The 227,061-nt window shown below is 51.5% G+C and carries 248 protein-coding genes, 14 tRNA genes, 3 rRNA genes, 4 pseudogenes and 2 other annotated features (2 of these 271 running past the window's edge); of the genes and pseudogenes, 236 read left to right on the top strand and 33 right to left on the bottom strand.

Translation table 11 applies throughout. The features are described from left to right. The 5 genes from NYE69_RS28315 to NYE69_RS28295 all read left to right on the top strand — a co-directional run. Positions 1-42: the end of a phage tail protein I gene (locus NYE69_RS28315; RefSeq protein ID WP_340929230.1), read on the top strand. Its footprint begins 513 nt before the window's first position; only the last 42 of its 555 coding nucleotides appear in the window; its start codon lies beyond the left edge, outside the window; the stop codon is at positions 40-42. A gap of 13 nt (positions 43-55) precedes the next feature. Next, entirely contained in the window at positions 56-1,435 is a 1,380-nt protein-coding gene (locus NYE69_RS28310; RefSeq protein ID WP_340929229.1) for a tail fiber protein, read from the top strand. A 25-nt stretch (positions 1,436-1,460) separates the two neighbouring features. Then, complete coding sequence (locus NYE69_RS28305) at positions 1,461-1,736, top strand: hypothetical protein (protein ID WP_340929227.1); 276 nt, start codon at positions 1,461-1,463, stop codon at positions 1,734-1,736. A gap of 72 nt (positions 1,737-1,808) precedes the next feature. Beyond that, positions 1,809-2,243 (top strand): phage holin family protein, encoded by a 435-nt coding sequence (locus NYE69_RS28300; RefSeq protein WP_340929224.1) that lies wholly within the window; start codon positions 1,809-1,811, stop codon positions 2,241-2,243. After that, a complete protein-coding gene (locus NYE69_RS28295; RefSeq protein WP_340929222.1) occupies positions 2,240-2,956 on the top strand; it encodes a C39 family peptidase in 717 nt (238 codons plus the stop codon). Before NYE69_RS28300 ends, NYE69_RS28295 begins: the two co-directional genes overlap by 4 nt. 83 nt (positions 2,957-3,039) lie before the next feature. On the opposite strand, the gene NYE69_RS28290 is transcribed toward NYE69_RS28295, so the two are convergent. Together NYE69_RS28290 and NYE69_RS28285 are read right to left on the bottom strand one after the other, a co-directional pair. Then, complete coding sequence (locus NYE69_RS28290) at positions 3,040-3,456, bottom strand: type II toxin-antitoxin system HicB family antitoxin (RefSeq protein WP_340929221.1); 417 nt, start codon at positions 3,454-3,456, stop codon at positions 3,040-3,042. A 55-nt stretch (positions 3,457-3,511) separates the two neighbouring features. Further along, on the bottom strand, positions 3,512-3,727 hold the full coding sequence (locus NYE69_RS28285; RefSeq protein WP_340929219.1) for a type II toxin-antitoxin system HicA family toxin: 216 nt from the start codon (positions 3,725-3,727) through the stop codon (positions 3,512-3,514). Between the two features lie 152 nt (positions 3,728-3,879). Here NYE69_RS28285 and NYE69_RS28280 point away from each other — a divergent pair, with 152 nt between their 5' ends. Then, entirely contained in the window at positions 3,880-4,254 is a 375-nt protein-coding gene (locus NYE69_RS28280; protein WP_340929217.1) for a hypothetical protein, read from the top strand. Between the two features lie 40 nt (positions 4,255-4,294). Here NYE69_RS28280 and NYE69_RS28275 read toward each other — a convergent pair whose 3' ends face one another. After that, positions 4,295-4,657, bottom strand: a complete 363-nt coding sequence (locus NYE69_RS28275; RefSeq protein ID WP_340929215.1) for a hypothetical protein — start codon at positions 4,655-4,657, stop codon at positions 4,295-4,297. 123 nt (positions 4,658-4,780) lie between these two features. On the opposite strand from NYE69_RS28275, the gene NYE69_RS28270 reads away from it, so the two are divergent. Continuing rightward, positions 4,781-5,332: a hypothetical protein gene (locus tag NYE69_RS28270; protein ID WP_340929214.1), complete on the top strand. Its 552-nt coding sequence runs from the start codon at positions 4,781-4,783 to the stop codon at positions 5,330-5,332. A gap of 626 nt (positions 5,333-5,958) precedes the next feature. Here the strand turns inward: NYE69_RS28270 and NYE69_RS28265 are convergent. Next, entirely contained in the window at positions 5,959-6,783 is an 825-nt protein-coding gene (locus tag NYE69_RS28265) for a helix-turn-helix domain-containing protein (protein ID WP_068783189.1), read from the bottom strand. Positions 6,784-6,951: 168 nt separating this feature from the next. Here NYE69_RS28265 and NYE69_RS28260 point away from each other — a divergent pair, with 168 nt between their 5' ends. From NYE69_RS28260 to NYE69_RS28235, 6 genes are read left to right on the top strand one after another with little or no spacing between them, the layout of a single operon-like run. Continuing rightward, positions 6,952-7,230 (top strand): helix-turn-helix transcriptional regulator, encoded by a 279-nt coding sequence (locus tag NYE69_RS28260; protein WP_110944962.1) that lies wholly within the window; start codon positions 6,952-6,954, stop codon positions 7,228-7,230. Between the two features lie 29 nt (positions 7,231-7,259). Further along, positions 7,260-7,655: a BRO-N domain-containing protein gene (locus NYE69_RS28255; RefSeq protein ID WP_340929207.1), complete on the top strand. Its 396-nt coding sequence runs from the start codon at positions 7,260-7,262 to the stop codon at positions 7,653-7,655. After that, a complete protein-coding gene (locus tag NYE69_RS28250) occupies positions 7,642-8,586 on the top strand; it encodes a hypothetical protein (protein ID WP_340929203.1) in 945 nt (314 codons plus the stop codon). The genes NYE69_RS28255 and NYE69_RS28250 overlap by 14 nt, the downstream gene beginning before the upstream one ends. Continuing rightward, positions 8,531-8,950, top strand: a complete 420-nt coding sequence (locus NYE69_RS28245; protein WP_340929200.1) for an ORF6C domain-containing protein — start codon at positions 8,531-8,533, stop codon at positions 8,948-8,950. The genes NYE69_RS28250 and NYE69_RS28245 overlap by 56 nt, the downstream gene beginning before the upstream one ends. Before the next feature lie 60 nt (positions 8,951-9,010). After that, positions 9,011-9,262: a hypothetical protein gene (locus tag NYE69_RS28240; RefSeq protein ID WP_340929198.1), complete on the top strand. Its 252-nt coding sequence runs from the start codon at positions 9,011-9,013 to the stop codon at positions 9,260-9,262. Positions 9,263-9,293: 31 nt separating this feature from the next. Continuing rightward, positions 9,294-9,734: a hypothetical protein gene (locus NYE69_RS28235; RefSeq protein ID WP_340929197.1), complete on the top strand. Its 441-nt coding sequence runs from the start codon at positions 9,294-9,296 to the stop codon at positions 9,732-9,734. Here the strand turns inward: NYE69_RS28235 and NYE69_RS28230 are convergent. Further along, positions 9,731-9,934 (bottom strand): hypothetical protein, encoded by a 204-nt coding sequence (locus NYE69_RS28230; protein WP_340929195.1) that lies wholly within the window; start codon positions 9,932-9,934, stop codon positions 9,731-9,733. The two genes, NYE69_RS28235 and NYE69_RS28230, sit on opposite strands and share 4 nt — an antisense overlap. A 91-nt stretch (positions 9,935-10,025) precedes the next feature. Between NYE69_RS28230 and NYE69_RS28225 the strand changes: the two genes are divergently transcribed. From NYE69_RS28225 to NYE69_RS28060, 34 genes and pseudogenes are all read left to right on the top strand, one after another. Continuing rightward, a complete protein-coding gene (locus NYE69_RS28225; protein ID WP_340929193.1) occupies positions 10,026-10,268 on the top strand; it encodes a DUF7667 family protein in 243 nt (80 codons plus the stop codon). Next, complete coding sequence (locus NYE69_RS28220; RefSeq protein WP_340929191.1) at positions 10,265-10,534, top strand: hypothetical protein; 270 nt, start codon at positions 10,265-10,267, stop codon at positions 10,532-10,534. Before NYE69_RS28225 ends, NYE69_RS28220 begins: the two co-directional genes overlap by 4 nt. Then, positions 10,522-10,683, top strand: coding sequence for a hypothetical protein (locus NYE69_RS28215; RefSeq protein WP_340929189.1), 162 nt, complete (start codon positions 10,522-10,524; stop codon positions 10,681-10,683). The genes NYE69_RS28220 and NYE69_RS28215 overlap by 13 nt, the downstream gene beginning before the upstream one ends. Before the next feature lie 176 nt (positions 10,684-10,859). Then, positions 10,860-11,114, top strand: a complete 255-nt coding sequence (locus NYE69_RS28210) for a hypothetical protein (protein ID WP_340929187.1) — start codon at positions 10,860-10,862, stop codon at positions 11,112-11,114. Beyond that, positions 11,015-11,281 (top strand): Acb2/Tad1 domain-containing protein, encoded by a 267-nt coding sequence (locus tag NYE69_RS33815; protein ID WP_445744795.1) that lies wholly within the window; start codon positions 11,015-11,017, stop codon positions 11,279-11,281. The genes NYE69_RS28210 and NYE69_RS33815 overlap by 100 nt, the downstream gene beginning before the upstream one ends. A 76-nt stretch (positions 11,282-11,357) precedes the next feature. Continuing rightward, the gene (locus NYE69_RS28200; RefSeq protein WP_340929183.1) at positions 11,358-12,932 is read left to right on the top strand and encodes an ATPase; all 1,575 of its coding nucleotides are present in this window, start codon (positions 11,358-11,360) and stop codon (positions 12,930-12,932) included. Further along, entirely contained in the window at positions 12,929-13,081 is a 153-nt protein-coding gene (locus NYE69_RS28195) for a DUF6906 family protein (protein WP_340929181.1), read from the top strand. Before NYE69_RS28200 ends, NYE69_RS28195 begins: the two co-directional genes overlap by 4 nt. Positions 13,082-13,096: 15 nt before the next feature. Continuing rightward, positions 13,097-14,014 carry a RecT family recombinase gene (locus tag NYE69_RS28190; protein WP_340929180.1) on the top strand — a complete coding sequence of 306 codons (918 nt, stop codon included), beginning with the start codon at positions 13,097-13,099 and terminating at the stop codon, positions 14,012-14,014. Further along, positions 13,995-14,207, top strand: coding sequence for a hypothetical protein (locus NYE69_RS28185; RefSeq protein ID WP_340929178.1), 213 nt, complete (start codon positions 13,995-13,997; stop codon positions 14,205-14,207). The genes NYE69_RS28190 and NYE69_RS28185 overlap by 20 nt, the downstream gene beginning before the upstream one ends. Then, a complete protein-coding gene (locus NYE69_RS28180) occupies positions 14,208-14,561 on the top strand; it encodes a hypothetical protein (protein ID WP_340929176.1) in 354 nt (117 codons plus the stop codon). Further along, entirely contained in the window at positions 14,558-15,316 is a 759-nt protein-coding gene (locus tag NYE69_RS28175) for an MBL fold metallo-hydrolase (protein ID WP_340929173.1), read from the top strand. Before NYE69_RS28180 ends, NYE69_RS28175 begins: the two co-directional genes overlap by 4 nt. After that, positions 15,317-15,937 (top strand): 3'-5' exonuclease, encoded by a 621-nt coding sequence (locus tag NYE69_RS28170; RefSeq protein ID WP_340929171.1) that lies wholly within the window; start codon positions 15,317-15,319, stop codon positions 15,935-15,937. Continuing rightward, positions 15,938-16,672: a hypothetical protein gene (locus tag NYE69_RS28165; RefSeq protein WP_340929168.1), complete on the top strand. Its 735-nt coding sequence runs from the start codon at positions 15,938-15,940 to the stop codon at positions 16,670-16,672. 16 nt (positions 16,673-16,688) lie between these two features. After that, complete coding sequence (locus NYE69_RS28160; RefSeq protein WP_340929166.1) at positions 16,689-17,603, top strand: replication protein; 915 nt, start codon at positions 16,689-16,691, stop codon at positions 17,601-17,603. After that, a complete protein-coding gene (locus NYE69_RS28155; RefSeq protein ID WP_340929163.1) occupies positions 17,530-17,871 on the top strand; it encodes a hypothetical protein in 342 nt (113 codons plus the stop codon). The genes NYE69_RS28160 and NYE69_RS28155 overlap by 74 nt, the downstream gene beginning before the upstream one ends. Then, positions 17,868-19,184, top strand: coding sequence for a replicative DNA helicase (gene dnaB, locus NYE69_RS28150; RefSeq protein ID WP_340929161.1), 1,317 nt, complete (start codon positions 17,868-17,870; stop codon positions 19,182-19,184). The genes NYE69_RS28155 and dnaB overlap by 4 nt, the downstream gene beginning before the upstream one ends. A 5-nt stretch (positions 19,185-19,189) precedes the next feature. Next, positions 19,190-19,522 (top strand): hypothetical protein, encoded by a 333-nt coding sequence (locus NYE69_RS28145; protein ID WP_340929159.1) that lies wholly within the window; start codon positions 19,190-19,192, stop codon positions 19,520-19,522. A 145-nt stretch (positions 19,523-19,667) separates the two neighbouring features. Then, the gene (locus NYE69_RS28140) at positions 19,668-20,003 is read left to right on the top strand and encodes a YopX family protein (RefSeq protein WP_340929157.1); all 336 of its coding nucleotides are present in this window, start codon (positions 19,668-19,670) and stop codon (positions 20,001-20,003) included. Then, complete coding sequence (locus NYE69_RS28135) at positions 20,000-20,341, top strand: hypothetical protein (protein WP_340929155.1); 342 nt, start codon at positions 20,000-20,002, stop codon at positions 20,339-20,341. The genes NYE69_RS28140 and NYE69_RS28135 overlap by 4 nt, the downstream gene beginning before the upstream one ends. Further along, entirely contained in the window at positions 20,341-21,024 is a 684-nt protein-coding gene (locus NYE69_RS28130; RefSeq protein ID WP_340929153.1) for a hypothetical protein, read from the top strand. Before NYE69_RS28135 ends, NYE69_RS28130 begins: the two co-directional genes overlap by 1 nt. Positions 21,025-21,043: 19 nt before the next feature. Continuing rightward, on the top strand, positions 21,044-21,478 hold the full coding sequence (locus NYE69_RS28125) for a MarR family transcriptional regulator (protein ID WP_340929151.1): 435 nt from the start codon (positions 21,044-21,046) through the stop codon (positions 21,476-21,478). A gap of 6 nt (positions 21,479-21,484) precedes the next feature. Continuing rightward, complete coding sequence (locus tag NYE69_RS28120) at positions 21,485-24,001, top strand: DNA methyltransferase (protein WP_340929149.1); 2,517 nt, start codon at positions 21,485-21,487, stop codon at positions 23,999-24,001. Continuing rightward, the gene (locus tag NYE69_RS28115) at positions 23,998-24,267 is read left to right on the top strand and encodes a hypothetical protein (RefSeq protein ID WP_340929146.1); all 270 of its coding nucleotides are present in this window, start codon (positions 23,998-24,000) and stop codon (positions 24,265-24,267) included. Before NYE69_RS28120 ends, NYE69_RS28115 begins: the two co-directional genes overlap by 4 nt. A gap of 12 nt (positions 24,268-24,279) precedes the next feature. Next, on the top strand, positions 24,280-24,447 hold the full coding sequence (locus NYE69_RS28110; protein WP_340929144.1) for a hypothetical protein: 168 nt from the start codon (positions 24,280-24,282) through the stop codon (positions 24,445-24,447). Then, the gene (locus NYE69_RS28105) at positions 24,444-24,845 is read left to right on the top strand and encodes a hypothetical protein (protein WP_340929142.1); all 402 of its coding nucleotides are present in this window, start codon (positions 24,444-24,446) and stop codon (positions 24,843-24,845) included. Before NYE69_RS28110 ends, NYE69_RS28105 begins: the two co-directional genes overlap by 4 nt. Before the next feature lie 88 nt (positions 24,846-24,933). Next, a complete protein-coding gene (locus NYE69_RS28100) occupies positions 24,934-25,536 on the top strand; it encodes a dUTP diphosphatase (protein WP_340929139.1) in 603 nt (200 codons plus the stop codon). Between the two features lie 12 nt (positions 25,537-25,548). Then, positions 25,549-25,752, top strand: a complete 204-nt coding sequence (locus NYE69_RS28095) for a hypothetical protein (protein ID WP_340929137.1) — start codon at positions 25,549-25,551, stop codon at positions 25,750-25,752. Positions 25,753-25,912: 160 nt separating this feature from the next. Beyond that, positions 25,913-26,059, top strand: a complete 147-nt coding sequence (locus NYE69_RS28090) for a hypothetical protein (RefSeq protein ID WP_340929135.1) — start codon at positions 25,913-25,915, stop codon at positions 26,057-26,059. 16 nt (positions 26,060-26,075) lie between these two features. After that, positions 26,076-26,696 carry a hypothetical protein gene (locus NYE69_RS28085; RefSeq protein WP_340929133.1) on the top strand — a complete coding sequence of 207 codons (621 nt, stop codon included), beginning with the start codon at positions 26,076-26,078 and terminating at the stop codon, positions 26,694-26,696. A gap of 37 nt (positions 26,697-26,733) precedes the next feature. After that, positions 26,734-27,219, top strand: a complete 486-nt coding sequence (locus NYE69_RS28080; RefSeq protein ID WP_340929131.1) for a hypothetical protein — start codon at positions 26,734-26,736, stop codon at positions 27,217-27,219. A gap of 52 nt (positions 27,220-27,271) precedes the next feature. Continuing rightward, the gene (locus NYE69_RS28075; RefSeq protein ID WP_340929130.1) at positions 27,272-27,754 is read left to right on the top strand and encodes an ArpU family phage packaging/lysis transcriptional regulator; all 483 of its coding nucleotides are present in this window, start codon (positions 27,272-27,274) and stop codon (positions 27,752-27,754) included. Between the two features lie 39 nt (positions 27,755-27,793). Then, on the top strand, positions 27,794-27,991 hold the full coding sequence (locus tag NYE69_RS28070) for a hypothetical protein (RefSeq protein ID WP_340929127.1): 198 nt from the start codon (positions 27,794-27,796) through the stop codon (positions 27,989-27,991). Beyond that, entirely contained in the window at positions 27,975-29,543 is a 1,569-nt protein-coding gene (locus tag NYE69_RS28065; protein ID WP_340929125.1) for a recombinase family protein, read from the top strand. Before NYE69_RS28070 ends, NYE69_RS28065 begins: the two co-directional genes overlap by 17 nt. A gap of 17 nt (positions 29,544-29,560) precedes the next feature. Continuing rightward, a pseudogene (locus NYE69_RS28060) lies at positions 29,561-29,650 on the top strand (helix-turn-helix domain-containing protein); the annotation flags it as partial. A gap of 182 nt (positions 29,651-29,832) precedes the next feature. Here the strand turns inward: NYE69_RS28060 and NYE69_RS28055 are convergent. Beyond that, positions 29,833-31,188 carry a dipeptidase gene (locus NYE69_RS28055; protein WP_340929123.1) on the bottom strand — a complete coding sequence of 452 codons (1,356 nt, stop codon included), beginning with the start codon at positions 31,186-31,188 and terminating at the stop codon, positions 29,833-29,835. Between the two features lie 229 nt (positions 31,189-31,417). On the opposite strand from NYE69_RS28055, the gene NYE69_RS28050 reads away from it, so the two are divergent. The 3 genes from NYE69_RS28050 (at position 31,418) to NYE69_RS28040 (ending at position 34,540) form a co-directional block, all read left to right on the top strand. Beyond that, positions 31,418-32,662 carry a peptidyl-prolyl cis-trans isomerase gene (locus NYE69_RS28050; RefSeq protein ID WP_340929121.1) on the top strand — a complete coding sequence of 415 codons (1,245 nt, stop codon included), beginning with the start codon at positions 31,418-31,420 and terminating at the stop codon, positions 32,660-32,662. 124 nt (positions 32,663-32,786) lie between these two features. Continuing rightward, complete coding sequence (locus NYE69_RS28045) at positions 32,787-33,542, top strand: class I SAM-dependent methyltransferase (RefSeq protein WP_340929119.1); 756 nt, start codon at positions 32,787-32,789, stop codon at positions 33,540-33,542. Continuing rightward, the gene (locus NYE69_RS28040; RefSeq protein WP_340929117.1) at positions 33,539-34,540 is read left to right on the top strand and encodes an MBL fold metallo-hydrolase; all 1,002 of its coding nucleotides are present in this window, start codon (positions 33,539-33,541) and stop codon (positions 34,538-34,540) included. Before NYE69_RS28045 ends, NYE69_RS28040 begins: the two co-directional genes overlap by 4 nt. 561 nt (positions 34,541-35,101) lie before the next feature. On the opposite strand, the gene NYE69_RS28035 is transcribed toward NYE69_RS28040, so the two are convergent. Continuing rightward, positions 35,102-35,662: a phosphatidylglycerophosphatase A family protein gene (locus tag NYE69_RS28035; protein WP_172531736.1), complete on the bottom strand. Its 561-nt coding sequence runs from the start codon at positions 35,660-35,662 to the stop codon at positions 35,102-35,104. Between the two features lie 148 nt (positions 35,663-35,810). Between NYE69_RS28035 and NYE69_RS28030 the strand changes: the two genes are divergently transcribed. From NYE69_RS28030 to NYE69_RS28020, 3 genes are all read left to right on the top strand, one after another. Next, positions 35,811-36,884, top strand: coding sequence for a GerMN domain-containing protein (locus NYE69_RS28030; RefSeq protein ID WP_328272369.1), 1,074 nt, complete (start codon positions 35,811-35,813; stop codon positions 36,882-36,884). A 179-nt stretch (positions 36,885-37,063) separates the two neighbouring features. Further along, a complete protein-coding gene (gene rph / locus NYE69_RS28025; RefSeq protein WP_328272368.1) occupies positions 37,064-37,822 on the top strand; it encodes a ribonuclease PH in 759 nt (252 codons plus the stop codon). A 3-nt stretch (positions 37,823-37,825) separates the two neighbouring features. Continuing rightward, on the top strand, positions 37,826-38,446 hold the full coding sequence (locus tag NYE69_RS28020; RefSeq protein ID WP_340929112.1) for an XTP/dITP diphosphatase: 621 nt from the start codon (positions 37,826-37,828) through the stop codon (positions 38,444-38,446). A gap of 156 nt (positions 38,447-38,602) precedes the next feature. On the opposite strand, the gene NYE69_RS28015 is transcribed toward NYE69_RS28020, so the two are convergent. Continuing rightward, positions 38,603-38,764 carry a hypothetical protein gene (locus NYE69_RS28015; RefSeq protein WP_340929110.1) on the bottom strand — a complete coding sequence of 54 codons (162 nt, stop codon included), beginning with the start codon at positions 38,762-38,764 and terminating at the stop codon, positions 38,603-38,605. Positions 38,765-39,014: 250 nt separating this feature from the next. On the opposite strand from NYE69_RS28015, the gene NYE69_RS28010 reads away from it, so the two are divergent. Continuing rightward, positions 39,015-39,980 carry a LacI family DNA-binding transcriptional regulator gene (locus tag NYE69_RS28010; RefSeq protein WP_036620413.1) on the top strand — a complete coding sequence of 322 codons (966 nt, stop codon included), beginning with the start codon at positions 39,015-39,017 and terminating at the stop codon, positions 39,978-39,980. A gap of 166 nt (positions 39,981-40,146) precedes the next feature. Here NYE69_RS28010 and asnB read toward each other — a convergent pair whose 3' ends face one another. After that, the gene (asnB, locus tag NYE69_RS28005; RefSeq protein WP_036620416.1) at positions 40,147-41,991 is read right to left on the bottom strand and encodes an asparagine synthase (glutamine-hydrolyzing); all 1,845 of its coding nucleotides are present in this window, start codon (positions 41,989-41,991) and stop codon (positions 40,147-40,149) included. Between the two features lie 142 nt (positions 41,992-42,133). On the opposite strand from asnB, the gene NYE69_RS28000 reads away from it, so the two are divergent. From NYE69_RS28000 to NYE69_RS27990, 3 genes are all read left to right on the top strand, one after another. Further along, the gene (locus NYE69_RS28000) at positions 42,134-42,463 is read left to right on the top strand and encodes a hypothetical protein (protein ID WP_306308158.1); all 330 of its coding nucleotides are present in this window, start codon (positions 42,134-42,136) and stop codon (positions 42,461-42,463) included. Positions 42,464-42,490: 27 nt separating this feature from the next. Beyond that, positions 42,491-42,841, top strand: a complete 351-nt coding sequence (locus tag NYE69_RS27995) for a hypothetical protein (RefSeq protein WP_036620419.1) — start codon at positions 42,491-42,493, stop codon at positions 42,839-42,841. Between the two features lie 83 nt (positions 42,842-42,924). Continuing rightward, a tRNA-Arg gene (locus tag NYE69_RS27990) sits at positions 42,925-42,998 on the top strand. Between the two features lie 58 nt (positions 42,999-43,056). On the opposite strand, the gene NYE69_RS27985 is transcribed toward NYE69_RS27990, so the two are convergent. The 9 genes from NYE69_RS27985 to NYE69_RS27945 all read right to left on the bottom strand — a co-directional run bounded on the left by NYE69_RS27985 (position 43,057) and on the right by NYE69_RS27945 (position 48,960). Continuing rightward, positions 43,057-43,791 (bottom strand): ABC transporter permease, encoded by a 735-nt coding sequence (locus tag NYE69_RS27985; RefSeq protein WP_340929106.1) that lies wholly within the window; start codon positions 43,789-43,791, stop codon positions 43,057-43,059. Positions 43,792-43,804: 13 nt separating this feature from the next. Continuing rightward, positions 43,805-44,512: an ABC transporter permease gene (locus NYE69_RS27980; RefSeq protein WP_340929104.1), complete on the bottom strand. Its 708-nt coding sequence runs from the start codon at positions 44,510-44,512 to the stop codon at positions 43,805-43,807. Further along, entirely contained in the window at positions 44,509-45,417 is a 909-nt protein-coding gene (locus NYE69_RS27975) for an ABC transporter ATP-binding protein (protein ID WP_340929103.1), read from the bottom strand. The genes NYE69_RS27980 and NYE69_RS27975 overlap by 4 nt, the downstream gene beginning before the upstream one ends. A 93-nt stretch (positions 45,418-45,510) precedes the next feature. Further along, on the bottom strand, positions 45,511-46,608 hold the full coding sequence (locus NYE69_RS27970; protein ID WP_340929102.1) for a sensor histidine kinase: 1,098 nt from the start codon (positions 46,606-46,608) through the stop codon (positions 45,511-45,513). Next, positions 46,605-47,318, bottom strand: coding sequence for a response regulator transcription factor (locus NYE69_RS27965; protein WP_340929100.1), 714 nt, complete (start codon positions 47,316-47,318; stop codon positions 46,605-46,607). Before NYE69_RS27965 ends, NYE69_RS27970 begins: the two co-directional genes overlap by 4 nt. 198 nt (positions 47,319-47,516) lie before the next feature. Then, on the bottom strand, positions 47,517-47,600 hold the full coding sequence (locus NYE69_RS27960; protein WP_269059151.1) for a putative holin-like toxin: 84 nt from the start codon (positions 47,598-47,600) through the stop codon (positions 47,517-47,519). Between the two features lie 190 nt (positions 47,601-47,790). Further along, positions 47,791-47,864: transfer RNA gene (locus tag NYE69_RS27955), tRNA-Gly, on the bottom strand. A gap of 80 nt (positions 47,865-47,944) precedes the next feature. After that, positions 47,945-48,322, bottom strand: coding sequence for a PilZ domain-containing protein (locus NYE69_RS27950; protein WP_155621557.1), 378 nt, complete (start codon positions 48,320-48,322; stop codon positions 47,945-47,947). A 143-nt stretch (positions 48,323-48,465) separates the two neighbouring features. Next, a complete protein-coding gene (locus NYE69_RS27945) occupies positions 48,466-48,960 on the bottom strand; it encodes a glutathione peroxidase (protein WP_340929098.1) in 495 nt (164 codons plus the stop codon). A 530-nt stretch (positions 48,961-49,490) separates the two neighbouring features. Between NYE69_RS27945 and NYE69_RS27940 the strand changes: the two genes are divergently transcribed. The 7 genes from NYE69_RS27940 (at position 49,491) to NYE69_RS27910 (ending at position 58,021) form a co-directional block, all read left to right on the top strand. Next, the gene (locus NYE69_RS27940; RefSeq protein WP_340929097.1) at positions 49,491-50,480 is read left to right on the top strand and encodes an ABC transporter ATP-binding protein; all 990 of its coding nucleotides are present in this window, start codon (positions 49,491-49,493) and stop codon (positions 50,478-50,480) included. Next, positions 50,477-51,457 (top strand): ABC transporter ATP-binding protein, encoded by a 981-nt coding sequence (locus NYE69_RS27935; protein WP_340929094.1) that lies wholly within the window; start codon positions 50,477-50,479, stop codon positions 51,455-51,457. The genes NYE69_RS27940 and NYE69_RS27935 overlap by 4 nt, the downstream gene beginning before the upstream one ends. Positions 51,458-51,535: 78 nt before the next feature. Further along, positions 51,536-53,197, top strand: a complete 1,662-nt coding sequence (locus NYE69_RS27930; protein WP_340929093.1) for an ABC transporter substrate-binding protein — start codon at positions 51,536-51,538, stop codon at positions 53,195-53,197. 40 nt (positions 53,198-53,237) lie between these two features. Beyond that, positions 53,238-54,242: an ABC transporter permease gene (locus tag NYE69_RS27925; RefSeq protein ID WP_036620446.1), complete on the top strand. Its 1,005-nt coding sequence runs from the start codon at positions 53,238-53,240 to the stop codon at positions 54,240-54,242. 12 nt (positions 54,243-54,254) lie between these two features. Further along, positions 54,255-55,151, top strand: a complete 897-nt coding sequence (nikC, locus tag NYE69_RS27920; RefSeq protein WP_340929089.1) for a nickel transporter permease — start codon at positions 54,255-54,257, stop codon at positions 55,149-55,151. Between the two features lie 763 nt (positions 55,152-55,914). Continuing rightward, positions 55,915-56,868 carry an L-lactate dehydrogenase gene (locus NYE69_RS27915; protein ID WP_340929087.1) on the top strand — a complete coding sequence of 318 codons (954 nt, stop codon included), beginning with the start codon at positions 55,915-55,917 and terminating at the stop codon, positions 56,866-56,868. 334 nt (positions 56,869-57,202) lie between these two features. Beyond that, entirely contained in the window at positions 57,203-58,021 is an 819-nt protein-coding gene (locus tag NYE69_RS27910; RefSeq protein ID WP_340929085.1) for an alpha/beta fold hydrolase, read from the top strand. Between the two features lie 243 nt (positions 58,022-58,264). Here the strand turns inward: NYE69_RS27910 and NYE69_RS27905 are convergent. Continuing rightward, positions 58,265-58,338: transfer RNA gene (locus NYE69_RS27905), tRNA-Arg, on the bottom strand. Between the two features lie 501 nt (positions 58,339-58,839). Here NYE69_RS27905 and NYE69_RS27900 point away from each other — a divergent pair. The 62 genes from NYE69_RS27900 (at position 58,840) to NYE69_RS27595 (ending at position 122,787) form a co-directional block, all read left to right on the top strand. After that, positions 58,840-59,721 carry a hypothetical protein gene (locus tag NYE69_RS27900; RefSeq protein ID WP_340929083.1) on the top strand — a complete coding sequence of 294 codons (882 nt, stop codon included), beginning with the start codon at positions 58,840-58,842 and terminating at the stop codon, positions 59,719-59,721. A 209-nt stretch (positions 59,722-59,930) separates the two neighbouring features. Further along, positions 59,931-61,361, top strand: a complete 1,431-nt coding sequence (gene tig / locus NYE69_RS27895) for a trigger factor (protein ID WP_340929081.1) — start codon at positions 59,931-59,933, stop codon at positions 61,359-61,361. Positions 61,362-61,632: 271 nt separating this feature from the next. Next, positions 61,633-62,217: an ATP-dependent Clp endopeptidase proteolytic subunit ClpP gene (gene clpP / locus NYE69_RS27890; RefSeq protein ID WP_036620457.1), complete on the top strand. Its 585-nt coding sequence runs from the start codon at positions 61,633-61,635 to the stop codon at positions 62,215-62,217. A gap of 19 nt (positions 62,218-62,236) precedes the next feature. Beyond that, positions 62,237-63,493: an ATP-dependent protease ATP-binding subunit ClpX gene (gene clpX / locus NYE69_RS27885; protein ID WP_328272063.1), complete on the top strand. Its 1,257-nt coding sequence runs from the start codon at positions 62,237-62,239 to the stop codon at positions 63,491-63,493. A 123-nt stretch (positions 63,494-63,616) separates the two neighbouring features. Continuing rightward, complete coding sequence (gene ispG, locus NYE69_RS27880; protein ID WP_326045534.1) at positions 63,617-64,738, top strand: flavodoxin-dependent (E)-4-hydroxy-3-methylbut-2-enyl-diphosphate synthase; 1,122 nt, start codon at positions 63,617-63,619, stop codon at positions 64,736-64,738. 406 nt (positions 64,739-65,144) lie between these two features. Then, complete coding sequence (lonB, locus tag NYE69_RS27875) at positions 65,145-66,863, top strand: ATP-dependent protease LonB (protein ID WP_036620463.1); 1,719 nt, start codon at positions 65,145-65,147, stop codon at positions 66,861-66,863. Positions 66,864-67,002: 139 nt separating this feature from the next. Beyond that, on the top strand, positions 67,003-69,339 hold the full coding sequence (gene lon / locus NYE69_RS27870) for an endopeptidase La (protein WP_340929077.1): 2,337 nt from the start codon (positions 67,003-67,005) through the stop codon (positions 69,337-69,339). A gap of 92 nt (positions 69,340-69,431) precedes the next feature. Further along, the gene (gene yihA, locus NYE69_RS27865; RefSeq protein WP_340929075.1) at positions 69,432-70,028 is read left to right on the top strand and encodes a ribosome biogenesis GTP-binding protein YihA/YsxC; all 597 of its coding nucleotides are present in this window, start codon (positions 69,432-69,434) and stop codon (positions 70,026-70,028) included. Positions 70,029-70,200: 172 nt separating this feature from the next. Continuing rightward, entirely contained in the window at positions 70,201-70,788 is a 588-nt protein-coding gene (locus tag NYE69_RS27860) for a non-ribosomal peptide synthetase module (protein ID WP_328272059.1), read from the top strand. A gap of 323 nt (positions 70,789-71,111) precedes the next feature. Next, entirely contained in the window at positions 71,112-71,510 is a 399-nt protein-coding gene (gene speD / locus NYE69_RS27855) for an adenosylmethionine decarboxylase (protein ID WP_036620469.1), read from the top strand. 205 nt (positions 71,511-71,715) lie between these two features. Beyond that, positions 71,716-73,116 (top strand): glutamyl-tRNA reductase, encoded by a 1,401-nt coding sequence (gene hemA / locus NYE69_RS27850; RefSeq protein ID WP_326045532.1) that lies wholly within the window; start codon positions 71,716-71,718, stop codon positions 73,114-73,116. Positions 73,117-73,328: 212 nt separating this feature from the next. Continuing rightward, complete coding sequence (locus tag NYE69_RS27845) at positions 73,329-73,985, top strand: precorrin-2 dehydrogenase/sirohydrochlorin ferrochelatase family protein (RefSeq protein WP_340929069.1); 657 nt, start codon at positions 73,329-73,331, stop codon at positions 73,983-73,985. Then, entirely contained in the window at positions 73,982-74,977 is a 996-nt protein-coding gene (gene hemC, locus NYE69_RS27840; RefSeq protein ID WP_340929066.1) for a hydroxymethylbilane synthase, read from the top strand. Before NYE69_RS27845 ends, hemC begins: the two co-directional genes overlap by 4 nt. Before the next feature lie 6 nt (positions 74,978-74,983). Then, positions 74,984-76,528 (top strand): uroporphyrinogen-III C-methyltransferase, encoded by a 1,545-nt coding sequence (gene cobA / locus NYE69_RS27835; protein WP_340929065.1) that lies wholly within the window; start codon positions 74,984-74,986, stop codon positions 76,526-76,528. 861 nt (positions 76,529-77,389) lie between these two features. Beyond that, the gene (gene hemB, locus NYE69_RS27830) at positions 77,390-78,394 is read left to right on the top strand and encodes a porphobilinogen synthase (RefSeq protein WP_340929063.1); all 1,005 of its coding nucleotides are present in this window, start codon (positions 77,390-77,392) and stop codon (positions 78,392-78,394) included. A gap of 58 nt (positions 78,395-78,452) precedes the next feature. Further along, the gene (gene hemL, locus NYE69_RS27825; protein ID WP_340929061.1) at positions 78,453-79,754 is read left to right on the top strand and encodes a glutamate-1-semialdehyde 2,1-aminomutase; all 1,302 of its coding nucleotides are present in this window, start codon (positions 78,453-78,455) and stop codon (positions 79,752-79,754) included. A 44-nt stretch (positions 79,755-79,798) separates the two neighbouring features. Then, a complete protein-coding gene (locus tag NYE69_RS27820) occupies positions 79,799-80,692 on the top strand; it encodes an RluA family pseudouridine synthase (protein ID WP_445744848.1) in 894 nt (297 codons plus the stop codon). Between the two features lie 83 nt (positions 80,693-80,775). Next, complete coding sequence (locus NYE69_RS27815) at positions 80,776-81,366, top strand: TetR/AcrR family transcriptional regulator (protein WP_340929059.1); 591 nt, start codon at positions 80,776-80,778, stop codon at positions 81,364-81,366. A 61-nt stretch (positions 81,367-81,427) separates the two neighbouring features. Continuing rightward, positions 81,428-82,369, top strand: coding sequence for an ATP-binding cassette domain-containing protein (locus NYE69_RS27810; RefSeq protein WP_340929057.1), 942 nt, complete (start codon positions 81,428-81,430; stop codon positions 82,367-82,369). A gap of 15 nt (positions 82,370-82,384) precedes the next feature. Continuing rightward, positions 82,385-83,518, top strand: a complete 1,134-nt coding sequence (locus tag NYE69_RS27805; protein WP_340929056.1) for an ABC transporter permease — start codon at positions 82,385-82,387, stop codon at positions 83,516-83,518. A gap of 18 nt (positions 83,519-83,536) precedes the next feature. Beyond that, positions 83,537-84,649 (top strand): ABC transporter permease, encoded by a 1,113-nt coding sequence (locus NYE69_RS27800; protein WP_124333122.1) that lies wholly within the window; start codon positions 83,537-83,539, stop codon positions 84,647-84,649. Positions 84,650-84,811: 162 nt separating this feature from the next. Next, entirely contained in the window at positions 84,812-86,290 is a 1,479-nt protein-coding gene (locus tag NYE69_RS27795) for a LysM peptidoglycan-binding domain-containing protein (RefSeq protein WP_340929052.1), read from the top strand. 85 nt (positions 86,291-86,375) lie between these two features. After that, positions 86,376-86,646, top strand: a binding site (T-box leader). A gap of 165 nt (positions 86,647-86,811) precedes the next feature. Further along, positions 86,812-89,484, top strand: coding sequence for a valine--tRNA ligase (locus NYE69_RS27790; protein WP_340929050.1), 2,673 nt, complete (start codon positions 86,812-86,814; stop codon positions 89,482-89,484). 235 nt (positions 89,485-89,719) lie between these two features. Next, positions 89,720-91,099 (top strand): bifunctional folylpolyglutamate synthase/dihydrofolate synthase, encoded by a 1,380-nt coding sequence (locus NYE69_RS27785; RefSeq protein ID WP_340929047.1) that lies wholly within the window; start codon positions 89,720-89,722, stop codon positions 91,097-91,099. Between the two features lie 59 nt (positions 91,100-91,158). Beyond that, positions 91,159-92,481: a UDP-N-acetylmuramate--L-alanine ligase gene (gene murC / locus NYE69_RS27780; RefSeq protein ID WP_340930559.1), complete on the top strand. Its 1,323-nt coding sequence runs from the start codon at positions 91,159-91,161 to the stop codon at positions 92,479-92,481. Positions 92,482-93,167: 686 nt separating this feature from the next. Next, complete coding sequence (locus NYE69_RS27775; protein ID WP_340929045.1) at positions 93,168-94,505, top strand: SPOR domain-containing protein; 1,338 nt, start codon at positions 93,168-93,170, stop codon at positions 94,503-94,505. Positions 94,506-94,669: 164 nt separating this feature from the next. Next, on the top strand, positions 94,670-95,284 hold the full coding sequence (locus tag NYE69_RS27770) for a Maf family protein (RefSeq protein ID WP_340929044.1): 615 nt from the start codon (positions 94,670-94,672) through the stop codon (positions 95,282-95,284). A 424-nt stretch (positions 95,285-95,708) separates the two neighbouring features. Next, positions 95,709-96,398, top strand: coding sequence for a RadC family protein (gene radC, locus NYE69_RS27765; protein WP_340929043.1), 690 nt, complete (start codon positions 95,709-95,711; stop codon positions 96,396-96,398). A gap of 39 nt (positions 96,399-96,437) precedes the next feature. Further along, positions 96,438-97,472, top strand: coding sequence for a rod shape-determining protein (locus NYE69_RS27760; protein WP_036620496.1), 1,035 nt, complete (start codon positions 96,438-96,440; stop codon positions 97,470-97,472). A 104-nt stretch (positions 97,473-97,576) separates the two neighbouring features. Beyond that, on the top strand, positions 97,577-98,473 hold the full coding sequence (mreC, locus tag NYE69_RS27755) for a rod shape-determining protein MreC (RefSeq protein ID WP_340929041.1): 897 nt from the start codon (positions 97,577-97,579) through the stop codon (positions 98,471-98,473). After that, on the top strand, positions 98,470-99,000 hold the full coding sequence (gene mreD / locus NYE69_RS27750) for a rod shape-determining protein MreD (RefSeq protein ID WP_340929040.1): 531 nt from the start codon (positions 98,470-98,472) through the stop codon (positions 98,998-99,000). Before mreC ends, mreD begins: the two co-directional genes overlap by 4 nt. An 80-nt stretch (positions 99,001-99,080) precedes the next feature. Beyond that, positions 99,081-99,740: a septum site-determining protein MinC gene (minC, locus tag NYE69_RS27745; protein WP_340929038.1), complete on the top strand. Its 660-nt coding sequence runs from the start codon at positions 99,081-99,083 to the stop codon at positions 99,738-99,740. A gap of 3 nt (positions 99,741-99,743) precedes the next feature. Then, positions 99,744-100,538, top strand: a complete 795-nt coding sequence (gene minD / locus NYE69_RS27740; RefSeq protein WP_328270041.1) for a septum site-determining protein MinD — start codon at positions 99,744-99,746, stop codon at positions 100,536-100,538. A gap of 6 nt (positions 100,539-100,544) precedes the next feature. Next, on the top strand, positions 100,545-101,690 hold the full coding sequence (locus NYE69_RS27735; protein ID WP_036620507.1) for an FtsW/RodA/SpoVE family cell cycle protein: 1,146 nt from the start codon (positions 100,545-100,547) through the stop codon (positions 101,688-101,690). A 371-nt stretch (positions 101,691-102,061) separates the two neighbouring features. Continuing rightward, positions 102,062-103,045 carry a M23 family metallopeptidase gene (locus NYE69_RS27730; protein WP_340929034.1) on the top strand — a complete coding sequence of 328 codons (984 nt, stop codon included), beginning with the start codon at positions 102,062-102,064 and terminating at the stop codon, positions 103,043-103,045. Then, entirely contained in the window at positions 103,038-103,892 is an 855-nt protein-coding gene (locus NYE69_RS27725) for a M50 family metallopeptidase (RefSeq protein ID WP_340929032.1), read from the top strand. Before NYE69_RS27730 ends, NYE69_RS27725 begins: the two co-directional genes overlap by 8 nt. A gap of 75 nt (positions 103,893-103,967) precedes the next feature. Then, positions 103,968-105,149, top strand: coding sequence for an Rne/Rng family ribonuclease (locus NYE69_RS27720; RefSeq protein WP_036620513.1), 1,182 nt, complete (start codon positions 103,968-103,970; stop codon positions 105,147-105,149). Between the two features lie 80 nt (positions 105,150-105,229). Further along, positions 105,230-105,315: a sequence feature (ribosomal protein L21 leader region), on the top strand. A 13-nt stretch (positions 105,316-105,328) separates the two neighbouring features. After that, on the top strand, positions 105,329-105,640 hold the full coding sequence (gene rplU / locus NYE69_RS27715; RefSeq protein WP_036620514.1) for a 50S ribosomal protein L21: 312 nt from the start codon (positions 105,329-105,331) through the stop codon (positions 105,638-105,640). A 13-nt stretch (positions 105,641-105,653) separates the two neighbouring features. After that, positions 105,654-105,986: a ribosomal-processing cysteine protease Prp gene (locus NYE69_RS27710; RefSeq protein ID WP_340929030.1), complete on the top strand. Its 333-nt coding sequence runs from the start codon at positions 105,654-105,656 to the stop codon at positions 105,984-105,986. A gap of 18 nt (positions 105,987-106,004) precedes the next feature. Beyond that, entirely contained in the window at positions 106,005-106,316 is a 312-nt protein-coding gene (rpmA, locus tag NYE69_RS27705; RefSeq protein ID WP_036620517.1) for a 50S ribosomal protein L27, read from the top strand. A 188-nt stretch (positions 106,317-106,504) separates the two neighbouring features. Further along, complete coding sequence (locus NYE69_RS27700; protein ID WP_340929026.1) at positions 106,505-107,272, top strand: Spo0B domain-containing protein; 768 nt, start codon at positions 106,505-106,507, stop codon at positions 107,270-107,272. Continuing rightward, complete coding sequence (gene obgE / locus NYE69_RS27695; RefSeq protein WP_340929024.1) at positions 107,263-108,576, top strand: GTPase ObgE; 1,314 nt, start codon at positions 107,263-107,265, stop codon at positions 108,574-108,576. The genes NYE69_RS27700 and obgE overlap by 10 nt, the downstream gene beginning before the upstream one ends. Positions 108,577-108,725: 149 nt before the next feature. After that, positions 108,726-109,163, top strand: a complete 438-nt coding sequence (locus NYE69_RS27690) for an ACT domain-containing protein (protein WP_036620522.1) — start codon at positions 108,726-108,728, stop codon at positions 109,161-109,163. An 81-nt stretch (positions 109,164-109,244) separates the two neighbouring features. Further along, the gene (locus NYE69_RS27685; RefSeq protein WP_316561429.1) at positions 109,245-110,531 is read left to right on the top strand and encodes a homoserine dehydrogenase; all 1,287 of its coding nucleotides are present in this window, start codon (positions 109,245-109,247) and stop codon (positions 110,529-110,531) included. Positions 110,532-110,560: 29 nt separating this feature from the next. Continuing rightward, a complete protein-coding gene (gene thrC, locus NYE69_RS27680) occupies positions 110,561-111,631 on the top strand; it encodes a threonine synthase (protein ID WP_316561428.1) in 1,071 nt (356 codons plus the stop codon). Continuing rightward, on the top strand, positions 111,628-112,596 hold the full coding sequence (gene thrB / locus NYE69_RS27675) for a homoserine kinase (protein ID WP_155621227.1): 969 nt from the start codon (positions 111,628-111,630) through the stop codon (positions 112,594-112,596). Before thrC ends, thrB begins: the two co-directional genes overlap by 4 nt. Then, positions 112,593-113,498, top strand: coding sequence for a prephenate dehydratase (gene pheA, locus NYE69_RS27670; protein WP_316561427.1), 906 nt, complete (start codon positions 112,593-112,595; stop codon positions 113,496-113,498). Before thrB ends, pheA begins: the two co-directional genes overlap by 4 nt. Next, positions 113,498-114,376 (top strand): branched-chain-amino-acid transaminase, encoded by an 879-nt coding sequence (gene ilvE, locus NYE69_RS27665; protein WP_124333134.1) that lies wholly within the window; start codon positions 113,498-113,500, stop codon positions 114,374-114,376. The genes pheA and ilvE overlap by 1 nt, the downstream gene beginning before the upstream one ends. 166 nt (positions 114,377-114,542) lie before the next feature. Further along, the gene (locus tag NYE69_RS27660; RefSeq protein WP_240752025.1) at positions 114,543-116,396 is read left to right on the top strand and encodes a LysM peptidoglycan-binding domain-containing protein; all 1,854 of its coding nucleotides are present in this window, start codon (positions 114,543-114,545) and stop codon (positions 116,394-116,396) included. A 373-nt stretch (positions 116,397-116,769) separates the two neighbouring features. After that, positions 116,770-118,323 (top strand): 16S ribosomal RNA (locus NYE69_RS27655). A 223-nt stretch (positions 118,324-118,546) separates the two neighbouring features. Beyond that, positions 118,547-121,478 (top strand): 23S ribosomal RNA (locus tag NYE69_RS27650). Positions 121,479-121,610: 132 nt separating this feature from the next. Then, positions 121,611-121,727: ribosomal RNA gene (gene rrf, locus NYE69_RS27645) — 5S ribosomal RNA — on the top strand. The 16S, 23S and 5S rRNA genes sit together here with 10 tRNA genes alongside, the layout of an rRNA operon. Before the next feature lie 5 nt (positions 121,728-121,732). After that, positions 121,733-121,805 (top strand) — tRNA-Asn (locus tag NYE69_RS27640). A gap of 59 nt (positions 121,806-121,864) precedes the next feature. Further along, positions 121,865-121,956, top strand: a tRNA-Ser gene (locus tag NYE69_RS27635). Between the two features lie 17 nt (positions 121,957-121,973). Beyond that, positions 121,974-122,045, top strand: a tRNA-Glu gene (locus NYE69_RS27630). A 52-nt stretch (positions 122,046-122,097) separates the two neighbouring features. Beyond that, a tRNA-Val gene (locus NYE69_RS27625) sits at positions 122,098-122,173 on the top strand. Positions 122,174-122,191: 18 nt separating this feature from the next. After that, a tRNA-Met gene (locus tag NYE69_RS27620) sits at positions 122,192-122,265 on the top strand. A gap of 72 nt (positions 122,266-122,337) precedes the next feature. After that, a tRNA-Asp gene (locus NYE69_RS27615) sits at positions 122,338-122,414 on the top strand. Positions 122,415-122,457: 43 nt separating this feature from the next. Next, a tRNA-Lys gene (locus NYE69_RS27610) sits at positions 122,458-122,530 on the top strand. 14 nt (positions 122,531-122,544) lie between these two features. Continuing rightward, positions 122,545-122,619 (top strand) — tRNA-Gly (locus tag NYE69_RS27605). A gap of 6 nt (positions 122,620-122,625) precedes the next feature. Then, a tRNA-Arg gene (locus NYE69_RS27600) sits at positions 122,626-122,699 on the top strand. 8 nt (positions 122,700-122,707) lie between these two features. Further along, positions 122,708-122,787, top strand: a tRNA-Leu gene (locus NYE69_RS27595). A gap of 65 nt (positions 122,788-122,852) precedes the next feature. Here the strand turns inward: NYE69_RS27595 and NYE69_RS27590 are convergent. Next, positions 122,853-122,951 (bottom strand): annotated as a pseudogene (locus NYE69_RS27590) (tyrosine-type recombinase/integrase); the annotation flags it as partial. Positions 122,952-123,561: 610 nt separating this feature from the next. Here NYE69_RS27590 and NYE69_RS27585 point away from each other — a divergent pair. From NYE69_RS27585 to yajC, 24 genes and pseudogenes are all read left to right on the top strand, one after another. After that, positions 123,562-123,692, top strand: a pseudogene (locus NYE69_RS27585) (family 1 glycosylhydrolase); the annotation flags it as partial. Positions 123,693-123,982: 290 nt separating this feature from the next. Further along, positions 123,983-124,492 carry a MarR family transcriptional regulator gene (locus NYE69_RS27580; RefSeq protein WP_413773886.1) on the top strand — a complete coding sequence of 170 codons (510 nt, stop codon included), beginning with the start codon at positions 123,983-123,985 and terminating at the stop codon, positions 124,490-124,492. Beyond that, positions 124,473-125,252: a Fe-S cluster assembly ATPase SufC gene (sufC, locus tag NYE69_RS27575; RefSeq protein ID WP_155621452.1), complete on the top strand. Its 780-nt coding sequence runs from the start codon at positions 124,473-124,475 to the stop codon at positions 125,250-125,252. Before NYE69_RS27580 ends, sufC begins: the two co-directional genes overlap by 20 nt. A gap of 23 nt (positions 125,253-125,275) precedes the next feature. Further along, positions 125,276-126,583 (top strand): Fe-S cluster assembly protein SufD, encoded by a 1,308-nt coding sequence (gene sufD / locus NYE69_RS27570; RefSeq protein WP_413773885.1) that lies wholly within the window; start codon positions 125,276-125,278, stop codon positions 126,581-126,583. Between the two features lie 42 nt (positions 126,584-126,625). After that, complete coding sequence (gene sufB, locus NYE69_RS27565) at positions 126,626-128,023, top strand: Fe-S cluster assembly protein SufB (RefSeq protein ID WP_340929015.1); 1,398 nt, start codon at positions 126,626-126,628, stop codon at positions 128,021-128,023. 57 nt (positions 128,024-128,080) lie between these two features. Then, entirely contained in the window at positions 128,081-128,305 is a 225-nt protein-coding gene (locus tag NYE69_RS27560; RefSeq protein ID WP_340929013.1) for a hypothetical protein, read from the top strand. A gap of 38 nt (positions 128,306-128,343) precedes the next feature. Continuing rightward, entirely contained in the window at positions 128,344-128,583 is a 240-nt protein-coding gene (locus NYE69_RS27555; protein WP_155621449.1) for a NifU family protein, read from the top strand. Between the two features lie 379 nt (positions 128,584-128,962). Further along, complete coding sequence (locus NYE69_RS27550) at positions 128,963-129,952, top strand: ABC transporter substrate-binding protein (protein ID WP_155621448.1); 990 nt, start codon at positions 128,963-128,965, stop codon at positions 129,950-129,952. Further along, positions 129,933-130,709, top strand: a complete 777-nt coding sequence (locus NYE69_RS27545; RefSeq protein ID WP_155621447.1) for an ABC transporter ATP-binding protein — start codon at positions 129,933-129,935, stop codon at positions 130,707-130,709. Before NYE69_RS27550 ends, NYE69_RS27545 begins: the two co-directional genes overlap by 20 nt. Next, positions 130,703-131,455, top strand: a complete 753-nt coding sequence (locus NYE69_RS27540) for an ABC transporter permease (RefSeq protein WP_155621446.1) — start codon at positions 130,703-130,705, stop codon at positions 131,453-131,455. The genes NYE69_RS27545 and NYE69_RS27540 overlap by 7 nt, the downstream gene beginning before the upstream one ends. A gap of 188 nt (positions 131,456-131,643) precedes the next feature. Next, positions 131,644-132,123 carry a nucleoside deaminase gene (locus NYE69_RS27535; protein WP_036620605.1) on the top strand — a complete coding sequence of 160 codons (480 nt, stop codon included), beginning with the start codon at positions 131,644-131,646 and terminating at the stop codon, positions 132,121-132,123. Between the two features lie 92 nt (positions 132,124-132,215). Beyond that, a tRNA-Pro gene (locus tag NYE69_RS27530) sits at positions 132,216-132,289 on the top strand. A gap of 102 nt (positions 132,290-132,391) precedes the next feature. After that, a complete protein-coding gene (locus NYE69_RS27525; protein WP_340929009.1) occupies positions 132,392-133,081 on the top strand; it encodes a BofC C-terminal domain-containing protein in 690 nt (229 codons plus the stop codon). A gap of 141 nt (positions 133,082-133,222) precedes the next feature. Continuing rightward, positions 133,223-134,878, top strand: coding sequence for an AraC family transcriptional regulator (locus tag NYE69_RS27520; RefSeq protein WP_340929007.1), 1,656 nt, complete (start codon positions 133,223-133,225; stop codon positions 134,876-134,878). A gap of 133 nt (positions 134,879-135,011) precedes the next feature. Continuing rightward, positions 135,012-135,983 (top strand): iron-hydroxamate ABC transporter substrate-binding protein, encoded by a 972-nt coding sequence (locus NYE69_RS27515; RefSeq protein ID WP_340929005.1) that lies wholly within the window; start codon positions 135,012-135,014, stop codon positions 135,981-135,983. Positions 135,984-136,000: 17 nt separating this feature from the next. Further along, positions 136,001-137,008, top strand: coding sequence for a FecCD family ABC transporter permease (locus NYE69_RS27510; RefSeq protein ID WP_340929003.1), 1,008 nt, complete (start codon positions 136,001-136,003; stop codon positions 137,006-137,008). Further along, positions 137,005-138,012, top strand: coding sequence for a FecCD family ABC transporter permease (locus NYE69_RS27505; protein WP_340929001.1), 1,008 nt, complete (start codon positions 137,005-137,007; stop codon positions 138,010-138,012). The genes NYE69_RS27510 and NYE69_RS27505 overlap by 4 nt, the downstream gene beginning before the upstream one ends. A 533-nt stretch (positions 138,013-138,545) precedes the next feature. Continuing rightward, complete coding sequence (gene ruvC / locus NYE69_RS27500) at positions 138,546-139,049, top strand: crossover junction endodeoxyribonuclease RuvC (RefSeq protein ID WP_328273662.1); 504 nt, start codon at positions 138,546-138,548, stop codon at positions 139,047-139,049. Then, positions 139,046-139,663, top strand: a complete 618-nt coding sequence (ruvA, locus tag NYE69_RS27495) for a Holliday junction branch migration protein RuvA (RefSeq protein WP_036620615.1) — start codon at positions 139,046-139,048, stop codon at positions 139,661-139,663. The genes ruvC and ruvA overlap by 4 nt, the downstream gene beginning before the upstream one ends. Before the next feature lie 36 nt (positions 139,664-139,699). Next, positions 139,700-140,704 (top strand): Holliday junction branch migration DNA helicase RuvB, encoded by a 1,005-nt coding sequence (gene ruvB, locus NYE69_RS27490; protein ID WP_340930556.1) that lies wholly within the window; start codon positions 139,700-139,702, stop codon positions 140,702-140,704. A 56-nt stretch (positions 140,705-140,760) separates the two neighbouring features. Then, positions 140,761-142,857: a SpoIID/LytB domain-containing protein gene (locus NYE69_RS27485; protein ID WP_340928998.1), complete on the top strand. Its 2,097-nt coding sequence runs from the start codon at positions 140,761-140,763 to the stop codon at positions 142,855-142,857. 8 nt (positions 142,858-142,865) lie between these two features. Beyond that, positions 142,866-143,894 carry a tRNA preQ1(34) S-adenosylmethionine ribosyltransferase-isomerase QueA gene (gene queA / locus NYE69_RS27480; protein WP_036620617.1) on the top strand — a complete coding sequence of 343 codons (1,029 nt, stop codon included), beginning with the start codon at positions 142,866-142,868 and terminating at the stop codon, positions 143,892-143,894. A 24-nt stretch (positions 143,895-143,918) separates the two neighbouring features. After that, positions 143,919-145,058, top strand: coding sequence for a tRNA guanosine(34) transglycosylase Tgt (tgt, locus tag NYE69_RS27475; protein WP_340928996.1), 1,140 nt, complete (start codon positions 143,919-143,921; stop codon positions 145,056-145,058). 41 nt (positions 145,059-145,099) lie between these two features. Then, positions 145,100-145,423, top strand: coding sequence for a preprotein translocase subunit YajC (gene yajC / locus NYE69_RS27470; protein WP_155621441.1), 324 nt, complete (start codon positions 145,100-145,102; stop codon positions 145,421-145,423). A 51-nt stretch (positions 145,424-145,474) separates the two neighbouring features. On the opposite strand, the gene NYE69_RS27465 is transcribed toward yajC, so the two are convergent. Beyond that, positions 145,475-145,867 (bottom strand): TIGR04086 family membrane protein, encoded by a 393-nt coding sequence (locus NYE69_RS27465; RefSeq protein WP_155621440.1) that lies wholly within the window; start codon positions 145,865-145,867, stop codon positions 145,475-145,477. A gap of 251 nt (positions 145,868-146,118) precedes the next feature. Here NYE69_RS27465 and NYE69_RS27460 point away from each other — a divergent pair, with 251 nt between their 5' ends. Continuing rightward, complete coding sequence (locus tag NYE69_RS27460) at positions 146,119-146,832, top strand: DUF421 domain-containing protein (RefSeq protein ID WP_155621455.1); 714 nt, start codon at positions 146,119-146,121, stop codon at positions 146,830-146,832. A gap of 16 nt (positions 146,833-146,848) precedes the next feature. Here NYE69_RS27460 and spoVB read toward each other — a convergent pair whose 3' ends face one another. Continuing rightward, complete coding sequence (gene spoVB / locus NYE69_RS27455) at positions 146,849-148,432, bottom strand: stage V sporulation protein B (protein ID WP_340928992.1); 1,584 nt, start codon at positions 148,430-148,432, stop codon at positions 146,849-146,851. A 195-nt stretch (positions 148,433-148,627) separates the two neighbouring features. Here spoVB and NYE69_RS27450 point away from each other — a divergent pair, with 195 nt between their 5' ends. The 6 genes from NYE69_RS27450 to NYE69_RS27425 all read left to right on the top strand — a co-directional run bounded on the left by NYE69_RS27450 (position 148,628) and on the right by NYE69_RS27425 (position 155,317). Continuing rightward, positions 148,628-148,885, top strand: coding sequence for a post-transcriptional regulator (locus tag NYE69_RS27450; RefSeq protein ID WP_036620625.1), 258 nt, complete (start codon positions 148,628-148,630; stop codon positions 148,883-148,885). 102 nt (positions 148,886-148,987) lie between these two features. Next, a complete protein-coding gene (gene secD / locus NYE69_RS27445; protein WP_340928990.1) occupies positions 148,988-150,241 on the top strand; it encodes a protein translocase subunit SecD in 1,254 nt (417 codons plus the stop codon). Then, the gene (gene secF, locus NYE69_RS27440; RefSeq protein WP_213510644.1) at positions 150,231-151,124 is read left to right on the top strand and encodes a protein translocase subunit SecF; all 894 of its coding nucleotides are present in this window, start codon (positions 150,231-150,233) and stop codon (positions 151,122-151,124) included. Before secD ends, secF begins: the two co-directional genes overlap by 11 nt. A gap of 111 nt (positions 151,125-151,235) precedes the next feature. Further along, the gene (locus NYE69_RS27435) at positions 151,236-152,192 is read left to right on the top strand and encodes a cation diffusion facilitator family transporter (RefSeq protein ID WP_213510643.1); all 957 of its coding nucleotides are present in this window, start codon (positions 151,236-151,238) and stop codon (positions 152,190-152,192) included. 73 nt (positions 152,193-152,265) lie between these two features. Beyond that, on the top strand, positions 152,266-154,671 hold the full coding sequence (recJ, locus tag NYE69_RS27430) for a single-stranded-DNA-specific exonuclease RecJ (protein ID WP_340928986.1): 2,406 nt from the start codon (positions 152,266-152,268) through the stop codon (positions 154,669-154,671). A gap of 133 nt (positions 154,672-154,804) precedes the next feature. After that, the gene (locus tag NYE69_RS27425; RefSeq protein WP_036620637.1) at positions 154,805-155,317 is read left to right on the top strand and encodes an adenine phosphoribosyltransferase; all 513 of its coding nucleotides are present in this window, start codon (positions 154,805-154,807) and stop codon (positions 155,315-155,317) included. 257 nt (positions 155,318-155,574) lie between these two features. Here NYE69_RS27425 and uraA read toward each other — a convergent pair whose 3' ends face one another. After that, positions 155,575-156,873, bottom strand: a complete 1,299-nt coding sequence (uraA, locus tag NYE69_RS27420; RefSeq protein ID WP_340928984.1) for a uracil permease — start codon at positions 156,871-156,873, stop codon at positions 155,575-155,577. Between the two features lie 308 nt (positions 156,874-157,181). On the opposite strand from uraA, the gene NYE69_RS27415 reads away from it, so the two are divergent. The 8 genes from NYE69_RS27415 (at position 157,182) to NYE69_RS27380 (ending at position 168,698) form a co-directional block, all read left to right on the top strand. Beyond that, complete coding sequence (locus tag NYE69_RS27415; RefSeq protein WP_036627716.1) at positions 157,182-159,359, top strand: RelA/SpoT family protein; 2,178 nt, start codon at positions 157,182-157,184, stop codon at positions 159,357-159,359. Positions 159,360-159,380: 21 nt separating this feature from the next. Further along, positions 159,381-159,830, top strand: a complete 450-nt coding sequence (gene dtd, locus NYE69_RS27410) for a D-aminoacyl-tRNA deacylase (RefSeq protein WP_340928983.1) — start codon at positions 159,381-159,383, stop codon at positions 159,828-159,830. Positions 159,831-160,507: 677 nt separating this feature from the next. Further along, the gene (locus NYE69_RS27405; RefSeq protein WP_164815308.1) at positions 160,508-160,675 is read left to right on the top strand and encodes a hypothetical protein; all 168 of its coding nucleotides are present in this window, start codon (positions 160,508-160,510) and stop codon (positions 160,673-160,675) included. A gap of 231 nt (positions 160,676-160,906) precedes the next feature. Continuing rightward, on the top strand, positions 160,907-161,365 hold the full coding sequence (locus NYE69_RS27400) for a hypothetical protein (RefSeq protein WP_340928982.1): 459 nt from the start codon (positions 160,907-160,909) through the stop codon (positions 161,363-161,365). Positions 161,366-162,044: 679 nt separating this feature from the next. Further along, entirely contained in the window at positions 162,045-163,289 is a 1,245-nt protein-coding gene (hisS, locus tag NYE69_RS27395) for a histidine--tRNA ligase (protein WP_240752018.1), read from the top strand. Positions 163,290-163,338: 49 nt separating this feature from the next. Next, complete coding sequence (aspS, locus tag NYE69_RS27390) at positions 163,339-165,117, top strand: aspartate--tRNA ligase (RefSeq protein WP_340930554.1); 1,779 nt, start codon at positions 163,339-163,341, stop codon at positions 165,115-165,117. Between the two features lie 47 nt (positions 165,118-165,164). Beyond that, the gene (locus NYE69_RS27385; protein WP_340928979.1) at positions 165,165-165,920 is read left to right on the top strand and encodes a tRNA threonylcarbamoyladenosine dehydratase; all 756 of its coding nucleotides are present in this window, start codon (positions 165,165-165,167) and stop codon (positions 165,918-165,920) included. Positions 165,921-166,343: 423 nt separating this feature from the next. Continuing rightward, complete coding sequence (locus NYE69_RS27380) at positions 166,344-168,698, top strand: HelD family protein (protein WP_340928977.1); 2,355 nt, start codon at positions 166,344-166,346, stop codon at positions 168,696-168,698. Positions 168,699-168,896: 198 nt separating this feature from the next. On the opposite strand, the gene NYE69_RS27375 is transcribed toward NYE69_RS27380, so the two are convergent. From NYE69_RS27375 to NYE69_RS27360, 4 genes are all read right to left on the bottom strand, one after another. Beyond that, a complete protein-coding gene (locus tag NYE69_RS27375) occupies positions 168,897-169,193 on the bottom strand; it encodes a tyrosine-type recombinase/integrase (RefSeq protein WP_340928975.1) in 297 nt (98 codons plus the stop codon). 235 nt (positions 169,194-169,428) lie between these two features. After that, on the bottom strand, positions 169,429-169,596 hold the full coding sequence (locus NYE69_RS33810; protein ID WP_411828906.1) for a hypothetical protein: 168 nt from the start codon (positions 169,594-169,596) through the stop codon (positions 169,429-169,431). A 595-nt stretch (positions 169,597-170,191) separates the two neighbouring features. Continuing rightward, a complete protein-coding gene (locus NYE69_RS27365) occupies positions 170,192-171,088 on the bottom strand; it encodes an HNH endonuclease (RefSeq protein ID WP_340928973.1) in 897 nt (298 codons plus the stop codon). A 182-nt stretch (positions 171,089-171,270) separates the two neighbouring features. Then, complete coding sequence (locus NYE69_RS27360; protein ID WP_036627728.1) at positions 171,271-171,567, bottom strand: CD3324 family protein; 297 nt, start codon at positions 171,565-171,567, stop codon at positions 171,271-171,273. A 466-nt stretch (positions 171,568-172,033) separates the two neighbouring features. Between NYE69_RS27360 and NYE69_RS27355 the strand changes: the two genes are divergently transcribed. Continuing rightward, positions 172,034-173,347 carry a replication-associated recombination protein A gene (locus NYE69_RS27355; protein WP_340930552.1) on the top strand — a complete coding sequence of 438 codons (1,314 nt, stop codon included), beginning with the start codon at positions 172,034-172,036 and terminating at the stop codon, positions 173,345-173,347. A 579-nt stretch (positions 173,348-173,926) separates the two neighbouring features. Here NYE69_RS27355 and mnmA read toward each other — a convergent pair. Then, entirely contained in the window at positions 173,927-175,060 is a 1,134-nt protein-coding gene (gene mnmA / locus NYE69_RS27350; RefSeq protein WP_328273204.1) for a tRNA 2-thiouridine(34) synthase MnmA, read from the bottom strand. Between the two features lie 306 nt (positions 175,061-175,366). Here mnmA and cymR point away from each other — a divergent pair, with 306 nt between their 5' ends. Further along, the gene (cymR, locus tag NYE69_RS27345; RefSeq protein ID WP_036620661.1) at positions 175,367-175,786 is read left to right on the top strand and encodes a cysteine metabolism transcriptional regulator CymR; all 420 of its coding nucleotides are present in this window, start codon (positions 175,367-175,369) and stop codon (positions 175,784-175,786) included. 93 nt (positions 175,787-175,879) lie between these two features. Here cymR and NYE69_RS27340 read toward each other — a convergent pair whose 3' ends face one another. Together NYE69_RS27340 and NYE69_RS27335 are read right to left on the bottom strand one after the other, a co-directional pair. Continuing rightward, positions 175,880-177,130, bottom strand: a complete 1,251-nt coding sequence (locus tag NYE69_RS27340; RefSeq protein ID WP_155621250.1) for a tyrosine-type recombinase/integrase — start codon at positions 177,128-177,130, stop codon at positions 175,880-175,882. Between the two features lie 109 nt (positions 177,131-177,239). Further along, a complete protein-coding gene (locus NYE69_RS27335; RefSeq protein ID WP_155621251.1) occupies positions 177,240-177,563 on the bottom strand; it encodes a helix-turn-helix transcriptional regulator in 324 nt (107 codons plus the stop codon). Between the two features lie 150 nt (positions 177,564-177,713). Here NYE69_RS27335 and NYE69_RS27330 point away from each other — a divergent pair, with 150 nt between their 5' ends. The 17 genes from NYE69_RS27330 (at position 177,714) to NYE69_RS27250 (ending at position 190,783) form a co-directional block, all read left to right on the top strand. After that, complete coding sequence (locus NYE69_RS27330; RefSeq protein WP_155621252.1) at positions 177,714-177,923, top strand: helix-turn-helix transcriptional regulator; 210 nt, start codon at positions 177,714-177,716, stop codon at positions 177,921-177,923. Positions 177,924-177,951: 28 nt separating this feature from the next. Beyond that, on the top strand, positions 177,952-178,251 hold the full coding sequence (locus NYE69_RS27325) for a helix-turn-helix domain-containing protein (protein WP_330164930.1): 300 nt from the start codon (positions 177,952-177,954) through the stop codon (positions 178,249-178,251). Positions 178,252-178,265: 14 nt separating this feature from the next. After that, the gene (locus NYE69_RS27320) at positions 178,266-179,399 is read left to right on the top strand and encodes a ParB N-terminal domain-containing protein (RefSeq protein ID WP_340928970.1); all 1,134 of its coding nucleotides are present in this window, start codon (positions 178,266-178,268) and stop codon (positions 179,397-179,399) included. Next, on the top strand, positions 179,386-179,808 hold the full coding sequence (locus NYE69_RS27315; RefSeq protein WP_340928967.1) for an ORF6C domain-containing protein: 423 nt from the start codon (positions 179,386-179,388) through the stop codon (positions 179,806-179,808). Before NYE69_RS27320 ends, NYE69_RS27315 begins: the two co-directional genes overlap by 14 nt. Beyond that, the gene (locus NYE69_RS27310; protein WP_230877255.1) at positions 179,808-180,032 is read left to right on the top strand and encodes a KTSC domain-containing protein; all 225 of its coding nucleotides are present in this window, start codon (positions 179,808-179,810) and stop codon (positions 180,030-180,032) included. The genes NYE69_RS27315 and NYE69_RS27310 overlap by 1 nt, the downstream gene beginning before the upstream one ends. Before the next feature lie 94 nt (positions 180,033-180,126). Then, positions 180,127-180,504, top strand: a complete 378-nt coding sequence (locus tag NYE69_RS27305; protein ID WP_340928965.1) for a hypothetical protein — start codon at positions 180,127-180,129, stop codon at positions 180,502-180,504. Positions 180,505-180,599: 95 nt separating this feature from the next. After that, the gene (locus tag NYE69_RS27300) at positions 180,600-182,144 is read left to right on the top strand and encodes a hypothetical protein (RefSeq protein ID WP_340928964.1); all 1,545 of its coding nucleotides are present in this window, start codon (positions 180,600-180,602) and stop codon (positions 182,142-182,144) included. Then, entirely contained in the window at positions 182,137-183,177 is a 1,041-nt protein-coding gene (locus NYE69_RS27295; protein ID WP_340928963.1) for a hypothetical protein, read from the top strand. The genes NYE69_RS27300 and NYE69_RS27295 overlap by 8 nt, the downstream gene beginning before the upstream one ends. A 26-nt stretch (positions 183,178-183,203) precedes the next feature. Next, a complete protein-coding gene (locus NYE69_RS27290; protein ID WP_340928962.1) occupies positions 183,204-183,722 on the top strand; it encodes an HNH endonuclease in 519 nt (172 codons plus the stop codon). Continuing rightward, positions 183,719-184,870 carry a hypothetical protein gene (locus NYE69_RS27285; protein WP_340928961.1) on the top strand — a complete coding sequence of 384 codons (1,152 nt, stop codon included), beginning with the start codon at positions 183,719-183,721 and terminating at the stop codon, positions 184,868-184,870. Before NYE69_RS27290 ends, NYE69_RS27285 begins: the two co-directional genes overlap by 4 nt. A 52-nt stretch (positions 184,871-184,922) precedes the next feature. Then, a complete protein-coding gene (locus tag NYE69_RS27280) occupies positions 184,923-186,017 on the top strand; it encodes a replication protein (protein ID WP_340928959.1) in 1,095 nt (364 codons plus the stop codon). Positions 186,018-186,026: 9 nt separating this feature from the next. Continuing rightward, positions 186,027-186,968 carry a primosomal protein DnaI gene (dnaI, locus tag NYE69_RS27275; RefSeq protein WP_340930551.1) on the top strand — a complete coding sequence of 314 codons (942 nt, stop codon included), beginning with the start codon at positions 186,027-186,029 and terminating at the stop codon, positions 186,966-186,968. 3 nt (positions 186,969-186,971) lie between these two features. After that, on the top strand, positions 186,972-187,094 hold the full coding sequence (locus NYE69_RS27270) for a hypothetical protein (protein WP_340928957.1): 123 nt from the start codon (positions 186,972-186,974) through the stop codon (positions 187,092-187,094). Beyond that, a complete protein-coding gene (gene dnaN / locus NYE69_RS27265; protein WP_340928955.1) occupies positions 187,075-188,202 on the top strand; it encodes a DNA polymerase III subunit beta in 1,128 nt (375 codons plus the stop codon). Before NYE69_RS27270 ends, dnaN begins: the two co-directional genes overlap by 20 nt. Further along, positions 188,203-188,730 carry a DUF1064 domain-containing protein gene (locus NYE69_RS27260; RefSeq protein ID WP_340928953.1) on the top strand — a complete coding sequence of 176 codons (528 nt, stop codon included), beginning with the start codon at positions 188,203-188,205 and terminating at the stop codon, positions 188,728-188,730. Continuing rightward, complete coding sequence (locus NYE69_RS27255; RefSeq protein ID WP_340928951.1) at positions 188,672-188,980, top strand: hypothetical protein; 309 nt, start codon at positions 188,672-188,674, stop codon at positions 188,978-188,980. The genes NYE69_RS27260 and NYE69_RS27255 overlap by 59 nt, the downstream gene beginning before the upstream one ends. Beyond that, on the top strand, positions 188,981-190,783 hold the full coding sequence (locus NYE69_RS27250; protein WP_340928950.1) for a DNA cytosine methyltransferase: 1,803 nt from the start codon (positions 188,981-188,983) through the stop codon (positions 190,781-190,783). Positions 190,784-190,872: 89 nt separating this feature from the next. Here the strand turns inward: NYE69_RS27250 and NYE69_RS27245 are convergent, their stop codons facing one another. Continuing rightward, positions 190,873-191,052 (bottom strand): ribbon-helix-helix domain-containing protein, encoded by a 180-nt coding sequence (locus tag NYE69_RS27245; protein WP_340928948.1) that lies wholly within the window; start codon positions 191,050-191,052, stop codon positions 190,873-190,875. 142 nt (positions 191,053-191,194) lie between these two features. Between NYE69_RS27245 and NYE69_RS27240 the strand changes: the two genes are divergently transcribed. The 14 genes and pseudogenes from NYE69_RS27240 (at position 191,195) to NYE69_RS27170 (ending at position 197,264) form a co-directional block, all read left to right on the top strand. Further along, positions 191,195-191,518, top strand: coding sequence for a hypothetical protein (locus NYE69_RS27240; RefSeq protein WP_340928946.1), 324 nt, complete (start codon positions 191,195-191,197; stop codon positions 191,516-191,518). 15 nt (positions 191,519-191,533) lie between these two features. Beyond that, positions 191,534-191,731 (top strand): hypothetical protein, encoded by a 198-nt coding sequence (locus tag NYE69_RS27235; RefSeq protein WP_340928944.1) that lies wholly within the window; start codon positions 191,534-191,536, stop codon positions 191,729-191,731. Positions 191,732-191,814: 83 nt separating this feature from the next. After that, positions 191,815-192,495, top strand: coding sequence for an HNH endonuclease (locus NYE69_RS27230; RefSeq protein ID WP_340928942.1), 681 nt, complete (start codon positions 191,815-191,817; stop codon positions 192,493-192,495). Between the two features lie 12 nt (positions 192,496-192,507). Next, entirely contained in the window at positions 192,508-192,663 is a 156-nt protein-coding gene (locus NYE69_RS27225; protein ID WP_340928940.1) for a hypothetical protein, read from the top strand. Beyond that, positions 192,660-193,049, top strand: a complete 390-nt coding sequence (locus tag NYE69_RS27220) for a hypothetical protein (protein ID WP_340928938.1) — start codon at positions 192,660-192,662, stop codon at positions 193,047-193,049. The genes NYE69_RS27225 and NYE69_RS27220 overlap by 4 nt, the downstream gene beginning before the upstream one ends. After that, positions 193,046-193,459 carry a hypothetical protein gene (locus tag NYE69_RS27215; RefSeq protein WP_340928936.1) on the top strand — a complete coding sequence of 138 codons (414 nt, stop codon included), beginning with the start codon at positions 193,046-193,048 and terminating at the stop codon, positions 193,457-193,459. Before NYE69_RS27220 ends, NYE69_RS27215 begins: the two co-directional genes overlap by 4 nt. A gap of 2 nt (positions 193,460-193,461) precedes the next feature. Then, positions 193,462-193,931 (top strand): annotated as a pseudogene (locus NYE69_RS33805) (ASCH domain-containing protein). Next, positions 193,907-194,350, top strand: a complete 444-nt coding sequence (locus tag NYE69_RS27200; RefSeq protein ID WP_340928930.1) for a hypothetical protein — start codon at positions 193,907-193,909, stop codon at positions 194,348-194,350. Before NYE69_RS33805 ends, NYE69_RS27200 begins: the two are co-directional and overlap by 25 nt. Beyond that, positions 194,347-194,595, top strand: a complete 249-nt coding sequence (locus NYE69_RS27195) for a hypothetical protein (RefSeq protein ID WP_340928928.1) — start codon at positions 194,347-194,349, stop codon at positions 194,593-194,595. The genes NYE69_RS27200 and NYE69_RS27195 overlap by 4 nt, the downstream gene beginning before the upstream one ends. Before the next feature lie 48 nt (positions 194,596-194,643). After that, positions 194,644-195,093 (top strand): DNA N-6-adenine-methyltransferase, encoded by a 450-nt coding sequence (locus NYE69_RS27190; protein ID WP_340928927.1) that lies wholly within the window; start codon positions 194,644-194,646, stop codon positions 195,091-195,093. A 110-nt stretch (positions 195,094-195,203) separates the two neighbouring features. Then, positions 195,204-195,662: a hypothetical protein gene (locus NYE69_RS27185; protein ID WP_340928925.1), complete on the top strand. Its 459-nt coding sequence runs from the start codon at positions 195,204-195,206 to the stop codon at positions 195,660-195,662. After that, entirely contained in the window at positions 195,662-196,006 is a 345-nt protein-coding gene (locus NYE69_RS27180) for a hypothetical protein (RefSeq protein ID WP_340928922.1), read from the top strand. The genes NYE69_RS27185 and NYE69_RS27180 overlap by 1 nt, the downstream gene beginning before the upstream one ends. Further along, a complete protein-coding gene (locus NYE69_RS27175; RefSeq protein WP_155621282.1) occupies positions 195,999-196,274 on the top strand; it encodes a hypothetical protein in 276 nt (91 codons plus the stop codon). Before NYE69_RS27180 ends, NYE69_RS27175 begins: the two co-directional genes overlap by 8 nt. 351 nt (positions 196,275-196,625) lie before the next feature. Continuing rightward, the gene (locus tag NYE69_RS27170) at positions 196,626-197,264 is read left to right on the top strand and encodes a hypothetical protein (RefSeq protein WP_340928920.1); all 639 of its coding nucleotides are present in this window, start codon (positions 196,626-196,628) and stop codon (positions 197,262-197,264) included. Between the two features lie 11 nt (positions 197,265-197,275). Here the strand turns inward: NYE69_RS27170 and NYE69_RS27165 are convergent, their stop codons facing one another. Then, positions 197,276-197,488, bottom strand: coding sequence for a hypothetical protein (locus NYE69_RS27165; RefSeq protein ID WP_155621284.1), 213 nt, complete (start codon positions 197,486-197,488; stop codon positions 197,276-197,278). Positions 197,489-197,615: 127 nt separating this feature from the next. Here NYE69_RS27165 and NYE69_RS27160 point away from each other — a divergent pair, with 127 nt between their 5' ends. The 4 genes from NYE69_RS27160 to NYE69_RS27145 all read left to right on the top strand — a co-directional run bounded on the left by NYE69_RS27160 (position 197,616) and on the right by NYE69_RS27145 (position 198,477). Next, the gene (locus NYE69_RS27160; RefSeq protein ID WP_340928917.1) at positions 197,616-197,738 is read left to right on the top strand and encodes a hypothetical protein; all 123 of its coding nucleotides are present in this window, start codon (positions 197,616-197,618) and stop codon (positions 197,736-197,738) included. Between the two features lie 97 nt (positions 197,739-197,835). Then, entirely contained in the window at positions 197,836-198,036 is a 201-nt protein-coding gene (locus NYE69_RS27155) for a hypothetical protein (RefSeq protein ID WP_326043760.1), read from the top strand. Next, positions 198,033-198,257, top strand: coding sequence for a hypothetical protein (locus NYE69_RS27150; RefSeq protein ID WP_326043759.1), 225 nt, complete (start codon positions 198,033-198,035; stop codon positions 198,255-198,257). Before NYE69_RS27155 ends, NYE69_RS27150 begins: the two co-directional genes overlap by 4 nt. Before the next feature lie 40 nt (positions 198,258-198,297). Further along, positions 198,298-198,477, top strand: coding sequence for a hypothetical protein (locus NYE69_RS27145; RefSeq protein WP_340928914.1), 180 nt, complete (start codon positions 198,298-198,300; stop codon positions 198,475-198,477). Positions 198,478-198,606: 129 nt separating this feature from the next. Here NYE69_RS27145 and NYE69_RS27140 read toward each other — a convergent pair whose 3' ends face one another. Continuing rightward, positions 198,607-198,810, bottom strand: coding sequence for a hypothetical protein (locus tag NYE69_RS27140; protein WP_340928912.1), 204 nt, complete (start codon positions 198,808-198,810; stop codon positions 198,607-198,609). Positions 198,811-198,960: 150 nt separating this feature from the next. Here NYE69_RS27140 and NYE69_RS27135 point away from each other — a divergent pair, with 150 nt between their 5' ends. The 34 genes from NYE69_RS27135 to NYE69_RS26970 form a co-directional block, all read left to right on the top strand. Further along, complete coding sequence (locus NYE69_RS27135) at positions 198,961-199,200, top strand: hypothetical protein (RefSeq protein ID WP_326047368.1); 240 nt, start codon at positions 198,961-198,963, stop codon at positions 199,198-199,200. Between the two features lie 128 nt (positions 199,201-199,328). After that, positions 199,329-199,553 (top strand): type II toxin-antitoxin system HicA family toxin, encoded by a 225-nt coding sequence (locus NYE69_RS27130; RefSeq protein WP_155621290.1) that lies wholly within the window; start codon positions 199,329-199,331, stop codon positions 199,551-199,553. 71 nt (positions 199,554-199,624) lie between these two features. After that, positions 199,625-199,951 (top strand): type II toxin-antitoxin system HicB family antitoxin, encoded by a 327-nt coding sequence (locus NYE69_RS27125; RefSeq protein WP_330164933.1) that lies wholly within the window; start codon positions 199,625-199,627, stop codon positions 199,949-199,951. A gap of 138 nt (positions 199,952-200,089) precedes the next feature. Continuing rightward, complete coding sequence (locus tag NYE69_RS27120) at positions 200,090-201,355, top strand: terminase small subunit (RefSeq protein ID WP_340928908.1); 1,266 nt, start codon at positions 200,090-200,092, stop codon at positions 201,353-201,355. Then, positions 201,297-202,727 (top strand): DEAD/DEAH box helicase family protein, encoded by a 1,431-nt coding sequence (locus NYE69_RS27115; protein WP_340928907.1) that lies wholly within the window; start codon positions 201,297-201,299, stop codon positions 202,725-202,727. Before NYE69_RS27120 ends, NYE69_RS27115 begins: the two co-directional genes overlap by 59 nt. A gap of 70 nt (positions 202,728-202,797) precedes the next feature. After that, complete coding sequence (locus tag NYE69_RS27110) at positions 202,798-203,649, top strand: hypothetical protein (protein ID WP_340928906.1); 852 nt, start codon at positions 202,798-202,800, stop codon at positions 203,647-203,649. 120 nt (positions 203,650-203,769) lie between these two features. After that, on the top strand, positions 203,770-205,116 hold the full coding sequence (locus NYE69_RS27105; RefSeq protein WP_340928904.1) for a phage portal protein: 1,347 nt from the start codon (positions 203,770-203,772) through the stop codon (positions 205,114-205,116). 38 nt (positions 205,117-205,154) lie between these two features. Then, complete coding sequence (locus NYE69_RS27100) at positions 205,155-205,400, top strand: hypothetical protein (RefSeq protein ID WP_340928902.1); 246 nt, start codon at positions 205,155-205,157, stop codon at positions 205,398-205,400. 48 nt (positions 205,401-205,448) lie between these two features. Beyond that, a complete protein-coding gene (locus NYE69_RS27095) occupies positions 205,449-206,480 on the top strand; it encodes a 3-oxoacyl-ACP reductase (RefSeq protein WP_340928900.1) in 1,032 nt (343 codons plus the stop codon). A gap of 57 nt (positions 206,481-206,537) precedes the next feature. After that, complete coding sequence (locus NYE69_RS27090) at positions 206,538-207,533, top strand: hypothetical protein (RefSeq protein WP_340928898.1); 996 nt, start codon at positions 206,538-206,540, stop codon at positions 207,531-207,533. A 67-nt stretch (positions 207,534-207,600) separates the two neighbouring features. Further along, positions 207,601-208,065: a hypothetical protein gene (locus NYE69_RS27085; RefSeq protein ID WP_340928896.1), complete on the top strand. Its 465-nt coding sequence runs from the start codon at positions 207,601-207,603 to the stop codon at positions 208,063-208,065. Continuing rightward, positions 208,062-208,625: a hypothetical protein gene (locus tag NYE69_RS27080; RefSeq protein ID WP_340928894.1), complete on the top strand. Its 564-nt coding sequence runs from the start codon at positions 208,062-208,064 to the stop codon at positions 208,623-208,625. Before NYE69_RS27085 ends, NYE69_RS27080 begins: the two co-directional genes overlap by 4 nt. A gap of 8 nt (positions 208,626-208,633) precedes the next feature. Further along, positions 208,634-209,200, top strand: coding sequence for a hypothetical protein (locus NYE69_RS27075; RefSeq protein ID WP_340928892.1), 567 nt, complete (start codon positions 208,634-208,636; stop codon positions 209,198-209,200). After that, entirely contained in the window at positions 209,197-209,772 is a 576-nt protein-coding gene (locus NYE69_RS27070; protein WP_155621300.1) for a hypothetical protein, read from the top strand. Before NYE69_RS27075 ends, NYE69_RS27070 begins: the two co-directional genes overlap by 4 nt. 1 nt (position 209,773) lies before the next feature. After that, complete coding sequence (locus tag NYE69_RS27065; protein ID WP_155621301.1) at positions 209,774-210,208, top strand: hypothetical protein; 435 nt, start codon at positions 209,774-209,776, stop codon at positions 210,206-210,208. A 16-nt stretch (positions 210,209-210,224) separates the two neighbouring features. After that, a complete protein-coding gene (locus NYE69_RS27060) occupies positions 210,225-210,428 on the top strand; it encodes a hypothetical protein (protein WP_155621302.1) in 204 nt (67 codons plus the stop codon). A gap of 44 nt (positions 210,429-210,472) precedes the next feature. Next, positions 210,473-211,258 (top strand): hypothetical protein, encoded by a 786-nt coding sequence (locus tag NYE69_RS27055; RefSeq protein ID WP_340928890.1) that lies wholly within the window; start codon positions 210,473-210,475, stop codon positions 211,256-211,258. A 67-nt stretch (positions 211,259-211,325) separates the two neighbouring features. Then, positions 211,326-211,673, top strand: coding sequence for a hypothetical protein (locus NYE69_RS27050; RefSeq protein ID WP_340928888.1), 348 nt, complete (start codon positions 211,326-211,328; stop codon positions 211,671-211,673). Positions 211,674-211,755: 82 nt separating this feature from the next. Next, entirely contained in the window at positions 211,756-211,947 is a 192-nt protein-coding gene (locus NYE69_RS27045; RefSeq protein WP_340928886.1) for a hypothetical protein, read from the top strand. 76 nt (positions 211,948-212,023) lie between these two features. Next, positions 212,024-216,961: a phage tail tape measure protein gene (locus NYE69_RS27040; protein WP_340928884.1), complete on the top strand. Its 4,938-nt coding sequence runs from the start codon at positions 212,024-212,026 to the stop codon at positions 216,959-216,961. Then, a complete protein-coding gene (locus NYE69_RS27035; protein WP_340928882.1) occupies positions 216,958-217,515 on the top strand; it encodes a distal tail protein Dit in 558 nt (185 codons plus the stop codon). The genes NYE69_RS27040 and NYE69_RS27035 overlap by 4 nt, the downstream gene beginning before the upstream one ends. Before the next feature lie 11 nt (positions 217,516-217,526). Continuing rightward, positions 217,527-217,940 (top strand): phage tail fiber protein, encoded by a 414-nt coding sequence (locus NYE69_RS27030; RefSeq protein WP_340928880.1) that lies wholly within the window; start codon positions 217,527-217,529, stop codon positions 217,938-217,940. A gap of 10 nt (positions 217,941-217,950) precedes the next feature. Then, positions 217,951-220,179, top strand: a complete 2,229-nt coding sequence (locus tag NYE69_RS27025) for a hypothetical protein (RefSeq protein WP_340928878.1) — start codon at positions 217,951-217,953, stop codon at positions 220,177-220,179. An 11-nt stretch (positions 220,180-220,190) separates the two neighbouring features. Then, positions 220,191-220,733 carry a hypothetical protein gene (locus NYE69_RS27020; RefSeq protein ID WP_340928876.1) on the top strand — a complete coding sequence of 181 codons (543 nt, stop codon included), beginning with the start codon at positions 220,191-220,193 and terminating at the stop codon, positions 220,731-220,733. Between the two features lie 2 nt (positions 220,734-220,735). Further along, positions 220,736-220,885, top strand: coding sequence for an XkdX family protein (locus NYE69_RS27015; RefSeq protein WP_340928874.1), 150 nt, complete (start codon positions 220,736-220,738; stop codon positions 220,883-220,885). Between the two features lie 39 nt (positions 220,886-220,924). After that, positions 220,925-221,554 (top strand): phage distal tail protein, encoded by a 630-nt coding sequence (locus NYE69_RS27010; protein ID WP_340928872.1) that lies wholly within the window; start codon positions 220,925-220,927, stop codon positions 221,552-221,554. A gap of 12 nt (positions 221,555-221,566) precedes the next feature. After that, a complete protein-coding gene (locus NYE69_RS27005) occupies positions 221,567-223,738 on the top strand; it encodes a phage tail protein (protein WP_340928869.1) in 2,172 nt (723 codons plus the stop codon). Between the two features lie 78 nt (positions 223,739-223,816). Further along, positions 223,817-224,404, top strand: a complete 588-nt coding sequence (locus tag NYE69_RS27000; protein ID WP_340928867.1) for a 2,' 3'-cyclic nucleotide 2'-phosphodiesterase — start codon at positions 223,817-223,819, stop codon at positions 224,402-224,404. Positions 224,405-224,440: 36 nt separating this feature from the next. Beyond that, positions 224,441-224,695, top strand: coding sequence for a hypothetical protein (locus tag NYE69_RS26995; RefSeq protein WP_340928865.1), 255 nt, complete (start codon positions 224,441-224,443; stop codon positions 224,693-224,695). A 113-nt stretch (positions 224,696-224,808) separates the two neighbouring features. Beyond that, a complete protein-coding gene (locus NYE69_RS26990) occupies positions 224,809-225,066 on the top strand; it encodes a hypothetical protein (RefSeq protein ID WP_340928863.1) in 258 nt (85 codons plus the stop codon). Further along, positions 225,008-225,331 (top strand): hemolysin XhlA family protein, encoded by a 324-nt coding sequence (locus tag NYE69_RS26985; RefSeq protein ID WP_340928861.1) that lies wholly within the window; start codon positions 225,008-225,010, stop codon positions 225,329-225,331. Before NYE69_RS26990 ends, NYE69_RS26985 begins: the two co-directional genes overlap by 59 nt. Before the next feature lie 19 nt (positions 225,332-225,350). Next, the gene (locus NYE69_RS26980; RefSeq protein WP_340928859.1) at positions 225,351-226,253 is read left to right on the top strand and encodes a glycoside hydrolase family 25 protein; all 903 of its coding nucleotides are present in this window, start codon (positions 225,351-225,353) and stop codon (positions 226,251-226,253) included. 6 nt (positions 226,254-226,259) lie between these two features. Beyond that, positions 226,260-226,547 carry a phage holin family protein gene (locus tag NYE69_RS26975; RefSeq protein WP_155621490.1) on the top strand — a complete coding sequence of 96 codons (288 nt, stop codon included), beginning with the start codon at positions 226,260-226,262 and terminating at the stop codon, positions 226,545-226,547. Then, positions 226,540-227,061, top strand: the 5' portion of a protein-coding gene (locus tag NYE69_RS26970; protein ID WP_340928858.1) for a M23 family metallopeptidase. Its footprint extends 81 nt past the window's final position; 522 of the gene's 603 nt are visible here — the first part of the coding sequence; it begins with the start codon at positions 226,540-226,542; its stop codon lies off the right edge, out of view. The genes NYE69_RS26975 and NYE69_RS26970 overlap by 8 nt, the downstream gene beginning before the upstream one ends.

The raw sequence follows: 227,061 nt of genomic DNA, 5'->3' as shown, positions 1-227,061 counted from the left end.
TACGGCGGCGCCCTGCACGTCGGCGATTTTATAACGATATAAGGCAGGTGAGAAAATGTCATCTTGGAGTAAGGCACTTACTAATAAAGGGCGACAACTGCAAGCTAAGGCGCAAGCCGGCGCTCAGCTTGTTTATACGCGAATGAGCATCGGGAGCGGTACGCTGAGCGGGCAATCTCTCGAAGATATGAGTGCGTTGATTACCCCGGTCAAGGATTTGGCCATCGAAAGACTGAAACATCCACCCGGGTCTACACGGGCGCTGATTGGCGGGACCCTCACAAACCAGGATGTCACAACCGGATTTTTTCTGCGCGAGGTCGGCATCTTTGCCAGAGACCCCGACGACGGCGAAATCCTCTACATGTATGCCAACGCTGGGACAACGGCCGACTACATCACGCCGAGTGGCGAGGACCTCATCGAAAAAGCCATCAACATGAACGTGTTTGTCGGGAAGGCTACAAACATTACGGCAAATATCGATGAGTCGCTCGTGTATGTTACCAAGCCGGAACTCGATGAGGCCATAGCCGGAATCCATATCGGCGATGCAAGTCTAACGCAAAAAGGGATCGTCCAACTCTCCAATGCCGTGAACGACAATAGCGATACCAAAGCTTCGACGCCAAAGGCGACAAAAATGGCTTACGACGCAGCGGTGGCGGCGCAAAACACGGCGAATGCGGCGAATAGTGCGGCTGCTGCGGCTCAGGGAACAGCGAACGCGGCAAGCAGTGTGGCTGCTACCGCCCAAAGCAAGGCAGATGCCGCCAGCAATGCTGTAGGTCCCCTCTCAAGTCTGCTTACCTCGGCAAAGGGGAACACTGTCGCCGCCATTAACGAGCTTTTTACGTCTGGAGTTGATGCCAAAAATCGCATAGTGGGCGCGCTCAACTCCAAGTTCGGCGTGGGCGCGTCCACAAACGACACATGGGCGGCGTTGGCGGACAAAATCGCCAGCATCAACGCAGTCAAAGGCAGAATGTCGATGTTTGGCTATGGTGCGGATCGCCAAAACATCCCGGCTTGGGGGTACACAGGAGTACACGGGTACAGCACAACTACGTACTACCCACCAAGCAATAGCGAGATTAGGCTTGATATTAGCTCGGATAGCAACGGTATTGATGCCTATGTCTATTTGCAAAATCCCGTGGACCTTACCTACATCAACTGGATTTACTTTACCGCGTACCACCAATATGGAGGTAGTGGTGGCTATAATGCTACATGCCAAGTAGTTGTTGATACAGCACAGCAAGGTGATTCCAGCGGGGTCGCGTCTACGACTGTTCAGTATCACGCGTCGGGGTACTATCAAGCAGGCCTCATCAACGTGTCAAATCTAAGCGGCAACTATTACTTACGGGTACGCGTCCAGGCGGGTAGTGGGTCAGGTACTCTTAGGATGAGTACCATGATGTTGCTATAGTAGATTTAAGAGAAGGGTGGTATACATGATCAGGATGTTTAAGAGCAAAGACTACGTCGAGGCCATCGAATTTAAAGATTTTACATCAATTCAGGCAATCGTCCAGTTGACGAGCATGGAGGCGACGATAAAATTATCGAATATCGGCACGTTGCAGTCGGTGACACTGAGGAAAGCTGAAGAAGTGGTTGTAGCCATTCCAGGGCAATTCATCTACAAGAACAACACGGGGACCATCGGCGTATGCGATTATAAATATCTCGCCGAAAATTACGAAGAAATTACGGAAACAGTGGAGTAACCACAGGGAGCGCTGGGAGGCGCATTTTTTATGCCCTCGGAGCCGATCCGGGGCTATTAAAGATAAGAGGGGATGATCAAAGTGGATACCGTAATCAAAGGACTTATCGCTGTCGGCGGATCGGCAGCGTCATTTTTATTTGGGGGTTGGTCGTCGTTGTTAAATATCCTACTGGCTTTTGTGGTTATCGACTATATATCCGGGGTAGCCGCAGCAGCCCAGGAGGGGAAATTGAGCAGCCGGATCGGCGGCTGGGGGATCGCCAAAAAAGTATCGATCTTTGCCATTGTGGCTGTGGCTCACTTGGTAGATACCGCATTAGGAGACGCGCATCTATTTAGGGATGCAGCGATCTTTTTTTACCTCGCTAACGAGCTTTTGAGCCTGCTTGAAAACGCTGGGCGGCTCGGCGCGCCTATCCCTCCGGGACTACAAAAGGCTATTGCTATCCTGCAAGGTAAAGGCGGAGTAGCTGGCGAGGCCGGAAAAGAAGGAGAAGGAAAATGAAGCTTGTCTATTACAGTCAAGAGGACCCGCGCTGGAAAAACGTCATGTACTCAATCACCGGGGACAAAAAACAGACTATCGGCACGTCCGCATGCGGCCCCACATGTGCGTCTATGGTTGTGAGCTCCTATACAGGAAAAACGATTCTGCCCACCGAGGCGGCGAGCTTCGCCGTGAAGAACGGGTTTCGTACAGCCAATAGCGGCACGGACTGGGGATTCTTCCGGAAGTTTCTCGGGGGATACGGGCTCGAAGTTAGACAGACCAGTAGCCTAGCCGATGTAAAGGCAGCCTTGAAGGAAGGAAATCTCGCTATCGCGTCCATGGGTCCAGGCCACACAACCGGAGGTGGTCACTATATCCTGCTGGTAGGTATCAGCAAGGATGGGTGGATCGATGTCTTCGACCCCAACCATGACAACCGCAAGTATGGCAACGATGGCCTCATTGACCAGGGGGTGCGTGATGATGGCAAAGTTAAGGCCAAAGAATCGGTGTTTAAGTCTGAGGCAAAACAATACTGGATTATCTCAAATCCAAATCAGGAGGCGGAAAAAGTGGAAAAGGCGAAGGTCGTTATAAACGGAAAAAAGATTGAGGACGGGTTTATTTACGAGGGTAAAGTATATGTTCCACTCCGCGCAGCAGGTGAAGCGCTTGGAGCAAAATTTGATTGGAACAACAAAGAAAAAACAGCTACACTTACCAAATAATCCATGATATAATAGATTCAAATCCGAAAGAATCGGTAGAAAAAGCCCCGTCGGCTATGTGCTGGCGGGGCCAATTTCTGTTTTCAGAGGGTGTTACGATTCTCGATACCCAAAGCCTCTTTAAGCCCACTCTGCAGAATCTGCGAGAAATTAAGGCCAGCCTCGTCAGCTGCATCACGTAACCACTTTGGCAGCGTACAATTTTTTGTTACGGCCTTATTCTCGGCTGCATCGCGATAAGGCGGCATAAACACTTCCACGAAAACAATCCGGTCGCTCGGGTCCTCCAACTCAATCTGTTCCGGTTCGGAAGGAGCGGGAAGGGGCTGACCGGCCTCCTCTAATTCCAAAGCACGGGCAGCAAGCAGTTCCTTTGCCCTCGAAAGACCTTCCGCCAACTCAACAGAAGTTACGGCCGTCCCCGGAAAATCCGGAAAGTACATACTCAAATTTGTATCTGTGCGCTCGACAACCACCGGATAAACATAATGGCTTTTCAACGATATTCACACTCCTTCTTCAAATGAGGTGGCAAGGGTAGGGAAACACCCGGGGTTACATTCTAACCCCGGATTGACGCTCTATGCTTTTTAGTGTTCCCTTCGCGATTGTGTCACCCATACTGTGTACCGCGATATCAGCGAACTTGCTGGGGTCATTCGGGTTTATGTATCGCCGATGACTTGTTCCCTTTCCGTGATTCGGGGATTCAATGAAACCCGCCTTTTTCAAGGCTTGAATTACCTCCCGAACCGTTCGTTGTTTCCCCACCACATTGACCTCCTCTCGATATCTTTATTATACACGCATAAATTACGCGCGTCAATATAAAATGCGCATAAAATGTGCGTGTTTTTTGTTCGTTGAATAGGTTGCGTTTTTGATCTATAATACAAACAAACGTTCTTATTTGGGGTGGTTTTTTGAATAACGGGATGATCACGACAGAAGAACTTACAATGCTCCGCGACTACATCTTACTACCTTACATGCTCACGATGGTACAAAAGAGCGTGGATGACATTGAGCGCAGCTCTAACCTTTTAAAACAGCTTTATCTGGCAGCAGGCCAAGCGGTCATGAACAAAATAAGCAAAGACATGCGTGATATAAAACGCGAATTGACCAAACGAAACATAAAGATTTTCAGTGACGAACATGCCGATTTCATCGTGTATCACCGTTTTCTGTGTCGAGGATATGAGGAGCGTTTTGGGATGACCCGCGACGTGATGCGGACGGAAATCAGTGTCCGGCTAGGCGCGTACGTTGCAGAACTGACCGCGAATATAAAATAACCCCGGATTTCTCCGGGGCATTTTATTACTTCTTTAGGATTTACTTTTTATCTTTACAAACAGAACTAGGCTCTTTATATACGGTTGGGTAGATTTCCATCAGCTCTTTCTCCATTTTGCACGCTTTCTCCGTAGCCTCTTCAATTTCATTTGCAGGGATGTTACCATCAACAATATCCATCATTAATTCAGTGTATTCTGAGGCCAATTTGCCATTTTCATTTATCTTGGCAGTTTCTTTTTCGTACTTATTCCATGCTTCATCAAGCTTATCACCCATATGTATTAAGGCTTGTCGGTCAGCCTCTTTCTTTTGTTCATACAAGCTTTTCCCTATCAATACTCCTGAAACTAAAACAACTAATGCGATAGCCCAAACCCACCATTTTTTTATAATCTGCATATTCAAAGCCCCCCTTAATGAGCTATATTTCCAATTCAGTCTACCAGAACTAGGAAATTGTTTCTATGAGATAGCCAGGATAAATTTTCTTTGGTAGTATTTAGGTAAAAAAGGTGTGATGAAATGCGTCTTAAAATCACGACGATTGCAGTTGTATTATTGCTCTTGTTGGCTGGATGCGGCAACTCAAACAATGCTATTACAGTTGATGATCTGAGCATTCACAAGGTCGGAGATAGTAAATCTAAAGTTACATACGGAATGAGCCGAGATGATGCGGAAAAGGTACTTGGGAGGGGGGAAAAGGGGGAAGGCTTCGGTAGCTGGTTTACATATAACTCTGGGGTACAAATAATGTACCGGGAAGATAAGGTAGCGGGTATTGCCTTGCGTGAGGAATCAGCTGGTACATATGAAACCTCAAAAGGAGCAAAGGTTGGAATGCTCAAGGATGAGTTAAAGAAAATATATGGTGATAACTACTTGGGCGATCATGAGAGAAATTTGGATTATGCTTATGACACAGTGAATAAGAAGTTTTTAAAGGAATCTGAATCTCCAAAAACACAAGAAGAAAACGAAAAAACATATGTGATTTCAGCTGTATTTGATGACAACGGATATGCCCAAACGATCATGCTATTGGATCGGCGAATGGCGATGTATTTTAATTAACCTAATAGGCAATACTTTACAAACTTCGGGGGAATCTGATATTATTTAGGACATACCTTATTTTTTTATTTTTTCTCAACTCTGGGCATGCGCCGTAAGAGCATTCTAATGTAAGTAATTCGAAGATCATAAGGGCCTAATAAGCCGCTATGGTCTGGGTTAAGAGTATCAGGCATTTACAAAAAAAAGTACCCAATGGTGTTATGAGAACAACTCTATAATGCCAAATAAAGTACTATGCCTGTAACTATGAACCCAGACTGTAGCGGCTTTTTTGCGTCCATTTGTGTCCGCTGAAAGGAGATGATGCGCCCGATAAGTGTCCTGTAGTTGACCTGCTGGCACTAGTCCAGGTGGTTTAAATTACAGGTAATTACTTCGACAGAGTGCGACAACGGTTATGGTAGAACGTGGTTTAGAGAACGAGGTGTTAAGAGTGACTTAACACTATCCACACCACTCAAATACATATAGGCTTGTCTTAACATCTCGCTCACTAAAAAACTACAGCTAGGAGGGATGACCTATCAAAACAATTTATACTATCCGCACTGAAGAACTTTTAGAGCGATTAAAACTAAGAGGTCTGGATGTTACAGAAGCCGAAAAGTTTTTGAATGAACTTTCTAGTCAAGAAGATCAGCAGCCGACTGAATTAACTGAGCAAGTTTCTTCTTCTGTTCCTCAGTGAGCGGTTTGCCTTTTCTTGTTAAGTTGTGATTGGCTAATTCCTCAATAGGTATTTCGTCAAGCTCTTTTCCAGTCAAATATGGAGGGGAGCTTTCTCTTATTTGATCATCCTGATAATCAATGTTATGACGCAGGCAAAAATCTACAAGTTCATCCCAGAAATCATCAAGCGTTTTGTTTATGATTATGAATCTGTCCAAAGACTCAATACCTTGCTTAATAGTTCGATAATTATAGTATTTGTTAAACTCCTCAATAGCCCATTCCTCATCTACAGACTTGTCTTCTTCATCCCGTTTTAAGTAATCAGAATACCACTTGTCAAAAGAATTTATATCCCCAAATGATGAGCGTTCGTATACCTCTTTATCTGAAGCATATCCACCAAAAATTTTGAAAATGTCCTCGTGGTATCGAGATGGGAAGAGGTTTTCGTCATTAGCAATTTTCTTTAATAAAGCAGTTATTTTTTTCTCCATCTTACGTTCTTCAGAATAAATCTCAGATAACATCTCGTTTTCCGGGTCGTCTTTATCCCAGTATCCGGCCAGAACCATAAGTTCAGCATAGGATGTGTCAAGGGCTTTAGACAATTTTTTAAGGATTTCAGGGGAAACCTTAAGCGGTTTGTTCGTACCTCTCCGGTAACCATTCTCAATATCTGAGATGTATGTATGTGAAAGTCCAGTCAGATCAGCAATATCTCTTAAAGATCGTTTTCCTCTGAGTTGTCTCAAAAAATTCCCGAGTTCATTACTCATGTGAGTGAAAACCCCCTTTTTCAAAATGTAAACAAAGCACAACAAATAATGTAAAACAAAACTTACAAAAAGTCAATTATACCATAAAAAAAAGTTGTTGCACAGACTATACATTGACGTCAAACGGATGTAAACTGTGTACAACAGAAAGTGAGGTGAACAAACGATATGAAAAATATAGTTAGATATTTGCGAAGAAGTCAGGAATTTGATTGGACACAAGATGAGCTAGCCGAAAAGGTTGGCGTATCACGCGCAACGATTTCTGCAATCGAGAATGGGGCCAGCACCTCAGTAGAGGTATCTATTAGGATTGCCAAAGTTTTCAATCGTGATGTACGGGAAATTTTTTTTGACACCGATGTTGCACAGAATTTACAAGATAATCGCAAAGAATGTTCTGATTCGGTAAGCAAGAACGCGCAAACAAATGTATATGCACCTTAGAGGCAAAGCGAGAAAGGGGATGGGAGCAAATGAACAAACCGCAAATTTTCAATTTCAACGGCGCACAGATTCGAACAATTGAGAAAAACGGCGAACCATGGTTCGTACTGAAAGATGTATGCGAGGTTCTTGAATTGAGCAATCCGCGCATGGTAAAGGATCGACTGCCAGAGGATGTAAGTTCAACTTACCCCCTTCAAACAGCAGGAGGCGTACAACAAACAAACCACCATCATCAACGAAGACGGCCTGTACTACGTGATTCTCGAAAAGGGGGGACGGATGTGAACAAAGAAGAGGTAGTCAAGGCCCTCATGAATCAATTTGGTGAAGACGTACCAATTGGGCGAATCGCAAAGTATGCAGAAGATGAATTTCTTATCCCTTACGAGGAGGCGGTGGTTTTAATATATGAACTTGCCTGAAATTAAGTTTGATTACTCAGTTCTTGACTCGGAGACATCTGATTATCTTCAACAAAAAGAGCAATCAATGAGAAACATCGTTAGTCAAGCTTATACCGACCTTGGAAGAGAACTAAGCGAAGCGAAGGATGCATTAGCAAAACGTGGATATGGTTGCTTTGAAGAGTGGTACACCTCTCTCGGATTTAAAAAAGATCAAGTGTATCGCTGGATCGGTCGGCATGAATTGATTCTCGCAAATTGCGAGAAACGAGAACTGATCGAGGATCTTCCTTTATCTCTTACTTATGAAATATCTAAACCGTCAGCCAACCCAGAAGCAGTGGATGCGGTTCTTTCTGGAAATATCAAAACTCACAAGGAATACAAGGAGTTGGTGAAATCCCTCAAAGCCGCCGAGAAAGCGGCAGCGGAAGCCGAAAAACGCGCTAAGCAAGCGGAGGCGGCCCGGCAGTTGGCCATCCAGCAGCACACAGAACAGCAAGAGAAGCTTCTGGCGCAGATCGACGAGTTGAAGAAGCGCAAGGGGAGATCCAAGGAAGATGAGGAGCAACTTGGCCGACTAATCAAGGAAAATGCAGAACTCACAGCCGCAAAAAGGCGACTGGAGGAGGAGATGGCGGAGCGAAACTTGACCATGGAAAAGCAGCTCCATGATCTCCGCAAACTGCAAGAGGCGCTGAACAAAACCCGAGGCGTCGTAGAATCATCTCTCGGAACGGCGCTGGCGCATCTGGCAGCTATTCCAGATAGTAAAGAAGCTATTGAAACATTGACGATCTTTTGGTCGAACCTACTCAAAACGTTGGAACGTAATCGCAAGGATTTATCAGAACTCATAGGAATCGAATTGGAGGTGTTAGGAAGTGGGACAGATGGAAATCGGCGTGTACGATCCGCAACTGTTATTGACATTGAAACGGGAGAATGAACGACTTAGACAGTCAGCCCGGAAACCTCGCCGGGAACAGCGAATGTTACAACGGCGGGCTAAGGAACGCGTTGCGTTGCTGCTCGGCGGGAAGGACAGCCAAGATTATTGGGCCTACAGCAAGGAGTATTTCCAGGAGCTTTGGAACGGGTTTTACAAGAAGTTTGGTGTCCGATCCTACTGGGACACGCTACTACACGATTATGACCGGGCTCTTGAGTGGATCGGGGAATGGACCCCAGCGGCCAAGGCTGAACCAGTCACCACCTGCTTCCTCTGCGAGGAACGGCCCGGCACGCTGGACACCGACGACGGCCCGATTTGCGAGACATGTGCGCAGATCATGGGAGAACTGGCCCCTTAGGATTTATTCGCTCTTTGAAAACTTGATATGCAACACAATCCAAACGAAAGGCGGGCGTCTATGCAAACAGAGTCGCTGAGCGCAACCATACGAAAGGTGGGGATGGAGCGATTAAAAAATTCGCTAGAGGGTGCGGGGATTCTGGAGCTTTCGGAAAACATCGGGGAATTAAGTTTTCTCCCTAAAAAATTAGCACTCGCAATCGAACGCCCTTTTAAAGTTTTGGAAGATAAGGAATTTAAGGAAGATGTTTTGCTGGAGATAGAAGCCCTCAAACTTATTTTTTCTGCTATGGACTGTTTGCGGGAATGAGAATAAGCAACCAAACGAAAGGATGGTGGACATGGACGACCAAAAAGAAGCAACCGCCAATGAAACGGCAATGGCGGTTAACACGAAAGAACCTGGAATTTTGTTTGCCTTAATACCCGACGACGAGACACGAACAATGACTCTTTCCCCTATGGGCGAAGGGGAAACGGCCATCAAGCTTACCGAAAAAACGGCAAAAATCTTAATCTCTATGCTTGATCGTCAAATCCAAGAATGGAGGCGAGCAAAGTTGAATGAGCAAAAAGAAACCGCCGTTGGAGCGGCGGCAATAGATGAGTTTCACGAATTGGTAAAAAAAATTGAGTCTTGCATGTTGGAAAGCGGATTGCCCTATAAGACCGTGATAATGGCCTTGGACAAAGTACGAGAGAATTACAGATGCAAGGGAATCAACTTTTTGAACAAGGTCAACATACGGGCTGTTGAAGGGGAAGATCACCTTCAGCGCTAGTCTAATCTGTGATATTCGTGCTCATATGCGCTATGAAGGTCTTTAACGATGTTGCTTAATTCGATAATCAGTTCATGGTAATCCAACTTTGTGATGTCTTGGCGGGCACACAACAACTGGATGGCCAAATCCCCGAGGCTATCTCTTACAACAACACTAACTTGACGTAATGCTTGATTATTTTCGTCATAGAAATCCATTTTACACGCCCCTTTCTCGAATCGGTAAGTCTGAACACCTACCTATTTCGACGTGGGGGAGGGAAATCCTACCAGAAAGGATTGTGATAATGTGGCGATCTTTATCCACTCAACTCATCGCGTTCCGGCTCATCTGTATCGGCAATTTGCTGCGGGCACTCTAAGCCCACTACAGGGGCCGGAGCTGGTTAAAGCCTTGCGTGACAACGCGGAGTTGGTGCAAAAGATCGACGGATTGAAAGAAGCAGCATACGTAGCCGAGTGTATCAAGAATAAGGACCTGGTCCGTTACTTTTGCGACAAACTGTATGAATTGGAGGCGCAGAGCTTATGAAAATGATTCGAATGAAAATGGCCTTCTTCCTTTTCCTGCGGGGCAAGTTGGAGGCGGAGGGGCGCAGCAAAATGGCAGATTGGGCGCTACGGCAATACCGGAAATACCGAATGATGCTTAGCCTGTTGCGCAAGCCGCTGTTAGACCGCCGCGACGACATTGACCGGCTGGGCCTCGTCTTTCGAACCCTTCGGATTCGACCGCAGCGCGGGATCACATTTGAGGAGTTTGTCCGGCAGGTCCAGTCCGGTGCGTGGACGCCTTGAACCTCGACCGCTTCTCTCAGCCGCTATGGGGCGAGCAGCAGGCCCAGCAGCCGCAGGAGGATGAAATAGCCGCCTACAAGCGGGAGCGTGACGAGAAGATGGAGGAAGCCCTGGAAGGAGGTGAGGAGGACGATGGGAGAAGCTGCTGAAATGGCCCTGGAAGGCTTGCTGTGCGAGTGCTGCGGAACGTTGATCGATGGCGATGAACCGGGTTATCCGCGACTCTGTGAGGACTGCGAAAACGACTGATTTTCGCTAAGCCTATTATTTTTTTGCCAAAATCGGGTTTCTGAACCCAAGAATCAAGCGAAAGCGAGGGAAAGGCATGGATGATCAAACGCTGCAATACATGGGCGAGCGGGTTGATAAAGCTCGTGAAATCAAAAAGAACATCGAGATCTTGGAGGATTTTATCAAGTACAGCGAGCCTTGTGAAAATGTTGAACTTACTTCCGGAAACAGGAGCGTCGAGATTCAGAAATGCAGGTTCAAACGCCTTGCAGCCAGCGCCAAGGTCGCTGTCCTGAACCAAGTAGTACAAGAAATCGAACTACTCAAGCAAGAACTCGCCGAGCTTTAGATTCAGGAAGGGAGGTGAACCGCATGGACCAACTGCAAAAAGCGCTGATCGCCTTATCCGAGGCGCTGCAAGAGGTGCAAAAGCTGGATAACAGCCGCGAGCGCAGCGTAGCTATCACGCACATTGAAACGGCGGAGCTTTGGTTAGGCAAATTGGAAGAGCAATAAAAAAGCCGCCCAAAAGAGAGCGGCCAATAAGAAATATTCCAACCTCAATATAACACAAGAAAGCGAGGGACGTGAATTGGCAAAGCGAATTGAATTCATCCGGCTGGAGCTTCAAAACTTCGCCGGGACCCGTAAAGTGGATGTCAATTATGGCGACATAACGAAATTATCCGGCCAGAACGGGGAAGGGAAAACAACGATCGGCGAGGCGCCTGCTTGGGTATTCTTCGGCACAGACCTGTTCGGCAAGACATGGAATCCGTCTCCAACAACCTACGACTTTGACGTTGTCCGGGCCCGTCTCACCATGAGCTTAGACGGCGAGGAGAGGGTTTTCGAACGGGGAATTGACGGCGGGGACACGGTTTATCTGATCAACGATGTTCCGGTCAAAGCAAAGGAATACGCGGCTGCTGTGGCCGACCTATTCAACAAAGAGGATTTTCTATCCCTTTATAACCCGGGGTTCTTCTTCACCCAACACTGGACTAAGCAGCGGGAACAGATCCTCAAGTATACCGTTCCGCCGGCGAAGTCCGAAGTCCTGGCCGAAATGAGCCGGACTGATCCAGGGCAAAAGCCGAAGGACATTCCGCTTAACCCGGCCGCGGCGAAGCTCGACGAGTTGACCAAGAAGCATTCGCTCGACGATCTCCAGAAGATTCACGGCGGGACTGGCGGGCAGAAATCGAAGCTTGAGAAGCAGCACATCGCCGCGCAGAGCCGCACCAAAACGCTACAGGAACAACTGGACCGCCTGCCGGATGGGCCTGCAGACATCGAGGCGGCAAAAGCCGAGTCGGCTGCGCTGCTGGAACAGATCAAAGCAATTGAGGGGCAGATTGAGTCGGCCAAGACGGTTAACGAAAGGCGGTCCGCGTTACAGGCGGAACTCGTTGCAGCGCGGCAGCAAGTAGAGGCGGCCAAAGATCGATACATGAAGGTCTACAACGAACCGATTGAGGACACCTGCCCGAGCTGCAAGCGACCGCTGGACGACGAAGCGGTCAAGGCGGTAACCGACAGCAAAGAGCAGCGGAAACACGAACTCCACGCCGAGCATGCGGCCCTGGTTGCCAAGCGGAAGGGGTTGGAGGAGCAATTGGCCGCCATGGACCCGGTCGATGTCTCCAAGCTGTGGGGCGACATGCGCGAGCTCGAGCGGAAGCGGGACGAGTTGGAGGATTCGATCAAAGCCCAAGAGGGACGGCAGCAGCTACAGGCGGACGTAGACGCAGCCAAAAAGGCCGAGGCCGACACGCTCGCCAGCCTGAAAGAGTCCATTTTCATCTTGGATGCGATCAAGGCATACCGGGCCAAAGAGGCCGAGCTGCAGGCGGGAAAGGTCCAGTCGTTGTTCGCCACTCTCCAGATCAGGCTCTTCAAGTACGTGAAGACCACGGGCGAATATGAGCCGGATTTCTCGATCCAGATGGCGGGGAAAGACTACGCGACGCTCTCAACCGGCGAAAAGATCGCCGCAGGCCTGGAACTTACGGAAGTGCTGCACAAACAATCCGGCCTGATCGTCCCGACCTTTATCGACGGCATCGGGGAGTATACGGGCGAGATTTCGATCTATGGGCAACTGATCACCGGGCGGGCCGTTGAAGACCAGGAACTCAAAATCGAAACGGAGTCGTTGTCATGAAACAGGGCAAGAACCCCACTCGCCGCCAGCTTAAGATGCTGGCTGACCACGTTGCTACCCCGTCGGACTGGTTGATCAGCAAGCAGGAGCCGGACAGATGGCATTTGATTCAGCGCTATACCGGCAAAGTCAAAATCATTTTCTTTTAGGAGGCACGCAATCATATGGCAAATAATCAGCTTACTCTTACCCCCGAAATTCAGGGAGCCTTTCAGCCGGCCGTTTTGGATGTGATCAGAACATCGCTTTGCCCAACAGCATCGGATGCCGAATTCTTGCTCTTTGCTCATAAGGCGGCATCTTACGGGCTGGACCCGTTTAAAAACGAAATCTTCTTTATTAAATACGGCAATCAGGCTCGCATCCAGTTCGCGGCGGAGGCTTACCTGTCCAAGGCGCGGGAAAAGGACGGATTCCAGCCGCCGGATACGCAGGTGGTTTGCGAAAACGACGAGTTCAAAGCTCGCAAGATTAAACGGGAAGACGGATCGGACGACTGGGAAATTCTTTCACACGAAATCTCGTTCCCGCGCGGCAAAATCATCGGCGCGTATTCGATTGCTTATCGTGACGGATTTCGTCCGGTTACAGAGTTCGTTGACAAAGAGCATATCGCCCATATGTACACCGGCCAGAACAAAGACAACTGGAATAAGTGGGAGCCGGACATGATCGGGAAGCATGCCCAGCAGCGGGCGCTAAAAAGACAGTACGGCCTTGAATTTGGTGACGAAACCATTGAGCAGCCGCAGGCAGATTCGGCCCCACCAGTTCGGAAGGACATCACCGAGGAAGTCAATGCCGCAGCTGCCGCTGAATCCACTAAGGGCGATCAAGAGAAAAAGCCAAAACAGGATGCGCCGGCTGATGAAGTTTCCGAACTCAAAAAATGCCGGGAAAAAATGAAAGAGAATTTTTCAAAATTGGGCATCACCACACCAGAAGGCATGGAGGAATACATCGCCAAACACGGCAAGATCAAAGGCGAAAAACCTACGGTAGCAGAATATAAGGCGCTTCTGAAGGTGATGGACCTCCACATTGCCGAGAAGCAGGCGGCCGATGACGTCCTCCCGCTCTGATGTCGAGCAACTCGACCTATTCGGCGGCGCTGACCTTGGCGGCGAAAAGCCCCTGAACGGCGTGTACTACGAGAAGGAGACGGATATGTTCGTTTCCTTCTCCCGGGGCCGCCGCTATAAAGAATGGCCGGCGAAGGGATGTACATTTGACAGGAGTTGGCAGGAACGAATCAAAAGGGAGAGGAGCATTTAAATGCTTGAACGACTGAATAACTACAATTGGAGAGAAGCATTTGAAGCCGCCGGCGCTCCGGAAGTGGTGCAATTTGCGAAGTCTGTTTTTACAGCACCATTCAACCGCGAGGATGTGGCGGAAATCATCGCAATCTCTGACGGCAAAAATGATGGACCTAATTGGATTGGAGTTTTCCGGCTCAAAGATGGCCGATTCGGCACCGTTGACGCTGGATGCGATTATACCGGATGGGATTGCCAGCAATGGGGCTCTGCTGAAGTGGCCGGGAGCTTAGAGGAAATAATCAGATTCGGCCTTACAAACGAACAACGGGAGCGGCTGGGATTATCCCTGCCACCATCGATGCCATGAAAGTCGAGATTCTCGCGACAGGGAGCGACGGCAACTGCATCCACTTACAAAGCGGCTCTACCGGAATCCTGATCGACGCGGGCAAGTGGAAGCGTGACCTTGAAAAGCGGCTGCTGGCGCGGGGCATCAATGCAGCGACGGATATCCAAGGCGTATTCATCACCCACGCCCACGGCGACCATATCAAAGGCCTTACGCTGGCTAATAAGTACCGCATGCCGGTTTACGCAACGCATGGGGAATGGCAGAAGATCAGCGGTGTAGATGAGGAACTGCAGCGGGTCCTTGAAACCACATACAGCAAGTATGACACGGTCGAACTTGGCGGCCTGCACGTGTATCCATTCCAAACCCATCACAACACCCTGGAGCCTGTCGGATACGCCGTAGAGGACGACATTGGGAACCGCGCGTGCGTGGTATTTGATACAGGTCACATCGATGACGAGATGCTCGCCATTATGGAAGGCAACATCTACATCATAGAGGCCAACCACGACCTGGAGATGCTGCTGGCGGGGCCCTATGACGACTATCTCAAAGACCGGATAGCGGACCCGCACCGGGGGCATCTGAGTAACGACCAAACTGCTGCGGCTCTGCAAAAGCTGATCAAAGGCCGCGGCGAGCGGATTTACTTGACTCACTTGAGCAGCAATAACAACACGCCGGAGCTCGCCTCACAGGCGGTGCGGATGGCGCTGTTTGAAAAAGGATTCATTAATAGAAGAGATTATTTTCTGGAGGTGCTCTAATTGCTTTCCAATATCACAGTTTTCGACTTCGAAACGACCGGACTTGATCCGGTAAATGAGCGGGTGATCGAAATGGCGGCCATTCGAGTGGTGAATGGCGAAATTACAACTGGCTTCCATACCCTTGTAAAACCAGGACGTGAACTGACACCGAAAATCACGGAAATCACTGGAATTACTGATGAAATGCTCACTGATGCTATGGACGAATCACTCGCTTTTCGGATTTTTCGGAACATCATGGGGGACAGTCTTCTAGTTGCCCATAACGCGGCGTTTGACCTCCAATTCTTGCACCATACGCTTCAGAGATTGGCCGGGAAATCATTCTCAAATCCATTTATCGATACTCTCACCATTAGCCGCGAACGTCATACCTACCCTCACAAGTTGACTGACATGTGCGCTAAATACGGGATTGTACTAGATGGGGCTCACCGTGCGTTGAACGATGTTATTGGTTGCTGGGAGTTACTCAAGGCTATGCATGCTGCTGAACCGGTGGATGTTTTTCTGAATAGGTTGGGCTACTTAAGTAAATATGGTCCGCCTGATTGGGTACCTGAACATGCAACAATCTTTGGAACGCAAAACAAATACGAAACTCGGGAGGTGGTTTAGGTGCCAATGGTCTTAATCACGAATGATACAAACCATTGGACTTGGTATCGCGGCAAAAAAGGGGAGCTCTTCCCGGTTTCGTACATCAAGGACTCGCATTACTTTGTAGCCGATGATGACGGAGATGGAATGGGTGTACATTCTTCTGACGGTGAGCTCCTCTACACCGAAGCCGAATACAACGCGATCCGGGGGCAACTCGACCAGGCGAGCGAACATAAGCGTTTTGCCGAGTCCGTGGCCAATCAAAAAATAAACGAATGCAATAAGCTGCGCCGGCAGCACGACAAAGCAATTGACGATCTGGCCAGGCATGCGAAGGAGTTGGCGGGTTTAAGACAGGAACGCCAGATGCTCCTGGAAACGATCGAAAAGGCAGCCGGGGAGCAACCGTTGATGGAGCTGCCGCGGGATGTGGTAGATGCACTCCAGAGCTTTTTCGATGATGGTTATGATGTTGACCATATCGTTAAGTGCTTGCTACGAATCTCATCTGGGCACAGTTTTCCTCGGCTTGAGTCAATAAGAGAGTATGCCGCGGCACATGGGTATGAATTCATCTGTGCTCTTGCCAACGGCTACACCGCCGAGAAAACGCCGGAGGAGCGGCTGCGGGCCAAGGTTGAGGAACTGCTTTACAAATGGCTTGATTCCCCGGTTGATGACGCTGGCGCCGAAGAAATCAGCCAACTCGCCGGCCAGATCGTGGAGCACGCGAAGGAAATTACAACCTGAACGTTGGTGAGGAGGCATGGCGGACGTCCAGAAGGAAAACGGGTTTACCCCGGTGGCTCATGAACTGATTGAAGCAGCGGCTAAGTTCAAATTCAACGCCACTCAGTTCAGGATCATATTGATTGTATGGCGTTACACATACGGTTTCCACCGGAAAGACCATGATTTCTCACTCTCCTTTTTGCAGGAGAACACAGGCCTCCCGGAGAGCTCGATCAAAAGAGAGACTTCAAACCTTATACGCTATAACGTCTTGGTCGTCACTCAAAAAGAAACGAGTGTTAAACCGCGGAGGCTGTCCTTTAACAAAAATTATGATGAATGGGAAATTCAAAAAAGCGGTGATTCGATGGATGAACAACTTGATCTGTTCTCGATTCCCGGGGTATCAGATTTGAACCCCCCTAATGATGGGGATAGGGGTATCAGATTTGAACCCCCTGGGGTATCAGATTTGAACCCTCAAGAGCCGGTTTTGGGGTATCAAAAGAGACCCCCAGATAAAGATATAAGTTCTTTAAATATAAGTTTTAAAGATAAAGAAGCTCTCTTCGATGAGTTTTACAAAATCTATCCAAGAAAGGTGAGTAGAAAAAAGGCCCAAGAGTCTTGGAAGAGATTATGTAAGCACAACTCATTTAATCCGGACGAAGCGATCGCCTTTACAAATAACTTCGTAGAAACCTGCAAGCTGCTCGAGACCGAAACCAAGTTCATTCCATACCCAGCCACCTATTTAAACCAAGAGAGATGGAAGGACTATCCTACCGTTGATCCTGAAGGATTGGCTTCGAGCAATAACGATACGCTATCCGAAAATCTGGACTTCTTAAAAAAACAGATGGGGGGTGCCGGCGTTGACGGAGAACGAGGTCAGCTTAATTCTGGCGAAGGCTACTGCGGCCTTCCCGAACAGCGCCCCGAATCTTAGCAAGAACCCTGGCATATTCCGCCTGTGGTGCGAAATGCTTGCCGATATCGACGGGGAAAGGGCGCTTCGGAACCTGAATCATTACATCCAAACGAAGCACTTTTTCCCGGAAATCTCTGATATCGTACGGGCCGATCTGGAGGAGCAAACCGACTATGAGCAACAGAAGCTCGAAACCACTCTGCTCCTTGAACAAAAGGAGAATTGGTGGGAAAATGCCACTCCACCACCTGAGAACATCTTAAAGAAATGGGGTGCGCGGCGATGAACGGACTTTACGAAGCGGAAACGGCAGTCCTGGGGAGTTTCCTTCTCCAGCCGGATTTGATAGATGATTGCTACCTGACGGCCGACGATTTCGGTGCAGATGAACGGCATTCCCTGATTTTCCGGTACATGAAATTTGTCTACGAGCAGGATGGGACGATCGACCTTACACTCATGGCCGCGCGCTCCGGGTCCAAAATGATGCGCATGGGCGGCATTTCATACCTTAGTCAATTGTCTTCCTCCGTTCCGACGGCGGCGCGATTCGAGCAATACCAAGCAATCATTCGAAATGCATACATTCAGCGCGAATCCGCCGCGGTAATGGAGGCCATGGCCGTAAAAGGGCAGCAGGACGGAATAGACGTTCAAAAGCATCTTGCCGATGCCCGGGCGAAGTTGGAAGAACTGGCCGAGCTCGCCCCCAAGCAGAAAGGTGCCGGGTTGATCAAAATGGCGGACGTGCTGGATGGACACATCGAGGATATCCAGGAGCGGGCTAAAAAGAAGGGTATGACCGGGCCACCTACGCTGTCCAAGAAGCTCGACAAAATGACAGGTGGCCACCAGAAAGGTGATTTCGTGATCGTCGCAGCGCGGCCGAGTATGGGGAAAACGGCTTACATGGGGAATGATGCCATAGCCGTTGCTCGCTCGGGAGCAATCGCTGGGATATTCTCGGCGGAGATGAAGGCGATCACCGTTACAGAGCGGTTCATCTGCTCGCTGGGCAATCTCGACAGCCATAAAATGCGGTCCGGTGGCTTCTTGGATACCGATTGGGAGAAATACAGCTACGCACGGGATGAACTCGACCGGCTCCCGATCTACATTGACGAAACGCCTGGAATGACGCTGCAGCATATCCGCAGCGAGGTCAAACGCCTGGTTAAGGAGAACCCGGGAAAACGGATCGTGATCTACATCGATTACCTGCAGCTGATCCCGTCCGGGATGAAGTTCCCAAACCGGAGCGAAGAGGTGTCTTATGTCAGCCGCAGTTTAAAGCTTATGGCCCGGCAATACGGCATAACGGTCGTTGCATTAGCCCAGCTTAGCCGGAACGTCGAGCAACGCCCAGATAAGCGACCTATGCTTTCGGATTTGCGGGAATCCGGTTCGCTGGAACAAGATGGCGATATTATCATCTTCCTTTATCGGGATGACTACTACAACAAGGATTCGGAGAAAAAGGGCATCGCTGAGGTGATCATCGCCAAAGGGCGGAATATCGGCACCGGAACCGTGGAAATGTGGTTCCTTCGCCAGTTCTCGAAGTTTTCTGATGAAGAGCCTGTAAAGAAGGCTGGGTGACGGAAATGGCAAAAATACCTGACCGGATCGACAACGACGAGGAGTTTAACGAGTTGTGCAGTCGGATGGTGAAGTGCGCGGAACTGATCGAGGACCCGCTGAGCACTCCGAGGGAAGTGGCTGCGTACAAGTCCGCCTATGATCGGATGTGGAAAGTGGCCGAAGAATACAGGCTCCGGGATCGGGGAGTGAGTTTTTACCCGGGCGCCGTCACTCCGCCGCCTGAAACCGCACTCGCGGCCGCAAAGCAGCCGGCGAGCAAACAGGAAGCGGCTCCGCCGGACGAACCGGACACGGGCAAGAAGGTCGATATTGGGGCCTGGCTGGATGATGATTGAAAGGAAGGTGAACTGAATGAGAGATTACGATTTTCGTGGGAAAACCATGAAGGAACACGGGCTACTTCCTGCGGGAAGCTGGATATATGGTGGAATTTATATCGATTACTGCTACGGTGCACGCCCGGATGGGATATATCAAATTGTGAATTGGAACAGCGGCGGCCCGGGAGGATTTACTCAACAGCTTGAAATTGATCGCAAAACGGCTGGTCAATATACCGGAAGAATGACTTGGGACAAGAAAAGGATTTATGAGGGAGACGTCTTATATTTCACAATCTTCGATTATGACGGCGGCGATACGCAGCATAAAGGCGTTGTCAAATGGGTTGATGAGCTCGCTTCGTTCATCCTTGCCGAATCCATGGACAGCAACGAAGGGTACTGGCTGTACTTGGTTCTCGACAACGACGACTCCGCCGAGAAAATCGGCAACATCCACGACAACCCCGAGCTGCTGGAGGTGCAGGATCAATGAATATTCAGCGGGCTAAGAAGCGGGAACTGCTCCAGGTCGCTTTGCATGAAGAATGTGACCTCGCCATGAAATACGCAGCTGCTCGGGAACTCCAGCGTCGGGGGAAATCGAGATTTCCGGAAACCGTTCAGAGGTATGACGATCGGGAAAAGCGGATCATCGCGGATCTCTACATGAAGGGTTATCGGCTTAGGGATATTGCTCGGCGCTTTGGAAGGAGCAAGCAGGCGATTAAGGATAAGCTTCAGGAGATGCACCGGGAGGGGCTGCCATTCCGGACAATCGCGATGTGGACCCGGAGCGGATATGAGCCCCGGCAAAGGGCGGCGGTCAAATAATGAGGATAGTAGGAATCGACCCGGCGACGCATACCGGGGTGGTTATCCTCGATGTTGCGGGAACCCCGATCCTTGAAACGGTGCTGGTCGGGAAAGGAAAGTCCGCTCCGGGCGGAATAACCCAAGAGCAGCGGGTATCTTTGGAAAACCAGCTATACCGGATCCTGCAGCCGGGGGATGTGATTATGAAGGAAGGCATCGGCTACGCCACCGAGAGGATTGTCACCACGGCCAAGATTCACGGTGGCCTTGAGAGCATGATCACCCGGAAGGGGCTAACGTTTGACGAAGTGGCGCCGGATGCCGTTAAGAAATTCGTGCGAGTCAGTAACTGGGTAGGAGAAAAGGGAAGCAAACAGCGGCTTAAAGGGTCAGCCAAGAAGAAGGTTATGGCGGCCGCAGCGCTGGAGCACTTTGGCTACTCCAACCCCAGCCATGACGTGGTGGACGCTTACGTAATCGCCAAAATCGGCGAGGCTGTGTATCGGGTGCGGAACGGTGGGAGCCTGGACGATTACCCGCGGATCTATCAGCGAGAGGTAGTCTGGTCCATCGTCGATCCGGACGGATATGAAAAGTACAAGGAAGCACAAAAAAAGAAGTCCAAATCGAGCAAACGGCGCGGGAAGCCTGCGGCGGCGGACGGTCACACCCAAGTGACGGAACAAGCGTTCTTATTTTAACGGAAAGGAGGCTGATTCCATGCCTGATATTAGCTTTGAACTTAAGGACCGCATTCACCAGCTTATGGAGGATAAGCACATTTCACCGGGGGAAGCGCGGGTACTGGATGTGTTTTTCGTAAGCAGAACGCGAAAGGAAGCGGCGCGACGGCTGGATATCGAGGTGGATTCCGTGAATACAATCCTTTCCCGACTCGTTAAACGCGGCGTACTGATTAGGTTATCGCCTGGCGAACTGGCGATTACGGATGATGATGGTACGATCCACCGGCCAGAGCCGGATACACCGCCACCGCCGCCCAAGGAAGTACCTTTGGTAATCTCGGCTGCCGAACGCAAATGGATGCTCAAAAACTACAAGAACTATACTCGGTCGGAAGCAGCTAAGGCGCTCGGCCGCAGCAAATACGATATCTGCAGGATGGCCATTGCGCTTGGGCTTGATAGGAAGTGAAGGGGAGTGTCCGCATTGCAATACATTGACTTTCTTAAAACCAAAATCGAGATAGCCAGGGAGACGGGCTTTGTAGTCTCCCTGGATGAAATACATCCCGTACTCAAGCCACACCAGCGGGACGGGGTTGCCTGGGCACTCCGCGGCGGCCGCCGGGCGCTGTTCGAAGCCTTCGGACTGGGAAAGACAGTTCAGGAGCTGGAGTTTTGCCGGCTGGTCGTGAAGCATCGGGGCGGAAAGGCACTAATCGTCCTTCCGCTTGGCGTGAAGTTGGAGTTTGAAAACGACGCCTTGAATCTGCTGGGGATGGTAAAACCGGAATACGTCCGGACCATGGCGGAGGTAGAGGCCGCCGCCGGCTCCATCCTTCTCACGAATTACGAGCGGGTTCGGGACGGCGACATCGATCCGACATATTTCACGGCCGCGGTGCTGGACGAGGCGAGCGTACTGCGCGGATACGGCACCAAGACATACCAGACGTTCCTCGACAAATTTAAGGGCGTGCCTTTCAAGCTGGTCTGCACCGCCACGCCGAGCCCGAACAAATACAAGGAGCTTATCCATTACGCCGGCTTTCTGGAGGTCATGGACACTGGCCAGGCGCTGACGCGGTTCTTTCAGCGGGATTCGACCAAGGCCAACAACCTGACGCTGTACCCGCATAAGGAAACGGAATTTTGGCTTTGGGTATCAACCTGGGCGCTGTTTATCACCAAGCCGAGCGACTTGGGATATTCAGACGATGGATATGACCTGCCGCCGCTGGATATCCAATATCACGAGCTGCCGGTCGACCACAGCGAGGCCGGAGCAGAGCGGGATGGACAATTGCTATTGCTCCGGGATGCGGCCATGGGACTTAAGGATGCGGCTCGGGAGAAGCGGGAAAGCATTGGGCAGCGAGTCGCCAGGGTGGTGGAGATCGTCAAAGCCAATCTGCCGGAGCAGGTTGTTGTATGGTGTCACCTGAACGACGAGCAGGATGCAATCGAGCGTGCGCTGGCCGCCGAAGGAATCTCCGTCGCCTCGGTTTACGGCAGCCTGCCGCACGACGAGAAAGAGCAGCGAATCCTGGATTGGAAAGCCCGGAAGTACACCGTTCTCCTGTCCAAAGCAGAGATTCTCGGCTCGGGGGCAAACCTTCAGCAAGGCCATATCGAAGTTTTTGCCGGCATCGACTACAGCTTTAACGACACGATTCAGGCGGTTCACCGGATTTATCGGTTCGGCCAAAAGCATTCGTGTGAAGTCCACTTTATCCACATGGAGAGCGAAGTCGAGATTATGAAAACCTTGCTCGAAAAGTGGCGGCAGCATGATTATCTGGTCGGTAAGATGGTCGAAATCATCAAGAAATATGGGCTATCGGGGACATCAGTTCTCGACAAGCTGGCCCGCACGATTGGAGTTGAGAGAGTGAAATTACAAGGCGAACGCTGGACGGCCGTGAATAACGATTGCGTACTGGAGGCGGAGAGCATGCCAGCCTGCAGCGTCGATTTGATTCATACGTCCATCCCGTTTTCAAACCACTACGAATATACGCCGAGTTATAACGATTTCGGCCACAACGAGGATACAGAGCGGTTTTTCGAGCAGATGGACCACCTGACACCGCAACTGCTCAGGATCCTGAAGCCCGGCCGGGTGGCGGCGATCCACGTGAAAGACCGGGTCTTGTTCGGGAATGCGACTGGCGACGGCATGCCGACCATGGAAGACTTCCATGCGGACTGCATTAAGCACTACAAAAAGCACGGTTTCCGCTATTTCGGGATGATTACGGTTGTAACGGATGTGGTCCGGGAAAACAACCAGACTTACCGCCTCGGATGGTCGGAGCAATGTAAGGACGGCAGCAAGATGGGCGTCGGTTGCCCTGAGTACATCCTGTTATTCCGCCGGCTGCCGAGCGACACAAGCCGAGCATACGCCGACGAACCGGTCACCAAAACCAAAGAGGAGTACACCCGGGCGCAATGGCAGATCGACGCGCATGGGTATTGGCGGTCCAGTGGTGACCGGCTGCTTACGAAGGATGAGCTTGCAGCAATCCCAGTCGAAAAACTGCAGGATGCCTATCGGAAATACTCGAGGGGCAACGTCTATAGCTATGCCGAACACGTGGAGCTTGCGAAGAAGCTGGACCGGGACGGAAAGCTGCCGGCTACCTTTATGGTAGTTGCTCCCGGATCCTGGACGGATGAGGTGTGGGACGACATCAATCGCATGCGGACGCTCAACACCACGCAGAGCCAGCGCCGCCAGCAGATGCACGTCTGCCCGCTGCAGCTCGATATCGTGGAGCGGATCATCAACCGGTACAGCAACCCCGGCGATCTTGTATTCGACCCATTCGGCGGCCTGATGACGGTACCTTATATGGCGGTCAAGATGGGGCGGAGAGGGTACGGAATTGAGCTCAACGCCGACTATTTTCGGGATGGCATCGGATACCTGAAGGCTGCTGAGGCGGAAGTAGAGATGCCCACGCTGTTCGATCTTGAGGATTTGGCATGAAACAGCTTACCCACGACGAATGCATGACGCTGCTGGCTGGTATCCAGGCAGCTCCACCCGGTGACTGGACGCACGATCTTACCACCATACTTGACGGCCCGGCCCGATTCGTCGCCCGCGTCGTGATCCCGGATGGGCCGGAGGTGGTTTACTTCCGGCATCCGGACGGGGCCGGGGCATGGCCGGCCCCGAATTGGGATCGGTTTGCGGTGCCGCGGGTGGCGCAGCAGCCGCCGGAAGAACCCGAGCAGTTGGCGCTGTTCTAAGGAGGAAGCGACTTGGCCGGCGAGCAAAAGAACGAAGCGGCAAACGTCATTGACTACCGCGCCCTATATGATCGGCTCAAGGATATATCAGCAGCAAAATGGACCCGGGAAATTGAGATGTTTTCGCGGTTGTATTACTGGAAACTAAACGATCGAAGGGAAAGGAATGGTGAAATGTGAGCGATCAAAATAAAGGCCTTTATAACAAATACCAGATCATCAATCGAGAGACGGGGCAGGAGGCGGCAGGCAACTATTTTGTGCTTAAGCCGGCCAAAGACCCGGCGGCACGGGCGGCGCTTCTAGCTTATGCCGAAGCAACGGATAATTATCAACTTGCCGCAGATATAACCGTATGGGTTTCAAGCCTACCGGATTTCCTGGAATGTGACTGGTGCGGCGAGACGGCAACAGAGTTGAGCTATCCGCACATGTTCGACCCAGCCATAGGTAAGCGGATGTGCCGGAACTGCTGGAACCATGACCGCGAGGTCTATAAAGGGGCTTATGGCGAGGACATTGGGGAATTTAAGCCGATCCAAAGTGACAAGGAGAGCGATAAGCATGAAATGGCCTGAATCAATCGCACTCTGCGTAATGATTATCTGTGTTGCTGCTGTGCTGATCGTAATGCTTAGGTAGACCAAAATGAGAGGATTGAGATAAATGGCACTTACCCTTGAACAAATGTACGAAATGCAGAAGCAGCTCGACGCCCGGATCATCCGGGAGAAGGGGTTGGAAGGTCGGGATCTGTTGCCGAATACGGTACTGGCCCTGCAGGTAGAGATCGGAGAGCTAGCGAACGAATGGCGCGGGTTTAAGCATTGGAGTAATGATCGGGAGCCGAGATACGAAAAACGGACCATTGCTTTTCGGGATAAGGAGGACGGAACGGGTGACGCGTTTGAGCATGTAACATATCCGCTGCTTGAAGAATACGTCGATTGCCTGCACTTCTTTCTTAGCCTGGCGCGGCAGCTTGATCTTCCGGCGGATGACCTATACGTCTGGGAAGAAGATCCGGAAGTTGAAACAAATATCTTATTTATTGATTTGTTGCACAATGTCGGATTAATTATCGGCGACCAGTTCTTATACCAAAAACCGGAAGATGTGAAGAAATGGCGTAGGGATCATCTTCGGTCATCGCTATTTATCTTCTACGCACTCGGGGAGAAACACCTAGGTTTCACCTTCGACCAGATCGCCGATGCGTATGTCGCCAAGAACAAAGTCAATCACCAGCGACAATCGAATGGGTATTGAGGAGGCGCGGGTATGAGTGAAGCACCTAATCTAAAATTTGACCCCAATAATCGAGCGCATGCCTTTGTTGTAACTGGGATGATTAAAATGGTCGAGAATGACGGCCTTACCCCACGTCAAGTGTTCCAAGTGCTGGAGGATATCAAACGGCAGACTTGGCAAGCTTTGGCTGAGATTTATGGTGAGGTGAAGCGGGATGCTGGACAAGGGTCTTAAACGGGAATTTTGGTCGCCGGAGCAGATCGCGGAGCACTGTAAAAAGATCGGAGCCGACTGGCCGCCACCCAAGAAGGTAATCGAGAGCCAACTTAATACCACGGCGCCGCAGCTATCCTCTAAGTCCCGGAAGTACCGGAAACGGGGAGGCGAGTATTAGATGATCATCTTTTTATCCATCATCGCCGGTATATCGTTCGCGGGAACGATCGCCGAGGGAGATCGGAATAAATCGTTCGCGCAAAACCTGGCCATGATCTGCTGCGCGGCGATCATCGCAATCGCAATTATCGTGATGAATCGATAGAAAGGAGAATTGATCTATGAGTTGGTTGAGAGTAAACATCCAAACAGAGGTAGGTAGTGGGGAGCTGGAAATTGATTCTGCCACTCCGGAAAATAAACAGCACATCATCGAGGGATTTATGCAGGTGTTTGGTGTTAAGCCGAACACTTCCAAGCCGCCCATTCCACAGAGTACTGAGTCACCGCCTGTTAAGAAGGTACCCGCCCCTAAGACTCAGGAGTTGCTACTTACTGAGAAGAAAGTCGACGTTCCGGTGGCTGAAAATCCAGAGCCGAAAGCCAATCTTCAAATAGTTAAGCCGCCGTTGATTGGCTCGAGCAGGACGCTAGAAACGCCTATTGGTGAACTGGTTAGCAAGTCATTAAAGGCGGAACATCAGCCCACTGATTCGGTGCCAGACCACTACAAGACGGGGATTAAGTACAAGGATGGTGTCCCCCATTACCGCTGCCGGTACTGGTGCAAGAATCCAGACTGCAAACACAAAGGAAAACATTACATTACCGAGGATGAAACGAAAGTTTCTTGTCACGAATGCGGTGAGGAGCTGAAGGTCCGTCCTGCAGCCGAAAGTAAATTGCAAAGAGATGACTGGGGAAACTTCTTCATTGCTGACCATCCGGTCCAATCCAACTGAAATTATTCAATAAATCATTCCGAGAGGGGAAATTAAAATGTCTATCACAATCAAAGCCTTATTTAATAAACAGACTCGCGATAGCAAGAAGGAATCCATGACTTTTTGGGTCAAGGGTGAGGACGAGGACAGAGAAGAGCTTCGGGCGCTTTCCCGGAGCGTGGTTACACTCGAACTTGATGGAGTAGATGGAGTTAGTGTTGAGGCAGAATTTAAGAAACTTAACCGTGACGACAAGAAGACTGTCCTGGAGTTTGAGGTCAAGGGCGGAACATCCGAAGAGAGCAGCAGCGCCTTCTACAGCCGATCTGGGACGGACGTGACCCTGACGATCGCCAAGACTGGTCAATCGCTTGAAGAGTTCAGGGAACATCAGAAGAAGTATCGCGAGGGATTGAGAGGGAAAATCAATCCGGACGGAACGGTTGAGGTGGAGGATCCTAACCAGGCAAAACTTGATTTCGGCGAAGAAGATGACCCTATGGCTGGAGTTGATTCCGAATCGGATGTTTTGCCGTATTGATTGCCCGCCCCGGCTTCGGCCGGGGTATCCCCTACGATGGAGGTGAGCGCGTTTGGAGCAATTAAGCTTTCTCCCGGAAATCGATCGAAGCAAGACGCAGGAGGCCGTGGAGCGCGCGCTGGAACAATACAGATATTATAAATTTCTCACGGAAGATGAGGAGGAGCGGGAGGCGAGCACGACGGCAAGCTACAGCTTATCTCCCCGGGGTTACACAGGTACTACCAGCGACCAGACAGGGGATATCGCTGTCCACAACGTAGATAAGCAGATTCAACGGAGAAAGTATTGCGAGCGGATAGAGAGGGTCGTCCGCCGGATGCCTCGGATGGAACGGTTTCTGATCGAGGAACGATATTTGACCAAGGAACACGACTACATCACCGATCAGCACGTGTACAATTTTGTGTTCCAGCCGCCGATCAGCTCAGGGAAGTATGACAAGATTCGCTGGAAAGCCTTCTTCAAGTTAGCCTCCAATCTGGATTTGATAGTGGAAAAAACAGGTAATGAGAAACGAGAAGGGGCAAGTTAGCCAAGCCCCTTCTCATACCCTAATAGTGGGTGATAAAACATGGGGAAAAGCAAAAAATCCTTCACGATCAGGTATCATAGGGTGTGTGATCAGGAAAAGTCAGATGAGATTATCCGAGCATTTGCCAAAAGAGCGATTATGAAAGCACTAGAAAATAACGGGGCTGTAGCGTACAATGTGGATGATGTTTTGCGAAAATACATTTCGGGGGAAATGCGTAATGGTCATGAAAGATGATAGAGCATATGTGCGTGTATCCACGTTAAAAGATTCGCAGAAGGATAGTCCAGAACACCAAGAAGCTTTCATTCGTGAACGTGCAAGCCGGGAGAATATAACAATCTCAAAAGTGTATGAAGATCGAGACACAGCTACAAGTATTGTGGCTCGGGAAGATGTGCAGGAAATGATAGCAGATGCGAAAAGGGGCGAAATCAAATCAATCTGGTTCGCCTCTCTCTCGCGTTTTAGTCGGGATGCATTGGATGCCATCTCGCTTAAACGGATTCTTGTCAATGCTTTAAAAATCAGAGTTGTGTCCATAGAGGACGGATACGACTCGGCCGTGAAGGACGACGAGCTGCTTTTTGGGATCAAGTCCGTTGTCAACCAAAACACAAGCGGAGATATAAGTCAGTCGTCTCGTAGAGGAATCAGGCAGTCGGCGGCCAAGGGGAATTACATAGGATCTATTCCTCCTTACGGTTATCGAAAAGTGGTTGTTGATGGGAGAAAGACGCTGGAGGTCATTCCAGAGCAGGCTGAGATCGTAAAGAAGATATTTGAGCTTTATCTCAATGGGAATGGCGAGAAGAACATCGTAAATTATCTAAACGGAGACAACGAGAAGAACACCCCAATCCCGTCATATCGTGGCGGTGTCTGGGGATTAACATCAGTACAACGCATTCTCCAAAACGAGAATTACACCGGATACACTGTCTATGGCCGTCATACAACGGAGGTTTCATACAATGACTTATCGGACCTCATGGACAGAGGTAAAAAGCTCGTGATGAAACCAAAATCAGAATGGCAAAAGACGCCTTTTCAGACACATGAAGCAATCATCTCAAAAGAGGTGTTTGACCGCGCCCAGGAGATTCGTTTGCTTAGAGGCGGAGGGACCCGCGGGGGAAGAAGATCCTTTGTTAATGTCTTTTCAAAATTCATCTTCTGCGCAGAGTGCGGTACGGCCATGGTTTCGATGGGATCCAAAACAAAAAATAAGAACGGCAAAGATTATCGGTACCTGATGTGCTCGCGGCGACGGAGAACTGGTGAGATTGGATGCTCCAATGGTAAGTGGCTCCCGTACTACGAATTTCGGGACGAGCTGATTAAGGACATTTTGGAGAGGGTCCGGGAATCAATTCGGGTGTTGGAGGAAGAGGGCGCATCCGAAATCAATTCTCAGCTGCCTGAGAGCAACACGGAGAAGGACAAACGAAAGTTGGAAAAACGGATTGAGGAAAACCGGAAGCTCTTGTTTGAAGTACGGCGCCAGCATATGTTGGGTGAAATTGACGATGCTCAGTATGAGTTTGAAAAAGCACAATATGAAAAGGAAATATCGGAGTCGGAGCATCGCTTGGCTATCATTGAGGCTAACGAACTCAGGAGCCTCGATCGTGAGAAAGTCATTCGAGAAACTAAACAGTATCTAAAAGAGTTGACTGAAATGACAACATACGATGATGTTGAAAAAACACGCATGTTACTCATGCATATGGTTAAGAGAATCGAGGTCAATAAGGATGGAGAGGTGGACGTCGACACATACGTTTAATTTTGCGTGCTTGATGACACATCACGAATGTCATGCAAAAGTTGAATGTCAAAGGTCGCGCGCAGGCGGTTGTCGAGCTGATCAAGCTTGGGGAGTTAAAAATCTAACGGTATTCTATATGGCTGAACAGAAAACCGTAAACCTTCTTTTTCATTCCGTCTTTGAAGCGGGAGGGAGAGGAGGTTTTTTTGTTTTGTCGGGGGTGGCCGCTAGCCCTCCCTTTGAACCGACATATTGTCGCAAACAAAAAAGCCGTCCGGGTCCGGACAGCTTTTGTTGGATATTCGGCTTACAGCGACTTGAGGTAATGGACGATCGTCAGCAGCCCCTTGTCGAAGTTCTCCAGGTTGAAATGTTCGTTCGGGGCGTGCAGGTTTTCATCCGGCAGCCCAAAGCCCATCATGACGGCCGGGGCGGACAACACGCGCGACAGCGTTTCGACGATCGGAATCGAGCCGCCGTCTTTGGTGAACAAGGCGCGGGTCCCGTATACGGCGGCGTAGGCGTCTGCCGCTTTTTGCAGCATCGGGTCCGACGGATCGATCGAGAAGGCGCGGGCTTTTTCGGTAGCCTTGACGCTCAAGGTCGCGCCAGGCTGCAAATGCGCGCGCAGGTGGCGTTCGATCCGGTCGATCGTGGCCTGCGGGTCCTGATCTCCTACGAGCCGGCAGGTGATTTTGGCGTGGGCTTCCTTCGGCAGCACCGTTTTGGTGCCCTCTCCTTGGAATCCGCCCCACACCCCGTTCAGCTCCAGCGTCGGACGGGCGCCTGTCCGTTCCACGAAGGAATAGCCTTCTTCTCCGTACAGCGTCTCCAAGCCGAGGTCATGTTTCAACTTCTCTTCGTCAAACTGCTGCTTGGCGAATTCTTCCCGCAATTCCGGGGTCAGCTCGGGCACCCCTTCATAAAACCCTTCTACCGTAATGCGGCCTTTCTCGTCATGGAGAGAGGCGAGCAGAGAGACCATCGCATGCAAGGCGTTCGGCACGCCGCCGCCAAATGTGCCGGAATGCAAATCGGTGTTGGCCGTATGAAGGGAAATCTCCAGTGCGCACAATCCGCGCAGGCCGATGCAGATCGCCGGTTTGCCCGGGGCCAAGAGCGCGGTATCGGAAATCAGAATGCAATCGGCCGCCAGCTTCTCCTGATTCGCTTCCAGGAAGGAAGGCAAGTTGGGGCTGGTGATCTCCTCTTCGCCTTCGATGCAAAACTTGATATTGACCGGCAGTTGCTGCTCCTGCTTGAGGAGCGCTTCCACCGCTTTGATGTGCATGAATACCTGCCCTTTGTCATCGGTGGCGCCCCGGGCGTACAGCTTGCCGTTCCGGATCGAAGGCTCGAACGGAGGCGTCTCCCACAGATTCAGCGGGTCTACCGGCTGGACGTCGTAATGCCCGTAGACCAGGATGGTCGGCTTGCCCGGAGCGTGCAAATGCTCGGCGTAAACTACCGGATGCCCGGCGGTCGGGTGGATTTCCACGCCTTCCATGCCGGCCCGGCGAAGCGCGTCGGCGATCCATTCGGCCGCTTTCAGCACATCGCCTTTATGTTCGGACAGCGCCGAAACACTGGGGATTTTCAGCAATTCCCCCAGCTCGTTCAAATGTTGTTCTCGATGCTTGCTAAAGTAAGATTGGTAGTCCATCGTTTTTTGTTCCTCCCGAACTGGATTTACCAGTATATTCTACACCTTTTTTGCCAAGAACACGAATGACGGAAACAGGATTTTGGGGGTTTTTGGCGGATAGCTTAAAAATAACTTAAAAATCGCCCTCTGTTTTTTTATCCTTATTTAAGGTATACCCCGACGATTTCTGTTAAAGTCAAGAATATGGTTAAAAAGTCTGCTATTTGAAGAAGGGAGTAAAGAACATATGGAAGACAAAGAGAAGAAGGAGCTGGAAGCGGCCGACGAGGCGGCGCCAAGGCCGGAGGACGAAGCGGCGGAAACGGAAGAAACTGCGAAAACAGCGGATACAGCCGATAAGGCTGAAGGACAAGCCCGCGGCACGGATGAACCGGCTGGGCAGCGTAAGCAAGAAGGCGAGGGTAAAACAACGGGCGGCGCCGTAGAGCTGACGAAAGCGGAATATGACCCGGCTCTCGACGCGCAGCATACCGCCGAGGATGCCGGCGGGCGCGATGGCGAAGACGTTCCGGTGATGGAGGCCGAGGATTTTTCGGAGCAGGGAACGCCGGTGCAGACATCAAATGGGGGCAAGCTTTGGCCGATCGTTTCGCTGGTGCTGGCCGTTTTGCTCGTCGTCGTGCTGATCAAGCCGCCGTTCGCGGCGAAAAAAGCCGAAGCGGTCGCTACGGTCAACGGCGTAGAAATTACGAAAGACCAATTGTATAACAAAATGGCGGCGCAAGGCGGCGAGCAGGTGCTTTCCGGCATGATCGACCAGGAACTGATCAACCAGGAAGCTAAAAAACAGAATATTACGATCACCGACGCCGATATCGATGCGGAAATCAAAGATACCTATATCGCTCAGTTCGGTTCCGAGGAAGCGCTGAAACAGGCGCTCGTTCAATACGGGATGACGATGGACAATTTGCGGAGCGAGATTGCCAATCAGCTGAAGCTGACCAAACTGCTCGAGCCGCAAGTGAAAGTCACCGACGACCAAATCAAGCAGACGTTTGAGACATATAAAGAATCCTTCAATACCCCGGAGCAGGTTCGCGCATCGATCATTCTTGTGAAAACGGAAGACGAAGCGAAGAACATCATCAAACAGTTGAATGGAGGCGCGGACTTCGCGGAACTGGCGAAGAGCAAATCGCTGGATACCGCGACGAAGGATAAAGGCGGGGATATCGACTTCTTTGCCCGCGGGCAGCAAGAAACGGCCATCGAGGATGCGGCTTTTAAGCTGGCCAAGGGCGAAATCAGCGATCCGGTGAAAACAAGCGGGGGTTATCAGGTTATCAAGGTAACCGACCGCAAGGAAGCGCACACGGCTACTCTGGCAGAGGAGAAGGAAAAAATCCGCAAAATGCTGGTAAGCCAGCAGGTTTCGCAAATGTCGGACGCCTGGCTGCAAAACCTTCACAGCAAATCGAAGATTACGAATACGCTCACGGACGCGAACGGCGCCGCTGCAGCGCAATAATATGAAAATGTCGCAAGTTTGTTGGATGGAGCCGCCGAAGCAATAACGTTTCGGCGGTTTTTTTCGAGTATAATAAGGATAGAGCAATGCAGTATCGGCTGGTGCTGTATGGGAGGCAAAAGACATGTCGGATTGGTATGAACGGAGCTTCGGGGAAGATTATCTGCTCGTCTACAAGCATCGGGATCAGTGGGGAGCCCGGCGCGAGGCGGAAAAGCTGATCTTTTGGCTGAACCTGCCGCCCGGCGCTAAAGTGCTTGATTTATGCTGCGGCATGGGGCGGCATTCCCTCGCTTTCGCGGAGGCGGGTTATGAGGTCACCGGGGTCGATTTGTCGGAGGTGCTGCTGCGGGAGGCGAAGCGGAACGATGCCAAGCGGATCGTGCGCTGGGTGCGGGCCGATATGCGGAACCTGCCGCTCGCGGGAGGTTTTGACGCCGTCGTGAACTTATTTACTTCCTTCGGTTATTTTCACGACGATCATGAACATATCCAGGTACTGCGGGAGGTGGCGCGAATGTTGAAGCCCGGGGGCCGCTTTGTCATCGATTATTTGAACCCGGCTTATACGGCGGCGCATCTCGTGCCCCGGTCCGAACGAATGGACGAGGGTCAGCTCATCACCGAACGCCGCGTCATCGAAGACGGTTATGTCAAAAAGCACATCACGATTACAAAGGAGAATGGCCCGGGAGCGGGAGCGGACGGAGCCTGGGCAAGGGAATACATGGAACGGATCAAACTGTACTCGAAAGAGGAATTTGCCGTTATGCTGGAAGAGGCCGGACTGGTTTTGGAGCAAATCCATGGGGATTATGGCGAAGATGGCTATGACCCTGAAACGTCGCCTCGGATGATTTTGGCGGGTAGCCGCGCATGAAGACGATGCTTGCGGAAATTCAAACCTGGGACAAAGAAGGCGTCATCCGGGTACCCTTGCCGATGGCTCCTCCGCTGCGCTGGGTTAACAGCTATATGCTGCGTGGTCCGGAGGGGATCACAATCATCGATCCGGGGCCGAGGACCGCCGAGACCGAGCGGGAATGGTCGCTCGCCCTGCGCCAGCTTGACATCGCTCCGGGCGATGTGGCGCAAATCGTGGTGACCCATCACCATCCCGACCATTACGGACTGGCGGGATATTTGCAGTCCATAACAGGGGCGGCCGTCCGCATGTCCCGGCGCGCTTACGAAGAGACACAGCTGATGTGGGGGAAGGACAGCGTCATGAACGAGGAATTGCCCCGCCTATTCCGGCGCCACGGCATGCCGCCTGTTTGGAGCGGCCAGTTGCCGCCGCATCTGCGGAGCTTTTTTTCGCAGGTGACCCCGGCGCCCGAGGTTGACTTTATCCGGGAAGGGGAGGCGGCGGTGATGGGCGGGCGATGCTGGCTGCCGCTCGAAAGCGCGGGACATGCCCCGGGGCATTTATCCTTCTATGACCCTGAGCGTAAGCTGATGTTTTGCGGCGACGCCGTACTGCCGCAAATTTCCCCCAATATCAGCTTTTTGCCCGGTAGCGACCCGCAGCCGCTGCAATCGTTCCTCACCTCGCTCGAACGGTTTGCGAGCTATGAGGTGAGGATCGCTTTTCCGGGGCATCGCCATCCGTTCGAGCATTTCCCTGAACGCGTCCGCATGCTGCTGGAGCATCACGAGGAGCGGCTGGCGCGGATCGAAGGGCTGCTGCGGCCGCGGCCGCAGACCGGGTTCGAGGTTTGTGCCGCGCTGTTCGGCACCGACCTTGGCATCCACCAAATGCGCTTTGCCATGGCCGAAACGCTGGCCCATCTGGTCGAACTGGTACGCCGCGGGCGTGCCGGGGAGCGGTTGACAAGCGGGGAAGCCGCGGTGGAATTTCATCTTACGATGCGATAAAGCTACAAAAAGCGGCCTATGGCCGCTTTTTAATTTAATTTAATTTATAACTCAACTTTCGCAGATCAACACTTGCTGTCCGGAGACTTTGCACAATTATCCCTTTTAATCAGGTAGCAGAGAAACAGGGTGCGAACATAAGTTCAGTTTACTTCATTATACCAAACGTACGTTCTCTTATCAAGCCGAAAATCTCCCCTGAACCGCCTCATTTTTTCCTCATCTTTTTTGTTTTTTTCTTCTCTCTTTTTTTGGAAACCTTGCTTTAGCCCCCACCCCCTGCTCCCTGAACGTGAGGGATAATCGTGCAAAGGCAGGCAGCAGGCAGGGATACCAAGACACGAACCCCCGGTAAAGTCCAACGCACGCTCTTTCAGCGGCTTGTTGTATTTACGAAGTTGGCGCACTCGATTGGCTGGTTGCCTTACAACAGTTGCTTGATTGATCAACGAAGCAGCCCAAAAAGCCGGGAAGACACTGTTTGCCTCCGATTCAGCGTCAACTCCGGCAATGGATTGCGGCGGCTTTTTTCAACTACATAAGGCTCGCGAATTCTCCGCATCAACGCTCGTCATCAAGCGTGTCCTCGCCGTGCTCCCGTTCCGCCTGCTTGCGGTGGGCGATCCGGCTGCTGGCTGAAGCGGCGATGGCGCCGACGATGTCGTCCAGAAATGTGTTTATCGGCCCGAGGGTTTTATCGTTCAGCTTTTCCAAAATGCCCGGCTTCAGCTTGTCCACATAACCGTAATTGGTGAATCCGATGCTGCCGTATACGTTAACGATCGAAAAAGCCAAAATTTCATCGACGCCGTACAAACTTTCGTCGTTCGCGATCATCTCCTGAAGTTCGGGGATAAGCAGCCCCTGTTCCGCCAGGACATCAAGCTGAATGCCGGTTAATACCGCGTTTTGCACTTCCCTTTTGGTCAGCACCTGCTCCACGTTGTGTACGCATTCTTCCATCGTCAGGTTCGGGTAATATTTCTGCTGCAGGAACATCACGAGTTCCGCGATTTGTTCGGTCGTAACGCCCCGTTTGTGCAGCCATGCCTTGGTGGCGTCGGCGACTTTTTTGCTGTTCAGGCTATAAGGCGCTTTTTGTTTTGGTTGTTCCATCCCCATATAATATCCCTCGCTATCTGGTTCTTCTTGGCACAGATATGAAGCAGTTTGTCCACTTCCCGGAAAAATATAGTTATTTTTCAAAGAAGGGCTCGTATATATAGTAATACAAACCTAAGAAAAATGTTAGGGAGGAGCCAATAAGACGATGAATAGGAACCGCCGTTTTCGGAACACGGCCGCCGTCAGCGTATTAGCGTTCCCGCTGCTGCTGTCGGGATGCAGTCTGTTCGGAGCCAGCTCATCCGCACAAATCGATCCGCCGCCCGCGGACGTGGAGGCACAAATGCTGGAGTCGATCGGCGCCGAGAAGGCAAGCTCGGAGCAGACAAGCTTGATGACGGAGAAGGAGCTTTCGACGGTTTATTTGGAGAACGAGCACGGCCTGATCGCCCCGGTGGCTCTGCATTTGCCGGAAGGCGACGCATCCTTGAGACTGAACCGGATGCTGGAAACGATCGTACAGGAAGGGCCGTACGACAGCCTGATTCCGGCCGGTTTTGCCGGGGTGCTTCCGGCGGGGACCGAGGTCAAAGCCGTGACCGTCAAGCAAGACGAAAAGCTGGCTGTCGTCGAATTCAACGGGGCGTTTGCCGATTATGCGAAGGAGGATGAACGGAAAATCCTCGAAGCTTTGACTTGGACGTTAACCGAAACTCCCGGCGTCGAGAAGGTCCAGCTCTGGGTGGACGGGGAAAAGCTGAACGAAATGCCGGTCGGCGGCACGCCGCTGGATCGCCCGCTCAGCCGCAGCATCGGCATCAATTTGCAGCTGAACGACGGCTCTAGCTTGTCGCAATCGAGCCCGGTGGTCGTGTATTTCTCCGCGGCGACGCCGGACGGGGTGCAGTATTTTGTGCCGGTCACGCGGTTTGTTCCCGCCGGGAACGACCCGGTGAAGGCGGCGCTTGGCGAACTGCTCCAAGGTCCGCAGCGGGGCGATGGCCTGGAAAGAGTCGTGACGGACAATACCAAACTGGAAAGCGTGGAAAAATCCCAGGATGGAGTCGTGACGGTATCGCTGCAGGACGATATGTTTGAAGCCGGCGAGAAGCTTCCGGCGCAGATGATGCAGTCGCTCGTGCTGACCGTGGCGCAAAACGCCGAGGACAGCAAAGTGCGCATTTGGGTCAACGGGCAAAAGGAAGTCGTTGGCATGGACAACCAAAAATACAGCGAACCCGTCATGCGGCCCGAAACGATTAACGCCATTCCGCTGTAGACTCCAGCCTGATTTGAGGATGAAAACATGAACGAAAAACCCTGCGGCGCAGGGTTTTTTTATATGGCGAAAGGCATGCGCGGACCGCGTCCGGAGGAATGAAATGATGCTTTTATGACCACACTTTGGTAGAATAGGAAAAGCATATGGACAGCAAGAAAATGTAGGAGGCCATCAGAATGAGAAGTAACGGACGCGAAGCGAACGAGCGCCGCCCGATGAAGTTGACCGTAAACGTCAACAAATATGCGGAGGGCTCCGTATATATTGAGGTCGGCGACACGAAAGTGATGTGTACGGCGACCGTGGAAGAGAAAGTGCCGATGTTTATGAAGGGGCAGGGCAAAGGCTGGGTGACGGCCGAATATTCGATGCTCCCCCGGGCGACCCAGACCCGGAATCAGCGTGAATCGGCAAGGGGAAAGCTGAGCGGACGGACGATGGAGATCCAGCGCCTGATCGGGCGCTCGCTCCGTTCGGTCGTCGATTTGCAGGCGCTGGGCGAGCGCTCCGTCACGATTGACTGCGACGTGATTCAGGCGGACGGAGGCACGCGGACGACGTCGATTACCGGGGCTTTCGTAGCGATGGCGCTGGCGATGCACAAGATCGTCCAAAAGCATGCGCTGCCGGTCTTTCCGATCACCGACTATCTCGCTTCCGTCAGCGTAGGCATCGTCGGGCAGGAGACGCTTCTTGACCTGAATTATGACGAGGATTCCAAGGCGATGGTCGACATGAACGTCGTGATGACGGGCCGCGGCCAATTTGTCGAGGTGCAGGGAACCGGGGAAGAAAACCCGTTCTCCCGGGAGGACCTGGACCGGATGCTGGCGCTGGCCGAAAAAGGAATCCGGGAGATGATCGAGCAGCAGCGCGAAGCGCTTGGCCCCGTCGCCCTGCACATTCAAAGCGGCCAGCCTGGATCGGCGGTGTAAACGATGATTGAAGGACCGGTTATCGTCGTGGCCACACGGAATCCGGGCAAAGTCCGGGAATTCGCCCATGCTTTGGAGGCCTTGAACAAGCAGGTGCGGAGCCTGGCCGATTACCCGGATATTCCGGAAATCGTCGAGGATGGCGAGACGTTTGCCGAGAATGCCCGCAAGAAGGCCAAAACGGTGGGCGATCACCTGGGACGTCCGGTGCTGGCGGACGACTCGGGGTTATGCGTTGACCGGCTGGGCGGGGCGCCGGGCGTTTATTCGGCCCGTTATGCCGGCGAGCGCGCTTCCGACGAGGACAACAACGAAAAGCTGCTGGCGGAGCTGGAGAAGGAGCGGCTCGGGGAAGATACCGAGCAGCCGCTGCTCAGCCCGGCGCGGTTCATCTGCCATCTGGCGCTGTACGACCCGGCCACGGGGCGGTTCGTGGAGGCCTCCGGCGAAGCGGAAGGCTGGATCACGTCCGAGCCGGCCGGAGGCGGCGGGTTCGGGTACGATCCGCTGTTTTACCTGCCCGCCTACGAGAAGACGTTCGCGGAGCTCAGCCTGGAGGAGAAGCAGGCCGTCAGCCACCGCGGCTCGGCGCTGCGCAACCTGGCGGCCAAGCTGGTCCCGTGAGCGGCAGCTGTTTTAGAAGCACAGTAATCGGGAAAACCGATGCTGTGCTTCTTTTTCATATGAACATGAGGGGGACAATACGGCTAGGGTTGTTGGCCGGGGACTTTAACGTTACGGATGCGCTTGTGGCGGCTGAACTGAAGGTCCTCCGGCAGTTCAACGGGAAAGCCGCGGCAAAAGATCCGACCATACCGCATCCAAAATTCCCTGCATGTCGACTTCGTTGCTGTTGATCGCAATGATGGCTTGCTTTTCCGGAACAATCACGCAGAATTGTCCCCACATCCCGTCGGCGCGGTAAGCTCCGCGGGAACTCATCCAGAACTGGCAGCCGTACCCCTCCGCCCAATCTCCGCTCTGAGGTTAATACAGGGTTCGCAAGCTTGTCAACATCGGATCTAAATCGTTTTCGCAGGTTTGGAGCAATTGTTTTTAGGGCTGAAGAAATAACAATATAGTTGAGATTTTTATGTAAAGTATTTAAGGTTAGGATAACGGAACTTTTTGGCACTAATCTACGAGTCTAATGGCGCAAGGCAGGGTGTGACAACGTAAGGAGCGAGGAGCATTGGTAAGCATTAAGGATATCGCGAAAAAAGCCGGGGTTTCCATATCAACCGTGTCATACGCCCTAAACGGCAGCAGCAAGGTGACGGATGAGACCCGCTCGAAAATTTTGGCGGTTGCCAAGGAACTGAATTATGTGCCGAATGCGGCGGCGAGAACGTTAAAGAAGCGGGAGTCCGGAATTTTGGGCGTGTTTTTAACGGATTTCAAGGGGGACGTGTACGGCGACCTGCTGGACGGAATGAAAGAGGTATGCAACGGCCGGGGTTACGATCTGATCGTATGCAGCGGCAAAAGGGCGCACCGGATGCTTCCCGAGCGGATGATCGACGGGGCCGTTATTTTGGACCAGACGTTTAAGAATGAAGAGCTGCTCAAGTATGCGGACCGCAACCATAAAATCGTCGTGCTCGACCGGGAGCTGGACCATCCCAACATCAATCAGGTGCTGCTGGACAACAAAGCGGGCGCCGCGTTGGCTGCCGAATATTTGCTGGAGCAAGGGCACCGGAAGATATATGTGGTGTCCGGTCCGGAGGGTTCGTTCGACTCGACTCAGCGGATGAAGGCGGTTAAAATGGTGGCGGACCGCGCCCGGGAAGCGGAATGGATCGAAATCGCCGGCGATTTCAAAAAAAGCGGCGGGGAGCGGGCCGCCGAGCAGGTGATCCGGGAATACTCCGGACCGGCGGCCGTTTTTTGCCTGAACGACGAAATGGCGATCGGCTTCTGGAACCGTTTGGAGGGAACCGGCTACCGGATCGGCGAGCATATTCATCTGATCGGCTTCGACAATATCGAGCTGACGAACTATATGCAGCCGCGCCTGGCCACGATCAATTACTCGAAACGCAAATGGGGGGCGCTCGCCGCCGAGCAGTTAATCAAAATTTTGGCGGGTGAGCAGGTTGAACACGAACGGATTTACGTTACTTTGATCAAAGGCGAATCCGTGGGAAAAATTTGACTTGGCTTGATTTGACGTCCGAGCCCGCAAAACCGGGAAGAACGGATTTTAAGGGAAAAAGAACGGGATTCACGGGGAATTGCCCCCGTGACCCGTTCTTTTTTGAGGTTACTGGTCAGTAGTTGTAAAAGGTACACTTATTCATCCGGATATCCAGTCAGTTCCGTTAGCGGAACTCGATGCCATAAGTTTTTAACCAGTGGTTAACCTGGGACAAATAAGCGAACAGCTGCGGTCCGGACATGAGTTGGCCGAACCACGGCAGGTTCGAGGAAGATTCCTCGGAAGCGGCGATGGAGCGGATTTTGCCGCTATCGATCAGCGGCAGAATCGGCGATGACGGATCATCCAAAATGGACAGCATTTCGCTGCGGACGGCGGTTAAATAGTTCGGATTATGGGTTTTGGGATATGGGCTTTTTTTGCGGTACAGTACGTCTTCCGGCAAAATGCCCTCGAGCGCTTTGCGCAGGATGCCTTTTTCCCGGCCTCCGGTCGTCTTGATCTCCCAGGGGATATTCCATACGTACTGCACGAGCCGGTGGTCGCAGTAAGGGACGCGAACCTCCAGGCCGGCGGCCATGCTCATGCGGTCCTTGCGGTCGAGCAGCGTCGGCATGAAGCGGGTGATGTTCAAATAGGACATGATGCGCATGCGGGCCCGCTCCCCGGATTCGCCTTCCAGCTTCGGGGCTTCGGCCACGGCTTCGCTGTAGCGGTCCGCGATATACTGCTCCGGTTTGATCCACTCGCGGATTTCCGGGGCCAGCAGATCCGCGCGCAGCCCGGTCGCCACCGACCAGGGGAACGTCCCGGAGTTCAGCAGCTCCTCGCGGTGGAACCAGGGGTAGCCGCCAAATACTTCATCCGCCGCTTCGCCGGAAATGGCCACCGTGGCCCCCTTTTTGATTTCCCGGCAAAACAGCAGCAGCGACGCGTCGATATCGGTCATGCCCGGCATGTCGCGGGCGACGGTCGAGTCGGGCAGGGCGGCGACAAGCTCGGGAGTGTCGAACGTAATCGCGTGATGCTCCGTGCCCAGTTCCTCGACCATCCGCTTGATCCACGGGCCATCCGCGCCCGGCTGGTAGCTGTGGGCTTTAAAATGTTTGTCGTTATCCACATAGTCGATCGAGTAGGTGTGCACCCGGCCTTGGCCGGTCCGCTTGTAGTAATCGACGGCAAGCGCGGTCAGCGCGCTGGAATCCAGGCCTCCCGACAGCAGCGTGCAGACCGGCACGTCGGAAATCAGCTGCCGCTCCAGCGTATCCTGCAGCAGCCGGCGGATGGCGGCGGCCGTCGTTTCCACGTCATCGGTATGAGGCTCCGCCTCCAGCTTCCAGTAGGCGTATTTCCGCAGTCCGGACCGGTTGTAAATCATGACGTGGCCGGGGCGCAGCTCCTTGAGATCCTTGTAGACGCCATGGCCGGGGGTTCGGGCCGGCCCGATGACGAAAATTTCGGCAAGCCCTTCCGCTCCCACGACCGGTCTGACTTTGGGGTGCTGCAAAATGGCTTTAGGTTCGGAGCCGAAAATCAACGTTCCGTCCACCTCGCTGTAGAACAGCGGCTTGACGCCAAGGCGGTCGCGGGCGAAAAAAACATGCTGTCTAACGCTGTCCCAGACGGCAAAGGCGAAAATGCCGTTAAGCCGGTATACGCAATCCGGCCCCCATTCGATATACGATTGCAGCAGCACCTCCGTATCGCAGGTCGTTTGGAACTTGCGGCCCCGCCGCTGCAGCTCGGCCTTTAATTCCGGCGCGTTATAAATCTCCCCGTTGTATACGATGGTGAACACCGCGTCTTCTTCATGGATGATCATCGGCTGGGCTCCGTTCTCGGGATCCATGACGCTAAGGCGCCGATGGCCAAAAGCGCAAGGGCCCGAAATCCAGGTTCCCTGCGCATCGGGGCCCCGTTTTTCCAGACAGGATGTCATGGTCTGTACAAGGTCCGATTCTTTGGTCAAATCCCGGTTCCATTCGATAAAGCCGGTTATTCCGCACATTTTTGCAATCTCCTTTCTGCATTGCTTTACGTTCCCCGCTTGCCGACCGGGCGAAAAGTATTAACAAATTATGCCGAACAAAGGCATAAAATGTCTGTCCATCATGGAAAACTATGACCGTCAAGCAGGAGAAAGGGGAGATATGGCGTTGGAAAAGAAACGGTACTACGTTTCCGTGCAGGGTCGTTCGGTGCTCGACGATCCCGGCGCGGCGGCCTATGAATGGGCGGTCGAGGCAACCTCGGAGGAAGCCGATACGTTAAAGCACCTGCTCGGTCAGCTTGACGAGAAGGAAGAAAGCACTTTTTTGGCCTTCACCTTTCCTTGGCCGGATACGCCGGAAGGCGATGTCAACCAAAGCTATCAAAGCGTTGTGAGCGGCCTGTTTCGGGAAATTTACCGGCTGGGCACGGCGGAGACCAGGGAGCAGCTGGAGCGGGCGGGGTACCCGGGCAAGCTCTGGCCCATTTAAAGCTCCGGGAAAGGAACGATACCGAGCATGTATTACATCAAAGACGCGGAATTCAGACGGATGGACGAGCATTTGGGGCGTCCTTGCGCCGTCATCCAGGTGCGGCCGGGGGCGGTAGGCGATCCCGATCTGTTCGTCTATATTGCCCGTTCCGATCAAGGCGCCGGCTGGGAAATCATCCGCATGATCCGAAGCGACGCCCAGCCGGAAATCGATTGGTACGACAACAACATGCATCAGGCTTATGCGGAAGTGGCCGAAGAAAACTTCGGGGATACCGGCTGGCCTGAGCCAGCTAAGCAGCGCCGGCTATTCCTGGAAAATTTGCTTGCCCACGAGGCGATCGCGGCAAAGATTAATGAGCTTCCTCCCAAATGACGGATTTTTTTGTAAAAACGGCTTTGAAAAAATAAAAAGGATGCGCTATAATAATTAACGCATCCTTTTTTATTCATATTTGTGTCCCAGTAGCTCAGCTGGATAGAGCAACGGCCTTCTAAGCCGTCGGTCGAGCGTTCGAATCGTTCCTGGGACGTTTTCTTCGATATTTCTCGAGGCCCGTAGATACGGGCCTCTTTTTAGCTTATAGTTGCTCACATCCAATCCCTGCGCACAAAATGCCGCAGACCGGCCGCAAGATAGACGAGGAAGGTGAAGGCGAGAATCAGGACAAACGAACCGGGTTCCAGCCTTGGGGAGAGAGGCAGTCCTTGCGGAAACATGGCATAATACGGCGGGGCGAAGGGGAACCATGCCCCGATAAATCCTTCCAAACCCGTAATGACAATATTCGGGATGACCGCCGAGATGCTGAACAACAGGGCGATTCCGAAAGATTTGAAACGTGTCGACAGGTAAATCTGCAGCATGGCCAGGGGAAAAGCTGCCAGCCATCCGCCGGTCACGCCGGTCAGTACGGTTTTCCAGGGAATAACGCCCTCTACATGAATGAGGCTTCCGGTTGCCAGGTACCCGGCCAAAAAGGCAAGCTGTGCGATCGCCAATAGAACGACCAGCATCAAAAACTTGGACAAATAGATTTTCCAGCGCGGAAACGGCAGGGTGAGCAGCTGCTTCCACGCTCCGTTTTTATGTTCATAGAAGCAGAGGAATGCCGCAAATATGCCGGCGAACAGCGGCAGAATAAACATCCCGTGGAAGGAAACCGCTTGAAAATAAAGGGTGGTCCAATCGGGCGCAAAGTAATCGGTCAAAGACGCGACATGTTCCGCGGCCAGCGCAAAGCTTGCCGTTATGTCCATGAGAATCAACAATAAAATCAACAGCCATCTGACTTTTCCGGCTTCCGCAAAAAATAAACTCAGCATATCCATCTTCCTCCTATTTGATCTCCATGGCGCGAAAGCCTGCGGCTCCGCCCCAAAGCAAAACCAATCCCAACCCGGCTCCCAGCATGATCCAATGGGTATACCCGCCGATAAAAGGGCTGGCCATGGAAGGGCAGGCCCACGGCAGGACATATAAGACTGTTCCGCCAAATCTGGCGATAAACAGACTGGAGATGGCGCCAAGCACGCCGACCGCCAGCGGGAATGTCTGATTGGAGAAGCGGAGCGACAGAAATAATTGTATCCCCAGGACCGGCAGGGACGCGCCAAAGCAGCCCAGGACCTGCTTAACCAAAAACGGGAAGGGAAGTGTCAAATCGGTGTAAGCGAGCCATATCCCTGCCGTTCCGCCAATAATGAGCGCGCAGCATCCCAGCATCAAGGCCCCGATCCAGATCGCCTTGGCAAAATAGAAAGCCGTTCGGTTGACGGGCAGGGAAAACAGCAGCTTTAATCCTTGCGCTTGATGCTCCGGTTCGGACATGGTGCTGCACAACAAGGAGATGGTCAGCAGCATCGTAAAGGACAAAAACATATACAGCACATTAAACCCCGTATAAACGCCGGCTTCTCCCTGACGAAAATACAGGTACCACTCCATGCAGCTGAACAACAGCAAAATAACCGCGCTGATGACCGGAATCCATAGGCAGATTTTTTTCATCTTCAGATACTCGGCGGAAAGCGCCCTTTGCATCATAAGCTTTCCCCTCTCCCCGTCAGCTGCAAAAAGATTTCCTCCAGGGATGCGGTGACTTCCTTGACCTGGTGTAAGGTGAACGGTTGAAGCAGCTTGAAGATGTCAGCTTGGCTCATCCGCTCGGTAACCGTAATCAGCAGCTGGCTCCCGTAGCGCTCGATTTCCGCCCCGCCGCCGGCAAGCACCCGGTACGCTTCATCGGGCCGGTCCGCAATAATCGCCAGCCGTACCTTATTTCTCTTTTCAAGCTCCTGAATCCGGTCTTGAAAAATCAATTTCCCGTTCTGGATAATCCCCACGTAGTCGGATACGGCTTGGATCTCGCTCAAAATACGGCTGGACAAAAAAATGGTTATCCCCTGTTCGCGGGATAACGACAGCAGCAAATGGCGGATTTCTTGAATCCCGGCCGGATCAAGGCCGTTGATCGGCTCGTCCAGTATTAATATCCGCGGCTTGCGGATCAAGGCTTGCGCGATGCCTAATCGCTGCTTCATCCCAAGCGAATATCCTTTGACCGTCTGCTTGGCATAGGGAGTGAGCCGAACGGTATCCATGGCTTCGCGAATGTTGCTTTCCGGCAAGTCCAACAGCTTCGCAATCAATTTAAGATTTTGATAGGCCGATAAATGCCCGTAATAGGAAGGCGCTTCAACCAATGAACCGATATTTCGCAAAATGGCTTCGCGGTGATGCGAAAGCGAGCGCCCCATGATTTGAATCGTGCCTTCGTCCGGCCGGATCAAGCTGAGCAGCATGCGAATGGTCGTTGTTTTCCCGGCGCCGTTCGCCCCTAAAAATCCGTAGATTTTCCCTTCCGGAACACGCAAATTAAGCTGATCGACGGAAACGCGTTCGCCGAAACGCCGCGTCAGGCCGCCTGTTTCAATGATATATCCGGACACAAGCTTCTCCTCCTGTTTTTCTTGTTATAGCAGGAGTATCGCGCATGAGTCTTTTTCTCAAGTAAACGAAAGTAAAATCTAAGTAAAATCGTATTAAGGCAGCGGCAATTCGATCAGAATGGAGGTTCCGCGCTCCGGCGCGCTTTCCGCGCGGATCGAACCGCCATGCAGCTCGATCAATTGGCGGGCGATCGCCATCCCGAGCCCCGACCCCTCCGCCGGCTGGTGCGTTGGCGTTCCCCGATAATAGCTTTCAAACAGATTGTTCCGGGTTACCTCGTCCATTCCCGCCCCATTGTCGGCAATCTGGATACAAAAAACATGGGGCTTCTTGCTCACCGATATGCGAATTTCCGTGCCCGGAGGATTATGAATGACGGCATTGACAAGGATGTTTTGCATTGCCCTTTGCAGCAGCGCGTTGTCCGCTTCCAGAAAACATGTGTCCAACTCGGTTTCATAAGCAAAAGCATACTCTGCGGAGCGCGGAGAATTGGCCGTATCCAACGTTATGCGCCGCAGAAATTCAACCATTTCCGTGCGCGTTTTTTGCAAGGTGATTTTCCCGTTTTCGGATTGGAAGGATGCGTTTAAATCGTCGATCAGCTTTTGAATATGCATGGATTTTTGTTCGATCTTGGCGCCAAACGTTTTCACTTCGCGTTCGGACCAGTTGTACCGCTCGGCGGCAATCATCGAAGCATACCCCTGAATATAGGACAGCGGTGTCTTCAGATCGTGCGTGATCCCGGCCAGCCAGTCGCGGCGGTTTTTTTCCAGCGTCCTCCGGTCCGTTTCGCTTTGTTTTAATTTGTCCGTCAAAATCTGCATCTGGATGAGGAGGTCTTTGTATAAAAACTGTTTGCTTTTCAGAAAAATCGGGGTTCCGCTAAATAAAAAGCCGGTTGCGGCAGGCTCCTGAAAAGTTCCTTGCGACAGCGCCTGAATCCAATGAATAATGTGCAGAATAGGCTTTATGATTAACAGAAAAAACAAGTAAGCCACAGCCGCCCCGGAAAGAAGCGTTGCGGTGTGGCGAAAAATTCCCCAGTCCATAGCCCGGAGTACGGGGACCGCTTGCTTGACAAAACTAAAAAGATTGGTAAGCAAACCTAAGCTAAGGAAATAAACCATCAATGGGATTACCATCAAGGCAAGGATTTTTATGCTCATTTTCAGCGAGGTTTTCATTGTCCGGTCTCTCCCTGTTTATGCGGGATGAATTTATAACCTAGTCCGCGAATGTTCTTGATATATTTCGGCACCTGGGCGTCGGGCTCGATTTTTTTGCGGATCTTGGAAATATGCATCACGACGGTTTTGTCATCGCCCATGTTCAGCTGTCCCCATACGTTTTCATATAATTGGGCCGCGGTAAAAATCCGGTTCGGATGCTCGGCAAAAAAGAGCAGCAGCGAATATTCCAATGCCGTCATTTCCAAAGGTTGTCCGTTTCGGATCACTTCGCACGACTCGGTGTTGATGCAAAAATCCGCAAATTCCAATGTTTTTGGCCGTCCCTGGCCCGAACACATCCGCCAGCGTTTTAGCTGGGCCTTAATCCGCGCAACAACCTCCAGGGCGTTAAAAGGTTTGGTGATATAGTCATCGCCGCCCATGGCAAATCCCACGAGTTTATCGTAGTCCGAGGTTTTCGCCGTCAAAAAAAGCACGGGCGCCTCCGTTTTCTTGCGCAGTTCCATACAAAGCTCCAGTCCGCTCATATCGGGCAGCATCACATCAAGGACAATCAGCTGCGGCTCTAACGCTTCAACTAACTGCAGCGCCCTTTGTCCTGTTTCCGCCCGTTCAATAGACCGGAACCCTTCTTTGCTCAAGATCGTTTCCAGCATATCGAGAATGCCGGTTTCATCGTCCACCAGAAGAATGCGTTGCTCCATCGTTGCTCTCCTTATTTACATAAACTATGTAAAAAATATCATGTGTCATTGAAAGACACTACATGAAATGCTAAAATGAAGACATTAAAAGGAGCCGTACTTGCGATACGACTCCTTCGAGTAATAGCCGCTTTTAAGGGCGGCAGACTTAAATAGGGATGATTTAGAAATTAGACCGCAACCTTCCCCTAGGGCGGTCTATTTCTTTTTGAGGTAAGTCAGCAAAGCTACAATGAACATGCCGAACATGAACATTAGAGACAAAGCTTGATAAACCTCCATGGCCTCACCTCCCCTCCGGAAGATGCGCCGACCGCCCTTGCAAGCCTTTCCTATCACTCTTAGTATGGATTATAGCATATTTTGCCATAGAAGTAGCATGGCGGCGCTAACGGTTTACTAGCATACCAAAAAAGCACACCTTCTAATAGTTGAGTAACCATCAGTTAGTGTGCTTATCTTTAGTCAATTATGGAGCGGGTGAAGGGAATCGAACCCTCGCCTCAAGCTTGGGAAGCTGGCATTCTACCATTGAACTACACCCGCATTTTGCCGAGCAATAAGTATTATACACCTTTGCCGTGGGAAGATCAAGTATATCCTCCCACAGCATCCGCCAGGCGCGTTTAGAGAACGACAATCCGTCCGGAAGCAGCCAGCGAGCGCAGTTCGATGTTTAACTGCTCCTTCTCGTCAGGACTTAGCTCCAGAGACAGTCCATAATGGAACATGGCCGGCTCGATCTCCTCCTGCCAGCGAATTTCGCCGTTGTACACGCATAGGTTCTCGTTCAGTTGAACGTGAACGGCCGCCCGGATCTGGTGGTTGGAAGCGTGCAAATTGAGGCCGGTCCCGATTCGGCATCCCGATTTGTTGATGTCGATGAGATCGACCGTTGCCGGCTTGCTTTGAAGAGGCATATCGTCGATATGCGTAATCTCCATCTTACAGGCCAAAGGCGGCGTCAAAGTGTAGCGAAAAGGATCGGTTCTTTTTGTAGACATCTAAATGATGGCCCCCAGCTCTGTCGATATATCTCAAATTATATCGAAATCCGGGCGGATTGTCTTCTTATAAATTTTAGAGGTTGTTCAAAAAGTCATCTTCTTATCACGAGGCAGGTCAAGAAGTGGATTCGACGTCGAAGTTACTCGGTCTCAGCGGCGCCCAGCAGCCCGCGGATATCCGGCTCGATCGCGCTCGGTTCGGTGCGTGCGCTGTATTGCTTGACGATTCGGCCTTTTTGGTCGATCAAAAATTTAACGAAATTCCATTCGATATCTCCGGTTTTGTAAGGCTCCGGTGTATTTTCGACCAAGTATCGGTACAACGGGTGGGCTTGCTCGCCCTTAACGTCGATTTTGCTGAAAAGCGGAAAGGTGACCTGGTATCGGGTCTCACAGAAAGCTTTGATTTCTTCCTCCGTCCCCGGTTCCTGTTCGGCAAATTGATTGCAAGGAAAACCGAGCACAACAAACCCCTGTTCTTTATACGTGTCATAAAGACGCTGCAGGCCCTCGTAATGCGGAGTCAAACCGCAGGCGCTGGCCGTGTTTACGATCAGCAGCACTTTCCCTTCGAAAGCTTTAAGGGTCATGGCTTTGCCGTCAATCGTCCGAACTTCAAAATCATAGATGTTCATCTTTTCACCTTCCTCCGTAGAATATGGCGAAACATACGCCAAAACAGCATTCTTCTTTATTCTACCTAAATGGAGCGGACAACTCAATTTACGTCATTTACGTCACCAACGATTATAGCTTCGATAGAAAAAACCTTCCACAGACTTGACATCTTATAAATTTTCTATTGTCTATCATGTAAAAATACTGTAAAGTTACTAAACAAGCCGTTTTTTGTTCGTTTAGCGGATTTTTTAAACCTTCAATTGACCATAGTTCGATTGTTTGTCACAATTTCGCTTTACTTGAATGCAGCGAAGAAGCATCCGTAAACATATGTCCACCAATGAAGGACTTATCGGCGGTGGTTTTTGTTGTCAAACAAGCAGCTATCGGGAAGGGGCATCCTGCTACTTTAACGAATTGCAGCAAGTTAGGGTACATAAACACTAGTCCTTTATATGTGGACATTATGAAAAATATTCATGAAGCTCCGCAAAATTTTTCAAGTAGCTGCAAGCTTTAATTTTTCATGAAAAGAGGCTATTACATGATTCAACCCATTTTGCAAATTGAGGATTTGCATACTCATTTTTTCACCGACCGCGGCGAAATCCCCGCTGTGGACGGCGTGAATTTGTATGTGAATCCCGGCGAAGTGCTGGGGGTCGTCGGCGAATCGGGCTGCGGAAAAAGCGTGACCTCGTTGTCCGTGCTCAAACTGATTCCGCAACCTCCGGGCAAAATCGTCGGAGGGTCGATTTTTTTCAAAGGCCGGGATATCGTTCCGCTGAAGGAGCGCGAAATGCGTTCGATTCGCGGCAACGCGATCTCGATGATCTTTCAAGAGCCAATGACGTCCCTGAATCCGCTGTATACGATCGGGCAGCAAATCGGGGAAACGGTCCGCCTGCACAAGGGGCTCAGCAAAAAGGAAGCCCGGGCGCATACGATCGATATGTTGAAAAAGGTCGGCATTCCAAGGCCGGAAGCGATTATCGACGAGTATCCCCATCAGTTGTCAGGAGGCATGCGCCAGCGGGTGATGATCGCCATGGCGATTTCCTGCAGCCCGGAGCTGCTGATCGCCGATGAACCGACGACAGCGCTGGACGTGACGATTCAAGCGCAGATTCTGGACCTGATCCGGCGCCTGAACGAGGAAAACGGAACGGCTGTGATGATGATTACCCACGACCTCGGCGTCGTGGCCGAGATGTGCCATCGCGTGGCCGTCATGTACGCGGGGAAGGTCGTCGAGGAAGGCAGCGTGCACGATATTTTCAAAAACCCGCTGCATCCGTACACGCAAGGGCTCATCAAATCGGTGCCGCGCATGGATGAGCAGCGGAAACGGCTGTTTTCGATTCCCGGCAACGTTCCTGTGCTTAGCACGCAAATGCAGGGCTGCCGCTTCGCCGATCGCTGCCCGCATGCAATGCCGGCATGCCTCACGCAGCTTCCCGAGCTGCGGGAATACGAAACGGCCCACAGCTGCCGGTGCTGGCTGCATGAAACGCCACAGGAGGATGTCGTATGAGCGAACCATTACTGCAAGTGGAGCATCTGAAAAAATATTACCCGATCGGCGGGGGGATGTTCGGTAAGTCCAAACAGCAGTTCGTCAAAGCGGTCGACGATATTTCGTTTACGGTGCAAAAAGGCGAAACGTTTGGGCTTGTCGGCGAAAGCGGCTGCGGCAAATCAACCACCGGCCGCTCGCTGCTGCGGCTGATCGAACCGACGGACGGGCGCGTCATTTTTAACGGCGAGGATATCACCGCGCTTTCCCCGGAGGAACTGCGCAAAAAACGCAAAGATATGCAAATCGTGTTCCAGGATCCGTTTTCGTCGCTGGATCCCCGCCACACCGTACAGCGCATTTTGGAGGAGCCGCTCATTGTGCATGGCGTCGGCGACGCGAAAGAACGCCGGAACATCATCGACCGGCTGATCGATGTCGTCGGTTTGACGCAAGGCCATCTGCAGCGGTATCCGCATCAATTTTCCGGCGGACAGCGGCAGCGGATCGGCATCGCCCGGGCGCTTTCGCTCCAGCCGAAGCTGATCGTGGCGGACGAACCGGTCTCGGCGCTGGATGTTTCGATTCAGTCGCAGGTGATCAACCTGCTGCAGGATTTGCAGGAGGAATTCGGCCTGACCTACATTTTTATCGCGCATGATCTCAGCGTGGTGAAGCATATTTGCGATCGGGTCGCGGTGATGTATCTCGGACGGATTGTGGAGATCGCCGAGAAAAACAAGCTGTATTCCGCGCCGCAGCATCCATATACCCAGGCGCTGTTGTCCGCGGTGCCGGAACCGGATCCGGACAAAAAGCCCGAGCGGATTATTTTGCAGGGAGAAGTGCCAAGTCCGGCGAATGCCCCGGTCGGCTGCGCCTTTCATACGCGCTGTCCGATGGCGATGGACGTTTGCCGTTCGAAACGGCCCGACCTCGCGGAAACGGAAGCCGGCCATCTGACGGCCTGCCACCTGTTTACTCAAAAGGCATAAATGGTTTATAGCCGGCACAAACGTCCGGCTTCATATAAACAAACCCATATATTCAATGTCAAGAAGGGAGCCACACTTATGAAAGCAAAGAGATGGAGCAGTGTCATTTTGCTATTGATGCTGAGCATGGCCGTTGCCTTGACGGGCTGCGGCGGCAGCGGCGGCGGAGGCAACAAAGCCGCAGGCACAAATACGGGGGCGAACACGGGAGCGGAAGCTCCGGCAGGATCCGCGCAGGATACATTGATCGTCGGACGCGGCGGCGATTCCGCATCCCTGGATCCTTCGATCGTCACCGACGGCGAATCGCTTAAAATTACGCACCAGGTGTTTGATTCCTTGCTGGAGTACAAGGAAGGAACAACGGAAGTGCAGCCGTCCCTCGCCGAGGAATGGACGGTTTCCGAAGACGGCCTCAAATACACGTTCAAGCTGCGCCAAGGCGTCAAGTTCCATGATGGAACCGACTTCAACGCCGAAGCTGTCGTCTTTAACTTCACGCGCTGGTCCGATCCGAAAAGCGAATACAAGTTTGAAGGGGACTCTTTCGATTATTACGACTCGATGTTTGGTCCGGACGGCAAACGCGTCATTAAAGAAGTCAAAGCTATCGACGACAATACGGTGGAATTCACGCTGAATCAGCCGCAGGCGCCTTTCCTGCAAAATCTGGCCATGACCTCGTTTGGGATTGCCAGCCCAACGGCGATTCAAGAGAAGAAGGAAAACTTCAAAAACGAACCGGTCGGCACGGGGCCGTTTGTGTTCAAAGAGTGGAAACGCAACGATTCGATCACCTTGGAAAAGAACCCGAACTACTGGAAGGAAGGGCTTCCGAAGCTGAACAAAGTTATCGTTCGTTCGATCCCGGACAACTCCGCGCGCTTTAATGCACTGCAAAGCGGTGAAATCGACCTGATGGAAGACTTGACCCCGGACGATCTGGCCACGCTGGAAAGCAACCCGGATCTGCAAAAAATCGAACGTCCGTCCAACAACGTGGGTTACGTCGGCTTCAACCTGAAGAAAGAACCGTTTAACAACGTAAAAGTAAGACAAGCGCTTAGCTATGCCGTAAATAAACAAGGAATCATCGACGCTTTCTTCGCGGGCCAGGCCCAGCCGGCCAAAAACCCGATGCCGCCGTCCCTGTGGGGCTACAACGACAGCATTCAGGATTACGAATACGATTTGGAAAAAGCGAAGCAACTGCTGGCGGAAGCCGGCTACCCGAACGGCCTGCCGGGCGAGTATACGTTCTACGCGATGCCGGTATCCCGTCCTTACATGCCTGACGGCAAGAAAGTAGCCGAAGTTATTCAAGCGGATTTCGAAAAAATCGGCGTTAAAGTGAACATCGAATCTCCGGAATGGGCGACCTATATTGACGATGCGCAAGCCGGTGAAAAAGACGACATCTACATGCTCGGATGGCAAGGCGACAACGGCGACCCGGACAACTTCCTGTACACGCTGCTGGACAAAGACGCCATTCCGTCCAACAACTACAGCTATTACGCCAACGATGAGCTGCACGAGATTTTGAAGCAGGCGCAAGTTGAAACCGAGCAATCGAAACGCGAAGAGCTGTACAAAAAAGCCCAGGAAATCATCAAAGCCGATGCACCGTGGATTCCGCTCGTGCATACGACGCCGCTGCTTGCAGCCAAAGCCAATGTAAAAGGATACGTTCCGTCTCCGACAGGGACAGAGTACTACAGCAACATTTATTTCGAATAACGGGCGTTGTTGTTAACGCCTCTGGCAGGTGAGCCTTAACTTGAAAGCCTACATTTTTAAACGATTGTTAATCATGGTTCCTGTCCTGATCGGAATGACGATTATCGTATTCTCCATTATCCATGCGATTCCCGGTGATCCTGCGGAAACCATTCTGGGGCAGAAAGCGACGGAGCAGTCCAAAGAGGCGCTTCGGGAACAACTGGGCTTAAACAATCCGTGGTATCAGCAGTACTTTACGTATATGGGAGATTTGCTGCAGGGCGACCTGGGGCAATCGATCCGCACGAGAGTGCCGATTTCCCAAGAGATCATGCCGTATCTGGCCGCCACCGCGGAGCTGACGATTTCGGCGATGCTGTTCGCCATCATCGTTGGGGTAAACGCCGGGATCATTAGCGCGTGGAAGCAAAACTCCTGGTTTGACTACATTTGCATGCTGATTGCGCTTATCGGGGTGTCGATGCCGATTTTCTGGCTCGGTCTGATGGAACAGTGGATCTTCTCCTTGAAGCTCCACTGGCTCCCTTCGATCGGCCGCATGAATCAGCGCGATCCGGTGGAAACCGTGACAAATCTGTATGTGCTCGACACGATTATAGCCGGCCGTTGGGATCAGCTGTGGACGGTGATCAAGCACCTGGTTTTGCCGAGCGTGGCGCTGGGCACGATTCCGATGGCGGTGATCGCCCGGATGACGCGCTCAAGCATGCTGGAGGTCATGAATTCGGATTTTGTCCGCACGGCGAAAGCCAAGGGGTTATCGCAATTCGTCGTCGTCTACAAGCATGCGCTTAAAAATGCGTTTATTCCGGTGCTGACGGTCATCGGCCTGCAAACCGGGGCACTGCTCGGCGGCGCGGTGTTGACGGAAACGATTTTCGCCTGGCCGGGCGTAGGACGTTATATCTACGATGCGATCAGCTCGCGCGATTATCCGGTCATTCAATCCGGCATTCTGATCATCGCTTTTATTTTCGTCTTCATCAATCTGATTGTGGATTTGCTGTACGCCGCGGTCGATCCACGCATTCGCTATCGGTAAAGGAGGGAAACCATGGCTCAAATCACTGCAAGCACAGGCGGCAACTCCGCCATTCAGGCCGAAAAGGTTTCCGGGCCTTGGCGGGATGCGTGGAGAACGTTCCGCAAAAATAAAATCGCCATGATCGGTCTGATCATGATTGTGCTGTTTGTCATCATCGCGCTGCTGGCCCCCGTGATTGCGCCTTATGATTTTAAGGCCCAGGAGCTGGGGGACCGCTTAAAACCACCGTCCTCCGAGCATTGGTTCGGAACGGACGACCTGGGGCGCGACCTGTTTACGCGGGTGCTGTACGGGGCGCGGATTTCCTTGTGGGTCGGCACGTTTTCCGTTATCGGTTCGATTATCCTCGGCACGATTCTCGGGATTCTCGCCGGGTTTTACGGGAAATGGATCGATATGATCATCTCGCGCCTGTTTGATATCCTGCTCGCGTTTCCGAGCATTCTGCTGGCGATCGCCATCGTCGCCATCCTCGGCCCGTCGCTGCAAAACGCGCTGTACGCGATCGCGATCGTCAACATTCCGACGTACGGCCGCCTGGTCCGCGCCAAGGTGCTCAGCTTGAAAAACGAAGAGTACATTACGGCCGCGCGGGCGATCGGGATGAAGAACAGCGGCATTCTGCTGCGGCACATCCTGCCGAACAGCTTAACGCCGATCATCGTGCAGGGCACGCTCGGCATCGCCACGGCGATTATTGAAGCCGCCGCGCTTGGTTTCCTTGGCCTTGGCGCGCAGCCGCCGGCACCGGAATGGGGTAAAATGCTGTCCGACTCGCGGCAATTTATCGCCACGGCTCCGTGGACGGTTATTTTCCCGGGGGTGTCGATCATGCTCACCGTGCTCGCCTTCAACTTGATGGGCGACGGTTTGCGCGACGCCTTGGACCCGCGGATGAAAAATTAATAGGAATCTTGATCATTTAGCTTAACTGCCGGGAGGGATCCCGGCGGTTTTTTTTGACATTATAGACTTATAGCTCAACTTTTGGTGCGACCAGAGCAAAAATCAGCTTGAACCCCTGCGTTGAAAGCTTGAGGATAGGGAAGCGGGGTGGGCGGCAGATCAACACTTGTTGTCCGGAGACTTTGCACGATTATCCCTTTTGATCAGGCAGCAGAGAAACAGAATGCGAACATAAGTTCTATTTATTTCATTATACCAAACGCACGTTCCCTTATCAAGCCAAAAATCTCACCTGAACCGCCTCATTTTTCCCCTCATCTTTTTTGTTTTTTTCTTCTCTTCTCTCTTTTTCTGGAACCTTTGCTCTAGCCACCCCCTGCTCCCTGCTCCATGAACAAAAGGGATAATCGTGCAAAGGCCGGCAGCAGGCAGGGACCCCACCAAGACACGGACCCTTTAGACAGCCCCTCACCTGGTGCCGACTTGATTGGCAGGTTGACTTACAACAGCTGCTCGATTTGATCAACGAAGCAGCCCAAACAGCCGATCAGGGTCATGTGAGACCGTCAGGCTGAGAAATACCTGTCTGGCGTTTTTCTTATACTCTCCTGATGCTTGGCTGCTCTACGTCAACTTTCCCCCATCATCTTGAAGACGCATTTGAGGGAAGATAATATGATGTCAATTATTTTCACATATATTGGGCTTCCAGTTATAGTTTAGAGAATAAGATATAGCAAAGAGAAGGGCAGGAGGCGGAGAGATGGAAAAAAAGTTCAGAAAGGTGGCCATTGTGGGTTCCGGATTGGTCGGCACGGCTTGTGCCTATTCCATGATTAACCAATCCATCAGCGAGGAAATTATGATGATCGACCGGACCTATGACCGTGCGGTGGCGCATGCGCTCGATTTGTCTCATTGCATGGATTTTACCTCGACGCGCACGAAGGTCGTTGCCGGGCGTTTGGAGGACTGTCGTGACGTTGATGTTGTGGTGCTTACGGCCGGAGCAAATCCGAAGCCGGGGCAAACGAGGCTGGATGTGCTTGGGGACGCGGAAAAAATTACGCGGGATATCGTCAGCCGGCTTGTGGACGGAGGGTTTGACGGCATTTTTGTCGTCGCAGCCAACCCGGTTGATATTGTTACGTATATTGTACGCCAGGTGTCAGGTTTTCTGCGGAACCGGGTGATCGGCACCGGCACTTCGATCGATTCGGCCAGGCTTAAAACGCTGCTGTCGGAAGTGTTTTCCATCGATCCGCGCAGCGTTAACGGCTATGTGTTGGGCGAGCACGGCGATTCGCAGTTTGTGGCATGGTCGCATGTGACGATCGGCGGCAAACCGCTGCTGCACATTCTCGACCAGCACAAAGAGCGTTTTCGCCATGTCGATTTGGACGAAATTGCCAAGAAAACGAAGGATGCCGGCTGGGAGATTTTTACCCGTAAAGGCAATACGCAATTCGGCATCGGCAACGCGCTTAGCTTTATCGTCCGTTCGATTCTGAACGACGAGCACAAAATTATCGCCGTGTCCGCGGTCCTTGAGGGCGAATACGGGCAATCCGGGGTATGCGCCGGGGTGCCGGCCATTATCGGCGGTGGCGGTATTGTGGAGATTTTGGAGCTGAATTTGGCGGAGGAGGAGCGGCATAAATTCGAGCATTCCTGCGGCATACTTACATCTGCGATCCAAAGTTTGCAGCAGCGGTAATCACTTATAAGCCGGTTTAACTTTTGGGACATCCGCCTTGGTTTTGGGGCGGGTGTTTTTTTGACTAAGCAAGTGTTTAGTTCAGCCGGTCGGCGTAAGCCCGGCGGTGGATAGCTCGCTCCTTCCCGCGGCGGTTCTACCTTTTTGCTCCCTGTTATATAGTTAGAAAAAATAAAACGGGAGCGATGGGATCATGGATGGAATTGTCGCCAGAATATAATATGAAGAAACGCGCGGACAATTCCCCTTTGCGGCAACATGAATAGTGTAACTGGACAGGAACATACATTCGTAATATGATTATGAAATCAACTTAAAGGGAAGTGATGGTAATATGCCGTATTGCAAAGTGAAGCAGGCGGAGCTTTATTATGAGGAGATCGGGACAGGGCGGCCGATCCTGATGATCCACGGATTTACGCCGGACCATCGGCTGATGAGCGGGTGTATGGAGCCCGTTTTTTCCGAAAGACCGGGGTGGAGAAGGATTTATGTCGACCTGCCGGGCATGGGTCAGAGCAGGGACTATGAGGAAATTGCCGGTACGGACGAAATGCTTGAAGCGGTGCTGCAGTTTATAGATAAAGTCATGCCTGATTCCCGTTTTCTTATCGCCGGGGAGTCGTACGGGGGTTATTTGACGAGGGGAATTATCGCCCGGCTGCCCGAACGGGTTGAGGGGGCGGCTTTGATTTGCCCGATGATCGTACCGGAAAAGGAAGACCGGATTTTACCCGTACATACGATCTTTCATGAGGATCCGGAATTGGTGTCAGCGCTTGGCAAGGAAGAATACGAAGACTTCAGGTCGATGGGAGTCGTATTGGATCGGTACACTTGGACAAGATATGCGGATGAAATAGTCACGGGCTGTAAAATCGCGGATGAGGCTTTTTTGGCCAAAATCAAAGCGAAATACGGATTCTCTTTTCCGATCGATCGGGAATTTATGGGTCCGGCGCTATTCCTGCTTGGGAGGCAGGACGCGTCGGTAGGATATGCGGATGCGCTTCGCCTGCTTAATTTATTTCCGCGCGGCACGTTTGCCGTTCTGGATCGGGCAGGACATAATCTGCAGATCGAGCAGAAGAATGTGTTCGATGCGCTGGTTAACGAATGGCTGGATAGGGTTGAAGAGGCGCTGGGCAAATAGCTTTCCGTTTGTTAATATTTAGGTGACAAGTCGGGGGGAGGTTGCTAAAAAAGTTGAAGCCGTTAGTTGTTACCGCAAGCCTGTTTATGGTTCTACTTACTTAGCAAAATTGTCCCATTTGGTGTACTCTCGCTACCGATCAAGACTCCACCAGCTAACGCGGTTGGTTTACTACGGTGAACCTTCTCAAGGAGCTCTTACCCCTTTGTACGACAAAAAAGCTCTCCGAAGAGAGCTTTAATACGTCCCAGGAGGGATTCGAACCCCCGACCGACGGCTTAGAAGGCCGTTGCTCTATCCAGCTGAGCTACTGAGACAAAATAAAATAAAATTTACAAGCAAAAATTATTGTATCACAGGATGCTTGGGTTAGCAATATAAATTTTGCACTTAATCGCAGTTTTTTGGCTCATCCTCGAAATCGGTGTTGACCACAAGACCTGGTGGCCAATCCATTCTTGATTTAATCGAAATAACGGTGAATGCAACCGTTAGAAATACGGCCCGCTCGAGATATTCGCTAGATGTTCGCTGGTTATTCGCTTGAGAGGGCTACTCGCAGCTGCGCCTTCCCGTATCATCCCCCATCGTTTCGGACCCAACTTTCTTAGCAAGCTTTTGTTTATCGCCCCCTCGGTTTACCCGATGAATTGGACGAGGGGGGCGGCGGCGAGTTTAACTCGAGGGTTAACTCCAAGGTAAACTCCGGGATTTTTGCCTTGGACCGGGTCTATGCTATAATCTCAATTAATGCAGTGCGGAAGAAAGGAGGTGCCCTTATCAGCCATTTTCGACCCGATGAGAAGGACAACATCGTATTGTTTCCGAAAACGCTCGATTACTACCAAATCGAACTGACCCGGATGCTGGAAACCGAGAGATACGGGGAAGCCGCGGATCTTTTGAGGTTTCTGCTGCAGTGCCAGGGGGAAGATCCGCGCCACTATGAAGAATGGCGGGCACTGCTGGAGTGGCTTACCGACGCTTTTCCCGAGCTTCAGAACGGTTCACCGGCCGCGGAGGATGACGGCTATGAGACGGAAGAATCGTTGGCCAGACGTCATGTCGAGGCGAAGCTCGAACAGGATCAGGAATATGCCGGCAAACTGCTGAGCGCGGTAATAGATAAGCCGTTGTCCGAGCAAACCCTTTTGGCTTTGGACCAGCTTGCTTATTTGGATCGTCCGGAAGTGGACGAGGCGCTGACCGAATGGTTGCATCAAGAGGAGCTCCATCCGCTGCTTCAGTATCGGGTGCTGCAGACGCTGCGCCGCCGCGGCACGGTGGGGACGCTTGCCATCGAGCGCGCAGGGGAAAAGGTGGAGATTGACTTCGAGTCGGTTCCGCTGAAACCCGATGAATTCCCTCCGGCCGTGCAGGAAGTGCCCGAAAGGGTGGGGGAGCAGACTCAGGTGCACGATCCAACTTTGTTTTATTTTGCCCAGGAGCTGTGGTCGCAAATTGTGATGAGTTTGTACGGCGGAAGGGACTATCGTTCGCTGATCGACGGTGACGATACGATTATCGACATTTGGGCGGCGGCGCTTCACCAGCTGGTCGCGGACAGCCTGCCGGACGGCAAAACCGACGAGGAAATCCGCGCGTTGTACGGGATTACCGATGAACATAGGCTTCGGTTTGAGCAGGTTAGCCGATCTATCCGCCAGGTTGTGGCGGTGAGCGGTGTTCAGGAAAGATAGGCGCCGCGGGCGAATGTTTGGCTCAACGATCGGCTTTAAAATCGGCTCTACGATCTGCTCTTGTAAAAAGATGTATTGTTGTTTATAATATAATGGTTATTCTGATCGTGTTCATAGGGACAGCTATACTGGAACCATGATAGCTGTTTTATACGCGATTCGGTTTCAGTATTTTAGTATATTGTGAAATTTGGAGGGGAAGGCATAAAATGAAAGCAACCTGGGAAAAGATAGAGAAGAACCTCGGCGTTCTCGAGGTCGAAGTGGAAGCGGAACGTGTAGCCGCCGCACTCGATAAAGCGTTTCAAAAAGTGGTGAAAAGAACGAATGTACCTGGCTTCCGTAAAGGCAAGGTGCCTCGCCCGATCTTTGAAGCACGTTTCGGCGTGGAAAGTCTGTATCAGGACGCTATCGACATTTTGCTTCCTGAAGTATACAGCGAAGCCGTCGATCAAGCGGAGATTTTCCCGGTGGATCGCCCGGAAGTGGACGTTGAGCAGTTTGCCAAAGGGCAGCCGTTCAAGTTTAAAGCGAAAGTGACGGTTAAACCGGAAGTGAAGCTTGGCGATTACAAAGGCGTCGAAGTACCTTCGGTCAACGCGGAAGTTACCGAAGATGAGCTGAACGAAGAGCTTGAGCGTCTGCAACAGCGCCATGCCGAACTGATTGTCATCGACGAAGAAGCTGCGAAGAATGGCGATATCGCTGTTATCGACTTCGAGGGTTTCGTTGACGGCGTTCCGTTTGAAGGCGGCCAGGCAGAGCGTCATTCCCTGGAGCTTGGAAGCAATTCGTTTATCCCTGGCTTCGAGGATCAAGTCGTGGGCATGGCTACCGGCGATTTCAAGGACATTACCGTGACTTTCCCGGAAGCTTACCATACTGAAGAATTGGCCGGCAAGGAAGCTGTATTTAAAGTTAAAGTCCATGAGATCAAACGCAAACAGCTCCCGGAGCTTGACGATGAATTTGCGAAGGATGTCAGCGAATTCGATACGCTGGACGAGTTCAAAGAGGACTTGAAGAAACAGCTGCAAACCCGCAAGGAACAAGAAGCCAAGGGCGCCCGTGAAGCGGCTCTCGTCGACAAAGTCGGCGAAAGTGCGGAAGTGGAAATTCCGGAAGCGATGATTAACAATGAAGTGGAGAACATGTTGCGCGATTTCGACAACCGTCTTCGTTCCCAGGGCATGAATCTGGAGATGTACCTGAGTTTCTCTGGTCAAACGGTTGACGATATGAGAGCGCAAATGAAAGACGACGCTCAAAAACGCGTTCGCAACAATTTGGTGCTGGAGCAAATCGCCAAAGCCGAAGAGATCAAAGTGACGGAAGAAGACGTTGATAAAGAGCTGGCGGAAATGGCCGAAGCTTACAAACGCACGCCGGAAGAAATCCGCAACATTTTGGCGGCCAATCGTTCGCTGGACAGCTTGAATGATGAAATTCTGATCCGCAAGACGATCGATTTCCTGCTGGAGAACAGCAAAGAAGTTCCGGCCGATCAAGCGGAAGCGCCGAAAGCGAAAGAAGGAAGCAAACCGGCAGCCAAGAAAACGGCGAAAAAATCGACGAAGGCGGCCGAATCGAAAGCTGACGCCGACAAAATAGAAGCGGAAGAGGCTAAGGACGAGGAATAGTCTCGCCGCGAGGCGTTCTCGGTTATAGACAGACAAGCCTCCCATGAGATACATCAAGATAAACGTTAGGGCACGTATACAAATGCGTGCCTTAATTTTTCATCATTTACCGATACATTTATTTCCAATTGGCACCGGACAAGCCGGCGGTTATATAATGTGTAGAAATCAACATAAACTGTATCGTGTGAAAAATGACATGAGGCTTTGAACATGGTAGAATGTTTCTGTAAACCGAAAGTGAATCTGAAAAAGAAAAGAGGTTGGTCGCATGAGTCTGGTACCTATGGTCGTAGAACAAACGAATCGGGGAGAACGATCTTACGACATCTATTCAAGACTTCTTAAAGATCGCATCATTTTTCTCAGCAACGCTATTGATGATGAAGTTGCCAATCTCGTGATTGCCCAACTGTTGTTTTTGGCGGCCGAAGACCCTGAGAAAGATATTCACCTGTACATTAATTCGCCGGGTGGTTCTGTCACTGCCGGGATGGGTATATATGATACGATGCAATACATCAAGCCTGACGTGTCCACGATCTGCGTAGGAATGGCTGCGAGCATGGGATCGCTGCTCCTTACGGCCGGGGCGCCTGGCAAACGTTTTGCCCTGCCCAACAGTGAAGTCATGATTCATCAGCCGCTTGGAGGCGTTCGCGGTCAGGCGACGGATATTAAAATTCATGCCGACTGGATTATCAAGACGAGACAGAAGCTCAACCAGATTTATGTGGAGCGGACGGGTCAGCCCCTTGAGAAAATCGAGCGCGATACAGACCGTGACTTCTTCATGAGCGCGGAAGAGGCTAAGGACTACGGGATTATCGACAAGGTCATCACATCAGCCCATTAAATCATAAAGGGGTGTTTACATGTTTAAATTCAATGACGAAAAAGGACAATTGAAATGCTCGTTCTGCGGCAAATCGCAGGAGCAGGTACGCAAGCTTGTAGCCGGACCGGGCGTTTATATATGCGACGAATGCATCGAGCTGTGCACGGAGATCGTGGAGGAGGAGCTCGGGCACGAAGAGGAACTGGACCTCAAGGAAATCCCGAAACCGAAGGAAATCCGCGATATTTTGGACCAGTATGTCATCGGCCAGGAGCAAGCGAAGAAATCGTTGTCCGTAGCGGTTTACAATCATTACAAACGGATCAACACGCAAAGCAAGATCGAAGACGTGGAGCTGCAAAAGAGCAACATCCTGCTGCTCGGGCCGACCGGTTCCGGCAAAACGCTGCTCGCGCAAACGATGGCGAAAATTTTGAACGTTCCGTTCGCGATCGCCGATGCGACGTCCCTGACGGAAGCGGGATACGTCGGCGAAGACGTGGAGAACATTTTGCTGAAGCTGATTCAAGCGGCCGATTATGATGTGGAAAAAGCGGAACGCGGCATCATTTATATCGACGAAATCGATAAAGTGGCGCGCAAATCGGAGAATCCGTCCATTACCCGCGACGTCTCCGGCGAAGGCGTTCAGCAGGCGCTGCTGAAAATTTTGGAGGGCACCGTGGCTTCGGTTCCTCCGCAAGGCGGACGCAAGCATCCGCATCAGGAATTTATCCAAATCGATACGACGAACATTTTGTTCATTTGCGGCGGCGCGTTTGACGGCCTGGAGCAGATGATCAAACGCCGGATCGGCAAAAAAGTGATCGGCTTTAACGCGATGAACGACGGTCAAAAAGAATTGAAGCCGGGCGAATATTTGTCGATGGTGCTGCCGGAGGATTTGCTCAAATTCGGGTTGATCCCGGAATTCGTAGGGCGTTTGCCGGTCATCTCGACGCTCGAGCCGCTGGATGAAAAAACGCTTGTACGGATTTTGTCCGAACCGAAAAACGCGCTGGTCAAACAGTACCAGAAGCTGCTTGAGCTCGACAACGTCAACTTGACGTTTGAGCCCAAAGCGCTTGAGGCGATTGCGCGCGAAGCGATCAAACGCAATACCGGCGCGCGCGGACTTCGCGCCATCATCGAAGGCATTATGCTGGACGTGATGTACGAAGTGCCGTCCCGCGACGATATTGCGGACTGCGTCATCACCGAAAAAGTCGTTGTGGAGAAAACCAGCCCGGAACTGGCCAAGAAGAAAAACAAAAAGCAGGAAGAGAGCGCATAAGGCTGATGCGGCCGGATAGCGCGACAAAATAGATGTCAAGGTTCTCCACCTTTGCGTTAAGGGTCGCTTCTATGAGCGCCCCTTTGCAGGGGTGGAGCTTTGATCGTTTGGGAGAGACCTGAAATGACATTCTTGAGACAAGATACGCGGCCGGTCAAAGTCGGAAACCTGACGATCGGCGGCAGCAACGAAGTCATCATCCAAAGCATGTGCACGACCAAAACGGCGGATGTGGCCGCTACGGTAGCCGAGATCCACCGTTTGGAAGAAGCGGGCTGCCAACTGGTGCGCGTGACGGTGAATAATGAGGAAGCGGCTGCGGCGATCAAGGAAATCAAGAAGCAAATCCACATCCCGCTCGTCGCCGATATCCATTTCAACTACAAGCTGGCGCTTATGGCGATTGAGAACGGTATCGACAAGGTGCGGATCAATCCGGGCAATATCGGCCGCCGCGAGAAGGTGGAGGCCGTGGTGAAGGCCTGCAAGGAGCGGGGGATCCCGATCCGGATCGGCGTCAACGCCGGGTCGTTGGAGAATCACCTGCTGGAGAAATACGGCTATCCGACACCGGAAGCGATGGTGGAAAGCGCCTTGTTCCATATCGGCATTCTGGAGGACTTGGACTTCCACGACATCATCGTGTCGCTTAAAGCCTCCGACGTCCCGATGGCGATCGCGGCTTATACGAAAGCGGCGGAAGTGATTCCTTATCCGCTGCATTTGGGGATCACGGAAGCCGGAACGCTGTTCTCGGGAACCGTGAAGAGCGCGGCCGGCATCGGCGCGCTGCTGTCGATGGGCATCGGCTCGACGCTGCGCATCTCGCTGAGCGCCGATCCGGTGGAGGAAGTGAAGGTCGCCCGCGAACTGCTCAAAACGTTTGGTCTGATTTCCAATGCGGCTACATTGGTGTCCTGCCCGACCTGCGGCCGGCTGGATATCGATCTGTTTTCCATCGCCAACGAAGTGGAAGCCTACATTGCCAATCTGAAGGTTCCGATCAAGGTATCCGTGCTCGGCTGCGCCGTCAACGGACCGGGCGAAGCGCGCGAAGCCGACATCGGCATCGCCGGCGCCCGGGGCGAAGGCCTTTTGTTTCGTTACGGCGAAATGATCCGCAAGGTGCCGGAAGCCGAACTGCTTAACGAATTGAAGAAAGAAATCGATCATATCGTGGAAGTGTACGAAGCGACCGGAGAAATTCCCGGACGCAAAGAACACCGTGCCCGCGTGAAATCATAACAATCCACCCGCAAGCTGCCGATGATAAGGCGGTTTGCGGTTTTTTTGGATATCAGAAAGTATAACTTACGTTTTTCTTATTGGCCAACCTTCATAATAGCGGAACTTTATGTTCTTATTACCCTTAGCCTGGCATGTTCATCCTCATTAGCGGAATTTTTTGTACTTATTTTCTTAAGAATGGTTCAGAACCTGGGCATTTTCCTTGCGACGGGGAAAATAGCGGCATAAACTTCCCCTATTTCTCTCAAATTGACTGATACCTCCGGAATAGCGGCCTTTTTTGCCTCTATATTTTTCAGTGGAGTTTTTCCTTTTTCCAAACTCTCTGCAAAGACCTCGTTTTACCTTGGTGCGAAAAGGCTATACTACCAAGTATCAGTCAAAAGTGAGGGAGGCGTTCGTTATGGATTTAAATCTCATCCTGATGTCCGTTCAAATGTTTTTTGCCGTCGTGATCGGACTCTATTTCTGGAATCAGCTGCGCAGCCAGAAAGGGAACCGGGTGGCGGTGGACCGGGAATCGCGGAAGGAGATGGAGAAGCTGCGCAAGCTGCGGGCCATTTCGCTCACCAAGCCGTTGGCGGAGCGGACGCGTCCGGCCACGATGAACGATATCGTCGGGCAAAAGGACGGACTGCGGGCATTAAAAGCTGCGCTGTGCAGCGCCAATCCGCAGCATGTCATCATCTATGGGCCGCCGGGCGTGGGCAAAACCGCAGCGGCGCGCGTCGTGATGGAAGAGGCGAAAAAAAATCCGGTGTCCCCGTTTAAGAGCGACGCCAAATTCGTGGAAATCGACGCGACGATCGCCCGCTTTGATGAGCGGGGCATCGCCGATCCGTTGATCGGGTCGGTGCACGACCCGATTTATCAAGGGGCCGGAGCGATGGGCGTCGCCGGCATCCCCCAGCCGAAACCGGGGGCCGTAACGAAAGCGCACGGCGGGATTTTGTTCATCGACGAGATCGGCGAACTGCATTCCATCCAGATGAACAAGCTGCTTAAAGTGCTGGAGGACCGCAAGGTGTATCTCGAGAGCGCTTATTACAATTCCGAAGATACGAATACGCCGGCGTATATTCACGATATTTTTCAAAACGGACTGCCCGCGGATTTCCGGCTGGTCGGGGCAACGACAAGATCGCCGCAGGAAATTCCGGCGGCCCTGCGTTCGCGCTGCATGGAAATCTATTTCCGCCCGCTGCTGCCGGAGGAAATCGCCCGGATCGCCGAAGACGCGGTGGGGCGGATCGGCTTTCAGCCTTGTCCCGAAGCCGTGGATGTCATTAAAAAGTACGCGACCAACGGCCGCGAAGCCGTCAATATGGTGCAGCTCGCCGCCGGGCTGGCCTTGACGGAGAAACGCGATCACCTGCTCGCTTCGGATCTGGAGTGGGTGGCCACCAGCAGTCAGCTTGCGCCCCGGCCGGACCGCAAAATCCCCGAGCGTTCGGAAGTTGGCGTCGTCAACGGGCTGGCGGTGTACGGCGCGAATATGGGAACGCTGCTGGAAATCGAAGCGACGGCGGTACCGGCGGAAAAAGGAAGGGGCACCTACAATATCACCGGTATGGTGGACGAAGAGGAAATCGGCGGGGGCAGCCGGACGCTGCGGCGCAAGAGCATGGCCAAGGGATCGGTGGAGAACGTGCTGACCGTTCTGCAGCGCATGGGCTTGCACCCTTCCAATTACGATCTTCATATTAATTTCCCGGGCGGAACGCCGATCGACGGACCGTCCGCGGGCCTCGCCATCGCCACCGCCATCGCCTCGGCGATCAAGCGGGTGCCGGTGAACCATCAGATCGCCATGACCGGCGAGCTGGGAATCCACGGCAAGGTGAAGCCCGTCGGCGGGGTCGTGGCCAAAGTGGAAGCGGCGTTCCAGGCGGGAGCGACGACCGTACTGATCCCGAAGGACAACTGGCAGTCGCTGTTCGAGGGGCTGGAAGGCCTAAGCGTCATCCCCGTCGAGACGGTGGCCGAGGTGTTCCGCCATGTGTTCGGTCCGGAAGCCGAGAAAAACTTGGGATTTTCGACCGGCGGGGAGCTGTTCGCCCCGACTCCGGCGCCCGCGCCGTTTTTGCACGCGGAATCCCCGTCGCAAGGCGGGACGATGTAGGCGCGCGTCCGCGGCTTGCCGGGAATGGCGCTCCGGGGGGCGGCTGCTGCTTAAGCGGCCGCTCCTCGTTGGTGTTTTTATGTAACATTTGCTAAAATAGCAATGATATCTAACGAGAACGTTTGGAGGTGCATAAGCGATGGGACCGCATAAATCAAAAGGCCGGCGCTTTCCTTTGCTACCCTTACGGGGCCTTCTCGTCTACCCGAGCATGGTTCTGCATTTGGACGTGGGCCGCGAGAAATCCGTAAAAGCTCTGGAAAAAGCGATGGTCGAAGATAACCTGATTCTCCTCTGTTCTCAGTCCGAAGTGAACATTGAAGAACCAACGCAAGAAGATATTTTTCGTATCGGGACCGTTGCGAAAGTCCGCCAAATGCTGAAGCTGCCCAATGGCACGATTCGAGTGTTGGTGGAAGGAATGGAGCGCGCCGAAATTATCGAATACCTGGATAATGACGAATATTACGAGGTTATCGCCAAGGAGCGTCCGGAGGAGGAAACGGTCGATCCGGAAATCGACGCGCTGATGCGCACGGTTTTAACCCAATTTGAACATTATATCAATCTGTCCAAGAAGGTCACGCCGGAGACGCTCGCCGCGGTATCGGATATCGAAGAGGCGGGGCGCCTCGCCGATGTGATCACCAGCCACCTGTCCTTGAAGATTAAGGACAAGCAAGAAATTTTGGAAACGATCGATGTCCGGAAACGGCTGGAGAAGCTGCTGGACATTTTGAATAATGAACGCGAAGTGCTTGAACTGGAACGGAAGATCAGCCAACGCGTCAAGAAACAGATGGAGAAGACGCAGAAGGAATACTACTTGCGCGAGCAGATGAAAGCGATCCAAAAGGAGCTTGGCGAGAAAGAAGGCCGGGCCGGAGAGGCCGAGGAACTGCGCGCGCAAATGGAGGAGAAGCGGCTTCCGGAAAAGGTCAGGGAAAAGGCCGAGAAAGAAATCGACCGGCTGGAGAAAATGCCCGCGAGTTCGGCGGAGGGCGGCGTAATCCGCAATTACGTCGATTGGCTGCTGAGCCTGCCGTGGCATGAAAAAACGGAAGACGACCTGGACTTGGCCAAAGCCGAGCAGGTGCTGAACGAGGATCATTACGGGCTGGATAAGCCGAAGGAGCGGGTGCTGGAATATCTGGCCGTGCAAAAGCTCGTCAAAAAGCTTAAGGGTCCCATCCTCTGCCTTGTCGGGCCGCCCGGGGTGGGCAAAACCTCGCTGGCCCGTTCGATCGCCCGTTCGCTAGGGCGTGAGTTCGTCCGCATTTCGCTCGGCGGCGTGCGGGACGAAGCGGAGATCCGCGGCCACCGGCGCACGTATGTCGGCGCCATGCCGGGACGCATCATCCAGGGCATGAAGTCGGCGGGGACGCTGAATCCGGTGTTCCTGCTGGACGAGATCGACAAGATGGCCTCCGATTTTCGCGGCGATCCTTCCGCGGCGCTGCTGGAAGTGCTTGATCCCGAGCAGAACAACACGTTCAGCGATCATTTTATCGAGGTGCCGTTCGACTTGTCGAACGTGATGTTTATTACGACGGCCAACGCGGTGCACAATATTCCGCGCCCGCTGCTCGACCGGATGGAAACGCTGTTCATACCGGGGTATACGGAGCTGGAGAAGCTGCAGATCGCCACCCGCTACCTGCTGCCGAAGCAGAAGAAAGAGCACGGCCTTGCGGCCGAACAGCTGGAAATCGGGGAGGATGCGCTGCTTAAGACGATCCGCGAATACACGCGCGAATCGGGGGTGCGGGGTCTCGAGCAGCAGGTCGCGGCGCTGTGCCGCAAAGCGGCCAAGCAAATCGTGTCCGAGGGCAAGGAGAAGATCGCGATCGGACCCGACGATATCAAAGATTATTTGGGCGTGCCGAAATACCGTTACGGCGTCGCCGAACTGGAGGATCAGATCGGCACGGTCACCGGGCTGGCCTGGACGGAGGTCGGCGGGGAAACGCTGATGATCGAAGTCACGGTCGTTCCGGGCAGCGGCAAGCTGACCTTGACCGGCAAGCTGGGCGACGTTATGAAGGAGTCGGCGCAGGCCGCGTTCAGCTATACCCGCTCCAAAGCGGCGGAGCTCGGCATCCCGCTGGATTTTCACGAGAAAAACGATATCCATATCCATATTCCCGAAGGCGCGATCCCCAAAGACGGCCCGTCGGCCGGGATTACGATCGCCACGGCGCTCATTTCCGCGCTGACGAACCGTCATGTCTCTAAGGACGTGGCCATGACCGGAGAAATTACGCTGCGCGGCCGCGTGCTGCCGATCGGGGGGCTGAAGGAGAAATCGCTGGCCGCCCACCGGGCCGGCTACCGGAAAATCCTGCTTCCCAAAGACAATGAGCGCGATCTGCGGGATATCCCCGAAAGCGTCAAGGAAGAGGTAGAGTTCGTGCCGGTGTCCCACATGGATCAAGTGCTTGAGCACGCCCTTGTGGAGCATCCCGAAGTGCATTAACGCGGCTTAAGATTAAAGATGCTGGGTTGAGATCCTGGGTTATAGATTTAATCCACAGCTTATCACCGCGCTTGTAGAGAGGATTTGGAACGATGAAAGTGACAAAAGCAGAATTTGTGATCAGTGCCGTGGGTCCAAACCAATATCCCGACGACGCCTTGCCGGAAATCGCTCTGGCAGGGCGTTCCAATGTCGGCAAATCATCGCTGATCAACCGCATGATCGGACGTAAAAATTTGGCCCGCACAAGTTCGACTCCCGGAAAAACGCAGCATTTGAATTACTATCGGATCAACGACGGGCTCTATTTCGTGGACGTCCCCGGTTACGGCTACGCCAAAGTATCGAAATCGCAGCGTGAAGCCTGGGGCAAAATGATCGAAAAGTATTTAATGGAGCGGGAAACGCTGAAACTCGTTCTCCTGATCGTCGATATGAGGCATCCGCCTTCCAAGGACGACGAGCTGATGTACGATTGGCTGAAGGCGTACGAGCTCCCGGTTTGCGTTGTGGCCACCAAAGCGGACAAGGTGCCGAAAACGCGCTGGCCGAAGCATCTGAAAATCATTAAGGAAGCGCTGGTCCTGCGGGCGGGCGATCCCGTCATCCTGTTCTCTTCGGAGGAAGGCACCGGGAAAGATGAGCTGTGGGGGCTGATAAACAAATCAACGGATATGGAAGGGATTTGAAGCAGTTTCCGCAGGAAAGTGAGCATGAAGCGGGATTTTTACGGTTAAAAACGGCTGAATCCGGTTTTTTCTGAAAAATGGCGTGAATTCACGTTTTGGCCGCTGAGCAAACCCTTTTGATCGTAGTGTATAATTATGATAAAGCGATTGTAAAAGAATTGAGGAGATTTTTATGGCTCAGCGGTTAGCCACAGAGTATGTTAACGCCAGTTTGCGTTTGTCGGAAGTTCAGATGTCGCAGTTTATTCACAAAGTGTACGATCCTCATGTGCGCCAGCGGGTGAAGGTGCTCGAAAACGGCGGGCAAGAGGTGGTGCTGGAGGATGACGGCGGGGAGGAAGTGCATCTGCCTTTTGACCGTAAAGACGGATATTACGTCTGTGAATTGTCTTTCCGCTTGGAACAACCCCATCTCACGAACGTGATGAGACTGCTGTTCGCGGCTTTCAAAGGCAGCGGTATGGTAACGAGAATTTATAATGGATTCATGATGATGTATTATTATCAGGAAGGCCGAGTTCGCAAAATCGTCGAATATTCCCGGGATTCCTACAAGCTTGTTTTTGAACTCAAGGATACGGCGGGAGAGCTGGCGCGCATCTATCGCAGCAATGAGGCGGAGATCGAGATCGACCGAATCCGCAGGAATATCAACGCTTTGCTGGATGCCCGCTTTATCGCGCAGGACGCGGGGGAAGTGGAGCGGATCGACGCGGAATTGCGGGACTGCTCCCGGAGATTGTTTGTGCTGGAGGCTTGAATTTTTTCGATTCGCCGGTGCGGCGGCAAGTCACCCTTGATCTGAAAACGGCATAAAGTACTAGGGAAAGCTACCCGGATTAATGGGTAGCTTTTTCTCAGGTAAGGGCGGGGAGGAGGGAGCGCGGCGCTTTTTTTAAAAAAAGGTTGCAATTGTCCCCGGGAGATGTTATTTTTAATCTCGTTGAAAAGAATATAGGAACCAGGATTCACTCAGGACATGGAGATGTTGCGAGAGATTTTTCCCTCGGGAAGTGAATGACGTAGGTCCTAGCGGATGAAATTTTTCCAAACATTTTATTCCTAGGAAGGGGGAACCGGAAGATGGAACATTCAACTTTCGGAAGACACGTTGCTGCTGATGTTTGGGGAGTCGACTTCGATGTACTGAACAACGCGGATCTCCTCGAAGCTCATTTGGTGGAAGCCGCCGAAGCTTGCGGAGCCACGGTGCTGTCCATACAATCGAGACAGTTCGAACCACAAGGCGCTACGGTGCTTGTGATGCTGTCGGAGAGCCATCTCTCGATCCATACGTATCCTGAGAGAGGGTTTGCCGCCATCGATTGCTACACTTGCGGAGAAATGGTGGAGCCCGGGTTGGCCGTCGATTACCTGGTGTCCGTTTTGCAACCGGAGAAAATTTACGCAAAGCAGCTGGTTCGCGGGCTGGGCGAACTGGAAGTCGAAGATTCGCCTGCCAAAAAAGCGGAATTTGCGTAATCCATCATAGATTTTGGAAATATGGGAAAAATAAGATAACCATGGAACAATTCCATGGTTATTTGTTTTGTTATCGCCGACTTCATAAATAATTCATAAAAAACTCACGGAAATGAACGAGTTATGGACGTCCTCTGTGATATAATTAACATAGTTTGTTTACGGTTGGTGATTGAACATCAAAAAGAAGGCAGGTGAACTTGCAATGCACATTGTCGTAGTCGGGTTAAACTATCGTACGGCGCCTGTGGAAGTCAGAGAACGCTTCTCCTTCGCGGAGAAAGACATGCCGCAAGCGCTGCAGGAGCTCTTACGCACCAAAAGTGTATTGGAAGGCGTTATTATCGCGACCTGCAATCGGACGGAAATTTATGTGGTGGTCGATCGACTGCACATGTGCGGGTATTTTATCCGCAGCTTTATGGAACGCTGGTTTGGGGTTCCGCGCGAAGAATTTACCCGCCATTTATATATGTATGAGGATGAACAAGCCGTACGCCATCTGTTCCGGGTCGCCTGCGGCCTGGATTCGATGGTGCTGGGCGAAACGCAGATCCTTGGCCAGGTTAAAAGCGCGTTTTTGCTGTCGCAGCGCGAGAAGGGGACGGGGACCTGGTTCAACATGCTGTTTAAGCAAGCCGTGACGCTCGGGAAACGCGCCCATTCGGAAACCGCCATCGGCGAAAGCGCCGTTTCCATCAGCTATGCGGCGGTGGAACTGGGCAAACGGATCTTCGGCAGCTTTAGCGGCAAGCGGGTGCTGATCCTCGGCGCCGGCAAAATGAGCGAGCTGACCGCGAAGCACTTAAGCGGGGGCGGAGCGGACGAAGTTATCGTCGCCAACCGGACCTATGCCCGCGCCCAGGAGCTCGCCGCCAAGTTTGACGGCACGCCGTGCACGATGCAGGAAGCGATGGAGCGGCTGGCGGACGTGGATATTCTGATCAGCTCGACCGGAGCGGAAGGATACGTGATCACGTCGGCGCAGGTCGCGCGCAGCATGAAGCGGCGCCCGGACCGTCCTCTCTTTATGATCGATATCGCGGTGCCGCGGGATATCGAGCCGGAGATCGGCGAGCTTGAGAACGTGTTTTTGTATGATATCGACGATCTGGAGGGTATCGTGGAGAACAACTTGGAGATGCGCCGGGCCGAAGCGGTGAAAATCGATAAGATGATCGAAGAGGAAATGCAGGTGTTTGCGAACTGGCTGCAAACGCTTGGCGTCAAACCGGTGATCCGCGCCCTGCAGGAAAAGGCCGCCCATATTCATGAAAGCACGCTGGACAGTATGTTTAATAAGCTGCCTGAGCTGGATGAGCGCCAGCGCAAGGTGATCCGGCGGCTGACCAAAAGCATCCTGAACCAGATGATGCATGATCCGATCAACCGGATCAAGGAAATGGCCGGCGGGAAACAGGGGGCCGAAGCGCTGGAGATGTTTACGCAGATCTTTGCGCTTGAGAAGCATCTGGAAGCGGGCGCGGCCGCGCCCGCGCCGTCGGGAGAGGAAAGCGCCGCCTCCCTTGAAAACGAAGATGCCGCGCCGACCGAAGCGCCTATTGTGCGCGAAGCCGAACTTCCTTTGGCGAAGGTGCCGGTTTAACATTTGCATAAGGGAGAGAAACGGCCCTCGGGAATGCCCTGAGCCCTCTGCTTGGTTTTTCGAATTGCATGGCTGGAATTCGAAAAGAAGCGGGGGCGCGGGGCTTTTTCTTGTGCGGAGAAGCTCGGTTTTTAGGCTGGCAATGGCAAAATACGGCAGGGTAGGGTATGCTATTAACGTGATGAACCAAATGTCCGGGAGTGGATAAAACGATGCCCCATTATATGCCCGTTATGTTGAATTTGGAAGGCCGCCGCTGCGTGATCGTCGGCGGGGGGACTGTCGCCACGCGCAAAGCGGCCGCTTTGACGGAGGCCGGCGCGGTCGTTACGGTGATTAGCCCCGGCGTGACGGCCTGGCTTCAGGACCGCATTCGGGAAGGAGAGGTCGCTTGGTTGGCGCGCGAGTACCGGGAAGGGGACCTGAAAGGGGCGTTTCTCGTGTTTGCCGCTACCGATTCCCGGCAGGTGAACGATAGTATCGTGAAGGAGGCGGAAATGCTCGGGATTCCGGTAAACGATACCGCCGACGGAGCGCGGGGAAGTTTTATCACCCCCAGCGTCGTCCGCCGCGGCAAGCTGGTGATCGGGGTGTCCACTTCGGGAGCGGGACCTGCGGCGGCCCGGGAATTATGCCGCGAGATCGACCGGCGTTTTGGCGATACATATGAACGATATGTCGAATTTCTAAGCTTGGTCCGGACTCGGGTCAAGCAGCAGGTTGAAGATAAAGAGCGGCGCAAACGGCTGCTGGCCAGGCTGGGCGAGCTGGATATTTTGCCGTCGATCCGGCAAGGCGGCTTCACGCCGTGGAGCGAAGCGGAGATCGCCGCCTGGATCGAAGAAGAACAACGGAGGAATAGCGAATGACGAAGCGTACGATTGTGGTAGGGACAAGACAAAGCCAGCTGGCATTAACGCAAACGGAACAGGTGATCGATGATTTGAAGGAACTGTGCCGGGCGCATGGACTTCCGTTTGAGTTTGAGGTCAAAAAAATCGTCACCAAAGGCGACCGCATCCTGGATGTGACCCTGTCGAAAATCGGCGGCAAGGGGCTGTTCGTCAAGGAGATCGAACAGGCGATGCTGGACGGGGAAATCGATATGGCGGTTCACAGCATGAAAGATATGCCGTCCGTGCTCCCGGAAGGATTGATCAACGGGGGAGTGCCGCTGCGGAAGGACCCGCGGGACGCGCTTATCTCCCGCAGCGGTCTTCACTTGCACGAGCTGCCGCAAGGCGCGCGCGTCGGCACGAGCAGCTTGCGCCGCTCCAGCCAGCTGCTGGCCTACCGCCCGGATCTCGTGCTCGAGCCGGTCCGGGGAAATATCGATTCCCGCCTGCGCAAGCTTGAAGAGGAGGGGTTCGACGCGATTATTTTGGCGGCGGCGGGCCTGCAGCGGATGGGCTGGGAGAACCGGGTCACGGCTTACCTGTCCGCTGACGTTTGTTTGCCGGCGGTCGGCCAGGGCGCGCTTGGGATCGAATGCCGGGAAAACGATGCCGAGCTGCGGGAGCTGTTATCCTTGTACAACGACCCGGACACCGCGCTTACCGTGGCGGCGGAGCGCCGTTTTCTCGCCGTGCTGAACGGCGGCTGCCAGGTGCCGATCGGCGCTTACGCGACTTTGGAGCGGGCGGGCGGACAAGCGCCGGAAGAAGGCGGCGCGGGCGGCGGCGAGGCAGGCTCCGGCCGCGCTCCGCGGATCAGGCTGACCGGCATGGTCGGCTCGGCGGACGGCCAGGTTATTTTGAAGGAGAGCGCCGTAGGGGAAGATCCGGTGGCCTTGGGCGAGCGAATTGCCGGGCTGCTGCTGGCCCAAGGGGCGGACGCGTTACTTAAGGAAGCCGAGGAGTGAATGGACATGACGGGGAGAGTATATTTGGTCGGCGCCGGCCCGGGGGATGCGCGGTTGATTACGCTAAAGGGGCTGGATTGCATCAAAAAGGGCGATGTTATCGTATATGACCGCCTGGCCAATCCAAGCCTTTTGAGAAAAGCGAAGCCGGGAGCCGAGAAAATTTACGTTGGCAAGCGGACCGACCGGCATACGATGAAACAGGAGGATATTAGCCGGCTGTTGGTCGATTTGGCGCTTGCGGGGAAAACCGTGGTGCGTCTGAAGGGCGGGGACCCTACCGTTTTCGGGCGGGGGGGCGAGGAGGCCGAACTGCTGCGCAAGCACGGGATTACTTATGAAATCGTACCGGGCATCACCGCGGCGATATCCGTTCCGGCTTATGCCGGCATCCCGGTTACCCACCGCGATTTGGCCTCCTCCGTATCGATCATCACCGGCCATGAAAGCCCGGATAAGCTGGACTTGTCCATCAACTGGGAAAAGGTGACGAACGCAACGGGCACGCTCGTGTTTATGATGGGCGTGGCGAATATCGGCTATATCAGCAAGCAGCTGATCGCCCACGGCCGGCCCCCGGAGACGCCGGTGGCGCTGGTGCGCTGGGGAACCCGGGCGGAGCAGGAGACGCTGACCGGGACGCTGGCCGACATCGAGCAAAAGGTGCTTGACGCCGGCTTTAAGCCGCCGGCGGTCACTGTCGTCGGCGAGGTGGTGAATCAGCGCGAGCAGCTCATGTGGGCGGAGGCCATGCCTTTGTTCGGCAAGCGGATATTAGTGACGCGCTCCCGCTCCCAGGCGAGCGATCTCGTCCGCGGCATCGAGGAATTGGGCGGCGAGCCGTACGAGTTCCCGGTCATCGAGATCTCGATGCCGAGCGGCGCTGTGCTGGTCCGTACGGACGAGGCTTTAAGCCGCCTGGAGACGTACGATTGGGCGTTTTTTACCAGCGTGAACGGCGTCGACTATTTCTTCAAGCACCTGGAGAGACTGGGAAAAGACATTCGCGCGCTGCATAAGGCGCGCATTGCGGCCGTAGGGCCGGCTACGCTGGCGGCGCTGCGCGAGCGCGGCATTGCCGCCGAGGAGCTGCCGGGCCGGTTCCAGGCCGAAGGCCTGCTGGAAGCGTTCGGCCCGGAACTGCTGCCCGGCCAAAGCGTGCTGCTGCCGCGCGGGGATCTCGCCCGGGCGTGGCTGCCGGAAGCGCTGCGCGGTCAAGGGCTCGCCGTCACCGAGGCGGTCATGTATGAGACGGTCCCGGCCGGCGAAAAGGACGAGGAGCTGCTCAAGCTGCTGGAGAAGGGGCGGATTCATGCCGTGACCTTCACCAGCTCCTCGACGGTGACCAATCTTTTGGCCGCGCTGTCGGGCATGGGCGTAGCTAATCCGGTGGCGGCCCTGCAGGGCGCGGAAATCGCCTGCATCGGGCCGGTCACCGCACGTACCGCGGAGGAGGCCGGGCTGCGCGTGTCGATCCTGGCCAAGGAGGCGACGATCCCCAGCTTGATCGAAGCTCTCTGCGACTGGAAGGAGCGGGGCGCATTGGTCTAGCGGCCGCATGAAGCAACCGATCGGTTATTATGGTGGATGATCAGGGAGCGCGCGGTGACCGGCTAGTAAGGCGGGGGATCGGGGAGCGTGCGGTGACCGGCCAGTAAGACGGATGATCGGGGAGAGTGCGGTGATCGGCCAGTAAGGCAGAGGATCGGGGAGCATGCGGTGATCGGCCAGTAAGGTGGCAGATCGGGGAACGTGCGGTGACCGGCCAGTAAGGTGGATGATCGGGGAGCGTGCGGTGACCGGCCAGTAAGACGGATGATCGGGGAGCGTGCGGTGATCGGCCAGTAAGGCAGAGGATCGGGGAGCATGCGGTGATCGGCCAGTAAGGTGGCAGATCGGGGAACGTGCGGTGATCGGCCAGTAAGGTGGATGATCGGGGAGCGTGCGGTGATCGGCCAGTAAGGCGGGGGATCGGGCTGCATGCGATCGATGGCCGATGCGGTGGCGGAGCGGATCTTGTTTCCAGCAAAAGTCCAGGTTATCGAGCCGATACTGTCGCCCACTCGCGGAAATCTAACGGTTGCAGCAGCTGTTATTTTACGAAAAAAGACCCTTTCTAGATTCTAACGGTTGCGAGCGCCGTTATTTGCCTTAATCTGGGCAGAAATAGCCGGATTTCAGTGAAATAAGCGCTATGGCAACCGTTAGAGTTTGAGATCAACGTTTCTGGAACAAATAGCGTTTGCGGCAACCGTTAGAATCGTTTTGCAGAGCGCTCCAGCTCTTGATTTCGTCAAAAAACGGTGTTCCGGTCCGTTGCTAAGTTCGGAGAACGGCCGATTCTTTTGCTCAAATCCAGCTTTTAATGCACTAGCGGGACATGTTCCCGCTTCAATACAGGAGGTTATTGCGATGAACTACCCATTTGTAAGACATCGCCGTTTGCGGCAATCGGCCGCCATTCGCGGAATGGTGCGCGAGACGGTGCTGACGGTGGACGACTTTATTCAGCCGATTTTCGTGACGTACGGCAGCGGCGTGAAAAACGAGATTCCTTCCATGCCCGGCGTGTTTCATTTTTCGCTGGATACGCTGGAGGAGGAAGTAAAGGAAATCGTCGACCTGGGCATTCCGGCGGTGCTGCTGTTCGGCATTCCGGAAACGAAGGACGCCGTGGGCACATCCGCATTTGTCGATAACGGCATCGTGCAGGAGGCTACGCGGGTGATCAAAAAACGTTACCCCGATCTGCTCGTCGTCGCCGATACCTGCCTTTGCGAATTTACCGATCACGGCCACTGCGGAATGGTGCACACTTATGAACGGGATGGGCATGTATGCGGGGACGTGTTGAATGACGAGTCGCTGGAGCTGCTCGTGAAGACGGCGGTTTCGCAGGCGAAGGCGGGCGCAGACATCATCGCTCCGTCCAACATGATGGACGGCTTCGTACAGGCGATCCGCGCGGGGCTCGATGAAGCGGGCTTCACCCATGTGCCGATCATGTCGTATTCCGTCAAATACGCTTCGGCTTTTTACGGGCCGTTCCGGGAAGCGGCCGATTCCGCGCCGCAGTTCGGCGACCGCAAAACGTATCAAATGGATCCGGCCAATGCGCGGGAAGCGCTGCGCGAGGCGGAATCGGACGTGCTGGAAGGCGCGGATATGCTGATGGTCAAACCGGCGCTGGCGTTTATGGACGTGTTGCGCATGCTGCGGGACGAGTTTGATCTGCCGCTGGTAGCCTACAACGTCAGCGGCGAATATTCGATGGTGAAAGCGGCCGCGCAAAAAGGCTGGATCGACGAACGCGCGATCGTCACGGAAATGCTGCTTGGGATGAAACGCGCCGGCGCGGACATCATTATCACTTATTTTGCCAAAGACATGGCGCGGTGGCTGCGCGAGAAACGTTAACCGGATGTTAATCAGGATGGTTGGTTAGGAAGATAAGATCCATAGGAGGGGATTCGGCATGAATCACACGATCGGACGGCGGGGCGAAGAGCGTTCCCGGCAGGCTTTTGAAGAGGCGAAAAAGGTGCTGCCCGGCGGCGTAAACAGCCCTGTGCGGGCGTTTAAATCGGTCGGCTTGACGCCGATGTACATCGACCGCGGGATCGGCTCCCGCGTGTACGATATCGACGGAAACAGCTTTATCGACTATGTGGGCTCCTGGGGCCCGCTGATTATGGGGCACGCACACCCGGAGGTCGTTAAAGCGCTGCAGGAGACGGCGGCGAAAGGGACGAGCTTTGGGGCGCCTACGCTGCTGGAAACGGAGATGGCGAGGCTGGTCGCGGAACGCGTGCCTTCGATCGACGTCGTGCGCATGGTCAATTCGGGAACGGAAGCGACGATGAGCGCGATCCGGCTGGCTCGCGGCTATACCGGACGCAGCAAAATCATGAAGTTCGAGGGCTCCTATCACGGCCATGCCGACAGCCTGCTGATCAAGGCGGGCTCGGGCGTGGCCACGCTTGGCTTGCCGGACAGCCCCGGCGTGCCGGAAGGCGTGGCTGCGAACACGATTGCGGTGCCCTATAACGACCTGGAATCGGTGAAGCTGGCTTTCGAGCGTTTTGGCGAAGAAATCGCCGGGGTGATCGTGGAGCCGGTCGCCGGCAACATGGGCGTTGTACCGCCGCAGCCCGGCTTCCTGGAAGGACTGCGTAAAATCACGAGCCAGTACGGCAGCCTGCTGATTTTTGACGAGGTCATGACGGGCTTCCGCGTCCATATGAACTGCGCCCAAGGGCGTTTCGGCATCACGCCGGATTTGACCTGCCTTGGCAAGGTGATCGGCGGCGGCCTGCCGGTCGGCGCTTACGGCGGCAAACGCGAAATCATGGAGCAAATCGCCCCGACGGGCCCGATTTACCAGGCCGGCACGCTGAGCGGCAATCCGCTGGCGATGGCCGCCGGCTACACGACGCTGTCGCTGCTGACGCCGGAGGTGTACGAGCGGCTGGAGCGGCTTTCCGCCAAGCTGGCGGACGGATTCGAGCAAAACGCCAAGGAGCGCGGCATTCCGTGCACGATCAATCGCGTGGGCTCGATGGTGTGCCCGTTTTTCACCGACCGGCAAGTGGTGAACTATGAAACGGCCAGAAGCAGCGACCTCGATCTGTTCCGCCGTTATTTCGCCGCGCTGGTGGAGGAAGGGATCAATGTGGCGCCTTCGCAGTTCGAAGGCATGTTCGTATCCGGCGTGCATACCGACGAGGATATCGAGCTGACGATCGAAGCGCACCGCCGCGCGCTGCAAAAGCTGTGAACGCGCGGATTTCCGCCGTGCGCCGGGGCGAGTGGCTGGAGCTGATGCCTGGCAAGCTGGTGCCAGCCGAGGGGCAGGACCGGCTTGCCGCCGCCCTCGCCTGGCTTGAGGGGAGCTATGGCGCTCCCCCCAAGCTGCTGCGGCGGCTGCAGGCCGAAGGCGGCGTCAAGCTGGCCGGGGATCGGCTGCGCTTGCGGGTATTTCCGCCAAGAGAGTCCGGATTCGCTCCGGTAGAAGCGGAAGCTGAGCAGCTTGCGGTTTTGTACGAAGACGATTTTAGCCTCGTCGTACATAAGCCGGCCGGGGTCAAAGTCCATCCGGACGGCAGCGGAGCTGGCGCGGCTGCGAAGCCGGGGGCCCCGCGAGCCACATTAGCCAATATGGTCGCCGCGCTGTACGCCGGCCGCGGAGAAGCGGTGGCGGCCGCGCATATCCACCGCCTGGACGATTTCACGTCCGGGCCGGTGCTGTTTGCCAAAAACGAATACGCCCAGCTCAAGCTGGACGAGGCGATGAGCCGTAAGGAGATCGGCCGGACGTATATCGCTTTCGTGCATGGTATTGTCAGCCGGGATCTGAAGGTGATCGATCAGCCGATCGGGCGGGACCGCCACCACAAGCAGCGGCGCCGGGTTTCCCCGACAGGCAAGCCGGCGCTGACCCGGGTGGAACTCGTCGAGGTGTATCCGGCTCATGACGCCAGTCTGGTCCGGCTCACGCTGGAGACGGGACGAACGCATCAAATCCGCGTTCACCTGAGCGCCGCGGGCCATCCGCTTATCGGCGACACGCTGTACGGAGGAAGCACGGCGCGCTTGCCGCACCAGGCGCTGCACGGGGAACGCCTAGCCTTTCCCGATCCGCTCACGGGAGAGACCGTGGAAGTTGAAGATCCCTGGCCCGACGCGCTGGAAAAGCTGCGTGCGAAGCTTCGCTAGCCGCAGCTTTTTTTATTTACAAACATAAGTATTTGTTATAAACTTATTGAGTAATCATTAAGTGAAATGAAGTGGTGAAACGAATGGAGAAACTCAATTTACGGCAGCAAAAAGGTCTGGAAACAAAAAACAGATTAATCGATTCCGCTTTAAAAGTTTTTTCCGCAAAAGGCTTCGATGCAAGCACGACGAAGGATATAGCCAAGGAAGCGGGAACTACGGACGGATTGATTTATCACTATTTCAAATCGAAGGAAGAACTGCTGTGGGCTGTCGTCGACAAGCATTCGCTGATCCCGGACCTAAGAGACGCCGCCGATCAGACGGATCATGATATGCCGCTCGAATCGCTGCTGACGAAATACTTCGGACAACTCCTGCACAGGCTGAATGAGAAGACCGACCTGATCGTAATGTTCTTCGGAGAGGCCCAGCGCAAACCGCAAATCCGCGAGTATCTTGTCAGCCTGATTGAAGAGGGGCTCAAACCGCTGTATTTTCTGTTAAAAGACCGTACCGCCCTGGATGAAGAAGAACTGCGTTTGGCGGTAAGAAACATCCAAACGGCCATGGTCATGTATTTCCTGCTGTATGACCGGTTTACCCGGAACGCAGAGACAAGAGAAATTTATATTCGTACGACGGTCCAGCAGTTTCTAAAGATCTTGGGTTAATTTTTTTTAACTATATTATTGAGTAAGTACTTAGTAAGTAAAATGGAGAGGATGAGCTTTTGTGAGTGTTGTTGCATTGAATCACGTCGAAATGTCCTATCCCCGAAAAAATCGGGAGCGCTTCTACGCCCTGGAGCAGTTGTCCATTGAAGTTAATCAGGGGGAAGTTTTCTGCTTGCTCGGTCCGAACGGTTCCGGCAAGACGACGACCATTAATCTCATCAATGGACTCTCCCGGCCGACCCGGGGGGACGTCCGAGTGTTTGGGCTCGATCCCGCCAAAGAAATGCGGACCGTCCGCCGCAAACTGTCCGTCGTCCCCCAGGAGACTGCACTATACAATGATCTGACGGCCAGAGAGAATCTGCTGTTTCACGCGCAGTATTATGGGATCGAAAAACGGATGTGGACCTCGCAAATCGGCAAGCTGCTGGAATTGGTCGGCCTGAGCGAAAGACAGAATGACCGTGTGGGAACGTATTCGGGGGGGATGCAGCGGCGGCTCGCGTTAGCCCGGGCCCTTCTGACCTCGCCCGATCTGATTTTGCTTGATGAGCCCACCTTAGGTGTTGACGTTCAGTCGCGGAACTCGATATGGACCCGCATCCGGGAGTTGACCGGGGAAGGCAAAACCGTATTTTTGACAACCAATTACATGGAGGAAGCGGACTCGCTGGCTGACCGGATCGTCATTATCGATCGGGGAAGCGTCGTGGCTTCCGGTTCACCGCAGCAGTTGAAAGAGAGGATTACCGATAACGCTATGGCATTGATTTTCGAACGGGAAAATGATGCCCGGACTGCCTTTGTGCGGCTGGGTGGAGAATGCTTTCCAGTGCTCGAAGCGAATAAGGTGCTGGTCAAAGTTGCCGATAAAAAGACCGCTTTGCGCATGTTGAAATCGTTTGACGCCGAAAACGACGGGCTCATCAGCTTCGAGTGGAAGGAACCGACATTAAACGACGTCTTTCTGCATTTTACCGGACGCCAATTAAGGAACTGATCGGAGGGCAAAGCCATGTTGAAAGGAACCAAGGCGATCGTTTGGAAGGATCTCAAAATGACCTGGAGGAATCCTTCGTTAATGGTACTTAGCATTATCGTACCCGTTGTATTCGTTTTTCTTTATTCGTTGATCACTCAAGTGTCCGCCACCAATCCAGTCGTGATCGCAAGGGAATCGGAAGGAGAGTTCAGCGACCGGTTTGTTCGGATGTTGACGGACATGAGTTCGGTCGACGGACCCTACTTTATTGTCCAAACGACCGACCCGGATGAAGCCTTTCGGCGGTATGAAAACGGGGAAGCGGAAGCGCTGATCGAGATCCCGGCGGCTTTTGACCAAGATCTCAAGCAGCGAACCTCGGCTCCGGAAGTTAAACTCTATGTTCATAATATCAACTCGGATGCCACCAAAAATTTTCAAATCCGGTTGTCGCACGCCATCTATCTGTTTCAACAGGCAACGGCCCCGGATCATAACATCGAGATCGTCCAGCAATACGCGAAGTTTCCCCGGGACGTGTCGATGAAACTGTACATTTCTATCGGCCTGCTCATGTTCGCCGTAACGTATACATCCATGGTCAATACCGGAATGCTCATTGCGCGGGAATGGGAGGAAAGGACGAGCAAGGAAATCGTACTTACTTCTATCGGTTTTCTTCCTTTTGTACTGGGAAAATGGATTACCGCCTTTTTGCAGACGATCATCAGCGTCCTGTTCGTATTGGGGATTATGAGTGTTACGCTGTCTTTTCCAGCTACCCGAATGTCCCCCATTTTGTGGTTTTGGATTGCCCTGTTGTTCCTGTTCGGCGGAGCGGTCGGCAGTATGCTCGGGGTGTGGTTGCGCAAGTCGATGCCGATCATCACTCTGTCCGCCGTGATTGGAATTTTTCTCTATTTGGTTTGCGGCAATGAATCCTCCATTCGCGGGTTCGCTTACGGCGGACCGGTCGAATGGTTGTGGCGATTATCGAGCCGGATTCCGGTCTCCGATGTGGTGGAAAATATGCGGAGTACCTTTCTTGCATCTGCGGCAGCGTATGAGTTTAAGGGTTTGCTGTTCATGCTCGCGCTCACGGCGCTGTTCGTTTTCATGGCGGTGTTCCGGTTAAAGAGAAACTTGTCTTATTCTCAAGGACAGTAGGAGAGGCGGCTTAGAAAAATGAAAACTTCTTTATATGCGGCAGTCGGAATGTTTGTACGTAATTTGAAGATTTTAAGCAGGCAGAAACAGCTAATCATCGCTCCTATACTACTGCCGCTGATTTTAATGTACCTGACGGCGGTTATTATGGGAGCGGGGGGCGATCAGTGGCCTGTAGGGCTAGTCGATGAGGCCAATAACGCGGAATCGAAGTCCCTTGTGCGGAGCATTGAGCAAAGTCATTCCAATATAACGAAGTATTACAATGTGGTGGAGAGGGATTTGGAGAAAGCGAGAGCCAAAGTCAGAGAAGGACGCCTGCAACTGCTGATACGGATCCCTTCCGACTACGCGAAATCAAAAGACGTTTATATTGAGACGTTTAACATCAATAGCGATATGATGAAAAATGTACGGCTGCGATTGGAGCACAGTATTTTGGATGAGTTGGCTTTAAACGGCGGTCTCAGAGTAGTGCCGAAACTGATCACGGAAAAACCGCATGATGTTTGGAGAGTATCTTACATCGCCGGAAGCTGCCTGCTGCTTTCTCTCTTTATGGGGGCGACGATAACGGCGGGCAATCTGCATGCTTTTGAAAACGAGAACAGAACGAAGAAGGAAATCCTTCTGACCCCGCAGCCGTTATGGTTGGCTGGTCTGGGGAATGTAGCTGCGGCCGTAACCACCGCCGTTATCTGTTCGATCCCTTCCTTGTTGCTTGCGGTTTTCGCCTTTAAAATGAAAATATACACCTCGCCGCTGCTTCAGGTTTATCTGATGATGATTCCGGTGATGATCGCTTGCGCTTGCGCCGGGCTATGGTTGGCTCATGTTTTGAAAAATTACCGGGTGCTGCAACCGACCGTCATCGTGTTGTCGATCGCAACCTTTTTCGGAACCGGAGGATTTATCGGCGTCAGCGTGCTTCCGGAAGCATCTCAAACGTTTGCCCGGTACTGGATTGTCTCGCGGGTGTTTCAATGGTTTAATCCCGTGCTTCATAACTTCAAGGCAGGATTCACGGCGGAACAGGCGGTTAGCATAACGGCCGTAGCCGCAATCGGGCTGGCCTTGATTCCCGTACTCTATAGGTTAACAGGCAAAAAGAGTTTTTCGGGCGGTCAGTGAGGGGCAGTACACGCTAATGAATGCGGCCAGGAGCAGAAACCGCGGGTAGCAAAAAGCTGGCATGCACTCTTTTTCGAAGGCATATAGATAAAACGAGGATGATTTGGATCATGACATATGCATGCTGAATCATGTTTGGATATGCTGAAAGGAGGTAGCGTTTTGGCTGATCAATCCTATGGTCTTCGTTTCGATATTTACGAGCGCGTTCATTTATCGGAAGATGTGATCGGCATTGAAGAGCTGGAGGAAATTGAACTTTTCCCGAAAATTCAGGTCATTCCCGGACAGGACTATGCTTCATTAAGAGGTCATTTGCTACTGGCCGGTTTGTATCGGGGGGGAGGAGAGACCCGCAGCCTGGAGCATTGGATCCCCGTAGAAATTACGATTCCGCTCAGCCGGGTGAACCGGTTGGAGGATATCACGGTGGAAATTGAAAACTTCGATGTGGATCTGCTTAGCGCGCGCAGCTTGAACATTACCGGCGTCTTGTCGCTCAAGGGCGTCGAGACATCTTCGCTGGCGGTGGAAGCCGATAGCTGGAAGGATCGGGAATTTACGACCGCACACGTCGTTCCGGGCGTTAGTCCCGAGGAGGAGGCGGGCGGCCTCTCTTTTGCGGAGCAAGAAGAGATCCGTTTCGAACCCGAAGTCCCGAAACTTACGGAATGGCAGGCGTTTCCGGAGGAAGCGCTGAAAGAGAAGCGGAGCCCGGACGAGCCGAAACCGAAGCCGGCCCCCGAGCCAGAGCCGGAGCCGACCTCTCTATGGTTGGAGGAGGAAAGCGCAGAACCGTCTGCCGGGCCGTGGACGGACAAGGAATACGCCCTCCCGGTTCAAGGCATACTGCAGCAAACGGAGTTTGAGCAGTTTAATGACGCATGGTTCAAACAGGAAATGCTCCCCTTTATCGAGCCGGAATCCGCGGACCGTTTGAGCGAACCGGCGAAACCCGAAGCCGCCCCCGTCCAAGCCGCCGAAAAAGAACCGGTGAAAAGCGAAGCCGCAAAAATCGACGCCGCCAAAAAGGAAGCGAAAAAAGAACCGCTGCATTTCGAAGCGCCGGAAAACGAGCCGGCAAACGTAGCGGCAAGCGAGGCGGAACCGCAAGAAGCTGCCTTTCCTTCGTTCTCCGAAGCCGTAGAGGAAAAAGCTGCGGCCGGGCCGGATAAAGCCGCAGCCGAGGCCGTCCAGGAACCGGAAAACGTGTTGTCGGAAAGTCTGGCGCAGGCCGAAGCGGAAAATTCTTTGCTGCAGCACCAGGAGGAGAAAAAAGAACTGAAGATCGCGCTAGGCAGCAAAAAAAGCACCGAAGAAAAAGAAAGCGAGCCTTTTGGCCTCAAGAAACTGATTTCTTCGCGGCCGCAGAACGATCTGCAGTCGCAAGCGGCGTATTCCCCGGCGGCGTCTGACGAGGCGGAGATTGGCGATGGCGAGGAGCTCTTGTGGAAAAATCTTTTTGTTCACGGAGGCGAGGAACAAACCCCGTTCCGCAAGGTCAAGCTGGTGATCGTACAGCGGGAAGAAACGCTGGATGACATCGCTGAGCGCTATCACCTGAGCTCCCGCGAACTGCAGTTGTACAATCGCCTGTCCGAAAACCACTTGGCCGAAGGGCAAATTTTGTACATTCCGTAGGCGTTTGATCCGTTATGCAGGGCTAAATATTGACTCCCGCGGGTTTCCAAGTTATGATAATATAGATTCAAGCAAAATGATTGCGTCAACGACTTGGAATGGGAAGAGTAGGGCAGTGAACCCTTCAGAGAGCGGAACCCACACGCTGAAAGATTCCGCAGGATGTTAGCTGGCCGAAGTCGCCCGGGAGTCGTCCGTTTGAGCGGAGATAGCCGTTAGAACGGACCGGTAGCAGCCGTTATCTGCTTGAGTGTCGCGGAGTCAACTTTTTTGCCGGATCAATGGGGCCGGCGAAGGAAGGTTGAATGCCGCGAAACAAAGGTGGTACCGCGAAAGTAAAGCCTTTCGTCCTTTGAGACGAAAGGCTTTTTTTGTTTTTTGCGGCGAAGGTCCGAAGAAAGCGAGGTCCCGCCGCAAAGGGCGCTTTGCAGGAAGCTGCCGGGAATACTCGCGGTCTCATGGGACGCGGATTATCTTCGGCAAGCGAAGGCGATGCTTATTTGTAACGGAGGTTGAATGGTATGACGGAAAACCAAGGTCAACAAAGTCAAACGGAAATGCCAACGACGTACGACCCGAAATCGGCCGAACAGAAGTGGTACCGTTATTGGATGGAGGGGGGCTTTTTCAAAGCCGGCCAGCGTCAGGACGCGCAGCCGTACACGATCGTAATCCCGCCGCCAAACGTGACCGGCATGCTGCATATCGGCCATGCGCTGGATTTCACGCTGCAGGATATTTTGATCCGGACAAAACGGATGCAGGGTTATGACGCATTATGGCTGCCGGGATCGGACCATGCGGGGATCGCCACGCAAACGAAAGTGGAGCAAAAACTACGCGAGCAAGGCGTCAGCCGTTACGATTTGGGGCGCGAGAAGTTCCTGGAACGCGTCTGGGAATGGAAGGACCAATACGCCGCCACGATCCACGAGCAATGGGCGAAAATGGGCTTTTCGCTTGACTATTCGCGCGAGCGCTTTACACTGGACGAGGGGCTTTCCCAAGCAGTTCGCGAAGTGTTCGTGAAGCTGTACGAAAAAGGCTTGATCTACCGCGGCAAATATATCATCAACTGGGATCCGGCCGCGCGCACCGCGCTGTCCGACATCGAGGTTGAATATAAAGAAGTTAACGGACACCTATATCACCTGCAGTATCCGCTCAGCGACGGCAGCGGCTTCATCACCGTAGCGACTACGCGTCCGGAGACGATGCTCGGCGATACGGCCGTAGCGGTCCATCCGGAGGACGAACGGTACCGGCAGCTGGTCGGCAAAACGCTGCGCCTGCCGATCGTCGGCCGGGAAATCCCGATTATCGCGGATGAATATGTCGAGAAGGAGTTCGGCAGCGGCGCGGTTAAAATTACACCGGCGCATGACCCGAACGACTTCGAGGTAGGTCTCCGCCATAATCTGCCGCAAATAAGCGTCATGGACGAAAGCGGCACGATGAATGGGGAAGCCGGCAAATACCAGGGGCTGGACCGCAGCGAATGCCGCAAGCAAATCGTTAAGGACTTGCAGGAACTCGGCGTTCTCGTCAAAATCGAGGATCACGTGCATCAGGTCGGACACAGCGAACGTACGGGCGCGGTGGTCGAGCCGTATTTGTCGACGCAGTGGTTCGTGAAAATGAAACCTCTCGCGGAAGCGGCCATCGCCGCGCAAAAATCCGGGAAAGGCGTCAATTTCGTACCGGACCGCTTCGAAAAAATTTATTTGCACTGGATCGAAAACGTACGCGACTGGTGTATTTCCCGTCAGCTGTGGTGGGGGCACCGGATTCCGGCCTGGTACTGCGAGGCGACGGGCGAGATGGTCGTGGCCCGCAGCGAGGAGGAAGCCCGCGCCAAACTTGGCCGCGACGATCTGAAGCAGGACGAGGACGTGCTCGACACGTGGTTCAGCTCGGCCTTGTGGCCGTTTTCGACGCTGGGCTGGCCGGACGAATCCAGCGAGGACCTGAAGCGGTATTTCCCGACCGATGTGCTTGTGACCGGATACGACATCATCTATTTCTGGGTAGCGCGGATGATTTTTACGTCGCTCGAATTTAAAGGCGAAATTCCGTTTAAGGACGTGCTTATTCACGGGCTCGTGCGCGACAGCGAAGGGCGGAAAATGTCCAAATCGCTGGGCAACGGCGTCGATCCGCTCGAAGTGATCGAGAAATACGGCGCGGATGCGATGCGCTACATGATTTCGACAAGCAGCACGCCGGGGCAGGATTTGCGCTTCCGTTGGGAACGCGTCGAACAGGCGCGCAATTTCGCGAACAAAATCTGGAACGCCTCCCGGTTCGCTTTGATGAATCTGGACGGCGTGGCTTACGAAGATATCGATATCAGCGGAGAATTGGCGACGGCCGATCGCTGGATTTTGCACCGTTTCAACGAGACGGCCAAAGAGATTACCCGTTTGATCGATGCATACGAGTTCGGGGAAACCGGACGCCTGCTGTATAATTTTATTTGGGACGATCTTTGCGACTGGTACATCGAATTCGCCAAGCTGTCCCTTTACGGCGAAGATGCCGCGGCTAAGCGGAAAACGCAAGGCGTGCTGGCCTTTGTGCTGGATCGTACGCTGCGGATGATCCATCCGTTCATGCCGTTTATTTCCGAGGAAATATGGCAGCATTTGCCGCATAAAGGCGAGACGATTACGCTGGCTGCATGGCCTGAGTACGATCCGGCTCTGGAAGCTCCGGACGCCGTTCAAGAAATGAATCTGCTGATCGACATCATTCGCGCCGTGCGCAATATCCGCGCCGAAGTGAACGTGCCGATGAGCAAAAAGATCGAACTTGTGGTTAAGCCCGGCAGTTCCGAAACGCTCGAAGTGATCGCCCGCAACGAACATTATATCCGCCGGTTCTGCAACACTTCGGAATACGAAGCGTCCTTGACCGCGGCCGTACCCGGCAAGGCGATGACCGCCGTCGTGACCGGAGCAGACCTGTATTTGCCGCTGTCCGGGCTGATTGATATTCAGCAGGAAATCGAACGTTTGAACAAAGAGCTCGATCACCTGAACAAGGAAGTGGAACGGGTGGAGAAGAAGCTCGCCAACGAAGGGTTCGTATCCAAAGCGCCGGCAAAAGTCATCGAAGAGGAACGCGCCAAAATGGCCGATTATGCCGAAAAACGCGATAAGGTGCTGGCCCGGATCGAGGAACTGAAGGGCTAGGGCTATATAAGTTGAACTAATGAAATGTGAAGGTTAGGCAAGAGTGTGAAATGATTCTAGAAACGGCAGTGGTCGCCTTTGTGACCAGATTTCTACTATGTATGAATCTACTTAATCATAGAAATCTGGGGCGGGCAGCGATCGTAAGAACATTTCACACGGCTGCCCTGATCCGTACAATCAATAGTTCGTTCAGCTTATATAGGCAAACTAATTCAAAATGAAGGTGAAGACCATGGGGGATCTTACAGACGAAGATATACGGCCGCTTGCGCTGGGCAGCTATGAAGAAGCGGTCGACTGGATAAACGGGCTGATTCCGTTCGGAATCCGCCCGGGACTGGAACGCATCGAGCTGATGATGGAGCGTTTGGGAAATCCCGAGCGGAGACTGAAATTTATACATGTCGCCGGGACAAACGGCAAAGGTTCGTCCTGCGCTTTTCTCACCCGGACGCTGCGCGAATGCGGATACCATGTCGGGACGTTTACGTCCCCTTATATCACGAAATTTACGAACCGTTTTCAATATGACGAAGCGGATATTCCCGAAGAGACGCTCCTTGAGCTGGCGCGCCGGGTGTTGCCGCTCGTGCGGGAAATTGCCGAAACCGAGCTCGGCTCGCCGACGATGTTTGAGGTCAGCACGGCCATTGCGATCCTTTATTTCGCCGAGGTCTGTTATCCTGATGTCGTGGTATGGGAGACCGGCCTTGGGGGAAGGATGGATGTTACCAATATCGTCACGCCGATTGTTTCGCTGATTACGAATATCGGTTATGATCATATGGACGTGCTTGGCGATACCATCGAGCAGATCGCCCGCGAGAAGGCGGGCATCATCAAACCCGGGGTTCCGGTGGTAAGCTGCGTGGAGCAGCCGGAAGCGATTGCCGTGCTGAGGGAAACGGCCCTTGGCAAGCGGGCGAATCTATATTTGCTTGGCGAACAGTTCAAGTTTGAGCGTCTGGATGTCGAGGCGGCTGCGCAAACCGTGCGTTTCTGCGGCCCATTTCGCGAGCTGGACATCGCCATCGGCATGCAGGGGGAGCATCAATGCAAAAATGCGGCCGGGGTGATGATGGTCCTCGAAGTGCTGCGGCAGTACCTGGCCTTCATTTTGGAAGACGAGCCGCTGTTGGACGGCTTTCGCACCGCTTTTTGGGCGGGACGTCTTGAGCTGGTAAAGGAAGAGCCGCGCATCGTGCTGGATGGAGCCCATAATCCGGAAGGCGCGGAGGCGCTGGCGAAAAGCCTTCCGGAAGTTTACCGCTACCGCAAGCTGCATATGATGATGGGGATGTTAGCCAACAAGCATCATCTCGGCTACTTCAAGCATATATTACCAATAGTGGATACGCTTATTCTGACCGAGCCCGATTTTCGCCGAAAAATGGATGCCGACGCGTTAAATGAGCTCGTGACCGAACTTAAGGGATCGGAAGCGAAAGCGGAGTTGGAAATCATCGTGGAACGTGACTGGAAAAAGGCCCTTTCGCTTTTGGAGTCACGGACGGAACGGGAGGATCTTGGGGTAGTGACGGGCACGTTGTATTTGATTTCGGACGTGCGGGCGGCCCTTTTGCATCAAACCGATTCTGAAAAAGGCTGGTGACCATTTTGTTAAATACTACGGAACAACATGTACATTTTATCGGCATCGGCGGCTATGGTATGAGCGCCATTGCCCGCGTCATGCTGGAAATGGGCTATACCGTCACCGGATCGGATGTCGCAGCCCAGGAGTTAACGGAGAAGCTCGCCGCCAAAGGAGCGAAAATCTATATCGGCCATACGGCCGAGCAGGTGCACGGAGCAGACCTGGTCGTCTACTCGACGGCGCTGCCGCAGGACAACGTGGAGCGGGTCGAAGCGCAGGAGCAGGGAATCCCGATCCTGCATCGCTCGCAAATGCTCGCCCGGCTGCTGAATGAACGGAGCGGGATCGCGGTTGCCGGGACGCACGGCAAAACGACGACCTCGTCGATGATTGCGCTGGTGATGGAGAGTTGCGGGGCGGACCCCACTTACATTATCGGCGGCGAACTGATGGATGTCGGTACGAACGCCAAAGCGGGGCAGGGCAAGTTCGTCGTCGCCGAAGCGGACGAGAGCGATGGCTCCTTCCTGCAGTATCATCCTTGGATTGGCGTTGTGACCAACATTGAGGCCGACCATTTGGAAAATTACGGCGGCGATTTCGGCCGTCTTAAGGAAGCATATGTTCAATTTCTGAACCAGATCAAACCGGGAGGCAGGGCGGTCGTTTGCGGCGATGACCGGAATGTGCAGGAGCTGATGCCAAGCCTTTCGTGCGGCATGATCACTTACGGCATCGAAACGGACTGCGATTATTCGGCCCATGACATTGAGCTGGGCGATCGCTGTGTCACGTTCAAGATGAGACGCGGCAGCGAGGAGTTGGGCACGGTCGAATTGTCCGTTCCTGGCCGGCATAATGCGTATAATGCGATGGCTACAATCATCGTCTGCCTGGAAGCGGGGATTCCGTTCGCGGATATTACCGAGGCGCTGCAGAAATTCCATGGGGCGAAGCGGCGTTTTCAGGTGCTGGGGGAAATGGACGGCATCCTCATCATCGACGATTACGCCCACCATCCAACGGAGATTCAGGCCACGATCGCGGCGGCCAAAGCGACGGGCAAACGGATTATCGCCGTCTTTCAGCCGCAGCGCTATACGCGGACCTTCTTCCTGCTCGATGCGTTCAGCCGGGCGTTTGGCGACGCGGATGAAGTGATCATCACCGACATCTACTCCCCGGCCGGGGAGAAGCAGATTGAAGGGGTGCATTCCGCGAAGCTGGTGGAATTGATCAAGGAGAACAGCAACTCCGGTGCCCGCTACCTGCCGACGAAGCAGGACGTGCTTGAGGATCTGCAGGGCCGGCTGCAACCCGGCGATCTGGTGCTCACGATGGGCGCCGGGGATATTTATAAGGTTGGCTACGAGCTGGCCAAAGGATTGTCCAGCTAACGGCCAAGCTGGGCCAAGCGGAACATCATGCAATACCGTAAAACACTAGAAGTGCTCCCTTAGGGGAGCATTTTTACATTATGGAATTGCTGGAATGAGCTTACTGGAACGATCGACCGTCGGCCATCAAAATAGCGGCATTTTATATACTTATTGTGCGGGGCCAGGCATGTTATCTCCATTAGCGGCATTTTGTGTCCTTATTTCCTAATAAATGGACCGAAAAACGGGTATTTCTTTGCGACGAGGGAATATAGCGGCATAAAATGCTTCTATTTCTCCCAAATGTACTGGTATCGCTGGAATAAGGACAATTTATGTACTTATTTTCCTGTGAATGGTTGAGAATGGTCCGGAAAGCGGGAATTTTCTTGCCACGAGGGAAATAGCGATAAAAATCCCCACTATTTCTCAGATGACTGATATCGCCGGAATAACGGCATTTTTTGCTCCTATTTTTTTCGCAGTAGATTCTCAGGCTAACTGGCTTTTTGGAGCTATTTATTCGGCATCAATACAATGAGAGCACCGCCTCGTGCCGAAACGTCAAACACTCTTCGGACAAAGAATTATCGGCGGCGGTTTTTCTTGACTTGATCCACGGAGGTCTTAGCAAACTCCAAGGCATATCATTCTTTCTTTTCTCATAAAGTAGGATAGATGAATGGACAAGGAGCGTGCGGACCGTGAACAAAGCGAAAATGACATTCCGGTTTGACCAAAACGGGCGGGAGGTTCGTGCCGTACTCCCGGATCAAGACAATGCAAAAACCGATGGGGCCGCGTGGCGGCATACGGTTGAACTCCCGGCAATAGATACGCCAACAAGAGATATGCCAACAAGAGATATGCCAACAAGGGATACGTTAACAGAAGATGCGCCGACAGAGGATGCGCTATGGGACAAAGAACCCGAGGTCGTACCGCCGGAGAGACCTGCCCGATACCGCGCGGTGGAGACCGTGGATTCGTGGGGCGACCCTTTTACCGATCATACCGGCATGGGATTGACGGTTTTTCCGGGGGGGCGGGCCAAGGGCGATTTGCTGAGGGAAGCGGACGATTTTGAGCGAGGAGAGGCGGCGGAGCCATACAACATACGGGAAGACGGTGACGATCCATGGGGCCCTCGGTATGAGGACACGCCCTATTACACCCGCCCCCCAAGATCGTCCGGCTGGAAGGTGGCGGGCTCCTTAACCGGAGCGATCATTACCGGCGCTTTATTCGGCTATGTCGTATTGTCCCTGTTTAACCAGGAAATGCAGCTCCCGCTGCCAGGGATCGGCACGCCGGAGCAAAGCGCGGCCGATCAGACGGCCAGCGTTCCGGCGATGGCCCAAACCGGAGCGGAGGAAGAGAAAATAGAGGAATCGCTTCCTCGGATCAGCTTTGCGCTTCCGGAGCAGACGTATTATTTTCTCCAATACGGGGTGTTCAGCACGGCCCAAGGGGTGCAGCTGGCGCAGGAGGAACTGCAGGCTTCCGGGCTGGCGGCCGCGCGCGATACGGTTGATGAGAAGAGGGTCTACGCGGGCGTATCGACGGACCGGGAACAATCCAAACTGCTGAGCGGCCAATTGAAAGCTGCCGGCGTACACCTGATTTTGCATGAGGTGGCTCTGCCCGCTACAGCCAGCGCGGAGTTTGCGGGCGACCGGGAAGCGCTCGAAGGGTATATGGCGCAAAGCGCCGAGCTCGTGCGTTTGCTGAGCACCGCGTCGGCATCCTTGCTGAGCGAAGCGAGTCCGCAGCCGCTTAGCGACGAGGAGGTTAGGCAATTGGGCCGCATGCACCAATCCTGGACTGAGAGCGCGGCCGCGGTGCGGGGCAAATGGCCGGCGGCTCTGGAAACTTATGCCGGGGAGATGGAAAAGGCGATGAACGGGGCGGTCGAAGCCCTGGGAGAATTCAATAAAAGCGGAGCGAAAACGCTGCTTTGGGAAGTGCAAAACGAGATGATGCGCTTCATCATGGCGGAACAGGTTATCATTCACGGCGTAAACCCTGGGGAGAACCGCTGAAGCATTTTCGAGGCGAGGGATGGAAATACTTTCCCCTGCCTTTTTTCTGTTTGTATTGAGCATGAAATAATCTTATAATAAGGAAGTGTCAAAAAATGGCGAGGTTGACAACGGGAAGTTGTCGATTGTCCCCGCCCTGTGAAACCTTGAAGGAGAGTCCGCTATTGGAAACCGCACAATTACGCCGGATTATTCTCGCTTCCACATCACCCCGCAGGCGTGAATTGATCTCTTCCTTGCAAATCCCGTTTCAAGTCGTACCCAGCCATGCGGACGAATCGACGCCGCCGGAATGGGCTCCGGAGCAAATCGTTATGGAGCTTGCCGGCCGAAAGGCGGATGCGGTTTATCATGCGCTGGAATCGTCCGAACGGGATGCGGTGATTGTCGGAAGTGACACGATCGTCGTCCGCGACGGGGCTGTTCTTGGCAAGCCCAAGGATGAAGCCGAGGCGGCCGAGATGCTGCATTCCCTGCAGGGCCGCAGCCATACCGTATTTACCGGCGTGGCTTGCGTGGACGGTTTAACCGGCAGAAGGAAGGTCGAATACCGTTCGACCCTGGTGACGATGAAGGCGTTGACCGAAGCGGAGATCCAAGCCTACGCCCGTAGCGGGGAAGGTCTGGACAAAGCCGGGGCTTACGCCATTCAAGGCCTGGGGGCCACGATCGTGACCGGCATTGAGGGATGCTACTTTAATGTCGTTGGTTTACCTTTATCTTTGCTAGTAAACATGCTGGCGGATTTCGGTATTCGCGTACTTCATGAGGAAGTTTAAAAAGTCAGTTTTTGATCACGAAGCAAGAACATGGAGCGTATTCGGCATCGAATCTTGAATTCGGCCGGGCCTAAGCATATGCTTCCGAAGCATGTTTCCTCGCGGAAACATTTCCGGTGCTCACGTACCCCCACAAGCCTATGCTTTCGAAGCCGTTTTCTCCGAAAACGTTTAGCTCCGCTCCTTACGTCTCTAGCTTCATCCGACCTAAAGCGTTTTGAAAAAACGCACTTCGGAAGCATACGCTTCGGTGCTGAAAACCTGACTTTTTGAACACTTATTTAAATGAGATCGGCGGTCAACCGTACTCTTGCCGAAAGGCCGCCTGGAAGTGGTAAAGCATATCCTTCCGCGAGACGCTTTGAAGCCATGCCCGGGAAATCCCGGGCTTAGCTTATAAACTATCGGAAGCGAGGGATTATGCATGAAATCCACTTCTTACATGCTCCGGGACCTTCCCATGGAGGAACGGCCAAGAGAACGCATGATGGAGTTTGGCCCGGGAGCGCTCAGCAACGCGGAACTGCTGGCGATATTGCTTCGAACGGGCACGCGCAGCGAATCGGCGATTCACATGGCCCAGCGCGTGTTGTCGGAAATCGGCGGCATTCGCGGTCTTGTTGATCTTAGCTTGGACGAAATGGTCCAACTCAAGGGAATTGGCCCGGCGAAAGCGATCGAGCTTAAAGCGGGCATCGAACTGGGACGGCGGCTGGCCAAATCAAGGCTGCCGGAGTCCGAAACGATCCGCAGCCCGCATATTGCGGCGGAGCTGCTGATGGAACAGATGCGTTATTTGCAGAAGGAACATTTTGTTTGTCTTTTTTTGAATACGAAAAATCATATCATTGCTCAAGAGACGCTTTCCATCGGAAGCCTTAACGCTTCCATCGTTCATCCGCGCGAGGTGTTTCGCGCCGCGATCAAATGCGGCAGCGCCTCGGTCGTCTGCGCACACAATCACCCGAGCGGCGATCCGACCCCGAGCGCCGAGGATATCCGGATGACCAACCGGCTTTGCGAAGCCGGAGAGATCGTAGGCATCGACGTGCTGGATCATATCGTTATCGGAGATGGAAAATTTGTCAGTTTGAAGGAGCAGGGCTTGATGTAATATAATAGTTTAGATACAGAAGGAAAGGAAGAAAACAGCATGTTGGGTGGCTTTACGAAAGACTTGGGAATCGATTTGGGGACGGCGAACACGCTCGTTTATACGCGCGGTAAAGGAATTATCGTAAGAGAACCTTCGGTAGTGGCGATACATACCGACACGAAAAATATCGTCGCCGTCGGTGAATCCGCCAAAAAGATGATCGGCCGGACACCCGGCAACATTCGGGCGATTCGACCGATGAAAGACGGGGTTATCGCCGATTTCGATACGACGGCGACGATGATTAAATACTTTATCAACCAGGCGCAGAAGCAGCGTTCGCTGTTCCAACGCCATCCGAATGTAATGGTTTGCGTGCCGTCGGGAATTACGGCGGTTGAGCAGCGCGCCGTCGAGGACGCGACGAAGCAGGCCGGAGCCCGCGAAGCCTATACGATCGAGGAGCCTTTTGCCGCGGCGATCGGGGCCGATCTGCCGGTTTGGGAACCGACCGGGAGCATGGTGGTCGATATCGGCGGAGGCACGACCGAAGTGGCGGTTATTTCGCTCGGCGGCATCGTCACGAGCAAATCGGTGCGTGTGGCCGGGGATGAAATGGATGAAGCGATCATCCAATACATCAAACGTCAATATAATTTAATGATCGGGGAAAGAACCGCGGAACAACTGAAGATGGACATCGGTTCGGCTATGCCCCTCGAGCAGGTGGAGACGATGGAAATTCGCGGTCGCGATCTTGTGAGCGGGCTTCCGAAGACGATCACGATCACCTCGGACGAAATCTCCGAAGCGCTCGGCGATACGGTCGGCGCGATTGTCGAAGCCGTCAAGGTTACGCTTGAGAAATGCCCGCCGGAGCTTGCCGCCGATATTATGGATCGGGGTATCGTGTTAACCGGCGGCGGCGCCTTGCTCCGCAATCTGGACAAACTGCTGGCCGGAGAAACGGGAATGCCCGTCATCGTGGCCGAAAATCCGCTGGATTGTGTAGCGATCGGCACAGGCCGCGCTTTGGACAACATCCACTTGTTCAAATCCAAGAGCAGCTCCGCTCTTCGCTCCAGACGCTGATCCATCGCCATAACGATGCAAACACCCCTTATCACGAAGCGGCGCCGTCCTTGTAAAATTGGGCGGCCTATGCCGTTTTAATCAAGAAAACGTAAGGTTGGAGGGTGCTGAAACTGTTTAAGCTGCTAGGCAATAAAAGATTGTTTATTTTGCTCATGGGACTTATTTTGTTTATTGCGGTTATGGGTTTTACGCTGGGGCCGAGAACCTCCTTGTCCTGGCCGGAAAAATTCGTCAAAGACACGGTTGGCTTCGTGCAATACGTGTTCTACAAGCCCGCTAGCTACATAGCGGGCTTGTTTGAAGATATCGCGAACCTGCGCGCGCTGCAGGAAGAAAACGAGCAGCTTAAAATTGCATTAGCCCATTATACCCGGGATAAGGCAACTTATAACTGGATTGATCAAGAGAACAAGCGGTTACAGAAAGAACTCGATTTTACAAATGCGCAAAAAGAGCTTTACAACTATGACTGGAAAATCGCCCATGTTATCAGTGTCAACGATGATCCGGTGAACAACACGATCGTATTGGATATCGGCGCCCGCGAAGGCGTTAAAGAAGGGATGGCTGTTCACTCGGATCAAGGGCTGGTCGGCGTAATCAGCCGTGTGAGTAACTTTACTTCCACCGTAAGGCTGGCGACTTCGATGGACGCCAAAGACCCGAATTCGAACGGAATCGCCGTGACGGCGCAAGGTAAAGAAAACGACGTGTTCGGGATGATTGAGACATATGACAAGGAGAAAGGCATGTTTCTCATGACCCGGATTGAGGACGGGACTCCGCTTAAAAAAGAGGATCTTATCGTATCTTCGGGCGTCGGCGGCGCTTTTCCCCGCGGCATGATCATCGGCACGGTGAAGGAGATTCAGGTTGGCGAATACGGCCTGACATATACGGCGACCGTTAAGCCGGCGGCCAGCTTTACCGACTGGAAGGAGCTGTTCGTCGTGTTCACGCCGGAAATGCCGGAAATGCCGGAAGGTGAAGGCAAGTGAATAAACGAAAGTATATTTTGATCCTGCTGCTCTTCGTTTTGTTTATCGTGGAAGGAACCATCGTGCCTTGGCTGATTCCCGGCCCATGGCATGCGCGGATCGTCCCCCATTTGGTTTATATCTGCCTTTTGTTCATTTCGGTGTATGACCATCGGCATGCGGGAATGGTTATGGGGCTCATTTTCGGGCTGCTTCACGATGTCGTTTATTACGGGGCACTGATCGGGGCGTATTCCTTCGCCATGGGATTGTCGTGCTATTTGATGGGCCTTTTATCCCGTTCGCAGCGGGCGCCTATGCCGCTTATGATGATTATCGTAATCTTCGGCAGCCTGCTGTTTGATTCCATTCTGTTCGGCACTTATTCCCTGTTCGAATTAACGCATCGGCCGTATACCTGGGCGCTCCAGAACCATATCATTCCCAATCTGTTCGTTCAGTTCCTGTTTGCGCTGGCGATTTACGTCCCCCTGCGCAAGCAGCTCGAACTAATGGCCAAACGGCGTTCCCCCGAGGAGAAGGCTTGACGCCCGCGTACTTTTCCTTGCCGCCCAAGCAGGAACTTTTCCGCTCCTGCACGAATTGATTAGGAGGGAGGGACAGGCTAATGACGGTGAAATCGAACCACGTGACGATCAAAGGAATCAAGGATGGCCTGGTTTTCCTGCTGGACGACAAGTGCGATTTCTCAAGTCTTCTGGAGGAACTCCGCTATAAATTGGAGTTTAGCCATCAGCATATTTTGACGGGGCCGATCATCCACGTGGACGTGAAGCTTGGCATGAGGCTCGTTACCGAAGATCAGAAAGAAATGATTCTTGATATATTGAAGCAAAAAGGCAATTTGCTTGTCCGTTCCATCGAAATGCCCGCGATCGCACAGGAAAAAGACGAAAACGCGGTGAAGACGCTCGCCGGGATCGTCCGGTCGGGGCAGGTGCTTCACCATGACGGGAATTTGCTGTTTATCGGAGACGTAAATCCCGGCGGGACGATTTGCGCTACCGGAGACATTTTGATCCTCGGCGCCCTGCGGGGGATGGCCCACGCCGGCTTTACCGGCAACGAGAAAGCGGTTATCGCCGCTTCCTTTTTGGCCCCTACGCAGCTGAGGATCGCCGAAACGATCAGCCGGCCTCCGGACGAATGGGAAAACCGGGAGACGAGTATGGAGTTCGCTTTTTTGCGGGACGGGAAAATGCAAATCGACAAAATCGTCAATATGACCCGGATCAGACCGGATTTTAACGTGTTTAAAGGGGTGTGAATGATGGGAGAAGCTATCGTAATTACGTCCGGCAAAGGCGGCGTCGGCAAAACGACGACCTCGGCCAATATCGGAACCGCGCTGGCGCTGCTGGGCAAAAAAGTGTGTCTGGTCGATACGGACATCGGGCTGCGCAATTTGGACGTGGTCATGGGGCTGGAGAACCGGATCATCTACGATTTGATCGACGTAGCCGAAGGCCGCTGCCGGTTGAACCAGGCACTAGTGAAGGACAAGCGGTTCGACGAGCTGTACATGCTGCCTGCCGCCCAGACGAAAGACAAAAACGCCATCTCGCCCGAGCAGGTTAAAGACATCGTGCTTGAGCTGAAGAAGGACTTCGAATACGTCATTATCGACTGCCCGGCCGGCATTGAGCAGGGCTTCAAAAACGCGATTGCCGGAGCGGATCAGGCGATCGTGGTGACGACGCCGGAGCACGCCGCCGTCCGCGACGCGGACCGGATTATCGGCCTGCTGGAAAATTCGCATATCGGCGCGCCCAAGCTCATCGTCAACCGGATCAAGGTGAACATGATGAAGGCCGGGGATATGCTGGATATCGAAGGGATTTTGCAGGTGCTGAACATCGATCTGATCGGCATCGTACCGGATGACGAGAAAGTCATCAAAGCGGCCAACAGCGGCGAACCGACGGTCATGAACCCCGATTCGCCGGCGGCCATCGCCTATCGCAACATCGCGCGGCGCATTTTGGGAGATACGGTGCCCCTGATGCTGCTCGATCAAAAGAAGGGCGTATTTACGCGCTTCAAGAAGTTTTTCGGAATGGGTTGATCTCCGTTGTTGTTTAAACTGAAAAAGCTGGACTGGGTGATGGTCGGAATTTTGGCCTTGTTCATGGTATTCAGCACCCTCTTGGTCCGCAGTGCCATTGCTCCGTACGATTCGGAATTTCAAGGCTATGATTTAAGAACCGTTATTTTTTATATCCTCGGCTTTATTGTCGTGTTCGGGATGGCGCTGGTCGATTATCGTTTCCTGCTTCGTTACAGTTGGTATGGTTACGGGGCAGGTTGTCTGCTGCTTATTTTGGTGTATTTGCTTGCGCCGGAAATCAACGGGGCGCGAAGCTGGTTTCGGATCGGCAGCCTGCTGTTTCAGCCGGCCGAGCTGGTTAAGGTCATCCTGATTCTGGTCACGGCGTATCTGCTTGGCCAGAGGCAGGGTCAGGCCTTACGCTTCCGCGGCGATATCGTGCCGATTTCAGTAATCTCGCTGGTCCCATTTTTTCTGGTGCTTATTCAGCCGGACCTCGGCAACGCGATTATCTATCTGGTGGTATTGGTTGGCATGCTGTGGATCGGCAATGCAAAATACAGCCACGTGCTGATCGCCCTGACGGCCGCCGTTGCGGCCTTGATTGTGTTTGTGACGCTGTTTAACGCCTACAATGAACAGATCCGCGATTATTTGGAAAGCCATAAGAAGGTGCATTGGTACCAGCGGATCAATACGTTTATCAATCCGGACCAGGCTTCAAACGACGACAAACACCAATCGAACTATGCCAAGATCGCCATCGGTTCCGGGGGATTGCTCGGCGACGGGTACATGAAGGGCGAACTGAAGAACAAAAAGTTCGTGCCCTATCCTTACTCGGATTCGATTTTTGTCGTGGTGGGCGAGGAGTTCGGTTTCCTGGGTTCTTCGCTGCTGCTGTTGCTTTATTTTTTGTTTATTTACAGGATGATCCTCATCGCGCTGCGCTGCATCGACAAAAGAGGAGCCTATATCATCGTCGGGATCGTGGCGATGTTCCTGTTCCAAATCTTCGAAAACGTCGGCATGATGATCGGTCTGATGCCGATTACCGGCATTACGCTGCCGTTTATCAGCTACGGGGGGACCTCGCTGTTGATCAACATGCTGTGTATCGGGCTGGTGTTCAGCATTATGCTGCATCAGGAAAAGTATAAGGTGGAGTGAACAAACCGGTGCCTGGCGCCGGTTTTTTTGCTGTGCACGCCCTGGAGTGAATAATCAACTGCAAAAATGCATTTGAATTTCCGCCCAAACCCCATTTTCGAGCTGGCGAAATGCAAAAGTGCATCTTATTTACGGCCTTCCGCTAAAAAAGCATCCTTTGACTGGATATGAAATGCACTTCTGCATTTGAACCGCCTGTTTCGCTAGGTTTCGACAAGAACCGCCTGCACTTTTGCGTTTCGTATAGTCTCTTGTTCATATTCCGGCCAAGCCCTTCATAAAAATACTAGTACCAGATATTTCGAGCGGGCTACTGCGGTTCGGGGACGCCACCCAACGAAACGCCTGACTTGACCGGGGGGACTGAAGAGATGGACGTGAAATCAAATGTGAAAAAACGGAGAGCGGAGCGGATTAGACAGCTGACGATGGAGGCCGGTCCTCTCCTCCCGGATGGGGGACGGGACTCCGGCAGTTACAGCACGGCACGGCTTGGGCCGGGGGGCTCGATGGGAGGCAAAGCAGGAGCCCGTCCTGGAGGACATCCGCAGAGCGGCGAAACCGGAACAACCGGAACAATCGGAACAACCGGGACAACCGGGACAACCGGGACTTCAGGATTCGGCCCCGAACGCGATCCCGAATTGCTGTGGAAACGCGGGCAAGGGCGCTGGGAGGAGCTTTACGGCGGTTTTGGCGGCAAAGAGGACCCTCCGTCCCCTGCAGGGGGCCGTTCTTCTTTTTGGACGACGATGTTTGCTCGGCTTGTGATCAGCGCGCTGCTGTTTCTGGGAATTTGGGGAATAGAACGGTACGAACCTTCCTGGTCGCTTCCGATTCGGGCGTTTGTCGCGCAATCGCTTACCGTGGAGATGGATTTTTCGGCGGCAGAAGCCTGGTATGAACGTTATTTCGGCGGCGCGCCGTCGTTTATTCCGATTTTTAAGCACCATGAAGACAACGGGGTTAAGGTCGGGGCAGCGAGCGGATTCGTTGCTCCTGTCTCCGGGAGCCCTGCCGGCTCGTTTGCGCTCAGCTTGAAGGGGGTGGAAATTATTCCCGAGCGGGCGGAGAACGGGGTGGTTCAGGTAAAAAGCATAGGAACCGGCCGGGTTCTCAGCGTAACCCGGGATCCGGCGACGGGCGAGACCGTCACGGTCCAGCATGCCGATGGATTCATCTCCGTCTACGGCCGCCTGGAGCAGGTTGCCGTCGAACAAGGGGATTGGCTGGAAGGGGGCGATATCGTCGGCACGCTTCCAACGGGAACGGTACCGCCGCTTCCTACCCTCTATTTTGCACTGCAAAAAGATGACCGGTATATTGATCCGGCGGATGTGATCCCGTTTGATTAAATGGAGCGGAATGACGATTTCCTTTCATCCCCTGTTTGTCATCATTATGCTCATGTCGGTATTGACCGGTCATTTCTTGGAGCTTCTTTCCTTGTTCGCGATCGTTTTTATCCATGAGCTCGGCCACGTGACCGCGGCGCGAATGTACGGAATCCGCGTGCTGTCCGTGCAAATGCTTCCTTTCGGCGGCGTTGCCGTCATGGAGGATGCGGGAGACCTGACGGCCGGGCGGGAAATCGCCATCGCCTTGGCGGGGCCCTTGCAAAACGCGCTGCTCATCCTCGCGTCTTTGCTCCTGCACGCGGCCGGTTTGTGGGACGGGCCTTTTCTGGACTATTTTATCCAAAGCAATATATTGATCGCTTTATTCAATTTGCTGCCGATATTGCCGCTGGACGGCGGAAAAATCAGCCAAGCCCTCTGCAGCCTCCTGCTTCCTTACCACGCCACGCTGGTCTGGTCGCACCGCATCAGCCTGCTGTTCAGCGCCATGCTGATCGCCTACGCGCTGCTGCCGCTCCTGCTGCTTAAGGAAGGACCGCAGCTTAACATGCTGATGATCGGCATTTTTTTGTTCTATTCGAATGCCGTCGATTACCGGAACATTCCTTACCGGTTTTTGCGCTTTCTCGTGAACCGGGACCGGAGCTTTTCCAGGCATCTGATGAACGGGACTTTAGCCCAGCCGATTGTTGCCGAAAAAGCGAAACCTTTGGACCATATCTTGCGTCTATTTAAACGGGAAAAATACCATTTTATATACGTCATGAATCATCAAGGGAATATCGTTGCCGTTGTACCGGAACAGCGCGTCATTTCCTCCTTTTTAAGATTAAAGAATCTTTAGTCTCAGCGCGGCTGAATGATTCTTTGATATAATGATACAGGTATGATTCTGCTAGAACGTTAGAAAGGTGAGATCATGAAAAGGATGATTGTTCACTGCGGATCCGGCTCTACCGAGGTGGCGCTTCTGGAAAACGGCAAGCTGGTGGAGTATGCGGCGGAGCGTTCTCAGAACAGAGGACTGGTCGGCAGCTTTATTAAAGGAAAAGTCGTTAATGTCATTCCCGGCATGCAGGCCGCTTTTGTGGATATAGGACAGAAAAAAAACGCGTTTCTGTATATTGATGACGTGCTTCATCCGCATTTGGAAAAACAGCCAAAACCGAAGCCGGCCATTACCGAGCTGTTGAAGCCCGGCCACGAGCTGGTCGTTCAGGTCGTAAAAGAAGCGATCGGCAATAAGGGGGCGCGAGTGACGACCCATTATTCCTTGCCCGGACGCTGGCTGGTTTATATGCCGACCGCCGGTTACGTCGCCGTTTCCAAAAAAATCGGCCGCGAGGAAGAAAGATTCCGGCTGAAAACGGTTGGCGAGGAACTAAGGAAAGAGGAGGAAGGACTCATTCTGCGGACGGTGGCCGAGGACGAAGCCGGCGAGGTAATCGGTGAAGACCTGGACCTGCTGCGGGGGCAGTGGACCTCGATCCTGCAGGAAGCCGGGGACGCTGTGGCTCCCGCTTTGCTGCATCAGGATTTAAGCGTCGTGCAGCGGTTGATGCGAGATGTCTACAGCCCGGAAACGGACGAGCTCATTGTGGATTGTCCGGAACAGGCCGACGAAGCGCTGGCTTTTTTGCGCAAAATGCTGCCCGGAGAATCGCCGCGGATCATCGTATACGAAGGCGAACCGCCTCTGTTTGAGCATTACGGGGTCAAGCCGCAGCTCGACAAGGATTTCCAACGGAAAGTTTGGCTGCCCGGCGGAGGCTATCTCGTTTGGGACACGACCGAAGCTCTAACCGTCATCGATGTGAATACGGGGAAATACATCGGGGGCGCCGATTTGGAAGACACGGTGTATCGGACGAATTTGGAGGCGGCTCAGGAAATCGCCCGGCTTGTCCGCCTGCGGGACACCGGCGGGATCATTATCATCGATTTCATCGACATGGACCGCGATGAGCATCGTGCGGCCGTTTGGGAGCGGCTGGAGCAATCGATGTACGGCGACCGGACGCAGCATCATATTTTGGGCTGGACGCGGCTCGGACTGTTGGAGATGACGCGAAAAAGGATTCGTGCGGAAAATTCGTTATGATCTTGGCTGAAAAACAAATTGATATTGTTCGCATCACATGCTATTATAGTAAGGTATGTGTCACTAAGTACAGTCTTGTGCACATGCTGTAACCGCTCCGGTCGGGTCGACAAGTCCGCTTTCCTTCGGACGGCGGCACCTGAATCAGGCGAGTCTGAGACATGAGGAGGTGCAAGCAAATGTACGCAATTATCGAAACCGGCGGTAAACAATACCGTGTTCAAGAAGGCGATGTGCTTTACATCGAGAAATTGAACGCAGAGGACGGCGCGAGCGTAACGTTCGACCGTGTATTGGCAGTATCCAAAGGCGAAGGTTTGGTGGCGGGAACTCCGCTCGTATCCGGCGCTACTGTTACGGCGAAAGTCGAAAAACACGGCAAAGGCCAAAAAGTGGTCGTTTACAAATACAAACCGAAAAAGAACTACCACAAAAAACAAGGTCATCGCCAGCCGTACACGAAAGTAACGATCGAGAAAATCCAGGCGTAAGAAGGTGCGGTAATTGATTATCGTCTCCATTTTGCGCAGGCAGGATAACGGCATTGCGGGCTTTGAGGTGGAAGGTCATGCCGGCTACGCGAAGGCCGGGGAAGACATCGTATGCGCCGGCGTTTCGGCCGTTACCGTTGGTACGGTCAACTCCATTGAGGAGCTGACGGCGGTCGTGATGGATTCCCGGATGAAGAACGGCTTTCTAAGCGCGAGTCTTCCTTTCGAAGTTCGGCCGGAAGCCGAGGAACAGGTGCAACTGCTGCTTGCATCCCTTGTCGTTATGCTGAAGAGTATCGAAGAATCATACGGGAAGTATATTCAGATACAGGACGTCATCATTTAAAGAAGGAGGTAGACTACAATGTTGAAATTGGATCTCCAGTTGTTCGCTTCGAAGAAGGGCGTAGGCTCCACGAAAAACGGACGCGACAGCATCGCGAAACGCCTTGGCGTGAAACGTGCTGACGGTCAAGTCGTGACGGGCGGAAGCATCCTCGTTCGTCAACGCGGTACGAAAATTCATCCGGGAACGAACGTAGGCATCGGTTCCGACGATACGCTGTTCGCCAAAGTCGACGGCGTTGTGAAATTCGAGCGTTGGGGTCGCGATCGTAAGAAAGTGAGCGTCTACCCTGTAGAAACCGCTCCGGTAGCGGCTACGGTTGAAGCCTAAGCGGCGAAGACCGTACGGAACGCAGCTGCAAAGCCCTGGCACAATCAAGTGCCAGGGCTTTTTTAAATATGTCGGTATTTTGATGTCATGGACGACATAAGTCGAGCGATTTTCAGGCCGGGTTTATGTTATACTGGGTTATGATGCCAGGGTGGCAAGCTCACCCAATTCGTTAGGGGAACGGGGAAATGATGAAACATCGGTTCACGGTGCCGACGATCGGCGTGCTGCTTGCGATCGCGAGTCTGGCCCTCCATTATTTCGTGAAGTCGCCGATCGGACATGCGGTAATAAGCGGTTGTCTCTTCGTCTTGTTCTGGATGTATGTTCGGCATGTCCGCAAACAGGCGGCGAGCGAGCGGAAGCATTTGCTGGAATCCGTGCAGCGGACGGCTGCGGCGACGCTTAGCCACCATCGCCATGATTGGATGAACGATCTGCAGATTTTGTACGGATATATCAAGATGGGCAAAATTGATAAAATGGCAGGCTGCGTGGAAAGAATAAAAGGACGAATGGCCGTGGAGAGCAAAATATCGCGGCTCGGCATTCCGTCGCTCGTGTTTTATTTGCAGTCGTTCCGCGAAGTGAACGGATCGGTGCAGCTCGAGGTTGATATCGAGGACGACCTGCAGCTCGGCTGCCTGCTTACGGCGGATGACGCGGAGGAACTGACGGAAGCCATCGTGGAAACGGTCAGAGCTTACCAGTATACCGGCCGGTCTTCGTGGGGAGAAATACTTCAGTTGAAAATGTCTATCGCCAGGGAAAACGGTGAGGTGCTGGTCCGCTTCGATCCGCTGAGCGCATCGGGGAACAAGGAAGCGTTAAGGCGCCATATTGAGGAATGGGCAGAGGGCAAACGGGTTCGGGCCGAACAGATTGAATCGGAATTTTCCGCTTTTCGGCTGCGGATTTCCTGCGGGAACTTAAATGAGGTGAATGCATGTTTGTAGATAAAGCGAAGATTTATGTCAAAGGGGGCGACGGCGGCGACGGGATCGTCGCCTTCCGCCGGGAGAAATACGTGCCCGAGGGCGGTCCGGCCGGCGGCGACGGCGGCAAAGGCGGGGACGTCATTTTCCGGGTGGACGAAGGCTTAAGAACGCTGATGGATTTCCGTTACCAGCGCCATTTCAAGGCGCAGCGCGGGGAGAAAGGGCGGAACAAAAGCCAGCACGGGGCCAATGCGGAAAACATGATCGTCCGCGTGCCACCGGGTACGGTCGTGATCGACGACGATACGCAGGAGGTGCTCGCCGATTTGACGCGCCACGGCCAGCAGATTGTCGTGGCCCGCGGGGGACGCGGAGGACGCGGCAATATTCGCTTCGCCACGCCAAACAACCCGGCGCCGGAGCTAGCCGAGCACGGCGAAGAAGGCGAAGAGCGCTGGGTGGTGCTGGAGCTGAAGGTGATGGCCGACGTCGGGCTGGTCGGTTTTCCGAGCGTCGGAAAGTCGACGCTGCTGTCGGTCGTGTCGGCGGCCAAGCCGAAAATCGGCGCCTACCATTTTACCACGATCACGCCGAATCTCGGAGTGGTCGAAGTCGGCGAAGGGCGCAGCTTCGTGATGGCCGACCTGCCGGGGCTGATTGAAGGAGCCCATGAAGGGGTCGGTCTGGGGCATGAATTTTTGCGCCATGTGGAGCGGACGCGTCTCATTGTCCACGTCGTCGACATGGCGGGCTCGGAAGGGCGCGATCCGTTTGACGATTGGCAGAAGATCAACGACGAGCTCAGACAATATAACGCCGATCTGGAGCATCGTCCGCAAATCGTCGCCGCCAACAAAATGGATATGCCGGAATCGGCGGAAAATTTGGAGAAATTCCGCAAGCAGGTCAGCGAGGTTCGCGGCGACCTGGAAATTATGGCGATCTCTTCGTTAACCCGCCAAGGGGTGCAGGAGCTTGTTTACCGCGCGGCCGATTTGCTCGACCAAATTCCGGAAGCTCCGGCGATCGAAGAAGTGACCGAGCTGGAGGAGCGGAAAATCTACAAGCTCGACAAGCGCGAGGACGAAGGGTTCACGATCCGGCGGGAAAACGAGACTTTTATTGTGGAAAGCGTAAAAATCGAGCGGATGATGAAGCGGATGCAGCTCAATTCGCATGACGCGATTTTAAAGCTGGCCCGGACGCTGCGCCACATGGGCGTCGACGAGGAACTGCGCAAGCGCGGCGCCAAGGACGGTACGCCTGTACGCATCGGCGATTTCGAATTCGAGTTTGTGGAAGGCAGCAGTTATTATTATTGATCAAGAAAGCACCTTTGGGGTGCTTTTCTTGCTATCGGCGGCACCTGCGGAAATTCGCGGTATTTACGGTAAAAGCATTGCCACCTGTTCGACTTTCCGGTATAATGTCCACTATGTAAAAACAAAAGTCTCTAAGGAGAGGACGTTTTGTGAAAGAGCATTATTATTTGGTTCGCGAGGACATTTTGCCCGAAGCGGTGGTCAAGACGCTCCAAGTCAAGCAATTGCTCGCCGCCGGCGAAGCCAGGACGGTTCACGAGGCGGTGGCGCAGGTGGGGTTGAGCCGCAGCGCTTTTTATAAGTATAAAGACGGCATTCATCAATTGAATCAAATCGATCGGGAAAGCATTGTGACCATCTCCTTTGACCTTGAGCACCGCTCGGGAATTTTGTCGAAGGTGCTTGCGTCGATTGCGGGCTCCGGAGGCAACGTGCTGACGATTAACCAAAGCATTCCTCTCCAAGGCAGGGCCAACGTCGTGATTTCCGTGGAGACCTCCCGGCTTACCGAGGAACTGGATGCGATGCTGCAGTCGCTTCAGACCATTTCCGGCGTCAGGAGAACGCAAATCGTCGGACAAAGCTAAGGCTGGAGCGCGGGAGGGCGAAGCGAAACCATAGAAAATGCTTGTGCCTAAGGCGCATTGGATAACAGGAGGGGATCGGAAGTGAAACCAGTGAAAGTTGGATTGCTTGGGCTTGGCACGGTGGGAACCGGCGTGGTTCGGATCGTGGAAGGGCATCAGGAGGATCTGAGCAGTCAAGTGGGGTCTCCGATACGGATCGAGAAGATTGCGGTGAAAAATCTGGAGAAACCCCGCAGCATCGCGATCGATCGGGCCAAGCTGACGGAGGATCCGTGGGAAGTGATCCGCGATCCGGAAATCGACGTCATCGTGGAAGTGATGGGCGGCGTCGATCAGACGAAAACTTACATTTTAGAAGCGCTGGAACGCGGCAAACATATCGTTACGGCCAATAAGGATCTGATGGCGCTGTACGGTTCGGAAATTTTGGCCAAAGCGATGGATAATCAATGCGACGTGTTTTACGAGGCCAGCGTAGCCGGCGGCATCCCGATTATCCGGACGCTGATCGAAGGCTTCTCCTCCGACCGGATCATGAAAATTATGGGGATCGTGAACGGGACGACCAACTACATTTTGAGCAAAATGAGCCAGGAAGGCGCTTCTTACGAGGATGTGCTGAAGGAAGCGCAGCAGCTTGGATATGCGGAAGTTGACCCGACCTCAGATGTGGAGGGGCTTGACGCCGCCCGTAAGATGGCGATTCTCGCCACGCTGGGTTTCAGGACCAATGTCGAGCTTAGCGACGTTCACGTCCGCGGTATTTCTTCGGTAACGCGGGAGGATATTTTGTATGCCAAACGGCTTGGCTATGAAATGAAGCTGCTGGGGATCGCCGAGCGCCAGGATGATGAATTCAGCATTACCGTGCAGCCGACGATGGTCAAAAATACGCATCCGATCGCTGCGGTGGGCGGGGTCTACAACGCCGTCTATGTATACGGCGAAGCCGTGGGAGAGACGATGTTTTACGGCGCCGGAGCCGGCGAGATGCCGACGGCCACCTCCGTCGTCGCCGATTTGGTCGCCGTCGTCAAAAACTTGAAGCTGGGCGTCAACGGTCTGAAGCAAATCGTACCTTACAAGCCGAAGAAGCTGAAAACCGACGAGCAGATCGCCTATAAAAATTTCCTGCTGCTGCATGTCGACGATAAAGCGGGCGTGCTGGCCCAAATTACCCAAGTATTCGCCGAATACGGCGTCAGTCTGGAATCCGTCGTCCAATCGCCGAACACGAATGTGGACGGCGCTGAAATCATGATTGTAACCCATAACGCAAGCAAAGCGAGCATGGATAAAGTAATCAACCATTTCGAGTCGCTTGGCGTCATTCATCGGATCAAAAGCATTTATCGCGTTGAAGGATAAAATTATTTTTATAAAAAGGAGTTCATCCCATGAGATACCTCGGACTGCTGGAAACCTACAAAGAATACTTGCCCGTGACCGACAAAACGCCGAAGCTTACGCTGCAGGAAGGGAATACGCCGCTCATGCGGGCGGAAAATTTGTCGCGGGAGCTCGGGCTTGATCTATATTTCAAATACGAGGGGCTGAACCCGACCGGGTCGTTTAAAGATCGCGGCATGGTGATGGCTGTCGCCAAAGCGATCGAGGAGGGCAGCCGCACGATCATGTGCGCGTCCACCGGCAACACTTCGGCCGCCGCGGCCGCTTATGCCGCCCGCGCGGGCATCGACTGCATCGTGCTGATTCCCAACAACAACATTGCGCTCGGTAAACTGGCGCAGGCGATGATTTACGGCGCAAAAGTGATCGCCATCGAAGGCAACTTCGACCGGGCGCTCGAAATCGTCCGCGACATTACCGCCAAACATCCGATTACGCTGGTGAACTCCGTGAACCCGTACCGCATCGAAGGGCAAAAAACCGCCGCTTTCGAAGTTTGCGACCAGCTCGGCAAGGCGCCGGACGTGCTGGCGATTCCGGTTGGCAACGCCGGCAACATCTCCGCGTACTGGAAAGGTTTTAAGGAATACCACGAACGCGGCAAATCATCTTCGCTGCCGCGCATGGTCGGTTTTGAGGCCGAAGGCGCCATGGCCATCGTCAAGGGCGAGCCGATTTTGGAGCCGGAAACGATCGCCACCGCGATCCGGATCGGCAACCCGGCAAGCTGGAAAACCGCGGTAGCGGCAGCCGAAGAGTCGGGCGGGCAAATCAATTACGTGACGGACGACGAAATTCTCGAAGCGTACCGGACCATTGCTGCCCGTGAAGGCATTTTCGCCGAACCGGCTTCGGCGGCTTCCATCGCCGGCGTATACAAGCTAAAGCGCGAAGGTTATTTCAAAGGCGGCGAAACCGTAGTTTGCGTCCTTACCGGCCACGGCTTGAAGGACCCGAATATCGCGATCAAGAGCATCGGCAGTGAACCGCTTGTCGTCCAGGATACGGAGGAAGCGGTCATGGATGCGATCGCCAAGCTGCAAGGGGCGCGCGCATGATTCGTGAGGGCGGGGTCCGGGTCAAGGTGCCGGCCAGCACCGCCAACCTGGGTCCCGGATTCGATACGCTGGGCATGGCGCTTTCCCTGTATTCCTGGATCGAAATGAAGCCGGCGGAGACGACCGTGTTTCATCTTTACGGCGACGAGATGGGCGGGCTGCCGAAAGACAAAAGCAATCTGGTGTATCAAGTCGCGCAAACGGTGTTTGCCGAAGCCGGCGTGAAGCTGCCTGAACTGGAAATTTCGATGTACTCGGAAATTCCCCTGACCCGCGGGCTTGGGAGCAGCGCTTCGGCCATCGTCGGGGCGCTGTTTGCCGCCAATCTGCTGATCGGCTCGCCGCTCGACCGGGCCAAGCTGTTTGACATGGCTACAGCGATGGAGAAGCATCCCGACAATGTCGGGGCCTCCTTGTTTGGCGGCATTATCACGGCCGTATGGGACGGCAGCCACGCGGATGTGCTGCGGATTGAACCTCCGGCCGATCTTGAGGTGCTGGTCGCGATCCCTGATTTTCAGCTGTCCACTTCCAAGGCCCGCGAAGCGCTTCCCCGCGAGGTAAGTTTGCAGGATGCGGTATATAACGTCAGCCGCACTTCACTGCTTACCGCGGCTTTGGCCGCGGGCCGGCTCGATCTGATTCCGGCCGCGATGCGCGACCGTCTTCACCAGCCTTACCGGGCTCAGCTGGTTCCCGGCATGTCGCGGATTTTGGCGGAAGCGGCCGAACATGGAGCGCTCGGGGCCGCCTTGAGCGGCGCCGGACCGACGCTGCTGGCGCTGGCCGACCGGCGGCAGCAAATGGGGCGGAAGCTGGAGGCTTTCCTTTTGGACGTTCTTGGCGGACACGGAATCCGGGCTAGAACGATCTGGCTCGAACCTTGCACATTCGGGGCGATGGAGCTTACTATGGATAAGGAAGGTTCATTTATGGATTACATCAAAGGGGAAGTCAGGACATGAAACGTATAGCATTGCTGCCTGAAGGATCGGTTTCCCACGAAGCGGCGCTGCACCTGTTTGGGGAAGAGCCGGTGGAACTGCTTCATTTCAAGCAAATTTCCGACGTTTTCTTAGCCACGGCCAGCGGAAAAAGCGATTATAGCGTTATTCCGGTGGAGAATACGATAGAAGGATCGGTTAGCCTGCATATGGATTGGCTGGTTCACGAAGTGGATATTCCGATGCGGGTGGAATGGGTATACCCGTCGATTCAAAACTTAATCGGCCGGCGGGAAGAATTCAGCGCCGGGACACCGGATGGCGACGGCATCGATTTTTCCAAAGTAACCAAAGTGCTTTCCCACCCTGTGGCGATGGCCCAATGTCTGCAGTTTATCCGCTCCCGCATGCCGCAGGCGGAATTGGAGCACGTTGGCAGCACGTCGGAAGCGGTAGAGGTGGTCAAGCAGCATCCCGGGCAGGGTTGGACCGCCATCGGCACGAGATTGGGAGCACAGCATCACGGTTTGGATGTGCTGGCCGGGCAAGTGACGGACCATGACAACAACTATACCCGTTTTGTCCTGATCGGCCCGCAGCCCCTGAAGATCGGCGGGAACAGAAAAACCGCCCAAAGCAAAACAAGCTTGATGATTGCGCTGCCGGAGGATTTCCCGGGGGCGTTGCACCAGGTATTGTCTGCGTTCGCCTGGCGCAAACTGAATTTATCGCGGATCGAGTCGCGTCCAACAAAAAAGAAATTAGGAAATTATTATTTTTTAATGGATGTGCTTGAACCGTTGGATTCGGTGCTGCTCAGCTCGGCGATCGGCGAAATCGAGGCTTTGGGGTGTGGAGTGCGCGTGCTGGGGAGCTACCCCAGTTATTCTTTTGAAGAGCAAACAGCGGAGGTGCAAAATTAATGGCAGAACAAGTTATTTACTTGGATGGAGAATTCGTAACAAAGGATCAAGCAAAGGTTTCCGTGTTTGACCATGGCTTTTTGTACGGGGACGGGATTTTCGAGGGGATTCGGATTTATAACGGCAATATTTTCAAGTGCAAAGAGCATTTGGATCGCCTGTACGATTCCGCGAAATCGATCATGCTGGACATTCCGCTGACCTATCAAGAAATGGAGGACGCTTTGGTGGAGACGCTGCGCCGCAATGAGCTGCGGAGCGGCTACATACGGCTCGTCGTTTCCCGTGGAGCGGGCAATTTGGGCCTGGATCCGAACCGCTGTCCCAAAGCGTCGGTCGTTATCATCGTAGAGCAGTTGGCGATCTATTCGGAAGAAGCCTACAAGACCGGCTTGAAAGCCGTCTCGGTCTCCACGCGCAGAAACGTGCCCGACGCGCTGAACCCGAAAATCAAATCGCTGAATTACTTGAACAATGTGTTGGTGAAAATCCAGTCGAATCTGGCCGGGGCGGGCGAAGCCATTATGATGAACGCTCAAGGTTACGTAACGGAGGGCTCGGGCGACAATATTTTCATTGTTAAAAACGGGGTTATCACGACGCCTCCATGTTATTTGGGCGCATTGGAAGGGATTACCCGCCAGGCGATCATCGAAATTTGCGAAAGAAAAGGCTATAAACTCAAAGAAGAACCGTTTACGCTGCATGACGTGTATGTGGCCGACGAAGTGTTCCTGACCGGCACCGCGGCGGAAGTCATCGCCGTTCGCGAAGTGGACGGCCGGATCATCGGCGAGGGACATGCCGGTCCGGTGACGTTGAAGCTCCTGGAGGAGTTCCGGGCGATCGTCGATCAGGACGGTTTGAAAGTCTGGTAATCGCGGCTCCGTTTGGAGCGTTTCGATCCTATTTCCTTTTTTTAGAGGGAGATAGGATTTTTTCTTTTTGTTGGATGTCAAAAACCGGGCTCCTGCATAGGATGTTATAAATGGGCCCCGGGCGATAATCACGTTCCGGAGAAGATACCTAGGAGGTCTTTAGCGCGTGAAAATTCATATTGTCAAGAAAGGCGATACTTTGTTTGAGCTCTCAAAAAAGTATAATGTGCCTCTGCAGAAATTGATCGATGCCAACCCGCAAATCGCAAATCCCGACGTGTTGAACGTAGGCGACAAGGTGAAAATTCCTGCCGAGGCGGTGCCGATCGGCGGGGAGACGGGCAAAATTTATAAGCATGTCGTCAAGCAGGGCGATACGTTGTGGAAGCTGGCGAATGCATGGGGACTTTCTTTGCAGACATTGATCGCGGCGAATCCGCAACTGAAAGATCCGAACCAGCTGACGGTTGGCGAAATCGTCAACATTCCCGCGGGGGCAGGCCAGGCCTGGGGAGAGCACGGCAACCCGAATCTGAATCCCAATCCGGAGAATATCGGGACATTGCCGGCCCAAACCGGCAAGAAAAACACGGCGCCCATCGCAGACATGGCCGGCAAAAAGAGCACGGCTCCTATTACCGGGGCGGAAATGGCACCCAAAACCAATATCGCGCCGGAAGCCGTTAAGCCCGCCCCCAAGGAGGCTCCGAAAGAGGAGGTTCCTAAGCCGATGAATGTGGAGCCTGTTAATCTGCAGCCGATACAGGCGGAGCAGCCGAAGACGGTGCCGATGGAGATTAAAATTGAGGTCGAGCAGATCCAATACGAAACGACCAAACTGGAGCCTGTGAAGGTTGAGCCGATCAAACACGAGCCGATCAAGTACGAACCCATCAAGTATGAGCCGCCAAAATACGAGCCCATGCATTATGAACCCGCCAAGTATGAGCCTATAGCTTACACGCCGATGAAATCCGAACCGGCCAATCTCGCCCCGATCTCTTACGAGCCGATGAAATCGGAGCCGACCGGCCTTGGCCCGATCTCTTACGAGCCAATGAAATCGGAACCGTACGGTTATGGGCCGGTAAGTCCGTCTGCCTATGAACCGATGAAGTCAGAGCCACAGGCATACGCACCTTTAACTGCCCAATATCCGACGGCACAGCTGCCTGAATATGCAAACCCTCAATATCCGCACTATCAACCGCTTCAGCCTACGTCCGTATTCCCCGCAATGGCTTATCCAACTCAATCCCCATGCGGATGTTCGGGGAATGTCCCGCATACCTACCAGCAGCCGGAGAGCTACCATCCTTTTTACCAATACAATGTACCCGCGGAAGCCGTATCTTCCTCCAATATTCCGCAGTTTCCGCAGGTGCAGGCTGCAATGGGGCATATTCCGGAAGGGGAGTATCCGGGGATATCGAATGCAGGCGCACCGATGTACACGATGCCGGAAGCAGGCGGGATTACCAGCCCGGCAGAAAACAATTATCCTATGCTTAGCATGCACCATTATCCGACACCTGAACCGCAGTATGTGTCTCCCGAATCCTATGGCAATACGCCGTTTACTCAAGGAGCGCCCTGGCATCATGGCCCAGGAACTCTACCGTATTATGGACAGCCGATGCCGGCATACCCGTCTGCGGTTTCACCCTTGTCCCAAGCGGCGCCGTTTATGCCGGGTTATCCTTTAAACTATCCGGTTCCTTTGACTCAAGGGGCGTCCTGGGGGAATGAACCGCTTAAAGGCGAAGTTAGCCCGCTGGAAAGTATGAAAGGTTATTCGCAAAGGGATGCGCAGACGACGGAAATCCATGCGGAAGCCGAGCCGGCAGGAACATCGGAAGTCCAGCAAGCCGGCCCCGCTAAAAATGTTACAATCTCGGGTGGCCCGGATTCGGTAAAACCTCGTAAAAAGCAAGGCAAGTCCAGATCAGATGGGGCCGGAAAAAAAAGCTCGGGCAAACTCAAAACGTCCGGCCGCCGGAATCCGTGGATTAATGCTTGAAGATCTATGGAGCGAGGGCGGTGATCCCTCGCTCTTCTTTATTTTTTTCTTATTTCCGAAAATTAACATGCTTAATAGCTTGAGTATAACCTAGTAATGTGCTATATTAAATGTCCCCGCGAAATGCGATAATATTAATCTCGCAGGGAAAACCTTTGATTTAAAATTATTTTTAAAAAAAGCTTGCATTACTTTCGGCAGTGTGTTATATTATTTAAGTCGCCGCTGAAACAACGGTGATGAACGAAAAGCAAAGTTGATCTTTGAAAACTGAACAACGAGTGAGTATAAATGAGAATTAAAATTCTCGTCAGTAACTGATTGAGCTAATCGCTCTTTCGAATAAACTTGGATGATTCGTTCATCCAACCTTTTATTGGAGAGTTTGATCCTGGCTCAGGACGAACGCTGGCGGCGTGCCTAATACATGCAAGTCGAGCGGACCTGAAGGAGTGCTTGCACTCCTGATGGTTAGCGGCGGACGGGTGAGTAACACGTAGGCAACCTGCCCGTAAGACCGGGATAACTACCGGAAACGGTAGCTAATACCGGATAATCAAGTCTCTCGCATGAGGGGCTTGGGAAAGGCGGAGCAATCTGTCACTTACGGATGGGCCTGCGGCGCATTAGCTAGTTGGTGGGGTAACGGCTCACCAAGGCGACGATGCGTAGCCGACCTGAGAGGGTGAACGGCCACACTGGGACTGAGACACGGCCCAGACTCCTACGGGAGGCAGCAGTAGGGAATCTTCCGCAATGGACGAAAGTCTGACGGAGCAACGCCGCGTGAGTGATGAAGGTTTTCGGATCGTAAAGCTCTGTTGCCAGGGAAGAACGTCCTGTAGAGTAACTGCTACAGGAGTGACGGTACCTGAGAAGAAAGCCCCGGCTAACTACGTGCCAGCAGCCGCGGTAATACGTAGGGGGCAAGCGTTGTCCGGAATTATTGGGCGTAAAGCGCGCGCAGGCGGCTGTTTAAGTCTGGTGTTTAATCCTGGGGCTCAACCCCGGGTCGCACTGGAAACTGGACGGCTTGAGTGCAGAAGAGGAGAGTGGAATTCCACGTGTAGCGGTGAAATGCGTAGAGATGTGGAGGAACACCAGTGGCGAAGGCGACTCTCTGGGCTGTAACTGACGCTGAGGCGCGAAAGCGTGGGGAGCAAACAGGATTAGATACCCTGGTAGTCCACGCCGTAAACGATGAGTGCTAGGTGTTAGGGGTTTCGATACCCTTGGTGCCGAAGTAAACACATTAAGCACTCCGCCTGGGGAGTACGGCCGCAAGGCTGAAACTCAAAGGAATTGACGGGGACCCGCACAAGCAGTGGAGTATGTGGTTTAATTCGAAGCAACGCGAAGAACCTTACCAGGTCTTGACATCCCTCTGACCGCTGTAGAGATATGGCTTTCCTTCGGGACAGAGGAGACAGGTGGTGCATGGTTGTCGTCAGCTCGTGTCGTGAGATGTTGGGTTAAGTCCCGCAACGAGCGCAACCCTTGACTTTAGTTGCCAGCAAGTGAAGTTGGGCACTCTAGAGTGACTGCCGGTGACAAACCGGAGGAAGGTGGGGATGACGTCAAATCATCATGCCCCTTATGACCTGGGCTACACACGTACTACAATGGCCGGTACAACGGGAAGCGAAGGAGCGATCTGGAGCGAATCCTAGAAAAGCCGGTCTCAGTTCGGATTGCAGGCTGCAACTCGCCTGCATGAAGTCGGAATTGCTAGTAATCGCGGATCAGCATGCCGCGGTGAATACGTTCCCGGGTCTTGTACACACCGCCCGTCACACCACGAGAGTTTACAACACCCGAAGTCGGTGAGGTAACCGCAAGGGGCCAGCCGCCGAAGGTGGGGTAGATGATTGGGGTGAAGTCGTAACAAGGTAGCCGTATCGGAAGGTGCGGCTGGATCACCTCCTTTCTATGGAGAATCGCTTCCTGCGATGGAAGCATTCAAATAGCTAACTCGGGTTAGCGAACTTACTCACTCGTTGGTCAGTTTTGAGAGTTCAACTCTCAATTTGATCCTTGAAAACTGGATAACGAAACGAAATTTGCGTTTTAGAACAATCCTTTTAGCTGAACTTGTGTCAAAACAAGTGAAGATATTAGTGGTTTGATATTTTCCCTTCGGGAAAAATCATGGTTAAGCTACTAAGAGCACACGGAGGATGCCTAGGCGCTAGGAGCCGAAGAAGGACGTGGCGAACAACGAAACTGCCTCGGGGAGCTGTAAGCAAGCATCGATCCGGGGATGTCCGAATGGGGAAACCCGGCTGGGGTAATACCTAGTCACTCATCACTGAATCCATAGGTGGTGAAGAGGCATACCAGGGGAACTGAAACATCTAAGTACCCTGAGGAAGAGAAAACAATAGTGATTCCGTCAGTAGCGGCGAGCGAACGCGGATTAGCCTAAACCGAAGAGCTTGCTCTTCGGGGTTGTGGGACGTCTCACATGGAGTTACAAAGGCAGAGGTTAGACGAACAGGTCTGGAAAGGCCGGCCAGAGAAGGTAAAAGCCCTGTAATCGAAAGTCTTCGCCCTCCGAGACGGATCCCGAGTAGTGCGGGGCACGTGAAACCCCGTATGAATCTGCCAGGACCATCTGGTAAGGCTAAATACTCCCTAGCGACCGATAGTGAAGCAGTACCGTGAGGGAAAGGTGAAAAGCACCCCGGAAGGGGAGTGAAACAGAACCTGAAACCGTGTGCTTACAAGAAGTCAGAGCCCTCTATATGGGTGATGGCGTGCCTTTTGTAGAATGAACCGGCGAGTTACGTTTGCAAGCAAGGTTAAGGCGAGAAGCCGGAGCCGCAGCGAAAGCGAGTCTGAATAGGGCGAATTTAGTTTGCAGGCGTAGACCCGAAACCGTGTGATCTACCCCTGTCCAGGGTGAAGGTGCGGTAACACGCACTGGAGGCCCGAACCCACGTACGTTGAAAAGTGCGGGGATGAGGTGGGGGTAGCGGAGAAATTCCAATCGAACTCGGAGATAGCTGGTTCTCCCCGAAATAGCTTTAGGGCTAGCCTCGGTGTGACAGTCGTGGAGGTAGAGCACTGATTGGGTGCGGGGCCCGCAAGGGTTACCAAGCTCAGTCAAACTCCGAATGCCATAGACTGATTCACCGGGAGTCAGACAGTGAGTGCTAAGATCCATTGTCAAAAGGGAAACAGCCCAGACCATCAGCTAAGGTCCCCAAGTGTGTGTTAAGTGGGAAAGGATGTGGAGTTGCACAGACAACCAGGATGTTGGCTTAGAAGCAGCCACCATTTAAAGAGTGCGTAATAGCTCACTGGTCGAGTGACTCTGCGCCGAAAATGTAACGGGGCTAAACACACCACCGAAGCTATGGCTTGATGCTTTGCATCAGGGGTAGGGGAGCGTTGTATGAGGGTTGAAGGTGTACCGTAAGGAGCGCTGGACAGCATACAAGTGAGAATGCCGGTATGAGTAACGAAAAGATCAGTGAGAATCTGATCCGCCGAAAGCCTAAGGGTTCCTGAGGAAGGTTCGTCCGCTCAGGGTAAGTCGGGACCTAAGGCGAGGCCGAAAGGCGTAGTCGAAGGACAACAGGCTCTAATTCCTGTACCACCATAATCCGTTATGAGCGATGGGGTGACGCAGGAGGGTAGTGACGCGGGGCGATGGAATGCCCCGTCCAAGCAGTGAGGCTGGTGTGTAGGCAAATCCGCACACCGTAAGGCTGGGCTGTGATGGGGAGGGAAAATTTACAGTACCGAAGGTCATGATCTCACACTGCCGAGAAAAGCCTCTAGCCAGGAGAAGGTGCCCGTACCGCAAACCGACACAGGTAGGCGAGAAGAGAATTCTAAGGCGCGCGGAAGAACTCTCGTTAAGGAACTCGGCAAAATGACCCCGTAACTTCGGGAGAAGGGGTGCCCCGGTAGAGTGAATAGCTCGAGGGGGCCGCAGTGAAAAGGCCCAAGCGACTGTTTAGCAAAAACACAGGTCTGTGCGAAGCCGCAAGGCGAAGTATACGGGCTGACGCCTGCCCGGTGCTGGAAGGTTAAGGGGAGCGGTTAGGGGTTAAACCCGAAGCTGTGAACCGAAGCCCCAGTAAACGGCGGCCGTAACTATAACGGTCCTAAGGTAGCGAAATTCCTTGTCAGGTAAATTCTGACCCGCACGAATGGCGTAACGACTTGGGCGCTGTCTCAACGAGAGATCCGGTGAAATTTTAATACCTGTGAAGATGCAGGTTACCCGCGACAAGACGGAAAGACCCCATGGAGCTTTACTGCAGCTTGATATTGGACTTTGATACGATTTGTACAGGATAGGTGGGAGCCTAGGAAGTGGGAGCGCAAGCTTCCATGGAGGCGACGTTGGGATACCACCCTGATCGTATCGGAGTTCTAACCCAGTACCGTAAGCCGGTACGGGGACCGTGTCAGGCGGGCAGTTTGACTGGGGCGGTCGCCTCCTAAAGAGTAACGGAGGCGCCCCAAGGTTCCCTCAGAATGGTTGGAAATCATTCGCAGAGTGCAAAGGCAAAAGGGAGCTTGACTGCGAGACTGACAAGTCGAGCAGGGACGAAAGTCGGGCTTAGTGATCCGGTGGTACCGCATGGAAGGGCCATCGCTCAACGGATAAAAGCTACCCTGGGGATAACAGGCTTATCTCCCCCAAGAGTCCACATCGACGGGGAGGTTTGGCACCTCGATGTCGGCTCATCGCATCCTGGGGCTGAAGTAGGTCCCAAGGGTTGGGCTGTTCGCCCATTAAAGCGGTACGCGAGCTGGGTTCAGAACGTCGTGAGACAGTTCGGTCCCTATCTGTCGTGGGCGCAGGAAATTTGAGAGGAGCTGTCCTTAGTACGAGAGGACCGGGATGGACGCACCGCTGGTGTACCAGTTGTTCCGCCAGGAGCACAGCTGGGTAGCTAAGTGCGGACGGGATAAGCGCTGAAAGCATCTAAGCGTGAAGCCCCCCTCAAGATGAGATTTCCCAATTAGTAAGACCCCTTGAAGACGACGAGGTTGATAGGCCTGAGGTGGAAGTGCAGCAATGCATGGAGCTGACAGGTACTAATCGGTCGAGGGCTTATCCAAAAAGATACCCCAAAAAGTGACGCGAGGCTTCGAAGGTAATTTCGATTACTTTTCGGGGACCCCGGGAACTGAAAAGGGGCTAACACGCAAATCAAGTTTCGTATCCAGTTTTCAAGGATTAACCTTGAATCGTTTGGTGGCGATGGCGGAGGGGTTCCACGCGTACCCATCCCGAACACGATCGTTAAGCCCTCCAGCGCCGATGGTACTTGGACCGAAGGGTCCTGGGAGAGTAGGACGCCGCCAAGCAATGTTCCCTGATAGCTCAGTCGGTAGAGCACTCGACTGTTAATCGAGTTGTCACAGGTTCGAGTCCTGTTCGGGGAGTTATCCCGGAAAGCAAGCGGATCGACATTCCGGTGCTTTCCGGGGAGACCAACTCTTATGGAGAGGTGTCCGAGTTGGCCGAAGGAGCACGATTGGAAATCGTGTAGGCGTCACAAGCGTCTCGAGGGTTCGAATCCCTCTCTCTCCGCCAGCTTGGATTTATATTGCGGCCCGTTGGTCAAGGGGTTAAGACACCTCCCTTTCACGGAGGTAACAGGGGTTCGAATCCCCTACGGGTCATTGCTTTCATTAATGCTTAGTGCATCAAGTAGGGAAAACTAAAGTATCCCATGGAGGCTTAGCTCAGCTGGGAGAGCATCTGCCTTACAAGCAGAGGGTCAGCGGTTCGATCCCGTTAGCCTCCACCATAAGATCATTTTTATCGACGCGGGGTGGAGCAGCCCGGTAGCTCGTCGGGCTCATAACCCGAAGGCCGCAGGTTCAAATCCTGCCCCCGCAATTAACTCCAAAATTAGTGATGAAAAGCTTAGGCTTGCTCGGATCGGTTTGTGGAGTTCGCAATTATCAGTGTGGAGCCGTGGTGTAGAGGCCTAACATGCCTGCCTGTCACGCAGGAGACCGCGGGTTCGAATCCCGTCGGCTCCGCCATTTCATCCTTGAAAAGGGATGAGAAAAGAAATTTGTTTTGTACGAGCCATTAGCTCAGTTGGTAGAGCACCTGACTTTTAATCAGGGTGTCGAAGGTTCGAGTCCTTCATGGCTCACGTTAATTTGATATGCGGACGTGGCTCAGCGGTAGAGCATCGCCTTGCCAAGGCGAGGGTCGCGGGTTCGATTCCCGTCGTCCGCTCCATAATTTGCGCCCTTAGCTCAGCTGGATAGAGCGTTAGACTACGAATCTAAAGGTCAGGAGTTCGAATCTCTTAGGGCGCGTATTTTTTGCCGGTGTGGCGGAATTGGCAGACGCGCGCGACTCAAAATCGTGAGGGAAACCGTGGGGGTTCGAGTCCCTTCACCGGCATCATATAGAATAACCAATGGTTCATTAGAGATATTCTCTAATGGGCTTTTTTTTGCTGTGATTGAGTAATCGCTATGACCTAACCACTCTTGGACCTCTTTCATGCTAACACCATTACTCAATAATAAAGCGGCGCAGCTATGACGAAGATCGTGAAAACGGATGTCGCATGTTGTTTTTTTTAACCCACTACCTCAGTACGCCTTAGCCCATAAAAAGCTGTGGGGATTACGGCAAGTTCGATTCTAGTGCCCCTCACGATTTCTATAAGTTGATTGACTTCAGAAGTACTATAAGAACTGCCGACAAACACCTTTTTTCTTTGGACGAATGATTTTGTCAGCTGGATTAGACGTAATTCTCTCCGTAATAATAGCTTACTGGAACGCTTAGTGGATATTGTTCACCCTCCATCAGACGAGCGAGTCGCTTCTCCTACTCCCGAAGCGTGGGCATTTATGCGCTATTTTATCCCGAAGAATAGTATTAAAAAATAGCATAATATCTTTTTGATTCAACCTAATCATCAGTGCTTGACAGTCAAGCCGACAACAGACCGTGGCCTGGAGCGAGACTCGCTATCCGGAGGCTTTGCACGATTATCCCGTTTGATCATGTGACTTGGCTTTCTGAACCAAAGGGATAATCGTGCAAAGTGGTTTGGAGAGACACCCCCCATCTCCGTCATCATTTATTTTGTCAAGCACTGATTTTCGTCTTGAGCCATCTTTTTTATAGTCTTTTCGGTGTCGGCACATCAGCCGTACCTGAGCGGAAGCCATTGCCGATGGCGTGGAAGTGACGGATATACGACCTGGGGCTGCATCGATCTGGTCAGCGCCTCGACGGCCCAGTTTAAGAAGCGTTACGGATTCATCTATGTCGACCGTCATGATGATGGCTCTGCCGGAGAATGAGCCAAGCTACCGGATGTTCTGTCCGAACTATTGAAGATTGGCGTAAGCAAGGTTACTGAATTCCGTTCCTTTGGAGCGGTTTTCTTTTTTATCAGGGGTCAGTGTTGCCATACATGCTCACGGTAGCGTAATGAAGCGTGGCAGTTCAAATATTGATATTGATAATCATTATCAATTATGTTAAAATGATTTTGTTCAGTAATGAACAAAAAAGCAACCATCTATTGTTGACACTAGACTTGGTGTGCAACGACTACAAAAGAGGGGAGATTGGGCAATTGGAGTCTAAACGTCATCTTTACGAGCAGTATTTAAAAATACTGCATCTGAATGAGTTGTATACTGAGCATGAAATTAACATGTTTCGGCAACAAGCCAGAAAGCACCAGATTGACATGCTTTCTAACAATATTACTAGTGTACACGTTATTGATTGCATTGGTGATTATGAACCAATAAATCATACCGGAATTGTGCAGAAGATGGATCTGTCCAAAGCAAGCATTACAAATATTAGTTCAAAGCTGCTGGAAACGGGCTTTATTATGAGAAGTCAGCTGAACAACAATCGTAAGGAGATTTATTTTAGCTTAACGGATAAGGGAAGACACGTTTATCATTTGCATAAAAAGCTGCATCAAGAAAAAGAAGAGGGTTTCTACCGATTTATTGAATCCTATTCAGAGGCTGAGTTGCAGACTATCGGAAAATTTATGAGTGATTTGTTGGCGCGTGCCGAAAAACTCTACGGAAGGGAAGTATGGGAGAATGACGACCTTAAAGATTGAGGAATTAAGAAGCAAGATTGAGGGGAAAGAAATTTTAAAAGGGCTCACACTGGAGATTCATGGTGGAGAGATTCATGCGATTATGGGGCCTAATGGGACGGGAAAAAGTACGCTGGCTTCGGCTTTAATGGGACATCCCAAATATGAGGTTACCGGCGGCAAGGTGACATTGGACAATGAAGACCTTCTGGAGATGGAGGTGGATGAGCGTGCCCGGGCAGGCTTGTTCCTCGCTATGCAATACCCAAGTGAAATTGCCGGGGTGACGAACTCGGACTTTCTCAGAAGTGCCATCAATGCACGGCGTGAAGAAGGCGAGGAGATCTCCTTAATCCGTTTTATCCGTGAAATGGAGAGCAAAATGAAGGGGCTGGAGATGAACCCGGAATTCGCGCATCGTTATTTGAATGAGGGATTTTCCGGCGGTGAAAAAAAGCGGAATGAAATTTTGCAAATGATGCTGCTTGAACCCAAGTTTGTGATTTTGGATGAAGTGGATTCCGGGCTTGATATTGATGCACTGCGTATTGTGGCTAATGGTGTAAATGAGATGCGCAGCCCGGATCGAGGTTTTTTAATCATTACCCATTATCAACGTCTGTTGAATTATATTACCCCGGATTTTGTGCATGTCATGATGCAAGGCCGGATTGTTAAATCCGGCGGCCCGGAGCTTGCCCGCCGTTTGGAGGCTGAAGGATACGATTGGGTGAAAGAGGAGCTTGGGATTACGGATGAGACGGCAGGCGAGGAAGTTTAAAAGCTGAAGAGGAGGATAAGCAAGTGGGTATACAAGCAAGAATTTCAATGAATGCGAACGCTTTGCGCGCTTGGTCAAGTGCTAAGGATGAACCTCGTTGGCTGCTTGAACGCCGGATTCGGGCACTCGAGCTGGCAGGGACGCTGGGGCTGCCTAAAGTGGAGAAAATCAAACTTGAAAAATGGGATATCTACGAAGGTGGAGATTACAAGGCTGAAAATGCGTGGTCAGGTTTGGAAGATGCGCCGGAGGTTGTTCAAGGTTTGGTTGCTTCACCAGTGAAAGGCGGATTAATCGTTCAGTTCAATTCGGATGTAGTGTATACGGAATTGTCCGAGAGCTTAGCCGCCAAGGGAGTCATTTTAACGGACCTGCATACTGCGGCAAAAGAGCATGAGGCGTTGGTTCAACGTTATCTCTTTCAGGCAGTGAAGCCGGAAGAGCATCGTTTATCTGCTGCACACAGTGCCTTATGGAGTGGTGGCGTGTTTCTATATGTCCCGGACGGTGTAGAGGTTGAAGCGCCGATTCAAGCGATCTTTCTTAACGATACAAGCGGTGTGCGTTTCGCCCCTCACGTCTTAATTGTGGCCGGGAGCAACAGCAAGATCGTTTATGTGGATAATTGTGTATCCAGCAGGGATGATGTCGAGGTATTGCATAACGGTGTGGTGGAGGTCTTTGCGGGAGCGGGCTCAAAGGTGCAAGTAGCTTCGGTTCATCAGCTTGCTGCAGCAACAACGGATTTCACCGAGCGGCGGGCGGTCGTTCATGCGGATGGCGGTGTGGAATGGATTATCGGCGAGATGAACAATGGTTATAGCGCCAGCGATACCAAGACTTTGCTTCAAGGCAACGGGTCGGTCTCCGACACTAAGGTGATTGCGATTGGCACGGGCAATCAAAAATCGAGCTATACAACTCAAGCCCGGCATTTTGGCAGAAGCTCAGTGAGCCAGATGATTACGCGTGCAGTCATGCTTGAAGAAGCTACGGCCATTATCAATGGTATTACAAAGATTGAAAAAGGTGCAACCCATTGTGATGGTCAGCAAACAGAACGCGTGCTTATGTTAAGTCCTAAAGCGCGCGGCGATGCCAATCCGATCCTGCTGATCGATGAGGATGATGTAACCGCAGGTCATGCTGCATCCGTGGGGCAAGTCAATGCGGAACAAATCTATTATCTGATGTCGCGTGGGATATCTCGGAGTGAAGCTGAATATCTTGTTGTTTTCGGATTTCTCGCCCCTGTCATTTCAGAGATCCCGCTGGAGGGGGTTCGCAGTCGACTGCAAGGTTTAGTGGAGAGCAAGCTCGGCAGATCATAGTAAATCAAAATAAGTCTCGGAAGGTTAAAAGGAGTGATACTAATGGCTAAAAAAGCGCCGGATATGGGCGAATATAAATATGGGTTTCGCGACGAGCACCAGTCTATTTTTCAATCTGGAAAAGGTCTGACTGAAGAGATCGTCCGGGAAATTTCCCGAATCAAGGAAGAGCCGGAGTGGATGCTCGATTTTCGGCTGAAAGCTTTGAAACAATTCTATAAGATGCCGATGCCTCAATGGGGAGCGGATTTGGCCGGGCTAAATCTGGATGACATCCAATATTACGTTCGCCCTTCTGAAAAACAAGGGAAGACCTGGGAGGAGGTTCCTTCCGAGATTAAAGCCACCTTTGACAAGCTGGGGATTCCTGAGGCGGAGCAAAAGTTCCTGGCGGGCGTATCCGCTCAATACGAGTCGGAAGTCATCTATCACAGTATGCGGAAAGAACTGGAGGATCAGGGCGTTATTTTCCTTGATACGGATACTGCATTAAAGCAATACCCCGAAGTGTTTAAGCAATATTTTGGAACGATCATCCCTCCCGCCGACAATAAATTTGCGGCGCTTAACAGTGCGGTTTGGTCAGGCGGTAGCTTTGTATACATTCCGAGGGGCGTTCAGTGTGAGGTTCCTATACAAGGGTATTTCCGTATTAATTCTGAAAATATGGGCCAATTCGAGCGGACCTTAATTATTGCCGAAGAGGGCAGCTTTGTCCATTACGTTGAAGGATGTACAGCACCTATTTATAGTACCAGTTCTCTGCATAGCGGAGTTATAGAAATTATTTGCCGGAAAGATTCCCGTGTCCGTTACACGACCATTCAGAATTGGGCTCCTAATATCTACAACTTGGTAACCCAAAGGGCTGTGGCAGAGGAAAACGCCACAATGGAATGGGTGGACGGCAACATCGGCTCCAAGGCAACAATGAAGTACCCGGCTGTATTATTGAAAGGACGGGGAGCCAAGGGGTCCATCCTGTCTATTGCCGTAGCCAGTAAAGATCAGCATCAGGATGCCGGCGCGAAGGTCATTCACCTTGCTCCCGAGACAACATCTACGATCATATCCAAATCCATCAGCAAACAGGGCGGTAAAGTAAACTACCGTGGGTTATCCAGCTTCAGCCGCGATTCCGCAGGGTCCAAGTCCAATATTAAGTGCGATACGTTGATTTTGGACAATCTCTCAACATCAGATACAATTCCGTACAATGAAATTAAAAATGATCAGATTACTTTGGAGCACGAGGCAACAGTATCCAAAGTGTCCGAGGAGCAATTATTTTACTTAATGAGCCGCGGGCTTACAGAACAGGATGCCACCCAAATGATTGTCATGGGTTTTATTGAGCCGTTTACCAAGGAATTGCCGATGGAATATGCCGTTGAAATGAATCGGCTGATTCAATTTGAGATGGAAGGAAGCATCGGTTGATCCATTAATTTAATAAATCAAGGGTTTTACTTTTTAGGAGGCATGGGGTGTGTTTTAATGAAGAAAAATAACTCAGACATCTCAGAATTAGAGCAAATTACTCGAGAGAAAAAGAAAATTCAGTTCTATCTTAATATGCTCTTAGGACTGAGTGCAAGTTGTGGTGTGATGATACCTACAGATCCAATTTATACGATTTTAATGGAACTTTCAGATCAAGAGGCCTCTCTAATAAAAAAGGCAAAGGATCAATCAGAACATCCAGAACGAAACAGGGCCTGAATTGACTGTTGTTAAAACAATGAGAGGAGGGTGGCATAATGGAGGACAATGGAATTTTATTCGATGAAGTATCGGAAGTGCTTCTCAAACTACGTCCTTTCTTACTGCGTGACGGTGGAGATGCTGAACTGGTTGAGGTTGAGAACGGTGTAGCCAAATTAAGATTTTTGGGAGCTTGCAACGGTTGCCCAAGTGCTACGATTACGTTAAAGGCCGCTATTGAACGCGCAATCCTTGAGGAAATCGATGATATTAAAGAAGTTGTACAAGTATACTAGGCTGTTATATAAATCCGCATAGAAGGTATCTTCGGAAAGGAACTCTTTAAGGGTTCCTTTTTCAATAATCATACCGTTTTTCATCATGAGGATGACATTCGCAGAATTTTATCGGGGAAAGATGATGAGCAGAATTTCGTGGCCTAATCTGTTTTTTTTCAAACTATTTAAATTTGCAAATATACAAAATGCAGTGATGGGTGTAAAATGGCATTACTTGAGGCTACTGGACGAACAATGGTCTAATTGTAATATTGCTTGTGAATAAAAGTGCAAGTTGGCGGGAGAGGTCTCAAGTAAAGGGGCATATCGCTATGCCAAATCTACATAGACACATAGGGGAGATGGGACAACCGTGAAGTTTGGGGCAACAAGAAAAATGATGATGTTGTTGGCGCTGGTGCTTGTCGTCAGCATAGTGGGCGTGGCGTGCGGAAGCAAGACGAAGAATGCCGACACGGGCGGCGCGGGCAACGCCGCGGCGGCGACGGGGAATACGGGAGATACAACGGCGGAGCTGCCGGAGCTGTCGCTGGGCCTCCTGCCTTCGATTGATGCGATTCCGTTTATTATTGCCCATGAGCAGGGCTTTGATCAGAAGCGAGGGGTGAACCTGAACATTCAGACGTTCAAAAGCGCCAAAGACCGCGACGTAGCTTTTCAAGCGGGGAAAGTTGACGGGCTAAGCGCCGATTTGGTCGCCATTTCGATCTACAATGAAGCAGGGCTGAACGTAAAAATCACCAGCACGACCTTTGGGGAATTCGATCTGCTGACCGGCAATAACAAGATTCAGGACGTAAAGGATCTGAAGGGTAAAACCGTGATTCTATCCAAAAACACCTCTACGCAGTACACCGTTGCCATGATGCTGAAGCAGGCCGGTCTGACGGAGAAAGATATCCATATAACGGAGGTGCCGCAAATTCCCACCCGGCTGGAGCTGCTGAAAAATAACAAAGCGGACGCCGCGATTCTGCCGGAGCCGTTCGTCACGATGGGAAAAGCGTCAGGCTTACGCGTGCTTAGCTCCACGAACCAGGCCCAGGTGAACCCGTTTGTGCTGGCTTTCCCGCAAAGCGCGATTGATGCCAAGCCGGAAGCGATCCGCGCCATGTACGCGGCCTATGACGATGCGGTAGCGTACATGCAATCCCATGACCAGAAGGATTACATCGACCTGGTGATCAAAGAGGTCGGCTACCCGGAAACCTTGAAGGACCAAATCGAGGTGCCGGCTTACATCCCGGCCAATCAGGTCGATGTCAAAGAGGTCGAGGCGGCGTTTGCCTGGGCCCGCGAGCAGGGCCTGCTGACCAAAAACATCACCCCCGAAGAAGTGATCTCCGATGTCCAGTTCAAGAAATAACGGATTGCGCGTAAAGGAGCTTGAGGTTGAATACAAGAGCGGGGAGCTGGCGCTTGGCAGAGTGGATTTCACCTTGCCGGAGCATGGGATTTATACCATTCTGGGGCCATCCGGGAGCGGGAAATCCACGCTGCTGCGCGCCGTGTCCGGCCTCCTGCCGGAATACCGGGGCGAGCTGCTGTTCAATGGACAGTCCCTGCGCGGACAGGACGTTCTGATCGGTCTGGTGCCGCAAAATTACGGCCTCTTGCCCTGGAAGACGGTGAGAGCCAACATCAGGGTAGCGATGAAGATCGCTAATCCTAAGGGGCAGGACAGGCAGGCCCAGGAGGCGCAGATTGACCGCTGGCTGTCTGCGATGGGCATTCAGGAGCTGGCGGAGCGTTATCCGCTGTCGCTGAGCGGGGGCCAGCAGCAGCGTGTGGCCATTGCGCGGGCGTTTGCGATTGTGCCGTCTATTTTATTGCTGGACGAGCCGTTCTCTGCGCTGGATGCCATGACGCGGGAAGCGCTGCAGCAGTTGTTCCTGGAGCATTGGCAGGCGAACCCGGCCACAGCGTTGTTCGTGACGCATGATGTGGATGAGGCCATTCTGCTGGGGCAGAAAATCATCGTGCTCCCGTCAAGCAAGAGCGAGGCGCCGGAGATGATTGACAATGAGGCGGTATTTGGGCTGGAGCATGGGGAGAAGCGGGCTAGTGATGCCTTTTTTGCCCAGATCAAGAGAATCAGAAAGGTAATGCAGGAGAAATGGTGAATAAACGGCGGATCAACTATATTTTTAGAATATTGCTTGTGTTCTTGGGAATGAATGCGGTCTGGTACGCGGCGTATTTGCTGGTGCATCATCCGATGCTGCCCAGTCCGCTGGAGGTCTATCAGGCGATGGGACAACTCGGCGGAAGGGATATTGTGCTGAATGTCGGCTATAGTCTGATGCGTATTTTTGCCGGAGTCCTGCTGGCGCTGGTCGTCGGCCTGATGATCGGGCTTCTGATGGGGCGTTCGGCGCTCTGGAACAAGCTGCTGGACCCGGTGGTGTATTTGACCTATCCGGTGCCCAAGATCGCCTTGCTCCCGGTGGCGATGCTATTCTTCGGGCTTGGCGAGACTTCTAAGATTCTCATGATTATGCTGATCCTGCTTTTCCAGATTATTATTTCCGTGCGGGACGGGGTAAAAGCTATTCCGGCGAGCACCTATGATGTCTTGACAAGCATTGGCGCAGGGGCCGGTCAAAAATTTTGGCATATCACCCTGCCCGGCGCGTTGTCCGTGATCCTCAGCACCATCCGCATCTCGCTTGGCACGGCTATTTCGGTCCTGTTCTTTACTGAAATCTACGGCACCGAGCACGGCATGGGCTTCTTTATTATGGATGCCTGGCTGAGGCTGGATTATCCGCAAATGTATGCCGGTATCCTGCTGTTTAGTCTGGTGGGCTTCGTCCTGTTTCTGCTGGTGGACCTGCTGGACTATCGCTTCATGAAGTGGCGGACGTAGGACGAGACGCTGGTAACCCGTTGAGTTTTATATAAAAAGTCGTGAGAAGGATTTTCGTGATGTGCTCGAAAAATTTTGTTTCGCATCTATGTAAAATAAAAGCACATAACCTTTTTCGAAAGCGGGTTATTCGGGGTATAATGCTTGAAAGCACCGCTTTAGGTGCATTACATGAGAGGTGACAACGTATGGGAGAAAATAATCATCAATATTGGATGAAAACGGCGGTACGCGAAGCTTACGAAAATGTACGCCTTGCGCAGGGAGGGCCTTTTGGCGCGATTGTGGTTAAGGATGGGAAAATCATCGGGACGGGACGAAACCTTGTTACCTCGCTTAATGACCCTACAGCTCATGCCGAGGTGCAGGCCATTCGCGAAGCCTGCCGGCATTTGGGCGATTTTCAGCTTAAGGGCTGTACGATCTACACCAGCTGCGAGCCTTGTCCGATGTGTATTGGGGCGATATATTGGGCTCGTCCCGACGCCGTCTATTATGCCTGCACCAAGGAGGAGGCGGCCGGGATCGGATTTGACGATCAGTTCATTTATGAAGAAATCGCCAAACCGATGGATCAACGGTTTATTCCAATGGAGCAAATCAAAACAGCCGAAAGCCTGCTGCCGTTTAACGCTTGGAGAGCTTCCAGCAGCAAGATCGAATACTGATATGCAGGTAACCAAGAAATTAGAGTTGACTAATTAATTGCCGACGCTATAATAGAAAAAGTGGCCTGATTTCTGGGAGGCCTGAAATTTTACGGGACGTAGCTCAGCTTGGTAGAGCACCTGGTTTGGGACCAGGGGGTCGCATGTTCGAATCGTGTCGTCCCGATCCATCAACAGTCATCCGCGCGGATGGCTGTTTTTTTGAACTGAATAAATCCCCTTTCCGTCGGTCACAATAGAAAATAAACTCCGACAGAAGGGGATAACCGTGAATATCTTCCATATCAAAAAGCAACTCAAAAGAAGATGGAGAAGATGGAGACGTGCCATCTGGACGATCGGCGCCTGCAGTTTGGTTGCGATCATGGCTTGGCTCGGGATGCCCTTGTCCGAACAGATGGAAAACTTGATGACCAATGAGCCGATCGCGATGGAAACTTGGGGCAAACTTCAGGAGGCAGCGCCCGAAGCAACCGCGGATGATTGGTTAAGCGAATTGAAGCGAACGGATCGCACCCGCATCGTTCATTTGAATAAAATCTATACCTGTGGCGAAGAAAGCAGCGTATTGGGCATTATGCGGCCGGATGAAATCGCGGCATTGATGAAAGCCCATCCGGAATGGGAAGGGCGGCTTGGGGCCGGCGGAGATGTGTGGATCGACGAAAGGATCAACGGGCTGTCCGAAACCTGCAGCAAGCAAGGATACATCGGCATCGACAAGGACGGAAATCTGACGTTGTTCGATGGGCCTCCCAAGAAGGAAAAGGTCATCCGGACCTTTTTTCAATTGGATGTAGAGATGATGGAGAGCGCCTTGCCGGCGGATGTTTTGAAGCAGCTGCAGCAGGGCATTCGCATACAGGACGTAGAAGAGTACAACAGCGTTTTGTCCACTTTTAGCGATTTTGCCTTGGAGCAGACCGAAAAGGTCATGCAGCAAAATGAAGCGCAGTAGCAGCGCGGCGGGCCAAAGGAGCGCCCCCATTCCGAATCAGGGATGGGCGGCGCTTTTTTAATGGACGTTGACGTTACCCTACAGTGTGGTACTATCGGAGAAAGAAGCTGGTTATTTTTCATCGCAATGGAGGCTTTTGTGTTGACCAACCTTGTTTCGGAGTGGGCGGAGTTCCGCTTTCCATTATATACGGCTGTTCAAATTCGTTCGCTATACGGTACTTCAAATTTGCCGGCACATAAAATCCATGAAGAGTTCGCGGTGCTGATCGGGCTCGCCGGCGGCAAAGCTGTCCTTAGAATCGGCGACCAGACCTTTGAGCTTGCCGAAGGCACGGTCATACTGCTTCCGGCCGGGGCCCATGCCGCGCTGATGACCGATTCCCTTGGGCCGCTTCACGCCTACAAGCTTTCCATCGGCATTTCGGAGCAGACCATGTCCCAGTATAGCGGCTCCATGATCCGCGGCAGCGAGCTGTTTGACGGCAAGAATGTGCGATTTTTTCCAAATGAACCTGGGATCGTGGCCATGCTGGAGGAGTTGTATCTTTATCGTTCACCGGCTTATGAGGCCCGGCATGTCCAAAATCAAATGGTGTTTTACCGGATTATTTTTGAGCTGCTGTCCCGATCCGGGGGAACCCATTCGGCCAATGGGGAGCTAAGCATGGAGCGAAGCATCGCTTATATGGAGAACCGCTTTAGCGATAAAATAACCCGTGAGCAGTTGGCCGCGATGGCGGGCGTAAGCAGTTCGCATTATTCTATTTTATTTAAGCGGATTACCGGCTTTTCTCCCCAGGAATATCTATCGCGGCTGCGCGTTCACCGGGCCGTCGAGCTGCTGATCGGCGGTTCGGGCACGCTTAGGGAGATCGCGCAGAAGGTCGGCTACAAGGATGAGTTTTACCTTAGCCGCCGTTTCAAACGGCAGATTGGAGTATCCCCGACGGTTTATCACAGCATTTCTCCGCAGCGCGTGGCCGTGATGCTTACTCCTTATGCCAGCCATCTGCTGCTGCTGGGGCGCGAACCGGTGCTCACGATTTCGGAGAACGGCGAGTATGTCCATACCGCAGAACTGCCGCAGCCGCAAGCGATGAGATTTATCCATACGGACTGTACCTTTGAGCAATTAAAGTCGGCACTGCTGGATACCAAAGCGGATATGATTATCGCGGCGAGGGAGCATTTGCACAGACACGGTCTGAATCCCGAGCAGCTGCGGGCGTTCGCGCCTATGGTAGAAATTCCATGGATGGAACTTGGCTGGAAGGAGCATCTTCGCCTGATTGCCCGGGCGATTCGGCAAAGCGAAAGGGCGGAAGCGTGGCTGGCGGCATTTGAACAAGAGGAGAAGTCGGCTTGTCTTTTGGTACGGCAAAGGGCGGCCGCGGACGAAACCGTGGCGATTTTGGTTGTCCGACCGGAGGGACTGCTCGTTTACGGCGCCCGCAATGCCGGGTATGTGATATACCATTCGCTTGGGCTAAGACCCCCGGCAAAAATACAGCAGCTTAATCATAAGCTGGGCAATACATTCCATTCGATTCCCATCGAGCCGGCGGAGCTGGCCGATGTTGCGGGGGATCGCCTGCTCGTGATCGTGTTTCCCGATGCCAAGGGTTCCACCGCACACGCGGAAGCCTTGTTTCAGTCCCCGTACTGGAAAGAGCTTTCCGCCGTACAGCGGAACAAGGTGCATCATTTGGACATGGACGAATGGATTCCATACAATCCCGTGTCCATCCGCCTGCAGCTGCAACGTGCTGTGACGTTATTTTCCAGCATCCAATAGTCCAAGCTCCTTCCCTAACAATAAGCTATGGTTAAGCGAAATAAGGCTGAATATAATAAGTTATGAAAATGAAACTCATTATCAATTAGTGTCCTCATTGACACATAGCTATTGTAAGGGAGAGAGTCATCTGATGAGAAAGCTGCTTATTCCGTTTGTTCTGTCATTAGCGGTTATGCTGAGCGCGTGCGGCATAAGTCCAAGTCAAGGCGCAAATCAAACCGATCGCACAGGCGATAGCGGGAATTCTTCCCCCGGGTCTTCCCAGTCTGCAAACGAGCCTGACTCCGGGACCATGACTTATCAATCCGAAAACGGACCTGTCGAGGTTCCGGCCCATCCGCAGCGCGTCGTTGTCTTGACCAGGTTTCTGACGGGCAATGTGATGCAGCTGAATGTGCCGATCGTCGGAGCGGACGAGATGTCCAAGGAAAACCCGCAATTCAAAGACAGGCTGAAAGACGTGGAAGCGGTGACGGACGAAAGCCTGGAGAAGATCATTGAACTGCAGCCGGACCTTATCATCGGACAGTCTGATATTAAAAACGTAGACAAGCTCAAGCAAATTGCGCCAACGGTTACTTTTACGTACGGAAAAGTCGACTATTTAACGCAGCAGCTGGAAATCGGCAAACTGCTGAACAAGGAAAAAGAAGCCCAGGCTTGGGTGGATGATTTCAAGGCGCGGACGAAGCAGGCCGGCGAAGAGATTAAAGCGAAGATCGGCGAAGGCGCGACGGTCTCGGTGATCGAGACGTTCAACAAGCAGCTTTACGTGTATGGCTACAATTTTGGGCGCGGCACCGAACTTTTGTATGGCGATTTGGGCTTCAGCCTGCCGAAGAAAACAAAGGAAGTAACGAAAAAGGACGGCTATTTCGCGGTATCCTCCGAAGTTTTGCAGGATTACGTGGGGGACTATATTATTTTCAGCAAAAACGCCGACGAGGACAATTCCTTCCAGAATACGCAGTCTTACAAAAATATCCCTGCCGTCAAAAACAACCGGGTTTTTGAAGCCGATGCGAAAGCTTTCTATTTCAACGACCCGCTCAGCATGGAATACCAATTGGAATTCTTTAAGAAAAGTTTCCTGGGCAAGTAACCAAGGCAGAGGTACCTATGAGAGTTAAATTACGTTCCATTCCGTTTATGTATAAGCTTCTCGGCAGCGTGCTGCTGCTCGTCGTCTGCTTCGTGATCTCGATGTTGTTCGGCGCGCAGGAAACGGCGCCGCATGAACTGTGGCTGGCGCTTACTTCGGCTGCATCCGAAGGGAATGTACTCACGCTGCAAGAGATCCGTTTGCCGCGTGAACTGGCCGCGATGCTGGTCGGCGCCGCGCTGGCCGTATCCGGCGCGATTATGCAAGGGGTTACCCGCAATCCGCTAGCGGATCCCGGCTTGCTGGGACTCACGTCCGGCGCCAACCTGGCGCTGGCCGTCATTTTTGCGTGCATCCCGGGGATCAGCTACTTCGGCATCATGCTGGCTTGTTTTATCGGCGCCGCCGCAGGCGGAGGGCTGGTCGTCGGACTTGGCGCGGTGCGCCGAAGGAACTTGTCCCCTGTTCGCATCGTGCTCGCGGGAGCGGCCATCTCCACCTTTCTGCAGGCCGCCACGGAAGGCATCAGCCTTGCGTTCAAAATTTCCAAGGATGTCTCCATGTGGACGGCCGGAGGCTTAATCGGGACAAATTGGGAGCAAATTCAGGCGGTCGCGCTGGTCATTGTTGCCGGAATTGCGGTGTCCGTCATGTATTCCGGCCATTTAACGATTCTCAGCCTGAGCGACGAGGTGGCGGTAGGCCTGGGGCAAAAGCTCGCGCGGATCAAATTTATTTTGTTTGCCCTGGTCATTCTGCTGACGGGGGCCGCGGTGGCGCTCGCCGGAAACATCGCCTTCCTCGGGCTGATGATTCCGCATATCGTCCGCAAGATCGTGGGCACCGATTACCGTTATATCCTGCCTTTTTCGGTGTTTGCGGGAGCCGCCTTCATGCTGCTGGCGGATACGCTCGCCCGGACCATCAACGCCCCTTACGAGACGCCCATGGCGGCGATTGTGGCCATGGCCGGCTTGCCGTTTTTCCTGCTTGTCGTGCGTAAAGGGGGCAAAGCGCTATCATGAATCCGTCCGCTTTTGTTCGGAAACAGCGTCTCATTTTGCTGATCAGCCTCGGGGCCATCGTTCTGACGGCTGTCGCCAGCATGGGGTTTGGTTATTCGTCTCTGTCCTTCGACAGGCTGATTCCCGTGCTGCTGGGCCACGGTACGTTTAAAGAGGAGTTCGTTCTGTTTTCCGTCAGACTGCCGCGAATTCTGGTCACATTGTTGTCGGGAATGGCCTTGGCGTTATCCGGGTCGATCCTGCAAAGCGTTACCCGCAACGATTTGGCCGACCCGGGCATCGTCGGCATCAATTCCGGAGCAGGCGTGGCGATCTCCGTGTTTTTTCTGTATTTTCCGATCGAAACGGGATCGTTTGTCTATATTCTGCCTTTTGTTGCGTTTGTCGGGGCTTTGATCACGGCCATACTCGTGTATATTTTCTTGTACAGCCGGACCCGGGGGCTTGATCCCGTTCGCCTCGTCTTGGTTGGAGCGGGCTTCTCCATGGCGCTGTCGGGGATTATGATCGTGATTATTTCCTCGGCGGAACGCGCTAAGGTGGACTTTATCGCCAAATGGATTGCCGGCAATATTTGGGGTACGGACTGGCCTTTTATCGGGGCTTTGCTTCCGTGGCTGATCCTGCTTGTGCCGTTTACTTTGTTTAAATCCCGGCAGCTTAATCTGCTCAGCTTAAGCGAGACATCGGCGATCGGCGTGGGCGTTCATCTTGAGCGCGAGCGGCTGATCCTGATTTTGGCCGCCGTCGCGGCATCCGCATCGGCGGTTTCCGTCACCGGGGGCATCGCCTTCATCGGCCTGATGGCTCCGCATATCGCCAAAGCGCTGGTCGGACCGCGCAATCAGCTGTTCATTCCCGTCGCGGTGCTGCTGGGCGGGTGGCTGCTGCTCATCGCCGACACGATCGGCCGCAATCTGGTCGATCCCGACGGGATTCCGGCCGGTGTTATGGCCTCGCTGCTCGGGGTGCCTTATTTTGCTTTTTTACTGCTTAAAAAATAGCGTCAGCATATCAGTATATAGGGATAAGCTTAACCCAGTAATCGGCGTTTGGCGGCTGGGTGTTGGTACGATGAACTGAACGATGAACCGTCGGCGATTAAATTAGCGGCATTTTAAGTACTTATTATCCTGAGCTTAGCATGTTCATCCCCATTAGCGGCATTTTATGTACCTATTTTCCTATGAATGGTCCAGATCGCGGGTACTTGTTGTGGTTCATAGAAAATAGCGACATAAATTCCCTCTATTTCTCTTTGAATGGGGGACATCGCCACAATAACGCCATTTTTTACCCTTATATTTTCGCGAGAGTTAAAAGTATGAGAAAAGCGCAAGCACAGAAGATGGAAACCCTCTTCCTGCTTGCGCTTGTTTGTTTTTCCCCTTCATCAATCCCGGCGCTCTACAAACTTTTTCCTCAATGTGCGCGATCTTTTGTTATAATAAAGTGAATACATATGTTCGCTTCAAAAAAGGACGCGAGCTCCGCAAGCAAAACGGGAGTTCGAGCATACATTTGGGGAGAGATGAGCTTGCGTATACTTGGAATCGACCCTGGGATCGCGATCGTGGGGTTTGGATTTATCGATAAACAAGGGAGCAAACTGACTCCGGTGCAATACGGCTGCATTCAGACGGAGGCGCACACGCCGGAGGAAGAAAGGCTGCTTCATGTATATGAAGGCATGGTGCAGTTGATCGAAAAATATAAGCCGGACGCGGTGGCGCTGGAGAAGCTGTTTTTTAACCGCAACGTCACGACGGCGATGTCGGTTGGACAAGCGAGGGGCGTGCTGGTGCTGGCGGCGGTCCAGAAAGGGCTGCCGGTCGCGGAATATACGCCGATGCAGGTCAAGCAGGCGATCGTCGGATACGGCAAAGCCGAAAAGCGGCAGGTGCAGGAAATGACCCGCATGTTCCTGAAGCTGCAGGCGATCCCGAAGCCGGACGATGTGGCCGATGCTTTAGCCGTCGCAATTTGCCACGCGCATTCTTACACATTAAATTCTAAATTAAACGAGGTATTGCGTTCATGATCGATTTTTTACGGGGCCAGGTGGCCCATTTGGAAACGGAATATGTTGTACTCGACGTGCAGGGCGTAGGTTATCAGGTGTTTTGCCCGAACCCGTATGCGTTTGCCGCCAAAGGACAAGAGACGGTGACGATCTATACGCATCATCATGTCCGTGAAGACGCGATTTTGCTGTTCGGCTTTCCCACCCGCGAAGAGCAGAGGCTGTTCCGCAAGCTGATCGAGGTGTCCGGCATCGGGCCGCGCGTGGCGCTGGGCATTTTGAGCGGGGGCAGTCCCGACCATGTGGTGGCCGCGATTCACCAGGAGAACATCGGCTTTCTGACCAAACTTCCGGGCATCGGCAAAAAAACGGCGCAGCGTATGATTTTGGACCTGAAAGACAAGCTCGAAGGGATGGGCGGCCCCTCTTTATTTGATGATCCGTCCGAGGCTCTCCCTGCGGCCGAATCCGCTTATCCCGGCTGGCCGGAAGCCCGGGAAGGGCTTAAGGCGCTCGGATACACGGATGCCGAATTGGACAAGGTGTGGCATCGCATGAAGGAGGATGTCGCCCCGGATGAAGCGGTGGATTCGGTAATGAAAAAGGCGCTCAAGCTGCTGTATGCCGGCTGATGAGAGAAGGACTGGAAGGAGAGCGAACGCGCAATGATGGAAGACCGGATCATATCGGCGAATTTGATGATGGAGGATCAGGCCGTCGAGCTGAGCCTCCGTCCCCGCTACTTGGCGGAATATATCGGACAAAGCCAAATCAAGGAAAATTTAAAAATCTACATCGAAGCGGCGAAAATGCGCAATGAAGCGCTGGACCATGTTTTGCTTTACGGGCCGCCGGGACTGGGCAAAACGACGCTGGCGAACATCATCGCCAACGAGCTTGGCGTCAACATCCGCACAACGTCGGGCCCGGCGATTGAACGGCCCGGCGATTTGGCCGCCCTGCTGACGAATCTGCAGGAAGGCGATGTGCTGTTCATCGACGAAATTCACCGCCTGCACCGCACGGTTGAAGAAGTGCTGTATCCGGCGATGGAGGATTTCGCGCTGGACATCATGATCGGGAAAGGGCCAAGCGCCCGCTCGGTCCGGCTCGATTTGCCGCCGTTTACGCTGGTGGGGGCGACCACCCGGGCAGGTCTGTTGTCGGCGCCGCTGCGCGACCGCTTCGGCGTCGTCAGCCGCCTCGAGTTCTATACGATCGACGAGCTTAGCTTCATCGTATCCCGGGGAGCCGATATTTTCGGCATTGAAATGGTCGGCGACGCCGCCGAGGAGATCGCTTTAAGATCGCGGGGGACGCCGCGGATTGCGAACCGGCTGTTAAGACGCGTCCGGGATTACGCGCAGGTGCGGGGCGACGGGATGATCACGACGGACATCGCCAAGGAGGCGCTAAAGATGCTGCAGGTCGATCCGATGGGACTCGATCTTATCGATCACAAGATGCTGCGGGCGATGATTACGAGCTTCCGGGGAGGTCCGGTCGGACTCGATACGATTGCGGCGACGATCGGCGAAGAAAGCCAAACGATCGAAGACGTGTACGAGCCATATTTGCTGCAGATCGGATTTTTGCAGCGAACCCCGCGCGGCCGTATGGTGACCCCCGCAGCTTACCAGCATTTGGGGCTGCCCATGCCGGAAAGCCCTTAATAGGAGAAATTCGCTAGCATTCAAGTAACATTACATCATAGGGAGGAGAAGCGGTTTTGAAAGGGACGAGACGGGCAATGACATTCAGCAAATGGGGAAAAGGAATCGCGGCCGCTTTGCTGTTAACTGCAGCGGTCCAATTCCCGGGGGTTGCCGGCGCCGCAGCTTCCGAACAAATTCGCATAGCTATGTACCTGGATCTTGGCAGCACGTACAAGTCGACCGTGCCGGCGGTAACGCTGAAGACGGAAGCGGCTGCGGAAGCGGGCATCATGGCCGGCGGGGAGTTCGCGCCTTGGCTGGAAATGACCGCAGCCGAAACCACCCGGTTTAGCGTCAGCGGCTTTAAAGTGAAGGCGCTGGAAAGCACCGACTGGGGAACGGTCGCCGCCGCGGTCAAAAAATTGCAGGGTACCGCCGACAAACCGGTGGCCTACGCGGTCGATCGGCCGGCCGGCACGGTTTACCGGATTTATACCGGCCCGTACGCCAGCGCGGCCGAGGCTCTGACAGCTGCCGGCCGGGTCAGCCAAGCATTGTCCGGCCAGCTCCTGGGCCAAAAGCCAAGCGTACGGGGACCTTATTACATATCGGCCGGCCTTTTCGGTTCACGGAATGAAGCCGAATCGCTAGCCAAAACATTGAGCGGACAGGACGTTGAGGCGTTTGTGGCCATGACCGGCCCGCAAAAGTATGCGGTGTGGGTCGGGGGGATGTCCAGCGTGGCCGAACAAGCGACATTGCAGGCCGAACTGGCCCTAACCGCGCCGCAGCTGTTTTTAACCCCTGTGGATTTGGCAACGCCAGCCCTTCTGCTGCATAATGATGTTTCACCCGCTTTGGGCGCTCCGAATGGGGCCGCACATTACGAACTGTACGGAGAAGGGGCCAAGCTGATGGTCCGTGACAATAAAGACAGCTCGGCCATAAAGGTTGTCGAGCGTTCCGAACGCCGGTACCGGGGCGATTTTGAAATCAGTAAAGTGAACGGGCAGTTGGCGCTGGTCAATGTGTTGCCGCTAGAGCAATATTTATATTCGGTCGTATCCGCCGAAGTACCGCCTTCATGGCCGCAGGAGGCGCTTAAGGCGCAGGCTGTCGCCGCCCGCAGCTACGCGCTGTATAACGCGCAATTGAACAAGTATAAGGTTGCGGGCTTGGTGGATACAACATTAAGCCAAGTCTACAATGGTGTAGATCAGGAGGCGGACAGCGTCGTGAAGGCGGTCGAAAGCACCGCCGGCGAAGTGCTGAAGGTAAGCGGCAAAGTGATTGAGGGCCTGTTCTCGTCCAACAGCGGCGGCGTCACCGCAGATTCCGCGGAAGTGTGGAGCAACGTCAATCCGATTTACGCCAGCGTCCCGAGCAAAGGCGACGAATCGGCCCAGGCTTCATTAAAAACGTGGTACCAGGTTCTGCTCGACAACGGCAAAACCGGGTATGTCCGGGAAGACAACGCCAAGCTTGCGGAAACGAACGCGGCCGGGCTGCCGCTAATGACCGTGACGGCAAACAATGTGAACGTACGTCCGCTTCCCCTGATTCAAGCCGACGTCAACCCGGTGGCGAAACTAAACCCGGGAGATAAGGCCATCGTGCTCAGCAAGGTGGCGGAGTCCAGCGCTTATGCCTGGATTCGGGGGCCTTACAGCTCCGATCAGCTGTTAAAATCGCTCAAAGGCAAAACGTCGACCGCGGCGCCGGCGCCGATTACGAGTCTGGAGGTTGCGCAAAGAGGACCGTCCGGAAGGGTGACGCAAATCAAGGCGAACGGCCAAATTTTGGACGTCAAATACCCGGATTCGTTCAGATCCGCATTAAACGGCCTGCCGAGCACCTTGTTTGAAATTGTGCCTACCGGAAGGTATACTGTTCAAGGTGCCGAAGGCGCAGCCGGTACGGCAGCTTCGGATGCTACGATTTTATCGGCTTCCGGAAAAACGACCTTAAGCGGCGGAAATATGGTGGTGCTGGGCGCGGATCAAACGGCCCGGGTTATTGACAAGAGCAGCGCCTTTCTGTTTGTCGGCCGCGGAAACGGCCACGGGCTCGGATTATCCCAATGGGGAGCCAAAGGATTGGCCGACGCCGGGTATGATTACCGGAAAATATTGCAACACTACTACCAAAATGTAACTATCGTTAAGGAATGATCAGAACTATGAATGTGGATATGTACGACTTCGAACTCCCGGAGGAGCTGATTGCCCAAACTCCGCTTCCGGAGCGAAGCGCTTCGCGATTGCTGACGTTGAATAAGGAAACCGGGGAAATTCGCCATCATGTTTTTCCCGATATTTTGGATTATCTTCATCCCGGCGATACGCTTGTGCTGAACGATACCCGCGTCATCCCGGCCCGGTTGTTCGGGGTCAAGCAGGATACCGGCGCCAAAGCGGAAGTACTGCTGCTGAAGAACCTTGGGGAAGACCGCTGGGAAGCCTTGGTCAAGCCCGGGAAAAAACTGAAGACAGGCGCGGTGATCGTTTTTGGCGACGAGCTGCGGGCGACGGTGGAATCGGAAGCGGACATGGGCGAGCGAGTGCTGCGTTTTTCTTACAAGGGTATTTTCAACGAAATTTTGGATCGTTTGGGCCAAATGCCGCTGCCCCCTTATATCAAAGAAAAATTGGACGACCGCGAGCGGTATCAAACCGTGTATTCCAAACATGAAGGCTCGGCGGCGGCACCTACGGCCGGGCTTCATTTTACCGAGGAGCTATTGGAGCAGGTACGGGCCAAAGGGGTTAACATCGCGTTTGTGACGCTGCATGTCGGTCTCGGCACATTCCGCCCGATGGCGGTGGAGCGGGTCGAGGATCATGTCATGCACGAGGAATATTACGTGCTGCCTCAGGAGACGGCCGATATTATCAACCAAACTAAAGCCAAAGGCGGCAGAGTCATCGCCGTCGGAACGACGTCCGCGCGCACGCTGGAGACGGTCGCTCAAGCATGCAAAGGCGGTCCGATTGTCCGCAGCAGCGGATGGACCGGGATTTTCATTTACCCGGGTTATGAATTCGGGCTGGTGGATGCTATGCTGACGAATTTCCATCTTCCAAAATCGACACTCGTCATGCTGGTCAGCGCGCTGGCCGGCCGGGACCATATTATGGCCGCCTACAAAGAAGCGATCGCGATGAAATACCGCTTTTTCAGCTTTGGCGACGCCATGTTTATTTATTAAGAATGAAGAGGACGGTTGATTAGAGTGGCACCAGCAATCACGTATGAGCATATTAAAACCTGCAAGCAGTCCGGAGCAAGACTAGGCCGCGTGCATACGCCGCACGGAACGTTCGACACTCCGACATTTATGCCGGTCGGCACCCAAGCCACGGTTAAAACGATGAGTCCCGAGGAATTGAAGGAGATGGATGCGCGGATTATTCTCAGCAATACGTACCATCTCTTTTTGCGGCCGGGCCACGAGATTATCCGCGAAGCGGGCGGACTGCACAAGTTCATGAATTGGGACCGGGCGATTCTGACCGACAGCGGAGGCTTTCAGGTGTTTTCGCTGGCCGAAATGCGCAAAATCACGGAAGAAGGCGTGCATTTCCGCTCCCATTTAAACGGCGACAAGCTGTTCTTGTCCCCCGAAGTCGCCATGGAAATCCAAAACGCGCTCGGATCGGATATCATGATGGCCTTTGACGAGTGCCCCCCTTACCCGGCGGAATACGATTACGTGAAAAGTTCGACGGAACGTACGTCGAGATGGGCCGAGCGCTGTCTCAAAAGCCACTCCCGTCCGCACGATCAAGGCCTGTTTGCCATCGTGCAGGGCGGCATGCACGAAGATTTGCGCAAACAAAGCGCGCGGGATTTGACTTCCCTGGATTTTCCGGGGTATGCTATTGGTGGACTAAGTGTAGGCGAGCCCAAGCAATTAATGTATGAGGTGCTGGAATTTACCGTGCCCCTTCTTCCTGCGGACAAACCGCGGTATTTGATGGGCGTCGGTTCGCCTGATGCGTTGATCGAAGGCGCGATTCGCGGCGTCGATATGTTTGACTGCGTCCTGCCGACCCGCATCGCCCGCAATGGCACGACGATGACCAGCCAAGGCAGACTGGTGGTGCGAAATGCCCAGTATGCCAATGATTTCGGACCGCTTGACCCCGAATGCGATTGCTACACGTGCCGAAATTATTCCAGGGCTTATCTTCGCCATTTGATCAAAGCGGACGAAACGTTCGGGCTTCGGCTAACTACATACCATAACCTGCATTTCCTGATCACCCTCATGAAAAATGTCCGCCAAGCTATTATGGAAGACAGGTTGCTTAGTTTCCGGGATGAGTTTTTTGAAAAGTACGGTTTGTTTGGCAACGACAAGGGATTTTAAGCGTCCGCAGTAGTTTTGCAGTGTGAAAGGGGGGAACACGCATGTTTCATTTTGCAGCAGCAGGAGGAGCCGGCGGAGCCGGAGGCACAGGCTCCCTGATCCAGATGATCATTCCGTTCGTTATCATGATCGCCGTATTTTACTTTTTGCTGATCCGTCCTCAGAAGAAAAAGCAGCAGCAGCGCAACACCATGCTGAATTCGCTGAAAAAAGGCGACAAGATCGTGACGATCGGCGGCCTGCACGGTACGATTATGGAGATGACGGACGATACGGTCGTCCTTCGCGTGAACGACGTCACCAAGCTGACGTTCGACCGCAGCGCCATCAGCCATAGTATCAATTCGGGGGCTGACGGCAAATAATCGCACAAAAAAGGGTCCAAGCCATTTTTCGGCTTAGGCCCTTTTTTTCATTCACTTCCGGTTTAAATTCACCCCGATCATTCCTCCAAAAGCCCCGATGACAAGCCCCGGCGCCAGCAGAATGCAATCGCGCAGCGTCAGCGATGTGTCGAGCGCGAGAAAGCTGATGAGCAACAGCAGCACCACGTACAGCAGACCGGTCAGACCACCCTGGTACCAGCCTCTCTGCTTCGCCCTTTTGCCGGAGACGATGCCGCCGAACAAAACGGCGATGCCGTGAACGAGATAGGTGTACAGCGCAAGCTCGGGCTCCTCCAGCATCTCCCCCTGCAATAACAGCGACAATATCAGGGCGCCGATCATCATCCATAAAAAAGCGTACCAAAGTCCCGAAACGGTAGGCTGCGAAATCCGAAACCCGAATAAATTGCGGATGAAGTGCATAAGGTCATCCTCCTGTCCTCTTATTACCACCATTTTATGGTCAAGCCCATGCAGTTATTACCGCGGCGCCGATTTTTTTGAGTGGTGATCAAAAGCGGATTTTTTGAACTGCCTATAAGGAAGATCCTTGCAAGAAACCCGCTTTTTAATCCGATATTTACCGCATGGAATGGATAAGCGACGGTCAGAATACCAGTACTATGTTCTGTTCGACCTTTTCATGAGGAGGGATTGCTGCCGTGGTCGATCATATGCTCGCCCATGTTTTTAGAACCGTTCTGATGTATATTGTCGTGTTTGTGGTGATGCGGATCATGGGTAAAAGAGAGATAGGCGAACTGTCGATTTTTGATCTGGTCATCTCGATCATGATTGCGGAAATCGCCGTATTTGCCTTGGAAGATGTCAAAAAACCGCTGTATGAAGGATTGATTCCCATGTTCACGCTCGTGATCATTCAAATCGGCATAGCCATGCTGTCGCTTCGCTTCCGCAAGCTGAGATTATGGTTTGACGGCAAGCCGAGCGTCATCATTCATAACGGCAAAATCAACCGCGAGGAAATGAGGAAGCAGCGTTACAATTTGGACGATCTGCTCATGCAGCTGCGTTCCAAAAAAGTCGACAGTGTGGCCGACGTGGAGTTCGCCGTTCTGGAAACGAGCGGACAACTGAGCGTATTCCCCAAGGACAAGTCCGGCAAAACCGGCAATAGCGGCAACAGCGGCGGGCGCAAAAACAAGGAGAACGCGTCCATTGCCTCCAAAATCAAATACGAAGAGCTGCCGCTGCCGCTGATTATGGACGGGAAAGTGAACGAAGAAAATTTGCAAAAGATCGGGAAAACCAGATTTTGGCTGAAAAATCAAATTCAGTCCAAGGGGCTGAACGATTTTAAACAGGTGTTCTTCTGCAGTATGGATCATAATGGCAAATTGTATATCAACCCCATGGATGAGACTTGAATAGCCTTGCAACGTATCAGCGGCGGAACCACTTGCCGAGAAACGGCAGCCGCTTAAGGTCATGCACGTCGAACAGGCCCATGACGCCGGCAAGCGCAAGATACAGGATTCCGGAGGCCGTAGCCGCGGCGATAAATTGGATTTCCAGAACGGAACCAAACGGCAGACGGTTCATCGCGTATTGGGCGGCGGCCGCCATAATGACCATAGCGGCGCATACCTTGGCGAAATCCAGATAAGGCAGCGAATAGCGGAGAAAGCGGGCGACGCTGTAACCGTGCAGGAGCGTCACGACGATAAAGTTGACAACGATGGCGATGACGGCCCCGTAAATGCCCAGAGACGGATTGGATGCGAGATAAAAGATCAGCGATATTTTGATGACGGCTCCGATCAGGGTATTGACCAGGGCCCGCCCCGGCTTGTCTAGGGCTTGAAGCGTCGCCTGCAGCGGCGCCTGGGCATAGAGGAAAAGCGCAAACGGAGCCATCGCCTTCAGCATGCCGGCGATTTCGGCGTTGTTGTAGATGATCAGACAGAGCGGTTCGGCCATCACGAACATGACCGCGGCAAACGGGGCGCCGGTGACCAGCGCAAGCCGCAGCGATTGATGCAGCCGCAGCTGGATCGACCGCATATCCCCGCGAGCCTGGGCTTCGGCCAGCGAAGGAACGAGCGAGACGGCCAGCGAAGACGTCAGCGCGCCGGGCAGCAGCAGCAGCGGAATGACCATGCCCTGCAGCGCCCCGTATTGGGAGGTGGCCACGGCGACGCTGATTCCGGCCATCGCCAGGCTTCGCGCCGTCGTGATGGATTCCAGCAAGTAGGACAGCGAGCCGACGAGCTTGCCGCCGGTTACCGGAATCGCAATACGCAAAATCGGGCGAAGCCATTTACCGATCAAAGGCTGTTTTTCCGTGGCCGGCTTGACCGATGTTTCTTGGACCGCGGCTTCCAGCCGCTCCCGCCGCTGCAGCTGGCGGTATTGCCATAACAACACGCCAAGCCCGACGATTTCCCCGGCAACGACGCCCAGCATTGCCCCCGCCGCGGCATACGCCATCCCCATCGGCAGCAGCAAATACGCGAACCACAACGTGCAGACGATACGGGCTACCGTCTCCAAAATCGAGGAGACGGCGGACGGGATCATGTCCTGTTTGCCCTGAAAATAACCGCGAAACACGGAGGAAACGGCGACGACGACGATCATCGGGCTCATCGCCACAAATGTATGGTAAACGCGGGCATCCGTAAGGATATAGCGGCTTACCCAGGGCGCCCCGAACAAGCATAAAAAGGTGAACAGGAAGCCCGCCGCCGTCGTAAATACCAGGCTCGTCCGCAAAATAGCGCGGGAACGCCCCGGATTCCCCGAGGACTCGGCTTCGGCCACCAGCTTGGCGACGGCCAAAGGAATACCTCCGGTAATGATCGTTACGATCACGAGGAAGAAAGGATATCCAAGCTGATAAAGACCTACCCCTTCCGCCCCGATCACACGGGGCAGCATAATGCGCGGAATGAAACCAAGGAGCCGGTTGACGATGCCCGCCACCAGCAAAATCATCGTTCCTTGGATGAAGGTTTGTTTGCTCAAAGTGCTTCCCTCTCTCCCGGAAAATAGCTTTATCGATCGTTTTTTCTTGGGGTTATTCTATGAATATGTCTTACCTGTACAAGTTCATGACTTGTCTTTTTGGAGGCTTCTAAAATTGGAAAAAGTCAGTAGAAGCAGGAATCGGGAAATTGGGGTAGAATGTATTAAGACGGGGGTTGAAGGAGGCAGAAAATCGTGGCTGAAGAGGGATTGACGGAACAAGAGTTGAACGAGGCGATCGAAAGCCTTTGCCGCAGCAAAGCGGAGGAATTCAGATTGATCGGTTACGAGCACGTAACCGGCCCTGAGATTTGGGAATGCGTGAGTCAAAAATATGAAAAGGAAGGCATTCCGCCAATGCATCAACTTGTCAATGATATACTTTCCTTAAAAGTGACCCAATTTATGAATTATATGACGATTTCCGCATATCGTGGATCCCGTCTTATATGAGGCCGGGGTCTTTTTTGTCGGCAAATTTTGATAAATTGACTCGCTTTTTCTGCATCGCTATAATAGGAATATTGAGAATTTGAAAGGGGAACGAAGTACGGAATGAAAAGAATCATCGCATTCATAACCGTCGTGGTTGTCTCGCTCGGGATTATGGGCTGGACAAGCCCCGACCTGTTGAAAAACGTACGTCTCGGCCTGGATTTGAAAGGCGGCTTTGAAATTTTGTATGAAGCATCGCCTTTGGAAGGCGGAGGAGCGGTGACGAGGGAATCCCTCCTCAAGACGGCACAAAGCCTGGAGGATCGGGCGAACAAACTGGGGACAAGCGAACCGGAAGTTACGACCGAAGGCACCAACCGGATTCGCTTGAAGCTGGCCGGCGTCACCGACGAGGCCACGGTGCGCAAAACGATGAAAGAGCCCGCCTCCCTTACATTCCGAAGCAAGGACGGTACGGAGAAGAACCCTGACGAGTACAACAAGATCGAAATGGTGGGTACGGATTTTGTCGAGAACGGGGCAAAACTGGAATACACCCAGATGAACGAACCGGTTGTCAGCATCAAAGTGAAAGATAAAGAAAAGTTCGCGGAAGTTACCAAACGTTTGCTTGGAAAACCGCTGGCGATTTACATGAACGACCAACTGATCTCGGCTCCCGTGGTACGGGCGGTGCTGACCGACGGATCGGCGCAAATCAGCGTTGGCGGAGATTTGAACGAAGCCAAGGAGCTGCGCGACCAGATCAATCTCGGCGCGCTTCCGCTGAAATTGACCGAGAAATATTCGCAAAGCGTAGGCGCTACGCTGGGCATGCAATCGCTGCAACAGACGATTGAAGCCGGACTGATCGCTTCGGCGTTCATTTTGCTGTTTATGGTCGGTATGTACCGGGTTCCCGGGCTAATCGCCTCGCTTACGCTTATCATTCATACCTGGCTGCTTATTCTGGTGTTCGTGTGGGCGGACTTTACGCTTACCCTGCCGGGGATCGCGGCTTTGATTCTCGGGGTCGGGATGGCGGTCGACGCCAATATCATTACCAATGAACGGATTCATGAAGAAATACGTACCGGCAAGAGCATCATGTCCGCCGTAAAAGCAGGCGACAAACATTCCCTGCGAACGGTTCTCGATTCGAATATTACGACCATTATCGTTGCGGCGGTAATGTACTGGTTCGGCACCGGCGCGGTAAAAGGCTTTGCGCTCGTGCTGATCGTGGAAATCGTGCTCAGCATCGCTACGAATGTGTATCTCTCCCGCTTCCTGCTGAATCTGCTGCTTAAGGCGGGCAAGCTGTCGAAACCGAAATATTTCGGCGTAAAGGAGCGTGATATTCGTGCGCTTTAATAAAAACCTGGACTATGTGCATCTCAGCAAGTACTTTTATATTTTGTCGATCGTCTTGACGATCGCCGGCCTTATTTGTCTATCAGTGTTCGGCTTGAATTACAGCGTCGATTTTAAAGCGGGCTCCAATGTGGACATCTCGCTTACGAAACCGCTGACGGCGGAGCAAGTGAAGCCGATCTTGGACAAGCTCGGCATTGCGGAAGGCACGACGGTCAGCCCGGGCGAAGACCGGATGAATATCCGCTTTACGCAAGTGCTTAGTGAAGATAACGATGCACAGTTGAAAAGCGAAATCTCGAAGCTGGACGACAAAGCCTCGTTCGAAGTCAACACGGTCGATCCGGAAATGGCCCGGGAACTGGCCCGCAACGCGATTTATGCCGTGCTGATTTCCTGTATAGGGATCATCATTTACGTCAGCATCCGTTTTGAATGGCGGTTTGCCCTGGCCGCGATCGTCGCCTTGCTGCACGATGCGTTTATGGTCATCGCGGTTTTCTCCATTTTCCGCTTGGAGGTCGACCTGACCTTTATCGTCGCGGTATTGACGATCATCGGTTATTCGATCAACGATACGATCGTTATCTTCGACCGGATTCGCGAGAACCTGCGTTTTTCCAAGCTCAAAACGCGTCAGGACCTCGTCGATTTGGTCAACCACAGCGTGGCGCAGACGATTATGCGTTCCCTATACACCGCGCTTACGGTGTTTGTGGCCGCCTTCTTCCTGTTCCTGCTGGGCGGCGAGTCGATCAAGATGTTCTCGCTCGCCATGGTGATCGGCCTGCTGTTCGGGGCTTACTCTTCGATCTTTATCGCCAGCCCGCTCTGGTTTGTCTTTAAAGGTGCTCAAAAGAATAAACCGGCTAAAGCATCCTAAGCGGCTTTTTGAAGATATCTAGCCATCGGTTGGTTCAAGAAAGAGCCGCGTCGACTAAAGACGCGGCTCTACTATTCTTCATCAGTTTTTACATGGTTTTAGGAGGTCATTATGAAACGCGAACATGCTGCCTTTTCCGATTCCGCCGCTTGGCTTAGCATCGTAAGCCATGCAGCGCTTGCTGTCTTTAAAGGGATGGTGGGGCTATGGTTCGACAGCCGGGCGCTGCTGGCGGCCGCTTTGCACTCCGCTTCGGATGCCGCGGCCGAAATCGCCGCAAAAGTGGAGTGGCCCGGTTTACGGAAGCGGAGAGCGCTGCACGCGGCATATGTCGGGAGAGAAGGGGTTGAGCCGCTTCTTGCGATCTTTTTTGCCGTGTTCCTGCTTATGGGCGGACTGCAGATGATGATTGCCGCCATATCGAATATCGCCAGAGACGAGCTCAAGCCTCCGGAAGTGATGGCCGGAGTCGCCGTCGTCGTTTCATTTGCGCTGAAGGAAGCGGTGTTCCAATTCCGGTTTCGCCAGTCCCGGAAAGAGGATCCCAAAACCGCGCAATCGCTGATCGCAACGCACCGTTACTCTCTTTATTCTTCCGTAGCTGCATTCATCGGTGTTTTTGGCGCGGTGGCGGGGCAGGCGATGGGGGTTTCTGAATTGCTTTATCTTGATCCTTTGGCCGCCTTTTTTATCGCTTGCCTCGTCTTTTGGAGAGCGTACCGCCTGATCAGGGAGTCCCTTTACGGCCGGCTGGTTTCCGCCATTCAGGAGGAAGACGCCACTTCCTTTATCGAGACGGTCCAGCGGGTCCACGGCGTTATTGCCGTCGATGAACTGAAAGCGCAGGAGAATGGACATTACGTTATCGTGGACGCGAAAATCAGCGTGAATCCGCGGATCACGGTTATGGAAGCCAACGACATCGCCAATCGCGCCAAAATGCTGCTGCTCAACCGGTTTTCCCACGTAAGCGAAGTACGGATTCAAGTGGCCCCTTACGACGCCGGCTATCCTTATAAGAGCAACGCGGAGGAAAACGGCAGCGATTTGCCGAATTTACTGCAATGACACTTGGCTCTTCGTAAAAGACATTAGATGCGTAAAAGACATTTGAACTACCTATTGAAAGAAGGTGCCGCCCATGCTTCATCCTAAGTACCGCTGGGACCCGCTTCCCGCCGACGAAGAAGCCGCCCGTTTGCTCGCCGATCGGCTTAACCTCTCTCCGCTTGTCGCCTCGCTGCTGGTTACGCGGGGGATGGCGAAGCCGGAGGAGGCGGAGCTTTTTTTGAAAGGAACGGCCGCCGATCAACATGATCCGATGCAGCTTAGCGGCATGAAGGAAGCCGTTCCGAGAATTCGCCGGGCCGTGGAAAACGGGGAGCGGATCCTTGTGTACGGAGATTACGACGCCGACGGGGTATCCTCGACGACGCTGATGATTTGTTTGATGCGCAAGCTGGGCGCTACATACGAATACTATATCCCGCATCGCACCAAGGAAGGTTACGGTTTACATATTCCGGTTCTGGAGCAGGCTAGGCAGAAGGGGGTTACGCTGGTCGTTACCGTGGATACCGGCATCAGCGCGGTGGAACAGATCGCTTATGCCCGCGAGGCGGGCATGGACGTAATCGTGACGGACCATCACGAACCGCCGGCGGTGCTTCCGGAAGCCTACGCCTTAATTAACCCGAAGCTCCCCTTTTGTCCTTATCCGTTCAAGGGATTGGCCGGTGTCGGCGTCGCTTTCAAGCTGGCTAAAGCGCTGCTTGGGGATGACACCCCGGAGTGCTGGACGGAGCTGGTAGCGCTTGGAACGATCGCCGATTTGATGCCGCTGGTCGGAGAAAACCGCATGCTGGTCCGGGCCGGGCTCTCCGCGATGTCACGATCGGCTTTTCCGGGAATGACCGCTTTGCTCGGAACGGCCGGCTGGTCCAAGGGCGAAGTGACCTCGACGGCGGTCGCATTCGGGCTGGCCCCGCGCATCAACGCCAGCGGGCGCATGAGCCACGCGGACCGGGCGGTCGCTTTGCTGACCGCCGAAAACGCGGACGAGGCCGAAACGATTGCCGAGGAGCTTGATGTGCTCAACAAGGAACGGCAGATGCTGGTGGAAAGCATGGTGCAGGAGGCGCTGCTGCAGCTCGAGGAGCAGACCGGTGACGCAGGTTTGCCGAATATCATCGTTGTGGCCGGAGAGGGCTGGAATGCCGGGGTCGTCGGTATTGTAGCCTCAAAGCTGTTGGAGCGGTACTACCGTCCGACGATCGTGCTCGGGATTAATCCGGAAACCGGCGAATGCAAAGGCTCCGCCCGCTCCATTCCCGGCTTCGACATCTACGAGGCGTTAACCGATTGCGCCGATTTGCTCGACCATTTCGGCGGCCATCCGTCGGCCGCCGGCATGTCGCTGGGGCGCGGCAACCTGGCGGAATTTTCGCGTCGTCTCAATGCTTTCGCCGCCGGCAAGCTCCGGCCGGAGCATTTTGTACCCGTGATCACGACCGATTTGGAATGTTCGCTTAAGGAAATCACGTTATCGTCCATCGAGGAACTGGAAAGCTTGGCTCCGTTCGGGATGGCCAATACGTGTCCGCGCCTGCTGATCCGCGGCGTAAAGCTGGTGGAATGCCGGCAAATGGGCAAAGACGGCAAGCATTTGAAGCTGGTTGTCGGGCAAAACGGAGTGACCGTGGAGGCCGTAGCCTTCGGCAAAGGAGAGCTTGCGCCCCTGCTGGCGGAAGAGGCGGTTTTGGACATGGTGTGCGAAGCCGGAATTAACGAATGGAACGGCTCGCGCAAACCGCAGCTGATGATTCAGGATCTTGCGGTTTCCCATCTTCAGGTGTTCGACTACCGCGGTTCGCGGAATCCGGCTATGCAGTTGGAGCAGCTTAAGAGCACGCTCGTTCACCTGCCGGCGGAACGGGACATCCCCGCCGTGATTGCGGCTGGCTCGGGCCCTCAATTGCTTCAGCTTGGCAATTTGAAGGATACCTCGGTTTGGGTATATGATAAGGACGATGGCGTACTGCCGGGCAACGCTTTGGCGGAATCGGTCGGCGCAAGCCGCGTTACGACGCTGTTTGTGCTTGAGCTGCCGGATGCCTCGGAAGGCTGGAGCCGGATGATGGCTGCGTTTGTGTCGTTGGAAAGAATTTATCTGCTGCATCCGCAGCGCTCGCCGCAGGAAAGAATCGAAACACCGTCCCGCGATCATTTCAAGCAGGTGTACGGCCTGCTGCTTAGGCTTGGCGGGGCGGCCCTGCGCGAAGAAGAAATAGTGGCGGCGCTGTTGAAACGGACCGGCTGGTCGAGGCGGATGCTGGAGCTAACGCTGGGCGTGTTCGAGGAACTGGGTTTTATCTCCAGAGCGGCGGGCTCCATCGCCGTCAACCCTTCTCCTTCCAAACGGCCGCTGGAAACCTCAAGCCGTTACCGGGAGCTCGGGCTGCTCGCCGAAATGGAGCAGATGCTGCTTCATGCCCGGGTTCCGGAAATTACCAAATGGATGTTAACCCGGATTAAAGGGGCTTCATAGATCAACTTAATCTAGTTTTAGAACGGTTTATCTTGCGGTATCAGAAAGGGCGGGGCCTATAAGCTTGTGCTCCCTGATATCTAAAAATAATCAAAGCACTGCATATTACGTAGTTACGTAGGAGGAGATTGGATTGGATTATAAAGATTACATCCGGGTAATTCCAGATTTTCCCCAGCCCGGGATCAGCTTCAAAGATATTACGACCTTGCTTAACGACGGGGCTAAATACAAGCAGGCCATCGATGATTTGAAAAAGCTCGTTTCCGGCCTGAAGATCGACCTGATCGCCGGTCCTGAAGCGCGCGGTTTCGTCGTGGGGGCGCCGCTGGCGTATGCGCTTGGCGTCGGCTTCGTGCCGATCCGCAAAAGCGGCAAGCTTCCTTACAAGACGATTGAGGTGGAATACGATCTGGAGTACGGGAAGGACCGGCTGGCGATGCACAGCGACGCGGTGAAACCCGGCCAAAACGTGCTGATCGCCGACGACCTGTTGGCGACGGGAGGAACGATTTCAACTTCCGTAAGTCTTGTTCGCGAGCTGGGCGGCAACGTGGCGGGCACCGCGTTTCTGATCGAGCTTAGCGAATTGAACGGCCGGGCCAAATTGCCGGGCATCGAAGTATTTTCCCTTGTAACTTACTAAAATGAAAAAAAGGCCGAGCGGGATTTGTTCCTGGCTCGGTCTTTTGTTAAATTTGGCGGTAACAAGGGCAAGGGCACGACCTTGAATCGACCTTGAAAACGGTCTTTACAAGCCAACTGCTTCAAAGGCCAACCGCCGGTCTCTTTACAATAGCGGCACTTTATGTGCTTATTATCCGGAGATTAGCATGGTTGTCGCCCTTAGCGGCATTTTTTACCGCTATTTCCGGCGGCAATGAAACTAAACCGCCGGTGCGTTTAGTCCGCTTTATGCGCGGCTTCTTCCTTTTCGTTCGACCAGCCCAGCACCTGAATCAGCTTGAAGAACAAGCTGAGAAGAACGCCGACGATCGTGGCCAGAGCCATTCCTTTCAGTTCGACGTTGCCCATCGTCAGCTTTGTTCCGCTGAGGCCGATGACGAGCACGACCGTGGCCAGCAGCATATTGGTAGGCTTGGAGAAATCGACCTTTTGCTCGACGAAAATCCGCAGGCCGGAGGCGGCGATGACGCCGAACAGCAGGAGCGAAACGCCCCCCATGACCGGTCCCGGAATGCAGGCGACGATCGCCGAAAATTTGCCCGAGAAGGAGAGCAGGACGGCAAAGATGGCCGCTCCGCCGATGACGAACACGGAATATACTTTGGTGAGCGCCATCACGCCGATATTTTCGCCGTACGTCGTGTTTGGCGTGGAGCCTACGAAACCGGACAGGATGGTCGAAATGCCGTTCCCGAGCAAAGAACGGTGCAGCCCCGGATCCTTGGACAAGTCTCTGCCGACGATATTGCTTGTGACGAGCAGGTGTCCGATATGCTCAACGATAACGACGAGCGCCACAGGGATGATCGTGATGATGGCCGGCAGGCTCCACTGCGGCGTGGTCATTGTCGGCAGCGAAATCCAATTCGCTGCGGCGATCTTGGCGGTATCGACTTGCCTCAGGACTAAAGCCAGCACATAACCGACGACGATCCCGATCAGGATATGTATGATTTTGGGGAATCCGCGGAACAATACGGCGCCCAGCACGGTTACGCCCAGCGTAATCAGCGACAGCATGATGCTGGTCGGATCGGGGGTCCAGGGTTTGGCCGGATCGCTGTTGATCCAGCCGGCCATGCCCGCCGCCACCGGAATGAGCTCGAGGCCGATCAGCGCGACGATGGCGCCCATGGCCGCTGGAGGGAACACGACGTCAATCCACGCGGTGCCGGCATACTTGACCAGGAGCGCGATGACGGAGAAAATGACGCCGGTAACGATAAAAGCGCCGAGCGCCATGGCGTAACCGTTCCCCGGATTGTTCGTAAGGACCAGGGTCACCGGAGAGATAAACGCAAAGCTGGAACCGAGATAAGCGGGGATTTTCCCTTTGCAGATCAAAATATAAAGCAAGGTGCCGATGCCGTTCATCAGCAGGATCATGCCGGGGTCGACGCCGAACAGGTTCGGGACGAGCACGGTGCTTCCGAACATGGCGAACAAATGCTGCAAGCTCAGCAGAACGCCGGGGCCGAAAGGAACTTTTTCGTTAACTTGAATTTCGCGTTGCAACCAGGACCACTCCTCTAAATTTAAACGTTCATAGGATAACTATCCTTAATAGATTAAATACATTGCCGTCATTTTTCAACAAGAAATTACTTGGACGTGTCATTTTCCATAACATCTCCTGCCCGGCCATTTGACATGCAGTGTGGTATCCGGCCATGCCGGAAAAGCCTGGAACCGCCGGACGCCCGGTAGTTGACGAGAGGGGGCGCAAGAGTCATAATTATAGGAAATCAAAATAAGGCGATTTATGCTCTTGTATGGGTTTTTTCAGCATATTTTCATATAGAAAGGAATCGAACGGGATCTCAATGGGCATAGAGCAATTACTCGAAAAGGCGTCTGCCTATATAAAGGAACCGGAGCTTCAGCGTATACGGGTAGCGTACGAGTTTGCGGAGCAGGCCCATCACGGACAGGTCCGCAAATCCGGAGAGCCGTATATTCTTCACCCCCTTGCGGTGGCCGATATCGTGGTTAACATGCAGATGGATGCACTGTCGATCATTGCGGCCTTGCTTCATGATGTCGTAGAGGACACTACGGTGTCCTTGAAAGAGATACAGGAACAATTCGGAAATGATTGCGCCCTGCTTGTCGACGGGTTGACGAAACTGGAACGGATCAAATTCAGATCCAAAGAAGAGCAGCAAAACGAAAACTACCGGAAAATGTTTATCGCCATGGCTCAGGACATCCGCGTGATCGTGATCAAGCTTGCGGACCGTCTGCACAATATGCGGACGCTGAAATATCAGTCGGAGGAGAGCCAGCGGCGGATCGCTTATGAAACATTGGAAATTTTTTGCCCAATCGCCAATAGATTGGGTATTTCCGCGATCAAATGGGAGATGGAAGATATCGCGCTGCGGTATCTCAATCCTCAACAGTACTACCGGATCGCCAACTTAATGCGCAAGAAGCGGGCCGAACGCGAGGAATACATCAAAAACGTCATCGCCCGCATCGCCGAAAAGCTGGAGGAAATGGGCGTACAGGCCGATTTGTCCGGCCGGCCGAAGCATATTTACAGCGTATACAAGAAAATGACGACGAAAAACAAGCAGTTCAACGAAATTTACGATCTGCTGGCCATTCGCATCATCGTGGAAAATATCAAGGATTGCTATGCTACACTGGGCATAATCCATACGTTGTGGAAACCGATGCCGGGGCGGTTCAAGGATTACATTGCGATGCCCAAGGCCAATATGTACCAGTCGCTGCACACGACGGTCGTCGGCCCTAACGGGGAGCCGACCGAGGTGCAGATCCGCACCTGGGAAATGCACCGGACGGCGGAATACGGGATCGCGGCCCATTGGGCTTATAAAGAGGGATCGGGCGACAACGGCCTGGTAAACAAAATTACGTTCTTCAACGAAATTTTGGAGCTGCAGCATGAGGCGAAGGACGCCTCCGAATTTGTGGAATCGCTCAAAATGGATTTCTTCTCCGACCTGGTGTTTGTGTTTACGCCGTCCGGGGAAGTGATCGAGCTGCCGGCCGGCTCCGTCCCGCTCGATTTCGCCTACCGGATTCATACCGAGGTGGGCAACCGGACGATCGGCGCCAAGGTGAACGGGCGCATCGTACCGCTCGACCATCGTCTGAAAACGGGCGATATCGTCGAGATTCTGACCTCGAAGCATTCCTACGGGCCAAGCCAGGATTGGCTTAAAATCGCCCAGTCCTCCCATGCCCGAAGCAAAATCAAGCAATGGTTCAAAAAAGAGAAGCGGGAGGAGAACGTCGAAAAGGGACGCGAAGCGATCGAACGCGAACTGAAACGCGCCGGGATCGAGCCGCCTTCGTTTATGACGGACGAGAAGCTGCTCGAGGCGGCCAAGAAGTACGCTTTCAACGACATCGACGACATGCTGTCGGCCATCGGGTTTGGCGGCATCACCGCCTCCCAGATCGTTACCAAGCTGACCGAAAAGCTGCGCAAGGAGCAGGAGGAGGCTGCGGGCCATATCGAATTGACCTCCGAGGTCAAGGAAGTGAAGGCTCCGGAAGACCGCAAGCATCGTCCGACGAACGGCGTGGTCGTGAAAGGCATCGACAACTTGCTGGTGCGGTTTGCCCGCTGCTGCAATCCGGTGCCGGGCGACGAAATCGTCGGATACATCACCCGCGGCCGCGGGGTTTCCGTGCACCGCAGCGACTGCCCGAACATCCCGGCGGGAACCGATGGGGGAGAAGCGGCCCGCGTGATCGAGGTGGAATGGGAGAACGCGATCGAAGCGAATTACAACGTCGATATCGAGATCACCGGCCACGACCGCCGCAACTTCCTGAACGAAGTGCTGCAGGCGGTTTCGGAAAGCAAAACGAACATTTCGGCCGTGTCCGGCCGTTCGGATAAAAATAAAATGGTTTTTGTGCATATGACGATTTTGATCCGCAACACCGATCACCTGCAATCCGTGGTGGAGAAAATCAAGCGGGTCAAAGATGTGTATACGGTGCACCGGATTATGCAATAGCCGAGTGGAAAGGTGAAGACGATGAGAATTGTGGTTCAGCGCTGCCGGCAAGCCCGCGTCACGGTGGGGGGAGAAATGATCGGCTCCATCGGGCGGGGCTTAATGCTGCTGGTCGGTGTTACGCATGAGGATACGGAACGGGATGCCGCTTATTTGGCCGAAAAAGCCGCCGGTTTGCGCATTTTTGAAGACGAAGCCGGCAAAATGAATCTTAGCGTGACGGATATCGGCGGAGCCATTTTGTCCGTGTCGCAGTTTACGCTGTACGGCGATTGCCGAAGCGGCAAGCGTCCGAGCTTCACTGCGGCCGCCCGGCCGGAAACCGCCGAGCCGCTTTACGACCGGTTTAATGCCATGCTACGGGAGAAAGGGCTGACGGTGGAAACCGGTAAATTCGGGGCCGACATGAACGTCGAGCTCGTCAACTGGGGACCGGTCACGCTGATTTTGGACAGCCCTGGCGGAGCTTAAGCGCGAGCTTGTTGGAGCTTGCAGGACGACCTGACGCTCCGGCAGCGTTTCCAATTCTAACGGACACTAGCGCCGTTATTTCGATGAAAACGACCGTTTTCAAAATGTAACGGACACCACAGACCTTATTCGGTATTGATGTGCGCGTATGAAAAGAGCCAAAGCGCCTGCATTAACTTACAATCTAGACAACCTGCTGCCCTGATACATTTCAGATTTCCTGGGATCCAGATTTCCGGGGAAATGATCATGTTTTCAAGCCAATAATGCGCCCGCCCCGCCGGAAATCTAACGGTTGTAGCAACGGCTAGTTTGCGAAAAAAGCCTTTTTCAAAACTCTAACGGTTGTGAGTGCCGTTATTTGCCTGAATCTAAGCAAACTGAGCCGGATTTCAGTGAAATAAGCGCTACGGCAACCGTTACAATTTGAAATCAACGTTTTTGGAACAAATAATGTTTGTGGCAACCGTTAGAATACTGGCGTGGCTAGAAAATGTATCTTGTCAGATTTAATGCAATGCCAGTGGAAAAGAGCATCTTTGCGGGCAAATAAGGTCGTTCAGGTTCGTAGCTAGCCTCCATGCGGTTGGAACTATTGTCAAAAAGGGATAATTGAGGCTTGCCGAGGGCACACTTGAGGGTACCAACAACGATGTCCTGAAGGAGCCCACAATCCTATGCGTCAATCGACGAAGTCCAAAGCATGGCGGAGCGTTCCGCTGCTGGCGGCGGGAGACCGCGGTGAAGCCCGCATGCTGGCGCGTGCGGCGGAACCGGAAGCCTACGAGTTGATCCCGCGGGAGGTTAAGCCGTCCGCCGAGTGGCTTCCGCGCCCGGGAAGCTGAACGCTGCCGTTGTAGCGGTGGCGAGAAGTGGAAATATTCGGCAACACCCGGGGCCGTTCTACATTAACAAAACGCAAGCGCAGGAGTAAAATGCTCTCCTGGCCTTGCGTTTTTGGCTTAATCGGGCAATTCGCCGCATTCGTTATAAACTCTCTCGATTCGGGCAATAACAAGCAAAGAATCGTTCGCCGATCGATGCTTACACCCGAGATGAAGGAGAGATGATCAAGCATGACCAAACATATCCAGGCTTATTTCCGTACCGAAGACCAGGTGGAGGGGGCGCGGATCAGCCTGCTCTCGTACGCGCCGGACCAGGTAGAGGCGGGGCGTACGGACGACAGAACGGGCGAGGATAACAAGCTGCTGGTGCAGCTGCTCCCCGTTCCCAATGGCTCGATGAATTCCGGCGGTACCGTTGGACTGCCGCTTCCCGGAACGCTGCGGGGCGGCCAAAGCGCGCTTCCGGTATTCGCTTTCGGTGACCGGGGGGCTGGCGACACTTTGAACGGAGAGCACAGCGAGGCGGTGGCCGGCGAGCGGGAAATGGACCCGGCCCGGAACGTCGTGGATACCGGGGACGGGCCGGAAGGCAGAAAATATGTGCTCAGCGCGGCGGTAAAAGATGAGGATTACGACAGGATCGTACAAAAATTGCGCGCTCACGGAGCGTATATTCCTGTGGGTTAAGCGAACCTGTAATATAACTGTAATATTAGATTCATGATCCCTTAACATAAGCTGTTTATAATAACAGCATGACCCCCTTTTTAATACAATATATACCTTTGGACCTGCACCCCGTTGGTGGCAGGTTTTTTTCTTTGATCCGACATTTTTTTCGTGTAGACTTGACTTTAGCGCGGTGGTTACATACAATCAAGAAATAACAGTTGATGTCACCCCCTGGTTTGGGGCGCGGATTGAAATAAATAAATGTATGATAGCAATTCGATGACGGGACAAAGTAATTCAACCCCACACCCGCAGAGAGGGATCCCGAGTCTTCGTGGTGATAGGCGCTCTTTAGGAGCGGCTACCCGCTTATGAAGCAGGCTGGAAGGATTCCGGTGATGATTGAACGAAAGACTTCCCCGAGAACCGGCGACGAAATGCGGTAAGCGGCACCTTAACAGGCTTCCGCTACGGCAGAGTAGACGTACGGCGTAGGCGGGCGATAACCGCTTAAAGCGAATCCCTTTTTCGCATGCAGTATTGCCTTTATAACGGCTGACGCTGTGCGAATCGCGGAATTCGGAATGTGGGTGGCACCACGGGTGATTTGGAAACCAGTCTCTCGTCCCTGTTTGTATCAAACAGGAACGGGAGTTTTTTATTTTGATGAGCAATTTAGGATGGAGGATGAGCTATGGCTTTTCAAAAACCGAAGGGCACGCAGGATTTGCTGCCGGGCACCGTCGAGAAATGGCAGTTTATCGAAGAGTCGGCCAGAGATATTTGCCGCCGCTTTAATTACCGTGAGATCCGCACGCCGATTTTCGAGCAAACCTCGCTGTTTGAGCGCGGTGTAGGGGAAACGACCGACATCGTCGAGAAGGAGATGTACACCTTCTTGGACAAGGGGGACCGGAGCATGACGCTGCGGCCGGAAGGCACGGCGGGGGTGGTTCGCGCTTATGTGGAGAACAAGCTGTTCGGAGAGCCGGACGTCAGCAAGCTGTATTACATCGGGCCGATGTTCCGCTATGAGCAGCCGCAGGCCGGCCGCCAGCGCCAGTTCCACCAATTCGGGATCGAGGCGTTCGGAGCGACGGACCCGGCGATCGACGCCGAAGTCGTGTCGCTGGGTTACGAGTTTTGCCGCGAGCTGGGACTTCAAGGCGTCAAAGTGGAAATCAACTCCGTGGGCAATCCGGCGAGCCGGGCCGCCTACCGCGAGCAGCTGCTTGCTTTCCTGCTGCCGATGAAGGATTCCCTATGCAAGGACTGCCAATCGCGGATAGAACGGAACCCGCTGCGCGTGCTCGATTGCAAAGTGGATCAGGACAAATTCGCCGGGGCGCCTTCAATTCTCGACAGTCTGGATGAGGAATGCACGGCGCATTTCGCCAAAGTCCGCGAACTGCTGACCGCCATGGGGGTCGATTACGTTATCAATCCCCGGCTGGTGCGCGGGCTCGATTATTACACGCATACCGCCTTCGAATACAAAGCGCAGGGGATCGGTGCGATCGACACGATCGGCGGCGGCGGCCGCTACAACGGCCTGGTGGCCGAAGTGGGCGGTCCGGATCAGCCGGGCATCGGGCTTGCTTTAGGCCTGGAGCGGATCGCGCTGATCCTGGAAAAACAGGAGATCGGCATCGGCGCCGCCAAACCTCTCGACGTATATCTCGTCGCGCTCGGCGAGGCGGCCGATAAGGAGATTACGACCTTGTTGTATAAGCTGCGGCAGGCGGGATTTTCCGCCGAACGCGACTATTTGGGGCGCAAAATGAAGGGGCAAATGAAGTCTGCCGACCGGATGCAAGCCCGCTATACGGCGATCCTCGGCGACGACGAGCTGGAGCGCGGAGAAATCGCCCTCAAATCGATGGAGAGCGGCGAGCAGCGCACCGTGAAGCTGAGCGAATTGATTCATGAGCTATCGTGATCAATAGATGACTTTTTAAACAACATATAATAAGGAGTGTTTTTACATGATGCAGCGTACTCATCATTGCGGCGCCCTCGGCACCGCGAACATTGGAGAAACGGTCACGTTAAACGGCTGGGTGCAAACCCGCCGCGACCTGGGAGGCGTCCTGTTTATCGACCTGCGCGACCGCAGCGGGATCGTGCAAATCGTGTTTAACCCGGCTTATTCCGGGGAAGCACTGCAAATCGCCGACAAGGTGCGGAGCGAATACGTGCTTGCCGTGAGCGGCAAGGTGGTGCAGCGGGACCCGGAGACGGTGAACCCGAACCTGCCGACAGGGCAAATCGAAGTACAGGTCACGGAAATCGAGGTGCTGAACGCCGCAAAAACGCCGCCGTTTTTCATTGAAGACGGCATCGAAGTGGACGAGTCGCTGCGCCTGAAATATCGCTACCTGGACCTGCGCCGTCCGGAAATGCAGCAAACGCTGTGGCTGCGCTCGAAAGCGGCCAAGGTATTCCGCGACTTCCTCGACGCGGAAGGCTTCATCGAAATCGAAACGCCGATCCTGACCAAGAGCTCGCCGGAAGGCGCGCGCGACTATCTTGTGCCGAGCCGTGTGCACGAGGGCGAATTTTTCGCCCTGCCCCAGTCGCCGCAGCTTTACAAGCAGCTGCTGATGGTCAGCGGCGTGGAACGCTACTACCAGATGGCCCGCTGCTTCCGCGACGAGGACCTGCGTGCCGACCGCCAGCCGGAATTCACCCAGATCGACATCGAAACCTCGTTCCTGTCGCGGGACGATCTGCTCGATATGATGGAAAAGCTGGTTGTGCGCTTGTTCAAAGAAACGAAGGGCATTGACATTCCTACGCCGTTCCAGCGCCTGACCTACGCGGAAGCGATGGGCAAATACGGCTCCGACAAGCCGGATTTGCGCTTTGGTCTGGAGCTGGTGGACGTTAGCGATCTCGTGGCGAACAGCGGCGTGAAGGTGTTCTCTTCCGTCATCGAAAAAGGCGGGGAAGTCAAAGTGCTGAACGCCAAAGGCTGCGGCACCTGGAGCCGGAAGGACATCGACGACCTGGGACCGTACGCCGCCCGCTACGGCGCGAAAGGCCTCGCCTGGATTCAAGTGAAGGAAGGCGAATTCCGCGGACCGATCGTGAAGTTCTTCACCGAAGAGGAAATCGCCGCGGTGAAGGAACGCACCGGCGCGGAAGAAGGCGACCTGCTGCTGTTCTCCGCCGACAATAAAAAGGTCGTCGCCGACGTGCTTGGTGCACTGCGCCTCAAAATCGGCCGCGACCTGGGCCTGATCGACGACAGCGTCTATAAATTCGCCTGGGTGGTGGACTTCCCGCTGCTCGGCTGGGACGAGGAGCAGAAACGGTACGTCGCCGAACACCATCCATTCACTCGTCCGCGTGACGAAGATCTGCCGTTGTTCGACACCGATCCGGGCAAAATTTTGGCCCAGGCCTACGACCTCGTGCTGAACGGCTACGAAGTGGGCGGCGGCTCTATGCGGATTTACCGGCGCGACGTTCAGGAGAAGATGTTCAATGCGATCGGCATGTCGCCGGAAGAAGCCCAGGACAAATTCGGCTATCTGCTCGATGCGTTCGAATACGGCACGCCGCCGCACGGCGGAATCGCTTTCGGTTTCGACCGCCTGGTGATGCTGCTTGCCGGACGTTCGAACCTACGCGAAACGATCGCCTTCCCGAAAACGGCGAGCGTGACCGATCTGCTGATGAACGCGCCTTCCGAAGTGGACGGGTCGCAGTTGGAGCAGCTGCATATCAAGCTTGCCGTCAAACCGGCCGAAGCGAAGAAATAAACAACATGAAATGCCATATATGCCATATTTCGGGAGGTGCTTAGACCATGCTTCATCAATTTTCACGGACCGAGCTGGCGATCGGGGCGGAAGGGCTGGACGTATTGAAAAAAAGCACCGTCGCCGTGCTCGGCATCGGCGGGGTCGGTTCGATCGCCGTCGAAGCTTTGGCCCGGACGGGGATTGGCCGCATCATCCTGATCGATAAGGACGTCGTCGACGTTACCAACATCAACCGCCAAATCCATGCGCTGACGACGACGATCGGCCAGAAGAAGGCGGATCTGATGTGCGAGCGGGTCAAGCTGATCAATCCGGAGTGCGAAACGATCGCCCTGAATATGTTTTACACGGAAGAAACGTACGAGGAATTGTTCAAATATGAAATCGACTACGTGCTTGACGCTTCCGATACGATCAAATACAAAATCCACCTTATCAAGGAGTGCCTGAAGCGCGGGATTCCGATTTTGTCCAGCATGGGCGCGGCCAATCGAATGGACCCGACCAAGTTCCAAGTGGCTGACATTTCCAAGACCCACATGGACCCGATGGCCCGCGTCATCCGCGCGAAATTGCGGGAAGAAGGCATCCGCAAAGGGGTCAAGGTCGTTTTCTCCACGGAGCAGCCGGTCAAGCCGCGCGCCGATGTCACGAAAAAGATCGTGCCGGAAAACGCTCCGCAAATCCGTAAAGCGAAGCAGCCGCCGGCGAGCAACTCGTTTGTCCCGCCGGTGGTGGGGCTGATCATGGTCAGCGTCGCCGTCCGCGAGCTGCTGGAGCGCAGTGGAGTGCGCGTATGAACGAGGCGCTGGCGAAAAAGCTGCGTTTGCCCGAAGCCGGCGGGCGGAGTTTGGTGCTGAATGCGCCGGATTCCGTCCCGGCTGAATTGGTGAAGAAAAGCTGGAGCAGGGGCTAAAGCGCCTGAGCGACAAAGCGTAAGGTTCGTATTGCGTGTTTTTACAAACATCAGGTCGTACGAGGCATAGTGTCCTTAGGCGGCTGCCGGACATAAGCGCAGGTTTGATGACAACATCGAATCTGCGCTTTTTGGCGCGCCTGGGTTATTTGTGCCTGTTTTTACCGGGGAAGTTCGCCTTTTTTTCGCCGTAGTGATATAATGAGATTTCTCTGGCTCCGGATCATGGAAAAATAGCGGATGGCGGGCGTTTCGACTGCCCTGCGGTTGACCGGCGGAGTACATCAATCTTAGGAGGTAACTGAAAGTGGAACATTTTCAAAGTGCCTATCAAGAAGAAAAGGCGCGGCTTGATCGCACCCTGGAAGAGATCGAAAGGCAGCTGAAAGAGCTGCGCAGCATCCCCGTATATACGGGGCATGATTTTACGGAGCAACTGCTTGAGGCAAACCGCGAATCGCAAAGGAAACAGCTGGAGCAGTCGGAACGCGAGCCTTATTTCGGCCGGCTTGATTTTGCGGAAGCGGGCAGAAACCGGAAGCCGATCTACATCGGCAAAGTGGGCGTCGGCGACCCGGAAGCGGGGCACCCGCTCGTTATCGATTGGCGCGCGCCGATCGCCAGTTTGTTTTATTCTTTTACCGGCGGGGATGAGGCTTCTTATCTTGCTCCCGAAGGCTTGATTGACGGACTGGTGTACCTGAAACGCAACATCGTGATTCGCAAGGGCATTCTCGAACGGGTGGCGGATACGTACGACCGCGATAGCGACGGACCGGCCGTAAGCGACGAGTTTCTCGTGTACCGGCTCGGCGAAAATAAGGATAATCGGCTTCGCGATATCGTTTCGACGATCCAAGCCGAGCAGGATCAAATTATCCGTGCGGCCAAAAATACGGCGTTGATCATCCAGGGGGTCGCCGGCAGCGGGAAAACGACCGTGGCGCTGCATCGGCTGGCCTTTTTGCTGTACCAGTACAAAGAGCAGATTTCTGCGGAACGGCTGGTCATTTTTGCGCCGAATCATATGTTTATCGACTACATTTCCGAAGTATTGCCCGAGCTGGGGGTCGGGGATATCCAGCAAAATACGTTCAGCGATTGGGCGGCCCGGGTGCTTGGCTTGGAGGAGGGGCCGTCTGACGGCACGGAAGCGCTGTCGCGCTGGTTTGACGGAGACTGGCCGGGACAGCCGCAATGGCGGAGCCAGGCTGATGGACAGGCGCAGGAGCAGAAGCTGAGGCAGGGGATCGCGCAGTGGCAGGCTCAGACGAAGGATCAGGCGGAAGAGCAGGATCAGGTGAAAGAGCAGGTACTAGCACAGGGGCTGGGACGGAAGCAGATGCATGGGGGCGCCCAGGTTCAGGAAAGCCCGGACGATAACAAGCTGCCCGGCCGGTTTAAAGGCTCCATGCATTTTAAGTCGTTAATCGACGCCTATCTGGAAAACCTGGAGTCCATCTGCGTGCCCGAAGGGGACTTTGAGCCTTGGGACGGGGCGTGTTTATCCCGGAAGGAGATCATCGGCTGGTTTGAAGGCGAATACCGCCATTACCCGGTCGCCCGGCGCAAGGAACGGGTGCTGGCGCGGATTCACCGCTGGATCGAAATGGAGCTGAAGAAGTCGTCTTCCGCGGCGGCGCTGAAGGAACGCAAGAAGAAGGCGCAGCAGCGGGAAAAAGCATACGCCAAAAAGTGGCCTGAGCTCGCTCCGCTAAACCTGTACCGGGGGCTGTTTGGCATCCGGAAGAGCGGCGGGACGGCGGACTCGGGCCTTGCGGATATGACGGGACGGATTCCGCGGGAGATTTGGCGGGAAACGCAGGGCTATTTGAAGAAAAACACCCTTAAGGAAGAGGATCTGCCCGCACTGTTGTATCTGTACTCCGTGGTCAACGAAATCGATGGGAAAATGACCTTCGACCATGTGGTGATCGACGAGGCCCAGGATTTTTCGCCGTTTCAGGTGTATGTGCTGGACCGGTTCGTCAAAGGGCATTCGTTTACGATCCTGGGAGACTTGTCGCAGGGCATTCACTATTACAAAGGCGTAAGAAGCTGGGAGGAAATGCAGAACCTGTTCCGTCCGGAGGAGACGGCTTACTTTGCGTTGACCCGAAGCTACCGCTCGACGATGGAGATCATTGAGTTCGCCAACGAAATATTGAAGCGGGGCGTGGGAACGGATTTGCTTGCCGTGCCGGTGTTCCGCAGCGGGGAGCCGGTGCGGCTGCTGCCGGCGGCCGGAGAACGGCGCTTCGGTGCAATCCGTTACGCCTTGGACAAGGCGCTGTCGGGCACATACCGGACGGTGGCGATTCTGACGCGGACGATGCGCGAAGCGGAGGAACTGCATGAGGAACTGCATAAGGGGCTGACGAAGAACGGTACCGAGATCAACCTGATTAACGGGGAACTCAAGGAATATGCCGGCGGGGTGTCGGTGCTGCCCGTGTATTTGTCCAAAGGGCTGGAATTCGATGCAGTGATCGTGACGGACGTCGACCCGCTTCACTACGGGCCGGAGGAAGCCAAGCTTCTTTACGTCGGCTGCACCCGCGCGCTGCATGAGCTGTGGCTGCTGCATGGCGACGAGCTGCCGGACTACGTTCCCGGAGAAAACACCGACTTCGCCGTCCGCGCGGCTGTGGAGGGATATTGATCTGCGGTCCCTGAAGTTTAGGGGCCCGAGTTTAGCGCCCCAGGCGACTGGGAGATGAAACGATTAGGCGAGTTGATTAGGCGTGCGTGGCGCACAACGGACTGAAATGTAGGGATTAAAACGACCTGAGCGACTATTAGCATGAAATCACTCCAAGTGGCCTCATTTGGGGCCGAATAGCCTGCTGAGACCGTTACGTCAGGAAATACCCGGGAATTGTGCGAATAACCTCGCGGAGTACGGTTGTATGAGAGCGTCGTCGCTGCCCTGCTTTTTCAGCCAGGTCAACAGGAAGTGGCGTAGCCCGTGTGGCGAAAGGTGTCTTGGTATCCCTGCCTGCTGCTTTGCACGATTATTCCTTTTGTTCAGGGGGAGAGGATGGGGGCTATTCACGGTCTTTTCATTTTTCCCGGTGTCTTGCCCCATTCCTCCCGTCAGGTCTGCTTCATTTCTCCTAACCTCCTGCTCACAAACCTGTCTATCGATCTCGAACATGTCTGCTTCTCCCAAACCTATTTTCTACTCCTGAATTTAACTTCCTCTCTGCTTCCGGATCAAACGGGATAATCGTGCAAAGCGTCCGGACAGCGGATATTGATCTGTCGACCAACCACCGGCCTTCCCTGTCAAACGCTGGTTGTTTGGTTGAGCCGATTTTTTCGCATTCCCGATCCGTATATTTTTTTCTTCCACGACGATTTTTCAATCAAATAAACCGCATGCATTTTCTTCATCGCATCATGCATGGCCAATAACTCTTTGAATGATTGCGGGAACGAACAATTCGATCTTTTCCACCCTTTCCGTTATTGATGCGTATTTGGCAAAAGTGAAAATCAATTTCCGAAAGTCGTACATTGACCAGTTCGCTTGCCCGGATACCGGTATACGTTCGCAAGGCTGGAACAAACTTTTGCAAGTAGGGTGTTGAAAAAAACTTGATATCTTTCCCTCTATCTCCGAACTTTTTTACCTTCTCTAACCTTAATCCAAAATATGCTGTTTAAAAGGGAATCGTAATCTTTAAGTCTCTTTATACTATCTTCATATGGGTAACATTCTGTCAATTTAGGAAATACTCTTCGCTTTGGGGGGATTCTAATTATATCCATTCGTTTGCACCTGGTGACAGTTACGCTGGTATTACCCCTTACTGGATGCTTATCTCGCTTCCGCATGTTCGCTCCTTTGCGAAGGAACGGCTGCTTTGGCGGAGGATGAACCGCAAAAGTGCATTTCATTTTTCGTATATTCACGTTTTAGAGCGATTAAAATGCAAAAGTGCATCTGTTTTGCGGACATTTGATCAAAAAGTATCTATTGACCGGAAATGAACTGTACATTTGCATTTGAACTGCCTGTTTCGAGGAATTTCGACGAAAATCGCATGCACTTTTGCATTTCGTGCGGTGGATGCTTCTGATTGGGTATCCGTGACCCGATGCAGATGTGTTGATCCGGACCTGACCATGAGTCGGGATTTTTTTTATCGGTCAGCGGGGCCGGCCTTCGATAAAATCCTCCAGGTCTTGGTCCGCTTTGCTTTGATTGCACAAATTGCAGGCGCAGACGCAGTTTACCGGAGTGGTGTGGCCGCCTTTCGCTTTGGGCAGCAGATGGTCGATCGTGTCTCCGTATTCCCCGCAAAAAAAGCAGGTATAGTTGTCGCGGGTGAGAATATAATTGCGGAACGCTTTGTTGGTGTAAAGGCGCCGGATCGTATGCGGGTTGACGACCACGGCGGCATGCTCGCGGACGAGCGTTACGGCCAACTCAAAGTCGACCTCCTGCTGCCAGCGGCGGCCTTTGTCGGTCCGTCCGCGCATACGGATCATCCCGTTGCGGTTCGGGCGCAACGTCCGCACGTCCGGCCCCTCCGCCCGCGGCGGCGGTGCCGGCAGCGCACGTTTGATCCGGCGCTTCGGCGTCGTCCCGTGAGCCGCCGGCAAGGAGGCCGCTTTGGCGTCCCGTCTAGCCGAAGCGGCTCCCGCAACGTCATCGCCTGCTTTGGGAACGATTTCATCAGCCTTGCGGCGGTGCCGGGCAGCTTCGCGCTTGTCAGGCCTGCCGCTCTGCCGCGCCGCCTGGGCCTGGGCAGCGCCGGCATCGGCCGTCCCGGCAAGTCCTACAGCGGGTGATTCCACGCTCCTAGGCTTTTCCTGGACCATGCGGGCCTGCTGCTTCCGAAGCGATCGGCAGTCTCGGCAGGCGCCGCGGCGCGAGCCTTTGCCGGAGCGTTTGCCGGTGCGCCGGAGGAACTCGGAAACCGGTTTAGCTTCGCCGCAATAGGCGCAGGTTTTTGTCGCCGGCGCCGGCGCGTTCCGGCGCATCTCTGGTCTTTGCTCTTCCATGTTGTCCCGGCGGAAAGACGGGGCATGCTGCTGTGTCAATGGTGTCACCTCGGTTTCGGATAAGCGGCGTATCCTGCTTTAGTTATATTTTTATTATACCTGATCGAATATATAAATATAGCCAAGACCGCGGGTCTTGGCTTCGCATATGGTTAATTTATCGTAGAACCAAGCTGCTGGCTTTCCGCCTCGGCTGGGGGGCGGGACCTTTATACCCGCGTTTACTCCGTTACCGCTGCCTGGGGTCTGAGCGCTCGCATTTTGGTCAAAATTTTTCGGATACTTTCATCGGATAAATGGTATTTGGCGGCTAAATCCCGTACGGAACACCCAGTATGGTGAAGCCGGTAAATCTCTTCGTTTCGTTTGGCGATGGACGTGCGCGATCCGCTCAATTCACCCCATAACGCTCTCGTCCGTTCCGGTTTCGGGATGTACAGCAGCTCGCCTTGAATGTAGTTCTGGAGCTCCTGCAGCAGCCTAGGGGGAAGAACATCCTTCCCATTTTTGTAGTTCACGATCATGTACCTCCTTATTTCGTGGTCCGTTTTCCATAGTTGTTACGATATAAGTCAGCATGGCCGTAAATCCCCCTTTCGGCTTGGAATAATATTGAAAAATTCAACTTAGGATCTATCATAACACAGTCATCATCTAAACGGAAATAAGGGGAGCTGTTTCCAGCCCCCCGTTTTTTTGCGGTTTCCGCTTACGCGGAAGCCACCTCACTCACTGAAATCACTTCGATCAGCCCCCTTTCCCGTGATTCGTCGGCCCGACATCTATATTAACTCATATTTTGCGCCGCGGGAAAAGCGAAAGAACAACTATAAATGTTTTTTACGCATTAGTGCTTTTAAGTGCTTTAACTACTTTAACTACTTTAAGTGCTTTTTTTGCATCGGTGTTAGGGGGCATAAGTGTTTTTGCTGCGGGTGTGCTAGAATAGAGTAGACAATGCCTACGATCAAGGAAGTGAGCATGATGGATTTGTTCTCCTATCAACAGGAGCAAAACCCGGCGGGGCGGCTTTTGGCCGATCGGATGCGGCCCGTCACGCTGGATGAATATATCGGACAGGAGCATATCGTCGGTCCGGGGAAGCTGCTGCGGCGGGCGATCGAAGCGGACCAGATATCCTCGATTTTGCTGTATGGCCCTCCCGGCTGCGGGAAAACGACGTTGGCCCACATTATCTCCAACCACACGAAAGCCGAGTTCGTCCGGCTGAACGCGGTCGACGCTTCGGTCAAGGATGTTCGGGAAGTGATCGAAAAGGCGCAAAACGACAAGTCGTTTTACGGAACGAAAACGATTCTGTTCCTGGACGAGGTGCATCGCTTCAACAGCTCGCGCCAGGATGCGCTGCTGCCGGCGGTGGAGAAGGGAACGATCATTTTTATCGGCGCCACCACGGAAAACCCGTTTCATTACGTCAACGGCGCTTTGATGAGCCGCTCTACTTTGTTTCAGCTCGAGCCGCTGACGAAGGAGCACTCGCTTATCGCAATGCGCCGGGCGTTGGCCGATAAGGAAAAAGGGCTCGGCTTCATGCAGTTGAACGCCGACGAGGAGGCGCTCCAGCACATCGCTTCCATGGCCAACGGCGACATCCGCCGCGCCCTGAACGCGCTGGAGCTGGCCGCGATGACCACGCCGCCGCAGCCGGACGGCACGGTGCATCTGACGCTCGAAGTCGCCGAGGAGTCGATCCGCCGCCCGCTGGTCAAGGCGGACGAATCGACGCAATATGATGTACTGTCGGCGTTCCACAAGTGCATTCGCGGCTCCAGCGACGCCGCGGTGTTCTGGTTCCTGTACGCGGTGGAAAAGCTGGGGATGGACCCGATGACGTTCATCCGGCGTTTGATCGCCGCCAGCAGCGAGGACATCGGGCTGGCCAATCCGCAGGCGATGGTGCAGGCGGTCAGCGCTCTGGAAGCCTACCGCAACAACGGCTGGCCTGAGGCCAAGCTTAATGTCGTTCAGGCGATATTGTTCGCGGTGGAAAGCCCGAAATCGAACGGGGTGGTTGAGGCGATCGGAAACGCCATGGCGGCGATCGAGGAGGTCGTTTCGGCCGAGGTGCCGCTGCATTTGCGGGACACCCATTACAAGGGCGCCGTGAAGCTGGGGCACGAGGGGTATAAATACCCCCACAATTATCCGGGGCATTATGTGGAGCAGGAATATTTGCCGCCGAGGTTGTCCGGCCGTACGTTTTACCACGCTACGGAGCAGGGCAACGAGGCGAAAATCAAACACAACCAGGAGCTGCGGCGTAGGGGGAATCGTTAAGGGGCGGGCGTTTGTGCCCCCACCCCTTTTTTACTTGATCCTTATTGGCAACTACCGGATTTTTTATTTTCTGCGGAAAAAATAGCAGACATTCTTGGACTCAACCTTAAAATCGGCGCTCGACAGCCAGCTAAATGGAACGACCAACCGTCGGCGTTCAAAATAGCGGCACTTTATGTATTTATTATTCGAAGCCTGGCATGTTCATCCCCATTAGCGACATTTTGTGTCCTTATTTTCCTATGAATGGCCCATAGCACGGGCATTTCCTTGCGATGGGGCAAAATAGCGGCATAAATTGCTTCTACTTCTCTCCAACGGACGGATACCGCCGAAATAACGACGTTTTGTGCCCTTATTTTTTCGCTGGAGTTTCTCGGGCGGCCTGATTTTAGCTGGTTTTCTCGGCACACCATAAAAGAGCCCTGCCGGCTTACCGGTGGGCTCCTGTTTTGATGTTCAGCGGCGTCACGCTCTTATGGGGTATCGGTCTAAATATCATCGCTCTGGAAGGCTGGCCCTGTTGTCCCTATATTTCGAGCAGAGGACCGCGAGAAAGGGCGAGCTTATCGGCTCGTATTACCCCAGCGCCCCTTCCGCCTCACGCGCCTCCAGCTTCACCGGCGACTCGATCGTGCCGCCGCCAAGGCATTCCTCGCCTTGGTAAAACACGACAGCCTGCCCCGGCGTGATCGCTTTTTGCGGCTCGTCAAACTCGACATACACCGTGCCGTCCGCCCGCTTCGTCAAGGTTACCCCTTGATCCGCCTGGCGGTAACGGAACTTCGCCGTGCAGCGGAACGGTCCGTCCGGCAGCTTGTCCGCGCCGGCGATCCAGTTGACGCCCGAAGCGGTCAGTGCCGTCGAATACAGGCGCGGATGCTTGTCGCCCTGTACGACATATAAAATGTTGCGTTCCAGGTCTTTATCCGCGACAAACCACGGTTCGCCGGTGCCCGAGCCGCCGATGCCCAAGCCTTGCCGTTGGCCCAGCGTATAATACATCAGCCCGTCATGGCGGCCCTTGACCTCACCGGTCGCAATGTCGACCATATCGCCGGATTGGGCCGGCAAATAATTGCTCAGGAACTCCTTGAAATTGCGTTCCCCGATAAAGCAAACGCCGGTGCTGTCTTTTTTCTTCGCCGTGTACAGGCCGGCTTCTTCCGCGATGCGGCGGACCTCCGGCTTCGGAAGGTGGCCGATCGGGAACATCGCCTTGGACAACTGCTCCTGATTCAAGGCATTCAGGAAGTACGTTTGGTCTTTGTTGCCGTCAACGCCGCGCAGCAGCTTGTACACCCCGTCTTCTTCGACAACGCGGGCATAATGGCCGGTAGCGACGTAATCCGCGCCGAGATCAAGCGCTTTGTTCAAAAATTCGCCGAATTTGATCTCGCGGTTGCACATTACGTCGGGATTTGGCGTACGGCCGCGCTTATATTCATCGAGAAAGTAGGCAAAAACTTTATCGTAATACTGTTTCTCGAAATTGACGGTATAGTAGGGGATATCGATTTGCTCGCACACGCGGCGGACATCCTCGGCATCCGCTTCGGCGGTGCAGTAGCCGAATTCGTCGGTATCGTCCCAGTTTTTCATAAATATGCCGATAACGTCGTATCCTTGCTGTTTCAGCAGGAGCGCCGTCACCGAAGAATCGACGCCGCCGGACATGCCGACGACAACGCGGGTTTCGTTTGGTTGCTTCATGTCTATCACTCCTTTGGGCGCATGTGGCCCTGCCGTTATTTTACCATATGCGTGCAACCCTATACGATGGGTATTCCCTATATTAAAGTAAGGAAAACAAATTGCAACCCCAAAAAGGTTGATTTATTTTTCAAAACACATATGATATGTTACGATAAGCAGAGGTTAAAGATAGGAATAGGGAGGTATTCTTTAAATAACTGGACTTCAGCCGCGGTTTTGAGCCGTAGACGCCGTCAATCGCCATTTAATTGATCGGAGTTCAATTATATAAAGTTTCCCTGAAAATTGAAAGAGGTGGCTTCTTTGAAGATTTCTACAAAAGGACGCTATGGATTGACGATTATGATGGAGTTGGCCGCAAAATTCGGCGAGGGCCCGACTTCCCTGAAAAGCATCGCCGAAAAAAACCAGCTGTCCGAGCATTATCTGGAGCAGCTCATTGCACCGCTTCGCAACGCCGGATTGGTTAAAAGCGTACGCGGCGCCTACGGCGGGTACATCCTGTCGCGCGACGCGAGCGAAATTACGGCGGGGGATATTATCCGCGTTCTGGAAGGACCGATTTCTCCGGTTGATTTTACCGAGGAAGACGATCCGGCCAAACGCGATTTATGGCTGCGCATCCGCGACAGCATTGCGGAGGTGCTCGATTCGACAACGCTGGAAAACTTAGTCAACTTTGAAGAGCATGGCGCGAAAGAAAACTATATGTTCTATATTTGACAGGGATTGAGAAACCCCGGATGTTCAAAGGGATTGAAGGCTGTTTTAAAAATCCGTTACCCGCATATTACCCGTAATAGGGATGGGTAGGATTTAGTTATTGATGGCCCATTCAAAGTCATCTCCCATTTGCTGCTGACGGGCTTGGGTAACGTGTAAATAAATAAGCGTCGTGGTTTTGGAGTTGCCTTTGTGTCCGATGCGCGCTTGAATTTCTGGCAGCCCGACCTTTGGGTTGGAGGCCAATAACGACACATGCGTATGTCGAAAGCTATGCGGCGTAAGGCTTATTGGCAACTCAGCTTCTTCCAGTACTCGACGCATCACTTTACCAACATATGTGGTTGCTATTGGGTACCCTGGATAATGAGCGCTCCAGAAAACAAAATTATCGTTTGGATTGAAGTTTTTTGCTGCAAGTTTTTCGGCTTTTTGCCAACTCTTTAAAAGCTCAAATGCTTTTGCGACTGTATTGCCATAAGTTACAATACGTTCGCTTTCTTCGTTTTTTGTGGGACCGAATGAATAATTTCGGACATTGCTTGAGTCGAGTTGCTTATTGACATCGATCGTGCGATTTTCTGTGTCGATATCGTCCCACTGTAAAGCGGCAGCTTCGCCTATCCGTAAACCTGTATAGGCGAGCACTAAAAACAATGCCCAAAAATTGGGGGTTAAAACAAAACGGGATACCTCTAAAAATTTTTTTAGTTGGTCCTTCTCAAGAAATTTGGGGAGGACCTGCTTTTTTTCTCCTGCCTTCCGCACAGTTCGTTTTTCTTTCGGTATCTTAGCATCAGCGGTAGGGTCATCAGTTATAAACCCACTGCGTTTAGCGTGCTCAAACATAAGACTCGCAACAGAATGAATGGTAATTATCGTGTTGCGACTCATACCTTTCTTCCCTTTTCTACTTTCTTCTTCTTTCAGTTTGTACAAAAATCTCTGATAACCGTCCGCCGTAACATTACGTAATAATAAGGCTCCAAAAGCTTTTAAAATGACACCTAACGCAAATTTTCTATTTTTAATGGTTTTTTTTGCAGGTGCACGTTCAATGATGTAATCTTTAAGCCATATTTTACTCCAAGCGCTTACAGTCATATTTGTTTCATATGTTAGTTTTTTCTGAATCTTTTGGGCCTGTATAATGATACCAAATTCGACGGCCTCGTCGATCGTATCGAAGCGAGGGGATTCCATTTCTTTGCTGTATTTTTTCTCAACTCCATTTACGATCTTGGTGGCTGGGGCGTAGTATCGATAAGTAAATTTCCCGTTACGTTCCCGGACGTTTTTGGGTAACTCTCGATCAGAACCTTTCTTTGTCGGCTTTTTTGCCATGCATTTCACCTCTTTCGTAGGAACATGTGTTCTATTTATGGGTATATTTAAACGGCCTCGCGACCGGAAAGCGCAGGTTTAATAAATTGTGTATGGAGGATGAAAAGGCTTATTTTCTCTTTGATTTCAAGTAGCGGGCGTACTCCATTATTTCCTTTAATTCTTCCTCAGTATATTCATCTGGATTAAACTGACTCGCAATCGTTTTAGGTGTTTCGATATGGATCATCTCCATTCCACCATCTTCAATTATGTTGCTTTTCTTAATTTTAAAATGCTGTGCAATTTTTTCAATGGCTCCCATTCGAGGTTCCTTTACTCCTGTTTCCCACGCTGAAACTGCTTTATTAGTAACCCCAGCAATATCGGCTAACTCTTGCTGTGTCAAATCGTATTTGTCGCGTAACTTCTTAATATTTTCAGCGATACTCAATTCATTAACCTCCCTTAATATCTGAAATGAGTATAAAGCTTAAGTCGAAAAAAATCAACTTAAAGATAGAAAAAATATAAAAAATGGTGTTGACTATCTACTTAAAGTAGAATATCATGAGCATATCAACAAAGAAAGGAGCTGAGTTGCATGACATTAACTCCTCGGCAGGCCCGCATACTTAGTGACCTTTCCCAGCTAGAAGTGGCCGAAAGACTGGGCGTCCACAGACAAACATACATGAAATGGGAGCGGAACCCGGATGAAATGCCTGTGGGGAAGGCGAAAGAGTTTTCAGTTATTGTGGGTAGTAGCGTAGATCAAATTTTTTTTAGCACTGAGTCTACTTTAAGTAGATAAATCAACTGAGAGGAGGAGGTTGGGAACCGTGTCCAAAATAGAAAAGGCCATTATCGATTTATTGTCTGGAACGCTTAATCAAGCTATGGAGCAAGGAATATTGCTTCAACGCCCGGAGGTGGATAGTCTTATACGGCCAGAACTACCACCTACTCTTGACGTACTGGACGCAGCCCAATACCTCAAGGTTAGCAAGTATACCGTGATCAACAGGATCAAAGAAGGGAAACTGCCAGCCTACAAGCAAGGAAAGTATTGGCGCATCAAACGGGAGTGGTTGTTGAAATACGAAGAAAGCCTCGGCCCGAAAGAATCTAACACAAAATAGAAAGGAGAATAAAATTGTTCGTTGATATCGAAAAAATCAAAGTCAGTGACCGGATCAGAAAAGACTTCGGGGATATCGAAGAGTTGGCCCGGGATATTGAGCAAAACGGCTTAATTAATCCAATCGTACTTACACCGGATTATCAGCTTGTCGCCGGGGAGCGCCGGTTAAGAGCCCATCAGTTCCTAAAGCGGCAGCAAGTGGATGCTCGCATAATGGAAATATCCGATTACGAACATCAGTTACGGCTTGAAATCAGCGAAAACGAACACCGTAAGGAATTTACCTTCTCTGAGCGGATCGAATGGGCTAAACGCCTTGAAGAAGTCGAACGAATCAAAGCTAAAGAGCGGATGGCTGGCCGCAAGGAAAATTTTCCTGACCACGAAGGAGGACAAGTTCGAGATATCGTAGCGGAACAGGCTGGCTTTGGCTCCGGGAAGCAGTATGACAAGGCAAAATTCATTGCCGAGAACGCCACGCCTGAAATCATTCAGCAACTCGACGCTGGCCTGATAAGTACTCATAAAGCCTTTATAGAGACGAAGAACCGCTTAGAAGCAGCCGTTAGGGAAGCGGAGGGGAGGGCCGAACAAGCCGAACAGGAAAAGCTTGAACTCCAACGGATGTACAAAAACGCTATTCCTGCGGATCAGTTGGATGAAGCCGTCTCCGAAGCGATTGAAAGGCACCAGGAAGAAACAAGCCTTTTACTAACTCAAAAAGAGAAGGAAAAGCAGCATCTTCTTAAACAAAAAGAAGAGGAATGGAAAGCCAAATATAAGCAAGAAATGGAAAATAGCGAGTTTGTTCTTAAAAATCTCCGAGATGGCTTGAAGGAAGCTCAAGAGAAAATTAAAGCTCTGGAACTTCAACAGCCGAGTGATTTTGACGAACAGCACGAAGCAGCAAAGCTGAAAAAACTTAGCTACGAAGCCAGAATCAACACACTTCAACTTGCTATTCAGATTGAAAATTTTCTACAGAAAGTCGGAATCACAGCGTTTATGCTCGGAGCTGTAGCGGAGTCGAGCAGCAGTGATAAGAGACGTTTATCTAAAGATCTGGATATGCTCGAAGCCTTCGTTGAACAATTAAGACCAGCCCTAAACGGCAGAAAGGTGGTAAATGAACATGGCAATGATTGAACAATCAGATTACTTCCCAGTAATCGAAAGACAGTTACAGCTTACGGAACAGCAAGGGGCCGCAATTCGGATGTTGTTCGACGGGCTCAAACAAATGCATACGGATATGACCGAGAAGGTCGAGGAAGTCCAAATCATGGTACAAGAGGTTCGGGACAGCGTCACCCTCACTGATACTGAGTGCTACCAGTTGCAGAATGCGGTACACCTTAAATCTAATGAGTTGACCAAACACCGCTATAAGGAGTCTGACGGGGATTTTAAAGACTTGGTTGGACGGTATCGCCGGATGATCTGGAGCAAAATGAAAAAACGCTTCGAAGTGGCTAAATACAGTCATATACGCCGGATCGACTTTGATGACTCAGTTGATTTTGTTCGAAATTTTAGACCGGAGGACTACATTTGATGAATTTAACGCCAGTTGTATCTTCAAACGTTGCTGCTGTAGGTTATGACGAATCTGGACAAATTCTGTTCATTCGCTTCAAAACAAGCGAGAAAATCTATGAGCATTATGGCGTACCGGCAGATGTGTTTAACCAACTCCAAACTGCCGAATCCGTTGGAAGCTTTTACGCCCGGAATATCAAAGGCAAGTATCCCAATCAGCCACCGCAGGAGGGGCAATAAGATATGACACTATCTGATCTGGCTAATCATTGGAAAGCAAACGAACTTCAATACGATATCATCCTTCGCAATATCAAGAGAAAGGAGCAGTCAAATGCAGGAAATGAATGAGTTTGTGACAACCATCAACGATGGTAAAGATGTTGTTTTTGTTGAAAATCAGGATCATAACCTCTTAGTTTATCAATGGGAAGGGGGTAACGATGTAACCCTTAGGTTGACAGGCCAAAAAGATATCTTGGCTGTAAGGGATCTGCTCAACGACGCTTATCCAACAACAAGCAGGTTCGAAAAATTGGATGCCGCCATTAAAGAACTGGAGTTATTTGCATCATCGATTAAAAATACATCTCCGTCGGCTGTCTACTATGAGGGAGGGCGTTTCGCAAGCGTCTTGCCAGATATTATCAATGGACTGAAAGAGGTTCGAGTGGGGCTGTTAAAAAAAGAAAAACCAGCTTTGCAGAGCTGATTTTTCGAAGAAACAAGCGAATTGGCGAAAGTATCGTCGGCTAAACCATACTTTCGCCTCCATAATACCACAATTTTGGTTTGGAGGAAATGTGAATGTTAATCAAAGGCTTGGGGGTTAAGGGCTTCCGGGGTTACGAGGAGTACCATTCCTTCCAGTTCGGAATGATCAACGAGATCGAAGGCGGCAATGGCCGTGGTAAATCCTCGATTATGGAGTCCATTTCATTTGGCTTGGCCGGGGTGGATAAATACGGCAAAGAACGCTGTGCGGATCGGCTTATGAATGACAAATGTAATGAAATGGTCATCAACATTGAAATTGAAGCAAACGGAACTACTTATGAGATTGAGCGACAAGTTACACGGCTCAAATCCAAGATGGAAACAAGAATACTAATTAACCGGCTGCAAGGTAGCCAGGATCAGATTGATCAAATTCTTGGCAATCGTCGGCGCTTTCTAACCTCATTTTTACCTCAATTCCTTTTAACGATGTCGGATAAGGACATGGAGGCCGAATTTGTTTCGTTAATTCCTCTGCCTCGCGATGAAGATGTGTTTACAGCGCTGGCCGAGGAGAATCCAGATGCCGCCGAAATCCTGAAAGGCGTTTCGCTTACCGATCCTAAAGTATTCATTTCTAAGGAATCCGATGAATTGAAGCAATCTAAGGAAGAACTTATTCGGTTGGAAGGCAAGGAAGAAGAAATCAAAACGGCCTTAACAGTCGATATCCCGGATTTAATTCCGATTGACACAACGGAAATAGATGGCTTGAAGCAAGCAATTAAGTCTATCGAAGCTTTGAAGCCTACGCCCTCAGATATTTCCGAGCTTCAAAACGAACGACAATCATTATTGGGCGAATATAAAGCTCTCCAAGCGGGGCTGAAATTCGAAGAAGACCATTTCATTACCTGCGAGAACTGCGGGCATGAAATCGATTTGAATGCAGAACAGGCTAAAAAGAATGAAGAAATCACCGCCAAGTTGGTTGAGATCCAAGACAAGGGGAAGCAGATTGCTGCCCAAATCGAAACCATCCAAGAAGCTGACCGTAAGGCGGCAGAGGAATTTCAGGCGGCAAACGAATCTTCTTTGTCCGAGTTACGGGCTGAACTAGAGCGATTGGAGGCCAACCTTAAGGTTACTCAGCAACATAACATGAGGGTCGAAATGTTACGAGATAACCAAAAGATGGCTCGGGAACGGCAAAATTCCGTCCGGAAGGAAAAGATCGAGCTGACCGAAGCTATCGAAAAAGCGGAAGCCCGTATTAAAGCGGCCAAGGCGTTCAATATCAAGCGCTGTGAAATGCAGATGGAAGATGTCCAAAAGCACCTTAACAGGGCCTCGCTCCGGCTTTTTGAAGTCGTGAGAAGCACGGGAGAGATTAAACCAGCCTTCAAGGCTGAATTTGATGGAAAGCCGCTTCGGGTGCTGTCTACATCCGAAGAAGTCCTTTGCTTTTTGGAATTTTCTCAACTATTCCGAACCTTTTCTAAAACGAATTATCCGGTATTCGTGGATTGGGCTGAATCTATCGAAGAAATCCCGGATCAGCATACGCAGACATTTATAGCCCGGATGATCCCTTACAAAGAACTCGAAGTGAAAGAAGGTGCGGTCATTGCCTAAGACGGAAGAACGCAAACTGCCCGAAGCCCCCAAAACATTCGAAGAGCTAAGGGAAATTGCCAAACAATACGGGGTAGAGGTCCCAATCAAATCACCTTTTACCCCTGATGATGTTAATAGATTAATGCCTCTCCTACGCTTGCCATTAGATGAAGAAGCCATTAAGGAGTCCAAGGGAAGCGAGACAAAAAAAGGCTATGATACGATTTCTTATTCCTACCAAGCTCATATCGACCGTATGAATTGGGTTTTCGGTCCGACGAACTGGACTTGGGTTATTCATAATGAAATCTATGATGATAGCCAAACTACCGGAAATGGGTATGTAAAGCATTTATTTTCAGCAGAAATCGAACTCTTGATTGGGTATCGCATTTTCAATGAAGAAACAAAGTGCTGGGAATGGATCACCGTCCATAGCTTACCGCCTATTCCTACCGATCATGAGCACTTCAAGGAAAAAGGAGCTGCTCGCAAGGGTATGTTGACCAAAGGCATCAAGCGGGCGACTTCTTTCCTGGGCGTGGGCGCCGACGCCTACCTCGGAACGCTGGATGATGATCTGTCCACCGGGGCAGAAGCTACCGATGATACCAGAACACGAAAGAATCTCGATAAAGTGATTGATTCAAAAGGCTATTTGCAGTTAGTCGAATTGGGAAGGAAAAAGGGGTTTGACTCTGATATCAAGCTCCGGGAGTGGTACAAGACGATGTCCGAGGGTGCCATAACCAACGATCCGGCCAATCTGACAAAGGCGGAAGTCTATGAAGTAAAAGGCTGGTTATTCAAACTTGAAGATCGTTCGGAGACAGATGATGTCGTTGAAGAAGCCGAACAAGAAATCTCGGAAGAAGACCGACCTGAAGCGTCTATGGAGTATCCTAAAACTCTGGAAGAGCTTATGGCTGCGGAAGAATCTTTAATCCTTAAAATTGCAGCAGATTTCAGCTTTCATATGCCAGCATCGATTACGCCTAAAAATAAGGGGCCATTGTGCAAAACCTTGGCCCAACTCATGGGCATCAAGTGAAAACTTGAAGTTAAAGAGGTGAGCAGATGTATCAAATCAGCGAAATTCCTGGGCATGAAGGATACTTTGTTGATAGCGATGGTAATGTTTACAGCCAATGGGTTAATCGTGGAAAGCACGGCACGGTAAAAGGATGTGCTTTGAAATTACTAAAAACTAGCAAGATATCCTCCGGTCATAAAACAATCAGATTTACCAGAAAGGGAAATGTCGAACTTGTTCATAGACTTGTTTACAGCGTGTTTAACGGAGCGATTCCCGATGGACTGCTTATATGCCATAAGGATGGCAATCCCGCAAATAATAGGCTAGATAATTTATATGCTGGAAGCCAAAGTCAAAACATGAAGGATACAGTTAGACACGGAACATGTTCGTTCTTAAAGCTTAGTGAAGAACAAGTAAAAGAAATAATTTCGTTAAAAGGCAAAATGATGGTCAAGGACATTGCCTACAAATTCGGGGTGAAAAGACAAACGGTTACAAGTATTTTGCGCGGGCAATCTTGGTCTCATTTAACACAAGAAAGCGAGGTAATCAAATGACATATAAGGAGAAGATTTCTTTTTCAATATGGGATACGAGTGTTTTTATCCGGGCCGATGAAGAGATTTCACATCCGACTTTGGCCGCAGTTTTTGAGGTAATGAGAGCAAGAGGGTTTGAAATTGGCTCTGATCCTCGTATTGAGCAAAATTACCCAATTCTCTCGAAGGATCATTTTGCCGGAAGCAAAGGCGACTTACTATTCGAGGCAAAAAGATACAGAACAGGAGCCGAAATCAAATTTTATCAGGAATTAAACACCGAGCATCGGAACGGTGGAAGGTTTGACTTCGATAAATTCAAAATGATGCCATATCTCTTGAAAAAGCAATTCTTACTTGAAACTCGATACATCAAAGAGAAACTTTTGGAAGAAGGATATGAGGATCAAAGCGAACCAACCTTAAAAACCGCTCACGATAAGGTCATGCATGAACTTAACCGCTCTGACCGACATTGGTCGTCCGATAATCTTCCTGATTATAACGCTCTGGATAAGGACGGGAGGCGCTTGAATAACGGAGAAATCAAGTATTTTCGGGATAGAAAAGGCGTTCTGATGCGTGGGACAGTTTACCACAACATCAATAATATGTGGTGGGTTATCGTTAATAAGGACAGATTTACAAATCTTGGATCATTCGAATTGTTTGACCTTGACGCTAAACCAGAAAACAGGGTTAGGAAACTGGTTAGAAAATCAGGTTTTCATAATCCAAAATCAAGATTTATCCCTACCGAAGAGCAGTTGAAGGGATGGAGAAAAAAGGCTAAGCAAGCGGGGAAAGAGGGAAGAATTGAATTTGCCAATGAAATCTTAGCATATTTCTATGAAATTGGCTGGATGTCGCGCAAATTCAAATTTTACATGAAGGAAAATAAACGGCTGGGCTTAGTTGAAACTGATGGTAATCCTTATTTCATAGGAATGCGTTTGGGGGAAAGGAAGTACGATCCCTCAAAGAATATCCCTCTGTACCCTAGACCGGGGAGAATGTCAAGTACCGAGTCGGGTTGGGTAGAGAACCTGCGTGATTACGTGACATATGGAAAGCCCACAGTTACCAGATGGTTTTGTAAGGATAGCGTGGGGTACATGTGGCCCGAAGTTCGCGAACGTCTCCTATTAATCGGAGCGTATGCTTGAAGCAACAGGTTGGTGGACAAATAGGTACGTGCTGATTCATGGGGTGAGGTGAGTGGCAAATACGCAGCCGGAAAATGGCTTTGTAAGACTGGCAAATGACATCTGGAACGAACTGATACGCCGTAATTTCACTAAACGCCAAAAGGATATTTTGCTTTTCATTTGGAGGTTATCGTATGGTTGTAACCTTAAAGAAGCCTTCATTGAAAAACTTAAAGATTTCGAGATTTGCGGAGTCCCCGCGACACACATAAAAAAAGAATTACTGTTCCTTGAAAACGCCAAAGTTATTACTTGGCATAAAAATGAAAAGTTATTCGCTATAAAAAAGGACTATGACCTATGGCAAATAAGCCCAGTGATGGGATGGGATTCAGAAAGATTCAATTTTCTGATTCACCAAAATTTAAAGCGGAAAACTTCACAAAACGTGAACTTTTCGGAAGGTCATAGCGGAACATCGAGCCAAGGGGAGATTTCAAAAACTTCACAAAATATGAAGTCGGACTTCACAAAACATGAAGATTTTGAGGGCGAAAACTTCACATTTTGTGAAGTTGGAAGTGGCTCAATCCCTTGCGGCAGTAAGGCGGAAGGAGCGTCTAAAGACATGTTTAAAGACAACTTTAAAGACAGTAGTTGTTGTTATACGCCCCCGGGCGAATCAAAAACCGAAGATGAGGGGATACCGTCTTCCCGACAGGATGCCGTTCCTGTCACTCCTGAAACAGGTGCCGACTCTTTTCAGGACCAAATATCGTCTTCGGATATTGATTACCGGCAGGCTGTGGCTGATAAATACCTTCGGAGGCGCGGCAAGGGCTTGGAAATAACGGTTTCCGACGATGAAGTGATCGATGAACTGATCAAAGAAGCCGTCCCGCTTCAAACCGCTTTAGATGGCATCGACCAAGCCTTTGACAAATTCAAGCCGAAGCACAAGCGGGACGAGGTACGGACCTTAAGTTATTGTGCGACTGTTATCTATTCGCTTCACGCCACGAGATCCGCGCAAGTCGAAAAGGAAAGTCTCAATACTGGTTCGAAGGATGCCGTTCCCGAACCGGTTGAAGATGGTGGATACACAGATGACGATGTTCGGAAAATGCTGGAGCAATTAAGGGTGAAGCGCGGAGGTGACGCATGATTGCAAACCATGGGAGAGGAACTAAAAAAACTGGTTCCGGCAAATTTCGCTGACCGCCAAGCTGAAATCCTGAGGAGAATGGCCGAACACGACGAAGTCAAAAGGATTATGAGGGAATATCCTGACCAATCAACAGGCTTGCTCCATCCAAGGAATTACCGGGACTTATCGCAGCATCTTTCCTACTTTGATCATTGTAAGTCCTGCCTTGGTCTGGATGCCTGTCAGAACGAGCAGAAGGGGCATATGAGCGTGGTTGAACCCGATCCCAATAAATCTGACGCCCTGAATTTCAGGCTTCAAAAATGCCCGTTACTGGTCGGATACGATAAGCAACAGAAAATTGGTAGGTTAATCAAAAGCCATCACATTCCTAAAAGCATTCTTAATGCCACGTTTGAGGATATTGAACCAGATCCACCGAGGCGGGCGGCTATCGTTGAAGCCATGAAGTTCTGTACAGATTTTGTTCCTGGCCAATCTACCAACGGACTTTACCTGTACGGGCAGATGGGAGTCGGAAAAAGCAGAATTGTCGGGGCGATTGCTCAGGAATTGGCAAAGCGCGGGATTGATGTCCTGATGGTTTATGTACCTGACTTTCTTGCCGAAGTTAAGGATTCGATAGGTTCAAACGGGGTTTTATCAAAGCTGGAAGCCTTGATGGAAGCTTCGGTTTTAATCCTTGACGATATTGGGGCCGAACCTCTCACATCGTGGACGCGGGATGAGGTCATAGGTCCGATTCTACAGCGGCGCATGGAAGAACTTCCAACAATTTATACTTCGAATTTAACCATTAGTGAGCTTAGGCAACATCTAGCGAATGTGAAAGACTCCAAGGATACGGACAGAAAGCAGCATGAAAAGAAAGCCGAACGGATCATCGAGAGAATCGAACCATTCGTTAAGGTGCTGCCGGTAGGCGGTAGAAATAGAAGGAGGGACTAAAGTTTGGAATACGACGACTACGAACTGATAGATCAAAACTTTGATCTATTTATCCAAAAAGGCAAGGAAGCTTTCGGGCTAGTTGAATCAAAGGAGGAAACAACCAGTGAAGATAACCGTGGATAGTGAATTACTGGCTGATGCCTTGGAAGAAGCAAGTAAGGCCATTTCAAACAAGGCTCTTACACCGATACTATCAGGCTTCCTAATTAGGGCTAACGAAAGCGGGATTGATATCACAGGGAAGGATGACCGCGTTACTATTCAGTCTTACATCCCGGGAGAACATGTCGATATCATCCGCCAAGGTTCAGTTGTTTTTCCGAAACTGTTCCAAGAAATCATCAAAAAAATAAACGGAGAAGTTTTGATTGATGTTAACGATAAATTCGAGGCATCCATTACCAGCAACAACAAAGAGGTTGAAATTGTCGGCTTGGACCCAAGCGAATTTCCCCAAGCTCCTGAGGTTAGTCAGGACGAAACGGTCAGTATTTCGGGCAAGGATTTAAAAGATTGGATCAAAAAGACATCCTTCGCCGTTTCGACAGATGACAAGGCCAGAATCCTGGCTGGCGTGAATGTTATCCTCGGTGATGGAAAAATCAAAATGCTTGCAACTGACCGAAACCGATTGGCACGCATTGAAAAGGAAATAAAAACATCTGATCTTGGCAGCACGGTCGTAGAAGGCCGCGGGCTAACTGATTTGGAAAAAATCGTTCAGGATAAAGATGACGTCGAATTTGGATTTTCCAAATCTGTTTCGGGTGATGTAATTTATGTCTTCGTCCGGACTGATAGATTTACATTCTACTCCCGGGTGCTTGAGGGAGAATTTCCAGACGCTGAACGGTTGGTCAGATCGGCCAAGACGATAACAGAGTTAAAGGTTAATAAAAAGGAATTTATGCAATCTATAGACCTTATCTATACCTTGGCAAAGGAAGAAAAAAATAGCGCCGTTAGATTGTCGGTTACCGAAAACGAAGTTCTAATGAACGGTAAAGGTAAAGTGATGGGTAAAGCAAGCGAAAGCATTTTCCCTAAGTCCTTTTCAGGGGAACCATTTAAAATCTCGCTTAATGCCAAATACATGATTGAAGCGCTGAAAGCTATCGAATCTAACGAAGTTACAGTACGTTTCAACGGGAAGATGTCCCCGGTCATTCTACAGGGGGATGAATCGGAAGGAAGTTTGTATGTAGTCCTTCCATATCGGACGGAGGCTTAGGTGAGCAAATACAACGCCAGCAAAGTCATAGTTACACCTGACGGGACTCTCTTCGAAGAATGGTTGATAGAGAAATACGAACTTGATGTTCCAGGCATCCGCTTTGACAGCAGAATGGAAGGCGAATACTACCAGGAACTGCTTCTAATGAAGCGATACGGAGAAATAAAGGACTTTTCATGCCATCCCAAATATGTACTCCAAGAAAAACCCAAGATCACGTATATTGCAGATTTCCTAGTAACAGATTTGGACGGATCGCAGCGGGTGATTGACATCAAAGGGGTAGAAACCCCCACCTTTAGGGTAAAACTGAAACTCTTTCAAGCTATGTATCCGACTTTCCGCATTGAAATACTAACAAAATATCGCGGTCAATTTGTACCGTTGAAGCAGGTCAAGAAAGAAAAGGCGGCCCGGAAACGGGCCGAAAACAAACTCCTAAAACAAGCAGAAGGGAAGATGAAGAATGCCAGAAATCCCCGGAATGGAAATCAAATTTACCGTAGTCAAAAACGAGGACGTTGAGAAATACCTTGATGCTCGGGATAAAAGCGAATTTTCTCGAATTCTGTGGAAGATCGAGCAAGGCCGCTACGAAGAAGGCAAGGAATCCACGAACACATACCTGATGATAAACACGGACGAACCATATATCTCTGAAATTATCAATATCATGAAGGCTAATGGACAGTGGGGACCCGTAAATGATCCAAATCAGTTGGCCGCTGAAATCGTTGATAATTCCCTCGTTCTACCAGAAAGCGAGGAACTATAAATGATTGCCCCAACGAGTTTATCTGAACAAGAAATGACCACTGCCGTTCTCTTCGGCGGGACAGGCGGTTTCTCCACCGGCGCGAAGCGCCCAACGATTGAGTATGGCGGCAAAATCTTTAAGACCAAACTCCTTTGTTCCATCGACTACGATCCGGTGGCTTGTCTCAATCACGATAAGATCACAGGCGGGAATGAAGCCGTGGTTATGGATTTATTCACACGCCAGCAATACATTGATTGGCACGGCAAAGAGCCCCCGGAAGAATGGAGAGAAGCTGAACCGTGGGATCTTTGGAAGGCGTTTGGATATCAGGTTCCTTATTACCTGTTTACAAGTCCGCCGTGTAAAGGGCTTAGCGCCTTGTTACCCAAAAAATCCGCCGAAAGTAAAAAATATCAGGCGCTCAACTTACTTACCCTTAGAGGAATTGAACTATCATTGAGGGCTTGCATCGAATACGGAGGCAGAATTCCGGCTTTTGTTCACCTTGAAAATGTTCCTCGCATTCTTACCCGAGGAAAGGATCTATTGAAGCGTATTCGTAAATTATTGGAGAAATATGGGTTTGTGGTGGATATGAGGGCAGATCACAACCTCGGAGAGGTAGGCGGACTTGGGCAGAACAGACTTCGATTTCAAATCCTTGCCCGGGATGAAGCCCAGGTTCCTAATTTTGTGTACCTTCCACCGAAGAAACCATTAAAAACTATTGGAGATGTTATAGGTCCATTGCCAGCACCCGGCGATACCGTCGCGGGTGGCCCACTACACCGATTACCGAAACTCCGATGGAAGACGTGGTTGCGGCTGGCCCTTATCCCGGCAGGTGGCGACTGGCGGGATTTGAATAAGGTTGATTACAAAAATCTTCGCGTTGTTCACGATCCGCGACGAGGTGCTTTTGAAGTCGCTGACTGGAACGAAACGAGTCGGGCGGTTACCAGTACGGCTGGACCCGGGCGGAGCAACGGCGTTTCAGCGGTATCGGACCCTCGGCTGCAAATTAGTGGTAATGGCAAGACAAACATTTTCAGGGTGCAGAGTCGTGACGAACCAGCGACCTGCGTAACCGGATCAGCCGGACCAAATCAGGGCGCTGGTTGCATCGCAGACCCCACGCTGCAAGAGCGGGCTGGGAGGCATCCGGCAGTTTACCGGATTGTTCGGGCAGATGAACCAGCGCCATGCATAACCGGGACTCGATTCGGGAGCGGCGCGGTTGCCATAGCTGATCCGATGGTTAAGACAAAACTCCACCCTGACAGCTACGGCGTCCAAGATTGGGATGCTTCTGCTAAAACGGTCCGATCAGCAAACCGGATCATGCAGGCTGCTGGCAGTATCGCTGACCCACGTATCACCAGCGTTCCTCGGGCTGACACCATGGGGGTACAAGCTTGGGAACAGACAGCTAAGACGGTTACGGGAAGTATGGATGTTCATGCTGGTGCCGCAGCCGTTTCCGATCCGCGCATTCCAGAAGACAACGAAGCTGGCATCTGGACGATCATTGCTCAAGACGGGACTTGGCACCGACCGCTGACGACTTATGAGCTTGCAATGTTGCAAAGTTTCCCTCAATACCTTCCTGACGGTAGACCGTTTCAACTTGAGGGTTGCAGCGACGCTAAAGCTAGAGAATACATCGGTAATGCTTATCCGCCAGATGCTGCTGAAGAATCAGTAAAGGTTATCCTTTTGGCTTTTGCAAAGGCGCAGGCGGGAGTAACTTTTGAATTTAGTTGGGAGCCAATATGGGTGCAGCCGGAAAGAGACGAGGAAAGTCAGTTGGTGCACTAATGAATACTGAAAGTAACCCTCAACCTATTAGGCCGGCCGATTTTTAAGCCGTCCAGGATCGAATAAACAAAAATGGAGCATAGAGGATTCTATTCCTCTTGCTCCACCTTACCAAGTTTCTGCGATTGTAGCCCCTTTGCCACAAGATCTCGTATAGCTTCACTTCGATTCTTTAACTTGTTATCGTGCCAGAACTGCTCTATTTCATCCACCATTTCATTCGGAAAGGTTACAAGAATCTGCGTGTTTTTATCCTTATCAACCGCCATTGGGCAACACTCCTTTGTTTTCGATTATAAGTTATATAACTTATATTGACAAGCAAATTGAATGGGTATATATTGGTTATATAAGTTATATAACTATATGAGGCAAGGAAAATTTTCCTGACGTGAAGGGAGATAAGAAAAGATGAACGATAGCGTGGTTATGATTCTGAGACACGAATTGGAAAAGGAACTTTTCCCGGAAGGGATGAGTGCGGAGCAAATTAAAATGTTGGACCGTGTAGAGCAATCATTCAAAAAGGCATTTAAGGCCGGTTTTAAGATGGGTCAAATGATTGGAGGGGAACAATGGAGCAATAACGCTTGTCTTGGATATGTCATCCTTGGGGCTCGGCGTCTCGGGTACACAGAAAAGCAAATTACAGACGTCGTCCGCGCGACTCATTGGCAACTCGATTTGAATACGATCGACGAAGCACGAACCACTTACGAAACCTCACCTTATTGATTGGAGGTATTAAGAATGCCTATTAAAACGATCAATCTTTCCGAGTTGGATAGTCAGCCGTCAGAAGTTCAGGAGGCGATAGCCTTTTATGCAGCTCATTCGATCCTTCCAATTCAGTTCTCGTCAGCAGAACGGGAACGACATTACAAGGTTCTGGAACGGGCTGGATACATTGAGAAGTTGAATGGCCCAAAATCCGTAGTGGGTGCGTAGTGGAAATGGCCCAAAATGTAAGTGAAAAGGCAATGTGATTGAAGTTGTTCTAATCATTCTAACCAGAAGGGTGGTGTGAAAGAGTGGCCCATCAAACATTTTGGAAACCGGAAAAACAGGTGAAAGAGAAGAAGGTTTACAACAGCTTGCAGCAGCGGAAACCGAAAGCCCGGAAGGAAGTCCCGGAATGGAAGAAGGTCATTCTTTCGCACCACTCTTCAAGGCCGGGATCGAGAGAGCGAGGCGAATTCCCGAGGGAAGTAATCGCCGAGTTGATAAAAGAATCAGGTGGTATCTGCCAACATTGTAAATCAGCCGAAGCCACCACTACACATCATGTCATGCCCCGAGGGCGGAAAGGGCGCGGCGTTAAATCTAATGGCTTACGTCTTTGCTGGCCGTGTCATGACATGATTCAGACCGATGAAGAATTACTTCAATACTGGATCTCGGTTTACCGCGAAAAATACGGCGATCACTTTTGGTTCGATGATCAAGACTGGGAAGAATTTAACCGGAAACAGGCGGCTATAACAGCCGCTGAAGCAGAGAGAAAAGAACGGTTAAACCAAATCAAGCCGGTTGTTGAATTGATCACCACGGCGGCGGGACGGTCATTAAAGGCTAAGGAACTGCGGCAGCTCGAAGGATTTGACGAAAGGGAAATGGCTGTTTTTGCATCAATGCTTTCTGATGTTGTAGTGGCGGCAAGTCAATCGTCTATAAAACCATCTTACGCATATGGAGAAAGATTTGAAGATTAATGGAGGGATCGCATGAAAAGGTATGAAGTCCTAAGCGCACTTGATCGGATAACTGAAATGACAGATAAAGAGGTTCAACTAAATGCGGAATGGATAAAATCAGTTGCCCTCGCCGCTTACAGTCTTATAAAGCAGCAGTCTGCTAAGGCAAAGGGGAGAAAGGCATGAAGTACACGCTTCGGTTAATTGAGAACCGGCTAGTGATCGACATGGAGAAACACGACGCTAAAAGCTTTAAATCCAAAGGTTATACAGGTCTTCCCGAAACATTTGAACTTGACGAAATGTGCTTGGCTCCTGTGATCGGTGTTGTAGAGCTTAACGACGAGCAGCAAGCCAAGATAACCGAAGCCTTTGAATACGGCGGTGAATGTGATTGGTGCGGTGAACCTTCCGGAGAATTGAGTCATCCGCATATGTTTGACCCAGCTATAGGCTCACGGATGTGCCGGAACTGCTGGAACCATGATCGCGCAGTTTACAAAGGATCTTACGGCGAGGATATAGGCGAGTTTAATGCAATCCAGGGCGAAAAGGAGAGATTATCGAAATGAGCAAACGAACTAAGCCAAAACCTTCAGGACTGAAACCGGGAAATCAAGTGGTTATGCACTCTTGCTACGAAGCCCGGAAGGAAAAATACGCTGGGAAGGTTTGGACAGTAGATTCAGAACCATGGGATTTATGCGGTTCAGAAGTAGTAAGGCTGAAAGGTTATAACGGCGGGTTTGCAACGGAGTTTCTAAAGAAATGGGAGCCTAAGCCATGCGAATTTGAAGTAATCAAGGATGTTTATTGGGATGATTGGGGACATCTCCGAAAGGTTTTTAGAAAAGGTGATGTATGTAAGGGGAAGCTTTGGCCTGACGGCCACGTTTCCGCAGAAAGTCCTTATTATCCTGGCATATCAGATTCAGTGGAATCAGAATGCATTGTGATATTAGGGGAGGGGTCGCAGCTATGAAGATGAAAGCCATCACGATCCATCAACCATGGGCTACGCTCATTGCGCTTCTTGAAAAGGGTAACGAAACTGCGGATGGGCTACAAAATATCGCGGTCCGCTTGCAATCCATGCTGGTCAGAAGATCGACCGAGCAGCATGTGAGCGCGAACCGATAAAATCCACGCTCGCGAAACACGGCTATACAGCGGATAACCTTCCGACAGGCGCGGTGGTGGTCGTAGCTGAATTGAATGAGTGTTTTCAGGTATATCGGGATGTGTTGGGCGGCGTGGTTATTTTGGAATCCGAGAAGCGCAAGACTCATTTCAGCACATTGGATAATGAATATCATTTTGGTTGGTATGAAAAGGGGCGCTATGCCTGGGAGCTTACCGATGTCCGCCTGCTGCCGGAGCCGGTCGCAGTAAAGGGACAACAAGGGCTTTGGAATTGGGAGGGGATGGAATGGACGCAAGAATCGCAGAATTGAAAAAACTACACGTATGGTCAAAACCTGAGCTAGCGCTGGCTATAAAAAATACGGAACATCACATGAAAACATCCAATCTACATCCCAAAACAACGAATACGATCCAAGCGCTTATTATGGCGTGTAAATCCTATGATGAGGTCATCGACGAATTGTTTGTGGAAATCGAGCGGCTAACATTTGAGCTTACCGAGAAGGACGCAACCATAAAAGAACTACAGGTCGAGGTTAAAAAGCAATCCGACTTAAAACGCGAAACATACCGAGAAAATGCTAAGTGGCAAGACGAATGCAACAAACTACGTAAAGCACTAGAAGAAGCAAAAGCCGAGTATAGCAAAGAAGGAACGGACATCCAGGTATTACGCCGGATGATCAAAATTGTCGATGCTGCTTTGGGGGAAGGTGATAAGGAATGAATGAACTTGATCTTTATAAATTCGTCCAGGATAAAGAAACGGACTGGCGCGGGAATACTCTTGTGTTGTGGCTTTATCCTAGCGATCTGCAAGAGTTTGCAAATTTAGTTGGTGACAACTCTCTTTCCGAAGGTGGTCTTGAAGTGAGATTGCTTACAGGGGGTATGGTGGGCATCGAATTAAACGAAGTTTGTGAATGGTTTGATATTGAACCTGAACGCATTCTAAAAAAGGAAGCCTGCTAGCCCCTATACGGATATAGAAGAGTATACACAAGGGAGAGTGAGATCCAAATGAGCATAAACAAAGGACTTTTTACATCCACAACGGATTTATGGGAAACACCGCAGGATTTTTTCGATGTGCTTCATTCAGAATTCAACTTTGAAACCGATGTTTGCGCGTTGCCCGAAAATGCAAAGTGTGAAACCTATTATTCCCCGGATGATAACGGACTGAATCAAGAATGGCGCGGTACATGCTGGATGAATCCGCCATATGGCAGAAAGATCGGGGAATGGGTGAAGAAAGCTTATGAATCATCATTGAACGGGGCAACGGTGGTTTGTTTGCTCCCTGCGCGGACTGATACCGCATGGTGGCATGATTACTGTATGAAAGGTGAGGTTCGCCTAGTTAGGGGGCGGTTGAAGTTTGGCGGATCCAAATGGAATGCACCGTTTCCCAATGCAGTTGTGATTTTTGGAGAACGAGCGAAGGTTGACACGTTGAAAGCAATGTAATGCTGTACACGTCAAAAAGTATGCACTAGGCCGAAGGCCCCCGAGTTGACCGAATCCGCCTAACGCCAGTGGGGGCCATAAAATAGCTAGGTCAGGGAGGGAATAAAGCAATGAGAGATTATAAGTTTCGCGGTAAGCGAGTAGATAACGGTGAATGGGTATATGGATATTTGATCAAAGATGAAAGCGGAGAAGTCAATATAGTCAACAACTACGGAACAAGTTATTCGTGGGATGAAGTCGATCCTGAAACAGTAGGTCAAATATTCCCCTTCAAAGACAGTGAGGAAAGCGAACTCTACCCAGGAGACATTATTAAAACCATTCATACCCGAGCTTCCGAGGATGTTTCAAGTGACGATCCATTTAGTAATACCGCGCCGGGATATGAGGAATATGAGAAGATCGGATTTCTTGAATATTACCAAGGTTACAACTACGGGCCGCGTTTGCGCTGGAAGAAAGGACACATGATGATACCGAACACATCCACACTTTGGCGCATGAAGGCTGTAAAGATCGGCAACCGCTTTGACAATCCCGACTTATTAGGGGAGGTAAGAGAGTAATGGATGACCAAACTTGGTTTAAGTACATAAAGCCGTTTGAGTGGGAAGAACTTGACGGAAAGACGCTTAAAATCAGAGCAGGAAAGCAAGAGGGGGTACTTATTGTCGTTGGATACGACCAAGAAACGAAAGACATCTTTGTACTTCACGATGGGAAAGCTGCCGATCCCATCCCCTTACCAACCATAAAGCCGGAAGACTGGGTGTATCATACAAAATTTAAAGCTAAAGGACAAGTAAAACGAATATCAGAAAGCGGTAAGAGGGCATATGTAATTTGGATTAATGGTGCTGCTCCATCATTCGTAGATTTGAAGAGTTTGGAGGTAGTATCCCATGACTGAAAAAGCAGAAGTGGAAATTGAGTGCTATAACTGTTACGGGTCAGAAGGAAAAGGCTGCATGTTATGTAACGGAACTAAAAAAACAATGGTGACTAAGAGTTTCGCAAAAATTATGGGATATGAAACTTGTCCAGGGTGTGGTAATGTAGCGCGTCTCAAATTCCACGCTTGGGTTAATAACCCTAGTCCAGCGTCTGGCATTTCACAACCCGGAGTTTATGTATGTGATTCTTGCGCGGCAATAGGGGAGGCGTATGACATTGACTAAACAGGCTATGGCAAAAAATGCCGCAAATGTAAGGTTGAAATGAAATATCAATGGTCAGATGCTGACGATTTGGGCGGTATTGAAGAATGGTTAGAATGTCCCAAATGTGGAAAAACAGCAGACATTCCCAAGGAGGTATCCCATGAATAAACAAAAACCTTATCTGAATCCACGAAACACAAGAGAGATAACGGTCACGTGCCATGGCTGCCAAGAGACTCATAAAGCTGAAATATATGCTTCCGCAATTCCGTATCAAATTCACACGGTTTATCAATTGTGTGATAACTGCAAATCAATACGCACTACCGGTGAGTCCACAACAACACGAAATATAGGGGAGTGAACCTAATGGAGACAGCAGTAGAAATACTACCAACTAAAATCAATGACGATACCGAAGACACAAGCAAAATTATTCAAATCACATTTTTCGATGACATCGACGCCGAAGACATCCGAAAAACAAAATGGCTGCTCGGAAAATACACTGACATGATCGATATCATCAAGAACTATGAATACGCCCAAATGCAAATCGAAAATGGAATGGATGCCTACCAGCTCCTAACGGCAGAAGGGACGGCGGGGAAAAGGGTAACCGGCCAGGAATTGACGGCAGACGTAACGGGAAATTCAGTTATTCTAAAGGATAAACGGCATACCAACTACAAATTTTATCTGTACATCTCAAACAACGTACGTTTTGCAATCAACAACCTCCGAGATCCGCACGAAGGATTAATTGCAAAGCTCCTTTTCTTAGACGGGATGAAGTACCTTAAGGCACAAGAATACTTAGGGAAAGGTTACCGGAAGGATATCTATCCAATCTCTCCAACGACATTTGCCGAAAAACGAAGAAAGGCCATTGCAGGGATCGCAAACAGCCTAAAGATGAACAGAACATTGGACTTTGTAGTAATCGATTATGGGCGGGGCCGGAACGAAGAGGGAGAGATCGGCCTAAGATTGCCGGAAGTAAATTAGACCACTTTGGCTTATGCCTCTGTGGTCTTTTCTTCCTCGCGTTTTATTTTTTCCTCGATTGCGCTAATTATGAAGTCGTTTAACGACTCGTACCCAGCCTTTTTAGCTGCAGCTTCATAAACCGCCTTGCGCCCCTTAGGTACATAAGGATACAAGCGATCATAGTTTGCTGCATTATACTTATTCTTTGCCCGTGTTGCAGCCGTTCCCTTTTTATCTTCCAAACAATCGCCCCCTTATCTCTTATGCTCATAATAACATCAAGGATAATACTCACGCAAGTATAAAAAAGTGTTGACACTATACTCACGTGAGTATATAATATTAATCAGGAGGAGGTGAACACAGGAAATGAAAGAAATGATTGGGTTCCTCACAGCAGTCATTCAACTACTTACCGCAGCGCTGCTGCTACAGAAAACACGTGAGGAAAAGAAAAAAGGAACCAAACACCAGCGACCACGCAAGCGTTAAAAGTTCCTCGGAGGGAGTTAGAGGCTCCCTCCTCCCAATCTTAACAAATCGAATTGAAATATACAATGGCGGCGGCCTTACGCGGGAGGGATGAAGGATGAAATATACCTTTAGCCAAATGCGCAAGAGATACACAAACCAGCAACTTTCGGATGCACTTGACGTTTGGATTACAAATCACCAGCTTAGAATAAAATTGGTCTTGATGCTCAGCAAAGACGGAAACCGGTATAAGGGTCATCAATTGCAATACAAAGGCATGGAGATGATCATAACAGGGGAGGCTCAAGCGCTATGAAGCAAATCGAAATAATAGGAGCGGAACTACAGGAAAGAACAGAACGGAATGGCACATTTAGCGCTTGGTACATCTGTAAAGCTTGCGGCCAAGAGCATGGCTGTGCCGAAAATGAAAAAACTCAATCTGAGGCACGCTCGTTGGCACTCCTGAGATTTGATAGACAATGTAGAAATTATTGTTATACCTGTGGTTCTAAATTGACCAACAAACAACGCTAAGAAATAGGGGCTTCGGCCCCTCTAAGGAGGATGCAGAACAATGGTGGTTCTGGACGACGTTTTAGAAATGCACTCAACCATTAGGGCGTTAGAAGAAAGACAACGTACTATCATCCGGCTTGCGCAAGAATTTATGAAAGAGGCAGAATCGATTGGCGATGTAATCGAAACCCTACGGCACGATTACGAAGCTTTAAAACAAAAGGCGAAGGAGGAATAACGTATGGAAACAGTAACGCTGATTGTCAGTATGGCGGCGCTGGTGCTGTCGGTTGTGGCGCTGGTTTGGACAATAAAAAGACGTTGAACATAACAAAGCCCGCCGACCATATAGGTTAGTGGGCTTACTTTATACCGCATATTTAAATTCGCAAACCGCACGAAGATACCTATCATTCCCGATCTTCACACTTTCTTGCGTAATCTCTTCAATTCTTCCGCTTCCAACAAGCTCACCAGCCACAAATACTACGACCGGCGTTCGCTCCAGTTGCGCAGTATAAAAATGAATATCGGAGCTAAGTGTCCGCATAAAGCGTCTCGTCCGCTTCATTTCTTGATCACCTCCCCGAAATTTTACCATATACACGGGGCGAATGTCTTTAAAATCCGCAGCGAAACCGTAGTTTATAGGATTTACACTTAAATTATCCAATCGAGATATTTTAAGTTGGAAATGCTGTCAAGGAGATGGAAAAAGGAAATGGCAAAAGGTTACGCATATTTGGACAACACAAATTTACGAGTGCTGCACGTCGTTGACGACATTGAAACCGCTAAGGAATTCACAGGCGGGAAGATCGAGGAGGTAGACCTGAATTATGAACACGGATACCCTCTTGATGCCGATGGCAAACACCTCGTTGTTTACGCGACAGGCCGGGAAAAGGAAGGCCGTCCCGTTCCGGCACAGATCGCCGAATTGGTTGAGCGTTTGAAGTAGTCCTTATCAGTCAGTTCATAACTTTCCTCCATAGCCGTTCCTTCGGGAGCGGCATTATTATGTGGAAATGAATAAAACTCCTTGATTAATGGTACTATATATGGTACTATAATATCAGGAGGTGAGACATGGCTAGGATAGATAAACTAGTCCAGAAAATGAAAGACCGCCCGAGCGGAATCCAGTTTGATGAAGTTGCAAAGGTACTCCGGCATCATGGATATGATTTAGTGAGAAGCAACGGTTCACACTTTCATTTCCGCAACAATGCAGGCGACCTAATCACCATCAAAAAGGAAAATCCACTCAAGGCGGTCTACGTCAAAGACGTTCTGGACAGGATTGGGGAGTAGCCGCTCCCCTTTCCATAATCATAATATATCCTAGCCATAAAACGATGGCAAATAAGGATTTAAGCTACTACATGTCGTTACCGTATACCATACAGATTAGGCCGATTAAAGACGAAAGCGGTGAATACTACTATGCTTCAGTCGCGGAGTTGGATGGATGCCAAAGTACCGGGGAAACATTTGTGGAGGCATTTGAAAGCGTCAGGGAAGCGATGGAAGGGTATCTTCAGGTAAAAATTGACCACGACGATTTTATTCCAAAACCGGCGGGAGAAGACGAATACAGCGGCAAATTCAATCTTCGCGTACCCAAGAGCTTGCATCGTCAATTGGCCGAAAGAGCAGCAGCCGAGAATGTTTCCTTAAATCAATACTGCCTGTACAAATTAAGTCGCTGAAAGGCGGCTTTTTTATTTGCCTAGGAAAATTTTCCTTACCATATATGAAAGTTGATCATAGGCCGAAGGCCATCGTCTCGACCGAATCCGCCTAGCGAAGCGGGGGCCGATTACTATTCTGGAGGTGATACTAATACAATGGGACGTAAAAGAGATCCTAACCGAGATAATGCCTTTGAATTATATAAAACCAGTGGCGGGGAAATCCGTCTCATAGACATTGCCTCTAAGTTAGAAGTATCGGAGGGAACGGTCAGAGGATGGAAAGCAAAGGACAAGTGGGAAAACCGTCTTACTGGTGAAGTGATTGAAATAGAACGTTCCAAAGAAAAAGGAACGCCCATACAGAACGGAACGGAAGAAGACGGAGCGCAAGACGAACTATTCATATCTGCTGTTCAAATTGTAGCCGAGGCCAAACAAGCCTCGGTTTCTTTTTTGCAACGGAGATTACAGATAGGGTATAGCAGGGCGGCGCGTTTAATTGATGCTATGGAGCGAATGAAACTTGTCGGCCCATATCAAGGAGATAAACCACGGGAAGTATATGCCACTCTTCAAACGGCGGATGCCATTACTAAAGAGAGCGCTCCTGTTCCAAAAATAAATAACGTTCCGAAAAAAGTACCGGAACGCTACGAAAATACGGAACGTTCCAAAACGAAAAAGAGCGTTCCAGCAATCGAAAAAGAGCCGGAGCCGGAAGTTCCAGATGATGAAGGGTTGACTCCAAAACAGCGGATTTTCGTGATGGAATACTTGAGAGACTTCAACGCCACAAGGGCCGCAATGGCGGCGGGATACAGCAAGAAAACGGCTCATACCATCGGATGGGAAAACCTTAGGAAACCGGAAATTAAGGCCGCTATACAGCGATACAACGAGGCGATGATGGACGAGGTTGGGATAAATGCTCAACGTGTGCTTATGGAGTACATGAAGATCGCCTTTTCGGACATTACCGACTTTGTGGAATTTGGTCAGATGGATGAACCATTATTTGATGGTGACGGCCAACCTCTACTCGATCCTAAAACCGGCGACCAAATGACTTATAAACGGAGCTTTGTTGCTTTCAGGAATAACGACGACGTAGACGGTACGATCATCAACGAAGTTAAGCAGGGCAAGGACGGCGTTAGTGTAAAGCTTTATGACAAAATGAAGGCCCTCGATGTGTTGACCAAATACATCGATCTGCTTCCAGATAAACATAAGCGCATGATACAAGACGAAAAGCTTAAGATCGAACAAGAACGTCTTGCATTGGATAAAGCAAAGGCGGCGGGTGATGGTAATTCAGATGATGAGCTTATAGAAGATTGGGTAGAGGCGGTGGTAGGAGATGAAGAGTTCGCCGGAGACGAAGCGGCGGCTTCTGGCGTTCAAGAAGCGGATTCCTGAGTATCGAAGGAACCCCGTCCTGTTCTGCCAAGAGATGCTTAGATTTTATCCCGATGAATGGCAGGCGGAAACCCTAATGGATATCGCCGAGAGTCGGCTTGTTTCTGTCCGTTCCGGCCAAGGAGTGGGTAAGACAGGGGTGGAGGCGGCAACGGCGTTATGGTTCCTGGCGTGCTTCCCCTATCCAAAGGTAGTCTGTACTGCACCCACAAGGCAGCAGCTTCATGATGTGCTTTGGGCAGAGATCAGCAAATGGCAGAGCAAAAGCCCTGTTCTGAAACGAATCCTCAAATGGACCAAGACTAAGATATACATGAAGAACTATGAAGAACGCTGGTTTGCAACGGCCCGGACAGCAACGAAGCCAGAGAACATGCAAGGCTTTCACGAAGACTACATGTTGTTTATCGTCGATGAAGCGTCAGGTGTGGCCGATCCGATCATGGAAGCGATTCTTGGTACACTGTCAGGGGAATTTAATAAGCTGCTAATGTGCGGAAACCCTACTCGAACGAGTGGGGTTTTTTATGATTCACACAACAAGGATAGAGCAGATTATAGGACTCGTAAGGTGTCTTGCCTAAATAGCCCAAGAACAAGCAAAGAAAACATCGCTATGCTTAAGCGGAAATACGGCGAAGGAAGTGATGTATGGCGCGTTCGGGTTGAAGGAGAGTTTCCGCGCGGCGAATCGGATACGTTCATTTCGCTTGAAGCTGCTGAGTTTGCAAAAGACGAGGTGCGGCTTGAGGCTAAAGGAACAAAACTCTATGTTGGCGTGGACGTTGCGCGCTTTGGGGATGACGAGACATGCATTTACGGGCGGATCGGCGGGAAAGTGGTTAAGTCCCATTTTCATCATAAGCAAGATACAATGACCACGACCGGCTGGGTGCTGCGGTTAATCGATGAAGTAAAGTCAGAACGATCAGATATCGAAGAGATTGAAATCAGAATCGACGATAGCGGCATCGGCGGAGCTGTAACGGACCGGCTGAATGAGATCAACGAAGAGAAAGATTTAGGATATATCATTGTTCCTGTTAATAATGGATCATCTGCCGAGGACGAACACTATGGCAACCTGGGTTCAGAATTGTGGGGCCAGATCAAAGAAATGTTGGAAGAGAACATGAGTAACTATATCCTCGGAGTACCTGGAGTATTGGAGCTTCCGGATGACGAAAAACTCATTGCGCAGCTTACAACAAGAAAATGGCGCATGGGTAGTAATGGGCGGATTTATCTTGAGCGTAAAGAGGATATGAAGAAACGGGGGTTACAATCTCCTGACCGAGCGGATAGTTTTGTTCTGGCATTTGCTGATATAAAAGTCGAAAATGGATTTACATTTGGCACAATCCCCACTTAAGAGTATTAAAAAGAGTTGGAAAATAGTAGAATAAAGCTATCTTCAATAAGATTGTGAGGTTTGGTTTAGTATGATAGAAAGCTTCGATGATTTTATTAATAGAGTTGTTGAGTTTAAGGAAAGAAAACTTATAGGGTTAAACTCTCCAAGTGGAGAGGAACTAACCTATGCCACTTTAACTTACTTCCCATTTAAAGAAGATTTGTTTTGTTCTCGATGTGGAGGATTTCGCAAAAACGAAATAGAGCCTCTTTATGTAAATGGTGATTTTAGTTCTAGTTTTTTAGAAAATTTTCAAAAACCTAATGGAAATAATTTTTACGGTGTATACTCAAAAGAAAGTATTTTTCAAATTCTTCGGGTAAAAATATCCCCTTCATTCTGGAAATGCCAATGTCTGCAATGTGACTCAATTAGTCATATCATTATTCATAGTGGTCCGAATGGTGAAGAATTGCTGATATTACCTAGTACTTTTGGTGGCTTAAGTACGCCCAATACGCCTCAGAATGTAGCGTTTTATCTCGACCAGGCTAATAGATCACATATTATGGGGGCTAATAGCGCCGCGATGGCAATGTACAGGGCAGCAATAGAACATATTTTAGTTGGTCATGGGTACAATCGTAGAATGTTGGGAAATAAAATACAGGATTTGTTGAAAGATATAGAAGAGAATAATGCTCCACAGTGGGCATATGAATTTGATACTGATTTTTTGAAATATATAAAGAAATTAGGCGACTCTGCTATTCATGCTAATGACGGAAATATAGAACAACAAATTCACTTAGATAATGAACTTATCAAAAATGTGAAGTCTGTTATTTCTTTTCTTTTATTCGTTATTTATGAATCCGCACATAAAAAACAACAGCTTTTGGATAATTTAAAGTCCACTACGCAGAGAATTGAGCAATAGTTATAATCCGTAGTAACACCGTAATAATCCAATGTTATATTTTATACAGATAAGAACGACTAAAGAGGCCAGGAAATTTTTCCTTGGCTTCTTTTTCGTTTTCGGGGAGGAGGTGTAGAGTTGGGTTTAAGACAATGGGTAATTGATTGGCTTGAAGCCGGGAGGATGAAAAAGGAACCGGATCGGCAAACGGAAAGCTATCCCTTACCATTTGGGATTCTGATGAGCAAAGGTAACAATCAGCCGGTTCCAAAACGAACGCCAACAAATCTTAGGCTTCTATCAGAATCACCTATACCACGGCGGGCAATCAATGTAATAAAGAACGGAATAACAAAATTGAACTGGTCCGTCGCTGCGGTCGATGAAAACGAAGAAGAAAAGTATAAGGAAATATGTAAAATCATCGAGCGCTCGCTTCTTAAGCCGAACCCCGGGGATTCATTCCGTTCATGGCTTGAGCAGATCGTAGAGGATATGCTTGTTTGCAGCGCTGGTTCATCCGAAACATTAAGAGCTGGTGATCCGCAGCGGCCATTCAGAATGTACCCAACGGATACTTTCTCTATAGATTTGTACCCTGACTGGGACGGGAAACCCGATTCATACCGTTATGCACAGCGAGTTAACGGACAGTACGTATCGCTCAAGGATTCTGAAATGATGTATATCCGAATGAATCCAAGGACAAATACACCATTTGGCCTTTCTCCGCTTGAAATGGTATGGGAATCGGTCAATTTCTTCATTTCAGCGCACAGGTCAGCAGGGAAACAAACAAGCAATCCGTTCATTCGTCGAATCCTAAACCTGGGTAAGACTGCGGATGCAAAAGCGGTAGCTGCATATCGGGTTTATTGGGAGCAGGAAGTTCAGGGGCGTGGATCAACACCGATTATTGGAGGTAGTGAAAGCCCGAGTGTCCTCGATCTTGGAGCCACAGACGATAAAGCGCTATTCATTGAGTGGCAACGGTTCCTAATTGAAGTTGTGGCGATAGCCTTCGATATTTCCCCTAAAAAACTGGGGCAGACGAAGGATGTCAACCGCAGCACGGCTGATAGTGAAGATGATGACACGGAAGATACGATTCAGTCCATCGCGGAAAATATCGTCGAACACATCAATAATCACATCATTGATGGAATTTTTCATCTCGGCGGGGCAATAGAGTTTAAGTTCCACTATGCGACATCCCTTAAGGATCAGAAACTCAAGGCCGATATCGACGCCATATATCTTGACCGCAGGGTTAAGACGCCGGATGAAGTCCGGGATGATCTGGCTAAAAAGGCGCTTCCTAATGGTCACGGGGAAGTCCTGCTGATGCCAGGAAAAACGGCTGTCATCGACATAAACAAGACAAGGGATGAGATCGATGATGAAACGAAGAGGAATGATATTCCTCCTGAAGAAGATCCGCCTGATGATAAACAGGATATTGATGATCCGAACACCGACACATAGCGGTGTTTTTATTTTTGTCCATGAAAGGAGTTTCTGACATGAGCGGAGCAGAGCGTAACCCAGTCCGAAGAATATTTAGGTTACAGGTTGAAAAGATGGCTGAGGCAGAGAAGGAACCGCAGTTGCTGGTAGTGGCTGTTAAGTTGCCAAGTGGTGCGTTTGAAGTTATCACCAATACTCAGGATTTAAAGAACAAAATTGATTATTACCTCAATGCTTATGATGACGATTTTAGGTTGAAGGTAAATCAAAACATTCAGATTGTTGAATTCATGCTTGTGTAATTGTTCCGGCACGGACCAGAGACGATTATTGAAAGGAGGTGAGACAAATTGCTTAAAACGCTGAAAATGAGTACCGAGAAGCTAAAGGTTCAAAGCTTCCAGTTGGCGGATGCCAGCGATCACCCGAACAAGGTTCCTTTTAAGTGCGCTCTATTCGCCGTGGATCAGCCAAGCGATGGCTCACCAATGGGAGCGGGCGGAAAGAAGATCCGCATCAGTTCATCGGTGTGTGACCAATACCTTCAAACATTCGTAGGGATGGCCTTTAACATCGACTACGTAAACGGCATGACGGACCATGATCCCCGGTTCAAAGTAGCTGTGATCGAGAAAGCTTACCGTTCAATGGATGGGTTCGCTTGGGTGGATGGTTACGTATATGGCAAGGATTTCCCGGATGTTATTGCAACGATCCGTTACTATAACGGACTGGTCGAAAAGTACGGCTGGACTGAATATCAGTTTGGCGCTTCGCTGGAAATGACGGCATCGGTGAAGAATGCTGAGGATGATGAAAACGTCCTTGATGTTATCGAATTCTGCGGGACAGGAGCAGCAATCCTTTTCGCTGATTCAGCCGCATTCAAATCAACGACATTCGCGGCAAAGAACCATAAATCAAACGAGGAGGTGTCCGATTTGGACGCTAAAGAATTGAAAGAATTGCTTGATGACTTTAAGTCCGATATTTCGGCAAGCTTTGAAAAAACGATTGGTGAAGTAAAAACGGAAGTCGGCGCTATTAAGACGGAACTTGAAAGTGTAAAGGCAGCTAAAGAAGCTGAGGAAAAGAAAACCGAAGAGGAACAGGCAGCGGCCGAACTTAAAGCAGCAAAAGAAGAAGCAGAGGCGCTTAAACAGGAACTGGCTGACTTAAAAGCCGGTAAAACAACAACTCCACCTGAACCGGAGAGAAAAACAGCTACAGCAGCCCAACTTCTTGCTAAGTTCGGAAAGACCTTAGACGAAGGAGAAGGCGACGATCACGCATCGTTCTGCGCGGCAGTTGATCGTATGGGGCTTGATCCTGTCCAATCTTTAACATTGAAGCTAAAACATAAAGAGATTTCTAAGCAGTGATCCAAAATGGATGACTGCTTTTGTTTTGCAAATTTAAAATAGGGAGCGTGTAAACACATGAGTGTAGAACAAGCTGAATGGATGGACCTGCGGGCGGTAGCGCAGATTATCGCGCCAGGTTCAATTGTATTGGAAGAATATCAAAAGGAAATTACGGATGCTTTGCGAAGAAACTCTATTTTAGATGGTCGGTTGAAATACACACATGCAACCGGTGACTTCACATCTTACTTCGAACAAACCGAAATTCATGAAGGTGGTTTTGTTGATCCGAGAAATCCCTCGGCATCAGCAGGCGGAAGTACCAGAGTTCCTCGTTCGGCTAAAGTTAAGGCAATTACAAACCAAACCAACTTCGGGCATTATGACATTACACTTGGTCAACAACAAGGAAACTTCACTGAACTCCAAGCCAAGGACATTGATGATATGATTAACGGTATCGCCTTGGCTCACGGCAAGGGGTTATGGAGAGGTAATGACACAGAGCTAGCAAATCCAAAAACATTGCAATATGTTGGCATTCAGAAGCAAATCACCAACACGTTTAATATTGATAAAGATGGATCTATCATTGCAGGAATTAGAGCTAAAGTTGCTGCAATGGTTGGTTCTGAGAAATTCGAACTTCGCCCTACGGCTGTATACATTGACCCGATTGGTCATTATTACTTGGAAGAAGAAGTTCGAGTAGCAGAAGAAAACAACATCAAGATTTCAGGCATGTCAAAGACGGTTGTAGCCGGTATCGAAGTAGTTTCGATCATGACAGCAGCCGGGTACCTTCCAATCATTCCTGAACCATTCATTGAATCAACTGTTAACGCAACTGATCCAACCATGACTGACTACGGTATCGTTATTGTGACCGAGCCTTGGCTTGAATACCACTATGTGGGTAAGAAGGACGCATATTTATTCCAACTGGGAACAACTTCTGATCTACAGCAGAAGTTTGTTGGCATCAAGTATGGTTGTCCTATCGCAAAAGGTGCATCTTATGCCCATGCATCGGGCAAGATTACTCGTCCTACCCTTGAGAAGGTAGGCTAATATTGAAATACGATATGGCGGCCAAAAAAAGGTCGCCTGTTTCGCTCTAAAAGGGAGGGAAATATAAATGGCGAGATCCAAATATGAAAAGCTTCTTGAAGCGATTGAAGCGGCCCTGAAGATTCGCGCTGAAGCCTCTGTTGGTGAAGAGCCTGGACAATTCACACAGGAAGCGCTCGATGCTTTTAATCAGGCGATTGCAGCCGCTCAAGAAATCGCTGACGTTACTGATTCGGAACCAGCGACATACGAGGAGGCATTGGTCGCACTTACAGCGTCGGTAAAATCGTTCAATGAATCGGTTGTAAAAGATCAAACCAAAGATCAGAACGGTTCCGAGCCGGAAAAAGGTCAAGGGCCTACACCGCAAAAGATTGAGCTTAAGGGCGTTGTCCTTAAAGGATGGCAAGACGGGCGAGAAGGAACCCATTCGATTCATTTGAAAAAGCGAATTGTCAGCTTTGTCAATGGAAAAGCGAATGTCACTCCTGAATTGGCTGAAGAGTTGCAGAAAGCTGGATACATCGAATGAGCCAGTACCTTACGGTTGATGAAATAGGATATTTCCCAGCCGGAACGGTGCCGACCGAAGGCTTGATAATTCGAGCATCCGCAATCATTGACGGATACTGCAAACGATCAATATCTGTGACGACTTACACTGAACGTATTCCTCTAACAAACGGGAGAGGGCACCTTTCATATTACCCTGTCGCGGAGATTAATGAGGTAAAGGGAAGGGCGGCTTACGGGTTAACCGGAGATACTTTTTTTGGTACTCCCGGATTCGAGCCAGTTGATCCGAACTACATCGATATTGATAAGGAAATCGGAACAGTCTGGTGTGGGAGTAATCTTTTCGGCTCCCCGTATACAGAGTTGGAAGTTACCTATTCAAGCGGTTGGGACCCGATACCGGAAAAGGTAAAGGCCGCTTGCGGGTTGCTTGTTGGTCAAATTGCTTCTAACCCTAATTCAAATGTGAAGTCGAAGAAGGACTTTGATTTCAGCATTGAATATTTCGGCGGCGGGATGATCAATCCAGAAATTGCCGACTTGTTGTCGGAATACACACTCCGCTCATTTAGGTAGGTGATACGATGTTTTATGAATTTTCACACCGGCACACGCCTTGTACCGTGGATGGAAATCCAGAGGCAGTCATTTTGTCTCGGGAAACCAAAGCGACCACGATAATCGGTAAAGAATATCTTTTCAGCGGTCTATTCGCACCGACATCATCCGTCGCTCCTGGTTCTGCCGTTGAAACAGACGACTTCTTTTTGGTCCAGACGATGCGTTTAAGCACGGAGAAGGACAAATACTGCTCTCTGCTCAAAACGAACGTCACGGCCGAAATCCAACGTTACACGCAAGAATATGACAAGAATGATAATCCGGTTGGTGACCCTGATTTCATTCTTGTGCAGGCAACGAAAGGATTCGCCCAGTTCGTATCGGCCCAACTCCGGTTAGAAGATCCCGGACTGCTTCCAACAACGACGTACATCCTGCTTTTGCAAACGTCAGCGGACGTTAAGAAGCCTCAAGGTCTGCTCTCGCCGGATCGCGTGTTGCTGAAAGGCCGTCCTTATCAGGTCGATGTCGTTGATGATTTGAAGTACCCCAATCTGCTGCATGTGCAATTGTCGGAGGACACACGATGATTGCGGGTTACGATGCGGAGAAAGCGGCGCACGATCTTCAGCGAAGCTTGTCCGTCGAGATCGCCGGACTTACGAAATTGGTCATGCTCACAGCCAAAACGAACATCCGATATTATCCCGAAGTCAGAAACTATTTGAAAATGGAATTGACCAATCTTGCGAATCGCATGATTAAGGGAGAAATAACGGCGGACTATTGGCAAGCATGGCTAGAACAGTTCGGTAAGGGCTCCTTGATGGCAAGCCAGAGAGAAAACCCCGGGTTGGTCACTTACATGAACAGCGAATATTGGAACCGGGTTCGCTCAAAAGGGACAAAGGTTGTTGTTGGTCGGCCACAAGGCGTCTACAAAAGCATCGATGGCGAAGTCAGGCGTTCGGGCGGGTCATATGTCGGGGTGGATTTGGAAGAACTGGCCGCGCGGGGAGACATTGATCCGAGTTATGGGCCAACGCCGCCAACCTTCTTTTTACGCGTTGCGTTGCAATCGAATAGGAACCGAATTCTTCAAGGAATCAGCCAGGTCATCACAGAGTTTCCGTATCACAAATACTTCATTCAGAGGCGATAAGATGGAAGATATGCTGATTGATGCTATATATAACACCTTAAAGCGTGATGACCAATTCATGGCGTTTTTTGGGCTTTCCCCATCATCTCCTTCGGAAAGTATCGTGACACGGATAGTGAGGGGGATCGAGCCCGATAAGGCGGTAACTGGTAAAGATGTACCCATGATGTTGATTTATCTCAAACCTGGACGTTTCAGCCGGAACTATCTTGTTTACGAAGGAAAGTTCTGCTTAGACGTCTATGGCAAGAATAGAAATCAAGCGAAACAGATTGCGGATCGCGCATTTCGTTTGTTTCACGACCAGCAAATCCGGGACGAAAACTATTTGTCTTCGCTGTGTTCGCTGGCCTATGAAGCCGACTTTGCAACCGGGATAACCGGCGTTAAAGGCTATGAAATCATCTTTGATGTAAATTATCACCGAATAAATTGAAAGCGAGGTGAGAGTGGTGGAGGGAGTAAAACGAAACTCTAAAGCAGTACAGGAAAAGAAGGAACCCACCGAGCTTGAAAGTCTGATTGATGAAAAAGTCACTTTGTCTAAAAAGCTTGGTATCATGGGTAATCTGGAGCCGGTAAAGGGCTACAAAGAAACCGATGAGTACAAACGCATCCAGGAAATTGATAAGCGACTTTGGGAACTTGTGAAATAATATCGCAGGTTCCTTTTTTATTACCCAAGGAGGGATAAATCAATATGGCTGAACCGTTAGTATTTGATGGCGTCGGGAAGATCTGGGCAAGAGAACTCGACGGAACGTTGAAGTACATTGATGAAAAGATTAACAGCGTAATGTTCGCGCCGCAATTCGCCTGGGAAAAGGTGTTCGGCGGCGAGTCGGGATATCCGTTTCACTTGACGGCCCAGGACTTGGCGGACACGCTCAGCATTGAGGTGCCGCGTTATTCCCCGCTGCTGGCCGAATTGTCTCAGGGCGCGGCCACAGAGCAGAGAGAAGTAACCTTTGATGAAAATGAGGAGGGTATTCTTGCCGCCTCCGGTTACAAAATCAAAGCTCCAAGCAAATTCGGAGGTACTTTTGTGACGGGCAGTGAGGAAGTATATCTGAAATCCCCGGAAGGAGCGCTGACTAAACTCGCAAAGGCGGCGACCACGCCGACAGCGGAACAATACAGCATTACGGCGGACGGCACGATTACATCTGACTCTACGAACGAAAATAAAAATATTATCGTAGTCTTCAAGTGGAAGAAAGATAAAGGAACAATTAACGGATTCACCGGCACGCGCAAGCCGAAGCCCTTTAAGTTCGTGCATCGGTTTGAACTTATTAATGACAGAACCGGAAATCCGGTTCAGGTTCAATTGACCGTCTACAAGGCTATCGGCGGCGGCACCCTTAATGTCGGCGCGACACGGAAAACACCGTCTACAAGTACGTTGGCTCTTGAGGTTCTGGAGCCGGACATTACAGCGGATAACCCGAACGGATACGCTGCCGAAATCATCTTCTCGGAATAAAAAAATATTCTGCGGCCCTCTCGTCTGGAAATGGCGAGGGGGCTGCTTATTTTAAGGAGGACTCACGATGAGTGAAGTTAAAGAGGAACAAGCATTGGACCAAACTTTGAATATCGGTTCTGAAATACGACTTGGTGACGGCATTATTAAGCATGTTAAGATCGGTACCATCGCTACTATTCGCAAGGTACGCCAGATTATGAAGGGCAAGGAATACCGCTTTTCATTTGCTATTGGGCGTGATAAATTGCCAGCAACAGAGGATCGCCCGGAAATTGACTTCCCGGCTGTGGAGGCGGCATATAAAGAAGCATTCAACCTTGTTCTGGTCGAAGGCCTGACGGAAAAAGAATATGAAAACGTGGACGAAGACGGTCTGAAAGTGCTGGATGATCTTCTGAACCGATTTCTATAGTGAATCGTTTCCGCCTCCTGATCCTGACGAGGATGAGGAGGAAGAGGAAGAAGAGCAGGACAAAGGCAAGGCAACGGATTGGATGGCGCTGTGGGCGCTTTGCGTGAGTATGGGGGTTTCGGACAGCGAATGGCCGAATATGACCATACCAAAAATCAGAGCGCTGTCCAAAATAAAAAAACAACAAAATGAACTAGAAGTCATTTTGCACGGCGGAAAAATAGAAAATAAACCGAAGAAAGCCAAGTTCCTCTCGGATTTGGGGATCTTCTGATAGCCCACTCTCCGAACGAGTGGGCTTTTTTGCATTTTCAGGTCAGGAAAATTTTCCTTAGTAAGAGGGTGAACATGTGGCAGACGAATTAAACAAGGACGTTGTTGGGGCCAGGATTAACCTCGACACCTCCAAAATACTGCAATCATTTAAAACGATCGATGAAGGCGCGCGTGGTAACGCTGAGTCATTTAAAATTCTGAATGCTGAACTAGCAATTACGCAGAAAAACTATACCGCTTTGGCGAGTGCGGCGGATAAAATTGCGTTGTCATCCGAAGAGCGCCGAAGAAAGATTCTTGCCGAGTCTGAGGCGTTAGTAAAACAGCGCACGGCTCAAGCGGAGCTTTTGGTAGCTAAAAAGCAGCAGCTTGACCAAACGAACAATCTCGTTGATGCGAAACTAAAGGCACAACAGGCCATTGTCAATAAGAGGCAGGCTGCAATAGAACAACAGGAACGTGAACACCAACAAAGGATGACTTTACTTCAACAGAGAACAAGTTTGGTTAGTTCACAAGAGAGCCTGGTTCAAGCAAAGCTCGATAGACAATTGCAGCAATTAAAACAAGGTAATGCCAAAATCGAAACCGAAGCTGAACGCCATGCAGCTCGGATGAAGATTATAGATAAAGCTGATGACTATCTATTCAGCAATGCAAACAAAGGATTTCTTTCAAACGCCGCTCAATATGCCCAACATGCGCTCGTATTTCATACCATTACCCAAGCCGTCCACGAAGCTCAAAAAGCCCTCAAAGAAGGTCTTGTTGATATTGAGTCAAGAATGGCCGGATACGTCCAGACTAACGAGCATTACTTCTTAGAGTATAACGATGGAACAAAAGAAATGGTGATGAATACTGAAAAGCTGAGCACGGAAACCGAAAGATTCATCCATACTGCTCACGAATTAGGTGCGGAAATCAATGACGTCACCGAATCCGCTCGTTTATGGGGGCGGATGTATAAGGATGTTAACATAGTTCAGGAATTGGTGCGGCAATCGACTAAGCTATCAACCGTTGACTTAGTTGGACTCATTGATTCAACAGAGATGATGGAATCCGTCATGTCTCAATACTCCGTCCATCTTGAAAATGCTAACGATGCGATGGTTATTGGTAATCGCGTGTTGGATTCTTGGTCAAAAGTCGCACACGAAACCATGGCACCGGCCCGCGACTTGGGCGCAGCATTTGAACGAACAGGTAAAATTGCCGCTGAGACTGGTGTTTCATTCGACTTTATGAACGGCCTTATTTCCTCTGGTATTCGTAACACAGCCCTTTCCGGGGAAAACCTAGGGAACATGTGGAAGACTGTTCTCGGTACGATCAGAACGGAGAAGGCAGTAAATGAAATCGAAGCACTTGGCGTAGCTACAAAAGAAGTCGTTGACGGTACCGAGCAGTGGAGAAAAGCGGAAGATATCTTACTCGATCTTTCTGTAAAGGTCATTGATAAGAACTATGATCTCACGCAATCTTATGCTGACATTTCTCGGGGCGTATACCAGTTTGCGAAGCTGGCAGCATCATTGAACGCTGGCGACATCCTTTTAGGCACAGCCGCATCGATCGGTTCGACAGGAAGCACAATGGAGTACCTAAAGGTGCAGATGGATACCATCCAAAGAAAGGCGTCCCAAACAAGAACTTCACTATTAGAAATATTTAATACTGCTGGTGATGATGGATTACGATCTGCAATCAAAAGCTCGCTTGATATTCTCGATCAACTACTCATCGGTATTACAAAAATTCCAAAGGGAGCGATGGAAGCAACAGCCGGTATTGCTGGCTTAATAGCATTATACAAGACCATAGTTCCGCTACTAACACAATGGAGGGAAGCCCAAGCCGCGTTAAATGCGGCCATACAAATGCATGCGGCTATGAATACTGCAGCCACTGAATCAATGGTCGTGTATACTGCTGCTGCTAAATCTGCAATGGCAACAACAGCGGCTTGGACGGCCGGAATCTCTTTGGTAGTTGGTTTATTAGCGACGTATATTTTTACTCTTGGATCAGCCGAAAAGGCAGAGAGAGATAGAATCCAAAGACTTAAGGACGAAGATGCTGCAAGTCAGCAAATGATCAGTCAATATGAGCGGCAAATTGAGCTTCTCCCTAAACTCGTTAGCGCACATAATTCGCTGAAGGAATCTATGGATTCAGGAAATCTATCGAACGAGAAACAAATCCAAGTTAAGAAACAGTTAGATCAAGTATCTCAAGCTCTTGAGATGACATTAGGCAAGGAAGGTGCCGCTCAACTTGAAGCGGCTAAATATACTGACGAAGCAGTGCAAATTCAGGTTAACGCTTTGAATCGACTTATTGAAGCTCAAAGAGAATCACGAAGAAACGTTCTTGCTGATCAGGAAAATGAATTATCTAAAAAGCTTGAAGAAAACACAAAAGAGTTAGAAAAAGCTAAAACCAAACTCGAATCACTAAAAAATAGTGTAACTCAAATGATGGGTCAGTTTTTCGTAGGTATGTTTACTGGTAAGGATATGAAGACTTCTATCGATTCGATTTCTTCATATACCGATAAAGTAAAAGATTTAGAAATGGAGAATCATAAATTAGAGTCTTCTCTTGCTGACGTTAGAGTCCAAGCAGGGCAATTAGCAGTTGACGAAATAGATCAGCTTGCAGGATCATCAGGTAAGCTAAGCGAAGCAAATGACCGGCTCGGAGAAACATTTGAAAATTTGCAGGAACAAATTCAAGGTAATAGCACAACTATATCGGAACTAAATCAATTGCTATATGAGTTATCGGAAGGCCAGTCCCTAAACGCTGAGAATGCAGCCGATTTAATTCTTAAGTACCCGCAGCTTGCGGACGCCATCTACAAGACGGCAGATGGTTGGAAATTTGAGAAGGACGCTGTTGACGTCCTTAGAAAAGCCAAAATCCAGAAAGCCATAGATGAACTTGAGGCTGAAAAGAATTCAGCATTTAATGTAAAACTCGCAACAGAAGATCGATTGAAGGCATACCACATAGAAGCTCAATCAATAAAAAGTTTGGCTGACTTAAAATCAAAACTAAACGGCGCTAGTACTCAATCTGATGTGTTATCAACCGGTGAGGACTTGAAGTACTTTAAGCCTCAGTTTGAAGAAGAAGGCAAAAAGGTCATGGCAGAGAGGGAAGCTGCCGCGAAAGCGGAAAGGAATGAACTCGATGACATTTATGCCGAATACGAAGCTGAGATGAAAACTTACGACGACAAGATCAAAGCTTTGACCGGCTTATATCAAGACAAATGGTTTGGTGTCTCGAAGTCATCCGGCAAAAATGGCAAAGAAAAATCTAGTAAAAAGGATGATCCGCTTCAAAAACAATTTGAAGCATCGCAAAAATTTATTGAGCATCAGAAGGCTATTGGACGCATGAGTACTCAGCAGGAATTATTGGCTTGGGAACGCGTCCAGGCCCGGTATAAAGCCGGATCAGAGCAGCGGCTTCAAGCCGACGAGAAAGTTTATGACTTACGAAAGAAGTTGGCAGAAGAGACCGCTAAGAAGGAAAAAGAAGCCTACGATGCTTCGATGAAATGGATTTCCCATCAAAAAGGTATTCGGGAGGTTTCCGCTCAACAAGAATTGGAAATGCTACTCCGGGTTCAGGCACGGTACAAAGCCGGATCGGAAGAAAGAATGCAGCTAGATGAGCAGGTTTATGCAGCCAAAAAAGCAGCGGAACAAGAATTCTTTTCCGAGTTTACAAAGAACCTTAACCATCAAAAGGCCATGGAGCAGTTATCCACCGAGGACGAAATCAAAGCTTGGGAAAAAATCCGCGCTATGTATCGCGAGGGTACAGACCAGAGGATGCAGGCGGAAGAACAATTATATTCCTTGAAGAAAAAACTCATGGACGAAGAACAGCAAACGGTCACGGTCTCCATAAAATCGATCAAATCCAAGATGGATTCCGCTAAAAACGATGCCATCAAAGCAATTGAGGCGGAACGGGACGCTTTTTTGGCTGCGCAAGATGACAAAATCAAGGCAATCGACGATCAGTTGAAGGCTATGGAACGTCTTTATGTTGAAGAGGATTATGAACGTCAGTTGGCCGAAAAACAGGCCCGTCTTGCTTTGCTCCAATCGGCTGTTGGTCCAGAAGGCATCGCCGAAAGAAAACAGGTGCAGAAAGATATCGAGGACATGCAGCGGGAACATGACCGTGATCTCGCTAAACAAAGCCTTGAAGATCAGAAGCAGGCGCTGGAAGATGAAAAGCGGCAAAAGGAACAGGATTATAACGAACAGATTGATGCGGCCAACCGACACTACGAAGAGTTGTCCAGCGCATTCGATTCTTTTTCTGAAACCATTCAATTCAAGGCGGAAGACTTGAAACAAATCCAAATTCTTAAAGAGGGCGAGAAAAACGCTGAAATCCTTGCTCAACTAGATCAATTTATTGCAGAGTACCAGGCCAAAATGGACAGTATTAACTCTATTTCTTCGCCTACCTATTCCGGCGATAGCGGAAGAGGTGGAATATCCGAAGAGGATCAGGACCTAATCCGCTACAATAACAACGTTGATAAATGGTACTCTAAAACGGCAACACCTGAAGACAAGGCTGCTGCCCACGCTGAGAATGAAGCGTTACGGAAGAAATACGGGATTAAGAAGGATACCGGGAAACTCCAACATTTTAAGTCAGGTGGAGTAGTACAAGGAATTCGAGGCGAAGCCGTTCCTGTAGTTGCTCATGCAGGGGAAATGTACATTAATGAGCAGCAGCAGAGAAATCTATTTAAACTGCTCAATTTCAAGATGCCTTCAATTAACTTTACAATGCCAAGTTTCTCTCTTCCGGCAGCTTCTGGCGGCTCAAATCCGCAGGTAAACCACAATTACTACACAGTGCAAACAGGAGATACTTATATTGAAGATGAGTCTACAGCGCGGGTATACTGGACCGAAAAAGACAACTTTATCCGGCGAATGCAATCCAGAGGGGGCGGTAAAGGTTGATTACAGTAACTGCTGATGGCATTGATCTTCGGTCGATAGGATTAGGGGTTAAAAAGCATAACATCCCTCCCTTACCGGAGACGCGGGACAACAGCATAGAAATAGCTGAGAGGGACGGGGAATTAGATTTTGGCAGCACTTATGGACCTCGAACATTTGACCTCGAATGCATTATTATGGCTAATGACACAACAATTGATTATCAAAACAGAGTCGCCCAAGTGGCGGCTCTTTTTAATGCTAAGAAAGGGGATATCATATTTACCTTCTCTGATCGTCCTGGAAAACGATACATCGGACGATATGCCGGAACAATCAGCATCGACAAATTGATTTTTGATGGGAACGTAACAATACCTATCAAAATGGGCGAGAATCCTTTTCCGGTTAGTGATGAGAGGATCACGGAGCTAACCATTACACAATCTCCGCAGGTTGTATCCGTCCAATCTGTCGGCGATGAACGGGCGAGCCCGGTGATCGTACTAACCAATATCGGAACGACAACTTTACAGAACTTTAAAATACTTAATGAATATAAAGTCGAAGATTAGGAGGGGTTAATTTGGCAGACGAGATTTTGTTATCCAAATCGAATTACTGGAAGATGGCTTGTTTAAACGCAGCGCTCCGGGGCGTAACTTTTACCGCTCCATCCGCTGTTTATATTGCTCTTTATGTTAGCAACCCAACAGATGCGGACACAGGACAGGAGGTAACCGGTAGCGGCTATGCGAGAAGACAAGTTAAGTTTAGCGCGCCGACTGTCGTTGATCGTCGAGCGGTTGTACAAAACATAGAGGATGTATCTATGCCAGAGGCTACGGCAGACTGGGGGCTTATAACGCATATCGGTATTAGAGACGCAGCGACCGGAGGGAATTTGTTATATCACGGTGCAGTCAAACGCCCAAGAACTGTGCTAGATGGCGATCAAATCCGTTTCTCTATTGGCAAACTAGTAATCGATGAAGGGTAGGTGATAAGCAATGAAAAAGATGTATCGCGGTGTAACGAACTCGCCTAAAACAGAGCTAGTAGCACTGATAACGGAAATGGATACTGAGATAGAAGTTAATGACATATCTGTCCTGCTACCAAACGAGGGGATAGCTGTAATTGGCAATGGGGACGTTGCAGAGACAATCAAATATTCAGAAGTTGAGGGAAATGTACTAAAGGGTTGCATTCGAGGTTATGAGGGAATCGCACGATCTTGGACAGCAGGAACGAGGGTAGCACGTAATTTTGCCGCTTCGGACTGGAACACCGCTATCGATAATATTGAAGGCTTATATGGTCGTCTCGACGATGAAAAAACCGTTCCGCTCACACTAAATCTCGGGCTACAATTGGTCACCGCAGCCAAGGGCGCGAGGTTTAAACTCGGTCAGATCACAGGCAAGACGGAGATCAACGGGCAGGGGAGGATCGGCATAATCGGAGTAGAAAATCCGTATGTGATCGGTGTGTCGGGTAATCTGCTGCCGCCGCTTTATGAGTATGAGGGAATTACAAATCCTTCGTCTGAATGGAGTTTTAATTCCGATTATGAGGCGGTTCAGAAGACAGTATCCACGGAAGGACATTACATTAAATTCCAGATAGATGTAGAACCAGATATGGAGTACGCCCTATCCTGTGAACATAATGGATATATGGCAGTCACGACACGGGATGGCACCACTCAAATCGTGCCATGGACAAATTCGCAAGAAGTCACTTTCAATCCAAGTGACTCCATCATATATGTATTCTTTGGGAATTATAACGGAAGTACAGGGGTGGCAGGTACCTATACCTATAAAAACCCTATCCTCGTCGTCGGTTCCGAACCTAAGCCGTTTCAGCCGCAGCGAAAGTACATGCTTGCTTTTCAAACGGAGTTGCACGCAAATCCGACGGACGGGAGCGATCCGGATATACTGTTTGAACAAAATGGGCAGTATTTTAAGTTGGCTAAGTGGAAAAAGGTTGTGCTGGATGGATCGCTTAATTATACCGTTTACGGAAGTAAAGACGGATTTAGGACGATTTCAACCCCTGTTCCTGGCGCTGTGTACCCCTCAACTGTCACAGATACAATAGGGGAGATGACAAAGTATGATGGGAAATTACTTACCAAAAATGATGCTTTTAACATCAATGATTCATGGTATTTGAACGGGGCTATTAAAAGTGCTATCCTCTCAATTCCTAGCGCTGACAGTGGTTGGGGCGATGACTACGAGCCAACTCAAGACGAGGTTAAGGCGTATTTTAACGGATACAAGATGTTTACGGTCGGTCAAGGACATACCAGTACCTACAATGGTACAGGGGTTAAGGCATGGGTAGCGATTATTGATATTTCAGCTCCGGAAGGTCCTGCCGATACGCAGATATTACCAACAGGCACGTACAGCCAATGGACTCCATACCAACTCCTGTACCGCCTAGCCAAAGAAAGCGTTGAACCAATTGTTTCTGAAGGTAGCCTGTTGCTGACCGAAGGCGATAACATGGTAGAAGTCGGTACGGGGATTGTGCTGCGGGAGCGGGCGAATCCTACGCTCTATCCGGCCAATGGAAACTATTATATAAACAATACCGCAGTAAGTGGCAGTCTACTGAAGAACAAGGCGTCTCTCATATTACGGGTTTACCGTAACGACCGGGTTGATAATTTTGCAAAGATCGAAAATGATGCTAACGCATACGGCAAACAGCACATCAGATTCTTGTCGGCAAACTTCGATCCAACCGCCGCCTACTCCGTCACCTACATCAAACTCGACAAATCACTAATCCAGCCAATATCAGGCACGTTGGCCGCGAACGAAAAGGCACAGATCGTCGACCTGACGGCGGGCGTAGCCGAAGCGCTCCAGCGTGTGAGCGTGGTCGAGCAGAAGAAGGCGGACGAGGATGCACCGGGGTGGATAACACCAACACTACTGAATGGATCTACCTCTTATGGACCATTTACCCCCCAATATATGAAACAGGGGGATAGAGTTTATTTAAGGGGGCAAGTTGTCCTTGCGGCATTGGGTACTACCGTCTTTAAACTGCCGGAAGACTATCGCCCTGATCGGGATATGAGGTTCTTAGGCTACTCATATAGCACACAGCCGACTTCAGGCGAAATTGTAGTAACAAGTGCAGGAGATGTATCCATTCCAACCGGGGGACTTGCTGCAACATCATTTGATGGCATTTCATTTTTAGCAAAATAGGAGGGATCAACTTGAAAGCAGTACCTAAAATTGGCCTTGACGGCCTCTATATCGAGGACATAATTATGGACGATGCCTTTTCAGGTGTCGCCCCTTTTTATGTCCGGGAACCCGATTCGGGCGCTGAGACGCTGGAAGATGTCGACACCGCCGCCGAAGACGAGCGGCCGGCAGAGGAGCCGGAGCCCGCCGGGTATATCGTCGGCGTGCCGGTTCCGCCTGGCTTGTATCTGCCAAAGTTTGATCTGGCGGCCTGGAACGAAGACAGTAGCCTGGACCCGACAGCGTATTGGTCGGAAGCCCTGACGCCGAATGAAATCGGTGACCTAATCAAGCCGAAGCCTCAGGAGCCAACGCCAACGGATCTGCTCGGCGCGGAGCTTACGGCTATAAAGTTGCAAAACATCGAGCAGCAGGCGGTAGTTAGTTCGTTGGGATCGGAGCTTACAGCGGCAAGGCTGCACAGTATACAACAGCAACAGACCATTAGCGCCTTGGGTGCGGAGTTGACGGCGGCCAAGCTTGAAATCATTAAATTAAAGGGAGATGAATAACCATGAAGTTCTGGACGTTGGCTTTTACAATGAAGTGGGTAACGGCAGAAGCGCTGCGTGGCGCTGTGAAAACCGAGCAAAATCCGTTCGGGGAGATTACGCCGGAGGAGTACAAAGAAATCACAAAGATTGACTTTGAACAACAGGAATAAGCCAAGGAAAATTTTCCTTAGCGGAAAGGAGCTGAGGATTTGTTTAACGGAGGCGGCTTTAACAACCTCGGATTTAACACCGGATCAGCAGAGGGGAACGTAATAGACCTCTCTGCTCACTTGTCTGGTAGCGGGCAAATGTACTCTCGCAAAATTGAAATGGAAGCAGATGCCAGCAGTAACGCCTTTAACAACATGCCGTTTAATACGGTTAATCAGGGCTCGAACACAGAATATTCCCTCGACTTCAACATGTACATGGCTTTATCGGCTAATTTATCCGGGGAAGGCCGAATACAAGGGGCTTTTGTCCGGGGGTACGTGTTACAAGTAGAGAGGATGTCATGCGAGGGGCGATTAAGTGCGGAAAACATACGCGGCATTGTATTGGAGCCTCGACGTATGTCCGGGGAAGGTCGGATGTTCGCCGAAGCGAGTAAGTACCACACAGATTGGATCGAGTTTACCGATGCATTTCGCCCTGGAGACGTAATCATCATTGACTCGGGAAAATTCAAAATCACGCGCAATGGAGTAAATGTATCCCATTTGTACAACGGAGACTTCTTCGACCTGAATCTTGGTGAAAACAGACTTACTTGGACGGACCCAGCGACCGGTCGGACAATTCTGTTTCGGATTACCCACCGGGATAAGTTTTTGTATTAAGGAGGCGATATCTTGCCTAATCCAACAATGCAGGTATTCGATAAAAATTTCAGACGCACTGGTACGCTGATTGATGCTTACAACATCGAGTGCAAAAGACGAATCAACAGCGACTATGAAATTACATTCATGGTGCCGATGACATCAGATGATTACCTAGAGAAAATCCAACTTAAAGGCCACGTTCGAGACGAGCGTGGCCAATTTTATGTTATCCAGTCCCGTAGCAGGTCGCGCGAAGGCCGGAAGTTGACGGCGAATATCTATTGTAACCACGTCATGTTCAAGCTGGTGGACTTTAAATTCCCTTATGCGAGTTACATTGATGAGGCGTATGGGGTCCATATTTCAACATTAACTGATAAGATTTCAGCAGCTACGGGCGGGCGTTTTACATTTCAGATTCACGATACCTTTGCTTTGCATGACGTAAAGGATTGGGGGCGTGGGGACTGCTTACAGGCGCTTAACGACGTAATCAAGATGTACGAGTGTGAAGTGGAACCCGATAATTTCGTGATCCACATCAAGAAGAAGATTGGAAGCGACAGTGGGCTTCAATACCGGCTAAAGAAAAACATTGTAAGCAGTTCGTTCAAAGACATCGGTGAGAAGCTTGTCACTCGCTTATTCGGGCAAATGAAGGATGGCCGGACGTTTATCGGTATGGATGCATCCAAATTGACCGAAGAGGAGCGGGCTTTGCTTTCTCAGGTTCCTGGAGCCATCGTTAACGGGAAACTGGCAGTAAACTATCTTATTTCCCCATATGCTTCGTTTTGGGGTAGTGACAGCGTTCCATTTTTCGACGGGGAGCTGATTAATCAGGACATAGAGGAAGCGGAAGACTTGCTTGAGGCCATGAGGAACAAACTCCGGGAACAGGAACAACCGGAATTGGAAGCAACCATTTCAGCAGCCGATTTATTTAAAATTGACAATACTGAACCGAAACCAGGCTTGGGTGATGCGGTCACTTGCATCGATCCTAAAATGGGTATGAATAAGCTAAAAGCCAGGATAACCGAGCTTATCGAGTATCCGTATAGCCGGAGTGAACATAGTCAACCGACCATTTCAAACGTCAAGCCGCGCGACTATGAAGATATTATTGCTGACTTACAAAAGAGCAAAGATCTGGTCGATAATATGTTTTCGAACGGTAAGATCCGAACGGAAGTATTCGAAGCAGCGGCAAAGCAAGTTATTATCGACATCAACAATTCCAAAACAGAATTGGTCTATCCTCCCGATGGAGGCATTTTAGCAAGAGAAAAGGACAATCCTTTGCGGCAAGTACGATTAACAGCAGCAGGCCTTGGGGTAAGTACAGACGGATGGAAGACTATCCGGGCGGCTGTAACGGCGGATGGTATTATTGGGGAAAGAATCATCGGTCAAATTGGTAACTTTGAATCCCTCTCAATCGGCAGCGGGAATGACATTATACTTCTAAATCATGTTGGCTTGTCTGCTGGGAATGCAAATTTTAATGATGCCCCGTTCAGGGTAGACATGAAGGGCAACCTCGTAGCTAATAAACTCACAGCGAATAGCGCTCAAATCAATAGCTCCAACTTTTCTAAAGGCTCCATTGTCGGCAGCAGCATTAATATCGGAGATGGCAAGTTTACCGTTGATACAGCGGGAAATATGTACGCTGGTTCTGGTAAATTTAGAGGTGATATCACGGCCTCGACGTTTACAGGCGGTACAATAACCGGCGCACTTATCCGTACAGCAGCTAGTGGGCGGCGAATCGAGATCAACTCCGGCGGAGTTATAGGCTACAATTCAAGCGGAGAAGAAGTCGTATCCCTTGGTCAAACCCATGGTGGCGGCGGGTTGGTATTCTCTGATAACGGAAGTCCAAGAGGTGATATTTATGGAGATTCAAACGGACTTCGAATCGGTAATATGGGCGGGATATATATTGAGTCCCGGGACGATTTGACGTACTTTAGGGGAGAAGTTGATTTTTCACGTGCCGTTGTAAGTGGGCTCGATGTTAGTCAAATCGATCAATTACAGGAGGCGCTTGATAGGGTAGAGAGGAAAATCGATGCGTTACGAGGTGATTTTTACCAGGACGCAGTTATAAACGCTGCTTTTGATCCAGACACTCGAAACCTAAAGCTTTACAGTCGACATCAAACAGTAGCGACAGTCAAAATACCTAAATAACTTCACCATAATTATTTACTGGAACAATCCTCCAGTGGTAATATCAGGATATACTTATCAATTGGAGGGTTAGTAGATATGAAGAAGTGGATGTATTTATTAATTGGAGTAGTGATTGGCGCAGTTCTCGCAACAACAGGAAGCGCGTTTGCAGATCAAGTTAAATCTATGGTCGGAAAAGAGGTCGTAGGGGAATATAAGGTCAGTGTAAATGGTGCCGCCTTATCCGAAAATGCTATTGTCGTTGAAGGTAAGGCACATGTTCCTCTTCGGGCTGTATCCGACTCGTTAGGGGCGAATATAGCAGTGAATGGTAAATCGATTCAAATCACGACGAATACAGCAGATCAAACGGAGCCCGAATCTGTTACAGAAGGTAAGGCTACAAGTGGGAAATTTGCCAATTGGCCCAAGGATGAGTTAGAAGAAAGAAAAGCAAAGTTGGAAGGGTATATTATTAATGCTGAAGAGGGAAAAGAGAAAACGACGATCAATCTTGAAAGAGTTGAAAAAAGCAAAGATTCCAGTGATTTCCCAAAAACATTGGAGATTACAAACAAGAATATCGAAAGGATGAAACAAAGTATCAAGGAATCCGAAGCTGCTATCGCAGAATACAAAGCAGAGCTTCAAGAGGTAAATGCTGCTCTTGAAGCATTAAACTAATATATCAAGCATCTAGCGAGTAATGGAGGTTAATCTTTGCATAACACATTAAAGCATTTTGGAACGTTGGCACTTATAGTTGGCATAGCGGCTGGAGTTCTTGTTGGAGCCTTTAACCAATCTATCGTCGAAACTTTGATTATCGGGGTACCCGCTCTTGTTATCGGTTTATTTTTCATGGGGTTTGGCGCACTCCTCGAATCTGTACATAAGATTCAAGTACACTTAACGGGGGAAGATGAGATTATTCAGAAAGATGAAAACATGGATCTGGATGACCTAGATATGTAGACCGATACATACGCAGTAACCTAGCACTAAATACAATCTACAATATAACTGACAAAGAACATTCTCTATGAGGGTGTTCTTTTTTTGTTTTGAATGAAAAGGAGGCGGATAGCTTGGCTGAAATTAAACCTTTGCTCGGAATACAACTTGACCTAACAAGACCGGTGGATGAACTTGTATCAGTAATCAATGCGGTATTAGATAATCATCCGCAACGTGAGAGAGAAATCCTAATCGAATTAGATTCACGGATCGGGGATTTTCTTGCAAAACAATTGAAGCAAGAATTGCCGGAGGAGGGAGGCGGGGAAGTTGAGCAATCCGGAAATGGAGATCCTGACGAAGATAAACAGTCGGATAGGAAAGCTTGAAGGGAGCCAGGAAGCAAGCGTAAGGGCGATTGGCGATATGGCAACCAACATAAATAGATTGATTGAGAAGATGGACAAATCTGACGATATCGCACGCGAAGCCGAGCAACGCTCCAAATCGGCCCATCACAGAATTGACGATATGAAAAAAGAAATATCAGAAGTGAAGGGTGATATCACTTGGCTTTGGAGAACGGTAATCGGAGCCATTATCACAGGGGGAATAGGCGGGGCTGTAACTCTTATTTGGAAACTAATCGGATGATAGAAAGGAGTGGTTAAACGTGCAATCACGTAAACAAGGAAACGCTCAGGGGATTGATGTGAGTCATCATAACGGTTACGTTGACTGGGCAAAGGTGGCGGCGGACGGGATCTCGTTCGTTTTTTTAAAAGCCAGTGAGGGCAAGACGTTTGTTGATTCTACTTTCAAAAACAACGCCAAAGCGGCGCGAGCTGCCGGGCTGCTCGTAGGAGCATACCACTTTGTCAATGCAACCAGCACCGGCGCGGCTGAACTAGAAGCGAGACATTTCGCCAATACGATTCAGGGCGTTCCGCTCGATCTGTCGCCTGTCATGGACTATGAGAACAACCCGGGCGGCCTGGGCAGATCGCAGGTCAATGACGTAGCCGAAACATTTTTGTTTGAGTTGGAGCGATTGACTGGCAAACGGCCAATCGTCTATACAGGAAACAGTTTTGCATCGAATTTTAGCCCTCTCCTGGGCGCATATCCGCTTTGGATAGCTCGGTACAGCACGCAGGTACCTACGGATGTCTCGGCGTGGCGTCAATGGACATTCTGGCAGTATTCGGACGGCAAGGACGGCGGAACGCGCCAGAACGGCAGCAGGAAGGTGGCAGGCTTGGGTGGATATGTCGATCTGAACGAATTTAATGGCACACTCGCCGAATTGAAAGCTTGGGCTGGAATAACCGGAAAGGACGCGGAGAAAGTGGCAGAACGTGATATTAACAAAGTGAGCGCTTGGGCTGCGGAAAACTGGGCCGAGGCGGTGGCAAATGGGTATTTTGACGGGAGTCGCCCGGGGGCGCAGATCACCCGGGAAGAAACGGCGATTGTGGTCAATCGCCTGCGGAGGAACTTTTTGCGGCTGATTGCTGCGAATACGGAAGACATTGCGGCGCTGGACAAGCGGATGCAGGAAATCGAACAGGAGTGATAAAAGATGGATATAAACGAAGTATGGGGCATTGTAGCTAATTATATCAGCCCGGAGTTGGCCACAGTGGTAGTTGTATGCTGGATCATCGGATTTGTATTAAAACAAACGCCACGGATTCCAGACTGGTCGATCATTTACATTGTAACCGCGTTTTCTATTGTATTTGCGTTGTTTCTCTGCGGCTTCACAGTGCAAGCTATCATCCAAGGCATCCTTTGTGGTGCCTTCGCTGTGTATGGAAACCAATTTATAAAACAATTCAAAAAGAGCGGAAGTGCAAAAGATGTATAATCCATTCGTTGGATATCGGTTGACGAGTCCATTTGGATATAGGATACATCCGGTATATAAAACAAAGAAATTCCATAAGGGCGTTGATCTCGTTACACCATCCAATGGACCGATTTATGCCTTTGTAGCTGGCGAAGTTATCCACGCTAAGGAAGGCGCTAAAGGATCTGGATTCGGCGGATATGGTATCACAGTAGCAATCAAAGATAATAAGGGGTACTTACACTGTTACGCCCACTTATCAATCGCTGCTGTTAAAGTAGGCCAGCGCGTTGAACGAGGTCAAATGATCGGTCGTCAGGGCAGCACAGGAGTATCTACAGGCCCGCATTTGCATTACGAGATTCGTAAGAAGTCTTCGCCGTCTTATGGATTCACTTCGGACGAAAGCGGAGTTGTAGAGCCTACTCAGTACCTTATAAATTATTATGCAAAGGAGCTACCTAAAGTGGATGTAAAGGACGCGAATGCAATAATCGATAAATATCTTAAATCGGCTTACGGGGTAGCGAAG

The sequence above is a fragment of the Paenibacillus sp. FSL R5-0527 genome, from assembly GCF_038008055.1.
GTDB classification, from domain to species: Bacteria; Bacillota; Bacilli; order Paenibacillales; family Paenibacillaceae; genus Fontibacillus; species Fontibacillus macerans.
This window is presented reverse-complemented; position numbering and strand designations above follow the sequence as displayed.

What these genes read in the sequence shown, in the direction of transcription:
- NYE69_RS28310 (WP_340929229.1), top strand. Translation starts at nt 56, where the DNA reads ATGTCATCTTGGAGTAAGGCACTTACTAATAAAGGGCGACAACTGCAA.
- NYE69_RS28305 (WP_340929227.1), top strand. Translation starts at nt 1,461, where the DNA reads ATGATCAGGATGTTTAAGAGCAAAGACTACGTCGAGGCCATCGAATTT.
- NYE69_RS28300 (WP_340929224.1), top strand. Translation starts at nt 1,809, where the DNA reads ATGATCAAAGTGGATACCGTAATCAAAGGACTTATCGCTGTCGGCGGA.
- NYE69_RS28295 (WP_340929222.1), top strand. Translation starts at nt 2,240, where the DNA reads ATGAAGCTTGTCTATTACAGTCAAGAGGACCCGCGCTGGAAAAACGTC.
- NYE69_RS28275 (WP_340929215.1), bottom strand. Translation starts at nt 4,657, where the DNA reads ATGCAGATTATAAAAAAATGGTGGGTTTGGGCTATCGCATTAGTTGTT.
- NYE69_RS28270 (WP_340929214.1), top strand. Translation starts at nt 4,781, where the DNA reads ATGCGTCTTAAAATCACGACGATTGCAGTTGTATTATTGCTCTTGTTG.
- NYE69_RS28265 (WP_068783189.1), bottom strand. Translation starts at nt 6,783, where the DNA reads ATGAGTAATGAACTCGGGAATTTTTTGAGACAACTCAGAGGAAAACGA.
- NYE69_RS28260 (WP_110944962.1), top strand. Translation starts at nt 6,952, where the DNA reads ATGAAAAATATAGTTAGATATTTGCGAAGAAGTCAGGAATTTGATTGG.
- NYE69_RS28255 (WP_340929207.1), top strand. Translation starts at nt 7,260, where the DNA reads ATGAACAAACCGCAAATTTTCAATTTCAACGGCGCACAGATTCGAACA.
- NYE69_RS28250 (WP_340929203.1), top strand. Translation starts at nt 7,642, where the DNA reads ATGAACTTGCCTGAAATTAAGTTTGATTACTCAGTTCTTGACTCGGAG.
- NYE69_RS28245 (WP_340929200.1), top strand. Translation starts at nt 8,531, where the DNA reads ATGGAAATCGGCGTGTACGATCCGCAACTGTTATTGACATTGAAACGG.
- NYE69_RS28240 (WP_340929198.1), top strand. Translation starts at nt 9,011, where the DNA reads ATGCAAACAGAGTCGCTGAGCGCAACCATACGAAAGGTGGGGATGGAG.
- NYE69_RS28235 (WP_340929197.1), top strand. Translation starts at nt 9,294, where the DNA reads ATGGACGACCAAAAAGAAGCAACCGCCAATGAAACGGCAATGGCGGTT.
- NYE69_RS28230 (WP_340929195.1), bottom strand. Translation starts at nt 9,934, where the DNA reads ATGGATTTCTATGACGAAAATAATCAAGCATTACGTCAAGTTAGTGTT.
- NYE69_RS28220 (WP_340929191.1), top strand. Translation starts at nt 10,265, where the DNA reads ATGAAAATGATTCGAATGAAAATGGCCTTCTTCCTTTTCCTGCGGGGC.
- NYE69_RS28210 (WP_340929187.1), top strand. Translation starts at nt 10,860, where the DNA reads ATGGATGATCAAACGCTGCAATACATGGGCGAGCGGGTTGATAAAGCT.
- NYE69_RS33815 (WP_445744795.1), top strand. Translation starts at nt 11,015, where the DNA reads ATGCAGGTTCAAACGCCTTGCAGCCAGCGCCAAGGTCGCTGTCCTGAA.
- NYE69_RS28195 (WP_340929181.1), top strand. Translation starts at nt 12,929, where the DNA reads ATGAAACAGGGCAAGAACCCCACTCGCCGCCAGCTTAAGATGCTGGCT.
- NYE69_RS28190 (WP_340929180.1), top strand. Translation starts at nt 13,097, where the DNA reads ATGGCAAATAATCAGCTTACTCTTACCCCCGAAATTCAGGGAGCCTTT.
- NYE69_RS28185 (WP_340929178.1), top strand. Translation starts at nt 13,995, where the DNA reads ATGACGTCCTCCCGCTCTGATGTCGAGCAACTCGACCTATTCGGCGGC.
- NYE69_RS28180 (WP_340929176.1), top strand. Translation starts at nt 14,208, where the DNA reads ATGCTTGAACGACTGAATAACTACAATTGGAGAGAAGCATTTGAAGCC.
- NYE69_RS28175 (WP_340929173.1), top strand. Translation starts at nt 14,558, where the DNA reads ATGAAAGTCGAGATTCTCGCGACAGGGAGCGACGGCAACTGCATCCAC.
- NYE69_RS28160 (WP_340929166.1), top strand. Translation starts at nt 16,689, where the DNA reads ATGGCGGACGTCCAGAAGGAAAACGGGTTTACCCCGGTGGCTCATGAA.
- dnaB (WP_340929161.1), top strand. Translation starts at nt 17,868, where the DNA reads ATGAACGGACTTTACGAAGCGGAAACGGCAGTCCTGGGGAGTTTCCTT.
- NYE69_RS28145 (WP_340929159.1), top strand. Translation starts at nt 19,190, where the DNA reads ATGGCAAAAATACCTGACCGGATCGACAACGACGAGGAGTTTAACGAG.
- NYE69_RS28135 (WP_340929155.1), top strand. Translation starts at nt 20,000, where the DNA reads ATGAATATTCAGCGGGCTAAGAAGCGGGAACTGCTCCAGGTCGCTTTG.
- NYE69_RS28130 (WP_340929153.1), top strand. Translation starts at nt 20,341, where the DNA reads ATGAGGATAGTAGGAATCGACCCGGCGACGCATACCGGGGTGGTTATC.
- NYE69_RS28125 (WP_340929151.1), top strand. Translation starts at nt 21,044, where the DNA reads ATGCCTGATATTAGCTTTGAACTTAAGGACCGCATTCACCAGCTTATG.
- NYE69_RS28115 (WP_340929146.1), top strand. Translation starts at nt 23,998, where the DNA reads ATGAAACAGCTTACCCACGACGAATGCATGACGCTGCTGGCTGGTATC.
- NYE69_RS28100 (WP_340929139.1), top strand. Translation starts at nt 24,934, where the DNA reads ATGGCACTTACCCTTGAACAAATGTACGAAATGCAGAAGCAGCTCGAC.
- NYE69_RS28095 (WP_340929137.1), top strand. Translation starts at nt 25,549, where the DNA reads ATGAGTGAAGCACCTAATCTAAAATTTGACCCCAATAATCGAGCGCAT.
- NYE69_RS28090 (WP_340929135.1), top strand. Translation starts at nt 25,913, where the DNA reads ATGATCATCTTTTTATCCATCATCGCCGGTATATCGTTCGCGGGAACG.
- NYE69_RS28085 (WP_340929133.1), top strand. Translation starts at nt 26,076, where the DNA reads ATGAGTTGGTTGAGAGTAAACATCCAAACAGAGGTAGGTAGTGGGGAG.
- NYE69_RS28080 (WP_340929131.1), top strand. Translation starts at nt 26,734, where the DNA reads ATGTCTATCACAATCAAAGCCTTATTTAATAAACAGACTCGCGATAGC.
- NYE69_RS28070 (WP_340929127.1), top strand. Translation starts at nt 27,794, where the DNA reads ATGGGGAAAAGCAAAAAATCCTTCACGATCAGGTATCATAGGGTGTGT.
- NYE69_RS28065 (WP_340929125.1), top strand. Translation starts at nt 27,975, where the DNA reads ATGGTCATGAAAGATGATAGAGCATATGTGCGTGTATCCACGTTAAAA.
- NYE69_RS28055 (WP_340929123.1), bottom strand. Translation starts at nt 31,188, where the DNA reads ATGGACTACCAATCTTACTTTAGCAAGCATCGAGAACAACATTTGAAC.
- NYE69_RS28050 (WP_340929121.1), top strand. Translation starts at nt 31,418, where the DNA reads ATGGAAGACAAAGAGAAGAAGGAGCTGGAAGCGGCCGACGAGGCGGCG.
- NYE69_RS28045 (WP_340929119.1), top strand. Translation starts at nt 32,787, where the DNA reads ATGTCGGATTGGTATGAACGGAGCTTCGGGGAAGATTATCTGCTCGTC.
- NYE69_RS28040 (WP_340929117.1), top strand. Translation starts at nt 33,539, where the DNA reads ATGAAGACGATGCTTGCGGAAATTCAAACCTGGGACAAAGAAGGCGTC.
- NYE69_RS28035 (WP_172531736.1), bottom strand. Translation starts at nt 35,662, where the DNA reads ATGGGGATGGAACAACCAAAACAAAAAGCGCCTTATAGCCTGAACAGC.
- NYE69_RS28030 (WP_328272369.1), top strand. Translation starts at nt 35,811, where the DNA reads ATGAATAGGAACCGCCGTTTTCGGAACACGGCCGCCGTCAGCGTATTA.
- rph (WP_328272368.1), top strand. Translation starts at nt 37,064, where the DNA reads ATGAGAAGTAACGGACGCGAAGCGAACGAGCGCCGCCCGATGAAGTTG.
- NYE69_RS28020 (WP_340929112.1), top strand. Translation starts at nt 37,826, where the DNA reads ATGATTGAAGGACCGGTTATCGTCGTGGCCACACGGAATCCGGGCAAA.
- NYE69_RS28015 (WP_340929110.1), bottom strand. Translation starts at nt 38,764, where the DNA reads ATGAGTTCCCGCGGAGCTTACCGCGCCGACGGGATGTGGGGACAATTC.
- asnB (WP_036620416.1), bottom strand. Translation starts at nt 41,991, where the DNA reads ATGTGCGGAATAACCGGCTTTATCGAATGGAACCGGGATTTGACCAAA.
- NYE69_RS28000 (WP_306308158.1), top strand. Translation starts at nt 42,134, where the DNA reads ATGGCGTTGGAAAAGAAACGGTACTACGTTTCCGTGCAGGGTCGTTCG.
- NYE69_RS27995 (WP_036620419.1), top strand. Translation starts at nt 42,491, where the DNA reads ATGTATTACATCAAAGACGCGGAATTCAGACGGATGGACGAGCATTTG.
- NYE69_RS27985 (WP_340929106.1), bottom strand. Translation starts at nt 43,791, where the DNA reads ATGCTGAGTTTATTTTTTGCGGAAGCCGGAAAAGTCAGATGGCTGTTG.
- NYE69_RS27980 (WP_340929104.1), bottom strand. Translation starts at nt 44,512, where the DNA reads ATGATGCAAAGGGCGCTTTCCGCCGAGTATCTGAAGATGAAAAAAATC.
- NYE69_RS27970 (WP_340929102.1), bottom strand. Translation starts at nt 46,608, where the DNA reads ATGAAAACCTCGCTGAAAATGAGCATAAAAATCCTTGCCTTGATGGTA.
- NYE69_RS27965 (WP_340929100.1), bottom strand. Translation starts at nt 47,318, where the DNA reads ATGGAGCAACGCATTCTTCTGGTGGACGATGAAACCGGCATTCTCGAT.
- NYE69_RS27960 (WP_269059151.1), bottom strand. Translation starts at nt 47,600, where the DNA reads ATGGAGGTTTATCAAGCTTTGTCTCTAATGTTCATGTTCGGCATGTTC.
- NYE69_RS27950 (WP_155621557.1), bottom strand. Translation starts at nt 48,322, where the DNA reads ATGTCTACAAAAAGAACCGATCCTTTTCGCTACACTTTGACGCCGCCT.
- NYE69_RS27945 (WP_340929098.1), bottom strand. Translation starts at nt 48,960, where the DNA reads ATGAACATCTATGATTTTGAAGTTCGGACGATTGACGGCAAAGCCATG.
- NYE69_RS27940 (WP_340929097.1), top strand. Translation starts at nt 49,491, where the DNA reads ATGATTCAACCCATTTTGCAAATTGAGGATTTGCATACTCATTTTTTC.
- NYE69_RS27935 (WP_340929094.1), top strand. Translation starts at nt 50,477, where the DNA reads ATGAGCGAACCATTACTGCAAGTGGAGCATCTGAAAAAATATTACCCG.
- NYE69_RS27930 (WP_340929093.1), top strand. Translation starts at nt 51,536, where the DNA reads ATGAAAGCAAAGAGATGGAGCAGTGTCATTTTGCTATTGATGCTGAGC.
- nikC (WP_340929089.1), top strand. Translation starts at nt 54,255, where the DNA reads ATGGCTCAAATCACTGCAAGCACAGGCGGCAACTCCGCCATTCAGGCC.
- NYE69_RS27915 (WP_340929087.1), top strand. Translation starts at nt 55,915, where the DNA reads ATGGAAAAAAAGTTCAGAAAGGTGGCCATTGTGGGTTCCGGATTGGTC.
- NYE69_RS27910 (WP_340929085.1), top strand. Translation starts at nt 57,203, where the DNA reads ATGCCGTATTGCAAAGTGAAGCAGGCGGAGCTTTATTATGAGGAGATC.
- tig (WP_340929081.1), top strand. Translation starts at nt 59,931, where the DNA reads ATGAAAGCAACCTGGGAAAAGATAGAGAAGAACCTCGGCGTTCTCGAG.
- clpP (WP_036620457.1), top strand. Translation starts at nt 61,633, where the DNA reads ATGAGTCTGGTACCTATGGTCGTAGAACAAACGAATCGGGGAGAACGA.
- clpX (WP_328272063.1), top strand. Translation starts at nt 62,237, where the DNA reads ATGTTTAAATTCAATGACGAAAAAGGACAATTGAAATGCTCGTTCTGC.
- ispG (WP_326045534.1), top strand. Translation starts at nt 63,617, where the DNA reads ATGACATTCTTGAGACAAGATACGCGGCCGGTCAAAGTCGGAAACCTG.
- lonB (WP_036620463.1), top strand. Translation starts at nt 65,145, where the DNA reads ATGGATTTAAATCTCATCCTGATGTCCGTTCAAATGTTTTTTGCCGTC.
- lon (WP_340929077.1), top strand. Translation starts at nt 67,003, where the DNA reads ATGGGACCGCATAAATCAAAAGGCCGGCGCTTTCCTTTGCTACCCTTA.
- yihA (WP_340929075.1), top strand. Translation starts at nt 69,432, where the DNA reads ATGAAAGTGACAAAAGCAGAATTTGTGATCAGTGCCGTGGGTCCAAAC.
- NYE69_RS27860 (WP_328272059.1), top strand. Translation starts at nt 70,201, where the DNA reads ATGGCTCAGCGGTTAGCCACAGAGTATGTTAACGCCAGTTTGCGTTTG.
- speD (WP_036620469.1), top strand. Translation starts at nt 71,112, where the DNA reads ATGGAACATTCAACTTTCGGAAGACACGTTGCTGCTGATGTTTGGGGA.
- hemA (WP_326045532.1), top strand. Translation starts at nt 71,716, where the DNA reads ATGCACATTGTCGTAGTCGGGTTAAACTATCGTACGGCGCCTGTGGAA.
- NYE69_RS27845 (WP_340929069.1), top strand. Translation starts at nt 73,329, where the DNA reads ATGCCCCATTATATGCCCGTTATGTTGAATTTGGAAGGCCGCCGCTGC.
- hemC (WP_340929066.1), top strand. Translation starts at nt 73,982, where the DNA reads ATGACGAAGCGTACGATTGTGGTAGGGACAAGACAAAGCCAGCTGGCA.
- cobA (WP_340929065.1), top strand. Translation starts at nt 74,984, where the DNA reads ATGACGGGGAGAGTATATTTGGTCGGCGCCGGCCCGGGGGATGCGCGG.
- hemB (WP_340929063.1), top strand. Translation starts at nt 77,390, where the DNA reads ATGAACTACCCATTTGTAAGACATCGCCGTTTGCGGCAATCGGCCGCC.
- hemL (WP_340929061.1), top strand. Translation starts at nt 78,453, where the DNA reads ATGAATCACACGATCGGACGGCGGGGCGAAGAGCGTTCCCGGCAGGCT.
- NYE69_RS27820 (WP_445744848.1), top strand. Translation starts at nt 79,799, where the DNA reads ATGCCTGGCAAGCTGGTGCCAGCCGAGGGGCAGGACCGGCTTGCCGCC.
- NYE69_RS27815 (WP_340929059.1), top strand. Translation starts at nt 80,776, where the DNA reads ATGGAGAAACTCAATTTACGGCAGCAAAAAGGTCTGGAAACAAAAAAC.
- NYE69_RS27805 (WP_340929056.1), top strand. Translation starts at nt 82,385, where the DNA reads ATGTTGAAAGGAACCAAGGCGATCGTTTGGAAGGATCTCAAAATGACC.
- NYE69_RS27800 (WP_124333122.1), top strand. Translation starts at nt 83,537, where the DNA reads ATGAAAACTTCTTTATATGCGGCAGTCGGAATGTTTGTACGTAATTTG.
- NYE69_RS27790 (WP_340929050.1), top strand. Translation starts at nt 86,812, where the DNA reads ATGACGGAAAACCAAGGTCAACAAAGTCAAACGGAAATGCCAACGACG.
- NYE69_RS27785 (WP_340929047.1), top strand. Translation starts at nt 89,720, where the DNA reads ATGGGGGATCTTACAGACGAAGATATACGGCCGCTTGCGCTGGGCAGC.
- murC (WP_340930559.1), top strand. Translation starts at nt 91,159, where the DNA reads ATGAGCGCCATTGCCCGCGTCATGCTGGAAATGGGCTATACCGTCACC.
- radC (WP_340929043.1), top strand. Translation starts at nt 95,709, where the DNA reads ATGAAATCCACTTCTTACATGCTCCGGGACCTTCCCATGGAGGAACGG.
- NYE69_RS27760 (WP_036620496.1), top strand. Translation starts at nt 96,438, where the DNA reads ATGTTGGGTGGCTTTACGAAAGACTTGGGAATCGATTTGGGGACGGCG.
- minC (WP_340929038.1), top strand. Translation starts at nt 99,081, where the DNA reads ATGACGGTGAAATCGAACCACGTGACGATCAAAGGAATCAAGGATGGC.
- minD (WP_328270041.1), top strand. Translation starts at nt 99,744, where the DNA reads ATGGGAGAAGCTATCGTAATTACGTCCGGCAAAGGCGGCGTCGGCAAA.
- NYE69_RS27730 (WP_340929034.1), top strand. Translation starts at nt 102,062, where the DNA reads ATGGACGTGAAATCAAATGTGAAAAAACGGAGAGCGGAGCGGATTAGA.
- NYE69_RS27720 (WP_036620513.1), top strand. Translation starts at nt 103,968, where the DNA reads ATGAAAAGGATGATTGTTCACTGCGGATCCGGCTCTACCGAGGTGGCG.
- rplU (WP_036620514.1), top strand. Translation starts at nt 105,329, where the DNA reads ATGTACGCAATTATCGAAACCGGCGGTAAACAATACCGTGTTCAAGAA.
- rpmA (WP_036620517.1), top strand. Translation starts at nt 106,005, where the DNA reads ATGTTGAAATTGGATCTCCAGTTGTTCGCTTCGAAGAAGGGCGTAGGC.
- NYE69_RS27700 (WP_340929026.1), top strand. Translation starts at nt 106,505, where the DNA reads ATGATGAAACATCGGTTCACGGTGCCGACGATCGGCGTGCTGCTTGCG.
- obgE (WP_340929024.1), top strand. Translation starts at nt 107,263, where the DNA reads ATGTTTGTAGATAAAGCGAAGATTTATGTCAAAGGGGGCGACGGCGGC.
- thrC (WP_316561428.1), top strand. Translation starts at nt 110,561, where the DNA reads ATGAGATACCTCGGACTGCTGGAAACCTACAAAGAATACTTGCCCGTG.
- thrB (WP_155621227.1), top strand. Translation starts at nt 111,628, where the DNA reads ATGATTCGTGAGGGCGGGGTCCGGGTCAAGGTGCCGGCCAGCACCGCC.
- pheA (WP_316561427.1), top strand. Translation starts at nt 112,593, where the DNA reads ATGAAACGTATAGCATTGCTGCCTGAAGGATCGGTTTCCCACGAAGCG.
- ilvE (WP_124333134.1), top strand. Translation starts at nt 113,498, where the DNA reads ATGGCAGAACAAGTTATTTACTTGGATGGAGAATTCGTAACAAAGGAT.
- sufC (WP_155621452.1), top strand. Translation starts at nt 124,473, where the DNA reads ATGACGACCTTAAAGATTGAGGAATTAAGAAGCAAGATTGAGGGGAAA.
- sufB (WP_340929015.1), top strand. Translation starts at nt 126,626, where the DNA reads ATGGCTAAAAAAGCGCCGGATATGGGCGAATATAAATATGGGTTTCGC.
- NYE69_RS27560 (WP_340929013.1), top strand. Translation starts at nt 128,081, where the DNA reads ATGAAGAAAAATAACTCAGACATCTCAGAATTAGAGCAAATTACTCGA.
- NYE69_RS27555 (WP_155621449.1), top strand. Translation starts at nt 128,344, where the DNA reads ATGGAGGACAATGGAATTTTATTCGATGAAGTATCGGAAGTGCTTCTC.
- NYE69_RS27550 (WP_155621448.1), top strand. Translation starts at nt 128,963, where the DNA reads ATGATGATGTTGTTGGCGCTGGTGCTTGTCGTCAGCATAGTGGGCGTG.
- NYE69_RS27545 (WP_155621447.1), top strand. Translation starts at nt 129,933, where the DNA reads ATGTCCAGTTCAAGAAATAACGGATTGCGCGTAAAGGAGCTTGAGGTT.
- NYE69_RS27540 (WP_155621446.1), top strand. Translation starts at nt 130,703, where the DNA reads ATGGTGAATAAACGGCGGATCAACTATATTTTTAGAATATTGCTTGTG.
- NYE69_RS27535 (WP_036620605.1), top strand. Translation starts at nt 131,644, where the DNA reads ATGGGAGAAAATAATCATCAATATTGGATGAAAACGGCGGTACGCGAA.
- NYE69_RS27515 (WP_340929005.1), top strand. Translation starts at nt 135,012, where the DNA reads ATGAGAAAGCTGCTTATTCCGTTTGTTCTGTCATTAGCGGTTATGCTG.
- NYE69_RS27510 (WP_340929003.1), top strand. Translation starts at nt 136,001, where the DNA reads ATGAGAGTTAAATTACGTTCCATTCCGTTTATGTATAAGCTTCTCGGC.
- NYE69_RS27505 (WP_340929001.1), top strand. Translation starts at nt 137,005, where the DNA reads ATGAATCCGTCCGCTTTTGTTCGGAAACAGCGTCTCATTTTGCTGATC.
- ruvA (WP_036620615.1), top strand. Translation starts at nt 139,046, where the DNA reads ATGATCGATTTTTTACGGGGCCAGGTGGCCCATTTGGAAACGGAATAT.
- ruvB (WP_340930556.1), top strand. Translation starts at nt 139,700, where the DNA reads ATGGAAGACCGGATCATATCGGCGAATTTGATGATGGAGGATCAGGCC.
- queA (WP_036620617.1), top strand. Translation starts at nt 142,866, where the DNA reads ATGAATGTGGATATGTACGACTTCGAACTCCCGGAGGAGCTGATTGCC.
- yajC (WP_155621441.1), top strand. Translation starts at nt 145,100, where the DNA reads ATGTTTCATTTTGCAGCAGCAGGAGGAGCCGGCGGAGCCGGAGGCACA.
- NYE69_RS27465 (WP_155621440.1), bottom strand. Translation starts at nt 145,867, where the DNA reads ATGCACTTCATCCGCAATTTATTCGGGTTTCGGATTTCGCAGCCTACC.
- NYE69_RS27460 (WP_155621455.1), top strand. Translation starts at nt 146,119, where the DNA reads ATGCTCGCCCATGTTTTTAGAACCGTTCTGATGTATATTGTCGTGTTT.
- secD (WP_340928990.1), top strand. Translation starts at nt 148,988, where the DNA reads ATGAAAAGAATCATCGCATTCATAACCGTCGTGGTTGTCTCGCTCGGG.
- NYE69_RS27435 (WP_213510643.1), top strand. Translation starts at nt 151,236, where the DNA reads ATGAAACGCGAACATGCTGCCTTTTCCGATTCCGCCGCTTGGCTTAGC.
- recJ (WP_340928986.1), top strand. Translation starts at nt 152,266, where the DNA reads ATGCTTCATCCTAAGTACCGCTGGGACCCGCTTCCCGCCGACGAAGAA.
- NYE69_RS27415 (WP_036627716.1), top strand. Translation starts at nt 157,182, where the DNA reads ATGGGCATAGAGCAATTACTCGAAAAGGCGTCTGCCTATATAAAGGAA.
- dtd (WP_340928983.1), top strand. Translation starts at nt 159,381, where the DNA reads ATGAGAATTGTGGTTCAGCGCTGCCGGCAAGCCCGCGTCACGGTGGGG.
- NYE69_RS27405 (WP_164815308.1), top strand. Translation starts at nt 160,508, where the DNA reads ATGCGTCAATCGACGAAGTCCAAAGCATGGCGGAGCGTTCCGCTGCTG.
- NYE69_RS27400 (WP_340928982.1), top strand. Translation starts at nt 160,907, where the DNA reads ATGACCAAACATATCCAGGCTTATTTCCGTACCGAAGACCAGGTGGAG.
- hisS (WP_240752018.1), top strand. Translation starts at nt 162,045, where the DNA reads ATGGCTTTTCAAAAACCGAAGGGCACGCAGGATTTGCTGCCGGGCACC.
- aspS (WP_340930554.1), top strand. Translation starts at nt 163,339, where the DNA reads ATGCAGCGTACTCATCATTGCGGCGCCCTCGGCACCGCGAACATTGGA.
- NYE69_RS27385 (WP_340928979.1), top strand. Translation starts at nt 165,165, where the DNA reads ATGCTTCATCAATTTTCACGGACCGAGCTGGCGATCGGGGCGGAAGGG.
- NYE69_RS27375 (WP_340928975.1), bottom strand. Translation starts at nt 169,193, where the DNA reads ATGTTCGAGATCGATAGACAGGTTTGTGAGCAGGAGGTTAGGAGAAAT.
- NYE69_RS27355 (WP_340930552.1), top strand. Translation starts at nt 172,034, where the DNA reads ATGGATTTGTTCTCCTATCAACAGGAGCAAAACCCGGCGGGGCGGCTT.
- mnmA (WP_328273204.1), bottom strand. Translation starts at nt 175,060, where the DNA reads ATGAAGCAACCAAACGAAACCCGCGTTGTCGTCGGCATGTCCGGCGGC.
- NYE69_RS27340 (WP_155621250.1), bottom strand. Translation starts at nt 177,130, where the DNA reads ATGGCAAAAAAGCCGACAAAGAAAGGTTCTGATCGAGAGTTACCCAAA.
- NYE69_RS27330 (WP_155621252.1), top strand. Translation starts at nt 177,714, where the DNA reads ATGACATTAACTCCTCGGCAGGCCCGCATACTTAGTGACCTTTCCCAG.
- NYE69_RS27315 (WP_340928967.1), top strand. Translation starts at nt 179,386, where the DNA reads ATGGCAATGATTGAACAATCAGATTACTTCCCAGTAATCGAAAGACAG.
- NYE69_RS27310 (WP_230877255.1), top strand. Translation starts at nt 179,808, where the DNA reads ATGAATTTAACGCCAGTTGTATCTTCAAACGTTGCTGCTGTAGGTTAT.
- NYE69_RS27305 (WP_340928965.1), top strand. Translation starts at nt 180,127, where the DNA reads ATGCAGGAAATGAATGAGTTTGTGACAACCATCAACGATGGTAAAGAT.
- NYE69_RS27300 (WP_340928964.1), top strand. Translation starts at nt 180,600, where the DNA reads ATGTTAATCAAAGGCTTGGGGGTTAAGGGCTTCCGGGGTTACGAGGAG.
- NYE69_RS27290 (WP_340928962.1), top strand. Translation starts at nt 183,204, where the DNA reads ATGTATCAAATCAGCGAAATTCCTGGGCATGAAGGATACTTTGTTGAT.
- NYE69_RS27285 (WP_340928961.1), top strand. Translation starts at nt 183,719, where the DNA reads ATGACATATAAGGAGAAGATTTCTTTTTCAATATGGGATACGAGTGTT.
- dnaI (WP_340930551.1), top strand. Translation starts at nt 186,027, where the DNA reads ATGGGAGAGGAACTAAAAAAACTGGTTCCGGCAAATTTCGCTGACCGC.
- NYE69_RS27255 (WP_340928951.1), top strand. Translation starts at nt 188,672, where the DNA reads ATGCCAGAAATCCCCGGAATGGAAATCAAATTTACCGTAGTCAAAAAC.
- NYE69_RS27250 (WP_340928950.1), top strand. Translation starts at nt 188,981, where the DNA reads ATGATTGCCCCAACGAGTTTATCTGAACAAGAAATGACCACTGCCGTT.
- NYE69_RS27245 (WP_340928948.1), bottom strand. Translation starts at nt 191,052, where the DNA reads ATGGCGGTTGATAAGGATAAAAACACGCAGATTCTTGTAACCTTTCCG.
- NYE69_RS27240 (WP_340928946.1), top strand. Translation starts at nt 191,195, where the DNA reads ATGAACGATAGCGTGGTTATGATTCTGAGACACGAATTGGAAAAGGAA.
- NYE69_RS27235 (WP_340928944.1), top strand. Translation starts at nt 191,534, where the DNA reads ATGCCTATTAAAACGATCAATCTTTCCGAGTTGGATAGTCAGCCGTCA.
- NYE69_RS27225 (WP_340928940.1), top strand. Translation starts at nt 192,508, where the DNA reads ATGAAAAGGTATGAAGTCCTAAGCGCACTTGATCGGATAACTGAAATG.
- NYE69_RS27220 (WP_340928938.1), top strand. Translation starts at nt 192,660, where the DNA reads ATGAAGTACACGCTTCGGTTAATTGAGAACCGGCTAGTGATCGACATG.
- NYE69_RS27215 (WP_340928936.1), top strand. Translation starts at nt 193,046, where the DNA reads ATGAGCAAACGAACTAAGCCAAAACCTTCAGGACTGAAACCGGGAAAT.
- NYE69_RS27200 (WP_340928930.1), top strand. Translation starts at nt 193,907, where the DNA reads ATGGACGCAAGAATCGCAGAATTGAAAAAACTACACGTATGGTCAAAA.
- NYE69_RS27195 (WP_340928928.1), top strand. Translation starts at nt 194,347, where the DNA reads ATGAATGAACTTGATCTTTATAAATTCGTCCAGGATAAAGAAACGGAC.
- NYE69_RS27190 (WP_340928927.1), top strand. Translation starts at nt 194,644, where the DNA reads ATGAGCATAAACAAAGGACTTTTTACATCCACAACGGATTTATGGGAA.
- NYE69_RS27185 (WP_340928925.1), top strand. Translation starts at nt 195,204, where the DNA reads ATGAGAGATTATAAGTTTCGCGGTAAGCGAGTAGATAACGGTGAATGG.
- NYE69_RS27180 (WP_340928922.1), top strand. Translation starts at nt 195,662, where the DNA reads ATGGATGACCAAACTTGGTTTAAGTACATAAAGCCGTTTGAGTGGGAA.
- NYE69_RS27175 (WP_155621282.1), top strand. Translation starts at nt 195,999, where the DNA reads ATGACTGAAAAAGCAGAAGTGGAAATTGAGTGCTATAACTGTTACGGG.
- NYE69_RS27170 (WP_340928920.1), top strand. Translation starts at nt 196,626, where the DNA reads ATGGAGACAGCAGTAGAAATACTACCAACTAAAATCAATGACGATACC.
- NYE69_RS27160 (WP_340928917.1), top strand. Translation starts at nt 197,616, where the DNA reads ATGAAAGAAATGATTGGGTTCCTCACAGCAGTCATTCAACTACTTACC.
- NYE69_RS27155 (WP_326043760.1), top strand. Translation starts at nt 197,836, where the DNA reads ATGAAATATACCTTTAGCCAAATGCGCAAGAGATACACAAACCAGCAA.
- NYE69_RS27150 (WP_326043759.1), top strand. Translation starts at nt 198,033, where the DNA reads ATGAAGCAAATCGAAATAATAGGAGCGGAACTACAGGAAAGAACAGAA.
- NYE69_RS27145 (WP_340928914.1), top strand. Translation starts at nt 198,298, where the DNA reads ATGGTGGTTCTGGACGACGTTTTAGAAATGCACTCAACCATTAGGGCG.
- NYE69_RS27140 (WP_340928912.1), bottom strand. Translation starts at nt 198,810, where the DNA reads ATGAAGCGGACGAGACGCTTTATGCGGACACTTAGCTCCGATATTCAT.
- NYE69_RS27135 (WP_326047368.1), top strand. Translation starts at nt 198,961, where the DNA reads ATGGCAAAAGGTTACGCATATTTGGACAACACAAATTTACGAGTGCTG.
- NYE69_RS27130 (WP_155621290.1), top strand. Translation starts at nt 199,329, where the DNA reads ATGGCTAGGATAGATAAACTAGTCCAGAAAATGAAAGACCGCCCGAGC.
- NYE69_RS27125 (WP_330164933.1), top strand. Translation starts at nt 199,625, where the DNA reads ATGTCGTTACCGTATACCATACAGATTAGGCCGATTAAAGACGAAAGC.
- NYE69_RS27120 (WP_340928908.1), top strand. Translation starts at nt 200,090, where the DNA reads ATGGGACGTAAAAGAGATCCTAACCGAGATAATGCCTTTGAATTATAT.
- NYE69_RS27115 (WP_340928907.1), top strand. Translation starts at nt 201,297, where the DNA reads ATGAAGAGTTCGCCGGAGACGAAGCGGCGGCTTCTGGCGTTCAAGAAG.
- NYE69_RS27110 (WP_340928906.1), top strand. Translation starts at nt 202,798, where the DNA reads ATGATAGAAAGCTTCGATGATTTTATTAATAGAGTTGTTGAGTTTAAG.
- NYE69_RS27100 (WP_340928902.1), top strand. Translation starts at nt 205,155, where the DNA reads ATGAGCGGAGCAGAGCGTAACCCAGTCCGAAGAATATTTAGGTTACAG.
- NYE69_RS27090 (WP_340928898.1), top strand. Translation starts at nt 206,538, where the DNA reads ATGAGTGTAGAACAAGCTGAATGGATGGACCTGCGGGCGGTAGCGCAG.
- NYE69_RS27085 (WP_340928896.1), top strand. Translation starts at nt 207,601, where the DNA reads ATGGCGAGATCCAAATATGAAAAGCTTCTTGAAGCGATTGAAGCGGCC.
- NYE69_RS27080 (WP_340928894.1), top strand. Translation starts at nt 208,062, where the DNA reads ATGAGCCAGTACCTTACGGTTGATGAAATAGGATATTTCCCAGCCGGA.
- NYE69_RS27075 (WP_340928892.1), top strand. Translation starts at nt 208,634, where the DNA reads ATGTTTTATGAATTTTCACACCGGCACACGCCTTGTACCGTGGATGGA.
- NYE69_RS27070 (WP_155621300.1), top strand. Translation starts at nt 209,197, where the DNA reads ATGATTGCGGGTTACGATGCGGAGAAAGCGGCGCACGATCTTCAGCGA.
- NYE69_RS27065 (WP_155621301.1), top strand. Translation starts at nt 209,774, where the DNA reads ATGGAAGATATGCTGATTGATGCTATATATAACACCTTAAAGCGTGAT.
- NYE69_RS27055 (WP_340928890.1), top strand. Translation starts at nt 210,473, where the DNA reads ATGGCTGAACCGTTAGTATTTGATGGCGTCGGGAAGATCTGGGCAAGA.
- NYE69_RS27050 (WP_340928888.1), top strand. Translation starts at nt 211,326, where the DNA reads ATGAGTGAAGTTAAAGAGGAACAAGCATTGGACCAAACTTTGAATATC.
- NYE69_RS27045 (WP_340928886.1), top strand. Translation starts at nt 211,756, where the DNA reads ATGGCGCTGTGGGCGCTTTGCGTGAGTATGGGGGTTTCGGACAGCGAA.
- NYE69_RS27025 (WP_340928878.1), top strand. Translation starts at nt 217,951, where the DNA reads ATGAAAAAGATGTATCGCGGTGTAACGAACTCGCCTAAAACAGAGCTA.
- NYE69_RS27015 (WP_340928874.1), top strand. Translation starts at nt 220,736, where the DNA reads ATGAAGTTCTGGACGTTGGCTTTTACAATGAAGTGGGTAACGGCAGAA.
- NYE69_RS27000 (WP_340928867.1), top strand. Translation starts at nt 223,817, where the DNA reads ATGAAGAAGTGGATGTATTTATTAATTGGAGTAGTGATTGGCGCAGTT.
- NYE69_RS26975 (WP_155621490.1), top strand. Translation starts at nt 226,260, where the DNA reads ATGGATATAAACGAAGTATGGGGCATTGTAGCTAATTATATCAGCCCG.